This window comes from Micromonospora sp. NPDC049139, from assembly GCF_055586845.1.
The window spans coordinates 112338-335129 of the sequence record NZ_JBVJHK010000005.1 but is presented as its reverse complement, the minus strand read 5'-3'; the positions used below and the strand labels follow the sequence as shown (position 1 = coordinate 335129).

Genomic DNA, 222792 nt, shown 5'->3' with positions numbered 1-222792 from the left:
CGGTCGATGATCGTCGAGAAGATCTCGGGATCCTCCTCGGACCAAGCGATTATTTCGGCATCTGTCAATGCACCGCCGCCGACATTCTTCGTCCGCCGTCGCAGGAATCGCATGGTAGGCCTCTCACAGAAGAGCGTCATCCGTTATCCGGATCCAGTGGCTGGACAGTTCATGCATGGGAGGCGGCTGGCCGCTGGGACGGATGTCAGGTCCTCTGGCCGACTCGGTCAACGATGGCGAGGGCCAACACCGCCGATCCGCCTGCCGGCCCGCCCACGCCGAGGAAGGTGTAGGTCTCGGGGTGGAAGACGAGCACGATTTCGCCCGAGCCGTGCGTCGATGGCCAGGTGATCCCGATGCCCGGCCGGCCCGCGGCGTCCTTGACGGGCTTCACGGCTTGCAGGTCCGGCATCGTCGCCGCAGCCTCATAGAGCGCCGCCAGGGTCCGGGGGCGTAGGTAGCTGTCGGTGAGGTAGTAGAGGATCTCCTTGCCGGCGGCATTGGCGTCGCCCGGTTCCCCCTTGGCATTCTCGGCCAGGAAGGCCCGCATCGCGGCGGCGTCGGTGGGCAGGTCGGCGCGGTAGGCGGGTGCTGGGGTGCACCGCTCGGTCTCGCCCGGAACCACCCGGCCCCCCTTCAGCACCACCGCCCGCCCATTCCGGCAGCCGGGAACGACTATCTCCGTGCGGCTGGCGGCAGAGGTCTCGATAACCAGACCGTCCCGCGTTCCGTCCACCGACGTCCAGCTCTCCCGCAGATCACGCCCCTGCTGCAGGCGTGTGTAGACGAACTGGTTCGGCCGGGGATCGACATCGCGCACCCGCAGCGCGGCGGCCGCCGCGTTCTGCAGAATCTGGGTGGCATCGGCCCGTGCGGGTGGCGTGCTGCCACCGAGCTGGTCCGGTACGAGCACCAGTACGGAAGCGATCGCCCCCGCTAGACCCGCCGCCGCCACCCCGCTGAGCACCAGCCGCCAGGCCGGTCGCCTCCAGCGGGAAGGCGTCGGGCGCACGGTGGACACCGCGGGCAAAGGCTCAGCAGCCGTCGCCGCCATGGCGGCCTCCAGCCGGCTGCGGGCCGGCTCCAACCGCTCGGCTGCCGGCAGCCCGGTCTCACCGCCGAGCTGCTGGAGCAGTCGCATCTCATCCATTGCTCAGTACCTCCTCGATCGTGCTGGCCGGTGCGCCGCCCAACCGTTCACGGAGCAGCTTGCGGGCTCGGTTGAGTCGTGATCGCACGGTGCCGACCGGAATCGACAGTGCGGCGGCGACCTCGTCGTATCTGAGTCCCTCCCAGGCGATCAGCAACAACACGTCGCGATCTCCGTCGGAGAGCCTGGCCAGCGCCTCGAGGAGGGGCCGGCGTAGTGATTGCGCCGTCACCACGGTGGCGACCCGGTTGGCATGCGATGCCTCGCTCGTCGCGGGGACGTACGCCTGCCGCAGCCGGTACTCGCGCTCCTCATTTCGCCGGTGCTGGCCAACGATTTTGGTGGCGATCCCGTACAGCCACGGCCGCGCGTTCGGATAGGTGGTGTCGAAGCGGTCCCGGCGGCGGAACGCCGCGAGGAACGTCTCCGCAACCAGATCGTCCGCAGCCGGCACACCAAGGCGACGTGCCAGGTAACGGTGGATGTGCGGCGCGTGTCGGTCGAAGATCGTCGAGAAGGTCTCCGGGTCCCGCACGGAGCGCTCGATGATCACTGCGTCCGTCACCGCACCGACATCGGCGTCCGACGTTGGTCTGAGTTCTTTCACGCAAGGCCTCTCGCGGAGCAGGGAAGCATCACCTGTTATCCGCAGCTCGCGGCAAAACGGTTCATGGGTGGCCACCAACGATCACCCTGACCGTCCTGGTACGGCACACGGCACGCGAACCTCCACATCCTCGCCCGGCGGACCGGGCGGAGCGAGCCCGATGTAGTGGCTGCATGCCCAGGGGTAGTTCGCCATCCTCACTACCTGCCGTTGACCCGCCGCCCGGGGAGCGGGCCGCCCGCCTGGCCCGCCATCGCGCTCTGCTGCGCGCGGTCCAGATCACCGCGGAGACCCACGGCGGCATCCTGTTCCATCCGTACCCGAAGAGTCGCGCTGGCGTGCGGACCGTGCCGCTTCCGGGTTTCCTGTTGGCCGCGCTGCGCCAGCTGCGCACCGAGGCCGGGGACCTAGACCCGCGCACGCTCGTCGTCCGTGACCGGATCGGGTGCCCCCTGCGCCGGTCGATCTTCCGCCGCCGGGTCTGGCTGCCCTCGCTGGTCCCCGCCGCGAGCACGGCGGGCCACCCCTGCCAGATCCCGGTGTGCATCGGCCTGCTCGGCCAGGTCGTCAACACCGGCCCGATCAACCTGGTGCAGCGGGTCATCGGCCACAAGCAGGCGTCCACGACGCTGAATCGTTATACGCACACCCGGACGGACTACGCCGCCCGGATCTTGGCGGCCTTCGACAGCTCTGCTGCCTCTCTGCTGCCTCCGGCCGAGGATTCGCCCTCCGAGCGCGGCCTCGGCGAGGACAGAGACGGCCTGTGAGCTGCGGTGGAGCGCCCACTCCGGAAAGGGACGACCCCCGTCGGGGGGAAAGTGACCTGACGTAGCGGCGAGCGTGATCAAGTGCCGTACCGCGTGGTCAGACGCATCGGTCGTGCCGTCGAGCATGATCGAGTCGGACCACGCGGTACGGCGTTCGCTGACGATCCGCTGACTCTCGGATGACGCGCTGCGGGCGCCCGAGGACGGCCGTAAGCCGCCCGAAGGCGGTCCGCGAGCGCGTGCCCAGCTTCCGCCCCCTGCCCTACAAAGATCAAGACTGGTGTCGGTCGTGGTCGGTGCCTGCGTTGACCTGCTCGTCCCGTCGTCTCGCGTCGGCCCGTCAACGGTTCAGTCGGCCGGCTTGGCTGTACGGTTTCGGGATGGAGCGCGCGCAATTGATCTCCCTGCTCACCGATCGGGGTGGGGCATTCGAGGCATGCCGTGGGGCAGTAGAGCGTGGTGCGTCCATCGACGTATTCGATGGTTCGCTGCCGGCGAGCCACTTCGCGGAGATCTATCGGGGCCGGCAGATACACACCCGAGAGAGGGGCATTCCGACTCTTGGCTTCGCTGAAGCCGTCGAAGTACTGTATGCCCTTCGTGAACAGCCGTTACGGGTCGGACGCGTCAGACTGAGCGATCCGCCGTACTACTTCCAACTGTTCTTGTCAGCCGATGAGTCTGACGTTGTTGCCTGCATCGGGGTCGTTCAACAGCACCAACACGCTCAGCGCGCTCGGCAGGCCACATCGTAGAATCTCTACGAAGGAGAGCCAGACGCTGGGCACTTCGTCCCGGCGGAGCCTGCGCCGCTGCCGACGTCATGTGAAACCGCCAGTTTGGAAGATCGTTCTCGGCTGACCTGATCTGTCCGGAACGCCTGCTCAGCGGCGGTACCGTGGTGCCCGATCATGACCGCTGCTGACCGTCTGGGACACCGGCTACTGGCACGTTGCTGGCACGGCTGCGCATGGGCGCGCGGTTGTCCGGCGGCGTACGGCTCACCGCCCCCGGCCTTTGGGCCGGGGGCGGCTTGCCGTGTCGCCGGCTTTCCGCGCGCCTGGACCCCGGCACCGATGGCAAGCCGCGTAGCGGCGCGGCAGCGATCGCCCCGCCCTCGACGGCGGGTCGCCACCCTCGCGATCGTCACGAGCTACCGAGTTCGCTCGTCGGCGGGGTAGAGCCTGTGCAACCAGTGCTGGAAGTAGGCCGCGACTGCTTTCTGGTCCTGGGGATCGAGTGCCAACCAGCCCTGTGCGGCACTCTTCATCTCGGCCGCCGCGAGACCTGCCTCCGCGGGCTTCCGCTCGGCCCAGTCCGTCAGAGCGCCCCAGACTGCGCACAGCCCATCAGCCAAAGCGCCAGCCCAAGTCGAACGACCAGAATCGCCCCAGAGCTGGACCGCAGTGTCGTACGGATCGTCGGCGGCGAGGAGCTGCGCCGCCAGTGCGCCGACATGCCGCCTGAACGCGGTGATGGTGTCGAGATCCGGGCTGCTCACTCGGCCACGATCACACGGAGCGCTTGAAAGCTCGACGCCACCCCATGCTTCCCAGGGGTAGGCACGCCGTGCCGGCCGATGCCGGCCGGAGGCCGCCAGCAGGCCGAGCGCGGCGTGCCTGCGCCGCGCTTGCGCGGCGCCTTGATCCAAAAGAGACTGTCTCGGCAACATCGGGCGTAGACCCTGCCATGATCTGCGCATTTCGAGTCGGCTCCGGGGCGCTGGTCAACCGCCTGGTCCTCTTGCTCGACGTGGTGTCCGCGTCTGTGCTCGTCCCCTCCTGCTCGCCGGTTTGGCGGCTCGGTTCGGTTGGCTGCTTGGCGAGCCCCGCGATACCTCGACCACAAGCTCTGTGCGGATCGTCCGGCATCGTCTGTCCGCGTTCGCGACCTCGGGCGGCTGTCCGCACGCTTCCGCCGACGGGCACCCTCGTCCACGCCGGTTGCTGTCGACAGCTCCACCCGATCCAAGCTGTCGTTCCAAGTCGATGACCCCTTGAGGTGTCGGTTCGTGCAGTTCCGCTGGAAGTAAGAGCCCCGGCTTCCCGACCTCACACGCCACCCTCGGTGTGGCTCCTGAACTGCGGAAACGCCTTCCATCGGTTTAAGCATCTTCCGCCGTTACTCGCGCTCAGTTGTGCCGGATCTGTGCCCGGCCCTGAACCTGTGGATTGCGGCAAGGCGGTTGCTGACGGTCTGGCACGCAGGTCCCAACCCCCGGCCGGTCGGCTGAAGGCCGTCGCGGGCGTCGTGGTTCGTTGTACCTCTGGGCATTGCCGGGCTGCCTGCTGATGTACGCACGCTGGGGAATTGGTCCAAAAGATTCGGACCTTCGGGGCTGTTGCCCACCGTAACTGGTCGATAACCTGGCCGCATGCTAGGTGGTGAGGTTCAACATGAAAAAGGACGTAAGGGTGTATACTTCACCAAAAAGTGGCTAGAGTACACAACTAGGTGCAACGTGCCATGGGTGGTCTACGAAGCGCCCAACCGAGTGGGGCTATTGGACCTTTCCGGCAAGCACGACAGTTACGACCTTGCGGGCCACTTCATCGCACCACCGTGCAAGCCATTTTTCGTAGAGGTTAAGACCGACAGCACTGTTGGCAAGCAGCCTGCGAAATACCTTGAGTATCTCGCACATTCGTATTCGGCGACGAAAAGAAGCATCGACGAGAATCTGGATAGAGAAAACGAATTCATGTGGGTTACCTGGCACCCATTCTCGCAAACCGATTGGAGGGACCTTTGTTCGCCCTCTGTGGTCGTCAGGGCACTGGCCGAGTATCCAGATAAGCTTGCCGGGCAACAAATCGATCACGATGTCGTCAAGTTGGTCAGCTCAAGGCTGTGGCTTCTAGTACTGTCTGATCGCCACGAAGAGTTACTCATGAGTCCACAGCATTACGCGAGCGTTCACGCCATCATTGCAGGGGGTCGGTGACATGTATAGCGCTATGCAGGTGGCCATCGACAACGCAATGGACCAGTCGTCGGGTGATGCAGCCATTCGGGATGTTAAGACCATAATCGCTCGCGAAATGACCGAGATCGACTCGTCGCTTGATGTTCTGGCAACAGATCACTTCAATCACTCGTTCTTCCCTGATTTCGTAGTTTCGTGGCGCGATAACGGCGTGGAAGAGCGACGTGATGTCTTTCTTCGGCACGACGCAACGAGTGTTCTCTACCAAGACGTTGATCGCATGGAGAAGGGCGACGAGGTTTTCTTGGGAATCCGTGCTACCCAGGCGGACCCCGAAGCCCGGGATGAATTAGCCACAGCTCTCCAGGGCGACAGTGAGTGCCTTGTTTCGGACGCGGCATCACTTGATAGCTTCGCCATGAGAACGACGCCGGTCCACAGTTCTTCCGTTCTGCCGAGTGTGGCAGCGAAGGTGTGGCTTCGTGGAGCACGCGGGCTGCTGGACCAACCCGCCGCAGCGAAGCTTCAAGACCAGGTGGCTGTCGGCGAGTCAGCCATAATTCGAGGGGCCGTTGATGACGGCGAAGTGGTCGTGTCGGCAGTTCGGCGAAACTTCAGAGCCGAGTATGCCAAACGTATAGAGCGCGTGATGCAGATTATGTGGCTTAGTGGGGGGAACCCACTAAGCGCCTTCCCCGGCCGCCACGCTATGTCGACCCGACTTTCGGAGTCGGAAATCCGATGGCTATTGCCATTCCTCTTGAGGTCTGCCCACGTAGACGACGACTTCTGGCGGCTCGTGGGCGAAGTAATCGACCTGCGGCTTTTGCAGTCGTTGGGCGACGTTGGGGAGTCGACCAATCTCGACCGCCTTATAACCGTCAACCTGGATCGGCTTCTGGTAACCCAGGTAATGCTGCATCGGCGCAATGTTTCTCTGCATCCTCAGCTCAATAACCCCCATTGGAGCATTAGAGGGGGGCTGCTCACCTTGGGAGCAGAGGGCTTCGATTGTCAGGTTGTAAACGACAAGAGGAAGTTGACTAATGCGCGACACGCGCCGTGGCCAACTTACCTGGATGACCTACAACCCCGACTTGAGCGCTACAGGCTGCAAGAGATCGCATTCTCCTCTCCGGCTGCGACTGTTGATGTAAAGTCCGCAACCTCTCACGGCCTCGCCGGTCGGCAGGCGAGCGATATTACCGGGTCGCTGGGCGCAATGGGCGGAATTGCAAAGGTCGCCGTTCGTCCGGCAGGTGCCAGTTGCGATATCCTGATCAATTTCCTGAGAGGTACTGCCGAAACCGATGAAGGTAGCCAAATCCAGGCACTCGTCATGGCTGCTATCGACCTGATCTACCAGGGCGACGCTGCACTCATTGAACAGCTCAAGCAGTTTTTTGAGATCGCCGATTTCATCGATGAGTGAGGCTCGCCATCCCGTATGCCATCGACCCGCCGGGTTGCTGTACTTGAGTGCTGTACGGGACCAGAGCGAGAGGGAGTTCCGACCCCGTCCGCGGAACTGGCTGACGACGTAGCGGTCCACTGGAGGCCGATGCCTTCCACGCTGGAGCCCGGCACACCGACCGGTACGTCCGCTGGCTCACCGATCTGGACCCTCAGCTGGCCGATTGCTTGCCTGGTTCATACCCGATGAGGCCGCGCTGACCGGACTCATCGCAGCCCCGGATGGCGAGGCCCGCGCCGCCACCCGGGCCAGCGCCAAACCTGACCCTCGCCCACTGTCCAGCCGGCTCTGAGCCGATCGACGCCCGCCGTTCGAAATTCGGGATCTGCACCCATCTAGAAAAAGGAATCAATGCGAGCTCTTGAAGACTTAAGGGTTCAAGTACTGTCAACACAATCCCGTCGTTACATTGATGAAGCGATCGCCGCTTACGGCGCCGGCGCGTACCGTTCAGCGATCATCGCCATCTGGATCGCGGTCACGGCAGACGTCATCTACAAGATTCGACTCCTGGCAGATCAGGGGGAGGGGGCAGCGCAAGCAGCCCAGAGCGCCCTTGACAAGGCCATCAGCTCAGGCGACAAGATCAGTCTACAGAAATTCGAGAATGGTCTCCTGATCCAGGCGCGCGACACTTTTCAATTCATTGGAGACCGCGAACATGCCGAACTGTCGCGGATCTACGAGGATCGGAATCTTTGCGCTCATCCGGCATACTCTCGCGGGAACGATGAACTGTTCTCTCCGACGCCCGAGCTGGTGCGCGCGCACCTCTCCACAGCCATCGACGCGCTCCTGTCACACGGGCCTGTTACGGGACGAAAAGCGATCGAACGCTTTGAACGCGAAGTCCGTGAGTCTTCCTTCCCTCAGGACGACGCGAAACTAAAAGAATACCTGAGTGAAAGCTACATGAGGCATGGAACGCCGGCCCTGCGCGCCAACCTGCTAAAGGTGATCTGCAAGTCAACCCTCGATGCCGCCCACGATGACTATCTCCGCTGGAAATATACGCGAAGCGCTCGCGCGCTACAGAGCCTGCGCCCTATGGAGTTCGAGGATAGCCTCAAGGTCGTTTTGGACGCGCGACAGGACAACCTAGACGACGAAGGGCTCTTCCTACTTGTGAACGGCCTGTGCCAACTCAGAGGCACTTGGGAGCATCTGCATGCCGGCGTCCAACACCGAATCGAAGAGTTGCTTGCGCAGCTACCGATCCACGATCTAGTTGTTAGAAGCCAGCTCTATTCTCCGCTCCCTCCAGAACCTATTCGATCATTCCTTCTCGCCCGCCTCGGCGACGCGGTGAGCTCCACATACAACTCTCGTTTCTTGCATGACATAGGGTCTCCAGACCTTGCGCTGATTCCTTACCTGGCCGATCTTCTTGTGAAGGCTGAATCCTATCCAGAGGCAGCAGCTCCCCTTGCATGGATCAACGCCATGTCGGAGGATATTTCACTAGACGACTTGAGGCGCGTATTGGCTGCGTATAGCCGCAATGGTCAGGCGCGAACTTCGATCCTCGCCTCGCGACAGCTGAACACCCTGCGTGCAGGGACAGAGCAACGCCCTGGATTCGCCGATATCTGGGAAGAATTTGAGGAAAGAATGGCCGCTGGGGAGGACTTCGCTGGACTTGCCGTTGCACCCTTAGTTTCAGCCAATTCGCCTGATTAGGGACTAGCCATCCCGATGCTCCTATGGAGGTCAAGGGGGTGAGGGCTGCGAAGTCGGCGCGTAGGGGTTCGGGGGCGGCGGCGGCCAGGCCGAGCATTTGGTTGATCGCTGCCGTGCGGGCCTTGACCGCGCCCTGGCGGGCTACTCGCAGGGCGCGGATAGCTTCCACGGGTCCCGGTGCGGGTCTTCGGTGTGCCGACGGCGGTGCTAGCGAGGGTGGCCCGCGCGGCGGCGATGGCGTCGATCGGGGTCGGACTTGCCCTTGGTCCGGCGGGTCCTGCGGTCAGGGCGGTCGACCTCGACGACGGTGACCCTGTGACTGGCCAGGTGGCGGGCGAGGCCAGCGCCGTAGCTGCCGATGCCCTCGACCCCGACGGCGAGAAGGCGGCCGAAGGACCGCATCCAGGCCAGCAGGTCCGCATAGCCGTCGCTGGTCGCGGGGAGCTCGGCATCCGCCAGGAGACCCCCGGTGCTGTCGATGATCGCTGCGTGGTGGGTGTCGCGGTGGGTGTCGACACCGCCAATGACCGATCGCTTCTTCGCTGCCATGCTGGTGAGGTCCGCCCTTCTCGGTCGCGTCGAGAACACGTGGACACGTCACCGGTCAGGCGATACGGACAACACAGTGGTGGGCGCCTCTCGCACAGGCTTCTATCAAGTCACGACGCCTGACCCGGTGACATGCAACTACTGGGGCCACCGAGCCGGCCGACGAATCGGGATAAGGACAGCAACGTCGGTCTGCCGGTGAGTCAGATCAACCCGGCGACCCAACCCGCCATCCTCACTGTCTGCCGTCGACCCGCCCCATGGGGAGCGGGCCGCCGCCCGGCCCGCCATGTCAAGCGGACCTTGACGCACGTTCTGACGCTGGCGGGTCGGGCGGTGGTCTGCTCGGCTTGCCCGTGTCGATGCAGGCGGGATGGCCTAAACCACCCACGGACCGTGACCGCCGACGGAGCCCCGGCCATCCTGAGCCGGAGCGCCCCGGCGGAGGCGCCGTAACCGCAACCCCGCAACCGCCGCCAACTCGCCGACGCGGCCGGCGTGCCCTCCCTACCCGCGCGGGCTTCCGGCCGCGCGGCCCGGCCGGCTGCCGGCCCACCACACCACCGGTCAACGTCTGTCGGTCGGCGGCGGCCCTCCGGGCCGCGGCGGCCCTCCGGGCTTCCCGCTTTCCGCGCCAGCCGCCGGGCATCAGGCGTGACGGCCGCAGAGCGAAAGCGGCAGCGGCCCGGCGCGCGCCCAGCCGGCGGCGCGTGCGGCCCGTCAAGGGCCGCCTTGAACCCGTGTCGAACTCTGAACTAGAGGGCGTTGCCGTGTCCTGTCACGGGACATGCTTGACGCTCACGTCCCACCTGATGCCCGACATGATCCTCAAAGGGCGCCGCGGAAGCCTTCACGGTCCGCGACACGGGCGCGTATCGCGGCCTGGCCGAACCGCCGGCGATGGGCTGCCACGCCGCGTAGCGATTGGATCGCGGCAGATCCGGACGTCTGCGCGTCCCCTTTTGGCTCTGGCGAGCTTGTCCTATCCCTGTGCTCTACTCCCGTCATGCAAGTTGTCGTCACGGGCGCACTCGTTGAAAACGGCGCGGTCCTGCTGGTACACCGCAGGCCGACCAAACGGGTATACCCAGATGTCTGGGATCTGCCCGGGGGGCAGGTCGAAGCGGGTGAGTCGGAACTACAAGCCCTCGCGCGTGAGATGGACGAGGAGCTGGGTGTTCACATCGTGGCGAAGTCCGCTTCACGGTTGGGCGTCTTGCATGCCGGCAGTGGTGGGGACGCCGTTCACGTGGGCGTCTGGCAAATTAGAGCCTGGGTTGGCTCTCCGACCAACCGTGCACCTGACGAGCATGACGACATCGCATGGGTCGGGATCAGCGAGCTGGGCGGCCTTCCCCTCGTGCATGGCGTCTTGGCGGCAATGGTTCGTTCTCTGCCTGAGTTTGAGTGCGCCCGCACGCACTCAGATGTCACCGACTGTAACCAGGACGACCGAGGAACCAAGGTTGACTGTCGTGCATGTGCTGGGACGGATCCGTCAAGCATCAGGTGGGACTAGACAGGCGTTGCCGTGTTCCGCATACGTGGCGTTGCTGCTGTTGCGAGCTGCGATCGCTGTGCGGAGTCTGCGAGTCAGTCGAGGCGGTCCGTGACGATCCAGATCATCTGCTGTGACGTAGCGCCATTCGGTGAGTTCCCCGTCCGCAAAGCGGATGGCCTGCTCTTGCTCGCTAGTGAGAGAACCAGCATCGAAGATAAAGAGGAGCTTGTCTCCTTCGTGCTCGGCCGGTGCCCAGTCGACAACGAGCATGGGGCCGACGGCGGTCGTGAGGCCGAGTTCTTCCTCGATCTCCCGTATACACGCGGCACGTGGTGACTCTCCGGGTTCCACGTAGCCACCCGGGATATCCCAGTGCTTCTTGTAGCTGGGGCGTACGAGGAGCACCCGGCCCTCGTCATCGAAGAAGAGGGCGCCTGCGGCGACGCGTGGGGTTGCCATGGGTGGCATCTCGTTGGCCGTCACCAGGGCAGCCTAGATGGGCTGGGATCAGTCGAGCACCTTGAGCCGCCGGGCCAGTCCGACCAACTCGGCCGCGGGCTTGCCGCGCTGTCGGCGTATCCAGGTCAGGGCGAGTTGGCGGCTGAGGAAATGGTGTCGAACTTGCTCGGGTGCCATCTGTTCAGCGTCGAGGAGAACGGCCTGGGCGTCGTCGACGCGGTTCCATGAGCTGTAGGCGCGGGCGACTTCGAGGGCATGCCGTACGCGGCGTTCCATCGGTAGGCCGGCGGTGTCGACGCGCGGGCCGAGATCGATGGCGACTTGCAGGTTCCCCAGCTCGGCGGCGGTGGCGACGCGGTGGATGGCGACGTTGGTCGGGCCGAAGGCGGTCCAGAGGTGGTTGGCGTCGGCTCCGAGCTGGCTGGCGGCGCGGTCGGCGGCGGCGAGGAAGGCGCGGGTGGTGGCGGCGTCGTTGGATCGGGCGGCGGCCATCGAGCCGGACAGGAACAGGGTTCCGTAGACGGAGAGCAGCGGTGGTGTGGCGTGCTTGAGGTGGGGCTCAAGGTAGCCGGCGGCGTCCTGGGTGAGGCGTACGGCTTCGGCGTAGCGGCCGGTGGCGTGCAGGGCATGGCCGACCGAGCGGAACAGGGAGCCGGTGACGAGAGGGTCGCCAGTGGGTCGGACGGCGGCCAAGCCGCGGTCGGCGGCGATCCAGGCGAGGTCGCTCTCCCCGAGTTTGGTGAGCTGGGTGGCGGCGAGCTGGTACGTCAGACCGAGTAGCCGGCGGGCCTGGTCCTGGTCGTCGCCGTCGTGGTGGTCGGCGGCGGCCTGGGCGCGGTGGAGCAGGTCGGGCAGGCGGCCGGTGACGTATCCGAATCGTGAGTCCTGGTAGGCGTCCCAGAGGGCGCCTACCTCCTTCCGGAGGACAGCGACGCTCAGCGGCTCCGCGTCCGTGCCGCTACCGAATGGGCCGAGGGCGCGGTAGTTCATCAAGGCGGCGCGCATGGCGGGCACGGTTTCGGTGCCGCTGTCGCCGGTCCAGTCGAGCAGTGAGGGTTCGCCGAGCAGGTCGCCGAGGGAGATGTCCAGGACTTCGGCGAGGGACTTGATGACGGAGAGCCGGTCCAGCTCGATCCGGTTGTTCTCGATCTTGCCCAGCCAGTCGGCGGTACGGCCGATGAGCCCGGCCAGGACTTCCTGGGACAGGCCGCGTCGCCGGCGGTACCAGGCGACGCGCTCGCCGATGGTGAGGGTGTTGGTCGTCCCGCGCACCGGTTCACTGTCTCCCCTCGGTTGGCGGCGACCCCGGAAGGATTTTCCGGGTCGCTGGGCGGTTTGTGCCACAACCTGTCTGCATGACGGGGCTGAACGTATCGAGGAACTGCCAATCCTGCTCGGGTGCGGGCTGGAAGTACACCCTTGCCCGCACCGCCATCCGGGGGATGGGGCGTGGGTCGGAGCGGACTCGTTCGCTTGCCCGGCGGTCCTGCCTGGACTGCGCGGGTTCCGGTCGCTCGGCGACCTGCTGAGGCTGGCCCGGGTGGGTGCTGGTGTGGGGCCGCGACCCGAACGACGGCCCGTGAATGGCCCGCCCGCCTCGGCGTCTCGCACACCGGCGCCGCGCCGGCCGGGCGTCCCGGCACCGGGCGACCTGGTGCTCATCGACGGCCGGGCGTCGGTGCAGTTCGGCGGCGACCGGGCGATGTGGCTGCGGGTTACCTCGGTCTGCGACAAACCGACGTACCACGGCTGGGTGTGGCTCACCGGCTACTCCATCAACCCGGCGAGCGGCAAGGCGCTGGCGCGGCGCGAGGTCTTCGTACAGATCGCCGGCTTACAGATCCGGCCAGGCACGACCGACAGCGCGCCGCCCCGCAACGTGGCGCCGGTGATGAGGAGGAGGCGTGGTGTTTGACGTTCGGGTACGACTCGGCTCGGTGCTGCGCATCGCCGCCGCCGACCGCTACCGACCCTCCGATGGGCCGGTGACGCTGTGGGTGACCGGCGTCCGGCTGGTGGTCAACCGTCCGGCACATGAGCCGTGGATCTGGGTCGAGGGGATGAGGCTGAGCCCGTCCGGCCGCCGGGGGCCGCAGGCGCAGATCCTGGTACGCGCCAGCCTGCTTCCGCCGGATGGGCTGGCCCGGTGACCACGTACCTGTCCGGTGCCGTGCGCGACCAACTCCGTGCGGCACAGGCGCAGCTCGACTGGCACACGCCGTCGAGCGCAGACGGGCGTTGCGTCGGCTGCGGGGAGGAAAGTCCGTGCCCGCAACGGCGGGCGGCGCTGCGGGTGTTCGGCCGGTACGGCTGCCTGCCGCGTCGCTGGCCGGGCGCGTCCCGGCCTGAGCTGGTGGACACGCCGTCGTCCTGGTCGGGATGGCTGGCCGCAGCGGTGCAGCGTGCGACGCCGGACGGCTGAGCCGGCTTGTTCTGTCATGCAAACAACTCATAAGCTGCTGAGATTCATGCAGCGTTCATAGGTGGGGTGCCCGCGATGGCGTACGAGATACCGACGCCGAAATACCTGCGCGTGTTGAACACGCTGCGGAAGCGCATCGAGGACGGCGACTATGCGCCCGGTGCGGCACTGCCGTCGGAGAACCAGCTCTGCACGGAGTTCGGGGTGTCCCGCCCGACGGTGCTCAAGGCACTGGGCATCCTCAAGCAGGACGGCTGGATCGAGTCGCAGCAGGGCAAGGGCAGCTTCGTGCGTGGCCGGCCCGCTGCCGGTCGCACGTCGCCTGAGTACGCCCGCGACGCCGTCGAGCTGGATGAGACCGGGGAGGCGGAGATCCTGCATGTCGGTCCGGTGCTCGCCTCTCCGCGGATCGCGGCGGAGTTGCAGATCCCGGAGGGTACGCCGGTCTACGAGCGGCGCCGCCGGACCGTGTCGGAGGCGGGCCCGGTGGACCTGGTGGCCACCTTCGTGCCGGTGGACATCGCGGCCGGTACCGACATCACCAAGCGGGACCCGATCCCGGGCGGCCTGCTCGACCTCGTCGCCAGGCAGAAGGGCCTACGGGCCGACTACGCGACCGAGCGCATGACGGCGCGCCGCGTGAGCGAGGTCGAGGCTGAGGCGTTGGATGTGCCGGCCGACGAGTCGGTGATGAGCGTTGTCATCACTGTGCATCAGGCATCCGGCGATCCGATCATGACGTCCGTGCTGGTGATGCCTGGCAGCCGCCACGAGATCGAGGACACCTACGCCCTGTCCTGATCCGCTGCGTCAGCCCGCCGGCCGCTCAGCGGCACATCTCGCCGGGAGTCCGCGTGACTCGCCCGTCTCCCCGATCGACGCACAACTCGCTTGTCTTGCGGTCGATCCAGTAGGTCTGCCCGCGTTCGATGAGCACTGGCTGGTCCAGGTGGAACCATCGGTCAACGGTGGTCACCAGCGTTAGGCGCTCGGCTGTCACTCGCTCTCCCACTCGCGCCTCCTCGGCCTTTCCTCGTGTGGGTACGGCGGCTCTCCACATTGTGCAACGGGCTCACCTTTGGCCTTGCTTGTGTTTACAAGCTGACGTAGCTTGTTAGCTCAACCGGTTGTCAGGTGGACGACTGGTGAGGTTAGGAGGCTGTCCACGTGGTTCCGATGACGTTGAAGGTGCCTGTCCCGTCCGAGTACGTGTTCCCCGCCGGGGCTTTGTGCCTGGGTGTGTCGCCGCAGATCGATTTTGAGCGGCGTGGTGAGGCGGACAACCAGGCGCGGGACAAGGAGACCGGGGAGCGGGTCTGGGTGGTGCGGGTGATGGACCTGGACCCGGAGGCCGGGAAGTTCGGTCGGTCGACCGAGGTGAAGGTCAAGGTGGTTGCGGCGCAGCAGCCGGTGCCACCGCCGTCGACGGTGCCGGGTTACCCGCCGGCGGTGGAGTTCGAGGGCCTGACCCTGACCCCGTATGTGGACTCGCAGCGGTGCAAGCCGGGCCGCTCCTCGGCCGACTGCCGTTCCCGGATGGCGTACTCGCTGCGCGCCACCGCGATCCGGCCGGCGTCGGCCATGCCCGGCTCGGTGGCGGCCTGACCGGTCGCTGTTTGGCGCGCGGGACGGGTCGTTTCCCCGCCAAGAGTCCCGGCCCGTCCCGCGCTCTCCCATCCCTCACGTGTGAAGGAGGGCGTGATGCCCACCGTAGTTTCCCCTGCCCTGAACTGCCCTGTGGGCCGCTGCTCGTCGGGGTGGTGGTCCTGATGTCCCGTACCCGCATGGTCGCTCTACGGCACGCCTACCGGGAGGTGGAGGCGGCCCTCCGGTCCATGCTGCGCCTGCCGCCGGCTTCGGCGCGGGTATGCGCGATCCGCTGCCCCCGCTGCGAGGAGTGGGTGAAGCCGCGCCGGTTCGACCTGCGTCGCATGTCCTGCCGCTCGTGCATCGCCACCCTGGCCCGTCCTGGCAGGGGTGGTGACCTGTGCCTCTGATCAACATCATTCCGGGGGAGAAGATCCCGGTGGCGCCGATGAACGTGCGCCTTCCGGCGTGGCGGGTCCCGGGTTGGCTGCTGGTGTTCTGGTGGCTGGCCCGGGGCCTGTTCCGCCTCACGGTCCTGGCGGTGCGGTATTGGTGGCTCACCGCCCCGACCGTGGCCGCTCTGTGGGTGCGGGCCGAGTACGGCGGCCGGGTCCTGACCGGCGTCGTCCTGGCGGTCGCCGTCGGGTGTGTCGCCTGGTGGCGGTGGCACCCGTCGTCGTGGCTGCGCTTTGCCTGGTACCCGCTCGTCAGCCGCGTCCGGGCTCTGACGGTGTATCGGCGACGGTGGGCGTCGGTCATGGCGACATGTGGGCTGGCGACGGCGTTCGCTGGTGACCGGTACGTGCCCCAGCTTCTCAAGGTGCGCTGTGACCGGCACGGCGACGAGGTGACCGTCCGGATGCTGCCCGGTCAGATCCCGGACGATTGGGGGCAGGCCGCGGAACGCCTCGCCTACGCCTTCCGCCTCCGCCAGGGCCAGGCACGGTCCACGGACCGGCCGGATCAGGTCGTGCTGCGGTTCCTCCGCCGTGACCCCCTCGCCGGCACGGTGGCGCCGCTGCCGGTGCCGGTGGTGCCGGACCTGGCCGGGCTGCCGCTCGGTGTGCGGGAAGACGGGCAGCCCTATGAGCTGCGCTTGGCCGGTTCGCATGTGCTGATCGCGGGGGCGACGGGGTCGGGCAAGGGGTCGGTGCTGTGGTCGCTGATCCGCTCCCTGGCCGACGGTGTCCGCTCAGGGCTGGTCGAGCTATGGGCGTTCGACCCCAAGGGCGGCATGGAGTTGGCGGCGGGGGTGCCGCTGTTCGCCCGGTTCTCCTACGACGACCCCGACAGCATGGCCGGCGTCCTGGAAGAGGCCGTCAAGCGGATGCGCCTGCGGGCGGCCCGGCTGCGTGGGGTCGCCCGCCAGCACACGCCAACGTCGGATGAACCGCTGATCATCCTGGTGGTCGACGAGCTGGCAGCGTTGACGGCGTACATCACCGATCGGAAGGTCCGCGACCGGATCAAGGAAGCCCTCGGCCTGCTCCTGTCCCAGGGACGTGCGGTCGGGGTGCACGTGGTGGCGGCGTTGCAGGACCCGCGTAAGGACGTGCTGCCGTTTCGGGACCTGTTCCCCACCCGCATCGGCCTGCGACTGACCGAGCCGGAACAGGTGGACATGGTCCTCGGCGACGGCGCCCGCGACCGAGGAGCCCTCTGCGACCGCATCCCTGAGTCCGCCCCCGGGATCGGGTTCGTCGTCCTCGACGGCGTTCGCGAACCGGTCCGGGTCCGGTTCTCCTACCTCACCGACGACGACATCCGCCAACTCGGCCGCACCTACCGTCGACTGGACGAAACCGACGAGCAGGAGGTGACCAAGTGAAGGCCAACGCGAACGCAGACCGGGTGGAGGGCGTGGTCCTGGTCCTCATCGTCCTGACCGTCGGCGGGCTGGCCGGGGCGGCATCGTTCACCCACGTACACGACTGGACCATGGCCAACTCTCCAGCCGGTACGGGGGACTGGTTCGGCTGGGCCAACGCCGCCATCTCCGAACTGCTGCCCCTCGCCGCGCTGCTCACCATCCGGCGACGTCGCCGCACCGGCGGCCCGATCGGGTATCCGATGTTCCTGCTCGTCTGCGCGGTCGCGCTGTCCCTGTCCGCGCAGCTCGCCGTGGCCAAGCCGGGCGTGTCCGGATGGCTGCTGTCAGCCGTGCCCGCGCTGGCGTTCCTCGGCCTGTCCAAGCTCGTCTTCTCCACTGCCCCAACGGCGGCGGCATTGCCCGTCGACAAGCCGGTAGACACCGACGGCTGGGACGACGTTCCGTCCGGCTACGACCCGCCCGAGGAGCAGCCGTCCGCCGACCTCGCCAACGAGGACCAGGCGGTGACCGCCGCCCTGGAGGCCACCGACGAGCAGCCTCGGCCGGCGGCCCTCCGCCCGGTCCCCGTGACTCCGGTGGAGCGGCGGCCGGGACTGGTGCCCGTGCCGGCGGCGGCGTTCGCGTCCCGCAACGGCAGCGTCTTCGGCGGGGAGCGTGAGCGGTGAACCAACTCGAACTCATCCCCACGACTCCCGCCGAAAAGGCCCGGCCCGGATCGCGGGCAGACCGCATGCGCAGGCCCCTGGCCAAAGACGCGCTCAAGCAACTCGCCGAACAGAACGGCGTCTGCGTCCGCCCTCTCGCCCTGCGCCGCACCGACACCGCCACCGGCCTAACCGAAGTTGTCGAGGTCCCCTGCGGGGCGACCCTGGCGGCGAAGTGCAAGCCGTGCGCGGAGCGGGGCCGGCGGCTGCGTATCCAGCAGATCCGCGAGGGCTGGCACCTCGCCGACGAACCCGCCGTCCGCCCCGACAAGCCCGGGGAAGACGCCCTCGCTCTCGTCCGGGTCCGGGCACACCTGGAATTCGAGCGCGAAGCGCTGCACTACCAGCCGATGACGCCCGACGAGCGGGCCTCGCAGATCGCCGACGTGGACGCCGCGATCGCCGAGCTGGATGAAGCCCTCGCCGAAACCAGCCTGCGCGGCCACCTCACCCCCAAGGAACGCGACGAGCGGCCCCGACGCAAGCGGTCGACGCGGCGGCGGCAGGACTCCCCGGATCTGCCCCGCCTGCCGGTCGACCCGCGTACGGTCGGCCGCGCCTACTCGGGTAAGGCAGGCAAGACGCACCGGCCGTCGATGCTGGTCACGCTGACGCTGGGCTCGCACGGGCCGGTGCACTCCCACCTCCGGCGCGGCGCCTACGTCGCCCCGTGTGAGTGCGGCCAGCGGCACGGCCCGTATAACGATGTGCTCGGCACGCCGGTCGACCCGGCAAGCTACGACTACCGCCGGGCTGCCCTGGATGCGATCCACTTCGCGCGGGTCCTCGACCGGTGGTGGCAGAACGTCCGCCGCGCCGCCGGCTGGAACGTCCAATACGCCGGAGCCGTCGAGCTGCAACGACGACTCGCCCCACACGCACACTTCGCCATCCGCGGCACCCTGCCCCGGCGGCTGCTCAAGCAGATCGCGGCAGCCACCTACCACCAGGTGTGGTGGCCACCCTTCGACGAGCTTGCCTACCCGGTCGACAAGCCACCGGTCTGGGACGTCGACCAGCAGGCGTACGTCGACCCCAAGACCCGTGAGCCGCTGCCCACCTGGGGCGAAGCCCTCGACGCCCTGGAAGACCCCGACAGCCGCCCCGCCTACGTCGCCCGCCTCGGCCGCATCGACGCACGCGGCATCGAGCAGGGCACCAAGGACGCCGAACGGTCCATCCGCTACGTGACCAAGTACGTCACCAAAGATCTGACCGACCAGGCCAAGCCGCGCTCCGACGCGCAGAAGGCGCACTTCGATCGGCTCCACGCGGAGCTGTCGGCGCTGCCGTGCTCGCCGACGTGCGCGAACTGGCTGCTGTACGGCGTCCAGCCGGACGGCGTCAAGGCGGGTTTGACGCCCGGCCGCTGCACGGGAAAGGTCCACCAGCGCTCCACCCTCGGCTTCACCGGCCGGCGTGTCCTCGTCTCCCGCCAGTGGTCCGGCAAGACCCTCGCCGACCACCGCGCCGACAACCGGTCCTGGGTGCGGGCAATTCTCGCGGGCGGCATGGCCGACACCGACGAGCAGGACCAGGCCGTCGACGAGGCAGACGGGCCGAAGCGGTACCGGTTCGAACTCGCCCGACCCGAAGACCCCGATGTGCCACCGCTGGAACACCGGCTCTTGCGCGCGATATCCGCCCGCATCCGCTGGCGCTCTGACCTCGACACCGCCCGGCTACGAACAGCCGCCGCCGTTTCGGCAACCGATCAACCCGCCGCGCTCGCGGCCTGAACCTCTGGGGAGGAAATCTTGTCCATCGTCGTGCCGTTCGCGCCTCGGCAGGCCGGGCCTCGTGCTGGCGACCTCGCCCCCGGCGACCACCCGCCTCAGCCGGTCCGGGCCGTCTACACGGTCAAGGAAGTGGCCGCGCTGCTGTCTCTGTCCGTCAGCTCGGCCTACGCCCTGGTCCGGGCCGGGCAGATCCCCGCCGAACGGCTGGGGCGGCGCTGGGTGGTGCCGCGTAGCCGTTTCCACGCCTGGCTGGACGGCGCCTCCGGTCAGCTTTCGGCAACGGGCACCGACGCGCCGCGCGGGGGCTGGTGACCGTGGGCTTCGTGAGCAAGACGCCGGCCGGGACGTACCGGGCGAACTGGCGGGACTCGGCCGACCGGCAGAAGGCGAAGACGTTCCGCACCAAGAAGGAGGCGAACGCGTTCCTGGCCGAGGTGGAGGGCGCGCTCAACCGGGGCACGTACGTCGATCCGCACGCGGGGCGGATGCGGTTCGGGGAGTTCGTGACGCGGTGGCTCGCCGGGCGGTCGGTGGAGGCGCGGACGGCCGAACGGACGCAGTCGATGCTGCGGGCTCACCTGCTGCCGCAGTGGGCGGACTGGCCGTTGGCAAAGATCGACTACCTGGCGGTACAGGAGTGGGTGACCAACCTTGGCCGGACTCTGGCGCCGTCGACGACGGCGAAGCACCTCGGGCTGCTGTCGATGATCATGCAGGCGGCGATCCGGGCGCGGCTGATCGCGGTGAACCCGTGCGAGGGGGTGCGGCTGCCGCGGAATCGGGCGCGCGAGGCTCGCGCCGGCACGATCAGCCGGGAGGCGTTTTTCGGGCGACTGCTGCCGGCCGTGCCGGCGGAGCATCGGGCGATCGTGTGCGCCGCCGCCGGGGCGGGACTGCGCTGGGGTGAGTGCGCGGGCCTGCCGTGGGAAGCGGTCGACCTCGATCGGGGGTTGCTGCACGTCGCCCAGGTGGCGGTGGAGACCCACGGCGGGGTGCTGCTGCGGGCGTACCCGAAGACGCGGGCCGGCGTGCGGACGGTGCCGATGCCGCCGTTCCTCGTCGACGAGCTGTGTCGGCAGCGCGGGGCCGCGGTGCCGGACGGGCGGGCGTTGGTCTTCGCCGACCGGGACGGCGGGCCGCAGCGGCGGTCGAACTTCCGGCGGCGGGTGTGGCTGCCGTCGCTGGTGCGGGCCGGGCTGCTCGGGCGGGTGGCCGAGGTGGCGCCGGGCCGGTGGGTGGCGTCGTGGCCGGATCGGGACGGCCGGGAGGAGCGGGCGGAGTTCGCCGACAAGGCGGCGGCGGTGGCGCACGCGGCGGCCTCGGCGTTCGGCGGGCTGCGGTTCCACGACCTGCGGCACTCGTACATCACGTGGCTGGTGACGGACGGGGTGCCGGTCAACATCGTGCGGCGGGTCGTGGGGCACGAGAAGGCGTCTACGACGCTGAATCGTTACACGCACACGCCCGAGGATTACGCCGACCGGGTCCGGCTGACGTTCGCTGACGATTCGCTGACTTTCCGCCCGTCGCCCGGCCCGGCCAACCCGAGAAACACGGCTTCACCTGCGCCGGAAGCCCACTCCGGAAAGGGACGACCCCCGTCGGGGGGAGACGGGGGTCGTCGGGAGGTTCGGCTCCGGGGGGGTCGAGCCGAACCCACTCAGCGGTCACGGGGGGTGCAACCGCCGAGGGCCTGTGTGTTGTGCGAGATATGAACGCTCGTCGTGCCGACCAGTCTGCCTGAGCGGACCTGTATACGTCGAGTGGTGTCACCTCCACTCCCTGCAAATTAAAACTTCGCAGAGTGTGACGGACGTCACGATGAGCGAGGGTGATGGGGTCTGCCCGCAAGTCCGAGGGGTCATCGGACCCCGGGCACCCGCCGACCATAGACCATCCGGCTAGACTTGCGCGCCGTGGGCCGAAGTGCCGCTTTCTTCGATCTGGACAAGACCGTCATCGCCAAGTCGAGCGCCCTGGCGTTCGGTCGGCCGTTCTACCGGGACGGCCTGATCACCCGGCGTGACGTGGTCAAGTCGGCGTACGCGCAGCTGATGTTCCGGCTGGGCGGCACCGACGAGCAGACCATGGCCAAGACCCGGGACTATCTCGCCACGCTCTGCAAGGGCTGGCAGGTGGAGCAGGTCCGCCAGATCGTCGCGGAGACGCTGCACGAGCTGATCAATCCCTACGTGTACGCCGAGGCCGCCGCCCTGATCGAGGAGCACCAGGCGGCCGGCCGGGACGTCGTGCTGGTCTCCGCCTCCGGCGAGGAGATGGTCCGGCCGATCGGCGCGCTGCTGGGGGTCACCGACGTGATCGCCACCCGGATGGGCGTGGTGGACGGCCGCTACAGCGGCGAGGTGGAGTTCTACGCGGCCGGCCCGAGCAAGGTCGAGGCGGTCAGCGAGTTGGCCGCCCGGCGCGGGTACGACCTGGCCGACTCGTACGCCTACTCCGACTCGTACAGCGACCGCCCACTGCTGGAGTGCGTCGGTCACCCCTCGGTGGTCAACCCGGACCGGCAGCTGCGCAGGCTCGCGGTCGAGAACTCCTGGCCGGTGCTGGAGTTCCGGCACCCGATCCCGCTGGGCCGGCGGCTGCGGGAGCGCCCGGCCGTCCCGGTCGCCGCGGCGGCGCTGGGCGTGGGCGTCGGCGTGGCCATCGGCATCGCCTGGTACGGCCGTCACCGCCGCACCCGCGCCACCCCCGCTCCCGCCTGACCGGATCCGGGCCGAAGCGACCGGACCGAAGCGACCCGAACCGAAGCGACCCTAACTGAAACGACCCAGGCCGAAGCGACCCGGACCGAAGCGACCCGAACCGAAACGACCCAGGCCGAAGCGACCCGGACCGAAGCGATCCAGGCCGAAGCGATCCGGACAGGGCGGGTCAGGCGGCGGCGAGGATCTCGTCGCCGATCGTGGTGAGCTGGTCGGCGCCGACCTCCACGGCCGACATGTAGTGCCGCAGCCAGGAGCGCAGACCGTCCGGGGTGCCGGTGGCGAACGCGCCGGCCGCGCCGACGTACTCGGGCTCGCGCTCGCGGTGGCCGACGTCGACGGCGAGCAGGCCGCGCGGGTCGAGCCCGCTGGACAGCAGCACCAGCCGGGCGGCGCCGCGGGCCACCACCCCGGACGGCCCAGCGAATGGGCGCAGGTTCAGCAGCTCGCCGTGCACGACGGCGGCCAGCACCAGCGGGGAGACCTTCGTGCCGCCGGCGACGAGCCCGGCCAGCCCGTCCAGCCGCGCGGCGACCACCGGGTCGGCCACGGGCCGGCCCAGCTCGGCCTCGGTTACCACGTCCCGGGCGGCGAGCACGTGCAGCTTGGCCAGCGCCTGCCGGGGCGCCTTCGGCCAGAGTTCGCTCAACCCGGGCAGCGCCCCGGCGACCCGCAGCGCGCCCTGGACCACCGGCTCGGTCACGGTTCCGGCGCGGACGGCCTCGCGCTCGTGGGCGTACCCCTCTAGGGCGGCGCTGGCGACCGCGGACCGGAGGCTGACCTCGGCCGCGACCTGGCCGCCGTGGCGGCGCAGCGCGCGGTGCCCGAGCGCCTGGTCGAACCGCTCGCGGGCCCGCTCGACGGCGGGAGCGATGTCGGCGAGCGCGAGCAGCGGGGCGAGCGGGTCAGCGGTCACCCCGTCACGCTATCGACTGCGCGACGCGACCCGCCGACGAGCCGCCGGGGAGCGACCGCCGCCACCCCGCGATTGTGGTGGCAAGGGGCCCTTCCTCGACGGAAGGCGCCGGCAAGGTGCCCCTTTTGGCATCCGGGTGGCCGTCCGGCGCGCGGCGGGGGCCGCTCGGCGCGAGTTGGCCGGACCGGCAGTCGGACGACGGGGTGTCCCGACTAACCTCGTGCGGGAGACGCAGGTCACCCCGAACGACGAGGGAGCACGGCATGAGCGAGGCATTGGCCAATCTGCTGAACGAGACACGCCAGTTCCCCCCGCCGGCCGAACTCGCCGCGAACGCCAACGTCACCGCAGACGCGTACGCGGAGGCCGACGCCGACCGGCTGGCGTTCTGGGAGCGGCAGGCCGGGCGGCTGACGTGGGCGCGGCAGTGGGACCAGGTGCTCGACTGGTCGAAGCCGCCATTCGCGAAGTGGTTCGTCGGCGGGCAGCTCAACGTGGCGTACAACTGCCTGGACCGGCACGTCGAGGCCGGCCTGGGCGACAGGGTCGCCATCCACTGGGAGGGCGAGCCGGGCGACACCCGCACCATCACCTACGCGGAACTGCACAGGCTGACCTGCCAGGCGGCGAACGCGCTGACCGATCTGGGCGTCACCGCGGGCGACCGGGTGGCGATCTACCTGCCGATGATCCCGGAGGCGGCGGTCGCGATGCTGGCCTGCGCCCGCATCGGCGCGACGCACAGCGTGGTCTTCGGCGGCTTCTCCGCCGACGCGCTGACCAACCGGATCCAGGACGCCAGCGCCAAGGTGGTGATCACCGCCGACGGCGGCTTCCGCCGGGGCAAGCCGTCCGCGCTGAAGCCGACCGTGGACGAGGCGGTGGCCAACTGCCCGTCGATCGAGCACGTGCTGGTCGTGCGGCGCACCGGCGAGGAGGTCGCCTGGTCGGCCAAGGACCACTGGTGGCACGAGACGGTGGAGACCGCCCCGGCCGAGCACGCCGCGCAGCCGTTCGACGCCGAGCACCCGCTGTTCATCCTCTACACCAGCGGCACCACGGCCCGCCCGAAGGGCATCCTGCACACCACCGGCGGCTACCTCACCCAGACGGCGTACACGACGCACGCGGTCTTCGACCTCAAGCCGGAGACCGACGTCTACTGGTGCACCGCCGACATCGGCTGGGTCACCGGGCACTCCTACATCGTCTACGGCCCGCTCTCCAACGGCGCCACGCAGGTGATGTACGAGGGCACCCCGGACACCCCGCACAAGGGCCGGTTCTGGGAGATCGTCGACAAGTACAAGGTCAGCATCCTCTACACCGCCCCGACGCTGATCCGCACGATGATGAAGTGGGGCGAGGACATCCCCGCCGGCTACGATCTCTCCTCGCTGCGGCTGCTCGGCAGCGTGGGCGAGCCGATCAACCCCGAGGCGTGGATGTGGTACAGGCAGCACGTCGGCCGCGGTGAGCTGCCCATCGTGGACACCTGGTGGCAGACCGAGACCGGGTCCGTCATGATCTCGCCGCTGCCGGGCGTGACGGAGACCAAGCCCGGCTCCGCGATGACGCCGCTGCCGGGGATCAGCGCCGACGTGGTGGACGACCAGGGCCAGTCGGTGCCGAACGGCGGCGGCGGCTACCTGGTGCTGCGCGAGCCGTGGCCGTCGATGCTGCGCACGATCTGGGGCGACGACAACCGGTTCATCGAGACGTACTGGTCGCGGTTCGAGGGCATGTACTTCGCCGGGGACGGCGCGAAGCGGGACGACGACGGCCACATCTGGCTGCTCGGCCGGGTCGACGACGTGATGCTGGTGTCCGGGCACAACATCTCCACCACCGAGGTCGAGTCGGCGCTGGTCTCGCACCCGTCGGTGGCCGAGGCGGCGGTGGTCGGCGCGACTGACCCGACCACCGGGCAGGCCATCGTCGCGTTCGCCATCCCGCGCGGTGCCACGGAGACCTCCGGCGAGGCGGGCGAGAAGCTCATCGCCGACCTGCGCAACCACGTGGCGAAGACCCTCGGCCCGATCGCCAAGCCGCGGCAGATCATGCTGGTGCCCGAACTGCCGAAGACCCGCTCCGGCAAGATCATGCGCCGCCTGCTGCGGGACGTGGCCGAGAACCGGTCGCTCGGCGACGTCACCACGCTCCAGGACTCGTCCGTGATGGACCTGATCTCGTCCGGCATCGGCGGTGGCAAGTCCGACGAGGACTGACGGCAGGCGTACGACCCGATGGGTGGCGGTCCCGCGCGGACCGTCACCCATCGTCATTTCTTACGGGTACACGACGGACCGGAGGTGCCCTGTCACATCAGTCGGTCGGGGGAACCGGGAGAAGCTGAACGGACACAGGCGGGTGTGGACCCCTGTCCTTCGCCTGATTTCTGATTTAGGTTCACGCAGGCCGAGTCGGTTCGATGGACGTCACATCGATCAGAAACCGTCCGGCTCCCTCCCTCCCCATGCCCGAGAAATGGAGCGGCATGAACAGAAATCCGCAACCTGGGTCGCGTCGACGCCTACTCGTCGCGCTGCCCGCCATCGCCCTGGCGGCCACGTCACTGACCGTGACTGGCAGCTCGGCGGCGGCAGAGTCCGGCCCCGCCCGAGCCGTCATCGGGGCGGACGAGTACTACATCAACTACTCCGAGCCGGCCGTCCAGCCGGACAGCACCGGCCGCGAGGTCAAGGGCAAGGGTGGTGTCTACGCCCCGGCTGTCGAACAGGCGCGGGCCTACGACCGCAAGTTCGCCCGCGGCAACCCGGTCACGGCGCGGGAACTCGCCAGGACCGAGGCCGAGGCGATCAAGACGGGCAAGAGCCCGCGGCAGATCAAGCAGGCCGAGGGCACCCAGACGGCGAAGCTGCTCACCCTGCTGGTGGAGTTCAACGACCAGGCCAACGACGACTTCACCGACGTCATGGTCCCCAAGACGGTTTTCGAGGACCGGAGCTGTGTCCCCGGCACCGTCCAGAACGGACCCCTGCACAACAACATCCCCAACCCGGCGTCCCTGCCGCGCGAGGACAACAACTCGATGTGGGTGCCGGACTTCTCGCCCACGCACTACGACAAGATGCTCTACACCAAGGAGGGCATCACCGAGCGGGTCCGCCCGGACCTGACCGGGCCGGACGGCAAGCCGGGCATCAACCTGGCCGGCCGGACCATGCACAACATGTACCTGGAGATGTCCAAGGGCGCGTACACGGTTGACGGGCAGGCCAGCCCGTGGATCAAGGTGCCGCACTCCGAGGGCTGGTACGCGGCCTCCCGCTGCTTCCAGGACGAGAACGGCAACTGGGTCGCCGGCCGCGAGCAGGCGATGAACGGGCACCCGGACAACCCGCAGGGCGCGGGCCGGCTGGCCACCGACGCGATCGCCACCCTCGCGCAGATGGACCCGAACTTCCCGTGGGCCGACTACGACATCGAGGACCAGGGCGACCGCGACGGTGACGGCAACGTCTTCGAGCCGGACGGCGTGATCGACCACCTGGTGCTGGTGCACGCCGGCCAGGGCAAGTCCCGCGGCGGCGGCGCCGAGGGCATCTACGCCGTCTGGGCGCACTCGTCGTCGATCGCCGGCGGCTACACCATCCCCGGCACCAACCTGCAGGTGTCGAACTACATCGTGCAGCCGGAGGACGCCGGCGTCGGTGTGTTCGCCCACGAGTTCGGTCACGACCTGGGCCTGCCGGACCTCTACGACACCTCGGGCAACGCCGACTCGGACGTCGACTTCTGGGACCTGATGGCCTCGGGCTCGCACTCGGGTGAGATCTTCCAGGCGCTGCCGACGCACATGGGCCTGTGGGACAAGTGGGTGCTCGGCTGGGCCGACCCGCTGACCCTCGCGCCCGGCGCCGACCCGCGCTCCGTGCAGCTGGGTCAGACCTCGCGGACCCCGGTCGGCACCAAGGACGGCATCAAGATCAACCTGCCGAACAAGGTGATCACCCTGGCCACGCCGCACAGCGGCGAGAAGATGTGGTACACCGGCGCCGACCAGGACTGGGCGGATGTCAAGATCGCCCGCCAGGTGGCCGTGCCCGCGGCGGCCGACGCGAAGTTCTGGATGTGGAACAACTTCGTCATCGAGGCCGACTGGGACTACGGCTTCCTCGAGGTCTCGACCGACGGCGGCGCCACCTGGGCCGAGCAGAAGGTCTACGACTCGACCGGCAAGCTCGTCACCACCAACGACGGCTACGCCGACCCGAACGGCCGGATGGTGGACTTCGGCAACAAGAAGTACGGCCTCACCGGCAGCACCAACGGCTGGCGGCACGACTACGTCGACCTGTCGGCGTTCGCCGGGCAGACCGTGCAGGTCCGGCTCCGCTACGCCACCGACGAGGCGTTCGCGGAGCGCGGCTGGTTCGCCGACGACTTCTCGGTGACCGGCGGCGGCGCCACCACCTGGAGCGACGACGTCGAGAGCGGCACCAACGGCTGGACCGCGACCGGCGGCACCTTCGTCGACACCACCGGCCCGGGCTGGCGCATCGACAGCGGCACCTCGACCCAGGCGCACTACTACCTGGCGGAGTGGCGCAACTTCGACGGCTTCGACAACGGCCTGAAGTACACCTACGACACGGTGTACTCGCACGAGGCGTGGAAGGTCGACAAGGTCTCCTACAACGCCCCGGGCATGCTGGTCTGGTACCGGGACACCGCGCTCGGCGACGTCAACCACGTCACCGGACAGCTGACCTCGCTGCCGAGCTACGGCGCCAAGGGTGGTCTGCTGATCGTCGACTCGCACTTCGACCCGTTCCGCCGCAAGGGTGAGGCGGCCGTCAAGGACCCGTCGGTGCTGGACAACCTGCCCAGCCGGCCGCAGTCCGCCAACGCGGCCTTCTCGCTCAACCCCACGTACCCCTTCCGGGAGTGCCTGGAGGCGGAGGACGAGCCGTACAGCGAGTACTGCACGAACTTCCCCGCGCAGCCGGCGGTGCCGGCCTTCACGGACGCCAAGGGCTGGTACCCGGGCATCGAGATCCGTGACGGCTCGGCGTACGCCCGGGACAGCGACGCCTCGGTCGTCATCCCGTCGAGGGGCAACGCGCCGTACACGACCCGGGTCACCAACCCGGACGGCACGCCGGCGCCGGCGTACTACGGGGCCGTCCTGGGCGGCGGCGCCATCGTGCTGGGCACCGGCAACCCCGGTGACCAGGGCGTGTCCTACGGCGTCACCATCACCATCAAGCACACCGCGAAGGACAACTCGTACGCCACGGTGTACGTCACCCCGGCGACGAACTGACCTCAGGGTCGGCCGACGGGACACACGGCGGGGCCCGTCCGGAGCACACTGCTCCGGGCGGGCCCCGCTCGTCGTGTGGTCCACGATTTACGCCGACCGGCCTCTGTGACGATTTCCGGCCCTCGGGCGCTCCCCGAAGGGGACTTCATAACTCCGGTCACTCAAGGTGATCGTGGCCAAAACGTAACGTGAAACGATGTCGGTTCAACGCGCCATTTGGTCGGCATTTATGCGTATATGCAGGTCGGCGGCCGCGTTCCCACCAGGTATTTGACCCGTGACAAGCGCACGCCCCCTCTGCCAGGGTGAGTGGCGCATCACATGACAGCCGTGGCTTCGGCCGCGCTCGTCATGTAACAGATCCACAAAGGAGGAGGACCTTTGAGGAGACGAGTCACAGCCGGCCTGGCCTCGGCCGCGGCCGCGCTGCTGGCGGCGGGAGTCGTGTCGGCGCCGGCCTCCGGCGCACCGGCCGCGGACCCGGCCCCCGGTTCCGACAAGGCGAAGCACGGCAGGGACAACCTCCCCGATCCGAAGTCGGATCAGCAGCGGGAGCTCCGGAAGAAGGCCATCGCCGACCTGCTCTCCGGCAAGGCCAAGCTTCAGACGCGCAACGGCTCGAAGGTCATCCAGGTCAAGGACGACCTGTTCGTCGAGTACCAGCAGGCGCCGAAGACCGACCCCATCTTCACGATGCTGGTCGAGTTCGGTGACCAGACCGACCCCCGGACCGGTGGGACCGCTGGTCCGCTGCGCAACCAGATCGCCGAGCCCGACCGCAACTGGGACGGCGGCTCGAGCGACGACAACAGCACGCTGTGGCGGCCGGACTTCAACCGGACGCACTACCAGGACATGATGTTCGGTCCGGGTGAGTCGATGCGGGACTTCTACCTGAAGCAGTCCGGCGGGCGCTACACCGTCAACGGCGACGTCACCGACTGGGTGCAGGTTCCGTACAACGAGGCCCGGTACGGCAGCAACGCCATCTCCGAGGCCGACGGGTACTGGAACTTCGTCAAGGACACCGCGACGGCCTGGTACGAGTCCCAGGTCGCGGCCGGCAAGACGCCGGAGCAGATCAAGCAGTACCTGGCCCAGTTCGACATCTGGGACCGGTACGACTTCGACGGCGACGGCGACTTCAACGAGCCCGACGGCTACATCGACCACTTCCAGGCGGTGCACGCGGGCGAGGGCGAGGAGGCCGGCGGCGGCGCCCAGGGCGAGGACGCCATCTGGTCGCACCGCTGGGCGGCGTTCCCGAACCTGGCCGGCAGCGCCGGCCCGGGCGAGAACAAGGCCGGTGGTGTCCAGATCGGCGACACCGGCATGTGGATCCGGGACTACACCACGGAGCCGGAGAACGGCGGTCTGGGCGTGTTCGCCCACGAGTACGGCCACGACCTCGGTCTGCCGGACCTCTACGACACCGCCGGCGGCGACAACGGCGTGGGCTTCTGGAGCCTGATGTCCTCCGGTTCGTGGCTGAGCCACGGCACGGACGACATCGGGTCGACCCCGGGCTACATGGACCCGTGGTCGAAGCTGTTCCTGGGCTGGCTGAACTACTCGGTGGTCGAGGAGAACAGCGGCACCACCCGGGTCACGCTCGGCCCGGCCGGCGACAGCGACGGGCCGAAGGCCCAGGCCGTCGTCGTCAACCTGCCGGCGCAGACCCAGACCACCAGCTACAACACGCCGTTCGGCGGGTCGTACGAGTGGTGGGGCGGCAGCGCGGACGACCTGAACACCACGCTGACCCGCCAGCTCGACCTGACCGGTGCGACGTCCGCGTCGATCACCGCGAAGGCCTGGTACGACATCGAAGAGGACTACGACTACCTCTACGCCGAGGTGTCGACCAACGGTGGCGCCACCTGGACCCCGCTGGGCAACTCGTCGATCGACGCCGGTGAGACCGGGGTCGACGGCTCGACCAGCGGCGCCTGGGTGGACCTGGCCTACGACCTGTCCGCGTACGCCGGGCAGACCGTGCAGTTCCGCTACCGCTACCAGACCGACGGCGGCGTGCACCTCGCCGGCGCGTTCCTGGACAACGTGTCGCTGGTCAAGGGCGGCGCCGTCGCCTGGACCGACGACGCCGAGACGCTGGCCGCCGAGTGGACCGCCAAGGGCTTCACCCGGATGGGCGGCTCGGTGACCGACACGTACCCCCGCTTCTACATCGCGGAGAACCGGTCCTACTTCGGTTACGACGACACCCTGCGGACCGGCGGGTACAACTACGGGTTCAACAACACCCGCCCGAACTGGGTGGAGCGGTTCTCGGTCCAGCCCGGCATGCTGGTCTGGTACGTGAACTACGCGTACGGCGACAACAACACCTCGGAGCACCCGGGCTACGGCCTGAACCTCCCGGTGGACGTCCGGCCGAACAAGATCAACGTCGGTGGTCAGGGCACCATCACCAACCGCCGCAACGGCTTCGACGCCACGTTCAGCCTGTACGCCAAGCCGGCGCAGACCTTCCACCTCAACGGTGTCCCGGTCACGCTCCCGGCGCTCGACCCGAACCCGGTGTTCTTCGACAGCGGGGCGAACAAGTACTGGACGTCCGGCAACCCGTGGAACTCGGTGAAGCTGGCCGGTTCCGGCACCCGGATCGAGATCCTGCAGCAGGGCACCAACCCGACCGACGACATGGTCGTGAAGGTCAGCAACTGACGATCGGGTTACCCGTGGGGCCGGTGGCGGTGACGCCACCGGCCCCACTTTTCGCGTACGTGACCCGGTCCGATCGAGAACGATCTCTTCCGCCCCATCGGGGACCCTATGCCCTGCTCATGACGGTTGATGAACGGCTGGGATGTGACGGTGAAAAGCATTCCCAACAAACTTTGCAACAAATAGACGTGCGCATCTTCCCAGGGGTCACACGAGTGTCTATGTTCACCATTGGTCCCACTAGTGGGATCGATCTCCACCGGCCCGTACCCCCGTTGGGCCGGTTCCCTCACACCGGAGGTACCACGTGCGCAAAGTCGCAGTGGGTCTGCTCGGGCTTTCGCTGACGGCGACGGGACTGGCGGTCGGCACATCCGCCAGCGCCGCGCCGCAGCCGAAGTTGCCGACGGCCGCTCCGTCGGTCACCGAGCCAGCCCATGTCGACCACGACCTGCCGAACCCGCTCGAGGACAAGCGTCGCGCCCTGCGCCAGGAGGGCCTGAGCGACGTCCTCTCCGGCCGGGCCAAGGCGCAGAAGATCAACGGCAGCACGGTCGTCAAGGTCGGCAAGACCCAGGCCGAGGGGGCCACCGCCCGCTCGACCCGGGCCGGCGCCGCCAGCCAGATGGAGGACCAGTACGTCGAGCTCGCCCGCGAGCAGACCGACCGGATCTTCGTCATCCTCGCCGAGTTCGGCAACGAGCGGCACCCGAGCTACCCGGACCAGGACACCGACCCGACCACGGCGGGTCCGACCCGGTTCGACGGGCCGCTGCACAACGAGATCCCCGCCCCCAACCGGGCGGTGGACAACTCCACCGTGTGGCAGGCGGACTACAACGCCGACCACTACCGCAAGCTCTACTTCGGCACCAACCCCGGTGACGAGTCGCTGAAGCAGTACTACGAGGCGCAGTCCTCGGGCCGCTACAGCGTCGACGGCACGGTCACCGACTGGGTGAAGGTTCGGTACAACGAGGCCCGCTACGGCCGCTCCGGCGGCTTCCCGTGCGAGGACAACACCTGCACCAACACGTGGGAACTGGTCCGGGACGCCGCCAACCAGTGGGTCGCCGACCAGAAGGCCGCCGGCCGCACCGACGCCCAGATCGCCGCGGACGTCAAGGCGATGGACCAGTGGGACCGGTACGACCACGACTCGGACGGCAACTTCAACGAGTCGGACGGCTACATCGACCACTTCCAGATCGTCCACTCCGGCGGCGACGAGGCCGACGGCGACCCGTACCAGGGCGAGGACGCCATCTGGAGCCACCGCTGGTACGCCTTCGCGTCCGACCAGGGTTCGACCGGCCCGGTCAACTTCCCGGCCGGCGGCACCCAGATCGGCAACACCGGCATCTGGATCGGTGACTACACCATCCAGCCGGAGAACGGCGGCCGGAGCGTCTTCTACCACGAGTACGGCCACGACCTCGGTCTGCCGGACGACTACAACGTCGTCAACGGTGGGGACAACAACAACGAGCACTGGACCCTGATGGCCCAGAGCCGGCTCGGCGCCAAGGACGACGCCGGCATCGGCGACCGCGGCGGCGACCTGGGCGCGTGGAACAAGCTCCAGCTCGGCTGGCTCGACTACGAGGTGGTCGTCGCGGGGCAGCAGCGCACCCTGAAGCTCGGCCCGCAGGAATACAACACCGACGAGGCCCAGGGCGTCGTGGTGGTGCTCCCGAAGCGGGAGTACAGCTTCGACAACGGCAAGCCGTTCGAGGGCACCAAGCAGTTCTTCTCGGGCAACGAGGACGACCTCAACAGCACGATGACCCGGACCCTGGACTTCACCGGGAAGTCGTCGGCGTCGCTGTCGATGAAGGGCCGCTACGACATCGAGGCCGGGTACGACTACCTGTTCTTCGAGGCGTCGCTCGACGGCGGCCAGACCTGGACGGCGCTGCCGGGCACGGTCAACGGCCAGCCCCTCCCGGAGATCTCGCCCGGACGTCCGGCCCTGGACGGCAGCAGCAACGGCGAGTGGGCCGACATCAATATCCCCATGGACGCGGCGGCGGGCAAGGTCGCGCAGTTCCGGCTGCGCTACCAGACCGACGGCGGTGTCTCCGAGGGCGGCTTCTACGGTGACGCCGTCACCGTGACCGCCGACGGCCAGACCGTCCTCTCCGACGGTGCCGAGTCCGGCGCCGCCGGTTGGACGCTCGCCGGTGGCTTCGAGGTCGCCGAGGAGACCTACACCCGGGAGTTCGACAACTACTACATCGCGGGCACCCGGCAGTACACCTCGTACGACAAGTACCTGAAGACCGGCCCGTACTTCTTCGGCTACGCGAACACCCGCCCGGACTACGTGGACCACTACGCGTACCAGGAGGGTCTGCTGATCTCCTACTGGAACACCCGGTGGGCGGACAACGACACGTTCGAGCACCCGGGTGAGGGGCGCAACCTGATCATCGACGCGCACCCGCGGCCGATCTACAACCTGACCGGGCAGCCCTGGCGGGCCCGCGTCCAGGTCTACGACGCGCCGTTCAGCCTGAAGAAGGCCGACTCGTTCACGCTGCACCTCAACAGCCAGCCGCAGTACATCCGTGGCCAGGCCGCGCAGCCGCTGTTCGACGACACCAAGCAGTACTGGTACCCGGAGCTGCCGAACCACGGCGTCAAGCTCCCGGCCACCGGCACCAAGATCAAGGTCCTGGAGAAGGACGGCCTCTACACCAAGATCCGCATCTCCTGATCGCCTGATCACGCACCACCCGCACCACGCGATGCCCGGGCAGGCCACCTGCCCGGGCATCGCCCGTTCCGCAGGCAGCGAGGTGCGATCGGCGGGGGAACCCGCGTGGCGCGTCCGACCGGTCGTGCGGTCCGCCACCCGCGCGATCGCCAGCGACCCCGGCCACCCGGCCGGGGTCGGCGGCGGAGCCGGCCGGCACCGGGGTCCTAGGCTGTGTGCCATGACCGAGCAGCGTGGCGGGCCCGTCGACGAGTCCTGCGTCCTCAGCGAGGGGCCGTGGACGCACCGGTTCGTCGGCGCGAACGGCAGCCGGTTCCACGTCGTCGAGTCGGGCACCGGCCCGATGGTGCTCTTCCTGCACGGCTTCCCCGAGCACTGGTGGGCCTGGCACGAGATGCTGCCGGCGGTCGCCGACGCCGGGTTCCGCGCCGTCGCGGTCGACCTGCGCGGCTACGGCGCCAGCGACAAGCCGCCCCGGGGGTACGACGGCTACACGCTGGCCGCCGACATCGCCGGGCTGATCCGGGCCCTCGGCGAGCGCTCCGCGACCGTGGTGGGCACCGGCATCGGCGGCATGATCGGGTGGACCGTGGCGTCGTTCCACCCGGCGCTGGTCCGCCGGCTGGTGGTGCTCGGCGCCCCGCACCCGCTGCGGCTCCGGGCGGCCATCTTCGCCGACCCGCGCGGGCAGTTCGCCGCCTCCACGCCCACCCTGAAGTTCCAGCTGCCCCGCTACGAACACGTGCTCACCCGGGACGGCGCGGCGGCGGTGGAGGAGATGCTGCGCCGCTGGGGCGGGCCGCGCTGGGTCCACGGGCCGGACTTCGAGGCGTACGCCCGGCGGTGCCGGGAGGCGATGCGGATCCCGCAGGCGGCGTTCTGCGCCCTGGAGGGCTACCGCTGGGCTTTCCGCTCGGTGCTCCGCCTGCACGGCTACCGCTTCGTCCGGCTGATGCAGAAGCCGCTGGTCACCCCGACGCTCCAACTCCACGGCGCGCTCGACCAGGCGTCCCTGCCGCGCACCGCCCAGGGCTCCGGCCGGTACGTGGTGGCGCCCTACGAGTGGCGGCTCCTGGACGGCGTGGGGCACTTCCCGCACATGGAGGCCCGCGAGGTGGTGCTCGGCGAGATCCTGCGCTGGGCGAAGTCCTGACTCCGACCCGCTGCCCGCGCGGGCCTCAGACCCGCTGCTCGCGCAGGTCGGCGACCTCGGCGGCGGGCGCCCAGCCCTGGTAGACGCCGAAGTCGAAGACCTCCAGCCCCATCGCCCGGGCGACGGGCCAGCGCCCGCCGGTGTACTCCACCCGCAGCCAGCCGTCGTGCTCGCCGAGGACGATGAACGGCTGCCCCTGCCAGGTGCAGGTCGTCCGCACGTACGCCAGGTCGTCGACCTCGGTGGCCGGGACCACCCGCACGTACCGGCCGGGGCGTACCTCCTCGAAGCCCTCGCCCGACTCGGGCTGGTAGAGCCGGACGTCGTCGCCGTCCGGGCTCGCCTGGTACTCCCGGCCGCGCCAGCGGGCCACGTAGCCGTCCCGGGTCACTGCGCACCGACCTGTCGCCACAGCAGCGCGTCGGTGTCGAGGATGGCGACCACCCGCTCCGTGCCGTCCGCGCCGATCCGCCAGAGCTGCGCGCCGTGCGGCAGCCGGGCGCTGTCCACCTTGAACTCCGCCACCACGTCGCTGCTCTCGCCCGGGGCGAAGCCGTTACCCCGGAACGGCGGGCGCTCGATGACCCAGCCCTCCATGGCCCGCATGGCGGCCTCGCTCTGCCCGCCGTACGGGATCCGGTAGAGGCTGGGTCGGTGCGCCGGCCAGCGCAGCACGTAGATCTCCTCGGCGTCCCGCGCGAACGGCGAGTCGGGGTGACCGAGGCCGAGCGCGTCGTGCAGCTGCGCCGGGGTGTTCAGGTGGGCCAGTTCGTTGGCCCGGTGCACGAAACCGGAGACCCGGTCGTAGCCCCGCTCCAGGTAGTACGCGAGCTGGCTGGGGGCGACCGCCTTCTGCATCACGATCGGCCGGGCCGGGTCAGGTGCCGCATAGCGGGGGCGGCTGGCCGGCTCCTCGACGGGGGCCGCCGCCTCGCCCTCGGTCCCGGCGTCGTCGCCGAGCCCCACCTCCGCCGCCCAGTTGGCCAGCGCGAGGATCTGCTCACCGGGCAGCTTCGCCCCGACCGGGCTACCCGGGTTGACCGCGAACGACCAGGAGGCGTCCGGCCACCGCCGGATCAGCTGGACGAACTTGACCTCGATGGTCTCGGCCGCCGCGTCGGCGTACTCCGCGAGCCGCTCCGGTGAGGTGTGCACCACCACGAACGTGTCGCCGTCCAGCTCCTCCGTACGCCAGACGAAGCCGGGCTCACCGGGCCGGCTGCCCGGCGCGGAGTCGGCGGCCACCGGCAGCAGCACACGGGCCAGCAGCAGCGTGGACAGGAACGTGTCGGTGCTGCCGCTCCCGGCGGCGTCGAGCAGGTTCTCCTCGACCTCGTTGGCCGGCTGGAAGTCGACCGGCACGGGCTCGAAGCGGGCCGGCGCGTGGTCCTCCGCCCCGGCCACCACCGATCCGCCCGCCGGGGCATCGCCCCACCCGGACCCCGCCGGCACGGCGCCCTCCCCGACCGCCTCGCCGGGCGTCGGCGCGGCCGTACCCGCGACGCCGCCGGTAGCGGGCGGGGCGGGACGCCGCGACGCGGCAGCCGGCTCGGGCGCGGTGTCGGGCGGCTCGGGCGCGGTGTCGAACAGGCCGGGCGCGGCGGCGACCGGCCGGGACGGGGTGTCGAACAGGCCGGGCGCGGTCTCCACCGGTGCGGCTGCGGTCTCCACCGAACCGGGTGCGTCGACCCCGCCGGGTCCGGTGGCAACGCCGGGTCCGGTGGCAACGCCGGGTCCGGTGGCAACTCCGGGTCCGGTGGCAACGGGGTCGGCGGGGCCGACCGCACCGGCTGCCGTGACGGTCGGGCCGGTCGGTGCCGTGACGGTCGGGCCGGCGGATGCCGGGCCGGCGGGGGCGGTCGGGGCGGGCCGGTCGGACCGCCGCACCGGCTCGAACAGCGAGACGGGCTCCGCAGGGGCAGCGTCGGGCGACCCGGTGAGGTCCCGCGACTCGATGATCGTGCCCTCGATGACGATCGGCGTGAACCCGCGCCGGGGCGCGGGCGGCCCGGAGACCAGCTCCGCGGCCGAGGCCGGCTCCTGCTCCGCGCCGGGCTCCGGCGTGGGCCGGGGGCGCGGCAGGGCCTGCGTCACGTCACCGTCGGGGTCCGGCCGGCGGGCGGCGAACGCCAGTGTGGGGTCGGGGGCGGAAACGCGAAGGTCGCGGGTGACGTCCTCGGCGGACGGGTCCGCCCGGCGCGGCGGCAGCACCTGGGTGCTCTCCCCGTCCGGCACCGCGAAGGCCCGGGTCGGCTCGCCGTCGGCCGGGGCGATCGGGATTGGGCGGGTCGGGCCCTCCGGCACCGGCTCGGCGAGCGGTCGACGCCGGGGGAACGGCTGGCCGCCGCGTGCGAGGCGGGACGGCGGTACGGCCCGTTCGCCGGAGCGCAGCGCCTCCTGCCGCTGAGCGGACGCGCGGCCGGACGCCGGCTCGAAGAAGGACCGGTGGTTGGGCCGCTCCGGAGCCTCGCCGGCGGGACGACCGTTCGTCGGCGAGGACGGCGCGGGGGGCGGGACCGGCCGGCCCTCCGCGCGATCGCCGAGCGGCACGAACCGGGACGGCGCCGGCCGGTCGACAGCCGCCACGGCGTCGCCGGCCGTCGGGTCACCCTGCTGCGGGCCCGGCCGGTTCGACGGGTACCCGGGCGGGACGGCGGCGCGGGGCGGCTCCGGCGGCCCGGGTCGGGCGGGCGCCGGCACCCGGCCGGCCGTCGACGCCGCCGGGTGCTCGGGCCGGGCCGCCGGGGCGCCGTTGGCCGGGGCGGCACCGGCCAGGGCGGTCCGCCCCGGGTCACCGGTGGTCGGCCGGGTCTCCGGCCCGTCGGCCGTGTCGCGACCGGTGGTTTGGGCCCGCACCCGGGCGACGGTCTCCGCCCGTTCCAGGCGGGCCCGCGCACCGAGGGTGCGGCCGGGCAGCCGGACGTCGCCGCGGGAGAGCTGGGAGACGAACCAGGCCGGCAGGTAGCCCTCGACGGGCAGGCCGGGGTTCACCGCCAGCCACCACTCGTGGTTGGGCCAGCCGGCAGCCAGGTCGGCGTACGAGGTGCGGCGGCCGGAGCCCGCGTTCTCCCCGAGGCAGGCCCGCATGGCCGCGGCGGAGGTGAACGCCAGCACGTGGGTGCGACCGCCGGTCGTCCAGGTGCCCCAGCCCAGCGGCGCCTTCCCGGCGAGCGCCTCGGCCGAGACCGGCAGCAGCAGCTCGGTCTGGGCCAGGACGCGGAAGTAGAGCTGCTGGTCGTTGGCGCGCAACGCGTCCCGCATCGCCGCTTCGGCGTCGGTGGCCGGCTCCCAGTCGGTCACGGCCACCCCTCCTCCCGCGAACAGGCCATAGGCATCGCGTACAACCTACAAGGTAGAAACAAGATCACAATGGCTGGCCGGCGGCGGTCCGCGCCGTCGCGCCGGAGGCGCTAACATCCCGTCCCGGAGTCGACACGATACGGAGGCGGTCGATGTCCCGGTCCCCCGCGCGCCCGCTCCTGGCAGCCCTGACGACGGCGCTGCTGGCCGCCGTCCCGGCCGCCCCGGCGGCCGCCGCCCGGCCGGCCCGGGCCGCCACGGAACCGGTCACCGTCGGCCGTTCCGGGCCCGCCGCGCTCACCGCGCGGGCGGCCCCCGGCTGCCCGTCCCCGCTCGCCCCGGTCCGGCCGGTGTCCGCGCCGCCCTGGCCCCACCAGCGGTACGCCCCGGAGCGGCTCGCGCCGTTGGCCACCGGGGCCGGGGTGACGGTGGCGGTCGTCGACTCCGGGGTGGACCGCCGCCACCCGCAGCTGGCCGGGCGGGTCCTCGACGGCACCGACCTGCTCGACCCGGGCGGCGACGGCGGCCGGGACTGCGCCGGTCACGGCACCGGCGTGGCGAGCATCATCGCCGCCAGCCCCCGCGACGGGGTGGCGTTCCACGGGCTGGCCCCGGGCGCCCGGATCCTGCCGGTACGGGTCAGCGAGCAGCAGGTCGTCGAGGGGCGGGAGTCGGGGCGCACGGTCAGCGCCGAGGACTTCGCCCGGGCCATCCGCTGGGCGGTCGACCACGACGCCGACGTGCTCAACCTCTCCGTCGTGCTGTACGCGGACAACCCGGCGGTGCGGGCCGCGGTCGGCTACGCGGTCGAGCGGGACGTGGTCGTGGTGGCCGCCGCCGGAAACCTGCACGACAGCGGCGACCCCCGGCCCTACCCGGCCGCGTACGACGGGGTGCTCGGGGTGGGCGCGATCGGGGCGGACGGGGCCCGCTCCCCGTTCTCCCAGACCGGCCCGTACGTCGACCTGGTCGCCCCGGGCAGCGACGTGCTGATGGCCGCCCCCGGCCAGGGGCACCACCGGGCCGAGGGGACCAGCTACGCGGCGCCCTTCGTGGCGGCCACGGCCGCGCTGCTGCGGCAGTACCGGCCGGAGCTGAGCGCGGCGCAGGTGGCGCAGCGGATCGTGGCGAGCGCCGATCCGGCGCCGGGTGGCGGCGGGGGCGGCGGGTACGGCGCGGGGGTGCTGAATCCGTACCGGGCGGTCACCGAGACCGGCGGCGGGGCGCCGGAACGGCCGCGCCCGGCCACCGCGCTCGCCGACGACCGCGACGATCCGGCGCTGGTGGCGCAGCAGGCCCGCCGGGCGACGGCCCGGGACCGGGCGCTGCTGGTGGCCGGGATCAGCGGAGCGGCGGTCGCGGTGGCGGCGCTGCTGGCGCTGGTCGTGCCGCGCGGCGCCCGCCGCCGCTGGCAGCCCGCCGGCCCGGCCTGACGGCGGGCTGCCGCGGAGCCAGCCCTCCGCCCGGTCGCCCAGCCACGAGCTGGAACGACGGTGGTGGCGTCGACCGGGTCAGGGTCGGCGCCACCACCGGGCGCGGCTCACTGGAACAGGCCGACGTTCTTCTTCTCCGTGTCGAGGTAGTCGGCCGCGGAGTCGTCGACCGCGAGCTTGATGTCGCGCAGCATGGCCTGCAGGTCCTGCGAGGCGGAGCGCCAACGGCCCTGCCGCTGCTCGTACGCCTGCCGGGCCTCGCCGGACCAGCTCGCCACGAGCGGGGCGGCGTCGCGTTCGAGCTGCCCGAGTTGCGAGTCGAGCGTGTTCAGCGCTCGTTGGATGTCCGCGCTGGCCTGCTGCAACGCGGCGAAGTTGACGACCAGCACACCGTGGTCCATCGGATGTCTCCTCCCCCGAAGTCCGGGTCAGAGCGGCAGCTGGATGCCGCCGCGGTTGGTGGTGGACACGCGGCTGGCGGCCTCGCTGTCCGAGACGTCGTACTGCTGACCGGCCGTGCGGATGGCGCCCGCGGTCTCCCGCAGCGCCCGCTGCAGCGTCGCCTGGTCCTGCGCCCACTGCTGTTTGACCTGCTCGAACGAGCGCCCGCCGGCGCCGCGCCAGGCCTGCTGCAACACCTCCAGCTGGGCCATCAGGCTGCTCAGCATGGAGTGCAGGGACTGGTCCACCTGCTCGAACTTCGCGGCAGTCTGCTGCATCACCGCTGCTTCTGCCTGGGTCTGGGACACCCCGGACGTCACCTCGTCTCATCGGTCGTGGCTGGCCGTCGGCGCGCCCGCTCACTCGGGCGCCCCGCTCGCGCCGCCCGGGCGTCGAGCGCGGCGGGCGCGGGGTCAGCGGAACTCGTCGCTGACGGTAGCCGCCCCCTCGCGGTTCTGCTACCCCATCGCCATCCCCTGTGGACAACCGCGCTCCCCGCTCCCTCGGGCCGGCCCTTACGATGGGCGGCATCGATGTCGCGGCGAGTGACCGGTCGAGGAGGCACGGTGACGGTGACCACCAGCACGGGCCCGGCCCGGCCGGCCGCGCAGCCGGCCACCGCCGTCCCCGAGCCGGTCCCACCCACGCCGGCCGGTCCCGCGCCGGGCGCGTCGGGGCCCCGCGCCGTCCTGCCGCCACAGTGGATTCCGGCCGCCCGTCGGCGGACCATCGGCGTCCGGGCCGGTCAGGTCGTCGCCGCGCAGGTCGCGGTGGCCGCCCTGGTCGCGGCCGCCGGCCGGGGCGTGCTCGCGGCGCTGGCCGCCGTGGCGCTGGCCGCGACGCTGCTGCCCCTGGCGTGGGTGCGGCTGCGGGGGCGCTGGCTCTTCGAGTGGCTCGCCACCGGCCTGGGCTATGCGACCCGCCGCCGCGCCCTGCCGCCGGCCGCGGGCCCGGCGGCCCTGCTGGACCTGGTCGACCCGGGTGCGGTGGTCCGCCCCGTGGAGCTGGCCGGCACGCCGGCCGCCGTGCTCGACGACGCCGCCGGCATGGTGGCCCTGGTGGAGGTCGGCGACCCGGCCGACCTGCTCGGCGACGGTCCCCGCGCGCTGCCGCTCCCGGCGTCCCTGCTGTCGGCGGCCGCGCCGGACGGGCCGCCGGTCCGGCTCCAGCTCCTGCTGACAGGCGCGCCCGCGCCGACGGTCGGGGCGGGCCGCGGCACGGTCGCCACGTCCTACCGGCAGCTCACCGACGGGCGGCTCGCCGGCCTGGAACAGGCCGTCCTCGCCGTGCGGGTGCTCCGCGCCGAGGGCTGGACCGGCGAGGAGCTGCGGCAGGCGCTCTCCGGCACCGTACGCCGGATCGTGCGCCGGCTCGGGGCGGTCACCGCCCGCCCGCTGGGCGAGCACGCGACGCTGCGCGTGCTGGCGGAGTCGGCCCACCACGACGACCATCCGGCCCGGGAGTCCTGGCAGGCGGTGCGGGCGGGCGACCTGCTCCAGACCACGTTCCGGCTGCGCCGCTGGCCCGACGCGCGCACCGATGCCGGCCGGCGGCTGGTGCCCCGGCTGCTCGCGCTGCCCGCGACGGCGACCACGGTGTCGCTCTGCGCCGGGCCGCAGGCCGGCGCCGACCCCGCGTCGGCGCCGACCGAGGTGGCCGTACGGCTGGCCGCCGCCACCCCGGCGGAGCTCTCGGTCGCGGCCCAGGCGCTGCGCCGGCTGGTGACCGAGGCGGGCGGCGAGGCGCACCGGCTCGACGGCGCGCAGCTCGACGGGCTGGCCACCACGCTGCCGCTCGCGGCGGCGGGGGCGCCGGGGCCGGGGCCGGCCCCCGACGCGTTGGAGCTGACCGTCGGCGAGGCGGGGCTGATGGTCGGCACGAACCGGCACGGCGGCGCGGTGACCGTCCGGCTGTTCCGGCCCGAGAGCACCCGGGTGATGCTCGTCGGCGGGATAGGCGCGGCACAGCTCGTCGCGCTGCGGGCCATGGCGCTCGGCGCCCGGGTGGTGGTGCAGACGGCGCGCCCCCGCAGCTGGGAGCCGTTCGTGCGGGGCGTCGGCACGCCGGGCGCGATGATCCCGCTGGTTCCGCCGGGCCGCCCGGTGGGCGGCGGACCGGGCTCACCGCTGTGCCCGCTGCTGGTGGTCGTCGACGCCGGCCCAACTCCGGCAGACCCGGAACCGGGCCCCGCGTGGCGGGCCACGCTCCTGGTCCGCGACGAGCTGACCCCGGCCGACGCCGACGCGCTGGGCCGGGCCGACCTGGCCGTGCTGCAACCCCTCGACCCGGCCGAGGCAGCCCTGGCCGGCGCCGCGTTGGGCCTCGGCGGGTCGGCGGAGTGGCTGACCCGGATCCGGGACGACATGGTCGCGGTGGTCAACCGGCGCGCGCTGCGCTGGGCGCTGCTCTCGCCCACCCCGATCGAGTCACAGCTCATCGGCCGCCCCTCCCGCCGCTGACCGGCGCGCCACTCGCCACTGGCCGGCATCCCTTCCGCCGCTGACCGGCGCACCGCTCGCCTGGCGGCCGGCCGCGGATCCGGCTTCCCGAGGCGGTCCGGCGATCTCGCGGGTTCCGCACGTGGCGCGTCCGTGGCACGATCCCCGCCATGGGATTCCTCAAGGGGCTGCTGATCCGGCTGGCCAGCACGGCACTGGCCTTCTGGCTGGCCACGCTGCTCATCCCGGGCATCACGCTGGAAACGGAGTCCGCCACCGACGCGGTCACCACGCTCGTCCTCGTCGCGGCGATCTTCGGCGTGGTCAACGCGGTGCTCCAGCCGGTCATCAAGACCGTCGGCTGCGGCTTCTACCTGCTGACCCTCGGGCTGATCGCGCTGGTGGTCAACGGGCTGCTGTTCCTGCTGACGAGCTGGATCGCCGACCAGGCCGGGTTGCCCTTCCACGTCGACAGCTTCTGGCCGGAGGCCGTGCTCGGCGCGCTCTTCGTCGGGATCGTCACCTGGATCCTCGGCGCCGTCCTCGATCGGGACTGAGCCGCACCGCCGACCAGATGCCGGGAACTGGCTGCTCAGCGGCCCGGGTCGCCGGGTTAGTGTCACCAGGGTGACCACCTTGACCCGCCACGACGGCTACCTGCTCAGCACCGACCCGGACCGGATCGACCTGGACCGCGTGCACCACTGGCTCTCCACCGACGCGTACTGGGCGATCGGTCGGGACCGGGAGACGGTGGCGCGGGCGTTCGCCGGGTCGGTGGTGTTCGGCGTCTACCGCCCCGGCGACGGGCGGCAGGTGGCGGTCGCCCGGGCGGTCACCGACGGGGCCACCTTCGCCTGGCTCTGCGACGTCTACGTCGACCCGGGTGAGCGCGGCCGGGGGCTGGGCACCTGGCTGGCCGGCGCGGTCCGCGACCACCTCGCCGGCCTGGGCGTACGCCGGATCCTGCTGGCCACCTTCGACGCCCACGAGGTGTACGCGAAGGTGGGCTTCGCAACGATCACCGATCCGCACCGCTGGATGCAGCTCGACCAGCGGGATCAGCCGGTGAGCCCGGTCACCGGCAAGGATCCCGGGGGCCGTCCGCCCCTTACTGTGGAGGCGTGACGCCACTCCGCCTCGGCTACCTCTACGGCTTCGGCGCGTACCTCCTCTGGGGATTCTTCCCGCTCTACTTCAAGCTGCTGCGTCCGGCCGGGCCGCTGGAGATCCTGGCCCACCGCGTCGTCTGGTCGGTGGCGTTCGTCGCCCTGCTGCTTGGCGCGATGCGCAACGTCGGGTTCCTGCGGGCGCTGGTGCGCCGGCCCCGCGCGCTGGCCGGCATCGGCGCGGCCGCCGCGCTGATCGCGGTGAACTGGGGCGCCTACATCTACGGCGTCAGCTCCGAGCGGGTGGTGGAGACCGCCCTCGGCTACTTCATCAACCCGCTGGTGGTGGTGCTGCTGGGCGTCACCGTGCTGCGCGAACGGCTGCGCCCCGCGCAGTGGGCGGCGCTCGGCATCGGCGGGCTGGCCGTGGCGGTGCTGACCGTCGACTACGGCCGGCTGCCCTACCTGGCGCTGGTCCTGGCGCTCAGCTTCGCCGGCTACGGCCTGGTCAAGAAGCGGCTCGGGCTGCCCGCCGCGGAGGGGCTCTTCGTCGAGTCGGCGGTGCTGGCGCTGCCCGCGCTGGCGTACCTGGGCTGGCTCACCGCCAGCGGCGACGCCACCTTCGGGCACGTCTCGGTCGGGCACACCGCGCTGCTGGTGTCGGCCGGCGCGGCGACCGCGATCCCGCTGCTGCTCTTCGCCGGGGCGGCGAACCGGCTCCCGTTCACCGGTCTCGGCATGCTCCAGTACCTCGCCCCGATCCTCCAGCTCGGCTGCGGGGTGCTGATCTTCCACGAGCCGATGCCGCCGGCCCGGCTGGCCGGCTTCGCCCTGGTGTGGGCTGCGCTGGTCGTCTTCACCGTCGACGCCCTGCGCCAATCCCGCCGCACCCGCGCCGCGACCCGCGCCGCGACCCGCACCGCCCCCGCCCCGGCCACGATCCCCTGACCCTCGCGGGTCAGCGGACGTCGTAGGCGAGGACGGGGGTGCCGTCGGCGCGGAGCAGCTCCAGACGGACCAGTTCGGCGTCGGTGAAGCGGGTTGCGCCGGTGATCCGCAGGTCGTCGCCGGGGCCGGCGAGCCAGGATCCGACCTGCTCCGTCGCGCCGTCCGGGCCGTGCGCCACCAGCCGGAAGGTGTACGCCTTGACGTAGCCCGTCCTGGCGACGTACCCGCAGCGCATCCGCACCTCGGTGCCCCAGCCGGTGCTGGTCAGGGCGACCTCGGCGTACACCGGCACGGTGCCGGCCACCGGCTCCATGGTGACCATCCGCACGTCGGCGGGCGGCGGGGTGGCCGCCTCGCGGGGCAGCACCACGGCGGTGCCGACGCCGACGACCAGGGTCAGTGCGGCGGCGGCGAGAGCGGTGAGGGCGTACCGGCGGCGGGCGGCCGACCGCTCGCGGCGCCGGCGCTCGCGCGCGGCGGTGAGCAGCTCGGGCACCCGCGGGTTCTCCGGCGACGGCGGGAGCTGCTCCAGCCCGGCCGGATCGAGCCGGCCCAGCAGGCCGGGCAGGACGGCGATCTCGGCGACCGCCTGGCGGCACGCGGCACACCCGGCGAGGTGCCGCTCGTAGGCCGCCCGTTCGGCGGGGGCCAACGCACCCAGCACGTACGCGCCGTCGTCGTGCGCGAAGTCGCACCGGGTCATGCGGTCACCCCCATCTCGGCCAGGACCAACCGTAGTGAGCGCAGGGCGTAGTGGGTCCGGGACTTCACGGTGCCCGGCGGCACGCCCAGCCGGGAGGCCGCCTCGGCCACCGACCGCCCCTGGTAGAAGCACTCCACCAGCACCTCCCGGTGGGTGGGGCTGAGCCGGTTCAGCGCCTCGGCGACGGTCCACGCCTCCACCGCGCGTTCCGCCTCGTCCACCGTCTCCGGGGGCTCGGGCAGCTCGTCGGTGAAGACCTCGCCGACCCGGGTGGAGCGGCGCCGCCAGGCGTCGATGGCCAGGTTGCGGGCGGTGGTGAAGAGCCAGGCCCGGACCGAGCCGCGCTCCGGGTCGAGGGACTCCGGGTGCCGCCAGGCCCGCAGCAGCGTCTCCTGCACCAGGTCCTCGGCCCGCTGCCGGTCGCCGTTGACGAGGCGCAGGGCGTGCGCGTAGAGCGCCTCCGCGTGCTCGTCGTGCAGCGCGCGGAGCAGTTGGGCGTCGTGGTCGCTGATGGCGGTCTCCTCGCTCTCGGCGCGAGTCCGACAGTGGCGTTCGCACGGGAACACGCGCCGTCACCCGGATCGGTTCAGCCGCAGGTCATCGTGGCAGTCCCGGCGGAGGTGTTCACGCCCGGTTCACGCCGCCGCCGACGCCCGCTCACCGGGTCCTCCTACCGTCCGGCGGGTACGCACGCCAGCGGCTGTCCGGCGTGCACCGACCCCCCTCCAGGAGGCTCCTTCCATGAGCGACCGTCCCCGGCTGCTCCCGTTGCTGGGCGCCACCCGCCACGGCAGCCGCGACGCCATGACCTGTCTGTACCGGTGCGGCAACGCCTGCGACCATCCGGTGCCGAACACCTCCGACAACGCGTACTTCGGCGACGTGGTGGGCGCGGAGGTCTCCCGGCGCGGCGTGGTCCGGGCCGGCGCGGTCGGCGCGCTGGTCCTCGGCTTCGGCGGCGCGGCGGCCGGCGCGCTGGCCGGCGCCGCCCCCGCCGCGGCGGCCCCCGCCACCCCCGTGGTGCCCGAGGCCGCCGGCTTCGGCCGCCCCTCTGGCGGCGTCGGCAGCGGCGCGCTGACCTTCAAGCCGGTCCCGCCGAACACCCTGGACACCTTCGTCGTCCCCAACGGGTACGACCACGCGGTCGTCATCCGCTGGGGCGACCCGGTCGTCCCGGGCGCGCCCGAGTTCGACCTGCACGGCCAGACCGCCGCCGCGCAGGCCAAGCAGTTCGGCTACAACAACGACTTCGTCGGGGTGCTGCCGCTGGACGGGCGCGGGCAGCGGGCGCTGCTCGTGGTCAACCACGAATACACCAACGAGGACCTGATGTTCCCCGGCTTCACCGGGCAGGACGCGCTGACCGTAGAGCAGCTCCGGGTCGCGATGGCCGCGCACGGCATGTCCGTGGTGGAGCTGGAGCGGGTCGGGGGCACCGGGCAGTGGCGGCCGGTCACCAAGGGCCGCCGGCCGTACAACCGGCGGATCACGGCGCTGGCCACGAAGTTCGAGCTGACCGGGCCGGCCGCCGGTTCGGCCCCCCTGAGGACCGCCGCCGACCCGAAGGGCCGCACGGTCGTCGGCACCCTCAACAACTGCGCCGGCGGGGTGACCCCGTGGGGCACGGTGCTCTCCGGCGAGGAGAACTTCAACCAGTACTTCGTCGGCGGCGACGGCGCGCCGGAGGCGGACAAGCCGAAGCTGGCCCGCTACGGCATCACCACCACCGCCCGTTACCCGAGCGGCAGCCGCAAGTGGGAGCGCGCCGACGAGCGGTTCGACCTGGCCAAGCACCCGAACGAGGCCAACCGGCACGGCTGGATCGTGGAGATCGACCCGTTCGACCCGGAGAGCCGCCCGCGTAAGCACACCGCGCTGGGCCGGTTCAAGCACGAGGGCGCGAACGTCATCGTCGCCGCCAGCGGGCACGTGGTCGCGTACATGGGTGACGACGAGCGGTTCGACTACCTCTACAAGTTCGTCTCCGACAAGAAGTTCATGAAGGGCAACTCCTGGGTCGCCCGCAGGCACAACCTGACCCTGCTGGAGTCCGGCACCCTCTACGTCGCCCAGCTGGAGCAGACCAGCGCTGGCGAGATCGACGGTTCCGGCAAGCTCCCCGCCGACGGCGCGTTCAACGGCCGGGGTCGCTGGATCAAGCTGGTCAGCGGCAACCGCTCGTACGTCGACGGGATGACCGCCGCCGACGTGCTGACCTTCACCCGGCTCGCCGGCGACAAGGTCGGGGCGACCAAGATGGACCGCCCGGAGGACGTCGAGCCGAGCCTGCTCACCGGCAAGGTGTACGTGGCGCTGACCAACAACACCGACCGGGGCAAGGCCGGCAAGCCGGCCGCCGACGAGGCCAACCCGCGCAACCTGAACAAGCACGGTCAGGTGCTGGAGCTGGTCGAGGACCGTGGCGACAACTCCGCCGAGACGTTCGCCTGGTCGCTGCCGATCGTCTGCGGTGACCCGGCCGACCCGTCGACGTACTTCGGCGGGTACGACAAGGCGGCGGTCTCCCCGATCTCCTGCCCGGACAACGTGGCGTTCGACGCCACCGGGAACCTCTGGATCTCCACCGACGGCAACGCGCTGGGCAGCAACGACGGCCTCTTCGCGACCGCCGTCGAGGGACCGGAGCGGGGGCACCTGAAGCAGTTCCTGACCGTGCCGGTGGGCGCGGAGGCCTGCGGCCCGTTCATCACTGGGGACAACCGCTCGGTCTTCGTGGCCGTGCAGCACCCGGGCGAGATCAGCGGCGCGTCGGTGGAGAAGCCGGCCTCGAACTGGCCGGACGGCGACTACGCCAAGCCCGGCGTGGTGGTGACCTGGCGTCTCGACGGCGGGCCGGTCGGCAGCTGACTCCTCCTCGGGCGGTCCGCGCTGGACCGCCACCGTGGGCCCTCTCCCAGCCGGGGTGAGGGCCCACGGCCGTTTCCGGGAACGGCCGCTGCGGCGGTGCCCGCCGGCCGGTCAGCTCTCCGACGCCAGGCCGTCGGCGATGGCCCGGGCGGCGGTGAGCAGCTTCGCCCGGACCACCCGGGCGGAGGTCATCATCTCGCTGGCCGGCAGGGCGCAGGCGAGCACCACCCGGCGTTCCATGTCCTTGTCGGGGCTGACCAGCACCGCGGCGCACGCCACCCCCTGCCGGAACTGCCCCAGCTCCAACTGCATGCCGCGCCGGTCGCCGGCGGCCAGGTCGGCCTCGAACGCCTCCGTGCTGGTCAGGGTGGCGGAGGTGAACGGACGCATGCCGTACTCGCGCAGGTAACGGAAGCGCTGCTCGGCGGTCAGCGTGGCGAGCAGGGCCTTGCCCAGGGCGGTCGCGTGCGCCCCCTCGTCGAACCCGGGCACCAGGTCCTCCAGGTAGGGCGAGCGGGGGCCCTCGGCGACCGCCGTAACGGCCACCTGACCGCCCACGAACCGGCCCAGGTAGTGGCTGTAGCCCGTGTCCACGGCGGCCCGGCGCAGGCTCTCCCCGACCGCCGGCGGCCCCCGGAACGCCGTCACCAGCTCGCGGTAACGGTCGGCCACCTCCAGGCCCACGATGTACGTGCCGTCCTCGCGCCGGATCACGTAGCCCTCGTAGGCCAGGGTGCGGACCAGGTGGTAGGTCGTCGCCACGGTCAGCTCACACCGCCGGGCGATCTGCTTGACGGTCAGCCCCTTCGGGGCGCGACCGACCGACTCGAGCACTCGTAGCGCGCGGGACACGCTCCGGATGAGATCCGAAGGTTCCGCCAAGGGGTCGCGCACAACCACCTCCGCCGCCGGGGACTTACACCATATGAAATACAGGCCCGGTGCGAAATGCCTGTTCGGGTGGAGGATGCCAGATCGTCGCGAACAGCACGTACCCGCACCGGCACAGTGCGTGACCCGAGGCGGCCTCGCGTAGGTTTGCCGCACCATGACCCGCCCCGCGCTCCACCCCGCCCCGGACGTCGCACCGCCCCGCCCCGCCAGGGCCGCCGCCGGTGCCGTCGCCGTCACCATCGCCTCCGTCCTGCCGGTCTTCCTGGTCGGCGGGCTCGCCGTGCAGTTGGGCGACGACCTCGGCTTCTCCCCCGCCGGGCTGGGCCTGGCCGTCTCCGTCTACTTCGGGGTCGGCGCGCTGGCGTCGGTGCCCTCCGGGAGGCTCGTCGACCGGTACGGGCCGGCCGTGGTGGCCCGCTGCGCCATCCTGCTCTCCGCCGGGGCGATGCTCGCCGTCGCCGCCCTCGCCCGGTCGTACGCCGTGCTGGTGGGGCTGCTGGCGCTCAGCGCCGCCGCCAACGCCCTCGGCCAGCTCGCCAGCAACGCCGCGCTGGCCCGGCACGTGCCGGCGCGGCGGCAGGGGCTGTCGTTCGGGGTAAAGCAGGCCGCCATCCCCGTCTCCACCCTGCTGGCCGGCGCGGCGGTGCCGACGGTCGCGCTGACCGCCGGCTGGCGGTGGGCGTTCGTGGTGGCCGCCGGGGCGGCCCTGGCGGCGCTGCCCGCCGTGCCCGCGCGGGAGCCGCGTGCGGGCCGGACGGCCGCGCCCGCCCGCGCCGGCCGCGCCACGGCGGCCCTGCTGGTGGTCGGGGCCGCCGCGATGCTCGCCGCGGCGGCCGCGAACGCGCTGGGCACCTTTGTGGTGGACTCCGCCGTCGACCGGGGGCTCACCCCCGGCCTGGCCGGGCTGACGCTGACCCTCGGCAGCGCGGTCTGCGTCACCGCGCGGGTCTGCGCGGGCTGGCTGGCGGACCGCCGCCCCGCCGGGCACGTGGCCGTCATCGCCGGCATGCTCGTGGTCGGCGCGGCCGGGCTGGGCCTGCTCGCCGTCGCCGGCCCGGCGCCGCTGGTCCTCGGCGTGGTGCTCGGCTTCGGCCTGGGCTGGGCGTGGCCGGGGCTGATGACGTTCGCGGTGGTCCGGCTGCACCCGCAGGCCCCGGCCGCCGCCACCTCGATCACCCAGACCGGGGTGTACGCGGGCGGCTGCCTCGGCCCGCTGGGCCTCGGCGGGCTGGCCGCCCACGCCGGCTACCCCGCGATGTGGCTCACCGCCGGGGCGGCCATGCTGGCCGCCGCCGCCCTGATGCTCACCGGCAGCCGGCTGCTCACCCGCCACTGAGCGGGCCGGGCCGATCCTGTCGGTGCCGACGGCTAGTTTGTCGATCATGAATTCGTGGCACCACGCGCAGTCGGCGGCGCGCAAGTGGGGCGGCACCCCGGAGGACTACCTGCCGATCGAGGAGTTCATCGACTCCTCCAAACAGATCATCGGGGACGTCCGGCACCGCGCGATGTACCACCACACCGCCGGCATCTACCTCTGCCAGCGGATCTTCGGCGACACCCTGCGGGTCGGCCGCAAGCGCGTCCCGGTCCGCCTGATCGCCGAACGGCACGTGCTGGAGGACCTGGGCTGGCTGCCCAGCCCCGCCGACTACCTCGACGGGATGCCGATCCGTCCCTGGATGTCCGGCGCCCAACGCAAGGACCTGCCCCTCTCCACCCTGCTCGGAGGCGACCAGTGAGTCACGTCAGTTTCCTCGGCATCCCGGTCGAGGGTGAGATCACCCAGGGCCACCGGGTCCCGCAGCGGCCCCTGGAGGAGCTGCGACCGCTCCTGCGCGCCCTGCTCGACGACGAGGCCGTCACGGAGTTCGGCTGGCGGCAGTACACGCCCTACTTCAACGACGGCGAGCCGTGCGTCTTCGGCGTACAGGACGTGTGGGTACGCACCACCGCCGACGGGCCGCAGGCCAACCCGGACGACCTCTGCGTGGGCGAGTACGCCGACCGGCACCCGACCCTGGGCGGTTGGGCCTCCTCGAGACGGGAAACGTACCGAGGGCACGACGAGGCCCGCTACCTGCGGGCGGACGCCTTCGCCGAGGCCCTCGAGGCGGGCGGCTTCGACGACGTGCTCCTGGAGACGTTCGGCGACCACGCCGACGTGATCGTCCGCCGGGAGGGGATCCAGGTCCAGTACTACGAGCACGACTGACCGGCCGCACCGGGCCGCCCCTGCTGCGGGGCGGCCGGGACGGGCGTCAGCTCGTGCGGTCGGCGATGTAGTCGCAGAGGGACTCCAGGGCGCGGCGGGCCGGGCCCTCCGGGAGCGGCGCGAGCTGCTCCCGGGCCTCCTCGGCGTAGCTGCGCACCGTCTCCCGGGCCCGCTTGAGCGCCGGGCTCTCGCGGAGCAGGCCGAGCGCCTCGGCGTGCAGGTCGTCGTCGGTCAGCGGGCCGGTGGCCAGGATCTCCCGCAGCCGCACCGAGGCGGCGTCGGCGTCGTCCGAGGCGAGCGCGTAGAGCACCGGCAGGGTCGGCACGCCCTCACGCAGGTCGGTGCCGGGCGTCTTGCCCGACTCCACCGACTCCGAGGCGATGTCGAGCAGGTCGTCGGAGAGCTGGAAGGCCACCCCGATGGTCTCGCCGTAGCCGGCCAGCGCCTCGGTGTGCTCCGGGGCGGCGCCGCCGAACATGCCGCCGAAGCGGGCCGAGGTGGCGATCAGCGAGCCGGTCTTCCCCGCGATCACGTCCAGGTAGTGGGCCACCGGGTCGTCGCCGGGGCGGGGGCCGACGGTCTCGGCGATCTGGCCGTGCACCAGCCGGGCGAAGGTGCGCGCCTGGAGGCGTACGGCCTCGATGCCCAGGTCGGCCGCGATGTCGGCGGCGCGGGCGAAGAGGTAGTCGCCGACGAGGATGGCGACCGAGTTGGTCCACCGGGAGTTGGCGCTGGGCGCGCCCCGGCGCACGGCGGCCTCGTCCATCACGTCGTCGTGGTAGAGCGTCGCCAGGTGGGTGAGCTCCATCACCACCGCGGCCGGCACGACCTGGGCGCTGGTCGGGTCGCCGAACTGCGCGCCCAACGCCACCAGCAGCGGGCGGAACCGCTTGCCGCCCGCCTCCACGAGGTGCCGGGCGGCCTCGGTGACGAACGGGTCGGCACTGGCCACACTGGCGCGCAACTCGACCTCGACGCCCTCCAGCAGGCCCAGCACGGACGCCTCGACGCGGGGATCGGCGAGATAGAGGCCGAGCGCGCCGAACTGACTCGTGCTCACCCTGGTCCGACGGCCGCCGGACCCGATGGCACTTGAACGCTCGCCAGCCGGATTCACCACGCCTTCAACCATGCCACACCCCTCCGACCTGCCCTGGACGGGGGATACGGCGCGGGGGCCGGCACGCCGTGGCGTACCGGCCCCCGCGGGCCCGAGCGTCGGTCATCTGACAAATTCGGCGGCGCCGGTGGCCAGGTCGAGCAGCGGCGCCGGGGCCACGCCGAGGACCAGGGTGGCGATCACGCCGATCATCAGCGCGGCCGAGGTCAGCCCGCCCGGCACGGCGACGGTCGGCGTCGACTCGCCCGGCTCGGAGAGCCACATCATCACCACGACCCGCAGGTACGGGAACGCCAGCACCATGCTGGTCAGCACGCCGGCGATCACCAGCCACGCCTGCCCGCCGTCGAGCGCCGGCCCGAAGACCGCGAACTTGCTCGTGAAGCCGCTGGTCAGCGGGATGCCGGCGAAGGCGAGCAGGATGAAGGTGAAGACGCCGGCGTAGAACGGCGAACGCCGCCCCAGCCCGGCCCAGCGGGACAGGTGGGTGGCCTCTCCGTCGGCGTCGCGCACCAGGGTCACCACGGCGAACGCGGCGAGCACCGAGAAGCCATACGCGACCAGGTAGAACATCGTCCCGGAGACCCCGTCGGCGCTGGGCGCCAACACGCCCACCAGCAGGTAGCCGGCGTTGGCGATCGAGGAGTATGCCAGCAGCCGCTTGATGTCGGTCTGGGTGACCGCCAGCACCGCGCCGATCAGCATCGTCAGCACCGCCACCGCGCCGAGGACCGGGGTGAAGTTCCACCGGGCGCCGTCGAAGGCGACGTGGAACACCCGCAGCAGGGCGCCGAACGCGGCGACCTTGGTGCAGGCGGCCATGAAGCCGGTGATCGGGGTCGGCGCGCCCTGGTAGACGTCCGGCGTCCAGACGTGGAACGGGGCGGCCGCGGCCTTGAAGAGCAGACCGATGGCGAGCAGCGCCATGCCGGCGAAGAGCAGCACCGGGCTGGCCGGGGAGTTCGCCACGGCCGCGTGGACGGTGGCGAAGTCGACGCCCGCCTGCCGGCCCGGGACGCCCGCGGTGAAGCCGTACACCAGGGCCACGCCGAACAGGAAGAAGGCCGAGGCGTACGCGCCGAGCATGAAGTACTTCAGCGCGGCCTCCTGGCTCAGCAGCCGCCGGCGGCGGGCCAGCGCGCAGAGCAGGTACAGCGGCAGCGAGAAGACCTCGAGCGCGATGAACATGGTCAGCAGGTCGTTCGCCGCCACGAAGATCAGCATGCCGCCGATCGCGAACGTGGTCAGCGGGTAGACCTCGGTGAGGCCGTTCTTGCCCTCGGCCTGCCGCCGGTCGTCGGCGGACTCGGCGGTGACCGCGGCCTGGGCGACGAACGCCCCGCCCCGCTCCACCGAGCGCTCGCCGATGAGCAGCAGCGCCATCGCGGCGAGGACGAGGATCGCGCCCTGGAGGAAGAGCGTCGGCCCGTCGACCGCGATCGCCCCGCCGATGGTGATCGACCGCTCGTCCGCCGCCAGCACCACCATGGTCAGCGCGGCGAGCACCGCCAGCAGGGCCAACGAGAGCTGCACCACGTGCCGGAGCCGGCGGGGTACGAACGCCTCGACCAGCACGCCGAGCAGCGCGGCACCCAGCATGATCAGGGTCGGCGCGAGCGCCGCGTAGTCGATCGACGGCAGTTTCAGCTCATTCACTTTGCCGCCTCCTGGACGGTGCCGCCCGAGGTCGGGGCGGGGTCGGTCCTGCCGATGTCCTGCATGGTCGCCTGCACGGCCGGGTTGATCACGTCGGTCACCGGCTTCGGGTAGAAGCCGAGCAGCACGATCAGCACGATCAGCGGGGCGACCACGAACTTCTCGCGCAGGTTGAGGTCCCGCCGCATGCCGTCGACCTCGGTCAGCGCCGGATTGAGCGTGCCCTGCGTGGTGCGCTGCACCATCCACAGCACGTACGCGGCGGCCAGGATGATGCCGAGCGTGGCGATCACCGCGACCGGCTTGTTCACCGTGAACGTGCCGATCAGCACCAGGAACTCGGAGACGAACGGCGCGGTGCCGGGCAGCGCGAGCGAGGCCAGACCGGCGAAGAAGAGCACCCCGGCCAGGATCGGCACCAGCTTGCCGGCGCCGCCGAAGTCGCTGATCAGCGCCGAGCCGCGCCGGGCGATGAGCATGCCCACCACCAGGAAGAGCAGGCCGGTGGCCAGCCCGTGGTTGACCATGTAGAGCACCGCGCCGGTGCCCGCCTGGGTGGTGAAGGCGAAGATGCCCACCCCGATGAAACCGAAGTGCGCGATCGACGTGTACGACACCAGCCGCTTGAGGTCGTTCTGGCCCACCGCCAGCAGCGCGGCGTAGATGATGCCGATCAGGCCCAGCGCCAGCGCCCACGGGGCGAACCACTTGGCCGCGTCCGGGAACAGCGGCAGGCAGTAGCGCAGGATGCCGAACGTGCCGACCTTGTCGAGCACGCCGACGAGCAGCGCCGCCGCGCCGGCCGGGGCCGCGCCACCGGCGTCCGGCAGCCAGGTGTGGAACGGGAAGAACGGCGCCTTGATCGCGAACGCGAGGAAGAAGCCGAGGAACAGCCAGCGCTCCGTGCCGGTGGAGATGTCCACCTGGGACAGCGCCTGCCAGTCGAAGGTCTTCCCGCCGACCACCCAGAGGCCGATCACCGCGGCGAGCATGAACAGACCGCCGACGAGCGAGTAGAGGAAGAACTTCACCGCCGCGTACTGCCGCTGGTGGCCGCCGTAGCTGCCGATGAGGAAATACATCGGCACCAGCATGACCTCGAAGAACACGTAGAACAGGAAGACGTCGGCGGCGGCGAAGACGCCGATCATCGTGCACTCGAGGACGAGCAGCAGCGCGAAGTAGACCGGCACCGACCGCTTCGACGACTCGGCGTCGTGCCAGGACGCCAGGATCACCAGCGGCACCAGCACCGCGATCAGCATCAGCATCACCAGCGCGATGCCGTCGGCGGCGAAGGTGAAGCTGACGCCCCAGTTCGGGATCCACGGGTACGACTCGCGGAACTGGAAACGGTCACCACCGACCTGGAAGGTCACCCACATGACCACCGACAGCGCCAGCACCAGCAGCGACCAGCCGAGCGCCACCTGCTTGGCCAGTTCCGGCCGACTGCGCGGCAGGAAGGCCACCACCAGGGCACCGACCAGCGGTGCCACGGTGAGCACCGAGAGGAACGGGAAGTCGGACATTATGCGGCCTTACCTCCGTCGTCACTGCGCGGTCCGCCGACGACGGCCGCCTGGAAGAGGTCGATCACGCCAGCCACCCCGCCTCGACGGCCAGGAACGCCGCCACCACCAGCAGCGCGCCGGCCAGGATCGAGGTGGCGTACGACCGGACGAAGCCCGTCTGGAGCCGCCGGAGCCGGCCCGAGCCGCCACCGATCCCCGCCGCGAGGCCGTTGACCAGCCCGTCGACGCCCCGGTTGTCCAGGTAGACCAGCGCCCGGGTGAGGAAGATGCCCGGCTTCTCGAAGACCGCCTCGTTGAACGCGTCGGTGTATAGGTTGCGCCGGGCGGCGGTGACCAGCACCCCGGCCGGCTGCGGCGCGGTGGCCGTGCCGCCCCGGAACAGGAACCAGGCGAGCCCGGCACCGAGCACGGTGACCAGGATCGACAGGATCGTGACCACGGCGTGCGAGAGCACCGGGTGGTGCTCGGCCTCCTGGCCGCCCAGCCCGGCGGTGGCGGTCAGCCAGTCCGGTACCGAGGTGGAGAGCAGGTAGCCGGCCCCGACGGAGCCGATCGCCAGCAGGACCAGCGGGACGGTCATCAGCTTCGGCGACTCGTGCGGGTGCTCGATGTCCTCCGTCCAGCGCTTCGGGCCGTGGAAGGTGAGCACGAAGAGCCGGGTCATGTAGAACGCGGTCAGCCCGGCGCCGAGCAGGGCCGCGCCGCCGAAGAGCCAGGCGGTCCAGTCCTCCCGCTCGAACGCGGCCACGATGATCGGCTCCTTCGAGAAGTAGCCGGACAGCGGCGGGATGCCGATGATGGCGAGCCAGCCCATCATGAACGTCAGCCAGGTGACCTTCATGTGCTTCGACAGCGCCCCGAACCGCCGGATGTCCACCTGGTCGTTCATGCCGTGCATGACCGAACCGGCGCCGAGGAACATGTTGGCCTTGAAGAAGCCGTGCGCCAGCAGGTGGATGATGGCCAGCGCGTAGGCGCCCCCACCGAGGCCGACACCGACGAACATGTAGCCGATCTGGCTCACCGTCGACCAGGCCAGCACCCGCTTGATGTCGTCCTTGGCCGCGCCGATGACGCAGCCGATCAGCAGGGTCAGCGCGCCGACGCTCACCACCACGAGCTGGAGGGTGGAGTTGGCCGAGAAGATCGGGTTGGAGCGGGCGATCAGGTAGACGCCGGCCGTGACCATGGTGGCGGCGTGGATGAGCGCCGACACCGGGGTCGGACCCTCCATCGCGTCCGGCAGCCATGCCTGGAGCGGGAACTGACCGGACTTGCCGGTCGCGCCGAGCAGCAGCAGCAGGCCGAGCACCAGCACCGTGGTCGCGGTCAGCGAGCCGACGCCGTTGAAGACCTCGTCGTACTGGGTGGTGCCGAGGGTGGCGAACATGATGAAGATGCCGATCGCCAGGCCGGCGTCGCCGACCCGGTTCATCAGGAACGCCTTCTTGCCGGCCGTGGCGGCGCTCGGCCGCTCGTACCAGAAGGAGATCAGCAGGTACGACGCCAGACCGACGCCCTCCCAGCCGAAGTAGAGCATCACGTAGTTGTTGCCGAGCACCAGCAGGAGCATGGCGGCGACGAACAGGTTGAAGTACCCGAAGAACCGCCGGCGCCCCGCGTCGTGCGCCATGTACTCGACCGCGTAGAGGTGGATCAGGAAACCCACCCCGGTGATCAGCAGCACGAAGACGGCGGCCAGCGGGTCGAAGAGCAGGCCGAAGTCCACCCGCAGGTCGCCGACGGTGATGAAGTCCCACAGGCTCAGCTCGACCGACTTGTTCTCCAGGCCACGCAGCTGGAAGAAGTAGGTCAGGCCCAGCACGAACGCGGCGCCGATGGCGGCCACCCCGAGCCAGTGCCCCCAGCGGTCCGCCCGCCGGCCGAGCAGCAGCAGGATCGCCGCGCTGACCAGCGGGATCGCCACCAGCAGCCAGACGCTGCCCAGCAGCCCGTCCGCCGTCGCGTACGCGACGGTGCCCGCCGGCTCAGCCGGGGCGTTCGTCAGAATCGTTCCCACCGCAGGACCCCTCAGTACTTCAGCAGGTTGGCGTCGTCGACGCTCGCGGAGCGCCGGGTCCGGAAGATCGCCATGATGATGGCGAGCCCGATCACGACCTCGGCCGCCGCCACCACCATCACGAAGAACGCCATGATCTGGCCGTTGAGGTCACCGTTGATCCGGCTGAAGGTGACCAGCGTCAGGTTGGCCGCGTTGAGCATCAGCTCGACGCACATGAACAGCACGATCGCGTTGCGCCGGATGAGCACACCGACCGCGCCGATGGTGAACAGCACCGCGGCCAGCACCAGGTAGTAGTCGGGTGTCATCGCTGCGTCAGCCTTTCGTTCGCGACTGCGGGGCTCGCAAGCTCACTCCTCGCGCTCACCGGTCGGTCCCCTTCAGCGAGGTCTCCCGGTCGGTGAGCTCGCGCACCGGCAGGATGTCGGGGGTGCTCACCTCGGTCAGCCGGCCGTCCGGCAGGCGGGCCGGGGTGGCCACCGAGGACGAGGTCGCGTAGACGCCCGGGCCGGGCTTCGGACCCGGGTAGTTGCCCGGCGCGAAGCGTGCCCGCATGGTCGTCGGCTGGTCGACCTTGTCCTGCTTGCGCCGCTCGATGTGCGCCAGCACCATCGCGCCGACCGCGGCGGTGATGAGCAGCGCCGAGGTGAGCTCGAAGGCGAAGACGTACTTGGTGAACAGCAGCCGGGCGATGCCCTGCACGTTGCCCTCGGCGTTGGCCTGCTCCAGTCCGACGGCCGTGGTGCCCTCCAGGGCGCGCCAGAGCCCGCCGCCGACGAGGCCGGCGAAGCCGAGCCCGAGCACCACCGCCGCGACCCGCTGGCCGCGGAGCGTCTCGATCAGCGAGTCCGAGGCGTCCCGGCCCACCAGCATCAGCACGAACAGGAAGAGCATCATGATCGCGCCGGTGTAGACGATGATCTGCACCATGCCGATGAACGGCCCGGCCTGGAGCACGTAGAACACGCCCAGGCAGAGCATGGTCAGCACCAGCCAGAGCGCCGAGTGCACGGCGTTGCGCGCCGCGACCATGCCGATCGCGCCGATCAGCGCCAGCGGGGCCAGGATCCAGAACGTGACCTGTTCCCCGCCGGAGACCCCGCCCGCCGCGGCGAGCACCGTCTGCGTGGTCATGCTCCGTCCCCCTTGCCGGCCGCGGCCCGCTGGGCGTGCTGCTCGGCGCCGGGGAAGGTCACACCGGGGTGCTCCTCCACCTGGTACCGGCCCGGGTTGTTGGCCGAGTGCTCCGCGCCGGCCGAGGTGCCCGGGTTGGTCAGCGCGCCGACGTAGTAGTCCTTCTCGCTGTCGCCCAGCCGCATCGGGTGCGGCGGCTGCTCCATGCCCGGCAGCAGCGGCGCGAGCAGCTGCTCCTTCGTGAAGATCAGGTCCTGCCGGCTGTCCCGGGCCAGCTCGTACTCGTTGCTCATCGTCAGCGAACGGGTCGGGCAGGCCTCGATGCAGAGCCCGCAGAAGATGCACCGGGCGTAGTTGATCTGGTAGACGCTGGCGTACCGCTCACCCGGCGAGAAGCGCTGCTCGTCGGTGTTGTCGCCACCCTCGACGTAGATCGCGTCCGCCGGGCAGGCCCAGGCGCACAGCTCGCACCCGATGCACTTCTCCAGCCCGTCCGGGTGCCGGTTCAGGATGTGCCGCCCGTGGTAGCGCGGCGCCGAGACCGGCGGCTTGAACGGGTAGTCGGTCGTGACGACCTTCTTGAACATGTGCGAGAAGGTGACACCGAAGCCCTTGAACGTTCCGGTGATCGCGCCCACGTCACACCTCCCTGGAGTCCGAGCCGGCGGCGATGTTGGCCGGCTCCCGCTCGGCGACCACGCGCCTGGTGCGCGGGCTCGGTGGTACCTGCAGGTCCATCGGGGGCAGCGGGAAGCTCCCGTGCGGCCGGTTGTCGACCTGTTCCTGGACGGTCGGCTTCGGCTGCGGCTTCCGGCTCGGCCACAGCAGCGTGGCGAGCAGCAGGATGCCGGCGGGGATGCCGACCGCGATCAGCTTGCTGCGCGAGTCCCAGTCCTCGATCGAGCGCAGGCCGGCCAGGACCAGGATCCAGACCAGGTTGATCGGGAGCAGCACCTTCCAGCCGAAGCGCATGAACTGGTCGTAGCGCAGCCGGGGCAGCGTGCCCCGCAGCCAGACGAAGACGAAGACCAGCAGGACGACCTTGGCGAAGAACCAGAGCATCGGCCACCAGCCGGAGTTGGCGCCGGCCCAGATGGTGGTGATCGGCGCCGGGGCCCGCCAGCCGCCCAGGAAGAGCGTCGTGGTGACCGCGGACATGGTGACCATCGAGACGTACTCGCTGAGCATGAAGAGCGCGAACTTCAGCGAGCTGTATTCCGTCATGAAGCCCGCGACCAGCTCGGACTCCGCCTCGGGCAGGTCGAACGGCGCGCGGTTGGTCTCGCCGACCGTGGCGATGAAGAAGATGATGAAGCTGGGCAGCAGCAGGATCGCGTACCAGCCGGGGGCCGGGACCTCGACGCCCGCGATGCTCAGCCGGGTGCCGTCCGCCTGGGCGGCGACGATCCCGCTGGTGGACATCGTGCCGGCGGTCATGAACACCGCCACGATGCTCAGGCCCATCGCGACCTCGTACGAGATCATCTGGGCGGTGGAGCGCAGGCCGCCCAGCAGCGGGTAGGTCGAGCCGGAGGCCCAGCCGCCGAGCACGATGCCGTAGATGCCCATCGACGAGCAGGCCAGCAGCACCAGCACCGCCACCGGCACGTCGGTGACCTGCAGCGGCGTCCAGTGGCCGAAGATGCTCACCATCGGGCCGAACGGCACCACCGACAGCGCGGTGACCGCGCAGATCACCGAGATGGTCGGGGCGAAGAAGTAGACGACCTTGTCGGCCGCCTTCGGCAGGATGTCCTCCTTGAAGGCCATCTTCAGGCCGTCGGCGAGGGTCTGCAGCAGGCCGAACGGGCCGACCTGGTTGGGGCCGGGCCGCACTGCCATGCGGCCCACGACCCGCCGCTCGAACCAGACGCCGAGCAGGGTGGCGAGCAGACCGAAGACGAAGGCGAAGACGACCTTGCCGAGGACCAGCCACCAGGGGTCCCGGCCGAAGTCGGCCAGCGTCGGATCCTGGGCCAGGTAGACCGCGTTCACTGGATTGCACCCCCTGCGTTGAGGAGCGGGCCCGGACGGCCGGCCGCGTCCGCGGCGACCTCTCCGGCCTCCGGCGCCGACCCGGTCGGGGCGGGAGCGGAGATCCGGACGACCGCGCCGGACGTCGCGCCGAGGCTGCGCCGCACGGTCGAGCCGGGCGAGTTGGTCGGCAGCCAGACGACGCCGTCCGGCATCTCGGTGATCGCCGCCGGCAGGGTCAGCGCCCCCCGGTCGGTGCCCACCGTCACCGGGTCACCGTCGGCGACGCCGAGCGCCTCCGCGGTGCCCTTGCCCAGCCGGACCACCGGCGGGCGGGCGGTGCCCGCGAGGTGCTCGTCGCCGTCGGTGAGGCTGCCCAGGTCGACCAGCTGGTGCCAGGTGGCGAGCACGGCCTCGCCGGCGCCCGGCTGCGGCACCGCGGCCGGCTCCACCGCCGGGGCGGCGGGCCGGCCGGTGCGGGTGCGCGGCAGCGCGCCCAGCTCGCGGCGGACGCTGAGCACGTCGCCGGTGCCGAGCTGCACGTCGAGCTGCGCGGCGAGCGCGTCCAGCACCCGGCCGTCGGTCATCGCGGCGGTCCGCAGCACCGCCTCGAAGGTGCGCAGTCGGCCCTCCCAGTCCAGGAAGCTGCCGGCCTTCTCGGCCACCGGGGCCACCGGGAGGACCACGTCGGCCCGGCGGGCCACCGCGCTCATCCGCTGCTCCAGGCTGACCAGGAACGGCACCGCGTCGAGGGCCGCCTCGGCCAGCCGCGGGTCGGCCAGGTCGGCCGGGTCGACCCCGGCCACCACCAGCGCGCCGAGCTGGCCGCCGGCGGCGGCGGCGAGGATGCCGTCGGTGTCCCGGCCGGCCTGGCTCGGGATCACCCCGGCCGCGATGTCCCACGCCTCGCCCAGCTCGGCCCGGGCGGCGGGCTCGGTGACCAGGCGGCCGCCGGGGAGCAGGTTGGGCAGGCAGCCCGTGTCGACCGCGCCGCGGTCACCCGCGCGCCGCGGCACCCAGGCCAGCTTCGCGCCGGTACGCCGGGCGACGTCGGCCGCCGCGGAGAGGCCCCCCGGCACGCTCGCCAGCCGCTCGCCGACGATCAGGATCGCGCCCTCGGCGCTCAGCGCCTCGGCGACCGTGGCGTGCTCGGCGAGCACGGTCGCCTCCTCGCCCGGCACCACCCGGGCCAGCTTGGCGCCGAGCTTCTCCAGGCCGCGGGTGGCGAACGGCGCGATCGCGTACACCGTCAGCTTCTTCTTGAGGTACGCCTTGCGCAGCCGCAGGAAGAGGATCGGGCACTCCTCCTCCGGCTCCAGCCCGACCAGCACCACGGCCGGTGCGTTCTCCACGTCGGCGTACGTGACGTCCGTGACCCCGGCGACCGAGCTGGCCAGGAAGTCGGTCTCCTCGCGGGAGACCGGCCGGGCCCGGAAGTCGATGTCGTTGGTGTTCAGGGCGACCCGGGCGAACTTCGCGTACGCGTAGGCGTCCTCGACGGTCAGCCGGCCGCCGGTCAGCACCGCCGTGCCCTGGCCGTCCCGCGCCGCGCGCAGCCCCTCGGCGGCGACGGCCAGCGCCTCGCTCCACGACGCCTCGCGCAGCTCGCCGGTGCGCTCGTCGCGGACCAGCGGGGTGGTGAGCCGGTCGAAGGCGCGGGTGTACTGGAAGCCCCACCGCCCCTTGTCGCAGTTCCACTCCTCGTTGACCTGCGGGTCGTCGCCGGCCAGCCGGCGCAGCACCTTGCCCCGCCGCCAGTCGGTGCGCTGGGCGCAGCCGGCCGAGCAGTGCTCGCAGACGCTCGGGGTGGAGACCAGGTCGAACGGGCGGGCCCGGAACCGGTACTGCGTGCCGGTCAGCGCGCCGACCGGGCAGATCTGCACCGTGTTACCGGAGAAGTACGAGTTGAAGGGCACGTCACCGGCGTCGCCCTCCTCGCCGTACTCCTCGTCCCGGTAGATGTTGATCTCCTCGGCGGACGACCGGCCCATCAGGTCGATGAACTTGTCGCCGGCGATCTCCTCCGAGAACCGGGTGCAGCGCTGGCAGAGCACGCAGCGCTCGCGGTCGAGCAGCACCTGGGTGCTGATCGGCAGCGGCTTCGGGTACTCCCGCTTGTGCTCGTGGAACCGCGAGTCGGCGCGGCCGGTCGACATCGCCTGGTTCTGCAGCGGGCACTCACCGCCCTTGTCGCACATGGGGCAGTCGAGCGGGTGGTTGAGCAGCAGCAGCTCCATGACCCCCTCCTGCGCCTTCTTGGCGACCGGGGAGGTGAGCTGCGTGCGTACGACCATGCCGTCGGCGACGGTCTGGGTGCAGGAGGCGACCGGCTTGCGCTGCCCCTCCACCTCGACCAGGCACTGCCGGCACGCGCCGGCCGGGGCCAGCAGCGGGTGGTCGCAGAACCGGGGGATCTCGGTGCCCAACTGCTCGGCGACCCGGATCAGCAGCGCCCCCTTCGGGGCGGTGACCTCGACGCCGTCGATGGTGAGGGTGACGGTCTCGGTCTGCTTGACGACGTCAGTCATTAGTGCGCTCCCACCAGCTGCTTGTCCGACAGCTTCGGCGCGGTACGTCCCTCGATGTAGTCGAGGTAGTCCTGCTTGAAGTACTTCAGCGACGAGGTCACCGAGCTGGTCGCACCGTCACCCAGGCCGCAGAACGAGCGGCCGAGGATGTTGTCGCAGGTGTCGAGCAGGGTGTCCAGGTCCTCGTGGGTGCCCTGGCCGGCGAGGATCCGCCGGTAGACCCGGACCATCCAGTAGTTGCCCTCGCGGCACGGGGTGCACTTGCCGCACGACTCGTGGTGGTAGAACTCCAGCCACCGGTAGGTCGCGTAGACCGGGCAGTCCTGGTCGGAGAAGATCTGGGTGGCCGTGGTGCCGAGGATCGAACCGGCCGCCGCCACCCCCTCGAAGTCCAGCGGCACGTCCAGGTGCTCGGCGGTGAGCAGCGGCGTCGACGAGCCGCCCGGCGTCCAGAACCTCAGGTTGTGGCCGGGCTGCATGCCGCCGGCCAGCTCGATCAGTTCCCGGAGGGTGACGCCCATGGTGCACTCGAACTGGCCGGGGTTGGCGATCCGGCCGGAGAGCGAGTAGATCATCGGGCCGGAGGACTTCTCCGTGCCCATGGTCTTCCACCAGTCCGCGCCGCCCAGCACGATGTACGGCACGCTCGCGATGGTGCCGACGTTGTTGACGACGGTCGGGCTCGCGTACAGGCCGTGGGTCGCCGGGAACGGCGGGCGCAGCCGGGGCTGGCCCCGGAAGCCCTCCAGCGAGTCCAGCAGCGCGGTCTCCTCGCCGCAGATGTACGCCCCGGCGCCCGAGTGCACCACCAGGTCCAGGTCGAAGCCGCTGCCCTGGATGTTCCGGCCGAGGTAGCCCCGGGCGTACGCCTCCTGCACGGCGTTGCGCAGCCGGCGCGCGGCGTGCACCGCCTCGCCGCGGATGTAGATGTAGGCGCGGTTGGCCCGGATCGCGTACGACGCGATGATCACGCCCTCGACGAGCGAGTGCGGGTCGTGCGTCATCAGCGGCAGGTCCTTGCAGGTGCCCGGCTCGCCCTCGTCGGCGTTGACCACGAGGTAGTGCGGCTTGCCGTCGCCCTGCGGGATGAACCCCCACTTGAGACCGGTCGGGAAGCCGGCGCCGCCGCGACCGCGCAGCCCGGAGTCCTTGACCAGCTGGATGAGGTCGTCCGGGTGGGCCTTGAGCGCCTTGCGCAGGGCCGCGTAGCCGTCGAGCTTCTCGTAGGTGCCGATCCGCCACGCGTCCGGCGACAGCCAGCGCTTGCTGAGCACCGGCGTCAGCTTGGCCAGGGTCTCCGGCCGGGGAGTGGTCACTTCTGGACCCCCGTCTCGCTCGCGCGGGCGGAGCCCGCGCCACCGGCGCCGGCCCCCGCCTCGGCTTCCTTGAGGTTGCGCTCCTGCGCCCCGGCCTCGTCGCCGGCGGGCTTGCGGTCGCCGGCCGGCGCGTTGGCAGCGGCTCCGGCGGCCTCCGCCGCCTGGGCGTCGCGGGGCGCCGGCGGCACGCTGTCGGCGGGGGCCTTGGTGCCGGGGGCCGGCTCGCCGGCGGGCCCGGCGCCGTTGCCACTCGCGGCCTGGGCGGGAGCCGGCTTCGCGGTGGCCTCACTCCTGGCCTTCGCCTCGGCGGCGGCCTTGTCGGCCTCGGCCTTGCTGCGGATCGGGGTGTTCGGGTCGAAGCCCGGCACCGAGATGCCGTGCTGCTGCGCCAGCCGCAGCCCGCGCAGGGTGGGCTCTCCCGGCCCGCCGTCGGCCACCGCGCCCTCGCGCTCGTCGGCGAAGCCGGCGAGCTGCACCGCCATCTCCTTGAGCGTGCAGAGCCGGGCGCCCCGGGTCGGCATCGGCCGGCCCCCGGCGCGCAGCTCGTCGACCACGCCGAGCGCGGTCTGCGGGTCAACTCCGTCGAAGAAGTCGTAGTTGACGGTCATCACCGGCCCGTAGTCGCAGGCCGCCAGGCACTCGGCGTGCTCCAGGGTGATCTTCCCGTCGGTGGTGGTCTCGTCGTGCCCCACGCCGAGGTGCTCGGCGAGGGTGTCGTAGACCTCCTGGCCGCCGAGCACGTTGCACATGGTGTTGGTGCAGACGCTCACCAGGTAGTCGCCGGTCGGCCGGCGCTTGTACATGGTGTAGAAGGTGGCCACCGCGCCGACCTGGGCCTTGTTCAGGCCCAGCACCTCGGCGCAGAACTCCACGCCGGCCGGCGAGACGTAACCCTCCTCGGCCTGCACCAGGTGCAGCAGCGGCAGCAGCGCCGACCGGGACCGGTCGGCCGGGTACCGGGCGATGATCTCCCGGGCCCGTTCGCGGGTCTCGTCACTGAAAGTCGTCATCAGAGTCGCCTTCCGTTCGCGACTGCGGGGCTCGCAAGCTCACTCCTCGCGCTCACCTGTCACACCCACCCATCACGGGGTCCAGCGAGGCGCCGCCGGCGATCACGTCGGCGATCAGGCCGCCCTCGGCCATCGCCGGGAGGGCCTGGAGGTTGACGAAGCTCGGTTCGCGGTAGTGCACCCGGTACGGCCGGGTGCCGCCGTCGGAGACGGCGTGTACGCCCAACTCGCCGCGCGGCGACTCGATGCCGACGTAGACCTGGCCCGGCGGCACCCGGAAACCCTCGGTGACGAGCTTGAAGTGGTGGATCAGCGACTCCATCGACTGACCCATGATCTTCGCGACGTGCTCCAGCGAGTTACCCATGCCGTCGACGCCGATGGCGAGCTGTGCCGGCCAGGCGATCTTCTTGTCGGCCACCATCACCGGGCCCGGCCTGAGGCGGTCCAGTGCCTGCTCGACGAGCTTGAGCGACTCCCGGATCTCGGCGAGCCGGACCAGGTAGCGGCCCCACACGTCGCCGTCGGTGTGCGTCGGCACGTCGAACTCGTACGTCTCGTAGCCGCAGTACGGCATCGTCTTCCGCAGGTCCCAGGCGAGGCCGGCGGAGCGCAGCACCGGGCCGGTCACGCCGAGCGCGAGGCAGCCGGTCACGTCGAGCACCGCGACGTTCTTCGTCCGCTCGAGCCAGATCGGCTGCCCGGAGAGGAGGTCCTCGTACTCCTTGAGCCGCTTCGGCAGCAGCTTCAGGAACTCGCGGATCTTCACGATCGCCTCGTCCGGCACGTCCTGGGCCACGCCGCCCGGCCGGACGTACGCGTGGTTCATCCGCAGGCCGGTGATGATCTCGAAGATCTCCAGGATGTACTCACGCTCGCGGAAGCCGTAGAGCATCATGTTGATCGCGCCCAGTTCCATGGCGGTGGTGGCCACCCAGACCAGGTGCGAGGAGATCCGGTTCAGCTCCATCATGAGGACCCGGATGGTGGTCGCCCGCTCGGTGACCTGCTCCTCGATCCCGAGCAGCTTCTCCACCGCCAGCGCGTACGCCGTCTCGTTGAACAGCGGGGAGAGGTAGTCCATCCGGGTCACGAAGGTGCTGCCCTGGACCCAGTTGCGGTATTCGAGGTTCTTCTCGATGCCGGTGTGCAGGTAGCCGACGACCGAGCGGGCCTCGCGGACCGTCTCGCCCTCCAGCTCCAGGATCAGCCGGAGCACGCCGTGCGTCGACGGGTGCTGCGGGCCCATGTTGACGACGATCCGCTCGTCGTTGATGGGGTCGGTGCCCGACACGACGCTGTCCCAGTCGCCACCGGTGACGGTGAAGACCTTGCCCTCGGTGGTGTCGCGCTCGGTGGCGTAGTTCGACGTGGTCACTGGTACGACCTCCGCTGGTCCGGCGGTGGAATTTCAGCGCCCTTGTACTCGACGGGCACGCCGCCGAGCGGGTAGTCCTTGCGCTGCGGGAAGCCCTCCCAGTCGTCCGGCATGAGGATCCGGGTCAGGCTGGGGTGGCCGTCGAAGACGACGCCGAACATGTCGTACGTCTCGCGCTCCTGCCAGTCCGCCGTCGGGTAGACCGAGGTGACGCTCGGCAGGTGCGGGTCCTCGGCGGAGACCGCGGCCTCCAGCCGCACGCGGCGGCGGTAGGTCATCGAGGTGAGCTGGTAGACGACGTGCAGCCGGCGCGAGTCGGCGCCCAGGTAGTCCACACCGGACACCGAGGAGCACAGCTCGAAGCGGAGCGCCAGGTCGTCCCGCATCACCTGGCAGACCTCGGCGATCCGCTCGGGGCGTACGTGCAGGGTCAACTCGCCCCGGTCGACCACGACCTTCTCGATGGCGTCGCCGAAGGCCGGGTACGCCTCCTCCAGCGCGTCGCGGACCTCGTCGAAGTAGCTCCCGTACGGCCGGGGGGCGTCCTCGATGGTCCGGCGCTGCCGGACCAGGCCGCCGAAGCCGGAGACGTCGCCGGAGCCCTGGTTGCCGAACATGCCCCGGCCCGCCGGGCTGGCCGGCGGGTGCTCGGCCGGGGCCCCGCTGGTGGCGCCGGCCGGCGTCACCGGCACCGGCACGCCGCCGTCGTTCGCCTTGTGGTTAGGTGCGGTCACTTGACGCCCCCGTGCTGCAGGTGGTTCTGGGCCTTCATCCAGTTCTCGATCCGCAGCTGCTCCTCGCGGCCCTCGCGGACCGCCTTGGTCCACTCGGCCCGCCGGGCCTTGTCGCTGCGGTACGACGACGGCATCGAGCCGTACGGGACGACCGGGACGTCACCGCGCTCCTTGCGCGCCTCGAGCATCTTGCGGCCGTTCGGGCCGAGCGGCTCGTACATGATCTTCTCGCGCAGCTTGAGGACCGCGTCGATGAGCATCTCGGGCCGGGGCGGGCAGCCGGGGAGGTACATGTCCACCGGGACGACGTGGTCGACGCCCTGCACGATGGCGTAGTTGTTGAACATGCCGCCGCTGCTGGCGCAGACGCCCATCGAGATGACCCAGCGGGGCTCCGCCATCTGGTCGTAGATCTGGCGCAGCACCGGGGCCATCTTCTGGCTCACCCGGCCGGCCACGATCATCAGGTCGGCCTGGCGGGGCGAGGCCCGGAAGACCTCCATGCCCCAGCGACCCATGTCGTAGTGCGGGCCACCGGCGGCCATCATCTCGATCGCGCAGCAGGCCAGGCCGAAGGTGGCGCCCCAGACCGACGACTTCCGCGACCAGTTGACGAGCTTCTCCACCGAGGTGAGCAGGACACCTGCGGGGAGCTTCTCCTCGATACCCATCTGAGGTTCCTCCCTCAGTCCCAGTCCAGGCCGCCACGCCGCCAGACATAGGCGTACGCGACGAAGACCGCGACGATGAACAGGACCATCTCCACGAAGCCGAAGATCGGCAGGACGTCGAACGAGACCGCCCAGGGGTAGAGGAAGATGATCTCGATGTCGAAGACGATGAAGAGCATCGCCGTCAGGTAGAACTTGATCGGGAACCGGCCGCCACCGACCGGCTGCGGGCTGGGCTCGATGCCGCACTCGTACGCCTCGAGCTTGGCTTTGTTGTAACGCCGGGGACCGGCGAAGCGGGCGGCGCCCACGGAGAACAGCGCGAACCCCGCGGCGAGGGCGAACAGCCCGATGATCGGTGCGTAAGGCGAGAGCGACATCGTTTTCTCCTGCTCGTCCTTCCCTGCCCCTGGTCCTTGACGAAAATCACACTATTCACGTCCCCCGCGACGGCTGTCGCCGGGGGGTCGATCTCTGTCCGCGCCGCGGTCGTCGCCGGCCGCGGGCCCGGCCGTCACACGAGCCCGCCGTCGTTCGGCGGCTGCGGGGCTCGCAAGCTCACTCGTCGCGCTACACGGCTGGTGCCACCTTCGTCATCGCGTTGATGACCCGGTCCATCGCGTCCCCGCCACGGGGGTCGGTCAGGTTGGCCAGCAGCTTGAGCACGAAGCGCATCAACATCGGGTGCGGCATGCCGTGCTTCGTGGCCATCCGCATGATCTCGGGACGGCCGATGAGCTTCACGAAGACGCCGCCGAGCCGGTAGTAGCCGCCGAAACGGGCCTTCAGCTCCGCCGGGTAGGCCGTCAGGGCGCGCTCGCGCTCGGCGCCGGCCGGGCGCGCGAGGGCCTGCACGGCGATCTCCGCGGCCATCTCACCGGACTCCATCGCGTACGCGATGCCCTCGCCGTTGAACGGGTTGACCATGCCGCCGGAGTCGCCGACCAGCATCACACCGCGGGTGTAGTGCGGCACCCGGTTGAAGCCCATGGGCAGCGCGGCGCCGAGGATCGGCCCCTCCGCGTTCGCCTCGTCGGTCATGCCCCAGTCCGCCGGGGTGTTGGCCAGCCAGTCGGTGAGCAGCCGGCGGTAGTTCGTCTTGCCGAACGCGGACGAGGAGTTGAGCACGCCGAGGCCGACGTTGACCCGGCCGTCGCCGAGCCCGAAGATCCAGCCGTACCCGGGCAGCAGGTTGTCGCCGCTGTCCTTGCTGCGCAGTTCCAGCCAGGACTCCAGGTAGTTGTCGTCGTGCTTGGCGGGCGAGCGGTAGTAGCGCCGGACGGCGACCCCGATCGGCCGGTCCTCCCGCTTGGCCAGCCCGAGGGCGAGCGGGAAACGGCCGGACACTCCGTCGGCCGCGACCACCAGTGGGGCGTGGAAGGTGGCCGGCTCCTTGTCCGGGCCGACCTCCGCCTCGACGCCGACGACCCGGCCGTCCGGGTCGAGCACCGGGCCGGTGACGTTCACGCTGGTGCGCAGCTTGGCGCCGGCGGCGACGGCCCGCTGGGCGAGCAGGTCGTCGAAGTCCAGCCGGGTGCGCACCAGGCCGTAGTTGGGGAAGCTCGCCAGGTCGGGCCAGTCCAGCTCCAGCCGGACGCCGCCGCCGATCACCCGCAGGCCCTTGTTCTGCAGCCAGCCCGCCTCGGGCGAGGTGTCCACGCCCATCCGGATCAGCTGTCGCACGGCACGCGGGGTCAACCCGTCGCCGCAGACCTTCTCGCGGGGGAACTCCGTCTTCTCCAGCAGCAGCACCCGTACGCCGTGCCGAGCCAGGTGGTACGCGGTAGCCGACCCACCGGGACCGGCGCCCACGACGATCACGTCGGCGTCATGCTCCACCGCGGTCATCTCGCGCCTCCTCCCGCATGCTCGTGAAATCCTTCACAAGCCAGACGGAGGGAGTCTATGACCGGTGTCATAACCACGCCTGATCAGGGGTACCTAACTTGCCGGAAACCCACCCGTCGGGGTCGGGACCGGGCGGCGGGCGGGTCAGGACCGGATGCCGGCGGCGGTCGGCGCCGGGCGTCAGTGCCGGGCGGGAGCGGCCGCGCCCAGGCCGGCGTCGAGCCGGATCGTCTCGGGCAGGTGCTCGCGCAGCGCGCCGCCGGCGGCGCGGTCCAGCGCGGCCAGCACCTCGGCCACCACCTGCCGGACGTCGGCGGGATCCGCGCCGGCCAGCTCCCTGAGCTGCGCGATGAGTTCCGCGGCGTCGTCGTCGGTGGCCTCCACACCGGCCGGCTGCTCTGGTCCCGTCATGGGGGCGAGCTTAACGGCGCAAAGTGGACTAAAAACGGATATTCACAAAACAGCCGCTTTCCCAGCGGGTACGAAACGCGCCGATCGGCCTCCCGTCGACACCGGCCGCCGCCCCGGAAGCGGGCCGTCCGGCGCCGCGCCGCCGCTCATGGCGCGCGACCTGCCGGCGCCGTGCCCCGCCTAGTCGCGGACCGCCCGGTGCAGTGCCGCCAGGCCGCCGGTCAGGTTCCGCCAGGCCACCGAGCCCCAGCCCGCCGCCTGGATCCGCTGCGCCAGCGCGGCCTGGTCCGGCCACGCCCGGATCGACTCGATCAGGTAGACGTACGCGTCGGGGTTGCTGGAGACCACCCGCGCCGCCGTCGGCAGCCACCGCATGAGGTACGACAGGTAGGCGGTGCGGAAGACGGCGTTGGTGGGGTGGCTAAGCTCACAGATCACCAGCCGGCCGCCGGGCCGGGTGACTCGCGCGAACTCCCGCAGCGCGGCCTCGGTGTCGACGACGTTGCGCAGCGCGAACGAGATGGTCACCGCGTCGAAGACGCCGTCGGCGAAGGGCAGCCGCAGCGCGTCGCCGGCCAGCAGCGGCACCGCCGGACGGGTGCGCTTGCCGGCGTGCAGCATGCCCAGCGACAGGTCGGCGCCGACCGCGTACGCCCCGGAACGGGCCAGTTCCTCGGTGGAGACACCGGTGCCCGCGCCCACGTCGAGCACCCGCTCGCCCGGGCGCAACCCGAGCGCCTCCCGGGTGGCCCGGCGCCACGCCCGGTCCCGGCCGGCCGTCATCACCGTGTTGGTCAGGTCGTAACGAGCCGCCACGCCGTCGAACATCGCGGCGACCTCGTGCGGCTGCTTGTCCAGGCCGGCGCGCTGGCCCGGCGGGGTACGGCTCACCCCTCCACTCTGCCAGCCCGGCTCCGGCCGACGCCCGGCGGGTACGCGACAGGGGCGGGGAGGCCGCCCACCCCGCCCCTGCGCGGCGTACGTCAGTCGGTGGACTTCTCGTCGCCGGGGTTGACCAGGACGATGTCGCGCCGCCGGGAGATCAGCAGCAGCGCGCCGCCGGCCAGCAGCACGGCGGCGCCGATGCCGCCGATCAGGCCGGCCTGCACGCCGGTCACCGGCAGCCCGCCGCCGTCACCGTCACCGTCACCGCCGCCGCCGCCCGTGCCGCCGCCCGGGGTCGTGGTCGTGGTCGGGGTCGGCTCGCCGCTCGGGGTCGGCGTCGGGGTCGGGTTCGGCGTCGGCTGCGCCGACAGATCCACGAACGCCTCGAAGGTCGCGTGGTTGTCCATCGGCTCGGCCTCGGTGAAGCTCTTCCGCTGCGCCGGGCTGGCGACCTGCGCCTCCGCCTCCGGCTCGCCCTCGGCGGCGTCCAGCCCGTACGCGAAGAGGTCGCCCTCCCGGAGCACCGGCTCGGTGACGTCGTCGCCGACCTTCACCGTCACGTCGGCGGTGTAGTACTGCCCCCGGCGGATGATCGCGCCGGCGTCCTCGCACAGCGCCCGCGCCCTGCCGAGGAACTCGTCCTCGACGCAGCTCTCCGGCAGCGTCACGAAGCTCACACCCGACGGGAGCATGAGGCCGTAGAAGAGACCGGTCGCGGGGCGGCTGCCGTCGTTGTAGACCGCCCAGTCCAGCGGGACCGTCTCGCCCCGGCGTACGGGCCTCAGGTCGGGCTCGTCGGTCACCGCCCCGTCGACCACGACGTTGGCCTGGACGTCCTGCACCCAGGCGGTGAGGTCGTAGCCCGGCTTCGTCACGGTCACCGGCACTTCGATGTCCTTGTTGTTCTCCAGGTCCGGGTCGCCGGTGGCCGAGCGGACCGTCACCCTCAGCACGCCGCCGTCGCCCCTGCCGCCGGTGCTGAACAACGGGATGCCGAAGTCCTCGCTGGTGCCACCCCGCAGGTCGCCGAGGAGGCAGGTGAAGGTCCTGCCGGTCACCTCGCAGCCGTCCGGCACGACGTAGCCGACCCGCTTGGCCTTGAGGCCGCTGGGGTCGATCTCCACCGTGACGTCCTTGGCGTCGACGCCGTCGGTGAGGTTCTGGACGGTGAACTTGAACGGCTTGGCCTTCGCCGCCTTGACGCCCTTGGCCAACTGGTAGCTGGTCGGCTTCAGGGCGAGGTCCGCCTGGTCGGCGGCGTACGCCGGAACGGCGACGGTGGCCAGGCCGCCCGCCGCGAGGAGCGCCACGGCGCCGGCGCGGGCCAGGGCCGAGCGGTGGAACAGGGTCATCGGTCCCCCGGGGGTTAGGGAAGAAACGGATGGTTGCGGAACCGAGCGGACCGTATCGAAGCATGACGTGGTGCGCCAGCAGGGCGGATCATCTTTCATCCGTCCGGTTCGGTCGAACGGACGGACGGGGCGGGACGGTCGCCCGTCCCGCCCCGTCTCCAGGGTCGTGCGCCCGGCCGGTGCGGGCCGACGGGGCCGGCCGTCAGGCCGTCGGCTTCTCGTCGCCCGGGGTCACCAGGACGACCCGACGCCGCCGCGCCACCAGGAACATCGCCGCGCCGGCGACCAGCACCGCGCCGCCGACGCCGACGATGAGGCCGGTCTGCGCGCCGGTCACCGGCAGCGGACCCTCGTCGTCGTCGCCGCCACCCTCGCCGCCACCGGTTCCGGCGGCGGTCACCACGACGGCGAAGTCGTCGCGGTTGTCGGTCGGGTCGACGTCGCCGGCCTGCGCGGCGCGGGAGCCGGCCGGCCGGTGCAGGAACGACGGCAGGGCCGAGCGCTTGCGGGCCAGATTCGCCTCGGTCGCCGGAAGCTCACCGCGCGCGCTGACCGTGACCTCGCCGCCGGCCAGGCTGACCGGCGCCTCGACGCCGGCGGCGACCTTCACCGGGAAGGCACCGAGGACGCCCTCGCGCGGGGCCAGCTGGAGCAGCCCGGCCCGGCAGTCGGCGGACCGCAGGTCGGCGGCGTACTCGCACTCCTTGACCTGGATGCTGTCGTCGAAGGTCACGCCCTTGGGCAGGGCGATCTTGAGGTCGAGGCCGTCGGCGATCCGGTCGCCCTGGTTCTCGACGAACGCGAGGACCGTGGTCGCGTCGCCGGGGTTCAGCGGCCCGGTCGGCGGGTCCTCCTTCAGCACGTCGTCGAAGGCGAGTTGCTCCTTGACGTCGGGCACCACGACGCCGAGGTCGACGCCGCTCTCCTTGCTGATCTCGATCTGGACGGTCGCGGAGTTGTTGTCGGGGTTGGTGTCGTCCGGCGACTCGACGGTCAGCGTGACCGGGGCGGAGTACGGCTCGTCCACGTCGGGGACCCGCTTGATCATGACGATCGGCAGCTCGACGGTCTCCCCGGGCCCGGGGATCTGCTCCTCGGGCACGACGCAGGTCCACAGCACCGGCTTCTCCGCGCCCTCGCCCGAACAGCCCTTGGCGGCCGGGAAGAAGGCCACCTCGCCGTAGTGGTCCACCTTGGAGGTGTCGGCCTTGACGACGAGCGAGGACGGCGTGCCGGGGCCGTTGTTCGTGACCTTGGCGTACGCCGTCTTGATCCGGGTCCCCTCGGCCACCTTGGTGCCGACGACGGCGGTGACGGAGAGGTCGGCGGCGCTCCCGGCGGCGTGGGCCGGCGTGCCGACGGCGGTGAACGCGCCGGAGGCGAGCAGCGCGGCGGCGCCGAGCCGCGCCAGCGGTCGGTTGGGCAGTTTCATCTCGAGTCCCCCGTGAGGTGTGGCTGCTGGGCCGAACCGCACACTAACGGCCGGTGATGCCGTGCGCCGCCCCGGACGCGCCCGAAAGCCGAGCGTCCCTCCAGGAATGTCCGGTCGGTGGCGGCCGGCGCACGGAACGGACAGTGGGGGCGGGATGGTCACCCATCCCGCCCCCACTGCCGTGCGTTATGTGAACGACCCTCGCGGGTCGATGGAGGACGACCGTCAGGCCGTCGGCTTCTCGTCGCCCGGGGTCACCAGGACGACCCGACGCCGCCGCGCGATCACGAACATCGCCGCGCCCGCGACCAGCACCGCGCCGCCGATCCCGCCGATCAGCCCGGTCTGCGGACCGGTCAGCGGCAGGCCCGGCTCCTCGCCGCCGCCACCCGCGCCGCCCTTGGCGGTCACGACGACAGCGTACGCGTCGGTGTTGTCGGTGGCGTCCACCTCGGTGGCCGCCACGGCCTCGGCGTTGGCCGGGAGGGCGCTCTTGCCCGCGGCGCGGACGGTGGTCGCCTGGCTGCCGAGCGCCTCGACGGTGACCTGGCCACCGGTCAGGCTGCCGGCCTTGACGTCCTTGCCGACCGAGAGCAGGTGGTAGAACCGGCCACCCGAGATCAGGTCGTCGCCGTCCTTGTCCTGCGACGCCGGGATCAGGTCGGCGTCGCGGTAGGTGCAGACGAGCGAGGTCTTGCCGGAGTTGTACTCGCAGCCGTCCTCGACCTCGGCGAAGGTCACGCCCTTGGGCAGCTTGACGCTGATCTTCAGCCCGGCGGCGGTGGCGTCGCCCTGGTTGAAGGCGGAGTAGATGAGCTGGGCGGTGTCGCCGGCACGCAGGTCGCCCGCGACCTTGATCTTGTCGCCCTCCACCGTGACGGCCTTGGTCACGTCGCCCGCGACCACGGTCAGGTCCGGGCCGGTGCCCTCGACCTTGACCTTGACGGTCACCTCGTTGTTGGACTCGTCGGGGTCGGTGCCCTCGTGCAGGATGATGGCGCTGATCTGACCGGCGTCACCCGTCGCCTCGCCCTTGCGGGTCAGCGGGAAGCCCCAGTCGATGTCGCGGCCGGCGGGCAGGACGCCGCCCTCGATCCCGCACAGGATCAGGCCGTCCTCGCGCGGGCTGCAGCCGCTCTCGTCGATGTCGACCTTGGTGGTGTCCAGCTTGCTGATGTCGAGGCCGACCAGGACGGCGGTCGCGTCCACCTTGCTCTTGTTGAGCAGGGAGACGGTCGAAATCTTGCCGGGCGCACCGACCGCGATGGTGGTGCCGGTGGCCTCGATGGCCAGGTCGGCCGAGGTGTCGGCCAGGGCCGGGGCGGCGAAGAGGCCCGCGGCCAGGATCCCGGCGGCGCCGGCGCCGGCAACAGCCAGCGCACGGTTACGGAAGATCATGGAGAGTTCCCCCCGTTGGGGTGCAGGAAAGGTACGGCCGGGGACGTTAGCGGTCCGCGGTCACCCTCGCCACCCCTCGCAGTCGGCCGGGTTGACCAGTGCCGCTAAGAATCGCTTAAGGATTGCCCGAATTGATATGTCTTACTGTTCGCTGACCCCCGGCCGCTCGGCTGGAACGGCAACGAGATTGACATCAACGGCTGGCAACCACTCATCCGATCGGGCGGGCGGCGGAAGCACCGCCGGCCACGCTCGGTCAACTCCGTGTTCACCGACCGGTCGACGAACCGCAGACACCCCACCGTCCGTCGACGGTGGGGTGTCGGGTGGTGCGGCGGTAGCTCAGCGGGCGTCGACCAGCGGAAGGGCCTTCCCGGCGCCGCCGCCCGGCAGCGCGATCGAGGAGAAGTGCGACACGACCCGCTCGTCGGTCGGGTCGTCGGCCGGCGTCCGGTGCACGGCCAAGCGGTTGTAGAGGGTGTCCCGCTGGGCGGGGATCCGGTCCGCCGAGCGGATCATGCCGATCAGCTCGTGCAGGTTGGAGCGGTGCCGTGCGCCGGCGGAGGAGATGACGTTCTCCTCCAGCATGATCGAGCCGAGGTCGTCCACGCCCATGTGCAGGGCGAGCTGCCCGACGTCCTTGCCGGTGGTCAGCCAGGACGCCTGCAGGTGCGGCACCGTCTCGAAGAAGAGCCGGGCCACCGCGACCAGCCGCAGGTATTCCAGCGTGGTGGCCTGGGTCCGGCCCTTGAGGTGGTTGTTCTCCGGCTGGTACGTCCACGGGATGAACGCCCGGAAGCCCCGGGTGCGGTCCTGCACGTCGCGGATCATCCGCAGGTGCTCGATCCGCTCGGCAGCGGTCTCGCCGGTGCCCATCATCATCGTGGCGGTCGACTCGACGCCCTGCCGGTGCGCCAGCTCCATGACCTCCAGCCAGCGCTCGCCCGACTCCTTCAGCGGCGCGATCGCCGTGCGGGGACGCGCGGGCAGCATCTCCGCACCGGCACCGGCGATGGAGTCCAGCCCGGCCGCCTTGATCCGCGCGATGGCCTCGTCCAGGCTGACGCCGGAGACCTTGGCCATGTGCAGGATCTCGCTCGGGCCGATGGAGTGGATGGCGAGCTGCGGGTACGCCTTCTTGACCGAGGAGAACAGCTCCTCGTAGTACTCCACGCCGTAGTCCGGGTGGTGCCCGCCCTGGATCATGACCTGGGTCGCGCCCAGCTCGACCGCCTCGCCGCAACGGCGCAGGATCTCCTCGGTCGGGTGGGTCCAGCCCTCCTTGTGCTTGGGGGCCCGGAAGAACGCGCAGAACTTGCACGCCGTCACGCAGACGTTGGTGTAGTTGATGTTGCGGTCGATCAGGTACGTGACGATGTTGTCCGGATAGCGCCGCCGGCGTACGGCGTCGGCCGCCTCGCCAAGGGCGTGGAAGGGCGCCTCGGTGTAGAGCAGCAGGGCCTCCTCGGGCGTGATCCGCCCGCCGTCCGCGCCGCGCTGCAGGATGTCGTCGATCTCCCGGCTCACCGTCACGCCTGTGAGCCTACGTCGCCCCGGCCGGCCCGACCGCCTCGGCCCGACAGGCTGCGGCTCACCCCACACCTTGCTGGTGTGCTGGTTCAGCTCTCGAATGGCGATCTGCTCCGCCGAACGGATGTAGAGCGAATTGCCATACGGATCACGCGTCGTAGTCGACCGTGAGCCTGTCGGTGGTCGGGCTGGACTGGCACGTGAGGACGTAGCCGGCGGCCACCTCGTCCGGCTCCAGGGCGTAGTTGCGGGCCATCGTGACCGCGCCGTCGACGACCTTGGCCTTGCAGGTCGAGCAGACCCCGCCCTTGCAGGCGTACGGCAGCTCGCCGCGGACCTTCAGCGCCGCGTCCAGCACCCGCTCGTCGCGGCCCATCGTGAAACTCGACGAGCGGCCGTCCAGCACGATGGTCACCTCGGCGCCGGCCCCCGGCTCGTCGGCCGGGCGTCGCGGCGGGGCCGGGGCCTCGTCGACGTGGAACAGCTCCGTGTGGACCGCCGACTCCGGCACCCCGCGCCCGGCGAGCACCTCCCGGGCGTCCACCACCATGCCGTACGGGCCGCAGAGGAACCACTCCTCGATGGCGTCGCCGGGGACGATGGTGGCCAGCAGCCGGCCCAGCCGGTCGGCGTCGATCCGGCCGGAGAGCAGCGGAGACTCGCCCTGTTCGCGGGAGAGCACGTGCACCAGGTGCAGGCGGGTCGGATAGCGGTTCTTCAGGTCGGCGAGCTCCTCGGCGAACATCACCGTGTTGGCCGTGCGGTTGCCGTACACCAGGGTGAAGGTGCTGGCCGGCTCGACGGCGAGCGCCGTCGCGACCAGCGCGAGCACCGGGGTGATCCCCGAACCGGCGACCACCGCGCCGTAGTGGCGGGCCCGGTCCGGCGCGAAGGCCGTGGTGAAGTTCCCGAGCGGCGGCAGCACCTCGACCGTGTCGCCGCCCCGCAGGGCGCCACAGGCGAACGCCGAGAACGCGCCGCCCGGGATCTCCCGCACGCCGATCCGCAGCCGGCCGTGCCGCGCCAGGTCCTCCGGAGTGGAGCAGATGGAGTACGACCGCCGCACGTCCTCCCCCGCGTCGGTGCCGCGCCGGACGGTGAGGTGCTGACCGGCGGAGAACGCGAAGGCCTCCCGCAGCTCCGGCGGCACCGCGAAGGTGATCGCCACGGCGTCGTCGGTGAGCCGGTCGACGGCGGCGACGGAGAGCGGGTGGAAGACCGGCCGGCGGCGGACCGGGCGGGTGATGGTGACAGTCACAGCGCCTTCAGGTGGTCGAAGGGTTCACGGCAGGAACGGCAGCGCCAGAGCGCCTTGCACGCGGTGGAGCCGAAGCGGCTGACCTGCTCGGTCTCCGGCGAGCCGCAGCGCGGGCAGCGGACGGCGAGGGTCAGCGGCACCACGCCGCCGGCGCGGACGGGGGCCGGCGGGGCGATGCCGGCGGCGGCGAGCTTGGCCCGGCCGGCGGCGGAGATCCAGTCGGTGCTCCACGCCGGGCTGTAGACGGTGCGCACCTCGGCGTCGGGATGGCCGGCGGCGGCCAGGGCCCGGCGGATGTCCGCGCGGATCACGTCCATCGCCGGGCAGCCCGTGTAGGTGGGGGTGATGGTCACGACGACCCGGCCGGTCGCCGGGTCCTCGTCGACCGCCCGCAGGATGCCGAGGTCGGCGATGGTGACGACCCGGATCTCCGGGTCCACCACCGCCGCCACGGCCTCCCTCGGGTCGGTCACCGGTGCTCCCTCACCAGCGCGCCCCGGGGTGGGCGCGGTGCAGCACCTGCATCTCGGCGAGCAGGTAGGACAGGTGCTCGGTGTGCACCCCGTCCCGCCCGCCGGCCGGCGCCCAACCGCCCTCCGGCCGGGTCAGCGTGGCCTCGTCGAGCACGGCGGAGACGGTGGCGTCGAAGTCGGCCCGCAGGGTGGCCGGGTCGACCGGTGCCGCCGGGTCCGCCGCGAACAGCTCGTGCGCGTACGGCCAGACCTGCTCGACGGCCGCCTGCATGCGCCGGTGCGACTCCTCGGTGCCATCACCCAGCCGCCTCACCCACAGCGAGGCGTGGTCGAGGTGGTAGGCCGACTCCTTGCGGGCCTTGGCCCCGATCGCGGCCAGCCGCTCGTCGGCGCAGCCGGCCAGCGCGGTGTAGAGCGGGAGCTGGTACGCCGAGAGGAAGAGCAGCTTCGCCATGGTGACCGCGAAGTCGCCGTTCGGCAGCTCCACGAGGAGGCAGTTGCGGAACTCCCGGTCGTCGCGGAGGAACGCCAGCGCGTCCTCGTCCCGGCCGGCGCCCTCCAGCTCGCCCGCGTACGACAGCAGGAGCCGGGCCGCGCCGAGCTGGTCGAGGGCGATGTTCGCCAGCGCGATGTCCTCCTCCATCTCCGGCGCGCGGGTGGTCCACTCGGCCAGCCGCTGCGCCGCGATCAGCGCGTCGTCGCCGAGGGCGAGGGTGAAGTCGAAGGGGCCGGTCACGCCGCCACCTCGCTCCGCTCGGCGGCGGCGCGACGCGCCCCGGTGCTGAGCCGAATGGTTCGCTCGCTGCGCTCGCTCACAGGTGGGCCACCCCGTCCGGCACCTCGTAGAAGGTGGGGTGGCGGTAGACCTTGTCGGCCGCCGGGTCGAAGAAGGCGTCCTTCTCGTCGGGGCTGGACGCGGTGATCGCGCCCGCCGGCACCACCCAGATGGAGACGCCCTCCTGGCGGCGGGTGTAGAGGTCCCGCGCGTTACGCAGGGCCAGCTCGGCGTCGGGGGCGTGCAGGCTGCCGACGTGGGTGTGCGACAACCCGCGCCGCGCCCGCACGAAGACCTCCCACAACGGCGAAGGATCGCTCACGCCGCGCTGATCCGTTCGCTCGCTACGCTCGCTCACGCCGCCACCTTCTCCTTCTTCTCCGCCCGCTTGGCGGCGTACGCCGCGGCGGCCTCACGCACCCAGGCTCCGTCGGTGTGGGCACGGCGACGGTGCTCCGCCCGCTGCCGGTTGCACGGCCCGTCCCCCTTGATCACCCGCATCAGCTCGTCGTAGTCCGGCTGGGTGAAGTCGTACGACTGCCGGGACTCGTTCCAGCGCAGACCCGGGTCGGGGATGGTCAGGCCGAGGATCTCGGCCTGCTGCACGCACATGTCCACGAAGCGCTGGCGCAGCTCGTCGTTGGAGAACCGCTTGATCTTCCAGGCCATGGACTGCGCCGAGTGGGTGGAGTCGGTGTCCGGCGGGCCGAACATCGCCAGCGACGGGTACCACCAGCGGTCGACGGCGTCCTGCGCCATCGCCTTCTGGGCGGGCGTGCCGTGCGCCAGGGTGTGCAGGATCTCGTAGCCCTGCCGCTGGTGGAACGACTCCTCCTTGCAGACCCGGATCATCGCGCGGGCGTACGGCCCGTAGGAGCAGCGGCAGAGCGGCACCTGGTTGACGATCGCGGCGCCGTCCACCAGCCAGCCGATCGCGCCGACGTCCGCCCAGGTCAGCGTGGGGTAGTTGAAGATCGAGCTGTACTTCTGCCGGCCGCTGAGCAGCAGCTCGACCAGCTCGTCCCGGCTGATCCCGAGGGTCTCGGCGGCGGCGTAGAGGTAGAGGCCGTGGCCGGCCTCGTCCTGGACCTTGGCCAGCAGGATGGCCTTGCGCTTGAGCGAGGGGGCTCGGCTGATCCAGTTCCCCTCCGGCTGCATGCCGATGATCTCGGAGTGCGCGTGCTGGGCGATCTGCCGGATCAGCGTCCTGCGGTACGCCTCGGGCATCCAGTCGCGCGGCTCGATCTTCTGGTCGGCGTCGATGACCTCGGCAAAGTAAGCCGCGAGGTCCTCGTCGGGGCCGGGGGCACCGGCGCGCCGCCCCCGCTCGGCGGCCTCCCGCAGCGCCGCCTCCGCCGCCTCGACCTCGCCGAGCAGGCCACCGCCGGGTGCGTCCTCGGCGGAGAAGTCGTTGCCATACATGGGGCCAAGTGTTACAGCTCGCAACTCGCCGCACCAGAGGTGTGTAACAGGTTTCCGAGGACAGTTCGGGACGGATGACGAGCCTCGGCCGGGCGACCAAACTATGACTTGGGTCACGCGGCGAAGACGAATTCCCCCAATAGCCGCATAGCGGTCCGATATCCCGCCTTCATGGCAAGTTGCCAGGTGTCATGTTCTGGCGTGCCGCCGATCCGCACGTAGACTTCCCCCGGTCACACCGATCGGCTGCCGACGATCGCCCCCAGGAACACGGAGGCCGCCCCCGGCCTCGGCGAGCCGCCGATCCGTCCGGACAACAAGCCGGTCCCCCCGGCCCTGACATCTGGAGCTCATCCACTCATGCGATCCCGCGTGACCCTGGTGCTCGCCGTCGTGGCGGTCCTCCTCGGTGGCGGCCTGCTCGTGCCCGCCGCGTACGCCCGACTCGCCGGCGACGACGCCGCGAGCGGCGGAAGCGGCGGCGGCAGCGTCGCGGCACCGGCGCCCACCCCACCCGCGCCGCCGACCCTGGCCGCCGGCCCGGTGTCGGTGAGCTTCAAGGGCGAGTTCTTCTCGTGGGCCCTGATGGACCGGGAGACCGGCGAGATCTCCGGCGCCAAGAACATGGCCTCGACCAGCTCCACCGAGTCGATGATCAAGGCCTGGTTCGCGGCCGACTACCTCCGCCAGCTCGGCGACAAGCCCGTGCCGGCCGAGCGGAAGAAGCAGATCTCCGCCGCCATCCGCAACAGCGACGACGACGCCGCGAACGCCCTCTACAACGCGGTGGGCCGCGCCGCGACGATCAAGCGGATGACCAGTACCTGCGAGCTGACCGACACGAAGCCGGGCAACGTGCCGGGCTACGTGGGCTGGTGGAGCTTCACCCGGATGTCCCCCCGCGACGCCGTCCGGCTCGGCGACTGCATCGGCGACGGCACGGCCGCCGGCCCGAAGTGGACCGACTACCTGCTGGACGAGATGAGCAAGGTCAAGGGCACCACCGCCGCCAAGGACCAGAAGGCCCGTTCGGGCGGCGGCCGTTGGGGCATCATCGACGGGCTCCCCCAGTCGATCCTCAGCCAGGGCCCGGTCAGCATCAAGAACGGCTGGACCCCGCTGAACTACGACGGCAACTGGCACGTCAACTGCCTCGCGGTCACCGACAAGTGGAGCCTCGCGGTGATGCTGCGCTACCCGCAGAAGAGCGGGCTGGACTACGGCGCGCAGACCTGCGCCTCGGTCGCCAGCCAGCTGGTGACCCCGCAGCCGGGCGCCGCCCTCAAGGTGCCGCAGCAGCCGGTCGGGAAGCTCTGATGGCCGGGCAGCGCCGGGACGACCGGCGCGGCGACGCCTCCCCCGTCAAGCTGATCGCCGTCGCGGTGGTCCTGGTCTGCCTGGTGCTCGTGTCCCTGCGGCTGCTGCCGGGCTCGCCGTTCGAGTCCACCGCCGCCGCCCGCTGGGGTGACCCCGCCGTGCCGACCGACCGCGGCGCGAGCACGCCGGGCGACCGCAGCTCGCGGCAGTCGCCGTCGCCGTCACCGTCGCCCAGCGCGACGCCGGAGCCGCTGCCGTTCGAGGCGAGGGACCTCGACCTGGACATCGAGGGCTGGTACTCCTGGAGCGTCCTCGACCGCCGGACCGGCGAGATCATCGGTTCGGACAACATGGACGAGACCAGCACCACCGCCTCGCTGATCAAGGCCTGGATCGTGGCCGACTACCTGCGCCGCGCCGCCGATGCCGGCCAGACCCCGAGCGACGCCAAGCTCGCCGACGCCACGAAGATCATCCGGGACAGCGACAACACCCGGGCCGAGCAGTTCTACAACACCGTCGGCCGGTCCGCCTCGATCAAGCGGCTGATCTCGCTCTGCGAGCTGACCGACAGCAAGGTCGCCCCCGACGGCGGATGGAGCCGCACGGCGCTCTCCCCCCGCGACACCGCCCGGATGGGGGCCTGCATCGCCGACAGCCGGGCCGCCGGGCCGAAGTGGACGACGTGGCTGATCAAGGAAATGCGGCTGGTCCGGGGGGCGGGCGACTTCGGCATCCGTAAGGCGTTCCCGGCCGCGGAGCGCAAGACCATCGCCATCAAGAACGGTTGGATCGACCGGACCAGGGAGCAGGAGATGCACATCAACTGCCTGGCCATCGGCGACACCTGGACGATGGGCGTGATGGTCCGCTACCCGATCGGCAAGGGCTACGAGTACGGCATGAAGAACTGCCAGAAGATCACGGAAGCCCTCCTCCGCGACCCCGTCTGACCCCTCGCCGCCGATCGAGGCGGTCGCGGGCGGGCGGGGTCAGCCCGTGAAGAAGTCGGGGCCCGTGTCGGGAAGGGACGGGGCGGCGCCGAGGGCGGCGGCGCGGCGCGCGAACTCGCGCAGGCCGGCCACCTGGCGGTCGCCGAGCGAGAAGTCCAGCGCCCGGAAGTACGTCGCCAGGGTCTCCGCGTCGAACGGCTCCCAGCGCGCGCCGGCCTCGGCGACCTGGTCCAGCTCCGAGAGGCAGAGGTCCCGGGAACGCAGGAACGCGTCGTGCACCTCCTTGACCAGACCCGGGTGGGCGGCGGCGAAGTCCCGGCGTACGGCCCACACGGCGAAAACCATCGGCAGGCCGGTCCACTCCCGCCACGCCTGCCCGAGGTCGGTGACCTCCAGCCCGCGCTTCGGCGCCTCGTAGAGCGCGCGCAGCGCCACGTCGCCGATCAGCACCCCGGCGTCGGCCTCCAGCAGCATCTGGGTCAGGTCCGGCGGGCAGCGGAAGTACTCGGGGTTCACCCCGTACCGCTCGCCGAGCAGGAGCTGGGCCAGGAGAACCCCGGTCCGCGAGGTCGAGCCCAGCGCCACCTTTCCGTGGTCGAGCTCGGCCAGCGGGCGGGTGGAGACGATGTTGACCGACAGCACCGGGCCGTCGCTGCCGACCGCCAGGTCGGGCAGGAGCAGCAGTTCGTCGGCGTGGCGCAGGTACTCCACGTGCGAGATCGGGCCGATGTCCAGGTCACCGGCGACCAGCGCGGCGCTCAGGCGGTCCGGCGAGTCCTTGTGCAGGTCGACGTCGATCAGGGCGCCGGAGCGCATCAGCCCCCAGTAGATCGGCAGGCAGTTCAGGAACTGGATGTGCCCGACCCGGGGGCGTGCGACGTGCTCAGCCATGCCCCGACCGTATCCCCGCCACTCGCCCGGGGCTCACCGGGTCGGCGTCGGAGTGGCCAACCCCGCATCCACCGCGGCGTCGGAGGCCGGGGCCGTGCCGGCCGGGACGGCGTCCGCGACCGGCGGACCGGCGGGCGTCGGCGCGGGGGCAGCGGGGGCCGCTTGGGCCGCGGGGGCCGCTTGGGCCGCGCGGCGGAGGGGGACCGAGACGGCGGCGACCGCCAGCAGGCCGGCCAGCCCGCACCCGGCGACCAGCGGCCGGGGATCGGCCGCCTCCAGCAGGAGGCCGCCGGCCAGGAAGCCGACCATCGCGGCGCCCTGGACCGCCGCGCCGAAGGAGGCGAAGGCGCGGCCCCGCGCCGCCTCCGGCACCCGGCGGGCCAGCAGCACGTTGTTGAAGACGTTGCTGCCGCCGTTGAAGATGCCGCCGGTCAACCAGATCGGCACCAGCAGCAGGGCCGTCGGCACGGCCGCCGAGGCCAGCACCATCGCGCAGCACCCGCCGAGCAGCGCCAGGCTGGCCCGGACCAGCCCGGCATCGCGGTCGAGCCGCCGGACCACCCGCGCGAAGAGCCACGCGCCGGCCAGGGCGCCGAGCGTCCAGGCGCCGGTCACCAGCCCGTACATCGTGGTCGAGCTGCCCAACGTCTCCCGGATGAAGAACACCTCGATCACGTTGATCGCCCCGACGGCGCCGAACACCCCGGCGACGCTGGCGACCATCGCCACCAGCAGCGGGTCGTGTCGCAGCCGCCAGGCCGGGGGCACCGCCGCGTCGCCGGCCGCCGCCGGCCCACGGCTTCCCCTGCGGGTACGGATCAGCAGCCCGGCCGCCACCAGCGCCAGATAGCTGCCGGCGCCCACGAGCAGCGGCAGGCGCGTGCCGAACTCGCCCACCAGCAGCCCGGCCAGCGCCGGGCCGGCGAGCGAGCCCAGGGTGCCGGCCGACTGGTTGAGCGCGCTGGCCCGGGGCAGGTCCTCGGCCCGCACCATCGCCGGCACCAGCGCCGAGAGCACCGGCTGGGTGACGGCGAGGCCGGTGGCGAGCAGTGCCACCAGCGCGATGACCAGAACCGGGTGCCCGGCGTACGCGAGCGTGAGGCAGATGCCGGCCTGGGCCAGCCCCGCGGTCACCAGCAGGATTCGGCTGTCCACCCGGTCCGCGAGGCGGCCGGTCAGCGGCGCGAACGCCACCAGCGGCAGGGTCGCGGCGAGCAGCAGGCCGGACACGGCGAGCCCGCCCGCGCCGGCCGACTGCAACGCCAACGTGAGCGTGCTGGCGGCGAGGAAGTCACCGCAGGTGGCCACGCCCCGGGCGGTGGTGGCGAGCCAGACGTCCGGCCAGCGCGACGGACCAGATGTGAAGGACATACTTCGAAAATAATCCTTCACATCTGTTGGGTGCAATCCCCTTTCAGTCGACCGGCAACGCCTTGTAGTGCACCGAGACGGTGCGCGCCCCGGCCGGCGGGTCCACCCGCGACCGTTTGCGGTACGGCTCGAACAGGCGGTCCACCGCCTCGTTCAGCTCGCTCAGCTCCGCTGCGGTGAGCAGCAGTTGCGAGTCGGCGAGCCGGCTCGCCTCGTACCACTCGGCCGGCTCGTCGGGCGCGCGCCGCAACCAGTCGCGGCTGCGCTCCAGGTCGCGGGCCAGCCACGCCTCCACCAGCGCACGCTCGGCTGCCTGGGCCTCCGGCGCCGTCCCGCGCCCGGCGTCGACGGTCCAGCTCGGGCTGACCACCCGCCAGACGCGCTCCCGCGCGTCGCCGCGGTTCGGCGCCTGCTCCACCAGGCCCGCCTTCGCCAACTCCCGCAGGTGGTAGCTGGTGGCGCTCGGCGACAGGCCGACGATCTCCGCGCACTCCGTGGCGGTCGCGCCGGCCTCGATCGAGCTGAGGTGTTCCGTGATCGCGAGTCGGGCCGGGTGGGCCAGCGCCCGCATCACCTGCGGATCGCTGATGGTCACCCGGGGTCGCTCGGCAGGCGGCTCGGTCATCCCCCCATGATCCCGGCCGCCGGTCGTCGACCACCACCGGCAACGGCAGGACGGTGCGTCAGAGCCGGCGGCGCCGACCGGTCAGCACACCGGCGCATGGGCGCCGGGCCCGGAGGGCGGTGAATTCGGTGGAGCGGGAGCCGGTGTACGCGTAGGCTGGCAGGTCGCTTGACGGCCGGGGTGAGGTGAGCACCGCATCGGACGTCCCGCGCCGGGGGCCGGCCATCCGCCCGCCGGACACGCGAGCGATCAGCAGATGACCTCGATGGGATTCAGCGTGACCGCAGTCGACCTCCACCTCGACACCGACCTCGCCGCCGAGCGCGAGCACCTCGCCACCTCCCGGGCCGCCCTGGCCCGGATGCGGGAACGCGCCCAGGCCCTCTTCGCCACCGGCGACCAGGTGGCCGGCGACGCCTACGCCGCCGAGACGCTCGGGCGCACCCTGGCCCGCCGGGTCGCCGAACTCGCCGACGACCCGACCACGCCCCTCTTCTTCGGCCGCCTCGACTTCGGCCCGGCCACCGACGCGGCACCCGCCGCCGGCTCGGCCGCCGACGGCTGGACCGCCAACCCGTCCACCGCCGGCACACCCGCCGATGGCACGCCCGGTGGCAGCGACGACGGGGTGGATCCCGGGCACCCCGACCACGCCGGTCGGCGCTACCACGTGGGGCGACGGCACGTCACCGACGAGCGGGGCGAGCCGCTGGTGCTGGACTGGCGGGCACCCGTCTCCCGGTCGTTCTACCGGGCCAGCGCCCGCGACCCGCAGGGCGTGGCGGTACGACGCCGCTTCGGGTTCAGCAGCGGAACGCTCACCAGCTTCGAGGACGAGCACCTCGACCGGGGCGAGGAACTTGGCACGGCCAGCCGGATCCTGACCGCGGAGATCGAGCGGCCCCGCGTCGGGCCGATGCGCGACATCGTCGCCACCATCCAGCCGGAGCAGGACGAGTTGGTCCGGGCCGACCTGGCCGACTCGATCTGCGTGCAGGGCGCGCCGGGCACCGGAAAGACGGCGGTCGGCCTGCACCGGGCCGCTTACCTGCTCTACCTGCACCGGGAGCGGCTGCGCCGCGCGGGTGTGCTGATCGTCGGGCCGAACCGGGCCTTCCTGTCGTACATCGCGGCGGTGCTGCCGGCGCTCGGCGAGGTCGAGGTCGAGCAGGCCACGGTGGAGGACCTGGTCGCCCGGGTGCCGGTGCGGGCGGTCGACGACCCGGCGGCGGCGGCCGTCAAGCACGACGTGCGGATGGCCGAGGTGCTGCGCCGGGCGATCGACGCGCACATCGGCGAGCCGACCGAGCCGATCATGGTCTCGGACGGCTCCTACCGCTGGCGGATCGGGCTGGACCCGCTGCACCGGCTGGTCGAGGAGACCCGCCGGGAGCGGTTGCCGTACGCCACCGGGCGGGAACGCGTCCGGGCCCGGGTGGTGGCTCTGCTCCAGCGGCAGGCCGAGGCGCGGCGGGCCGAGTCGCCGAGCGACGCCTGGCTGCGCCGGATGGGCAGGTGCGCGCCGGTCGCCGCCTTCCTCGACGCGGTCTGGCCGGCGCTCACCCCGGAAGGGCTGGTCCACCGGCTGCTCACCGACGCCGAACTGCTGGCCGCCAGCGCCGACGGGTTGCTGACCGCCGACGAGCAGGCGCTGCTGCGCGGGACGCCCGACCTGGTGGCGGCAGGCGGCGCGGATGCCCCGCGTCCGGCGCGTCGCGCCGCGGCAGCGGGGACGAAGCTCGGGCGCACCCCGAAGGCCACGAAGTGGACGGCGGCGGACGCGGTGCTGATCGACGAGGCGGCCGGGCTGGTCGAGCGGCCGGCCGGCTTCGGCCACGTGGTGGTCGACGAGGCGCAGGACCTGTCGCCCATGCAGTGCCGGGTGATCGCCCGACGCAGCGAGCACGGGTCGATCACGCTCCTCGGCGACCTGGCCCAGGGCACCGCACCGTGGGCCGCCGCCGACTGGCGGGAGTCCCTGCGCCACCTGGGCAAGCCGGACGCGGTGGTGGTCCCGCTGACGGTCGGCTTCCGGGTGCCCGCCGCCGTGGTCGCGTTCGCCAACCGGCTGCTGCCGGCGCTCGCCGTCGACGTGCCGCCGGCGGAGTCGCTGCGCCGCGACGGCGCGCTCGACGTGCGTACCGTCGCCGACCTGACCGCCGCGACGGTGGCCGAGGTGCGCGCGGCGCTGGCGTTCGACGGCTCGGTCGCGGTGATCGCCGCCGACGACGCGGTCGACGGGCTGCGGGCCGCCCTCGCCGCCGCCGGGCTCGAGACCGCGACCGTCGACGACCCGGCCGCCGCGGCGCGCGTCACGGTGGTGCCCGCGACCCTGGTCAAGGGCCTGGAGTACGACCACGTCATCGTCGTCGAGCCGGCGGCGATCGTGGCGGCCGAGCCGCGCGGCCTGCACCGGCTCTACGTGGTGCTCACCCGGGCCGTCTCCCGCCTCGCCGTGCTGCACGCCGCGCCACTGCCCGCACCGCTCGGCTGACCGGCCCTCTGTCGACGTGGTCGACGGTGAGCGCGGCGGTCGCCCGGGCGGTGTGCGGGCGCGAGGGCACACCGCCCCGGATCTCGGTGAGTCGCCGCTCCGTGCTCGTCACGACAGGCCACGATGGTCGCGTCAGTGCACCGGCACCCGCATCAGCACCGCGTCGTCGGCGCCGAGCACGGTGATCTCCGTGAACTCGACCTCGCTGGTGGTCCAGCTGTCGGCCCGGACGATGTACGTCCCGTTGACCACCGGCGCCTCCACGCTGTACCCGCGGTCGGTCCGCACCCGGACGCGCGTCGCGCCCTCGGGCGCGAGCCCCTCCATCACGCTCGCGTAACCCAGGGGGAGATCGCTCAGGGTGAGCACGGTTACGCCGCCGGCAACAGCGCAGGTACGCGGCGGGCAGTACAGCGGGTCCTGCCCCGGGTCCATCCGGCTGCTGCTCGAAATCCTGAGGTCGCCCCCGGGACGGGCCAGGCAGTAGGCGCTTCCGGTGCCGTTGACGACGATGGCGGCTCGGCGTCCGTCGGGCCACTCGACGGCGTTGACCAGTCGGTCGCCCGGACCGTCCACCCGGCACTGGGTCAGCACATCGGCGCGTTCCGGCTCCGCCATCGCGGTCAGCGGCCGGCCCGGCCCGGCGTCGCCGAGCAGTCGCGGCCCGACCTGCCACAACCCGACCCCGACGACCAGCACGAACGCGGTGGCCAGCGCGGTGGCCAGGATGCCCGGCCAGCCGCGTCGCGCGGGGTCCTCGGCCCGCTGGACGATCTCGCCCAGCGGGGTGACCGGCAGCCGCTCGTCGGCGAGCAACCGGTCGAAAGCGTCACGGACCTGCTGCGTCGGGTCAGTCATCGAGGTGCTCCCTGAGGGCGACGAGTCCACGGTGCAGGAGGGTCTTGACGGTGCCGGCGGGGCAGCCGAGCGTCTCGGCGATCTCCCGCTCCGGCAGGTCGAGGTAGTAGCGGAGGAACAACGCGGCGCGCTGCCGGGGCCGGACCCGGCGCAGCGCCGCCCGTACCGACGCGGACTCGTGCGGCGCCGTGACCGGGTGCGTCGGGTCGGCGAAGGCGTGCCGCCGTTCGAGGATGCGCCGTCGTACCCAGGAGGTGCAGCGGCTGGCCACCGCCCGCCGCAGCCAGCGCTCCGGTTCCCGCACCTGGGCCCGGCGGCGGTACAGGTCGATGAACGCCTCCTGCACGATGTCCTCCGCCGCGGCAGCGCTACCCGTGGTCAGGTACGCGAACGCCACCATCCCGCGGAAGTGCCGCTCGTACGTCGTCCCGAAGACGTCGTCCGCGACGTCCGCGAGCGTTGTCCGGCCTGTCATGCCCACTCCGCTCCCGCCCGCCGTCGAAGCGGGCGACACCGTACAGGCGCACGACGGCCGGCGACGGTTTCAGCCATCGGCGGCCCCACGGGGGTGGATTGGTTCACAGGTAGCCGGGCCAGCGGCCGGCGACGCCCCGCTGTCCGCCGAACCGCTGTCGATGGGCATGCTCGTGGTCCGGGTGGCGCTGCTGACGGCGCTGGCGCGTGGGCGTGCCGGCGCGACGAGGGTCGACGGTTCAGCTGACGTTTCGTCCGATCCGCCCCGTGGCGCGGCGGGTCGGTGCCACGATGCCGGCAGGGGCGCGTCGTGGTCGCCCCCCGCCGAGAGGGGTCGACGTGAGCACCGTCCCGCCGGGCACGCCCTGCTGGGCCGACCTCGCCACCCCCGGTCTCGCCGACGCGCGACGGTTCTACCCGGAGCTGTTCGGGTGGACGGGCCGGATAGACCCGGAGCCCGAGGCGGGCGGCTACACGGTCTTCCTGCTCGGCGGACGGGCGGTGGCGGGCGCGGGACCGCCGGCCATCCCCGACCAGGTGCCAATCTGGTCGACGTACCTGGCGACGGACGACGCGGACCTCGTGGCCGGCCGGGTCGAGCGGGCCGGCGGGCAGGTGGTGGTGCCGCCGTTCGAGGTCTTCGACCGGGGGCGGATGGCGGTCTTCACCGACCCGGCCGGGGCCGCCTTCAGCGTCTGGCAGCCGATGGCGATGCCGGGGGCCGAGGTGTTCGACACCCCGGGCGCGCTGACCTGGACCGAACTGGTCACCCCCGACCCGGACGGCGCCAAGGTCTTCTACGAGCTGGTCTTCGGCTGGCACCCGGACGACCAGCCGGCAGGCCCGATCACCTACACCGGCTGGCGGCTCGGCACCCGGATCGTGGCCGGCATGGTGCCGCCGCTGGGCGACGGGTTCCCGGCGGACACGCCCGCGTACTGGTCGGTGTACTTCGCGGTGGCCGACGCCGACGCGGCCGCCGCCCGCGCCGCCGAGTTGGGCGGCACGATCCTGGTCCCGCCCCAGGACGCCCCGGCGGGCCGCTTCGCCGCCCTCCGAGACCCCCACGGCGCCCTCTTCAACATCCTCACCCGCCCCTAACCCACCCACCCCCACCCATCCCCCCACCCCCACCCATCCCCGTTGATCATGAAGTTGTTGCGGCGACACGCCGGTCGGGGCGACAACAACTTCATGATCAACGGCAGGAGCGCGAGGGGGCGGGTCGGGCAGGGGTGGGGGTCAGGGGCGGGGGTGGGGGGAGGGAGGGGAGGGGGTCAGGGGTAGGGGTGGGGGTAGGGGTGGGGGCGGACGGGGACTACCAGGGGGCCGTGGTCGCCGTCGATGACGCGGACGGTGGCGCGGTACCAGGTGGCGAGGAGCTGCTCGGTCAGCACCTCGCGCGGGGTGCCGGCGGCCACCACCCTGCCGTCGGCGAGGAGCACCATGCGGTCGGCGTACTCGCCGGCTATCGAGAGGTCGTGCATGGTGGCGAGCACGGTCAGGCCGTGCTCGCGGCGGAGCCGGTCGACCAGCTCCAGCACCTCCTGCTGATGGCCGATGTCCAGGGCGCTGGTCGGCTCGTCCAGCAGCAGCAGGGTCGCGCCCTGGGCCAGCGCCCGGGCCAGGAAGACCCGCTGCCGCTCGCCCCCGGAGAGGGTGGCCAGCTCCCGGTCCTGGAACCCGGTCAGGTCCAGCCCGTCGAGCACGTCGTACGCGGCGGCCAGGTCGGCGGCCGACTCCCGGCCCAGCGGCGGGATGTACGGGGTGCGGCCCAGCAGCACGTAGTCGAGCACCGACATGCCGGCCGGCACGACCGGGGACTGCGCCACGGTCGCCACCACCCGGGCCCGGTCGCGGCGGCGCAGCGCCTCGCTCGGCGTACCGAAGAGGGAAATGGCGCCCGGCGCGGGCAGCAGGCCGCCGACGGCGCGCAGCAGGGTCGACTTCCCGGCGCCGTTCGGGCCGATCACGGTGACCCACTCGCCCGGGGCGACGGCCAGGTCGACGCCGGCGAGGATCGGCGTGCCGTCGAGGCGGACGTGCAGGTCGCGGACCTCGACGGCGGGGACGGCGGGCCCGGTCGTCCGATCACCGCCGGCCGCCGGCTGCGGGGCGGGCCCGCGCGCCCCGCCGTCCGCGGGCCGCGGCACCGGCGCACGTCGCGCGCTCATCCGAGCACCCGCCGGGAGGTACGCAGGACCAGGACGAAGAACGGGCCGCCGAGCAGCGCGGTGACCACGCCGATCGGCACCTCCGCCGGGGCGGCGACGGTGCGCGCGACCACGTCCGTCAGCGCCAGGAAGGCGCCGCCGAAGAGCAGCGAGAGCGGCAGGATCACCCGGTAGCTCGACCCGGCCAGCAGCCGTACGGTGTGCGGCACGATGATCCCGACGAAGCCGATCAGCCCGGAGGCGGAGACCGCGGCGGCGGTGCCGAGCGAGGCGGCGGCGATCAGCAGGTAGCGGGACCGCTGCGGGTGCAGCCCGAGGCCGGTGGCCTCGTCGTCGCCGACGGAGAGCACGTCCAGCTCCCGCCGGTGCAGCAGCACCACCAGGGCGGTGAGGAGGAAGTACGGCAGCACCAGCCGGACGTCGTGCCAGCCGGCGGTGGCGAGCCGCCCGAGCAGCCAGGAGTAGACCTGCTGGATGCTGTCGGAGTTGCGTTGCAGCAGGTAGGTCTGCCCGGCGGAGAGGAACGCGGAGACGGCCACCCCGGCCAGGATCAGCGTCGCCGTGGAGCGGGCGCGCCCGCCGGACGCCCCGAGCAGGTAGGTCATCGCCACCGCGCCGAGCGCGCCGACGAAGGCGGCCAGCGGGATGGTGAGCGGCAGCCCGGTGAGTGCGCCGCCCGCCCCCACCCCGAGGGTGATCACGGCGGTGACCGCCAGCCCGGCGCCGGCCGCCACCCCGAGCAGGTACGGGTCGGCCAGCGGGTTGCGGAACACGCCCTGGTAGCAGCCGCCGGCCAGGGCGAGCAGCCCGCCGACCAGCAGGCCGAGCACCACCCGGGGCAGCCGCAGCTCGGTGACGATGGCGATCTCCCGCTCGGTCAGCCCGCTGTCGATGCGTACCCCGGGGACGAGGTTGAGCAGCTCGGCCGCGACGCTGCCCGGCGGCAGGCTGACCGGGCCGAGCGACACCCCGGCGACCAGGGCGACCAGCACGGCGGCGACGCCGGCCACGAGCCAGCGCGGCCGCAGCCCGGCGGGCCGGGACGCGGGGAGCGTCCCGGCCCGCCGGGTGGGTCGTGCCGTGTCGAGGGCCTTGGTCATCGACGGGCGCGGCTCACGCGGGCACCTTGGCGACCGCGTCGATGATGGCCCGGAGCAGGTCCACGACGCGGGGGCCCCAGCGCGAGGCGACGTCGTCGTCGAGCGCGACGACCTGGTTGCCCTTGACCGCGGTGATGCCCGCCCAGCCGGCGCGCGCCTTGACCGTCTCCGCGCTCTGCTGGCAGCACTTGGTGTCGGCGAGGAAGACGAAGTCCGGGTCCGCCTTGACGATGACCTCCTGCGACAGCTGCGGGTAGCCGCCGTTCTTGCCGTCGGCGTCGGCCGGGTCGGCGATGTTCTCCAGGCCGGCCATGGCGTAGAGCGAGCCGATGAAGGTCTTGCTGGTGGCGGTGTACAGCTCCGGGCCGAGCTCGTGGTAGTAGGTCAGCTTCTCGGCGCGCTGCGGCAGGCCGGCGACCAGCTTGGTGATGTCGTCCTTCATCCGCTTGGTGACGTCGGCCGCCTCGCCCGCGTGGCCGGTGAGCGCGCCCAGCTCGGTGATCTGCCGGTACGAGTCGTCCAGCGTGGTCGCGGCCGGGGTGAGGTAGACCGGGATCTTCAGCGTCGTGAGCTGCTCGACGATCTTGTTGCGGTCGTCCGAGAGCACCACCAGGTCGGGGCTCTTGCCGGCGATCGCCTCGGCGTTCGGCGAGAAGCCGGAGAGGTCGGTCTTCGGCGCGTCCGGCGGGTAGTTCGAGTTGTCGTCGACGGCGGTGACCTGCTTGCCGGCCCCGATGGCGAAGAGCATCTCGGTGGCCGAGGGCGACAGCGACACGATCTTCTCGGGCCGCTTGTCGAGGGTGAGCTTGCCGACGGTGACCGGGTAGGCGGCCGCCGCGGAGCTGCCGCCGGCGGCGGGCGTGTCGGTGGTCTTCTCGGCGCAGGCCCCGAGGGCCAGTGCGGCCACCGCGAGGGTCGCGGCGAAGAACCGGGGGGTACGTCTGAGCATCTGTCCTCCTGTCGGTCGAGGAGCGTGGTGCTTCGCCGACAGGGACCCGTGCGCCCGTCCGCGAGGCGCCCTTCCTCGAGAGCGCGAGTCGCGACCACTGACGCAGGCGACCTGGCTCGTCCCCGCCGCGCCCGGCCTCGGCCGGGAGTGGTGGGGCATCACAGTTGCGGGACAGCGCCGGTTTCGCACCGGCTTCGCTGCTAGTGGTCGGTAGAACCGTAGCGCACGCCCCGGACGTGCCTCGTCGATCCAGGTCGCATCGGCGCTTGTTGATCTACAACAGCAGCGATATGCCCTGGATCGACGCGTGCTGGGGGGTGGTGGGGCCCCGCCGGGGGCGGGGCGGGGCCCCACCGGGCTCAGGAACTCGTGATGGTGACGTTGTCCACAGCCGCCTCGACCAGGCTCGCGCCCGAGGCGTCCGCCGCCTCGACCAGGATCCGCACCGACTGGCCGGCGTACGGGGTGAGGTTGGCGTTCGCCACCGCCCAGGCGCCGTCGCGGTTGGTGGCCGCCCCGGACTGCGTGAACAGGGCCGTGGTGCCGCCGTTGTGCACCACGCTGACCCGGAAGTAGTCGGCCGACGAGGCGTTCGACCCGTGCGCCAGGTACCAGGCCAGCGAGAGCGTCAGCGTGCCAGCGGACGGCAGGGTCACCGCCGGCGACCGGGCGCTGGTCACGCCGCCGTCGACGTCGTAGTCGCCCGCCCCGGTGCCCGCCAGCCGGCCGGTGACCAGGTCGTTGCTCCCGCCGTACGGGGTGAGCTGCTTGGCGCCGCTGGAGGTGGTCGCCTGGGCGGCGCCCCGCTCCCACGCCCCGAGGGTCGCGGTGTCGGTGCCGTTCGGGTTGGTGGTCCACCCGGTGGCCGTCTCGAAGGTGTCCGACCAGACCGTGGTGCCGCCGCCACCGCCGCAGTACTGCGCCTCCTTGCCGATGACCCGGTACGGGCAGTCGGCGTACTCGCTGAGCAGCAGCACCGCCTCCCGGTTGCGCGAGGTCTGGGCGGGGATCACCTCGTCGGGCGGGTAGAAGCCGCCGCCGAGGGACGAGCCCGGGTACATCTCGAAGGTGTACGCCCAGATGCCGTGCTGCCCCCACATCCAGTCGATGCTGTCGCCGTCGGTGATGTAGAGGTCGCTGGACTGCTGCGGGGTGTAGCCGTTGGTGTTCGCCATCTGCTGACCGAGGGTGGCGAAGGTGCTGTACTGGTCGGCGCTCATGCCGGGAGCGGTGTTGTTGTACGTGTAGCCGAACGGCCAGAGCACCAGCTCCGAGTACGTGTGGAAGTCGATGTTGGCCTTGATCTGCTGCGTGCCGCCGACCACCCGGCTGTTGACGAAGTTGCGCAGCGCCTGGGTCTCCGGGGCGGAGAACGCCGACGGGCCCCGGTAGGTCTCCGACGAGGTCGAGCCGGACGAGCCGCCGCAGCAGCCCCACTGGTAGGACCAGTTGCGGTTCAGGTCGGTGCCCACGTACGACGAGCCGCTGTTCGGCTGCCGGTTCTTGCGCCAGGAGCGGTAGGAGCCGGTGGCGATGTCGTACTCGCTGCCGTCCGGGTTGACCGTCGGCACGATCCAGATCTCCCGGCCGTTGACGATGTCGGTGATCCGGGAGTCGGTGCCGTAGCTGTCGGTGAAGAGGTTGAGCAGGTAGATCGCCATCTCGACGGTCAGGTGCTCGCGGGCGTGCTGCTGCGAGTTGAACAGGATCTCCGGCTCGGCCTCGTCGGTGCCGACGTTGTCGGAGATCTTCACCGCCATCAGGTCGCGCCCCTCGTATGAGGAGCCGATGCTGATCTTCCGGGCGATCGAGGGATGGTCCGCGACCACCTGGTTGACCACGGCGGTCAGCTCCGCATAGTCGTGGTAGTTGGAGTCGGCGGGCGGGAAGGCGGTCGTGCCGACGTCCCCCTCGGCGTGGCTGTGGCCGTCGGTCGACGGGGCCGGAACCGCCTCCAGCCGGAAGCCGAGCCGGGTGATCGCCGCCGCCTCGGCGGGGGTGGCCGAGACGTTCAGCACGCCGTGCTCGACGTAGTCGATGGCGGCGCCGGTGCCGGCGACCGCGGTGCGGTCGGCCACCGTACGCGGACCGAGCACCCGGTAGGACGCCGCCGGGGAGTCGGCGGCGGGCTCGGGTGCGGGCCGGGCGGTGGCCGGCGCGGCGGCGACGGTGAGCAGGCCGAACCCGGCGGCGACAGCGAGCGCCAGGCGGCGGAGGGCGGGCTTGCGGAAGGCCATGGACAACCTCCTCGGGGGGCGGGAGAAGATCCCGCTCGGTGGAGGACACTCCACCACCGCCCACATGGTCATATCAACATTCATCGCTGCCTTGTTGCATGCCATCCTGATCCTCACACCGGCAAGGATTTTCCAACCGTCGACCTCTGGCGAAAGTTCCTTCCAAGCGGGACACTGACCGGCAACGATCCGCCTGTCTCTGCGGAGGACCCATGTCCAGACCACGCCTGCGCGCGGCCACCCTCGCGGCCGCCACCGCGCTCACCCTTCTCGGCACCGCGGCACCCGCCGTCGCCGCGCCCGTCGCCGCCTCGGCGACCACCCGACCGGTGGTCCACGACGAGCAGATCACCTTCCAGGACTGGACCCGCTACCCCGACTGGCGTCAGGGCAGCCACGCCGGCACGCGGGCCGTCCCCGGCCTCCGGCCGGGCGTCACCCTGGCCACGCCGCTCGGCACCACCGACTACACCGACCCGCACACCGGCGTCACCAAGAGCTGGGAGTACGCGACCTGGACCTCCCCGGTCACCCAGGTCGGGTTCGACGCCACCGAGCTGATCGCCTCGTGGAACGCGGACACCCCGGCCGGCACCTGGATCCAGGTGGAGATGCAGGGCACCTACAACACCGGCGTCCAGACCAAGTGGTACGTGATGGGGCGGTGGGCCTCCGGCGACGCCGACATCAAGCGCACCAGCGTCAACCGGCAGGGCGACCCCTGGTCGACCATCTGGACCGACACCTTCAGCATCGACGACGCCTCCGTCGGGGTGCTGCTGCGGGCGTACCAGCTGCGGCTGACCCTCTACCGGGCGCCGGGACAGCACGCCGCCCCGGTGGTGCACACGCTGGGCGCGATGAGCTCGAACGTGCCCGACCGGTTCACCGTCGAGCCGAGCGCCGGCGGCATCGCCTGGGGCCGGGAACTCGCCGTCCCCCGCTACTCGCAGAACATCCACACCGGCCACTACCCCGAGTACGACGGCGGCGGCCAGGCCTGGTGCTCCCCCACCTCCACCACGATGGTGATCGAGTACTGGGGCCGGAAGGCGTCCGAGGAGGACACCGCCTGGGTCGACCCGACCTACCCGGACCCGACGGTCAACCACGCCGCCCGGATGGTCTACGACTACCAGTACGACGGCGCCGGCAACTGGCCGTTCAACACCGCGTACGCGGCCAGCTTCCCCGGCCTGGAGGCGCGGGTCACCCGGCTGCACTCGCTGGACGAGGTGGAGCGCTTCATCGCCGCCGGCATCCCGGTGGTGACCAGCCAGTCCTTCCTGGCCAGCGAGCTGGACGGCGCGGGCTACGGCACCTCGGGGCACCTGTTCGTGATCGTCGGCTTCACCGCCGAGGGCGACGTGATCGTGAACGACCCCGCCTCGTCCAGCAACGAGGCGGTGCGCAACGTCTACCCGCGCGAGCAGTTCGAGCAGATCTGGCTGCGGACCAAGCGGATCAACGCCAGCGGCGGGGTCTCCGGCGGCTCCGGCGGCGTCGTCTACCTGATCAAGCCCGAGCGGATGCCGTGGCCGACGGTCGAAGGCTCCACCAACTGGTGATCTGACGGCCCGACGGCACGGTCGAGGGGTTCGCGTCACCCGGGTCCACCCCGGGGCGCGAGCCCCTCGTCACTTCTCGGCGGCGGGGCCGTCCGGGCCCTGGTCGTCGCCGGCGAGGGCGGAGCGGAGGCGCTCCTTCTCGGTGCGGCGCCGCTCGGCGGCCTCGGCCATCTCCACCGCCATCTCGTCCCGCCAGCCCTTGAGCAGGAAGAACGAGGCGGCGGCCGAGAAGGCCAGCGCCAGCATCAGCTTGACGAAGAGGTTCATGTCGACCAGCCAGAGGGCCGCCAGCACGGCGACGAACAGCCCGATCCGGCCCAGCGTGTACTTGACCGCCGCGCTCACGTTGCGCACTCCGTTCTCCGCCGCCGGGGTGGCCCCGGCGGAAGGTTCAGCCCGTCCGGCGGGCCAGCCAGTGGACGCCGTGGAACCAGACGACCGCGTACCCGAGGGTGAACGCCGCCGCACCCAGCCCGCCGGAGACCAGCGGGGCGAGCCCGGCGGCCAGGCCGGCCACCACCAGCCCGGCGACCAGCCCCACCGCGCCCGCCACGAGCGCCGCCACCACCCGGGCCGCCCCGAACTCCCAGGCCCGGAAGTCGTCCCAGAACAGCCAGGCCGGCAGGATAACCGCCAGCCAGCCGTTGGCCCGGCCGAAGTCACCGCTGCCGATCAGCGCGAACGCCCAGTCGAACAGCACCACCGCCAGCACGCCGATGACCAGCCCGGCCAGGCTCACCCCGAGCAGGTCGCCCAGGGTGAGGATGCGCCCCTCGGCGTCGCGCCGGGGGAACCCGCTCCGCTGCTCGGTCATGGCCTACGAGATTACGTGCCGGCTCAGGCCCAGACCTGCTGCGGCTCGGCGCGGCGCTCGGCCAGGGACGGGGCGGCATCGTACTCGCGGACCACCTCGTAGCGGGTGTTCCGCTCGACGGGGCGGAAGCCGGCGTCCCAGATCAGGTGCAGCAGGTCGTCCCGGTGCATGGTGTTCGGCGTGCCGTACGAGTCGGCATCGTGGGTGATCTTGTATTCAACGACCGAGCCGTCCAGGTCGTCCACGCCGAAGTTGAGCGAGAGCTGGGCCACCGAGAGGCCGTGCATCACCCAGAAGCACTTCACGTGCGGGACGTTGTCGAAGAGCAGCCGGGAGACCGCGAAGGTCTTCAGCGACTCGGCCGGCGAGGCCATCGTCGTCCGCGCCTGGATCCGGTTACGGATCTTGCCGTCCGCCGAGTCGACGAAGTCGTGCTGGTAGCGCAGCGGGATGAAGACCATGAAGCCGCCGGTCTCGTCCTGCAACTCGCGCAGCCGCAGCACGTGGTCCACCCGGTGCCGGGGCTCCTCGATGTGGCCGTAGAGCATGGTCGACGGCGTCTTCATGCCCTTGCCGTGCGCCAGGCGGTGGATCCGCGACCAGTCCTCCCAGTGGCAGGCGTGGTCGACGATGTGCTGGCGGACCTCCCAGTCGAAGATCTCCGCGCCGCCGCCGGTCAGCGACTCCAGGCCGGCGTCCATCAGCTCGTCGAGGATCTCGTCGGCGCTCAGGCCGCTGATCTTCTCGAACCACTGCACCTCGGTCGCGGTGAACGCCTTGAGCTTGACGTTCGGCAGCGCCGCCTTCAGCTCGCGCAGGACCTTCGGGTAGTAGCGCCAGGGCAGGGTCGGGTGCAGGCCGTTGACGATGTGCAGCTCGGTGAGCTGCTCGTCCTCCATCTCCTTGGCCTTGCGGACCGCCTCGTCGATGCGCATCGTGTAGGCGTCCTTCTCGCCCGGCTTGCGCTGGAACGAGCAGTACGCGCACGAGGCGGAGCAGACGTTGGTGAGGTTGAGGTGCCGGTTGACGTTGAACATCACCCGGTCGCCGTTGAGCTCCGTACGCCTGTGGTGGGCCAGCCGCCCCAGCCACGTCAGGTCGTCGCTGTCGTAGAGGGCGATGCCGTCCTCGCGGGTCAGCCGCTCGCCGGCGTACACCTTCGCTTCGAGCTCACGCTTGAGTCCGGCGTCCATCGAAAGCCACGTCCCTTCCACCTGCGGTAGGAATCGAGCCTACGTCCACCTGCCGACGCCGCCGCAGCACGGTCGGCCCCCGTGGGCCGGTTCACCGAACTCTCAGCCTCCCGTTACCTCTCGACGCATCGACATGGCTGCGTGGGTGAGGTAAGACAGGATGGGACGTTCGCCACACACTGGTAGCGTCCTCACGGCCGCGTCCACCCTGGCGCGGCGACACCACGCCGGACGGGGAGCGGAATGGTCGACAGCGGGCGCGGGCGACGGCAGCGACGACGGAGCCCGGTGGTCTCGCCGGTACTGCGTCCGGCGCTCTGGTCCGCCCTGCTCGGAGCCGTCGCCGCCACGGTCCTCGCCAACCCGGTCCACGCCGACCCGGCGCTGCCCACCAGCGTCCCCGACACCGGCCTCCGGCCGGCCGTCACCGGTCAGCTCCAACTCCCCGGCGGCACACCCGTCACCGGGGCGCCGGGCCTCGGCGGGGTGCCGGGCGTGCCGGCCGGCAACCTGATCGACGGCCCGCTCGCCACCCAGATCTACGCCGCCGAGGCCCAGGTCGGGCAGCTCCGCGACCAACTGCTCGTGCTGCTGCAGAAGCGCACCGAGGCCGAGGGCCAGCGGGCCACCGCCGAACGCGACCTCGCCCTCGCCCGGGACGCGCTGGCCCGCGCCCAGGAGGGCGCCGACGCCGCCGCCGCGGGCGCGTTCAAGGCCGCCGCCGCCCTCCCGCCCGGCGAGTTCGCCAACGACCTGCACGAGCTGAGCCGGCTCTCCCGGATCATCCGCGGCGAGAAGGCCGAGGGCGGCACCACCGCCGCCGAGGGCGAGCTGTCCCGGGCCCGCACCGGCGAGCAGGTGGCCGGCCAGGCACTGGTCTCGGCCGAGTCCCGGCTCAAGGGCGCCCAGACGGAATACGCCGCCGGCGAGAAGGCCCTGCGCGACGCCGAGGCGAAGCTGGCCAAGCTGCGCCGGGACAACGCCGCGCAGCTCATCGAGCTGGAGCGCCAGCAGGAGGCCCTCGACCAGCAGCTCGGCGCCGGCTACGTCGGCAACGAGACCGCCAACGGCCTGGCCGCCCACCCCACGGCTCTGAAGGCCCTGGCGTACGCCAAGGCGCAGCTCGGCGACCCCTACCTGTGGGCCGCCGAGGGGCCGGACCGGTTCGACTGCTCCGGCCTGATCTACGCCGCCTACCGGTCGGCGGGCTACTACGGGCTGCCCCGGGTCTCCCGGGACCAGTACTACGCCACCCGGTCCCGCACCGTGTCCCGCAGCGCGCTGCTCCCCGGTGACCTGCTCTTCTTCGCCTCCGGCACGAGCTGGACGACGATCCACCACATGGGCATGTACGTCGGCGGCGGCAAGATGATCCACGCGCCGACCACCGGCGACGTCGTCAAGATCTCCACGGTGCGCTGGTCCCGGCTCTACGCCGCCACCCGGGTGATCGGGGCGGTGCCCGCGCCGACGAGCACCCCGTCGCCGTCGCCGTCGCAGACCAAGCCGCCCTCGCCGAAGCCGACGGAAAGCCCCAAGCCGACCCCGAAGCCCACCTCCCCGTCGCCGTCCCCGTCGACCTCGCCCTCGGCGACCCCCACCGGTTCGCCGTCGCCCACGACGTCGCCCAGCGCGTCGACCTCGCCGTCGCCGTCGCCGACCGGGTCGTCGCCGGCGGCGAGCCGCTCGGCCTCGTCGGAGCCGAGCGCCACGTCCGGCAGCGTGGCGCCGACCACGGCGGCGAGCAGCACCGACCCGGAGGGCAGCACGTCAGCCACCGCCTCGGCCAGCACGGGTAGCTGACCGGGACGCGCCGGCTCCGCCCGGCGCGCCGACGCCGGTCGCCACGGGCCAGGGGCCCGGAACGCACTCCGGCTGTGCCGCCGGGCCGGAATATGGCACGGTGACAGTCAGGCACGCCCGGTCCGACGTCGCGGATCCGGGCGCGAGCGCGGCGCGGAGGGCGAGCATGGCCGAGCAAGAGGTTCCGGCGGAGCCGGTCGACCACGGATCCACGCCCGACCGGAGCCGCGCCGACGCCCCGGCGCCCACCGGCGGGTCCATCGCGACCTCGGCCGACGGCAGCCCGGCGTCGGGCACCGGCTCCGCGGGCACGTCTGGGCCGTCGACGGAGCCGTCCACCGACGACGTACGCCGACAGCCCGCCCGGGGCCGGGTGAGCGTGGCCACCGCGGCCGCGCCCGGCAGGGGCGACGCGGCACCGCCGGCCCGCCCGACCGCCGGCACCACCTACCGGGCCACCGGTGCGGCCGCTCCGGCCGGCACGCCGGTCCCCGAGCAGCGGGCCGCGGCGGCCCGGGCCAGCGCCGCCGTGCCCGGGATGCGACGGGTCTCCGCCGACGAGGCCTCGGCCATCCGGTCGACCACGGGCGAGGCGAGGGTCTACCGGGCGGCGCCGGTCAACCCGGAGCCGCCGGAGCCCGCCCAGCCGCCGGAACCGGCACAGCCGCCCAAGCCGCCGGTGCCGGAGCCCGAGCCGGCGCCGGCCCCCGTGCCGCCGGTGCCCGGCCCGACCCCGCCGTCCCCGGCCCCGCCGGTCCCGACCCCGGCCCCGCCGGTCCCGACCCCGCCGATCCCCGTCCCGACGCCGCCCCGGCCGGGGCCCACCCCACCGGGCCCGGTGCCGCCCGTGCCGGGTCCGCCGACGCCGCCGCCCGGGCCGCCGGTGCCCGCCCCGCCGCCACCGCCCGGCCCGATGCCGGCGCCGCCGTTCCCGCCGCCGCCCGCCACGGCCACCGCGCCCGTCCCGGCCCCGCCGGCAGCGCCCGCGAGCCCGCCGGCGTCCCCGGTCCCGTCTGTCTCCGCCCCGCCGGCGTCCGCGCCACCGGCCCCCGCGCCGTCGTTCACCACGCCGTCGGCCTCCCCGCCGCTGCTCTCCGCCCCGCCAGCGTCCGCGCCGCCGGTCTCCGCGGGGCCCGTACCCGCTCCCGCGCTGCCGACCTGGCCGGCGCCGACCAGCCCCGGTGACCGCCGGCCGGGCGGCACCGAGCCGGCCACGGCCCCCGGGGAGGCACGCCGGCTGACCGATCGCCCCGCCGACGCGGGTCGTGGCGGAGGCCCGGCGGCGCCGGGCGGGCGGCCCGACGCCGCCCCCGCCGGGCGCTTCGACGGCGGGACCGACCTGGGCACGATCTACGGTGCCGGCTCGGAAGGCCCGGGCTTCGCCACCGTCTCCTTCCCGACCAACCCGCAGGAGAACTCCGGCTCGTTGACCGGGCACATCCTGGCCCAGGGCTGGACGGAGACCCCCACCGAGGAACGGTCCAGCACGGCCAGGGTCATGATCGTCCTGGCCGCCTCGCTGGGTCTGCTCGTGGCGATCAGCGTGCTGGTCGTCCTGCTGGCCACCGACACCGTGGGCGGTCTGGTGGGCGGCGTCCTGACCAAGTGAGCCGCCCGGCGACGACCATGGTGAGCCCGCCCACTACCGATCCGTGGTGCGGTGGCGGGTTCGCCGCTCCGCCGTACACTGGTGGAGATCACTGACCCGGCGCGCGTCGTGCGCGCCCATGGGCGATCTTGCGGGCGATTCGGCGGCGTTCAGCTGCGGCAGGCCGACGCGAAGATGCGCCCCGCTCGAAAGGCATTTCTTGACCGCGTTTGCTGAACCCAGCACGTTTCCGCCCGCCCTCGACACCGCCGACGCGCAGGCCCTCGTCGAGCGGGACGCCACCCCGCAGGACTCCGCCGCACCGGTGACGGCCGAGGCCACCGACTTCGCCGCGCTGGGGCTGCCCCAGCCGCTGGTCCGCGCGCTCGCCCGGCAGGGCATCACCGCCCCGTTCGAGATCCAGCGCGCCACCATGCCGGACGCGCTCGCCGGCCGGGACGTCCTCGGTCGGGGCCAGACCGGCTCCGGCAAGACCCTGGCCTTCGGCCTGCCGCTGCTGGCCCGGGTGGCCGACGGCGAGCGGGCCCGGCCGCTGCACCCGCGGGCCCTGGTCCTGGTGCCGACCCGCGAGCTCGCCATGCAGGTCAACGACGCGCTGCTGCCGCTCGGCAAGGCCGTCGGCGTGTTCCTGAAGACCGCCGTCGGCGGCGTGCCGTACGACCGGCAGATCGACGCCCTGCGGCGCGGCGTGGAGATCGTCGTGGCCACCCCGGGCCGGCTGGGCGACCTGATCGCCCGGGGCGTGTGCCACCTGGACGACGTGGAGATCACGGTCCTCGACGAGGCCGACCAGATGGCCGACATGGGCTTCCTGCCCGAGGTCACCGAGCTGCTGGCGAAGACGCCAGCGGGCACCCAGCGGCTGCTCTTCTCGGCCACTCTGGACGGTGACGTCGACGCGCTGGTCAAGCGGTTCATGACCGATCCGGTGACCCACTCGACCGCCCCGTCCACCGCATCGGTGTCCACCATGGACCACCACATGCTGCTGATCCCGCCGCACGACAAGTTCCCGGTGGCGGCGTCCATCGCGGCCCGGGACGGGCGGACCATGGTCTTCGCCCGCACCCAGCTCGGCGTCGACCGGCTGGTCGAGCAGCTCGCCGCCGTGGGCGTACGCGCGGGTGGCCTGCACGGCGGCAAGACGCAGCGGATGCGTACCCGCACGCTGGCCGAGTTCCGTGAGGGTCGGATGAACGTCCTGGTCGCCACGGACGTGGCGGCCCGGGGCATCCACGTGGACGGCGTCTCGCTGGTGCTGCACGTCGACCCGCCGAAGGACCCGAAGGACTACCTGCACCGCGCGGGGCGTACCGCTCGGGCCGGGGAGTCGGGCGCGGTCGCCACGCTGGTGCTGCCGAAGCAGCGCCGGACGACCCTCGCCATGCTGGAGAAGGCCGGCGTGGCGCCGGCCGAGACCCGGGTGCGCGCCGGCGACCCGGCGCTCGCCGAGCTGACCGGCGCCCGCGAGCCGAGCGGCGTCCCGGTCCGCAACGAGCCCGAGGAGCCGCGCCGGCACGGCGACCGGCCGGGCGGCCCGCGCCGCTTCGGTGACCGCGACGCCCGGGGCGAGCGCCGCTACGGCGACCGGCCCCAGGGCGAGCGGCGCTACGGCGACCGGCCCCAGGGCGAGCGCCGCTACGGCGATCGGCCCACCGAGGGACGCGGCTACGGCGAGCGGGGCTTCGCGGACCGGGGCGAGCGCCGCTACGGCGACCGGCCGCACGGCGAGCGCGGCTACGGCGACCGCCCCCAGGGCGAGCGCCGCTACGGCGACCGGCCCACCGAGGGACGCGGCTACAGCGACCGGGACGGGCGCGGCGAGCGCCGCTACGGCGACCGGCCGCAGGGCGACCGCCGCGGCTACGGCGACCGCCCCCAGGGCGAGCGCCGCTACGGCGACCGGCCCACGGAGGGGCGCGGCTACGGCGACCGGCCCACCGACAGCCGGGGCTACGGCGATCGACCGCAGGGCGAGCGCCGCTACGGCGACCGGCCCACCGAGGGACGCGGCTACGGCGAGCGCGGCGAGCGGCGCTTCGGCGACCGGGGCGGCTTCCGGCCCGAGGGCCGGGGTCGCGACGACCGGCCGCGCGACGAGCGGCGGGGCTTCGGCGGGCGACCGCCGTCGCGTACCCACTGATCACGAGCACCGACCGGAACGCCGTCGCGGAGCCCACGCTCCACGGCGGCGTTTCCGCATCCGCTGCCGGTGTCGGTCGCGTCGCGTAACGTCCGGCTCATGCCGACCATGCCGAAGTCGCTCTTCTGGACCCGGGCGGACACCGCCGGCACGGAGCACGCGCTGTTCGACGACGGCCGGGGGCTGACCGCTCGGGGCACGCTCACGGCTGTCGACCCGGTCCCCTACACCTGTCGCTACCAGCTCACCACCGACCCGCAGTGGGTGACCGCCCGGGCCGAGGTCGAGGTGGAGGGCTCCGGGTGGCTGCGGAGCGTACGCCTGGAACGGGCCGGCGACCGTTGGCGGGTGACCACCGGCGAGCAGGGCGACCTGGACGCGGCGCTGCGGGCCGCCGGCCATCCACCCGCCGGGCTGCCCGGCACGGACGACCCGGACCGGCTGGCCGAGGCGCTGGACGTCGACCTCGGCGGTTCGCCGCTGTTCAACGCCCTGCCGGTGCACCGTCTCGGGTTGCCCCGCGCGCCGGCCGACACGCCGCACCGGGTCGCCGTCGCCTGGGTGCTGGTGCCCAGCCTGATGGTGGTGCCCGCCGAGCAGGTCTACACGCCGCTCGGCCCCGGCCGGGTCCGCTTCACCAGCGACACGTTCACCGCCGACATCGACCTCGACGCCGACGGCTACGTGGTGCGCTACCCGGGGTTGGCCGAGCGCGTCGACCCGCGCTGACTACCTGGCCCCGTGCCGGAGTCGGCCAGCCGGGCGTGCCGCCGCGGGTCAGGCCGGCCAGGCGCCGTCGGCGAGGAAGCGCTCGATCGTCGCCAGGTGCGGGCCCAGGTCGAGCCCCTGGGCGGCCACCCAGTCGTCGGCGTAGTAGGTGTCGGCGTAGCGGTCGCCGGCGTCGCAGATCAGGGTGACCACCGAGCCGGTGCGGCCCTCGGCGAGCATCTCCGCGATCAGCCCGAAGGCGCCCCACAGGTTCGTGCCGGTCGAGCCACCCACCCGGCGGCCGAGCACGGCCGAGCCGGCCCGCATGGCGGCCAGCGAGGCGGCGTCGGGCACCTGGACCATCCGGTCCACCACCGAGGGCAGGAACGACGCCTCGACGGTCGGCCGGCCGATCCCCTCGATCCGCGAGCCGCGCCCGGTGCGGACCGACCAGTCGGCCGCCTGCCAGGCGGGATAGAACGCGGAGTTCTCCGGGTCGACCACGCAGAGCTTGGTGGGCAGCCGCCGGTAGCGGGCGTACCGGCCGATGGTGGCGCTGGTGCCGCCGGTGCCGGCGCCCACCACGATCCACGCCGGCACGGGGTGCCGCTCCAGGGCGAGCTGCGCGTAGATCGACTCGGCGATGTTGTTGTTGCCCCGCCAGTCGGTGGCCCGCTCGGCGAAGGTGAACTGGTCCATGAAGCGCCCGCCGGAGTCCTCCGCCAGCCAGCGGGCCTCGACGACCACCTTGGCCGGGTCGTCGACGAGGTGGCAGCGGCCGCCCTGGAACTCGATCTGGGCGATCTTCTCCGGCGAGGTGGAGGCCGGCATCACGGCGATGAACGGCAGCCCCAGCATCCGCGCGAAGTACGCCTCCGAGACCGCCGTCGAGCCGGAGGACGCCTCGACGATCGTGGTGCCCGGACCGATCCAGCCGTTGCACAGCCCGTAGAGGAAGAGCGAGCGGGCCAGCCGGTGCTTGAGGGAGCCGGTGGGGTGCACCGACTCGTCCTTCAGGTAGAGGTCGATCCCCCACGCCCGGGGCAGCGGGAACGGCAGCAGGTGGGTGTCGGCGGACCGGTTGGCGTCCGCCTCGACGGTGGCGATCGCATCGGTCACCCAGCGCCGGCTGGCCTCGTCGCACCGGTCGAGATGAGTCACGTTCGAAACCTAGCAAGCCCGCTCAGCGCGGCTCGGCTCCGGCCCGGCGGCGCTGGCGGCGCTGACCCGCCCGGCCGGCCGCGAGGATCAGCGGGGCGAGCCGCACGGCCGGGCCGGGCAGCGCGTCGAGCAGCCGGACCTGCGCGCCGCGCCAGCGCGGCACGCTGACCACCGGGCGGGGCCGGCGGGCCAGGCGCGCGGCCCGGCGGGCCACCCGCTCGGGGTGCAGCAGCGTCCCGGTGAAGGAGGCCGCGGCGCCCGGGTCGTCGAGCCGGTCGTGCAGCATCGGCGTCCAGATCCCGTCCGGGCAGAGGCACGACACGTGTACGCCCCGGTGCCCGGCCAGCCGCAGGTCGGCGAGGGTGCCGATGCTGAAGGCCACCAGGGCGTGCTTGCTGGCCGCGTAGACGGTCTCGCCGGGGGCGGCCACCAGCCCGGCCAGCGAGACGACGTTGACCACGTGCCCGTGCCCCTGCGCCCGCATGACGGCCAGCGCGGCGAGGGTGCCGTTCATCGCGCCGAGGGTGTTCACCTCGACCACCCGGCGGCGGGTCGCCGCGTCGTGCTCCCAGGAGGGACCGGTGACGAGGATGCCGGCGTTGTTCACCCAGAGGCCGAGCCCGCCCCGGCCGGCCGCCTCGGCGGCGACGGCGGCGCAGGCGGCCTCGTCGCGGACGTCCAGCGGGCGGGACCAGCCGCCGAGCGGCGCGGCGGCGTCGGCCACCGCCCCGGCGTCGAGGTCGGTGAGGAGCACCGGCCAGCCGTCGGCGTGCAGGGCGGCGGCGATGGCCCGGCCGAGGCCGCCGGCGGCGCCGGTGACCACGGCCGCCCCGGGGACGGGCTTCGTCATCGGCGCACGCTATCGCCGCCGACTGCGGGACGCCAGGGCCGGCGGGACGACCCGGCGGGTCAGGCGGGCCCCGTGCCGCAGCGGTTAGGTGGTGGGCGCCACCGGGGGCTGCGGGCGGTTCTCCCACTTGGTGGAGAGGGCGATGCCGGTCCGGGTGGAGGCGACGCCGGGGGTCCGGTTCAGCCGCACGATCAGCCGCTCCAGCTCCGCGATGGTGCCGACCCTGGCCTTGAGCAGGAACGACTCGACGCCGGCCATGAAGTAGCAGGACTCGATCTCGGGCATCTGCCGGAACGCCTCGAGCACGTCGTCGGTGTCGGCGCCCGAGTCCTGGATGATCCCGATGAGCGCGGTGACGGCGAGGCCGATCGACTCGGGCTCCACCTCCGCCCGGTACGCCCGGATCACGCCGCCGGACTCCAGCTTGCCGACCCGTTCGTGCACGGCCGGCGCGGAGAGGCCCACCTGCCGGGCCAGCTCGGCGTAGGACAGGCGGGCGTTGCCGCGCAGCAGTTCCACGAGGCTCAGGTCGATGGCGTCCACGGACTGTAGACCCTAGCGGTCCGGGCGTAACGTCGGGCATTCGGAGCGCGTTGAACATGACAGGGTGTAGTCGTTCGCAAACTCACAGTCAAGGGAGTCGTCCGCAGGTAATATTTCCTAACTTCTCACTCAGTGCGTTTTTCGCGTTTGGCGGACAGGCCAGGTCGCTGGTGCTGTAATTGCCATACGTCCCTCATGACGGCTCTGGGCTCGCACCGGCCGGGGGCAGTGTGTTCAGCCGGGGGCTTCGTCGACGCGAGGAGGGGGCTGTGGACACTGGAGATCGCCTGCTGACACCGGGTGAAGTTGCCGCACTGTTTCGGGTTGACCCGAAGACTGTGACGCGATGGGCGGCGGCGGGCCGGATAGGCAGCATCCGGACTCCAGGCGGGCACCGCCGGTTTCGGGAATCCGAGGTGCGGGCCCTGCTTGAGGGTGAGGGCATGTTGGACGAGGCGGAGGACGTCGGCAAGCCGCGCAACGCGGGGCCGGCCGCCTCGACCGGCCCGGGCCCGGCCAACGCGGGAATGTACTGACCGGTGCGGATCGGCGCGCGGACCGGACACCGACTCCGGTCCGCGGCCCTGTGAACCCGGCCGGGCTCAGTCCCGCGCCGCGCCCAACTCACCAGACCAGCGGCGGAACAGGTCGTGCGGTACGCCGAGGGCGTCCAGCACCTTGCCGGCGACGAAGTCGACGAGCTGCTGGGCGGAGGCCGCCGCCCCCGCGCCGTAGAAGCCTGGGCTGGCCGGCAGCACCACCGCCCCGGCGTCGTGCAGGGCGATCAGGTGCTCCAGGTGGCTGCGGGTCACCGGCGTCTCCCGGGGCACCACCACCACCGGCCGGCGCTCCTTGAGGTTCACCTCGGCGGCGCGCTGGAGCAGGTCCTTGGAGAGCCCGATGGCGATGCCGGCGCAGGCCGCCGTACTCGCCGGGACCACCGCCATCCCGCGTACCCGGTAGGAGCCGCTGCTCGGGCCGGCCGCCAGGTCGCCGGCGGGCCAGTGTCGCACGTCGGCGCCCGCGAGATCCCGGCCCAGCCAGGTGGCCAGGTCCTCCGCCCAGTGCGCGTCCCGGAACGGGCGGCCGGTCTCGTCCAGAACCGTCAGCCGGGCGGCCCGGGAGACGATCAGGTCCACCGGCTCCCCGGCGTCGATCAGCGCCCGCACGACGGCCGCCGCGTACGGCGTCCCGGACGCCCCGGAGACCCCGACCACCCATGGTTCCCGCATGCCACCAGCCTGCCTGGTCGCTCGCCGGCGCCGTCGGGCACCCCCCGGACCGGCGCCCGCCCGGGATACCCGCCTCCGGGGTGGTTTGTCCCCGACGAGCGCGATGTCGGCCGGGATCGCGGGCATCCCGGCGACCTGACATGCTGCCGGGACGATTCGCACCGGACGCAGATCGCACGCGGGAGGAATCGGTGATGACCGACGAGATCCTCTGGTCGCTACGGTCGGAGTGCCCCATCCCGCCCCGGCTCTCGCCGCACGCCGACCGGGTGCAGGGCTGGCTGACCGACGACCTGCTGCCGGGCCTCGGCCTGCCGGCCGACGACGGGACGCCGCAACGGCTGGCCCGCGCCGGCGTCGCCCGGTACGCCGGCCGCCTCTACCCGGGCGCCACGGAGTCCGACCTGCGTGTGCTGGCCGCGCTGTTCACCTGGTTCTTCCTGGTCGACGACGCGTGCGACGGGCCGGGCCGGCTCGGCACGGACGAGATCCGGGCGCTGCGCGCCGGCGCGCTGACCCTGCTGCGTGAGGGCCCCCGGATCCGGCACGCCGGACTCACCGGGCCGCTGCGGCGGCTGCTGGTGCGCGCGTGGCGGGAGCCGCGCCGCCGGATGCCGGCCCGCTGGCGGCTGCGCTTCGCCGAGGCGGTCGCCGACCACCTCGACGGCACGTGGCGGGAGGCGGTCAACAAGTCGGCCGGACGCCACCCCGACGTCGCCGAGTACGTCGAGCTGCGGCGCGCCACCTCCGCCACGTACGTGTCGTACCCGCTGGTGGAGTTCGTCACCGGGCGTCCGCTGCCCGACGCGGTGCACCACCACCCGCTGCTGCGCCGGGTCGCCACCACCGGGAACGACCTGGTCTCCTGGTACAACGACCTGGCCTCGCTGGAGCGCGACCGGGCCACCTCGGGTGGGCACAACCTGGTGCTGGCGACCGCCGCCGAGCACGGGGTGCCGGTGGAGACCGCGGTCGCGCTGACCGCCGAGCGCTGGCGGGCGTCGATGCGGCGCTTCGTCGAGCTGCGGGCGGCGGTGCCGTCGTTCGGGCCGGCGCTGGACGAGGCGGTCACCGACCACCTCGACGGGGTGGCGAACGCCGTCCGGGCGACCGTCGACTGGACGCTGGAGAGCGACCGCTACCCGGGCTCCCGCCCCGAGCCCGCCGCCCTCCGCTGACCCTCGCCCGCCCACACCCCGGCCCTCCGGCAAGCCCGCCCACCGAGGGGGCGCTGCGGCCGGCGCGGTCAGGGGCGCAGGTCGAGGCGGATCACCAGGTCGATCAGGGCGAAGACGAACAGCGCGATGCCGACGAAGCCGTTGGCGGTGAAGAAGGCCCGGTTGACCTTGCTCAGGTCGGTCGGGGTGACGACCACGTGCTGGTAGCCGAACGCGAGCGCGGTCAGCGCCAGCCCGATCCACCAGGGCCAGCCGAAGCCGACCAGCGCGCCGAACCAGATGAAGAGCGCGAAGGTCACCACGTGCGCCACGGTCGAGGCGTGCAGGGCGAAGCGTCGGCCGTACCGGGCGGGCACGCTGTGCACCCCGATCTCCCGGTCGATCTCCGAGTCCTGGCAGGCGTAGATGAGGTCGAAGCCGCCGATCCAGAGCCCGACGGCCGCGCCGAGCAGCCAGGCGGGCCACGAGCCGTCGAGGGTGCCGGTGACTCCCAGCCACGCGCCGACCGGGCCCACCGCCTGGGCGACCCCCAGGATGGCGTGCGGCCAGTTGGTGAACCGCTTGCCGTACGGGTAGACGACCAGCGGCACCACGGCGAGCGGCGCGAGCACCAGGCAGAGCGGGTTGAGCAGGGCGGCGGCGGCGAGGAAGACCACGAGCGCGACCGCCGCGCCGGTCCAGGCCGTCCGCACGCTGACCGCCCCGGTGACCAGCTCCCGGCCGGCGGTACGCGGGTTCCGCGCGTCGATCCGCCGGTCCAGGATCCGGTTGGCCGCCATGGCGAACGTCCGCGCGCCCACCATCGCCACGGTGATCAACAGCAGGTCCCCCCACCGCACCCGCCCCCCGTGAACCTGCATGGCGGTCAACGCCGACAGGTACGCGAACGGCAACGCGAACACGGAGTGCTCGATCGCCACGAGCTTGAGGAAGGACTTGACCCGGCCGGGACGCTCCACCGGCTCGGCGACGGCGGTGGCCATCAGATGCCGTACTCCTTCCAGCGCTTGTCCACCAGGGAGACGACCTCGGGGGCCATCCGCATCTCCTCCGGCCAGCCCCGGGTGTAGCCCTCCTCGGGCAGCTTGCGGGTCGCGTCGACGCCCGCCTTGCCGCCCCAGAACTGCTGGTAGGACGCGTGGTCCAGGTGGTCCACCGGGCCCTCGGTGAGCAGCAGGTCGCGGGCGTAGTCGACGTTGCCGAAGGCGCGGAAGGCGACCTCGTTGTAGTCGTGCACGTCGCAGTCCTCGTCGACGATCACGATCAGCTTGGTCAGCGACATCATGTGCGCGCCCCAGATCGCGTTCATGACCTTCTGGGCGTGCTTCGGGTAGCGCTTGCGGATCGACACGATCGCGCAGTTGTGGAAGACGCCGGCGGCTGGCAGGTCGTAGTCGACGATGTCCGGGATCAGGAAGCGCAGCAGCGGCGCGAAGATCCGCTCGGTGGCCTTGCCGAGGCCGTGGTCCTCCTGCGGCGGCTGCGACGTGACGATCGAGTGGTAGACCGGGTCGCGCTGCATGGTCATGCACTCGATGTGCATCACCGGGAACGGCTCGACCGGCGTGTAGAAGCCGGTGTGGTCGCCGAACGGGCCCTCCGGCAGCCGCTCGCCCGGCTCGAGGTAGCCCTCCAGGACGACCTGCGCGTGCGCCGGCACCTGGAGCGGGACCGTCAGGCAGTCCACCATTTCGACCCGCTCGCCGCGCAGGTACCCGGCGAACAGGTATTCGTCGATGTCGGCGGGGAGCGGCGCGCTGGCCGCGTAGGCGACGGCGGGATCGGCGCCGATGGCGATCGCCACCGGCAGGCGCTGCCCCAGCCGCTCGGCGACCGCGTGGTGCGCCGTGGAGTTCTTGTGGATCTGCCAGTGCATGCCGATGGTGTTCCGGGAGTGCTGCTGCAACCGGTACAGCCCCAGGTTGCGCTTGCCGGTCTCGGGGTGCTTGGTGTGGGTCAGCCCGAAGTTGTGGAAGATCCCGCCGTCACCCGGCCAGACCTGCAACCCCGGCAGCCGGTTCAGGTCGACGTCGTCGCCCCGGTAGACCACCTGCTGGCAGGGAGCGGTCTTGACCTTCTTCGGCGGCATCGACTTGAGCTGCATGACCTTGCCGAGGCCGTCCATCATCCCGGAGAGGCCCATCGGCAGCTCCGGCTTGAGCATGTTGCCGATCCGCTCGCCGACCTCGTCCAGCGACTCGACGCCGAGCGCCATCGCCATCCGCTTCTCGGTGCCGAAGAGGTTGATCGCCACCGGCATCTCGCCCCGGGTCGGCCGCTCGAAGAGCAACGCGGGGCCGCCCGCGCGGACCGTCCGGGTGACGACCTCGCTGATCTCCAGGGTGGGATCGACGGGGACGCTCACCCGCCGCAGCTCGCCCGCGCGCTCCAGCGCAGCGAGGAAGTCCTTCAGATCGTTGTACGGGAAGCCACGAGCCGCCATGCCTGCCAGTCTCCCGCACCGGCACCCCGGCCACCCCAGCCGGGTCGGGTGATGTCGACTGCCCCGTGTGCGTTCCGCCACACCGACCACCGGCGGCGAACGTGTCGGTGCCCGGCGACAGCATGCGTGGGCTGACCGGTGGTCGGTCCTGCCGTCACCCGGCGGGCTGCCAGGCGTACGCGGCCACGGGTGGGTCGAGCGGCGCGCCGGTGAGCCGGTTGGCGAAGGTGGAGATGGTGTACGTCCCCACGCCGAGCACCACGTCCAGGGCGTGCCGGGGCTGGTAGCCGGCCGCCAGGAAGGCGCGGGTCCCCTCCTCGGGCACCGCGCCCCGGTGGTCGAGCACCGCGAGGGTGAAGCGCCGCAGCGCCTCCAGCCGGTCGTCGGGCAGCGGCGTGCCGGCGCGCAGCGCCTCGATCAGCCCGGGCGCGGCGCCGTGCCGGGTCAGCGTGGCGGTGTGCATGGCCACGCAGAGGTGGCACTCGTTGCGGGTGGCGACGGTCAGCACGACCACCTCCCGCTCGACCGGGTCGAGCGCGCAGCCCTCGAAGATGCCGTTGACGGTGAGGAAGCCCTTGAGCAGCTCCGGGGACTCGGCCATGAGGCCGACCGCGGCGGGCAGGTGGCCGAGCTTGTGGCGTACCGCCTCGATGGTCGGGCGCGCGGCGGCGGGGGCGGTCTCGGGGGTGTGGGGCGTGAAGACGGGCACGGGGTGACCTTTCGTCGGGAGCAACAGGCGGCGCCGGGCGCGGCAGGGCGGACGGCACCGGCGGTGACGTACGATCGTCAATGTGGTTGTCCAAATGGTAAACGTGGTTGTCGAACATGGCAACTGACCCCGATCGACCCGGCTTCCTGCTGCCCCTGCTGCTGCTCGCCGGCTTCCGTACGCTCATCGACGACCTGCACGCGGAGCTGGCCCGGCAGGGGCACCCGGAGCTGCGGCCGCTGCACGGCTTCGTGCTCCAGGCGGTCGGCGCCGACGGCACCACCGCGACCGAGCTGGGCCAACGGTTGGGAATCTCCAAGCAGGCGGCCGGCAAGACGGTGGACCGCCTGGTCGCCCTCGGCTACCTCGAACGGGCCGACGACCCCCGCGACGCCCGGCGCAAACTGGTCCGGATGACCCCGCACGGTCTCGACGGACTGCGCCGCTCGGCGGTGGTCTTCGAACAGCTCCGGCAGCGGTGGGCCGACACCCTCGGCCCGGAACGGGTCGCCGCGATGGAAGACGACCTGCGGGCGGTCGCCCCGGCCAACCTGTTCCGCCTCGACGTGCCCGGCTGGTTCGGCGGCTGACCCGACCGGTCACCGGCGAGAAGGGCCACCGGCGTTGGCCCGGCGTAGACCCGCCGGCCCCCTCGTCGAGCGACCGTCAGTCGCCGGAGTGGAGCCGGGCCGGATCGAGCGGTGGAGGACTCAGTCGAGGCCGCCGTACGAGTGCAGGCCCTCGAAGAAGATGTTCACCCCGAACAGGTTCATCAGCATGGTGAGGAAGCCGACCACGGCCAGCCAGGTGGCCACGTTCCGCTTCACGCTCGGGGTGGCCCGGGCATGCAGGTAGCCGGCGTAGATCACCCAGGAGATGAACGACCAGGTCTCCTTCGGGTCCCAGCCCCACGGCCGGCCCCAGGCCGCCTCGGCCCAGATCGCCCCGGCGATCACCGCGAAGGTGAAGATCGGAAAGGCGAAGGCGTGCAGCACGAAGGTCAGCCGCTCCAGGGCGGCTGCCGCCGGCACCCGCTTCGCCAGGGTGTACGGGAAGCTCCGCCTGCCCTGCTCGTAGCCGGAGCGCATCAGGAACGCCACCGCGGGAACCGCGCCGAGCAGGAGGATGCCGGAGGCGAAGATGACCGTCGAGACGTGGATGAGGAACCAGTACGAGTTGAGCGCCGGCACGAGCGGCACGATCGGCACGTAGAGCACCAGCTCGGCGGTCGCCAACAGCAGCACCATCACCAGCGACAGGAACAGCCCCAGGCGACGCAGCACCGGCAGCTTCCAGAGCACCACCAGCCAGGCGGCGGCGCCGATCCACGTGACCGTGAGCACGAACTCGTACATGTTGCCCCAGGGCATCCGGTCGGCGGCGACACCGCGGGCGACCAGTGCCCCGAGGTGCAGCAGCACGCCTAGCGCGGTGAGGCCCACCGCGATCCGGCCGGCCAGCCGGGCCCGGTGCGCGGTGCGCTCGGCGGCGGTCGGGCCGCTCGCCACCGGCTCGGGCGGGACGCTGCCGCCGGCCGCGCCGACGGCGGCCCCGACCAGCTCGCGGGTGGGCGCCGCGACGCGGGCGCGGGCGTTGCCGAGCGCGTACTCGACGGCGTGGCTGATCATCGCGACCAGGTACGCCAGGATCGCGAACGACACCAGCTGGTCGGAGAGTGCGGACATCACTCGGCTCCTTCTCGCGATCCGGCCCGCCCGTCGCCGGCGCGACCACCCGGCCCCCCGTCGCCGCTGACCGCGGCGACGAGCTGCGCGAACTCGTCGGCGAACCCTGGATGGTCGGTGCGCGGCAGGCCACCGGCCTCGACCAACCTACTACCGCCCGTCGGAGATCCACCCGCGGGGTCTGTCGGCAACACCCGGAAGAAGACCCGGCGGCGCCGGCCGAATAGCGAGCCCATCAGCCCGACCAGCAGCACCCCGGAGCTGACCAGCAGCAGCGTGGAGCCCGGGTCGTACCGGACCGACAGGGTGATGTACGGCAGGCTGTCCAGGAACTCGACCTTGGTGCCGTCGTCCAGCGTCCAGGTCTCGCCCTTGCGGAGCAGCTTCGTGCCGACCTCCTTCACCTTGCCGGCCCGCACCTGCCGCTGGTCCAGCTCGTAGATCGAGCCGGGGATGCCCGCGTCCAGCCCCAGGTTGCCCCGGTAGGCGACGAGGTTCAGCGCCGGGTTGCGCTCGGTCGGGTACTCGGAGCGCGCGAACGGCGCCGAAGCCGGCGCGGTCGGCAGGTAGAGACCGGAGAAGGCCATCTGGAGGTCCGGGTCCCGGCTGCCGGTGGCCGGGTCGACGTTGGCGTCCGGGAAGGCCGCCAACCCCTCGCTGGTCAGCCCGATGTCGCCGGTGGTCAGGAACGGCACGGCGCTGGTCTGGCTGCGGCCGAACCGGTCGGTGTAGCGAATCACCGGGGCGTAGCCGTGGCCGAGCAGGTAGACGTTCGCGCCGTCGAGGCGCAGCGGGGAGTTGACCGAGAACTCCGCCTGCCGCTGCTCGCCGCCGTCCTCGTCGACGGTCACCTTGGCGTTGAAGAACTCCGGCTGGCCGGTCTCCAGGAACCGGGCCTCGAAGTCGTCGAGCTGGATGCAGAAGTCGGCCAGGTCCTCGCTGCCGACGCGGGGGCCGAGCTTGCTCTCGGCGTACTGCTGGCGGGTGTTGCAGAACGCGTTGTCCTTGCCGGCGACCAGCAGCTTGTTGCCGCTCCAGCCGTACCAGGAGCCGAGCGCGACCCCGACCAGCACGACCACCATCGAGGTGTGGAAGAGCAGGTTGCCGGTCTCCTTGAGGTAGCCCTTCTCGGCGGAGACCTCGTCGCCGCGGACCACCACGCGCCAGCGCCGTCGGCGCAGCGCCTCGGCGATCGCCGCCGTGCCGCCCTCGGGGGCGGGCAGCACCGCGTGCTGCGGCAGCCGGTCCAGCCGCTTCGGGGCGGCCGGCGGCTTCGACCGCAGCGCCCGGACGTGGTCACGCAGGCGGGGGGTGATGCAGCCGATCAGCGAGGTGAACAGCAGGAGGTAGATCGCGGAGAACCAGACCGAGCCGAACGCCTCGAAGGCGCCGATCCGGTCCAGCACCCGGGCCATGTCGGGGTGCTCGGTGAAGTAGTCCCGCACGTCTTCCGGGTTGACCCCGCGCTGCGGCAGCACCGAGCCGGGGATGGCGGCGATCGCGAGCAGGAACAGCAGCACCAGCGCCGTACGCATGCTGGTGAGCTGCCGCCACGAGTTGCGCAGCAGGGCCAGCAGCCGGTTGGGGCGACGCCGGGGCGCCTCGGCCGGCGTCGCCGGCCGCTCGTCCACGACAGTCATCAGATGCTCACCTCGCCCACCCCGACGGTGGTCTGCAACCAGATCACGAAATTCGTCCACCCGCCGGTGACCAGCGCGAGGCCGATCAGGATCAGCAGGGCGCCGCCGACCCGGGTGATCCAACGGCTGTGGCGCCGAACGGCGCGGAAGACCCCGAGCAGGCGCTGGAAGCCCAACCCGAAGACGACGAAGGGTATCCCCAGCCCCAGGCAGTACGCCACGGCCAACACCACGGCGCGGTCGGTCTGCCCCTCGACGGCGGCCATGCCGAGCACCGCCCCCAGCGTCGGGCCGACGCAGGGCACCCAACTGAGCGCGAAGACCGCGCCGAACACCGGGGCGCCGAGCAGCCCGGCGGCGGGCAGCCGGTGGATCCGGAACTCCCGCTGCAGCCCGGGGACCACCCCGACGTAGCCCAGGCCGAGCACGACGATCAGCGCGCCGATGACGATCTCCAGCGTGCGCTCGTACTCGAAGAAGACCCGGCCGACGCCGGCGAAGAGGATCGCGGTGGCGGTGAAGACGACGGTGAAGCCGGCGATGAACAGCAGCGTGCCGGCCAGCACCCGGCCCTTCACGGCGGCGGCGGCCGGCGCGGTGCGCTCCCGCACCGCCACCCCGCCCCCGGTGTTAGGAAGGGCCCCTTCCTCTACCGAATCCGTTAACGGGGTGCCCTTCCTTACCCGAGGGCGCCGGCCCTCCAGGTCCGCCCCGGCGAGGCCGGTGACGTACGACAGGTAGCCCGGCACCAGCGGGAGCACGCACGGGGAGAGGAAGCTGACCAGGCCGGCGAGCGCGGCCGCGCCGATGGCGAGCAGCAGCGGACCGGACTGGGCGAGTTCCCGGAACGTCTCGCCCATCAGCGGGAACCGTTGGGGGCGGACTGCTCGGCCGCGATCCGCTCGACGATGGGCTGGAGGCCCTCCTGCCTCACCGCCGCGCGGATGACGGCGGCGATCCGGCCGTCCCGGTCGAGCACGATGGTGGCCGGGATGGTGTTCGGCGGGATGTCCAGGGCGAGCGCGACCCGGCTGGGCGGATCGAACAGGCTCGGGTAGGTCACCCCGAACCGCTCCTCGAAGGCGATGGCCTTGTCCCGGCTGTCCTGGATGTTGACGCCCAGGAAGGTGACCCCGGAGCCCTTGGTGGCCTGGTAGGTGTTCTCCAGGTCGTCCGCCTCGGCCCGGCACGGGTTGCACCACGAGCCCCAGAAGTTGACCACGACGACCTGGCCGCGGTCCTTCGCCACGTCGTGGCTGCCGCCGGTGAGCAGCTCGCCGGAGATCTTCGGGGCCGCGGAACGCTCGTCGGGCGCGCACTCGATGACGCCCTCGGAGTTGGTGCCGCAGGCGTCCTCCCGACTCTGCGAGGAGCAGCCGGCCAACGCCACCGTCGTGACGGCGGCGAGCAGACCCGCGGTCCACCTCCGGGCGTTCATCAGGCCCCCTTGGCCGTCCGGGCGGTCGCCGACATCGCGATCAGGTGCGCGGCCGGCTCGGAGTAACCGATGCCGACCACCTTGGCGCCGTCAAAGTGGAAGGAGGTGAGGCTGGCCAGCCCGCACTGACGCCGACGCGGGTCGTGCCAGAGCCGCTTGCGCTCGACGTGGCGGCGCAGCGTCCAGATGGGGAGCTGGTGCGAGACGAGCACGGCCTCGCGCCCCTCGGCGGCCACCCGGGCGGCGTGCAGGGCGGCGAACATCCGCTCCGCGATCGCGCGGTAGGCCTCGCCCCAGGACGGGGTGACCGGGTCCCGCAGCACCCACCAGTTGCGCGGGTCGCGGAACGAGCCGTCGCCGGGCGAGACCTTCTTGCCCTCGAACCAGTTGGCGCTCTCGATGAGCCGCTCGTCCACGCCGACCGGCAGCCCGAACTGCCCGGCGATCGGCTCGGCCGTCTGCTGGGCGCGTTCCAGCGGGCTGGCCACCACGTGCACGACCTCCCGCTCGGCGAGCCCCTGCGCGGCGGCCTTGGCCATCTGCACGCCGAGCTCGGAGAGCCGGAAGCCGGGCAGCCGGCCGTAGAGGATGCCCTCCGGGTTGTGCACCTCGCCGTGCCGCAGCACGTGGACCACCGTCTTGCTCACCGCTGCGCCCCCTTCGTTCGCGACTGCGGGGCTCGCAGACCCGGCTCACTCCTCGCGCTCACCGCAACGCCCTTCGTTCGCGACTGCGGGGCTCGCAGACCCGGCTCACTCCTCGCGCTCACCGCTACCCCCCGTGACCCGCCGCTGCCGCCGCATTGGCCGCCGCCGGCAGGGCGGCGGCGATCTGCTCCAGAGCGGCGTCGTCCAGCGCCGCCGACACGAACCACGCCTCGAACGCGCTCGGCGGCAGGTAGACGCCGCCGGCGAGCATCGCGTGGAAGAACGCCTTGAAGGCCGGCACCTGCTGGGTGCGGGCGCTGTCGTAGTCGACCACGTCGGCATCGGTGAAGAAGATCGAGAACATGCTGCCCGCGTACGACAGCCGGTGCGGGACCCCGGCGGCGGCGAGCGCGTCGGCGGCGAGCTTGCTCACGACGGCGGCCGTCTCGTCGAGCCGGCGGTAGAGCGCGTCGTCGGCCAGCCGCAGGGTGGCCAGGCCGGCGGCGCAGGCGAGGGGGTTACCGGAGAGCGTGCCGGCCTGGTAGACGGGCCCGGCGGGGGCCAGTCGCTCCATGATCTCCGCGCGCCCGCCGAACGCCGCGGCCGGCAGCCCACCCCCCATGACCTTGCCGTACGTCCACAGGTCGGCGTCGGAGGCGTCGAGGCCGTGCCACCCGGCGCGGGAGACCCGGAACCCGGTCATCACCTCGTCGACGATGAGCAGCGCGCCGTGCGCGTGCGCGATCCGGGCGAGCTGCTGGTTGAACCCGTCGCGCGGGGCGACCACGCCCATGTTGCCGGCGGCGGCCTCGGTGATGATCGCGGCGATGTGCTGGCCCTCGGCGGCGAACGCCTGCTCCACGGCGGCGACGTCGTTGTACGGCAGCACGATCGTGTCGCCCGCCGCCGCTCCGGTCACGCCGGGCGAGTCGGGCAGGCCGAGGGTGGCCACGCCCGAACCGGCGGCGGCCAGCAGCGCGTCGGAGTGCCCGTGGTAGCAGCCGGCGAACTTGACGATCCGGGGGCGGCCGGTGAAGCCCCGGGCCAGCCGGATCGCCGACATGGTGGCCTCGGTGCCGGAGTTGACCAGCCGGACCTGCTCGACCGGGGTGCGGTCGACGATCTCGGCGGCCAGCTCGACCTCGCCCGGGGTGGGCGTGCCGAAGCTGGTGCCCCGGGCGGCGGCGGCCCGGATCGCGTCCACCACCTCGGGGTGCGCGTGGCCGAGGATCAGCGGGCCCCAGGAGGAGACCAGGTCGACGTAGCGCCGGTCGTCGGCGTCGTAGAGCCAGGGCCCCTCCCCCCGGACCATGAAGCGCGGGGTGCCGCCGACGGCACGGAAGGCGCGCACGGGGGAGTTCACCCCGCCGGGCACGATGGCCTTGGCGCGGTCGAACAGGGCCTCGGAGGCCGGCGCGTCGGCCGGGTAACGGCCGGATCCGGCGGGAAACATATCGGTCACGATGCCGCCATTGTGTCAGCGCCGGGCGGCGAATCGGCAGGCACCCCGCACCGGGGTTACCAGGCTCACCCGCCCCGACCGCCCGAGCGGTCTCGCCGGGCCCTTCCAGGGCTGCGGGTCGGCGGTGCTCCCGCTCGATGGGTGCGGCACCCCGGCTCGACAGGCCGGGTCGCCGGGATCGCGCTAGGCTGACCCGGTGGATCGTGCCGAACTGTCCATCACGCTACACCGGACGGGCGACGAAGCTGTGCTGCGCCTGGCCGGTGAGATCGACATGCTCACGGCCACCCAGCTGTCGACCGTCGTCAACGAGGTGCTCGCCGATCCGCCGCCGCGGATCGTGCTCGATCTCGGCGGCGTCACCTTCTGCGACTCGCAGGGCCTGGGCACCCTCGTCGTGCTCAGCCGGAAGGCCAGCCACGCGCAGAGCCTCCTGATGCTGACGAACGTCGGCGACTTCCTGCTCCGCGTCCTGGACATCACCGGCCTCCGCAGCGCCCTGATGATCCGCAACGACCAGACCACCGCCTGACCCACTCCCCCACCCCGCCCGCCCCGCCCCCGCCCCGGTGTCGGCCCCGGCGATCTTGCACTTTTGGCCCTTGAATTGTCCGCTTTTACGCTCTTTACCCGGGCAGGAAGTGCAAGATCGGCGCGGGGCCGGGGGGTGTGGGGGTGGCGAGATCGACGCGGAGGGGCCCCGGGGGGAAGGGGCGGAGTGGGTCAGGGGGTGTTGCCCCAGCGGGCCTGTTCGAGAAGGTCGACGGCGCGGTCGCGGGCGTCCGGGTCGTCCGTCCGCAGCATCGCGGTGGCCTCGTCGACCGCGTCGGTGAGCACCCGCCACTGCGCGTCGCGCTCCCGCACCAGATCCGACTGGGCCGCGAGCTGCCGGGTCTTCACCCACAGCTCCACGAATACCGACACCTTGGCCCGCAACACCCACGGGTCGAACGGCTTCGTGAGGTAGTCGACCGCGCCGACCGCGTAGCCGCGCAGCGCGAGCTGGGCGTCCCGGTCCGCGGCGGTGAGGAAGATGATCGGCACGTGCCGCGTACGCTCGCGCCGCTTGATGTGGCTCGCCGTCTCGAAGCCGTCCATGTCCGGCATCTGGGCGTCGAGCAGGATCACCGCGAAGTCGTCGACCAGCAGCTGCTTCAGTGCCGCCTCGCCGCTCTCCACGGCGACGGACTGGACCGGCAGCCCCTGGAGGATCGCCTCCAGCGCCATCAGGTTCTCCCGGCGGTCGTCCACCAGGAGCGCTTTGGCCATCTGGGTCACGAACTCTCCTCGGTTCGGCTGCCGCTGATCCAGGACGCCATGAGTTCGATCAACTCGTCCAGGTCGACGGGCTTGGTGATGTAGTCGGTTCCCCCGGCCGCCAGCGCCGACTCGCGGTCGCCGGGCATGGCCTTGGCGGTCAGGAAGACGATCGGCAGGTCGGCGAACCGGTGGTTGCGCCGGATCTGCCGGGTCGTCTCGTAACCGTCCTGGTCGGGCATCATCGCGTCCATCAGGACGATGTCGACCTCCGGATGCTCGGCCAGGAGGCGGACGCCGTCCGCCCCGTTGTCCGAGTACAACACGGTGAGCCCGTGCAGTTCCAACGCGCTGGTCAGCGCGAAGACGTTCCGGACGTCGTCGTCGACGATCAGCACGGTGGCCCCCTCCAGCCGCCGGGTGGCCGGCGTGGAGGCCGGCTCGGGCAGCTCCGGCGGCGGCATCAGCAGCGACGACGGCAGCCCGGCCCGGGCCGGCGACGGCGGCAGCGGCGCCACCACCGCGTCCGGCGCGAGCACGTCCGGCACGAAGAGGGTGAACGTCGAGCCCTGCCCGGGCGCCGACGACACGGCGATGCTGCCGCCCAGCAGCCGGGCCAGGTCCCGGCTGATGGACAGCCCCAGCCCCGTGCCGCCGTAGCGGCGGCTGGTGGTGCCGTCGGCCTGCTGGAACGCCTCGAAGATCAGCGACAGCTTGTCGTCGGAGATGCCGATCCCGGTGTCGACCACCGTGAACGCGATGACCTGTTGCGCATTGGTCAACGCCGGCACGTCGAAGGCCGTGTTCTCGGGCGCCGGCGCGATCCGCAGCGTCACCGCGCCGTTGTCGGTGAACTTGACCGCGTTGGAGAGCAGGTTGCGCAGGATCTGCTGCAGCCGCTGGGCGTCGGTGACCAGGGCCGGCGGCAGGTCCTTGCTGATCCGCACCTGGAAGTCCAGGCCCTTCTCTTCGGCCTGTGGCGCGAACGCCTGCTCCACGTAGCCGCGGATCTCGTCGAACCGCACCTCGGTGGGCTCGACGTCCATCCGCCCCGCCTCGATCTTGGACAGGTCCAGGATGTCGTCGATCAGCGACAGCAGGTCGGAGCCGGCGCCGTGGATGGTCCGGGCGAACTCGATCTGCTTCGGGGTGAGGTTCTGTTCCGAGTTCTCGACCAGCAGCCGGGCCAGCAGCAGCAGGGAGTTCAGCGGCGTACGCAGCTCGTGGCTCATGTTGGCCAGGAACTCCGACTTGTACGCCGACGCCCGGGTGAGCTGCTGGGCCTTCTCCTCCAGGCCGAGCCGGGCCAGCTCGATCTCGCGGTTCTTGGTCTCGATGTTGCCCTTCTGCTCGGAGAGCAGCTGCGCCTTGTCCTCCAGCTCGGCGTTGGTGCGCTGGAGCTCGGCCGACTGCTCCTGCAACTCGTGGGCGAGCCGCTGGGACTGCGCGAGCAGTTCCTCCGTACGCCGGTTGGCCTGGATGGTGTTGACGGCGATGCCGGTGGTGAGCACCAGCCGCTCCAGGAAGGACAGGTGCAGCTCGGAGAAGGGCGTCACGCTGGCGAACTCGATCACCCCGAGCAGCTCGCCCTCGAAGAGCACGGGCAGCACGACCAGGTCGGCCGGCGGGGTCTCGGCGAGCCCGGAGCGGAGCATCAGCCTGCCGTCCGGCGTCCCGCCCATCCGGATCGTCCGGCGGGAGAGGGCGGTCTGGCCGACCAGCCCCTCGCCGGGCCCGAAGGTGACGTCGTGCCCCCGGGCGACGTAGCCGTACGAGGCGGTCAGCCGCAGCCGCATCACGCCCTCGGAGGTGTCCGCCAGGAAGAACGCGCCGAGCTGCGCGTCGACCAGCGGGGTCACCTCCATCATGATCATGCGGCAGACCTCGCCGAGGTCGCGCTGGCCCTGGAGCAGTCCGCCGATGCGGGCCAGGTTCGAGTCGAGCCAGCCCTGCTCGGCGTTCTTCTTGGTCGTCTCCCGGAGGGTGACGATCATCTGGTTGATGTTGTCCTTCAGCTCGGCGACCTCGCCCTGCGCCTTGACCGCGATCCGCTGGGTCAGGTCGCCCCGGGTCACCGAGGTGGAGACCTGCGCGATGGCGCGCAGCTGGGTGGTGAGGGTCGAGGCGAGCTGGTTGACGTTCTCGGTGAGGTCCCGCCAGGTGCCGGAGACGCCCTTCACCTGCGCCTGGCCGCCCAGCTTGCCCTCGATGCCCACCTCGCGGGCGACGCGGGTCACCTCGTCGGCGAACGACGAGAGCTGGTCCACCATCGTGTTGACGGTGTTCTTCAGCTCCAGGATCTCGCCCTGCGCGTCGACCGTGATCTTCTGCGACAGGTCGCCGTTGGCGACGGCCGTGGTCACCGAGGCGATGTTGCGCACCTGCGACGTCAGGTTCGACGCCATCGAGTTCACGTTGTCCGTCAGGTCCCGCCACGTGCCGGAGACGCCCTTCACCTGGGCCTGACCGCCCAGCTTGCCCTCCGTACCCACCTCGCGGGCCACCCGGGTCACCTCGTCGGCGAACGACGAGAGCTGGTCCACCATCGTGTTCACGGTCGACTTCAGCTCCAGGATCTCGCCCTGCGCGTCGACCGTGATCTTCTGCGACAGGTCGCCCTTCGCGACGGCGGTGGAGACCTGGGCGATGTTGCGCACCTGGGCGGTCAGGTTGGACGCCATCGAGTTCACGTTGTCCGTCAGGTCGCGCCAGGTGCCGGCGACGCCACGCACCTGGGCCTGGCCGCCCAGCTTGCCCTCCGTACCCACCTCGCGGGCCACCCGGGTCACCTCGTCGGCGAACGACGAGAGCTGGTCCACCATCGTGTTGACCGTCGACTTCAGCGCCAGGATCTCGCCGCGGGCGTCCACGGTGATCTTCTGGGACAGGTCGCCCTTCGCCACCGCCGTGGTCACCGAGGCGATGTTGCGCACCTGCGACGTCAGGTTCGACGCCATCGAGTTCACGTTGTCCGTCAGGTCCCGCCACGTGCCGGAGACGCCCTTCACCTGGGCCTGACCGCCCAGCTTGCCCTCCGTACCCACCTCGCGGGCCACCCGGGTCACCTCGTCGGCGAACGACGAGAGCTGGTCCACCATCGTGTTGACGGTGTTCTTCAGCTCCAGGATCTCGCCCTGCGCGTCGACCGTGATCTTCTGCGACAGGTCGCCCTTGGCGACGGCGGTGGAGACCTGGGAGATGTTGCGGACCTGGCTGGTCAGGTTGCCCGCGAGCTGGTTGACGTTCTCCGTCAGGTCGCGCCAGGTGCCGGAGACGCCGCGCACCTGGGCCTGGCCGCCCAGCTTGCCCTCGATGCCCACCTCGCGGGCGACGCGGGTCACCTCGTCGGCGAACGACGAGAGCTGGTCCACCATCGTGTTGACGGTGTCCTTGAGCTCCAGGATCTCGCCCTGCGCCGCGACGGTGATCTTCTGCGACAGGTCGCCCCGCGCCACCGCCGTGGAGACCTGGGCGATGTTGCGCACCTGCGACGTCAGGTTCGACGCCATCGAGTTGACGCTGTCGGTGAGGTCCTTCCAGGTGCCCGCCACGTTCGGCACGTCGGCCTGGCCGCCCAGCTTGCCCTCGGTGCCCACCTCGCGAGCCACCCGCGTCACCTGCTCGGCGAAGAGCCGCAGGGTGTCGGTCAGGTAGTTCATCGTGTCGGCCAGCTCGGCGACCTCGCCGCGCGCCCCGACCGTGATCTTCTGCGACAGGTCGCCCTTGGCCACCGCCGTCGCCACCTGGGAGATCGACCGCACCTGGCCGGTCAGGTTCGACGCCATGGTGTTCACCGAGTCGGTGAGGTCCTTCCAGGTGCCGGCGACGCCGCGCACGTCGGCCTGGCCGCCCAGCTTGCCCTCAGTGCCCACCTCGCGGGCCACCCGGGTCACCTCGTCCGCGAACGACGAGAGCTGATCGACCATCGTGTTCACGGTGCGCCCGATGCGCAGGTACTCCCCGCGCAGCGGCCGGCCGTCGATCTCCAGCGCCATGTGCTGGGACAGGTCGCCCTCGGCGACCGCCACGATGACCCGGGCGATCTCGGTGGTGGGCCGGCCGAGGTCGTCGATCAACGAGTTGACGGCCCGCTGGCCCTCCGCCCAGGAGCCGTCCAGCCCCTCGTCGTCCAGGCGCTCGGTGAGCCGGCCGTCCCGGCCGACGATCCGGCTGATCCGCCGCAGGTCGAGGTACTGCCGCTCCTGGAGCGAGACGACCTCGTTGAAGGCGTCCGCGACCTCGCCGGCCCGGCCCGCCCGTCGGGGCAGCCGGACCTTGAGGTCGCCGCGGCCGACCCGCCGCAGCGCCTCGGTCAGTTCGACGAGGAGCGCCTCGTGGTCGGGCGCGGACGGATCCGCGGTCGCCGACTGTTTCGCCGTGGTCATCATTCCTCGCTCAGCTCGGGGCCACCGACTCCTGCGACGCAGGCCATCCCATCATTGTGCCCGCGACGTCGCCCGCGCCACGTCTGCGCGACCGCTCGCCACGCGCGGCAACCGTCCCGCCCGTCCCGTTCCGCCCCGTCCGCGCGGCCGATCGCCGCGCGCGACGACCATCCCCGCCCATCCGTTCCCGCCCCGTCCGCGCGGCCGGTCGCCACCCGCGGCAACCGTCCCGTTCCGCCGCCGGCCCGGCGCCCTCCGCTCCGCTCGTCCGGCACCGGCTTGGCAGCCGAGCGGACGGCGGTGGAGGATACGGGGGTGTCAGCGGAGACGGGGCCCGCGGAGACCAGGGGCCGAGACGAGCACGTCCGGCGCGTCCGGCTCCCCGCCGACCGGCGTACGCCCGCGGCGGCGCGGGCGCTGGTGCGGTCGGTGCTCACCGAGGCACACCTGGACGAGCTGGTCAACGAGGCGCTGCTGCTGACCACGGAACTCTCCACCAACGCGGTGGAGCACGCCCGCACCGAACTGGACATCGAGGTCGTCGCCGACCCGGACGGGCTCACCGTCACCGTCTCCGACTTCGCGGCCGGCCCGGTGGACGAGCTGACCGTCGGGGTCCGCAACGACACCACGGACATCGACGAGGTCTCCGAGCGCGGCCGGGGCCTGCTGCTGGTCGACCACTTCGCCAGCCGCTGGGGCACCACCTATCTGCCGACCGGCAAGGGCGTCTGGTTCCGGCTGGACCGGCCCGACCCGGGCGGCGACTGGGAGACCCACGCCGGGCGGGGGACGGCGCCGAGCGCCGCGGCCGCCGGGGGTGGCGCCGCCGCGACGGCGGAGAGCTCCGCGCCGAGCGCGGGGGCGATGAGCGAGTTGATGCAGACCACCCCCGACCCGTACGCCGAGGACCCGCTGCCCGACTTCGCGACCGGCCTGCTCACCCGGGTCGCCGAGATGGTCGGCGCGGCCGGCGGGGTGGTGCGGCTGGACCGGGGGGACGGACAGGGCGCACAGGTACTGGCCCGGTACGGCCGCCAGCCCCGGCCCGGCAACGAGCTGCTCCGGGTGCCGCTGGCGGTGCACCGGCCGTACAGCGGGGAGCTGGAGCTGGACGCGGCGCCGTCGGCGTACGCCCGGCCGCTGGCGGTGCTGATGGCCGAGCGGCTCTCGCTGCACCTAGAGAACGACCGGCTGCGCCGGGCGGACGTCCGCCGCCAGGCCTGGCTGACCTTCCTCGCGGAGGCCAGCGAGCTGCTCGCGCAGTCCCTGGACGTCGAGCTGACGATGGCGCTCATCCCGCAGCTCGTGGTGCCCCGGCTCGGGCAGTGGTGCGCGGTGCACACCACCGACGAGTGGGGCCGGCTGCGCCTCGCGGCGGCCAGCCATGCCGACGAGTCGGTGCTGCCCCACCTGCACAAGGTGCTCCAGGAGACCGGCCCGGAGTCGGTCCAGGCCCGGCTGCGGGAGGCGTCCCGCAACGGCACGCAGATGCCGCTCGGCGCGCCGATGGAGGGTTTCGCGGTGCCGTTGATCGCCCGGGGGCAGCGCCTCGGCACCCTGGCCGTCGGCCGGCACCAGCGGCACCGGCACGACCCGGACGAGGTCGCCGTGCTGGAGGACGTGGCGCGGCGGGCGGCGCTGGCGATCGAGAACGCCCGGATCCACGCCGAGCGCCGCCGGGTCGCGCAGACCCTCCAGCAGTCGCTGCTGCCGCCGGTGCTGCCCGTGGTCGAGGGCATCGGCTTCGCCGCCGAGTACGTCCCCACCGGCGACGACGCCGACGTCGGCGGCGACTTCTACGACGTGGTGCCGCTGCCGGACGGGCGCTGGCTGGTGGTGGTCGGCGACGTCTCGGGCAAGGGGGTGCAGGCGGCCACGGTGACCGGTCTGGTCCGCGACGTCATCCGGGTGCTGGTCGGCGACGGCAAGCCGCTGCCGGAGGCCCTGGCCCGGGTCAACGAGACGCTGGTCGAGCGGGGTGGCGGGCGGTACTGCACGCTGGCCCTCGCGGCGGTCGGGCCGGGCGACGGCACGCAGCTCGACGTGTCGTTGCACCTCGCCGGCCACGACCGGCCGGTGCTGCTGCGCTCCGGTGGCGGGGCCGCCTTCGTCGGCGCCGGCGGCACGGCGCTCGGGCTGCTCGACTCGATCACCTCGCCGACGGCGGAGATCCCGCTCGAACCGGGCGACTCGCTGGTCTTCTACACCGACGGGGTCACGGAGCGGCGGCGCGGCCGGGAGCTGTTCGGCAGCGACCGGCTGCGCGACGCCGCCGCCCCGCTCGCCGGCTACTCGGCCGACGTGGTGGCCGCCCGGCTGCGTTCGACCGCGCTCGGCTTCTCGGCCGAGGCGCCCCGCGACGACATCGCCATCCTGGTGCTCCGCAACGACGCCGCCTGACGGCGCGCCGGGCAGGATCGACACCGGTCGCGGCCGGGTCGCGGCACCCGGGGCGGATGTCCGACACCGCATGTTCGACGACTCCGCCACGGGAAGGGCCGACACGACGCAACCGGGTCGGTCCCACCGTCCCGGGCGGATCGGGGCGGCCCCGGTCGGCGGACTTCGCTAGTTTGACGGCATGTCGAGCGTCGTCCATGAAGCCGCCGAGCGCCCGCCGCTGCTGCGTACCGTCGTCGCCGCCCAGTCGGCGCTCACCGCCGCCTTCGTCGTCGTCCTCACGCTCTGGGTGGGCCGGATGGTCGCTGCCGGGGTCGGCCCCGACGAGATGCACACTGGGGCGTACGACCCGAAGGATCTGGTGCCGTTCGGACTGAGCGGGGCGAACCCGTTCACCTGGCTCTACGGCGCCGTGTCGCTGCTCTACCTCTGCGGCCTGGCGGCCGGACCGCTGCTGGCGGTCTACTCCGTGGCGCTGCTGACCGGCTCTCGGCCGTCCATCTCCCGGCGCACGTGGCGGGTGCTGCTCGCCCTGACCGTGACTGCGGTGATCGTGGCCGCGATCCGTTTCGCGCCGATCGGTACCGACATGCAGCGCTGGTGGTTGGACTGAGGCCGGCTGGACGGTCACAGGCCGCCGGGGAGGCGGCCCGGGGCGAGGCGGTGGTGGGGGTCGAGGTGCTCCTTGGCCGCGCGCAGCCGGGGCAGCCCGGCCAGCTCGCCCCACAGGTCGACGGCCCTCCGGACGGCCGGCGGCGCGGAGAGCACCACGCACCGCCCCTGCCGGGCGAGGAGCACCCCGCGGACGGCGGCCAGGATCGAGGCCACCCGGTCGGGAGCCATGGCGCCGGGCAGGGCCGCGTGCACCACGCCCAGGCCGGCGGAGCCGCGCACCGGGACGGGAGCGCCGGCGGCGTCGCGCAGCGCGTAGACGGCGGCGTGCAGGTCGGCGATCGGCACCTCGATCCGCAGCGCCGTGTCGCCCGGGCCGAACGGGTAGCGACGCCACCACTCCGGCGCCGAGTGGCTGACCCCGGACCTGCCGCCGAGGAGCGTGACCAGGCGGTCGGCCCGCTCGGCGACGTCGGCCGGGCCGCCCTCCAGCAGCACCGCGAGCCGACCGGCACCGGCCGGGCCGAGCGCGGCGCGCCCCGCCATGGACGGGTGTCGTGCCATCGACTCGGCCCGGCCGTCCTGGCGCGGCCGGGGTCCCGCGCCGGCCGGCAGGTCCAGCTCGACCGCGGCCGGGTCGAGGCGCGCGGCGAGCACCCTGCGGACGAGGTCGTGCACCTCGAGCGGGGTCCAGACCGGCCGGGTGACCCAGATCCGGCCGGCCGGCACGGCCTGCACCCGCAGGGTCGCGGAGACCAGCACGCCGAGTGCCCCCTGCGAGCCGCAGAGCAGCCGGGCCAGCTCCAGCCCGTCGACGCCGCCGCCGGCGTTGACCAGCTCGCCGTCGGCGTCCAGGTAGCGCACGCCGAGGAGCTGGTCGCACGGGCTGCCGTGGCGGTGCCGCAGCGGGCCCGCCTCGCCGGCGGCGAGCACGCCGCCGAGGGTCGCGCCGGGCGAGGGGGCGTCGACCGCGAGCCGCTGCCCGGTGCGTTCGAGCGCGGCCTGCACCGCGCGCAGCGGGGTGCCCGCGCCGACCTCGGCGGTGGGCGCGCCGGTCGGCTGGTGCCCGATCCCGGCGAGCCGGCCGGTGTCGAGCATGATGTCGACCCGGTCGGGGGCGGCACCCCAGTCGATCTTCGTGCCGGCGCCGCGCGGCACGACGGTCAGGTCGTGCCGGGCCGCCAGCCGCAGCACCTCGGCGGCGGCGTGCGGACCGCCGGGCACGGCCACCCAGCGGGCCGGGCGCCCGGCCACCTCGTCGGCCGGGCCGGCGAGGCGGGCGAACGGCGGGCCGCAGATCTCCGTCAACCGCCGGGTGATGTCGAGGGCTCCGGGTCGGTCGGTGGAACTCGCTGCTGCCGCCATGCCGGTCATCGTACACATGTTCGAAAGATGTGGCGGCGGGTCGACCGACGAGACCACCCGGAGGGTGACCCGCGCCGGTAACGTGACGCCGTGACCACCGAGACCCCCGTGCCCACGGCGAAGCGGGTGCCCAGCGAGCGCACCCACCACGGCGACACCGTCATCGACGAGTACGCGTGGCTGGCCACCAAGGACGATCCGGCGACGATCGCCTACCTGACCACCGAGAACGCGTACACGGAGGCCCGGACGGCGCATCTCGACGGGTTGCGCGCCGACCTGTTCGAGGAGACCCGCCGGCGCACCCAGGAGACCGACCTGTCGGTGCCCAGCCGCAAGGGCGGCTACTGGTACTACACCCGCACGGTCGAGGGGCAGCAGTACGGCGTGCAGTGCCGCCGGGCCGTCCGGGACGGCGAGACCGACCCGCCGGTCAGCGCGGACGGCGCGCCGCTGGAGGGCGAGGAGGTGCTGCTCGACGGCAACCTGCTCGCCGAGGGGCACGACTTCTTCGCGCTCGGCGCGTTCGACGTCAGCCCCGACGGGCGGTGGCTCGCATACTCGACGGACTTCTCCGGCGACGAGCGGTTCACGCTGCGGGTCAAGGACCTCTCCACCGGCGAGTTGCTGCCCGACGAGGTGCCCGACACCTTCTACGGCACCGCCTGGTCCGCCGACGCCTCCGTGCTGTTCTACGTGACCGTCGACGAGGCGTGGCGGCCCAACCGGGTCTGGCGGCACACCCTGGGCACCCCGTCGAGCGAGGACGTGGTGGTCCACCAGGAGGACGACGAGCGCTTCTGGGTCGGCGTCGAGCTGACCCGCTCCGAGAAGTTCGTCCTCGTCGACATCCACAGCAAGATCACCAGTGAGGTGCTGGTGATCCCGGCCGGCAACCCGACCGGCGCGCCCGCGTCCGTGGCGCCCCGGCGGCAGGGCGTGGAATACACCGTCGAGCACCACGGCCACCGCTTCCTGATCCTGCACAACGACGGCGCCGAGGACTTCGCGCTGGCGTACACCTCGGCGGACGCGCCCGGCGACTGGGTGCCGCTGATCGAGCACTCGCCCGGCACCCGACTGGAGGCGGTGGACGCCTTCGCCGACCACCTGGTCGTCTCGCTGCGCAGCAACGGGCTGACCGGGCTGCGGGTGCTGCCGATCGGCGGCGGCGACGCCTTCGACATCGACTTCCCGGAGCCGCTCTACAGCGTCGGCCTGGACAGCAACCCGGAATACCAGACCAGGCAGATCCGGCTGCGCTACACCTCGCTGGTCACCCCCGACTCGGTCTACGACTACGACCTGGTCACCCGGCAGATGGTGCTGCGCCGGCAGAAGCCGGTGAAGCCCGGGCCGGACGGTCGGGCGTACGACCCGGCCGACTACGAGCAGCACCGCGACTGGGCACTCGCCGACGACGGGACGCGGGTGCCGATCTCGCTGGTCTGCCGGGCCGGCACGCCGAAGGACGGCTCCGCCCCCTGCGTCATCTACGGCTACGGCTCGTACGAGGCGAGCATGGACCCGTGGTTCTCCATCGCCCGGCTGTCCCTGCTGGACCGGGGCGTCATCTTCGCCGTGGCGCACATCCGCGGCGGCGGCGAACTGGGCCGCCGCTGGTACGACCAGGGCAAACTGCTGGCCAAGAAGAACACGTTCACCGACTTCGTCGCCTGCGCCCGGCACCTGGTCAAGGCCGGCTGGACGGCGGGCGACCGGCTCGTCGCCCGGGGCGCCTCGGCCGGCGGGCTGCTGATGGGCGCGGTGGCCAACCTCGCCCCGGACGCGTTCGCCGGGATCGTCGCGCAGGTGCCCTTCGTGGACGCGCTCACCTCGATCCTGGACCCGTCGCTGCCGCTGACCGTCACCGAGTGGGAGGAGTGGGGCAACCCCCTCGACGACCCGGAGGTCTACGCGTACATGAAGTCCTACACCCCGTACGAGAACGTGCGGGCGGTGGACTACCCGGCGATCCTGGCGGTGACCAGCCTCAACGACACCCGCGTGCTCTACCACGAGCCGGCGAAGTGGATCGCCCGGCTGCGGGCGGTCGCCCCGCAGGGCGACTACCTGCTCAAGACCGAGATGGGCGCCGGCCACGGCGGGCCGAGCGGCCGCTACGACGCGTGGCGCGAGGAGGCGTTCATCAACGCCTGGATCCTCGACCGCCTCGGCCGCGCCTGAGCCACGGCGGAGTGACCGGAACGCACGGGAGCCGGGCGGCGGACGATCCGCCCGGCTCCCCGGACGGAGACGGCGACCGGGGCGATGCGGCGGCGGAGCCGGGCGTGGCCCGGCGCGGGCCGACCTGGGTGATCCTCGCGGTGGTCGCCGCCGCGCTGCTGGTCTGCTGCTGCTCGGCGGTGCTCGGGCTGGCCCTCTCCTGGTCCGCCGGCCTGTTCGGTCCGCGCTGACGGTCCGGGCGGCCGGCACGCCGCCGGATCACCGTCTCCGCCCGCCGGTCTCGGTCGGGCGGGTCAGCGGGGTGTGGGGAGCAGGGCGGCGGCCTCGCCGGTGCGTGCCATCCGCTGCCAGCGCAGCCGGTTTCCGATCAGCGCGGTGACCACCGACTGCACCACCACCAGGTACATCAGCTGCCGGTAGATCAACTGCTGGAACGGCAGGCTCCACAGCGGGCCAAAGCGTTCCCGGTCCAGCCGCAGCGCGTACGCGGCGGTGGCCCCTTGGAGCAGCAACAGCCCCGCCCAGGCCAGCACCAGCGTCGACCAGGGCAGGAACAGCAGGCCGTAGACGGCGTAGACGTCCACCGCCGGGGCGGCCAGCGGCAGCACGATCTGGAACACGGTCAGGTACGGCAGGCCGCGCCGGCCGAGCTTGCCGCCGGCGCCCCGCTCGCGCAGCGCGTGCCGGTGCTTCCACATCGCCTGCATGGTGCCGTAGCACCAGCGGTAGCGCTGCCGCCAGAGCTGCCGCAGCGAGGAGGGCGCCTCGGTCCAGGCGATGGCGGCCTCCTCGTAGACCACCCGCCAGCCGGCCCGCAGCACCTTCATGGTGAGGTCGGTGTCCTCCGCCAGCGTGTCCGCGGGCACCCCGCCGACGGCGAACAGCACCTCGCGGCGGAACGCCCCGATCGCGCCGGGGATGGTCGGCATGCACTCCAGCACGTCGTACATCCGGCGGTCGAGGTTGAAGCCGATCACGTACTCCAGGTGCTGCCAGCGGCCGAGCAGCCGGCGCCGGTTGGCGACCTTGGTGTTGCCGGAGATCGCGCCGACCGTCGGGTCGGCGAAGCCCTGCACCAGCCGGTGGACGGTGTCGGGCTGGAAGACGGTGTCGCCGTCGACCAGCACCAGCAGGTCGGCGCGGGCGGCCCGGATGCCGGTGTTCAGCGCCGCCGGCTTACCGGCGTTGGCCTGCCGGATGACCCGCACCCCGCGCAGCCCGAGCCGCTCGACGATGCCGGCGGTGTCGTCGCCGGATCCGTCGTCCACGACGATCACCTCCAGCGCCGGGTAGTCGCTGGCCACCAGCGACCGGACGGTCGCGGCGATGTTCGCGGCCTCGTTGTACGCGGGCACGATCACCGACACCGGCGCGGTGATCGCCGGCCGTGCCCGCCCCGGTCGGCGGACCCGCCGCACGTGCACCTGGGCGCAGACCACCTGCACGACCAGCCGGGCCACGCCCAGCACCAGCGCGAGCCCGAGCAGCACGTCCATCGCCCCGGCCAGCCAGCCGGCGCCGGCCTGGGTCCACCGGAGGGCGTGGCCGCCGAGCCGGCTGCCCCCGCCCGCCGGCACCATGGAGGCCGGTGCGTCGATCCCCTCCGAGACCGTGGTGAACCGGTAGCCCTGCCGGGTCAGCGCGGGCAACAGCCGGTCGAGGGCGGCCACCGTCTGGGCCCGGTCGCCGCCCCCGTCGTGCATCAGCACCACCGCGCCGCGCCCCCGCTCCGGGGTGGCGGCCTCGACGATGGCCGGCACGCCGGGCCGCTGCCAGTCCCTGGTGTCCCGGTCGGCGAGCACGGCGACGTGGCCGGTGCCGGCGGCAGCACGCAGCGCGGCGTACTCGGGGCCGGTCAGCGCCGACGGGTGCGACGAGAACGGCGGCCGGAGCAGGGTGACCTCGCGGCCGGCCGCCCCGGCGACGGCCTTGCGGGTGAGCGAGAGTTCCAGGTCCCGCCGCCAGTCGGCGGCGGCGCCGAGGTCGGCGTGGGTGAAGCTGTGCGAGCCCAGCTCGTGTCCCTCGGCGAGGATCCGGCGAACCAACTCGGGGTGCTCGTTGACCCGGGCGCCGACCACGAAGAAGGTGGCGCGCGCGCCGTGCCGGCGCAGCACGTCGAGCACCTGCGGCGTCCACCGCGGGTCCGGCCCGTCGTCGAAGGTCAGCGCGATCGTCCGGTCGGGCATGACCCGGCTGACCGGCCGATCCTGGTCGAGCCGCAGCACCGGCCCGCCGGTGGCGACCTCCTTCGGCACCGCCGGCCCGGCGGACGTGTCGGCCCGCGCCCCGCCGGAGCCGCCGGCGAGCCCGGTCACCAGGCCGTTGACGGTGAGCGCCGCGAGCAGCAGCGCCAACCCGAGCAGGAGCAGGATCCAGTGCGCCCGCGGGTCACGGCGGGCGACGTGCCGCGCCACCGCTAGCTCGGCTTGCCCGGGGAGCGGCTCGGCTTGGCGGTCCGCCGCTCGTCGCCCTGGCCGGGCTGCTCGGACCGGCTCGGCCGGGCGGCGGGAGCGCCGGTGGCCGGGGTGGTGCCGATGCCGGCCGTGCGGGTGGGCGCCGGGGCCAAGGTGCTGGTCGCGGGCGACGGGCGGGGGCCGGTCGGCGACGCGCCGCCCAGCTCGCCGCGACCGTCCACCTCGGCTTCGAGCGGTGCCGCCGGGCGGCTGTCCGACCAGCCGGGCAGCGACACCGACGAGTCCATGAAGAGGCCGGCGGCGATCAGGCCGAGGCTGGTGAGCAGGCCCAGACCCATCGCCGTGCCGGCGATCACCGTGAGCCGGCGGCGACGCCCGGTCCGGTCGACGAACACCGGCGGCGAGCCGCCCGGCTGGTTGTGCATCTGTTGAACTCCCGCTGCCACGCGCGACGGGCCTTCCGGCCCGGGCCAGGGCCCGATCCGGCCGGGCCTCCAGGGCGAACAGCGCCCACGTCGCCACCGGCGTTACACAGCTCAGGTTCCCCAAAGTTTCTCCACCGCCGGGCACCGAGGAACAGCAGGCCGGAGGCCCGTGCGGCGGCGAGCCGCGCAGCCGGTGATGCTCAGGCGGCCGGGGGCCAGCCGGGGTCGCGGCCGGTGTGGCAGAGCAGCCGGTCGAACTCCGGCAGGTCGGCGGCGCTCGACACCGGTTCCGCGAAGACGCCCATCTTCCGGGCCTGCGGCCCGAGCCGCCCCACCAGCTCGTGCAGCGCGGCCGTCGCCTCCGGGGCGGGCCGGTACGGCTGGCCGGTGGCGACGGCGAGGTCCCAGCCGTGCACCGTCAGGTCCAGCAGCACCATGCCGCCGACCGTGCTCTGCGGCATGCCCATCCCCGGCGAGACGCCTTCCAGCGCGGACGGGTCGGACCAGGCGTCGACCAGCCGCCGCGTCTCGGCCTCGAACCGGTCGCGCCAACCGTCCGTGAGATGGCCAGGCCTGTCCGCCCACTCGACGGGGCGCTTCGCCGCGAGGGCCTGGAAGTTCACCACCACCTGGAACAGGTGGTCGAGCAGGTCGCGCACCGCGTACTCGCGGCAGGGCGTCGGCAGGTCGAGCTGGTCGTCGGCGATGCCACGCACCACCGCCACGGTCGGCGGCGCGGCCGCCGCCAGCAGGTCACTAGTCTGGGTTGCCATACGGCCAGCGTATGAGGATGGTCTTGAAGAAATGCGACAGCAGCCGCGCGGGGACAGCCGGGGCATCCTGGACCCGGCCCGGCTGCTGCGCCAGGTCCGCTTCCGCCGGCACCTGCCCGCCGTGGCGCTCCGGCCGTACGTCGAGCACTACTGGCTCGTCGACTGGGAGCTGACCGAGCCGCTCACGCAGCAGGTCGTGCCGCACCCGGCGGTGAACGTGGTGTTCCGGCGCGACGGCGACGGCCCGGAGACCGCCGAGGTGGCCGGCGTGGGGCGGAAACTGTTCTCGATCACGCTGTCCGGCGTCGGCCGGGTCAGCGGGGTCCAGTTCCGGCCGGGCGGCTTCCGGCCGTTCTGGCGCGGGCGGTCGGTCGCCGAGCTGACCGGGCGGCGGTGGCCGGTCCCGTCGCTCGCCGACCGCTGGCCGCCGGCCGCCGCCCTGGTCGCCGCCGCGTCGGCCGCCGAGGGGCCGCCGCCCGCCGGCCGCTGCGACGGTACGGACGCCGAGCGCTGCCGAGCGCTGGACGACCTGCTGCTCGGCTGGGCGCCGGCGGCCGACCCGGTCACCGACGAGGTGATCGGCCTGGTCGAGGCGATCCGCGCCGACCGGACGGTGCTGCGGGTGGACGACTTCGCCCGGCGGCACGGGCTCTCCGTCCGCCGGCTGCAACGCCTGTTCCTCGCGCACGTCGGCGTCGGCCCGAAGTGGGTGATCCGTCGGTACCGGCTCCAGGAGGCCGTCGAGCAGGCCGCGGGCGGCCCGCCGGACTGGGCGGCGCTCGCGGCGGACCTCGGCTACAGCGACCAGGCCCACCTGGTCCGCGAGTTCACCGCCGTCATCGGCGTGTCGCCTGCCGCGTACGCCCGCTCGGTCGGCTGACCCGGGGGCGGCTGCCGGAGTTAGGAAGGGCCCCTTCCACAGCGCCAGGCGTTAACAAGGTGCCCTTCCTTACACGTCAGCGGCGGCGGAGGGCGACCACGGCGACGTCGTCCTGGATCTCCGGCGGGGCCAGCTCGACCAGGAGCCGCTCGCAGAACCGGTCCAGGTCGTCGTCGATCCGCCCGGCGGCCACGGCCAGGGCGGCCAGCCCGTCGTCGATCGTGGTGTCCCGCCGCTCGATCAGGCCGTCGGTGTAGAACACCAGCGTCGCCCCGGCCGGCAGCACGAACTCCAGGTCGGGCGGTCGCTGGGCGCGCACCCCGAGCAGCGGCGCCGAGTGCTGCACGAACTCCACCTTGCCGTCCAGGCTGAGCACCGGCGGCAGGTGCCCGGCGCTGGCCAGCCGGACCCGGCCGGTGGGCGGGTGCAGCAGCAGCAGGCAGATCGTGGCCAGCTCCGTGGGGAGCAGGGTGCGCATCAGCTCGTTGACCCGCTCCAGGATCTCGCCCGGCTGGTGTCCCTCCACCGCGTACGCCCGCACCGCGTGCCGCAGCTCGGCCATCACGGTCGCGGCGTGCAGCGAGTGGCCGGCCACGTCGCCGATCGCCAGCAGCAGGTGGCCGTCGAGCATCACCAGCTCGTAGAAGTCGCCACCCACCTCGGTCTGCGCGCTCGCCGGCTCGTAGCGCACGGCCAGGTCGAGCCCGTTGATCTCGGGAATCCGGCGCGGCAGCAGGCTGCGCTGGAGGGTGACCGCGATGCGGTGCTCCTCGTCGAAGGAGCGCTGCGCCTCCACCGCCGACGCGACGGCCTGGGCGAGCTGCACCAGCACGGGGGTGCGGGCGGTCTGCGTCGCGGTGGGCACGACGACGTAGAGCGGCGGGCGGTCCTCGCGGAGCCGGGCGGCGGCCACCGTGACCGTGTCCCCCGCCGGCCAGTCGACCAGGCCCCAGCCGGCCGGGTCGTCCACCCGGACCATCGTCCCGATCGGCACGCCGCTGTCGTCCACGAGCCACGGGACGATCGTGGCCGTGCCGCCGGGGCCGCCCGCGACCCCGGCGACGCAGTCGCCGTCGAACGTCTCGGCGACCACCGCGGCGGGGCTCTTGAAGATCTGGGCCGCCCCGGCCGCCGCCGTCTCCAGCAGCCGCGCGAAGTTGGGCGCGGAGTGCATCGCCACCGTGGTGTCGGCCAGCCCGAGCAGCCGTTCGGCGAGCAGCTCCGCCCGCTGCCGCGCCCGGTAGTAGCGCAGCACCGCGTGCGCGGTGGCGACCAACTCCTCCGGCTCGATGGGCTCGGCCAGGTACGCGTCCGCGCCCCGGGTCAGCCCCTGCGCCCGGTCCACGACGTCGACCGCGTGCGCGGACACGTGGATCACCGGCATCGCCGGGTGCGCGGCCTTGATCCGTTCGCAGACCTCGAACCCGCTCAGGTCGGGCAGCCGCACGTCGAGCACCACGAGGTCGATCGGGTCCACGCCGACGCGGGCCAGGGCCTCGCCGCCGGTCTCCGCCTCCAGCACGGTGAAACCCGCGCGGGAGAGCCAGCTGACCAGCAGGTACCGCTTGGTGCGACTGTCGTCGACCACCAGCACGGTCGCCGGGCCGCCCTCCACCGTCACGCTCCGCCCACGGGCAGGCTGACGGTGAACGTGCTGCCCCGCCCGGGCTCGCTGGCCAGCTCCAGGGTGCCGCCGAGCAGGGTCACCAGCCGCCGCGCGTACGGCAGGCCGAGGCCCGTGCCGCCCACCCGGGTCGCGCCGGGCACCTGGTAGAACTCCTCGAAGATCCGGTCGTGCTGCTCGGGCGCGATGCCCGGGCCGGTGTCCGAGGCGGACAGCAGCCAACGGTCGCCCCGCCGCTCCGCCCGCAGCCGGACCTCCCCGCGCTCGGTGAACTTGAGCCCGTTGTGCAGGAGGTTGCGCAGCACCTGGGCGAGCAGCACCTCGTCGGTGCGCAGCGTGGCCGGGGCCGGCGGCTCCTCCACCACCAGTTCGACCTCCGGCCGGGTGGCCAGGGCCCGCAGCGTGCCGCGCAGCTGGCCGAAGATCGGCCGCAGGTCCACCTCGGCCCAGTCGGGCTCGATCCGGCCGGACTCGGCCTTGGCCAGGTCGAGCAGCTCGTTGACCAGCGTGAGCAGGTCGCTCGCCGAGGAGCGGATCAGCCCGACCTGGCGGGCCTGCTCGGCGGTGAGCGGGTCGGAGGCGGAGTCGCCCAGCAGCCGGCCGAGTCCCATGATCGCGGTGACGGGGGCGCGCAGCTCGTGGCTGACGTTCGCCAGGAAGCGGCTCTTCGACTCGCTGGCCGCCCGCAACTGGGCGGACTTCTCGTCCAGCTCGGCGTAGAGCGCGACCACGCCGCGGTTGGTCTCCTCCAGCTCCTCGGTGAGCTGGTTGTAGAGCGCCATCACGCCGCGGTTGGTCTCGGCCAGTTCCTCGTTGAGCACGGCCAGCTCGTCGCGCTGGCTGCGTACCTCGTCGAGGGCGGCGATCAGTTGCGCGTTCTGCGCGGCCAACTCGTCGAGGGCGCTGCCCGGGGCGTTCCGGCCGAGTTCGGCGCGCAGCTCGGCGAGACGCTCCGGGGTCAGCACCTCGGCGGTGACCGGGACACGTCGGGACATCCTCACGACCGTATCCCCCTCCCCGGTCACGACGCCCAACATGTCCACCAACCGCGCCACCGCACCCGACTGCGGCTCGTACCGCCCGTCGGGCAGCGGGCGCACCGGGAGGAGGTCCACCCGCAGGTATCGCCCACCACCAACGGCGTCGTGGACCAGGGTGAATGTCACGTCCGCCCCGCCGACCGCGCGCAGCAGGTCCCGGGCCACCTCGCTGAGCGCCGTGGCGATGCGTACCTGGTCCTGGTGCTCCAGCCCGACCGCGGCGGCGACCTCGCGGCCCCGCTGCCGGACCACGAAGATGTCGTGTTCGACCCGCAGCACCATCTGGAGCAGCGGCACCGCCCCGGTCGGCCCGGTCACGACCACGCCCGGGCGACCAGGACGCACGCGTCGTCGCGGCGGGTGCCGGCGTCCCGCAGCAGCGACGCGGCCACCACGACGGGCGACCGGTCGGCGAGACCGGGACAGTCGGCGAGCTGCCAGCGGTCGACCACGCCGTCGCTGTGCATCACCAGCAGGGCGCCGGCCTCGAAGGGGTAGTCGTACTCCCGGACCGGGGGACGCTGGTGCCCGGCGATGCCGGGCAGCGAGACCAGGCCCCGGCGCTGGCCGGCCGCGCCGACGACCGCGGCGGAGATGTTGCCCAGCCCGGCGTAGCGCAGCACCCCGGCCGACGGGTCCGGCTCCGCGACGGCCAGCGCCGCGCCCCGGGTGTGGGTCATCGACCGGTGCAGGTGCTGGACCACTGCGGCCGGCGGCCCCGCCGGCGCCCGGCGGAACGCGTCGAGCGCGGCGTCGGTGGCGGCGGCGGCGAGCGGCCCGTGCCCCAGGCCGTCGCAGACCAGCACCTGCCGCCGGCCCTCCACGATCCGCCAGGCGTACCCATCGCCGCTGACCGGTTCCCCGGTCAGCGGCCGGGTGAGCGCGCCGGCCCAGGGCCGCTCCCGCCCACCGGCGCGGTCCGGCCAGACCTGGACGGCGAGGACCGTGCCCCGACCCGGCCGGGAGTAGCCGTCGAACCAGCTGGCCTGCCGGACGATCGCGCCGAGACCGATGCCGAGCGTGCCCGTGGTGGAGTGCCCGTCCTGCGAGGAGACGGTCAGGTCGGCCATCCCCGGCCCGGCGTCGATCGCGATCAGCTCCACGCCGGCCTCCCGCTCGTGCCGGGCGGGCCGCAGCAGCAGCATGCCGTCCTCGGCGTGCTTGACCAGGTTGCTGGTCAGCTCGGCGGCGACGATCGCGAGGTCGGCGGTGCGGGCCTCCCCCAGGTCGAGCTGGTCGCCGAGCCGCTCGGCGGCCCGGCGCACCGCGCTGGCGGCGCTGCCGGTCTCCACCCGGAACCAGATGCCACGGTCGGGGACCACGTACTCGGTCATCTGGACCACTTGGTGACCGTGATGCGGGTGCCCTCACCCACCGCCGTCTGGATGTCGAACTCGTCGACCAGCCGGCGCGCGCCGCTGAGCCCGAGGCCGAGCCCGCCCCCGGTCGTGTAGCCGTCGGTCAGTGCCAGGTCGAGGTCGGCGATGCCCGGGCCGCGGTCGGCGAAGACGATGCGTACGCCCCGCCGCGTCCCGTTGTCCACCGTGCCCACCTCGACGGTGCCGCCGCCGCCGTACACCAGGGTGTTGCGGGCCAGCTCGCTCGCCGCGGTGACCACCTTGGTCTGGTCGACCAGCGAGAGCTTGACCGCCACCGCCACCGTACGCACCAGCTGCCGGACGCGCACCACGTCCTCGTCGCCGCGGATCGCCTGCGCCTGCGGCTGGCCCAGGTCGACGCCCGCGGTCATGAGGAGGCCGTCGTATCGGCGTCCGGTTCGTCGTCGAACGCGAACTCGTGCTCGTCCGCGCGCGCCGCCGCGATCAGCTCCATGCCCCGTTCGACGTTGAGCGCCGTCCGGATGCCGTTGAGGGACAGGCCCAGCTCGACGAGGGTGATGGCGACGGCGGGCCGCATTCCGACCACCACCGTCTCGGCGTCGAGCACCCTGGAGATCGAGGCGATGGTCGACAGCATCCGCCCGACGAAGGAGTCCACGATGTCCAGGGCGGTGATGTCGATGATCACGCCGTGGCAGCCGGTCGCGACGATCCGCTCCGCGAGGTCCTCCTGGAGCTGGACCGCCGTCTGGTCGGACATGTCGACCTGGATGGAGACCAGCAGGATCTCGCCGATCTTGAGGATCGGCACCCGCTCCATCACGCCTCCCGGCGCGGCAGCCGGCGGGCGGTCTCGACCCCGGTGAGCCGGAGCACGTGCCGCAGCGCGTCGGCGAGGCTGGCCTTGGTGGCGATGTCGCCGAACTCGATGCCCAGGGCCACGATGGTCTGCGCGATCTGTGGCCGGATGCCGGAGATGATGCAGTCCGCGCCCATCAGCCGGGCGGCCACCACGGTCTTCAGGATGTGCTGGGCGACCTGGGTGTCCACCGCCGGTACGCCGGTGATGTCGATGATCGCGTACGGCGAGCCGGTGTCGACCAGGGTCTGGAGCAGCCGCTCCATCACCACCTGGGCGCGGGCCGAGTCGAGGGTGCCGACCAGCGGCACGGCGACGACGCCCTCCCAGAGCTTCACCACCGGGGTGGAGAGTTCGAGCAGCTGTTCCGCCTGGTCGGCGATGAGGCTCTCGCGGGTGCGGACGAAGCTCTCGAAGGTGAACAGGCCCATCTGGTCGATCAGCCCGGAGAAGGCGACGTAGTCGCGGAGCGTCCCGGAGCCGCCCTCGGCCTCCATCAGCTCCAGCAGCGCCTCCTTGACCGCGAACACGCTGATCGCGGTCTCGGAGGCGGAGAAGCCCTGTCGGGCCCGGCCCCGCGACAGCTCGGCGAGCACGGCGCGCAGCTCGGTGGCCTGCTCGGCGTCGAGGTCGACGGCCCCGTGCTCGGCGGCGGTCACCATGCTGCCGTGCAGCTCCTGCACCTGCCGGCGCAGTTCCCCCTGGCTGAGTCGCCCGCGCAGCGACCCGGCGACGATCTCTGTCCAACGCTGCGTGATCCGCTCGGCATGACCTGTCAGCAGACTCGCGAGCCGGCCGCTCTCCTCGGCGCTCAGCGCCATGGCAACCCCCTTCGACCTGGACCGGCGGACTCTATCACCGGAGGCCGGGTCGCTAGTTGCTGCACGGCAAGCGAATGACGGTGACCACCGGATACCGGTTCCCGTTCTGCGTACCACCCCGATCGTGGGATACCGTTTCCCCGATAACGGGAGGTCTGGCGAATGTCCTTGACGGTGCACACGGAACAGCGCGGCGACGTGGTCGTCGTGTCGGTCGCGGGCGAGTTGGACATGGCGACCGCACCGCAGTTGCAGGACCAGATCACCGACCTGCTCGACAAGGGCCGCAGCCGGCTCGTCTTCGACCTGGCGAACGTCTCGTTCTGCGACTCCACCGGGTTGTCGGTGTTCGTCCGCGCCAAGAACAGCTGCGACGAGGCCGGGGGCGTGGTGCGGCTGGCCGCCCCGCAGCGGGGGGTGCTCCGCATCCTCGAGGTGAGCGGCCTCGTCGAGGTGCTGCACACCTACCCGACGGTCGACCAGGCCGTGGCGGGCGACCCCACGCCGGCCTCCTCCTGACCGTTCCTCCTCACGCCTCGTCCTCGATGTGCCGGGGGCGGGCGATCACCAGGCCCGCGGCGGTCTGCACGGCCAGCGCCGCCAGCAGGAACCCGATCGGGGCGGTCCATCCGCCGGTCGCCTCGTAGAGGATGCCCACCAGCAGCGGCCCCAGCGCGGCGATGACGTAGCCCGTGCTCTGCGCGAAGGCCGACAGCGCGACGGTTCCCTCGGCGGTCCGGGCCCGCAGGCCGATCACCGTCAGGATCAACGGGAACGCGCCCTGCCCGATCGCCAGCAGGGCCACCCAGAGCAGCGCCGCGCCGTGCGGGGCCAGGGCGAGCCCCAGGTAGGCCAGGGTCGACGCAGCGGTCAGCGAGAGCACCAGCGGGCGCAGCGTCCGCAGCCGGCCGGCCAGCGTCGGCATCAGCAGGGCGATGGGCACGCCGAGGGCGGTCACCCCGGCGAGCAGCAGCCCGGCCGTCTCCGGGTGGTAGCCGGCGTCCCGGAACAGCTGGGCCAGCCAGCCCATGATCGCGTATCCGCTGAGCGACTGCGCTCCGAAGTAGACCGCCATCGCCCAGCCGAGCCGGGTGCGGCCGGGCCGGATCCGGGTGCGGGGGGCGACGGCCTCCGTCGGGGTGGCCCGCCGCGCGGCGGCACGCGCCCGCAGCGCCAGCGGCACCCACGGGAGCACGGCCACTGCGGCCAGCCCGGCCCAGACCCCGAGCCCGACCCGCCAGGAGCCGAAGGCGTGCGCCACCGGCACCGCAGACGCGGCGGCCACCGACGTGCCCAGGGTCAGCGCCATCGTGTACGCCCCGGTGACGAGCCCGGTGCGGTGCGGGAAGTGCTGCTTGACCAGCATCGGCAGCAGGATGTTCGCCACCGCGATGCCGGCCAGCGCCAGCGCGCTGGTGAGCACGAAGACCAGGGCGGAGTCGGTGACCACCCGCAGCACCTGACCGGCGGCGAGCGCGAGCATCGCGACCACCAGCACCCGGGCCGGGGCGAACCGGCGGACCAGCCACGGGGTGAGCGCGCCGAGCCCCGCGAAGGCGATGGTGGGCAGGGTGGTGACGAGACCGGCCATCGCCCCGGAGAGCGCCAGGCCGTCCCGCACCTCGTCGAGCAGCGCCCCGAGGCTGGTCACGGCGGCCCGCAGGTTCACCGCGACCAGCAGCATCCCGACCAGCACCAGCACGCCCCCGGTGGCCGGGTGCGCGGGCCGGACCGGCTTCGCCCGCTCCACGGCGGGGGCGACCGGCACGCCGTCCGGGGCCGGGATCGGGTCGACGGCGGTGGCGGTGGCGGTGGGCGGTGGCGGGGTCATACCGTTGAACCTACAATCATGGGATGAATTCCGGGCAGGAGTTGTAACCAGTGCCACCGTCGGTTGATTCCGCCACCGCGCCGCCCCGTGGGCACCGCGTTCGGCAGACCATCGCGCAGCTCAGGGAGCGGATCCTCGGCGGCGAGTGGCCGGTGGGCGGTCGGATCCCCACCGAGCCGCAGCTGGTCGCGGCGCTCGGCGTGGGGCGGAACACGGTCCGCGAGGCCGTGCGGGCGCTGGTGCACGCCGGGGTGCTGGAGTGCCGGCAGGGCTCCGGGACGTACGTGGTGTCGACCGACGAGCTGGCCCCGGTGGTGGCCCGCCGGCTCACCGTCGACCGGGCGGCCGAGGTCGTCGAGGTGCGGCGCGCCTTCGAGGTGGAGGCGGCCCGGCTCGCCGCGCTGCGGCGTACGCCCGAGGACCTGGCCGCGCTCGACGACGCGCTCGCCGTTCGCGAGGCGGCCTGGCTCGGCGGCCGGGTCGACGAGTTCGTGGAGGCCGACGCCGCGCTGCACACCGCCGTGGTGGCGGCCGCGCACAACGGCATGCTCGCCGAGCTGTACGCCTCGGTCGGCGCCGCGCTGCGCAGCACGATCACCCAGTCGATGGGCGGCGCGCTGGAGCCGGAGCGCTACGTCGACCACTCCCGGCTGGTCGAGGCGATCCGCGCCGGCGACCCGGGCCGGGCGGCGATCGAGGCCGGTGCTTTTCTGGAGCCGCCACCCGGGGCATAGGTTGTGCCGGACGGAAGACCGGACACCTCGGGAGTACGGATGCTCAAGGGCTTCAAAGACTTCATCATGCGCGGGAACGTCGTCGACCTGGCGGTCGGCGTCGTCATCGGCGCCGCGTTCACGGCGGTGGTCACGCAGCTCACCAACTCGTTCCTCAAGCCGCTGATCGCGTTGATCACACTCGTGGCCACGGGCCGTGAGGGCGGCCTTCAGGGCGCGGCGTGGAAGGTCCGGGGTGTCGAGTTCGACTGGATCAGCTTCATCAACGCGATCATCACCTTCGCGCTCACCGCGGCGGCGCTCTACTTCCTGGTCGTCTTCCCGATGAACAAGCTGGCCGAGCGGCGCAAGCGGGGCGAGGAGCCGCCGCCGAAGGCGCCGAGCGAGGAGGTCAAGCTGCTCACCGAGATCCGGGACGCCCTGGTCACCGCCGGCCACACCACCCCCGGGCAGCAGCGCGGCGCGCTCGACGACGTGCTCGGCCGCCGGCCGGAACCGCCCACTCCGCGCTGAATCCGGCACAGGCACACCGGCCCCTGCGGGAATCCCGCGGGGGCCGCACTTTTTCGTACGCATGTTCGATAGAGTCCCCGCCATGGAGCAGCGGAAGCACTGGTGGAACGGGAAATGGGGCCGGCTGGCGCGGCGGGACGTCTTCCTTCGGGTGGACGCCGACCGGTGGCACGTCGAGCAGCGCGCCGGCGGCTCCGAGGGCGTCTCCCAGTTCTACGAGTACGACAGCGCCGAGGAGGCCGAGGAGACGGTCCGGGCGCTGCTCCAGGGCACCGACAGCTGGCGCGAACTCTCCCCCCGGCCACCGAGCGCCTGGTCCCCCGAGCTGTGAGGAAGGCCGGACGGGCGGGTACGGGGCACGGCGCGGGCGGTTTAGCCGGAGCGGGGGCCGGGAACCGCGCCAGAATGAATCAGGGCACCGAGCGGCAGGCGATGGTTTCCCGGGTCACCACGGGCATGCGGGTGGTCGACGTCGACGGCACCGAGGTCGGCACGGTCGACCTCGTGCAGCGGGGCGACCCGAACGCGGTGACCGTGCAGGCGCCGACCGCCGATCCGGGCAGCAGCCTGGACGAGCTGATCGAGTCGACGGCGGTCGAGGAGCCGGACGTGCCGGCCGACCTGGCGGCCCGGCTGCTGCACAGCGGCTACCTGAAGGTCTCCACCGACCTGGCACGCACCGGCGCGGTCTACGTGCTCGCCGAGCAGATCGCCACCGTCGCCGACGGCCGGGTACGCCTCGACGTCCCCGCCGGCGCCCTGCCCCCGGAGGAGTGACGCCGGCGCCCGGTCAGCCCCGGGCCGGTACGCCCGCACGCCGTCGAGCTGATGTCGTGGACGATCCGGCCCGACAGGGCGCGGAGGGTCAGTCGCCGTCGACCCGGGCGCGGAGGGTCAGCCGCCGCCGACCCGGGCGCGGAGGGTCAGTCGCCGCCGGCCCGGGCGCCGCGCGGCGACGCGGCGCCGGCGGGGAAGTCCGACCCGACCGGAGCCGGCCGGAGCGACGCGGCCACCGGCTCGGGCGCGGTAGCCGGCTCGGGCGCGGTAGCCGGCCCGGGCGGGGCGGGCTGCGACGCGGCCGGGTCGTCGGAGCGGCGGCGGAAGAGCAGGAGCATCAGCCCGCCGGCGACCAGGCCCCAGAACGCGCCGCCCACGCCGAGCAGGGTCACCCCGGAGGCGGTGACCACGAACGTGACCACCGCGGCCTCCCGGGCGGCCGGCTCGGCCAGCGCCGAGGTGAGCGCGGTGGCCAGCGCGCCGAGCAGCGCCAGCCCGGCGACCGCCTCGATCAGCACCGGCGGGGCGAGCGCGATCAACGCGGTGGCCGCCCCGGCGCCCAGGCCGAGCAGGGCCAGCCCCGTGCCGGCGGTGACCGAGGCGATCCAGCGCCGGTCCGGGTCGGGGTGGGCGTCCGGGCCGGCGGCCAGCGCGGCGGTGATGGCCGCGAGGTTGACCGCGTGCCCGCCGGCGGGCGCGGCGGCCAGGCTGGTCAGCCCGGTCGCCCGCAGCGCGGCCCCGAACGGCGGCCGGTAGCCGTAGCCGACCAGCACCGCCATCCCGGGCACGTTCTGCGCGGCCATGGTGACCAGGAAGAGCGGCAGCGCCAGGCCGACCAGAGCGGAGACGCTCCAGGCCGGCGCGGTCAGCTCGACGGCGGGCAGCAGCCGCGCGCCGCCGAGGCCGGCGACCGGGGCGGTCAGCGCGATCGCCGCCACCGCCACGACCAGCGCGCCCGGCACCGCCCAGCGGCGCGCGAACCGGTGCAGCAGCAGCCAGGCCAGCACCACGGGCGCGGCCAGCCGGGGCACCTCGACCAGCGCGCGGACCGGGGCGGTGCACAGCGGCAGCAGGACGCCGGCCAGCATGGCGCCCGCGATCGGCCGGGGGATCGCCGCGACGGCCCGACCGAGCGCCGGGAACAGCCCGGCGGCCACGATCAGCACGCCCGAGACGAGGAACGCCCCGACGGCGACGGGCCACCCGCCGGGCATCGGGCCGGTGGCGACCAGCAGCGCCGCGCCCGGGGTGGACCAGGCGATGCTCATCGGGATCCGGTGCCGCAGGCCCAGCCAGACGGCGGAGATCCCGGACGCGACGCAGACCGCGAGCAGCCCGGAGGCGGCCTGCGCGTCGGTGGCGCCGACGGCCCGCAGGCCGGCCAGCACCACGGTGAACGAGCTGGCGAACCCCACCAGCGCGGTCACCACGCCCGCCAGCAACGGTTGTGTCCGTCCCGCCATCCCACCCCCGATCGTTCCGTTTACGGAACAAGAGCCTGTAGCACGATAGCGGGGTGCCGCACCCGTCACCAGCCCGCCCACCGCACCCCGATCCGGGAGCCGACGCCGTCGGCCGCCGGGTACGCACGCTGCGCGAGGAACGGGGGATGTCCCTGTCGACCCTCGCCCGGCTGGCCGGGGTGGGGAAGGCGACGCTCTCCGGGCTGGAGAACGGCACCCGCAACCCGACCCTGGAGACGCTCTACGCGATCACGGCACAGCTCGGCGTGCCGCTGACGGCCGTGCTCTCGGGACCGGCCGCCGGACCGACCGTCCGCGGCGCGGCGGTCACCGCCGTCCTGCTGGAGGTCTTCGAGGACACCGACGCCACCTACGAGCTGTACCGGATGCTGGTCGCGCCCGGCCCGGAGCAGCTCTCCCCCGCGCACCAGCCGGGCGTCACCGAGCACATCACCGTCTTCGCGGGCGTGCTGCGCGCCGGCCCGGTGGACGCGCCGCTGACGGCCGCCGCCGGCGAGCACCTGCGCTGGACGTCGGACGTGCCGCACGTGTACGCCGCCGTCGGCGACGAGGAGGTCGCCGCCAGCCTCCTGCTCCGCTATCCCCGCCGCTGACCCCGCAGCACCGACGGCACCGGGGCGGCCGGCCGGCGGCGGGGTCGGGCGCGGCGGCTCAACGGCCCGGCCACGCACGATGGGGCCGGCCGGCCCGGCGGTCCGGTCGCGCGGGGCGGCTCAGCCGTCGACCGGCGTCCGCGCCGGCAACCGCCGCCGCACCGCCCAGATCGCCGCCTCCGTACGCGACGCCGACCCGGTCTTGCGCAGCAGGTTGGACACGTGCACGGTGACCGTCCGCACCGAGATGCCGAGCGCCCGCGCGGCCTGCTTGTTGGACATCCCGGCGACCAGGCAGCCCAGCACCTCGATCTCCCGCCCGGTCAGCTCGGCGTCGACCGGGTCGGCCGGCCGGGGCGCCACCGCCGCCGACCACGCCGGTGCCGACCGGGCCGCCGTGGGCCGGGCCGCCGCCGTCGACCGGGCCGGTGGTGCCGGCGGCGGCGGGCGGAGCAACGCCTCGGGCCCCTGGCCGGCGTGCGCGGCGAGCAGTTCGGTCAGCGCGTACGGGTTGCCGCCGGTGCGCCGCCAGACCGCGCGCGCCAGGCGACCAGACGGGCGCGGGTCGGCGTACACCTGGGTCAGCACCTCGGCGACCTCGGCCGGGAGCAGCGGTCCGAGGTGTTGGCGGACGGCGCCCCGGACGCCGCAGAGCCGGGCCAGCGCGCGGACCGCGAGGTCCGGCGCGACCGCGTCGGCGGCGGGCCGGGTGGCCACGACCAGCAGCGCCGGCAGGTCGGCGGCGGTGGCCAGCTCGCCGACCAGGTTCAGGCTGGCCGGGTCGAGGGCGTGCAGGTCCTCCACCACCAGCACGGCCGGGCCGGTGCCGACCAGCAGCCGGACGACCCGCACCGCGAGCCGGAGCAGGGTGCCCGGCGCGTAGCGCTCGCGCGGCGCGGTGGGCTGCTGGGCCAGCCAGGCCAGCGCGTCCGGCGGCAGGTCGAGCCCGCTCGTGTCCCGACCCGTGAGAACGGCGGCCAGCCAGTCGTACGGGGCGGGGCTGTGCACCCGGGCCGCGCCGGAGAGCACCACCGCCGGGCGCGGGGCGAAGGCGTCCAGGGCGGCCGCGACCAGCAGTGACTTGCCCACCCCGGCCTCACCGGTGATCACCGCGACGGCCGGCGCGGAGCGCCGGGAATCGGCCACGGTGGACCACGCCCGGTCGAGCTCGGCCAGCTCACCGGCGCGCCCGACCATGGACACCGGCATCATTCCCACACCCTACGCAGTAGTGCGTAGAGACGGCGGCAGGGTGTTCTTGGCAAGCTTGACCCCATGACGCTGATCCTCCGCTCGGCCATCCTCAACGACATCGGCCTGGTCCGCACCAACAACGAGGACTCCGCCCTCGCCGGTGACCGCCTCGTCGCGGTCGCGGACGGCATGGGCGGCCTGCCCGCGGGCGAGGTGGCGAGCGAGATCGTCATCCGCATCCTCGACGAGCTGAGCCCGCCGACCACCCCCGACGAGGCCGCCGACGCGCTGCGGGCCGTGGTGAGCACCGCCAACCAGCGCATCCACGCCGCCATCACCGTCGACCCGGCCCGTGACGGCATGGGTACGACGCTCACCGCCGCCCTGCTCGCCGGGGACGCGCTGGTGCTGGCCCAGGTCGGCGACTCCCGCTGCTACCTGCTGCGCGACGCCCGGCTCACCCAGCTCACCCGGGACGACACCTTCGTCCAGGCGCTGGTGGACCAGGGGGCGCTCTCGCCGGAGCAGGCACGCCACCACCCGCAGCGGTCGCTGGTGACCCGGGCGGTGCAGGGCGCGGACACGCCGCCCGCGATCGGGATGCTGACCGTGGCCGCCGGCGACCGGCTGCTGCTGTGCAGCGACGGCCTGTCCGACTACGTCGAGGACGCCACGATCGCCGCGGCGCTGACCACGTACGCCGACCGCCAGCAGTGCGGCGAGCAGCTCGTCAAGCTCGCCCACCAGGCCGGCGCGCCGGACAACGTCACCGTCGTAATCTCCGACGTCACCGCCGTCTGACGCGGCCCGGTTTCCCGTACGCGAGAATCCGGGCCGGCCGGGTGGTGTCAGGTGCCGATCGGCGGCCCCGCGGCGAGGCGCGGTCCCGGCCGTTCCCCGGATTACGGTTGCGTCGACCGGGAAGCCGGGATGGGATTGGCGGATGACCATCCGCCGGGTGCACTCCGAAGAGCGCCTGACCACCAGCTTCCCGCTCCAGGCGTACGCGTTCGAGACGTCGCCGGCCCGCGCCGGCCGGACGGAGGAGTACCGCGACTACCTGCCGTACAACGAGGGCAACCGGACGCTGGTCGCGGAGGCCGACGGCACGACGGTGGCCGCCGCCTCGGCGGTGCCCATGCGGCAGAACCTGCGCGGCACGGTGCTGCCGATGGCCGGCGTCGCCGGGGTGGCCACCCACCCGCTGGCCCGCCGGCAGGGACACGTCCGGGCCCTGCTGCACCAGTTGCTCGACGAGATGCGCGACGAGGGGCACGCGCTGACCGCGCTCTGGCCGTTCCGGTCGTCGTTCTACGCCCGGTTCGGCTACGTCGGGCTGCCGAAGGCCCGCACGGCCACCTTCTCGCCGGCCGACCTCGGCGAACTGCTCCGCGCCGACCTGCCGGGCGAGGTGGGCTGGGAGCGGATCGGCGCGGGCTACCCGACCTGGCGCGAGTTCACCGAGCGCTGTCTGCGCGAGCGGCACGGCTTCGCGATCTTCCCCGACTACCGGGCCGTCGGGCTGCGCGACCGCGACGAGCGGTGGCTGCTCACCGCCCGGGTCGGCGGGACGGTCACGGGCGCGGTGACCTACCGGATCGACGACCACGGCGGCACGCTGGTCGCCGACGACCTGCTCGTCACCGACCCGGTGGCCCGCGCGCTGCTGTTGCGGTTCTTCGCCCAGCACGTCGACCAGGTGGAGCGGGTGAGCGTCCTGCTCCCCGTCGACGAGGCGCCGGAGCTGTGGCTGACCGACCTGGCCGTGCACGTCGAGGCGCGGGTGGCCCGGCCGGGCTCGTCGGCGCCGATGGCCCGGCTGCTGTCGGTGGACGCGCTGGCCGGGCTGCCCACGGGGCCGGGCCGGGTGCGCGTCGAGCTGACCGGTGACCGCTGGCTGGCCGGGTCGTACCTGCTGGACGGCACGACCGGCGCGCTGGAACTGGTCACCGGCGCCGCCGCCACCGCCGGGGAGCCGCCCACCGCCACGCTGACCGCCGCCGGGATCTCGGCCCTGGCGTACGGGGTGCTCGACCCGGTGGAGGTGGGCCTGCGGGGGCTGGGCGAGGTGCCGGCGGACGCGGCGGCGGAGCTGCGCCGCCTCTTCCCGCGTCACCTGCCGTACCTGTTCGCCGACTTCTGACCCCGGTTGGCGGGCGCACCGACGGGGTACGGTCCCGGGAATGCCGGAGTGGTTGCAGGCGGGTGGGTGGGGGCTGCTGGCCGGGTCCGCCCTGTTGCTCGGGGCGGCCGTGGGCTGGTTCGCCCGGGTGCCGCAGCGGGTCATCGCGTCGGTCATGGCGTTCGGGGCGGGGGTGCTGCTCTCCGCCGTCTCGTTCGAGCTGATCGCGGAGGCGCACGAGAAGGGCGGCCTGCTGCCCACGACACTCGGCGCGGCCGGTGGCGCGCTGGCCTACACCCTGGCGAACGTGCTGCTCGCCCGGTGGGGCGCGCGGCACCGCAAGCGCTCCGGCGACCGGCAGCCCTCCGAGGGCGAGCGGCCCGGCTCGGGTTCCGCGATCGCGGTCGGCGCGCTGCTGGACGGCGTACCCGAATCGGTGGTGATCGGGGCCAGCCTGCTGGCGGGCGGGCCGGTCAGCCTGGTCACCGTGGTCGCGGTCTTCCTCAGCAACGTGCCGGAGGGCCTGTCCAGCGCGGCCGGCATGCGCCGGGCCGGCCGCTCCCGGCGGTACGTCTTCGCGCTCTGGTCGGCGATCGCCCTGGTCAGCGGCGTGGCGGCGGTGGCGGGCTTCACGCTGCTCGGCGACGCCCCGCCGGCGGCGCTCGCGGCGATCACCGCGCTGGCGGCCGGCGCCATCCTCGCGATGATCACCGACACCATGGTCCCGGAGGCGTTCGAGGACGCCCACCTGCTGGTCGGCCTCGTCACCGTGGCCGGATTCCTGACCGCCTTCGCCCTCTCCCGCCCGTGACCCGTCCCCGGCGGGGCGTCCGCCCCTGCTTCCCGGGGCCGGTCGGGGCGGCGTGCGTCAGTAGGGGTTGCCGTGGCCGGCGGGGCGGCCCCGCAGCAGCGCGGCGGGGCGGCCACCTGCGGCGGACATCGCCGGGCTGGCGGTGCGCGCGCCGTCGGCTATCCCGGCGAAGAGTTCCTTCAGCGCGCTGACCGCGTCGTGCCGAGGCTGCCAGCCCAGCTCCGCCTCGGCACGCTCGCTCGACATCAGCGGCGCGTTCAGTGCCAGCTCCACCCAGCCGGCGTCGATCGGTTGCAGCCGCGCCCGCCAGGTGAGCGCGGCGGCGGCGCGCAGCACCGGGGCGGCCACGGGCACCGTCCAGCCGTGGAAGTGTCGGGCCACCAGCTCCGGGGTCAGCACCGGGTCCGCCGCGACGTTGAACGGACCGCGCGCGTCGCCCAGGACCGCCCGGGCGTACGCGTCGGCGACGTCGTCGGTGTGCACCGCCTGCATCCGCAGCCGCCGGTGCGTCGGCACCAGCGGGATGCGGCCGAAGCGGAGCAGCCGGACCGGCGCGAACGGGCCGAGGAAGTAGCGGGTGATCTCGGTGGCCGCCGCCCGCTGGAAGTTCAGGCCGGGCCGCACCCGCACGACGCGCAGCCCCGGGTGCTCCCGCTCGGCCCGGTCCAGCAACGCCTCCACCTCGGCCTTGTCCCGGCTGTACGACGAGCCGGGCACCCCGGTCGCCGGCCAGCGCTCGGAGACCGGGTGGTCCTTCGGGCCGGGCGCGTACGCGCCGACCGACGAGGCGACCACCAGGGCCGGCACGTTCGCGCGGACCACCGCGTTGACCACCGCCGCACTGCCGCCGACGTTGGTCCGGCGCAGCACCCGCTGGTCGTGGCTGGGCTGGATCTGCCAGGCCAGGTGCACCACCGCGTCGGCCCCGGCGAGGACCTCCGCGAGCTGGTCGGCCGCGCCCGGCAGCCCGACGTCGCAGGAGTGCCACTCCACCTGGTCGTACGGCTCACCGGCGTCCGGCCCCGGCAGCCGGCGCGCCACCCCGACGAGATCCACTCCGCGTTCCCGGCGCAGCCGGCGCAACAGGGCGGTGCCGGCGTTGCCGGTCGCGCCCACCACCACGATCCGCATGCCCGACCCCGTACCCGGTCAGCCGCCCGCCAATCGCCGCGCCCGGCAGCCATCAGGGGCGGCGTCAGGGGCGGGACGGCCGTCAGGGGCGGGGCGACCGTCAGGGGCGGGGCGACCGTCAGGGGCGGGGCGAGTGGCGCACCCAGCTCTTCTTCTCGTCCCGGCGCCGGCCGTCCGAGGCGGCCAGGCAGCGCGGGCAGATCCAGCCGACCGGGTCCGCCTCGGTGAGCACGTCCGTCGACCGGTACTCGAACCGCACGTGGGGGAAGCGGCGCAGCCGGGTCCGGCTGAGCGGGAGCCCGCAGACGGTCTGGTTCTGGCCCGGCAGCCAGGCGTGCACCTCGCCGGCCGGCTCCCGTACGCCGTCGGGGCCGGTCTCCTCGCCGGAGGCCGCGACGGCCGGGGTGCTGCTGATCCTCATGCGGGCACGGTTCCCCCGCGCCGGCCCGCCCATGCCTGCCGGCCTCCCGGCCTGCCGGCCTCCTGGCGGTGGCGGGTGGCGGGTGACGGGCGGTGCCGGCGTGCCGGGCCGGGCGGTCAACCGCGCCGGGTCAGCAGGGCGCCGATCAGGCAGGCGAACGCGGCCACCGATGAGAGCGTGCGGATCAGATTCCAGCGCACCCAGGCCACCTCGAACCAGGCCCGCACCTCGGCCAGGTCGCCGATCCGGTCCACCGGGCCGGCGGCCTCCAGCCGGTCGTTCAGCGGCACGTTGAGGCGTACGGTGACGACGAAGGTGACCAGGTAGCAGGCCAGCGCGGCGACGGTCCAGAGCAGGGCCGGGCCGCCCCGGGTCAGGTGCAGGGCGGCGGCCAGGGCGAGCAGCAGCAGCGCGCCGAGGAACGCGCCCAGGAACCAGCCGTTGAGGATCTTCCGGTTGATCGACTGCATGGTGCCGATCAGCGTCCGGTCGTCGGTCGCGCCGAGACCCGGCATGACCGCGCAGGTGAACGCGAAGAACAGCCCCGCCATCAGCCCGGTGGTCAGGGTCGCCCCGGCCAGGGCGGCCGTGCGGATCGTCTCGAACACAGGTGTTCCTCCCCCGTCGTCGTCCCCGCCAGTCAACCGGGGCGTGATCCTCCCGGCCATGGCCGGACCGCTCGACCCGATAAGCGAGCGTCCACCGCACGACGAGGGGACCGCCCGGACCGGCCCACGGGAAGACCGGCCCGGGCGGGATCAGGGGGCGGCCTACCCGCGCGGGCGGGCCCAGCCGGTGAAACGCTCGGCCAGGTCGGTGCACGACCGCTCGCCGTCCAGCTCCGCGAGCTGCCCGGCCGCCTCGGCCTGAAGGGTGCCGAGATAGATCAGCAGCGCGGTCCGGTCGGTGCGGTACTCGCCGAGCAGCCGCAGCTTCGCCGCCGAGCAGGGCCAGGCGATCCCGCAGGCCGCGCAGCGCCAGGTGGGCCGGGACGGCAGGTGGTCGCGGCGGCGGGTCACCGCGCCGGCACCGTGACGACGGTCGCCCGGTCCACCCGGACGAAGGCGTACCGCTCGCGTGGCCGGAGCGTGCCGTCCGGGGTCAGCTCCCGACCGCGCAGCTCGACCCACTCCGCGCCCTCGAACGGCCCCCGGCTGAGGATCTCGGTGACGTACAGCGTGAGGATCCCGGTGCCGAACCGGTAGGAGTCCTCCGGCACGCGGATGACCTCGCCCGTCACGATCGCGCCCTCCCGGCGCGGCCTGTTGCCCGTCACGCCCGCCTCCCATCCGTCGCCTGTCCGTGGCCTGTCCGGTGCTCGACGGGGGCCGCCGACGGATGCTCAACTCCGGGGGGCGGCCCCCCGCGAGGACCGCCCCCGGCCAGTGCTCCACGAGCGGCCCTCGCTGGTGACACTCTGCTGTGGAGGCGACTACGCTCGGAAGGCTCTGCGGGCGTCCGGGTGGGGCTGGCCGAAGCCGCGCCCGGCGGGTGGCGCCCTGGGTAGTCGATCTTCAAACTGGGAGGCCCTGAATGGCCGACGTGCCGAGTCCGCTCGCCGCCTTCGTCGTGGCCGAGATCCGCCGCGCCCGAGGTGGTGCCGGCATGACGCAGGAGACGTTCGGCCGGGGTGCCGGGTTCAGCGCGTCGCACGTCAGCGCCGTCGAGGGCGGCACCCGCGCCCTGACGATGGACTTCATCAAGGGCGCCGACCGGGCGCTCAAGACCGGCGGGCTCTTCGAACGGCTCGTCGCCAGCGTCGGCGCGCCCTCCTGGTTCCTCCCCTGGCTCGACGCCGAACGCGCGGCGACCCAACTCCGCTACTTCGAGCCGAACCTGATCCCCGGTCTGCTTCAAACGGAGGACTACGCCCGCACCGTGCTTCGGTCAGTCGACATCCTCACCACTGACGAGGTGGAGCAGCGCGTGTCGGCTCGGGTGGAGCGACAGAAAATCCTGACGAGCGATCGACCACCCCAGTTCGTCGCGGTACTCGACGAGTCAGCGCTGCGCCGCTACGGCGACGGCATCGGTGCCGTCATGGCGCAGCAGATCGCCCACCTGATCGCTCTCGCCGAGCTGCCACACATCCATGTCCACGTCATCCCTGCGTCGAGCGGGCTGCATGTGGGCCTGTCGGGACCGTTCGCCCTGGCACGCTCCAGGGAGGGCGTGTGGGTCGGGCACCTGGAGAACCAGCTTGCCGGTGTCGTCATCGACAAAGACGATGACGTAGCTACGCTTCAAGCTCGGTGGGAAAGTGTGCGTAACGAGGCTCTGCCCCGCCGGCAGTCCATCGACCTGCTCAAGGAAGTAGAGAGCCAACATGGACCTCAGTAACGCCCGCTGGCGCAAGGCAACCCGTAGCGGAGCGAGCGGCGGGAACTGCGTCGAGGTGGCCGACAACCTGCCCGGCGTGGTCGCCGTCCGCGACTCGAAGGACCCGACCGGCCCGGCCCTGACCTTCGCCCCCACGGCCTGGCGCGCCTTCGTCGCCCGGACCGCCGGGCGAGCCTGACCGCCTCCTGTACGCCCGGATGCGCCCGTCCCCGACCGGGGCGGGTGCCTCCGTGGCCGCACCTCGGCGCACCCTCGGTGAGCTGCATGTATCGACGGCGGCGCGGAAGCCGAGAGCCGCCGCCGTCCGACGTCCGGTAACCTGATCGCGCGGGCCGCTAGCTCAATGGCAGAGCTGTGGACTTTTAATCCATAGGTTCAGGGTTCGAGTCCCTGGCGGCCCACTACAAACCGCCCCTGAGCTGTGAGAACGTCGGACGAAGATCATCGGGCACAACCAGGGCACAACTCAACTCCGATCTTGGTGTCGCCACACCAAGCCGGAGCCTTGACCGTCCAGACCCGCCAACCGCCCCGATCTTCTCGGACCCCGAAGCGCCACGGATGCCGGCTGCGACTGCGATAGCTGGTCGTGCCACCAAACCGCGTAGACCTCGGTGACCACCAGGGCGACACCGTCGCGGAGGTGGTCGACCTGCAACGGACCCGATTCCAGCTTGCTGGGCGGCATGGCGGACCCTGACATTTGCGCCCGGTAAGCGCGCCACTGACGCACCAGCTCGTCACGGCGATCGTCGGTAAGCACTCGACGCAGCCCGCCATCATTCCCGCTACTCAGCCGCAGCAAATAGACAGCCACTGCCGCATCGGGGGCGCGCTCTCCCTGTTCCGCCTCAACCTAAACTTTCACCGCCCACGCTGCAGGAACGGCCAGCGCACCTGTGCACGCCATGGCGATGAAGGACAAGAGAACCCAGGGCCACCGCCTTGAAAGGGCTTCCCGCGTCACGTCAGGCACTCTAATAATCTTGCTCGGACTTGATCGACTTCGATGCTCAGCCAAAATCATCGGACACAGATCCGGCACGACTGAGCTTGGAAATCCCTGTAAAACGTCGAGAAGCGATGAGGGCCGCCCTGGTCAGGGAGGTGCGGGAGAATAGGAAACCGGAGAAGCAGCCGGAGCTGAGCCGCCAGCGTTGACGAGCACCAGGAGCACCCGCCGCCCCGGGACAAGCCTCAGGGGGGTCAAGAGTGCTGGTCACGGCAGGAACCCTGGGTAGCACACTCGCCGGATCGGCGCCCCCGCTACAGGCACGAGGTTGATTGCCTTGTACGGGCATGATTCCACAGTGTGACGAGACGTCTGAGTGTTCTTCTGATCGCTGTCGGTGTGGCGGGGTTGCTCGGTGTGATGCTGCTCCACGTTCCCGCATCGTGGTGGCGTGTCCTGGCCTCTGGGTGGTCGGTGCTACTGCCGGCAACAGTGAGCCTGGCGCTGTTGCTCTTAGGCGCACGGCTGTGGTGGCGGACCAACCAGGAAGGTCACCAGGCGTCGGCGGCACCGACACCACCGGACCGGCAGGTGCGGCCGTTGCGGGCGTGGGTGATCTTGGTCGGAGCGGTTGTCGTGGCAGTAGTCACTGGGGCGGCGGTGCTCTGGTTGCAGAACACCCTGCCCGCAGTCGGTGACCAGGTGCAGCGGGCTCGGTTGCGGGTGGACAGTATCCGGACCGGTCTGACCATCGGAGCCGCCGTCACCGGTGCATTTGCTCTACTGCTGGCAGTTCGCCGGCAGCAGCTGGCAGAGCGCACCCAGCAGGCCACCGAGTACGACGCCGGCGAGAAGAGAGTCACCGAGCTGTATGTCAAGGCGGCCGACCAACTCGGCGCCGACAAGGCCCCGGTGCGCCTCGCCGGCCTGTACGCCCTCGAACGCCTCGCTCAAGACAACCCGGTCCACCGGCAGAGCATCGTCGAGGTCATATGCGCCTACCTACGCATGCCGTACACCCCACCCGACGACCAGCCTTCACCCGGCACCAATAACGCACCGGCTGCAGGGGAAACATCGACCCCACACAAGCCACCGGTGCAAGCCACCGGCACCAAGGACCCCGACAAGCCAGCCACCGAACCCCGCGAAGAACGTCAGGTCCGCCTTGCAGCCCAACGCATTCTCGCCCGACACCTACGACCCGAAATCGAAAACGAAGACGTCAATCCCGCCTACTGGGGCCCAAAGATCGTTCTGGACCTTACGGAGGCAACCCTCATAGACGCCGACTTCACCAAATGCCACCTCTACAATGCAGACTTCAGCAGAGCAACGTTCAGCGGCGGCATCTGGTTCGGCCAGGCGACGTTCAGCGGCGATGCCTGGTTCAACAAGGCGACGTTCAGCGACGACTTCTGGTTCGGCCAGGCGACGTTCAGCGGCCGCGCATGGTTCGACCGAGCAACGTTCAACGGCCACGCCTGGTTCGGCCAGGCGACGTTCAGCAGCGACGTCTGGTTCGGCGATACGACGTTCAGCTGCGGTGCCGGGTTCGACAGGGCGACGTTCAGCGGCGACGCCGGGTTCGACAGGGCGACGTTCAGCGGCGACGCCAGGTTCGACAGGGCGACGTTCAGCGGCGACGCCAGGTTCGAGGGGGCGACGCTCCGTGGGAGCAGATATGAAGGCCCCACGAATCGCGAGCGACCTCGACATCGGTGAGCGAACGGACGACGAAGCTCCTCCGGCGGGGGCCTCATGCTCGGGGATGGCCGGGGACTGAGCGGCGGTTACGGTACGGGGCGGCTGAGGGGGATGCCATCCCGTCACCGTCGTCCCATGCAAAGCCGAGCAGACCAGGGCCCGCTCCACCGTGGTGTGGGACGACGGTGACGGGATGGCAGCGGTGCGGCGGCGGCCGCCGTCGAGGCCATGATCATCGGGCACAGATCCGGCACAACTGAGGCCGGAAAACCCTGTAAGACGTCGAGAAGCGATGAGGATTGACGTCCTGCTCAACGGCCAGATGTGTCCGAATCGGGATGATCTATCGGCGGCCCTTCGGAAAGCCCGTGTCATCGACCACCCACGCCACCGGCTTGACCACGTCGAGAGCCCGGCGGGCCAGCCGCATCCGCACCCCCGTGGTGTCCCACGTCGAGGTCGTCACGAACTGCTGCAACCCCTGATGATCCACCCCCAGCCGCTGCGCCATCGGCTGCATCGACTTCCGCCGCCCATCCAGCAACAGCCCCCGCAGATACGTCTCACCCTTCGCCCGCTGATCCGACCGAGCCAACGGGGTGAACACGTCCGCCGCGAACGCCTCAAGCCGCTGCCGCACAACCGAAAGCTCGTCAGGAGTCACCGCAACATCGAACTACCCGGACCCCTCCGACGCCCCAACGACACGCCGACCTAACAAAGCACTACTAGGGATCCGGCCAATGGCTTCGGGTCAGGTCCGCTTGCGGCTCGCGATCTCGTCAGAGAGCAGCTGCACATGGGCGGGGTCCGCGTCCCGGGCAAGGGCGACGTAGTGGTCCATGACGGCCGGCCGGTAGCGCACGGGCAACGTCTGTCCTGGGGCGAGTCGGGAGAGCTCGGTGATCGTGAGGTCTTCGTCTGCGATACCGCGGAACGAGATGCCGTCGGCGGTCTCCACGTCGAACATCAGGACCACCCGTGGACTGCCGTCGCTGCTGACCTCCCGCCAGTCGACGAGAACGCCGAGCGCAAGCGCCCCCATACGCAGTTCCGCATTGCGCTTCCGTGCATCACTGCTCAGGAGCGGGTTCGGGGCGACGCCCGGGAAGTCGGGCCCGACGCCGAGCGATTCCCGACTCAGGTCGGGCCTGAGCTGCGCCATCAGGTCGTTGAGCTTCTCTTTCCAACCGAACATCCTGCCCCCTCCCTCACACCGGTGCCGGAATCTCGGCCTGGCGCTTCGCCCTCACCGCGATTCTACGTCTCGAGGAGACTTCCCGCTTCACGTCGGGCACTCTAGAGATCTTGATCCGTCTTGATCAAGTTCGATTTCAAGCATGAGCATCGGGCACAGATCCGGCACAACTGAGCTCGGAAAGGCCTGTAAAACGTCGAGAGGCAATGAGGGTCGCCGCCCTGGCCAGGGGCCGGATTTGCCCTATTCAGGATGATCTATCGGCAACGTCCGGCATTCAGGGTTCGAGTCCCTGGCGGCCCACTCCTCCGCAGGTCAGCGACCCTGACCGGGTTTCGCCGTTGCTACGATCGGGCCGGTACAGCAGCGAAGTACAGCAGTAGACCGGTCACCAAGCGGGTCACTTCCTGAGTCCTGGACTCGGCCGAAGCGGCAGCGGTGATGGAACAGCGAAAGGCCGGACGATGACGGACGGACCACTCGTGCGTAACTCGCGGCTACTCGCCTTGTTCGCCGAGATCGTCCAAGGCCCTGAGGGGACCCTGCGCGCCGTGGAGGCCGCCGGGCGCGGCATCGCCGCTGAGGCGCGCTGCACACTCGCCGTACTCGCAGACAAGATGACCACCAGTTCCGGAAGCCCGGCCGAGTTACGCCGAAGGGCGCTTGCATCTGCCGATCGGCTCATCGAGCTAGGTGCCATTGAAGACGACCTGAATGAGTTGTGGTCCCGTCGCCGAGAGAACGATCTTGACGACGCTGCTTTTGAGGCAAGCCTCCAACGAATAGTTACGCGCATGGAAGCCTGGCCCCGATCCTGGTCGCGCGAGCCCGACTGAGCAATGTGATCGCCTGTTATTGGCCCAACGCCTGGCCGAGCCGCTTGAGCGCGTCGCGGATGACCGCCGACACCAACGTGTAGATCTCCATGGTGATGGCGAACTGCGCATGCCGGGGAGTCCGCATCGTTCGATGCAACCCGCCAAAACTTCCAACCGTTGGTGCTGCTTGCACGGCATGCAGGACATTAAAATAGACTACGCGGACTATCGCATCGCGGGTCAGAATAATGTGCCCACCTGGCTTCATTGGAATGAGTACCTAGGCGCTTATCTCAGGGTCAACGATCACGTGGGCGACTTCATAACAATTGAGGTATCCGAGGACGACCCGCACAGACTGATCATTGGTGCCGAGCCGTCGGGCCCCTTCGTGAATGCTCAGGATGAAGAGCACGGGCTCTCTGCTCAGTAGGCGGTAGAAGGCATTACGAATGTTCGTTGTGGGCGCGGCTTCGCTGGCAGGAACTGACTGCGGCGGACCGGTCGGTGGCCACGGAGGAGGCAGAATGTATGGGGTTCCACGGCGGCCTCCCGGATCGGCAGGGCGCATTGTGGTGGCCTCTGCCGGCAGCAACGCTGACAGTCAGCCGCGCTGAACAGGGACGGGCTGAGGAGGGGCCAGCGGTGCGCTGTTCTTTGACCTGACGACCGCTCCAGACGAGGACGGCTGCGCGACGCAGCTCTGTAAGCGAGACGTCGGGCAGCAAGAAGGCAGTAGAACCCTCGATCATCCTCGTTCCCGCTTGCCAGCGGACGAGCCGGGCAACTGCGTATCCGCGCAGCGCGGCATGCTCCGGCACCCGTCGATAGATTGCGTCCGCATCCTCCCGGCGGGGGTCATGAACGACGGGGTCGGAGGCGCCCGAGCCGACGAGATGCCCTTGCGGCGTGTCACCACTGCTCATCGAGGGCTGCGATCTGCTTGCGGAGGGTCCGGGCATCCTTCGGCGGCAGGACCGCAATGGCGACGTCCAGGATCCAGCGCAGCTCGGGCGGATCCGGACAGCACTCCATCACCCCACAGCCGGCGGTCGGGTCCCACAAGCGATGCCAGGGGTGGCGCACGAACCATGACCAGGTCCGCACTGCATCAGACACGGCGTGGTTCCAGAGGCGGGTGCGTTCGAGGTAGGCGATGGCTTTGAAGCCCTGGGCCGAAAGCCCGGGGATGACAGAGGTTGACCCGTCAAGCGGTCGCCGGTAGATGGAGTCGGCACGCAGTTGTGCGGGGCGCCTACGCGGCATTGCCCTTTCGTGGAGTCGACATGCCGATGATCGTTGCACACCCGCGTTCGGCTCACCTGTGCGACGACCTGCGTGCGTGGGGACCGGACCACGACGACTCCCACAGCGGCGGCCGGCCTGGGTCGCCGGTGGAACGGCTGTCGACAGCAACGCTGACAGCAACGCCGCGGGACGGCGGCACGTTGACAGGTGCCAGCACGGCCGAAGCTCCGAGCGTGTAGCCGTTGCCGGACGGGTGCGGACGCGACGCACAGAGCTTGTAAGCGAGGCGTCCAGCCCACGGTCAGCCGAACGGGCAGGCAGGTCAAGAGACCGCCCACTCAAGGGTTGACAACCCTGGTTGTCGCGCTGATTCTGGGTAAGAGGCCATTGACGAAGGAGCCCATGATGCGGGAACTGACGTCGAACGAGCGGCAGGAGCTACGGCGGGAACTGAGCGCTGTCGCCACCAATTGGGCGCAGCGGCTGAACACGTCTGACATGGATGCCCAGCGCGGAGCAGACGACGAGCGGAGCCACCTGGACGGGATGCGGGCCCACCTGGCGCGCATGGCGGCAGGGGAGCAGATGCGCCGGCTTCTCGCCGACCTCGTATCCGCCAGCGCAGAGGAAGCGGCGATGTGTGGGGCCGGCTATCCCGAGCTTGGGGCAGCGGTAGGCGCCAGCCGGCAAGCGGCGCGCAAGCGTTGGCCCAACCTGTCGATCTCGAAGGGGCGCGCCAACGAGTGGAAGCCACCGCCCGGGAGCATCGGCTGGGCCGGCAGCCATCTGGGGTACCCGGGACCACCCGGGACCTGAGCGGTAGGCGACTGACCCGTGCCGCAACTCGAGACGGGAAGTGATCCTCGGAAGGACTTTGCTCCTGCCCGCTCCGTGCCCGATGCACGCGCCCAGGGGTGGCTCCGACAGCAATGGTGGCAGACAGCAACGGGCCCGTATCGGGAGAGCCGGCGGGCCTATAGACGGACGACAGCCCGAGGTAAGCGACACAGCCGGGCGCTGCCACACGCCGTGCACAGAGCTTGTGAGCGAGGCGTCGCGCCTCTGGGGGTGGCCCTGGTTTACCGGGGAAGCGGGTTGGCGACGTAGACGCCCTTGCCCTGCCGGCCGCCGATCAGCCCTTCGGCCTTGAGCAGCGGCCCTGACCGGGCTTTCCCACGCCGCGATCAGGGCCGCTACAGCAGTAGGCCGTTCATCGGTCGGGCGCCTTGCCGAGCCGCTTGAGCGCGTCACGGGTGGCCACCCACGGGGCCACGTGTAGATCGCCATGGTGATGGCGAACTGCGCGTGCCGGAGGATCTGCACTGCCACCCGGGGATGCACGTCGAGGTCGGCGGAGGCGGTGTCGGTCAATGTTCGGGCGGCGCGGTCGGGCGTCAAGCTGACATCAACGAAGCCGGCCCTCGGCGATCTCGTCTTCGTTGACCTGTGCGAATGGATGCCGTGTCGCGCTGGTGCCGGCCCGCCCGGCGGAGATCCGTACGGCGGCGCCGCCACAACAGCCAAGCGCACTCCGGAAGCCCGCCCGCACTGCGTCGGGCCCTACCCCAGCGCCTCGACGGCCGGGCCCGCCGCGGCCCGCTCCCGCGGGACGCGGCGCCGGGTCGGCAGCCCGAGCACCGGGTTGGCGACCCCCCAGGCGGCGCCCTTGCAGACCAGTTCCTTGTAGAGGGCGGCGAGTCGTCCGGTCAGGACCGCCTGCACGGCGCGGTCGTCGGCGGTGACGTACTGGATCAAGCCGTCCTTCCGGCCCAGCGAGATGCACTGGTTGAAGTAGCGCAGCGGCGTGTCCGGGAGCTTCCCGCCGACCAGGCGTGCCGCGATCGCGTCGGCGGCCTGCCACGCCATGGGGACGCCCGAGGCGCACGACATCCGCAACGGCTTGTCGCCCGAGCCCATCGCGTAGGCCGCGTCGCCGACGGCGTACACGTCGGGGTGCGAGACCGAGCGCATGGTTCCGTCGACCACGATCTGGCCGGTGCCGGTGACTTCCAGGGCGGTCGCCTTCGCGATCGGATGCACCACGAAGCCGGTGGTCCAGACGGTGACTGCGGCCGGGATGGTCTTGCCGTCGGCCGTGGCGACGTGGTCGGCTTCGACACCGGTGACGGCGGCGTGCTCGTACACGGTGATCCCGAGCTTGCCGAAGACCTTTCGCAGGTGCGCGCGGCCCTTTGGCGAGAGCCAGTCGCCGAGACCGCCGCGGACGGCGAGGGCGACGTCGAGGTCGGGGCGGGCCTCGGCGATCTCGGTCGCGGCCTCCAGGCCGGTGAGGCCGCCGCCGACGACGACCACGGTCTGCCCGGCGGCGAGGCGGGCCAGGCGCTCGCGCAGTCGGAGTGCTCCGGGCCGGCTGGCGATCTCGTAGGTGTGCTCGGCAGCCCCGGGGACACCCTGGGCGTTCCAGCCGCTTCCGAGGGCGTAGACGAGCGTGTCGTAGGAGAGTTCTTCGGAGCCGTTCGCGTCGGTGACGGCGACGGTCTTGCGGTCGACGTCGACGCCGGTGACCCTCGCGAGCCTCAGTTCGACGCCGGTGCCCGCGAACATCTCGCTGAATGGCCGGGGCTTGAGGTCCTGGCCCACCGCCAACTGGTGCATCCGGACGCGTTCGACGAAGTCGGGCTCGGCATTGACAAGGGTGACGGCGACGTCCTCGTGGCGAAGCCGCTTGGCGAGCCGGCCGGCGGCGATGGCTCCGGTGTACCCGGCTCCGAGAACGGTGATGCGATGCTGCATTTCCCTGCTCCTGTCTTTCGCGGGTTCGCCACTTGAACCGGACGGCCCGGCGTTTCCTGACAGGAGCGCGATGTGAAGCACCTCACACGGCGGTCAGAAGGCGTGGAACAGGGGCTCCCCGTGGTTGGCGGCCGCCCAGTGCGCGGTCGCGCGTTCGAGCTTGTCGGGGTTGACCTGGGTGCGGAACGCGGCGATGCCCTCGGCCGTGACCTCCAGGCAGATGACGCCGATGACCCGGCCGGCCACGACCGCCACGACGGCGGGGTCACCGTTGGCGGTCCAGGCGTAGACCTCGGGTGCGCCGCCGACCAGGGCACGCTTGACCTCGCCGGGTCTGAACAGGCCCCGCAGGAACTTCGCGACCGCGACGGCGCCCTCGAACGCCCTGGCGCGGGCCGGGACCTTCCCGCCGCCGTCGCCGATCGCGATGGCGTCCGCGGTGAGCAGGCGCACGAGCGGCTCGGTCTGGCCGCTGGTGGCGGCCGCCAGGAACTGCTCGACGATCCGCCGGGCGGCGGCCTCGTCGATCTCGGTGCGGGCCTTGCCGTCCGCGACGTGCTTCTTGGCGCGGTGGAAGATCTGCTGGCTGGTGGCCTCGGTGATGTCGAGGATCTCCGCGATCTCTCGGTGCGGGTAGTCGAAGGCTTCCCGCAGCACGTACACCGCCCGCTCCTTCGGCAAGAGGCGCTCCAGAAGGGTGAGGACCGCGTACGAGACCGATTCGCGCTGCTCGGCGGTGTCGGCCGGGCCGAGCATGGGGTCCCCGGCGAGCAGGGGCTCGGGGAGCCACTGGCCCACATAGGTCTCGCGGCGCGCCCGTGCGGAGGTGAGCTGGTTGAGGCACAGGTTGGTGAGGACCTTCGTCAGCCACGCCTCGGGCACCTCGATGCGGTCGACGTCGGCGGCCTGCCAGCGCAGGAACGTCTCCTGCACGGCGTCCTCGGCCTCCCCCGCAGATCCGAGGAGGCGGTAGGCGATGGCCTCCAGGCGCGGCCTGAAAGCCACGAACCGGTCGACGTCGTCCGCGGTAAGGGGCATGGTCCGAGCCTAACCAGCTACCTCGACTCCGCACCGCCGGCAAGCCACCGGGTCGTGGCCCTACCGGCCCCTGCCGTCCTCGCCACACGGCACGTCAACGGCACGCCGGTCACACGACCTCGACCGACTCCGGAGGTCGGTGAACAGGCGTCGCTCACGGGTCGTCAGCTCCGGTGGGTGAGGACGTTGATGACCCTGCCGTTGGGGTCGCGCATGAAGAAGCGTCGGACTCCCCATGGTTCGTCGGTGAGTGGGTGCACGATCTCAGCGCCGGCGTTTCGGGCGGCCTGATATGCGGCATCGACATCATCGACCTCCACGGACACGTCGGGGACGACCGGTGCGGTGGCGTCGTGGGTCATGAGACTCAGCTGGGCTTTCGGGTTGGCACGATCGCTCAGGGTAACGATCCAGCCCATGTCCATCACGACCTCGAAGCCAAGTACCTCGACGTAGAAGGCGGTGGCCGTCGCGATGTCTTTGGTTGCGAGGTCGGGCATTACGCGCTTTATGGCCATGATGGTCATGATGCCTCGCGGCAGCCTCGCCGACCAGGCCTGCCCCGTCTTGTACGGCTGGCACGCCCAGGCGCCCACCCTCGCCGAGGCGATGGAACGCATCGGTCGGCTGGCGTACGCAATCCTCGATGGCGCGCTGATCCGCACCGGCCGACTCTCCGGCGACCAGGACCGACGCCGCGATGTTCCTACGGCCTGTGCCGCGTCTCAGGTGATCCTGAGGCGTGTCTCGGCTGATGGTCTACCGCTGCCAGAAGCCGTGGTCGTTGCCGCCTTGGACGTAGATGGCGAAGGTGCCGTGCCCGGGGATCTCCAGCGGCTCCACGGCTATCTCGCCGCCGGCCTCCACTACCGCTGCGACGGCCGCTTCGATGTCTTCTACCAGCCAGTAGGGCCGCACCACCGGCTCTTCGGTCTCGCGCAACGGCGCCCGCACCCCCACCAGCCCGCCTCCCGGCATTTCGGCCGTCCGTGCGTTGCCAAGCCCGGAGTCCGGCTCGCCAAACTGCACCCCGTTCGCTGCCGCGTAGGTGGCACACACCACGTCGACCTCCTTGGTCACGATTTCGAGGTAGTAGATCTGCATGGCTGTCTGACCTCCGGTAAGTCACCGACGTACTAGATGGGGTCTGGTCTTCTGCATCACCGCCACTGTGTGGCCATCTCCCTTATCTCACGCAGGGGCGACATTCCGAGATTCTCCAAGGGCACGATCGCAGGGCCTCAAGTCAGTCGTGCCCGTAGCGTGCCTGACGCAGCGGTCAGTGCAGAGGTGCTGCCGACATACGCCTCGTACTCCAGCCGGAGATTGCGACCATGGCTCGGTGAGGGCTTGCCGGGCGTGGTGGCTGTTCATGGCTTGGGCTTGGTGACGGCGCCGGCCGTGTATTCAGAGAAGATCTCGGCGAGGACACGCAGTGCGCTCGCGGCCGACTCGTCGGCATCGCCCAAGGTATTGGCGCAAGTGACGAGCGTCTTCCAGAGGGCCCAGCCGCGCCCGCGCGCCCATGTCGCCTCACCGACGAACAGTCGCTCCCGGAACGCCTGCCGGCCGTCGGCGGTCAGCAATGTCCATGCGATTGCCAGGTCGCAGGCCGGATCGCCGACGCCGCATGTCCCGAAGTCGATGACGGCTGCCAACCTCCCGTCGTTGAGCAGGAGATTTCCCGAAGCGATGTCACCGTGGAACCAGCTGTCGACACCGTCCCAGCGTGCGTTCAGTGCGCTCTTCCAGATCTCGCGAGCCAGGTCGGTGTCGACGTGGCCGTCCAGTGCCGTGAGCGCGCGCTGGGCTTCCCCGTCGTAGGTGCGCAGCGTGCCGCCCCTGAACCAGTTGTGCTGTCCCGGGCGGGGGCCGTCTGTGGTATCGATGCTCTGTAAGACCGCCAGGAACTCGGCCAGGTCGACCGCGAATCGGACGGGGTCGGCGATGCGGTCCGCGCTCACCGGTTCGCCGTCGAGCCATTGGTATATCGACCACGAGTAGGGATAGCCCGCGCCGGGTTTGCCTTTCGCCAGCGGGGCGGGGATGGGCAGCGGGAGTCGGGGAGCGAGCGCCGGAAGCCACCTGTGTTCCTTGTCGACGGCCAATGCGTACTCGGATGCGCTGGGCAGACGCACCAACCTCCGGGAACCGAGGTGGAAGGTCCAGTTGTCCCAGCCACCGTCGGCTACGGGCTGGACCGGGAGGTCGGCCCACTGAGGGAACTGGTCGGCGATGAGCCGATGCACCTGTTCCGCGTCGACGGCAATGCGCTGGGGCACTGGACCGAGATGTGGTGTGTTACTCACTGAGACATCCTTGTCCGACAGGGGAAATTGAAGCGCGGGACCTGACGTGGTGCGGTAACGAAGGCAGCCACCGTCAATCATGGACGCCTGTGTGGACCGACGAGGGACCGGGCGGGCACCGCACCGGGCCGGGTTCTCGTCGAGTGCGGGCGCCGTTTGCAACTGGTCGGTCAGGACTCGAATCCTCTGGCGGGCTCGCCGCCTCTTACCTGTGCCGGCGAGACGCGCCGGCGGAGAACTGGAGGATGACATGGAGCTCGTATGGTGGGTTGCCATCGCCGTCGGAGCCCTCGTGGTCTGCATGTGCACCGTATTCCTGCTGCGGCGGAAGGGACGTTCCCGTGGCTGAGACGGCATGGCCGAGCGAGCAGTTGGTGCTCGCCGCCCAGCGCGGGGACATCGCATCGCTCACCGCGCTGGTCTCCGGCTCGTACCCGGGCGTACGGCGGTTCGCGCACACGCTGTGCGCCACACCCGAAGATGCCGAGGATGCGGCGCAGGAGGCGTTGATCGTCCTCTACCGCAAGATCGGCACGCTGCGTGCCTCCGCCGCGCTGGCCTCGTGGATGTTTCGGATCGTACGCAACGAATGCCTGCGTCAGCTGCGGCTCGTCGGCCATCGCCCTGCGCCAGTGGCCGACATCGCCACGGCGTCGGCCGAGGACGAGGTGCTGCAACGTCTCGAAGCCGGCCGCGTCGCCGAGGCGATCGCCGCGTTGCCCGCCGACCAGCGTCATGTGCTGATCATGCGGGACATCCAAGGCTTTCCGGGCCGGGCCGTCGCCGACGCGCTCGGCCTCAGCACGGCCGCGATGAAGTCCCGGCTGCACCGCGCCCGCGCCTCGGTGCACCGCACCCTGCAGGAAGGGTTGGTCGATGGTTGACGGTCCCTCGTTTGCCAGCCAATCGCTGGCGCGGCACCTCGCCCGTGGCGTGGTCGGGTTCGGCGGGCTGATCGGCTCGATCGCACTTCTGCCGGTCGTCGGCCCGGTGAGCCTGCTGCTGTTCCCCGTTGGCCTGCTCGCACTCCGCGGATGTCCGATGTGCTGGGCGGTCGGCCTCGTGCAGACGCTGTCGTTGGGGCGCCTGAAGCGCTCCTGCACCGACGGTCGCTGCGAGCTGCGGAGGAGGACGACGTAGGGGCGCCGGCGAACCGACTCGCTCACCCGCCGGAATGCGCCGCGGACCGGACGGCGCCGCTCCCCCGTGGGCCGCCGCTCCGGCGGCGCCACTCAGAGCATCGCCACCGGCACCAGTCGAATCGCCTCGACACCATCCAGGCGTTCGATCTCGGGCAGCCCGGTTCCACCCTTCCCGTTCAAGGGAAGCTGGAGCCGCAGCGAAGCGCGCGCCACCTGCGAGTCGAGTTGCGTGGCAAGGTCGCCCTTGCCTTGGCACTGCTTGCGTAGCCGCTCGTAGGCGGCGTCGCGCTCCTCGAACTCGACCGACTCCGCGTGGGGCAGCGCCCGGACGGCCTCCGCTACGGCGGCTCGCTGCTTTTCCGTAGCCGTCGGTTCCAGCCGGACGATCGCCCCGATCCGCGACGGCACGGGATCAACATCGGCGATCTTGAGCCCAACCCACTCGACGCCGTCGACCGTACCCATCACCAGATCGACTGCCTCGGCGACCGAGGCGTCCGTGACAGTCGCGTGAAGGGACTCCGGCAGGTTCTCCGGATCCAGGTCCGCCACCAGATCGGGCGAGTCCTTCCGCAGTTTCTCGTAGGCCTGCTCGCGGGTCTCGAAGGCGACGCCCGTTACGCTCGGCATCGCGCGTAGCCGCTGCTCCACCACACTTTTCTGCGCTGCCGTCACATCGCGGTCCAGCAGGACGGTCAATGTCGTGTGCCCGGCTTCCTTCGGCTCGGAGGTGCAAGCGGACAAAGCGGCCAGGAGCAAGAGGGCCAATACCGGCGCGACGCGACGCATGGGTCAGATCGTAGGTGGGCGCGAGGCGTCGAATGATCCCGAGGTCCTGGCCGGAAGCGGCTGGCCGAGCGCGTTCCCGCCGGTCACCCGCACTACCGGTTCCTCGGTTTCTCCACTGCGGAGCACCCGCGCCGTGGCCGCCCCGACGAAGACCGGTGGCGGCGGCTTCGCGGGGTCCTCACCTTCTTTCGGCACGCCCGTCAGCGTGGCCGCTCCGGTGCCAGGATGCGGGCCACGGCGTGACAGGCGCCGGCGACGAGCGGCAGCAGCAGGGCCGCGCTCGCCGCGGCGCCGCCACCGAGCTGGGGTACGCCGGCCGCCCGCAGGCGCCGCCAGGCCCACAGCGAGAACGGGGCGACGACCAGCGGCGCGGTCACCACGCCGGGGGTGTATCCGCGGGTGACCACGGCCTGGGCGACGTGCCCGCCCGCGTGCAGGCCGAAGCCGACCAGGGCGGACTGGTAGAAGCCGCTGCGCCCGCCGGTGCGAGCGCCCCGGGCCGCCGCGGTGGCCATCACGACGCCCATCGCGCCGATGGCGACGCGTGCCTGCGCCGGGCTGACCCGGAGCTGGTCCCACACCCGCTCGGGCACCTGCGGGAAGCGGGCCCGCAGCCGTGGCCAGGCGCGGTCGAGCCAGCCGCCCATCGTGGCGAGTTCCTCGGCGTCGTGGACCGCCCAGGCCGCCAGCAGCCCCCAGGTGGCCGCCGCGGGGAGGGCTCCGTCCCTCTGCGAAGTCATGAGCCCTATAATTTACGATACGGCTCGTAAATTATAGAGGATGTGACGTGGCCAACGAGCGAGGCCGGCCCCGGCGGCCGGAGACCGACACGGCGATCCTGCACGCGACCCTGGACCTGCTCCGCGACGGCGGCTACCGCGCCCTCTCCATCGAGAAGGTGGCCACCCGGGCGGGCGTGACCAGGCCGACCGTCTACCGCCGCTGGCCCGACAAGGCCAGTCTGGTCGTCGACGCCCTGGCCGAGGCGGTGCCCGTCGCGCCCGCCCCGGACACCGGCGACACCCGCACCGACCTGCACCACCTGGCACGCGGCCTCGTGGACCGGCTCGCCGGCCTGGCGCCGGTCGTCCTCGGCGTACTCGCCGACAGCATCGGGCGCGACGACCTCGCCGCACCGCTGCGGGATCGGTACCTGCGCCCCCGCCTCGACACCATCACCGACGTCGTCGAGCGCGGCATCGCCCGTGGCGACCTCCCGTCCGACACCTCGCCGGCCACCGCGCGCGATCTCCTCGCCGGCCCGCTCGTCTACCGATGGCTGGTCGACGGCACCCTGACGGACACCGACGTCCGCGAACTCGTCGACACCGCCTGGAAGGCTCTGACCGGCCGGGCCGGCACCGCCTCTGACACCTGAGCCGACGTGAGCCCCAACGAGCGGCCGGCGGCGGCCCGGTCAGGGGTGAGCGGCGACCGTCTACTGTCCTCGCCATGAGGACGGGGACGCTGACACGAGCCGCCACCATCGTCACGGCGATCGGGCTGGTCGCCGGCTGCGGTGGCACGGCGGCACGTGAGGCGCAGGGGTGCGAGGAGTCGATACGCGAGGCGGAGGCCAAGGTCCGGGTGGACCGCTGGGACCCGCCGGAGGAACTGCCGGGCCTCGGCGACTATCCCGAGATCCACTGGCAGGCTCGCGCGTTGGGCGGCCCGTGTTCCCGGGCCCCGGGCCCGACGGACTGGGCGTACCAGGCTGTCGTCAGGCTCCATCCGCAGGACGCGCGAAAACTGGCGGAGCAGTACGACTTCGCGCCGATCGCGGCCGACGACCCGGCCCAGCACGACCAGGGCAAGACGCCCGCCGACGTGTGGCCCGACCTGCGATCGCACGTCCCGGCCGCTCCCCGCTGGCTGCACAGCCGGTCGTACGACGAGGCGCCGCCCACCACGCGTTGGCGGGTGGCGTACCTCGACGTCGAGCAGGAGACGGTGCTGCTCATGCTGAACGACCACTAGCGGCGGGGCCGCCCGGGGACGCGGACCGTGGGCCCCGCCCCGCCCCCGCCTCGGCCATCCTCCACCCGCTCCCCGGTCGACGCGCCGGTCGTCGCCGCGTCACCGTGGCAACGACGCCGACCACCCGCGCGGCACGACCGACACGGCCGGCGGCCGGGCGTCCCCCGTGGGGAGGAGGGGGCTCACGCCGTCGCGGGAGGTGTGGCGGGCGGCCGGCCGGAAGCCTGGAACGCGAGGGCGACGAGGGTCGCCACCGTTTTCAGGAGGACCGATGAGGACGACACTCCGTGGGCTGGGCGCAGCGGCCATCGTGGTCGGCGTGGCCCTGGCCGGCGCTTCGGGCGCCACCGCCTCGGCGACGGCAGACCGGGAGCCCGCCGGGACCGCGCGCGTGACCGGCAGCGGCGAGGTCCGGCTGACGTTCGCGCCGGACCAGGACGTGCGCAGCTTCAGCTTCGACGCGCGCGCCACGCCGTACGCCCGACCCCTGCCGGGAGCACCCCAGGGCCTGCCCACCGACGCGACCGGGACCGTCCACGTCGCCCACCGGGTCGCGGCGGACGGCTCCACCGTCCGCTTCGCGGCCCGGGTCGACTGCCTGGTCGCGGCCGCGCGGACCGCGACCCTCACCGCCGTGGTCACCGAGGCCGACGCGCCGGTGGCGGACCTCGTCGGGCGGCGGCTGGGCTTCAGTGTGTACGACGGGCCGGGCCGCGACCGCGTCGGCTTCTCCTGGGCTGTGGTCAACGCCGACCAGGGCCCGGACGGGCAGTGGCGGGAGGGCAGCGTGGGCACCTGCATGGCGCCCGCTCCCTTCGCCCCGGTGACCGAAGGCGGCTACCAGGTGCGGCACGCCGAACTGCCGCCGCCGCCGGAGAGCTGAGCCGGCCGGCGGATGTCGTCGGGCTGCGACGGCGATCCGGCGGCCCGCCGTGTCGTTGATCCGGTTGAGCCTGCCCCCACCTGCGACGACGGTGGGGGCACCAACCGTGAGGAGGCACGCCGATGACCCGTCAGCGCGAGACCGTGGAGGTCGACCCGGTCCTGTTCCGTGCCGTCTACGACTCGCCCGCGTCGCTGCCCGGCGCGCACCGGTGGACGACCCCGGAGTCGGACGTGCGGCGCATCGAGAAGCTGCTCGGCATGCCGCTGCGCAGCATCGGCGCCCCGCTGTGGGTCAGCGGCGACGAACCGGACTGCCCCAAGTGCCAGCGGCGGGTCACCTGGTACGACATCGTCTCCTCCGCCCTCTCCGGCGTGCACGACCGGATGATGATCGCGACGGTCATCCTCGGCGACCGCAAGTACGTCAACACCGAGGTCCCGGACGCGATCGCCGGGGTGCGCTGCGCCGACTGCCGCACCCCGATCGAGGGGCTGCGCAGCTTCAAGTGCCACAACTGGGCGTACGCCTTCGAGGCGCTGGAGGCCGTCCGGGAGCGGATGACCGGCGCGTCAGTCGTCGGCCGTCAGCTGGCGGACGAACCGCAGGCCGGGGCGCCCGTCGAGTGACACCTCGCCGACCGGCGTGAAGCTGGTGCGCCGCAGCACCGCGAGCGAACCGGCGTTGTCCAGGGTCGTCCTGGCGGTCAGCCGGCACAGCCCGTACGCCGCACGGGCCAGCGCGGCCACACGGCGGACGCCGTCGGTCGCCACCCCGCGCCCGGCGGCCCGCTCGGCCACCCGGTAGCCCAGCTCGGCCTCGCCGTCGACGACGTCGACCAGGTTGAACCGGCCCAGCACCGCCCCGTCGGCGTCGACCAGGACGTGGAAGTGGCACGCGCCGGCCTCCTGCTCGGCGAGCAGCCCCGCGTGCCGCGCGTCGAAGTCGGCGAAGTACGCGTCGCCCCGGTCCGGCACCGACCGGGCGAACCACTCCCGGTTGTCGCGTTCGAAGCGCAGCAGCGCGGCGGCGTGGTGAGTGGCGAGCCGCTGAAGTTCTGGCACCGCACCACCCTACCCAGATGTAAGGAAGGGACCCTTCCTCTACAAAAAACGATAGGAAGGTGCCCTTCCTTACACATCAGCGGTCGCCGGCGGAGCGGCGGGTGGGCCGGCGGCCGGGCGGGGAGGGCGGCTCGGGGCCGGGGTCGGGGACGACAGGCATCGGCCGGACCACCGGCCCGGCGCCGGTGACCCGGAGCGGCTCACCGTGGTGCCACACCTCGATGCCGGTCGCCGGGTCGGCGTCGGGCAGCTCGTAGCGGGCCTCGTCCCCGGTCAGGGTGACCCGCAGCCGGTGGCCGTGCCAGCGCAGACAGAAGCCGAGCCGGTCGATCCGCGCCGGCAGCCGGGGGTCGAAGGAGAGCACCCCCCGGTCGTCGCGCAGCCCGCCGAAGCCCTGCACCAGCGCCAGCCACGCCCCGGCCAGCGACGCCAGGTGCAGCCCGTCGCCGGTCTTGTCGCCCAGGTCCGCCAGGTCCTGGAGCACCGACTCGGCGAACAGGTCGTACGCCAGGTCGAGGTGCCCGACCTCGGCGGCGAGCACCGCCTGCGGGGACGCCGACAGCGACGAGTCCCGGACGGTCCGCGCCTCGTAGTAGGCGACGTTGCGCGCCTTCTCGTCGGCCGTGAACTCCCCCGGGCACCGCTGCATGGCGAGCACGAGGTCGGCCTGCTTGACCACCTGCCTGCGGTACAGCTCCAGGTACGGGAAGTGCAGCAGCAGCGGGTAGTCGTCGTCGGAGGCGTTCGCGAAGTCCCACTCGGGCTGCGCGGTGAAGCCGGCCGCCTGCTGGTGCACCCCGCGCTCGCCGTCGTACGCGACGAAGACCGCGTCGGCGGCGGCCCGCCAGCCGGCCACCTCGGCCGGGTCGACGCCGAGCCGGGCCGCCGCCTCGGGGTGCCGCTCGGCGGCGTCGGCGGCGCCGCGCAGGTTGCGGCGGGCCATCAGGTTGGTGAAGAGGTTGTCGTCGACCAGGGCGGAGTACTCGTCCGGGCCGGTCACCCCCCGCAGGTGGAAGGTGCCCACGTCGGACCAGTGGCCGAAGCCGTGCCACAGCCGGGCCGTCTCGACCAGCAACTCCAGCCCGGCCCCGGCGAGGAATTCGTCGTCGCCCGTGGCGGCGACGTAGCGCAGCACCGCGTCGGCGATGTCGGCGTTGACGTGCAGCCCGGCGGTGCCGGCCGGCCAGTAGCCGGAGCACTCCCGGCCGCCGATGGTGCGCCACGGAAAGGTCGCCCCGGCCAGCCGCAACTCTGCCGCGCGTTCGCGGGCCTCGGGCAGGTGGGCGTGCCGCCAGCGCAGCGCCGACCGGGCCACCTCCGGGGCGAGGTACGTCAACACCGGCAGCACGTAGCCCTCGGTGTCCCAGAGCACGTGCCCGTCGTAGCCGTTGCCGGTCAGGCCCTTGGCCGGGATGGTCCGGTCGCCGTCCGGCCGGCCCGCCTGAATGAGGTGGAACACGGCGAACCGGATGGCCTGCTGGAGTTCGGCGTCGCCGTCGAGCAGCACGTCGGCCGTCTGCCAGGCGGCGTCCAGGGCCGCGCGCTGGGCGGCGAGCAGCGCGTCGAAGCCCGCCGCGCGGGCCGCCCCGGCCTCCTCGACGACCAGGCGGGCCAGCCCCTGCGGCGGCGTCGCGTCCACCGTGGCGCACTCGTACGCGGCGAACTTCGTCAGCTCCAGCCGCTCGCCGGCGCGCAGCGTCCCGCTCAGGGTGAGGCGCAGCCGGTCCGGCGCGCAGTCGACGCCAGGGGCGAAGCCGTCCGGGGCCCGCACCTCGTGCGCGACGGCGACGGCGACCCGCTGCCCGCTGCGCTCGGTGCGGTGCACGAGGACGCCGTCGTGCCCGTTCGAGTGGCGGTACTCGGCGGTCAGCGGGTCATGGATCACCGAGGCGGCGCGGGGGTCGTCGGAGCGCTCCGGCACCCGCTCGTTGGCGAGCAGGTCGGCGCAGACCCGCACGTCGACCGTCCCGCCCAGCGGCTCGACGCTCCACCGGACGGCGGCCACCGGGCGGCGGGGCAGCGAGACCAGCCGGGTGCTGCGGACGCGTACGCCGTGCCCGGCCGGGGAGACCCACTCGGTGTGCCGCTCGACCACCCCGGCGCGCAGGTCGAGCACCCGCTCGTGGGTGCGCAGGGTGCCGGTGCGCACGTCCAGCGGCTCGCCGTCGACCCAGAGGCGGATCAGGGCGGCGTTCGGCGCGCTGATCACCGTGTCGCTGAGCTGCGGAAAGGCGTACCCGTCCTCGGGGTAGGTCAGCTCGCGCCGCTCGTGGAAACCGTTCAGGTAGCTGCCGGGCATGCCGTACGGGGCGCCCTCGTCCAGGTTGCCGCGCCAGCCGACCCAGCCGTTGCCCAGCGCGAAGATCGACTCCGTCTCGGCGAGCCGGCCGAGGTCCGCCTCCGTACGCCGGATCCGCCAGGCCTCGTCGTCCCCGGTCCCGGGCGCGGTCGGCGGCCGATCGGCGGTCGGGGTGTCGTGCACAGCGCCTCCAGGGAGTCCGACGTACCGGGTCGACCGTGGCAGACCGGGCTGAGAGATCACTGAGACGAAAGTCAGGGCCTCGGCCCGACCAACGCACACTGTGTCCGACTTCCAGATGTTCCAGGGTTGTCCGTGAGGTAAACACGGTATGAACTATTGGTGAGGTGAGTCATGACTGATGCGGGCACGACGGATGTGCCGGAGATCAGCGCCGAGTGGTACCGGGACATCGTCGACTTCGCCGCCGACACCCCGCAACCGGTGCAGTGGTTCGCCGGGCACTTCACCGAGGCCGCGATCCTGCTGCTCGGGGCACTGTGGCTGGTGGCGGCCGTGTCACGCCTCGGGGGTGGCCCGCGCGGCCGCGCGTACGCCCTGGTGACGCCGGTGGCGGTGGTGCTCGCGTACGGGTGCAGCGAGGTGTTGAAGGTGGTGGTGGACCAGGAGCGCCCCTGCCGGGCGGTGGCAACCGACCTGGCCATCATCGCGGGGCACTGCCCGCCGACGGGCGACTGGTCCTTCCCCAGCAACCACTCCACGATCGCGGGCGGGCTGGCGGTGGCGACGCTGCTGCTGTCCCGCCGGGTCGGGCTGATCGCGCTGCCGGTGGCGGCACTGGCCGCGTTCTCCCGCACCTTCGTCGGCGTGCACTACCCGCACGACGTGGTCGTCGGCGTCCTGCTCGGCGCCCTCGTCACCGCGCTGCTCACGCCGCTGCTCGCCCGCCCCACCGCCGGCCTGCTCCAACGCCGCGCCCGCCACGCCGAGCGTCCCATCCCGAACCGGGCCACGTCCGCCCGCCGCTAACCCCTACCCTCACCCCTCCCCGCGATCTTGCACTTCCCGCCCGGGCAGAGCGCACAAATCCGCCTACATGGCGGGCCACAAGTGCAAGATCGCGGGGCGAGAGCGGGAGCGCGGGGGCGGGGTTAGGGGAGGAGGAGGGCGGCAACCGCGCCGCAGGCCAGGAAGGGGCCGAAGGGGAGGTGGCTGCGCCAGCCGACGCGGCGGGTGGCCAGGAGCGCGACACCGACCAGCCCGGAGAGCAGCAGGGCGAGCACGAGCCCGGCCACCGGGAGGGCCCAGCCGTACCAGCCCAGCAGGGCGCCGACGCCGAGCGCCAGTTTGGCGTCGCCGAGGCCGAACCCGCGCCGGCCGAGCAGCAGCGTGGTGGTGGCGAAGAACAGCGCCAGCCCCGCCCCGGCCACGGTGGCCCGCAGCCAGGGCTCCGGACCCGCCCCGGCGAGCGCGGCCACGCCGAGCAGCAGCCAGGTGCCGGCCGCGGCGGGCCAGGTGAGCCGGTCCGGCAGCCGGTGCACGGCCGCGTCGACGAAGACGAGGGGAATCGCCCAGCCCAGCCACCAGGCGGTGGCGGCCAGCACCGCGGCGGGCGGACCGACCAGCAGCAGCACCCCGAGCGCCCCCGCCACGGCGAGCTCGACCGCGCCGGGCGGCGGGCCGACGCGCGCCCGGCACCGCCCGCACCGGGCCGCCGGACCCAGCGCCGGCCACGGCCGGGCCAGCCCGATCGGAGCGCCGCAGGCGTCGCACCCGGTCCTGGTGGCCACCCCCGGCGGTACGGCGTACCGGATCGCGGCGAGGCGGAGCACCGGGCCGAGGGCGAGGACGGCCAGCGCCCGCGCGACACGGGAGGCGACCGGCGGCGGCCCGGCGGGCTCCGCCAGCACCGGCGGTTCGGTCAGCGCCATGAGGGGTCCTCCCGCCGGACGCCGGGGCACGACACGGAGGGTAGTGACGGCCCGGCCGGCCGGTAACGGGCGCGACGGGCTGCGCCCCTCCCGCCGGAATCGCGGAAATGCACGCGGAAATGGCGCGACCACATGAGCGGGAATCCCATGCGAATGGAATGTCGATACGTCGGGACGGGGGACGGATCGGACCAGTCACCGCGTCCGGGACAGCCCCCGACGACCACGACGCCCACTCGCCCACTGGACGGACTCCCACCGCGTCGACTTTCCCAACCGCACCGCGGAAGACCGCGACCCGACTCGATCACACCGCCCGCAGCCACCCGGCTCCACCACCTGTCATCACTCACGGTATCCATCTGAATTGCCTCTGTTGCATCGGCGGACGTCAGCCTATGCTCGCCCCTTGGGTGCGGTGCAACCCCGCGACGAAACGACAAGGACGAACCAGAACCTGCATTTGTAGATATCCGTAATGGCGAATGCGGCGACGCTTTCCGACAGGTCCGGATGGCCCCATTCGGCCGCGCCACCGCATGCCCGGAGCCGGTGCGCCGGCCTCCGGACGGCCACCGAGGAGGCACGACGTGCGCGGACGGCAGCTCGGCCGGTCGACGGCCCGCCTGCTCGCCATCGCGGCGGTCGCGGCGGTCACGGCCTGCGGCGCCGACCCGGCGACGACCACCCGGGCGGCTCCCGCCAGTGGCGCCCCGACCCCGACCCATCGGGACGTCGACGAGCAGGCGGCCAGGAAGGCGGCCCTGGCCGCGTACGCCGGGTACCTCGCCGCGTCCCGCACGGCGAGCGGGCGCAGCGACCCCCACCACCCGGACCTGTCGCGGTTCCTCGCCGACCCGCTGCTGACCCGGGTCCGGCTGTCCATCCGCGAGACGAAGGAGCACGGCGCGATGCGTACCGGCACGTTGGTCTCCGACCCCACCGTGACGTCGGTGAGCCTGGATTCGAGCCCGCCCACCGTGGAGATCCAGGACTGCCTGGACGCGACCGGCTACCGCCTGGTCTACGCCAGGGACAAGCGGGTCGTCCCCGGCACCGGGGGGACCCGGCACCTGGCCACCGCGACCGCCACCCGGTACCCGGACGGCCGCTGGCTGATCAGCGCCGGCGCCGCCCACGAGGACCTGCCGTGCTGACCTGGGGAGGAGGGGGCGCCCCGGCCGTCGCGCCGAGCGGGGCCGGGGCGACCCGCACGCGCACCGCCGGGACCGGGGCCGGAGCGACCCGCCGGGCGCTGGCCGGCGCCGGCCTGGCGCTGCTGCTGGCGCTCGGGGCGGCCGTGTCCGCACCCGCCGCGGGGCGCGCGGACCCCGGCGCGGAGTGCCCGCCCGGGCAGAGCGACTGCAGCGTCTGGGACGACGACCCCGGCACCCCGGGCGGCCCGGGCGGCGGCGGGGACACCGGTGGGGGCGGCGACTCGGGCGGCGGTGGCGGCGGCGGGAAGTGCCAGTGGAACGGCCGCACGGTGAAGTGCTACGACGACGTGCTCGGCTGGTTCAACAACGGCGACGGCTGCTACTACAAGCTCGCCCAGCCCCAGCTCGAGGCCCCCGAGGGCAAACAGTGGTACGTGCGCACCTGCAACGGCGGCGACCTCGGCGCCCAGACCACGGTCCTGCGCGACGCCCCGCCGCCCGGCTTCGGCGCGCCGCCCGACCCGGAGGAACTCGCCCGGCGGGCGCTGGCCAAGATCACCATCGCGGCGCCCCGGATCGCGGTCGCCCCCCGCCGCAGCAAGGGCCCCGGCCTGGTCGGGCTGCCGGTCTGGATGTGGGGCAGCAGCCACGACCGGAAGTACTTCGGGCCAACCCAGCAGGCGTCGGAGACCGAGCGGGGCCTGACCGTCAGCATCACGGCGACGTTCGACCGGATCGTCTGGGACATGGGCAACGGCCGCACGGTCACCTGCACCGGCGCCGGCACCCCGTACCGGGCCGACGGCCCGCACGCCGGCCGCCGGTCCCCCGACTGCGGCTACGACAGCGGCTACCCGAAGGCCGGCGACTACCGGGTGCGGGCCACCACGTACTGGACGGTGACCTGGGAAGGCGGCGGTCAGAGCGGCGTCATCCCGGTCAACCGGACCACGGGGACGGTCCCGGTCCGGATCAACGAACTACAGGTGGTGTCGGAATGAGTGTGGCGACCCGGAACGGAACCGGACCGGTGGACGCGCCGATCGCCCCGCCGAAGGTGGTGCGGCAGCGCCGGATGCGACCCGGGCTGCTCGGCCTGGCCGTGCTGCTGATCGCCCTCGGCGGCCTGGGGGCGGCGTTCGCGGTCACCTCCGTACGCGCCACCGGCAGCTACCTCGCCGTGGCCCGACCGGTCGAGGTCGGCCGGCAGATCGGCGCCGACGACCTGATGCCGGTGCAGGTGGCCGGCGGCCAGGGCCTGTCCCCGGTCCCGGCCGGCCGGCTCGACGAGGTGCTCGGCAAGCGGGCCGCCGTGTCGCTGACCCCCGGGACGCTGCTGACCATGGCCCAGCTCACCGACGACCCGCTGCTCGGCCCCGGGCAGCAGCAGCTCGCGCTGGGTCTCGGGCCCGCCGAGGTGCCCGCCCGCGAGCTGCACCCCGGCGACAAGGTCCTGCTGGTCAGCACGCCGGACGGCAACGACGACCGCCCGGTGGGCGCCGCCACCCGGTTCGAGGCGACGGTCATCGACACCGCGACATCCGACGATGACGACGAGGTGGTGGTCTACCTGGCGCTCGCCGTGCGGGACGTGCCGGCCGTGGTGGCGCTCTCCGCGCAGGAACGGATCGCCGTCGTGCTGACCGAGGCGGCCTGAGCATGGCGATCATCGCGCTGGTCTCGGCGAAGGGCTCCCCGGGCGTCACCACCTCCGCCCTGGCCTGCGCCCTGACCTGGCACCGGCGGCTGGTGCTCGCCGAGTGCGACCCGGCCGGCGGGTCCATCCTCGCCGGCTACCTCGGCGGTGCGCTCGACGGCCCCCGGGGCATCGGCGAGCTGGCGGTCGGCGAGCTGCGCGACGGCAACCTGGAGACCGCGTTCTGGTCGCAACTGGTCGACCTGGACGCGCCGAAGCGGGAACGTCTGCTGCTGCCCGGCGTCGTCGACCCCGCACAGGCCGGCAGCGTCACCCCGCTCTGGCAGCGGTTCGCCGACTTCTTCGCCAGCCTGGAACGCGGCGACCCGCCGTACGACCTGCTCGTCGACTGCGGGCGGCTGCCCGTCGTCGGTCCGCCCTGGCCGATCCTGCGCGCGGCCTCGGTGGTGCTGCTGGTCAGCCGCGCCCGGCTGCCCGACCTGTCCGGCACCCGCGCGATGGTCAGGGCGATCGAGCGGGACTTCGCCGAGCACCGGGTGCCGCCGGGCAGCCTGCGGCTGCTGCTGGTCGGCGACGGCCACGGCAGCGGCGAGGTGAGCAAGGCGCTGCGGCTGCCGGTGGTCGCCCGGCTGCCGGACGACCCGCGTACGGCCGAGGTGCTCAGCCTGGGCGGCACCGTGCGGGCCGGTCGGCCGCTGATGCGCGCGGCCGGGGCCCTGGAGGTGCCGGTCGGGGCGCTGTTGGAGCGGCGGCGCGCCCGGCTGGCCTGGCCCGTGTCGCAGGGGGTGCCGGATGCGGTTTGAACCGGTCTCCGCCGATCCGCGCCGACAGCCGCCCGGCACCGCCACCCCGCCCGGTGCCACTGCCACCGCACCGCCCGGCGTCACCTCCACCACGCCGCCGCTGCCCCCGCCCAACGGGCGGCACCACCAGCCGGCGCCACTTCCGGTGCCGCTGGCCGGGCCGCCGCCGGAGCCGCCGCCCCGGGCCCGGATCGACTTCCACGTGGTCCGCGAGCTGCGCCGGGAACTCAGCGAACGGCTCACCCGGTGGCAGCGCGGCCGGGAGTTCACCGTCGACGAGGAGGACACCGAGCGCGCCCGGCTCGCGGTCGCGGTGGTGGCCGAGTACGCCGACGCGGTGCGCCGCGCGGGCACCCCGATGGCGGCCGGCGAGGAGCGGCTCCTGCTCGACCAGGTGACCGCCGAGCTGGCCGGGCTCGGCCGCCTCCAGACGCTGCTGGTCGACGACACCATCGAGGAGGTGCACATCCTCGGCTGCGACCAGGTGCGCGTCACCCGGCACGGCGGCGGGGTGGACTGGGCCGAGCCGATCGCCGACAGCGACGACGAACTGGTGGAGATCCTCCAGGCGGCGGCCCGCCGCGCCGGGGCCACCGAGCGGTCGCTGTCGACCTCCAAGCCCACCCTCGACCTGCAACTGCCCGACGGCAGCCGGCTGGCCGCGGTGTTCCTGGTCAGCCACCGCCCGTACGCGGTGATCCGCAAGCACAACACGCTGGACGTGAGCCTCGACGACCTCGCCGGTGGCCGGGGCGACCTGGACGAGATGATCGACCCGCTGGTGCGCGACTTCCTGCGCGCCTGCATGCGGGCCGGGCTGAACATCATGGTGGCCGGCCTGGCCGGGGCCGGGAAGACCACGGTCATCCGGGCGCTGATGGACGAGATCCCGGCCGACGAGCCGTACGTGCTGCTGGAGGAGAGCCGGGAGCTGCTGCCGGCCCGCCGCCGGCTCAAGCACCGGGCGGTGATGAGCTTCGAGGCCCGGGAGGGGCACGGCGAGCGCGGGCCGGACGGCCGCCCCGCCGGCGAGGTGAGCATCGCCGACCTGATCCCCGTCTCGCTGCGGATGGGCGTGCTGCGGATCATCGTCGGCGAGGTCCGGTCCCGGGAGATCGTCCCGATGCTCCAGGCCATGACGACCAGCCGCGGCTCGATGTGCACCATCCACGCGCGTACGCCCGCCGGGGTGAGCGAGCGGATCATCGAGCTGGCGCTGGCGCACGGCCGGGAGATGACCGTCGACCAGGCCCGCCGGATGGCCGGCAACGCGCTCGACCTGATCGTCTACGTCACCGTCGAGGACGAGACCGCGATCGGCGGACGCAAGCACCGCTTCGTCTCGCACGTCGAGGAGGTCATCGGCGTGGGCGACGGCAACCGGATCACCACCACACAGGTGTTCGGTCCCGGGCCGGACGGGCGGGCGGTGCCCCGGCACCTGCCCGAGCGGATCCGCGCCCAGCTCCTCCGGGTCGGCTACGACGCCCGGCTGCTCGGCCGGTGGATCGAGGCCGGCACGGGCGCCTGGCGGCGACCCCGGCAGACCCGGCTCGGGCGGCGGTGACCCGCGGTGCTGGACAACGTCGAACTCGTCGCGGTGGTCTCCGGGGCCGCCTGCGTCGCCGGGCTGCTGCTGGCGGTCGTCGCGCTCGTCGGCACCCGCCGGCCGCCCGGCGGGCCCGGCGCGGGCCGGGGGCTGGAGCGCCTGTGGAAGGGCTCCGGCGCCAGCCCGCGCGAGCAGCGGGCGCACCAGGCCCTACTGGTCGGCGCGCTGGTCGCCGGCGCGCTGGCCTTCCTGGTCACCGGCCTGCCGGTGGTCGGCCTGCTGGTCGTGGTGGCGGTCCCCGGCATCCCGTGGCTGTTCTCGGTCGGCAAGGCCGAGCAGCGGGCCATCGCCCGGATCGAGGCGGTCGGTGAGTGGACCCGCCGGCTCAAGGACGTCTCGGCCACCGGCCAGGGACTCCAGCAGACGATCATCGGCACGGTCGCCACCGCGCCCGAGGAGATCCAGGAGGAGGTACGGCTGCTCGCCGCCCGCCTCCAGGCCGGCTGGCTGGCCCGCTCCGCGCTGCTCGCCTTCGCCGACGAGATCGGCGACCCGGTCTGCGACCAGGTGGTGGCGGCGCTGATCCTGCACGTGACCGACCGGGGCGAACGCCTCGGCGACGTGCTCGGCTCGATCGCGCACGCGGCGGCGGCCGAGGTGGCCACCCGCCGGGAGATCGAGGCGAAGCGCACCCAGCCCCGGTTCGCGGTCCGCTTCCTCACCGGGATGACCCTCGCCACCGTCGCGTACGGGCTGCTCAACACCGAGTACGTCAGCCCGTACGGCACGCCCTTCGGGCAGCTCGTGATGGCGGCCCTCGGCGCGGCCTTCGTCGGCCTGCTGGCCTGGGTGCGATCGATGAGCCAGCCGCGCCGGCCGGCGCGCTTCCTGCCCGCCCCCGACCCGCAGGAGGTGCTCGCTTGAGCCTGGTGGTCCTCAACTGGCAGCTCGCGCTCGCCGTGTGCGGCGGGGCAGCCGTCGGGCTGGGCGCCTTCCTGGTGGTCCGCGAACTGGTGCCGGCCACCCCGGCGCTCGGGCCCGCGCTGCGCCGGCTGCACCAGCCGCCCGGCGGCGGGCAGCTCACCGCCCCCGCCGACCGGCGGCTGGAGTGGCTGACCGGGCTGAGCCGCTGGCTACGGCCACCGCACCGGCAGCTCGCCCTGATCGACCGGACCCCCGAGCAGTACGCCCTGTCGATGCTGCTCTCCGCGCTGATCGGGCTCGCCGCCCCGACGCTGCTCGGGGGCACCCTCCTCGCCGTCGGCGTACGGCTGCCGGTGGTCGTGCCCGTGCTCGGCAGCCTCGGGCTGGCGCTGCTCTGCGCCTTGGTCGCGCACCGGGCGGTGCTGGACCGGGCGGACAGGGCCCGCGACGAGTTCCGCCAGGCTGTCTGCACCTACCTGGACCTGGTCGCGTTGCAGCTCGCCGCCGCCCACGGGCCGGTGCAGTCGCTGGAACGGGCGGCGGCGGTCTGCGACGGCTGGGTCTTCGACCGCATCTCCGAGGCGCTGCGGATCGCCCAGATGCAGATGCACTCGCCCTGGGACGAACTGCGCGACCTCGCCGAGCGCATCGGCATCCCGGAGCTGGGCGACGTCGGGGCGATCATGCGCTCCTCCGGCAGCGAGGGCGCGCAGGTGCACGAGACCCTGCGCAGCCGCGCGGACTCACTACGCGACCAGATCCGCACCGACAACCTGGCCCGGGCCGAGGGGGTGACCAGCCGCCTCGACATCCCCGGGGCGCTGCTCGTCTTCGTCCTGCTCGGCTTCGCCGTCTACCCGTTCATCGCCCGCCTCTGATCCGACCCCGAGAGAAGGAGCCCGTCATGTCCGTCATCACCTACCTGCACGTCGCGCTGGCGGCGCGGCTGGCCGAGCTGCGCCGCGACGGCGAACGGGGGGACAGCCCCGTACCCACCGCCGTGATCATCTTCGGCCTGGTCGCCGTCGCGATGGCGGTCACCGCCGCCGCCCTCGGCGCGGCCAACGACTGGATGGACAACATCCCGAAGCACCAGGACCCGAAGTAGCCCTGATCCGTGAGCCGCGCAGACTCCTCGCCGGGGCGCCGGGCGGTCACCGCCGCCCGGTGCCCTGCCCTGGCCGCCGCCCGGCCGCCCGCACCAGCCGCCGCCCGCCCCGGCCCAGCCGCCGCTCGGCGCCCCGGCCTAGCCGCCGCCCGCCGCCCCGGTCCAGGCGTCGCCCGGCGCCCCGGCCTGGCCGTCGCCCGGCGTTTGGCAGCCGGCGGGACCGACCGGGGGGCCAACCCGGTCGAGCTGGCGGTGGCGATGCCGGCGATCCTGCTGCTGCTCTTCGCCTCGATCCAGACCGCCGCCTGGTTCGTCGCCCGGTCCACCGCGCTGAACGCCGCGCAGAGCGCCGTCAACGCGCAACGGCTGCACCAGGCGCCGCCCGGGGCCGGCGAGGCCCGGGCCACCCGGTTCCTGCGGGCCGCCGGCGGCTGGCTCGTCGACTGGGACAAGCCCGCCCCGAGCTGCGAGAGCACCAGGACCGAGGTGACCTGCACGGTGCGCGGTCGCTCCCTGTCGGTCGTCCCCGGGGTCAGCTTCCCGGTGCGGCAGACCGCCCACGGGACGGTGGAACGGTGGACCACGCCGTGAGCCGTACCGCCGAGCGTGGCTCGGTCTCGATCGAGGTGGCGGTGCTCGCCCCGGCCTTCATCGCGCTGATCGTGCTGGCCGGGGTCACGGGGCGTACCGCCGTGGCGGCCGAGGCGATCGAGGCCGCCGCCCACGACGCCGCCCGCGCCGCGTCGATCTCCCGGGACGCCCGCACCGCCCGCGCGGAGGCGCGGGACGCGGCCCGCCGGCAGCTCGACTGGCGGGGCCTGGACTGCGCGGGCAGCCCGGAGGTGACCTTCAGCGGCGCGGTACGCGGCAGGCCCACCACCCTCGACGCGGCGTTCCGCAGTCCCGCCGGGCAGGACGCCTCGGTCACCGTGCGGATCGCCTGCACCGTCTCCTACCGGGACCTGCACCTGTCCGTCCTGCCGGGGATGCCCGCCGGCACGCGGGTGTCGGCGAGCTTCACCTCGCCGCTGGACCGCTACCGGAGCCGGCGATGACCGCCGGTCGGGTCCGGCCGGCTCCCGCCACCCCCGGCGACGAGGGGCGGGTGAGCGTCTTCCTCGCGGTGGCGATGGTCGGGATCCTCGCCGTCATCGGCATGGCCTTCGACGGCGCCGGCCAACTGCGCACGTTGCAGCGGGCCGACAACCTCGCCGCCGAGGCCGCCCGGGCCGGCGGTCAGGCCATCGACCGGGCCACCGCCATCGAGGGCGGGCCCACCCGGATCAACCGGCCGCAGGCCCGCCGGGCCGTCGCCGACTACCTCGCCGCCGCCGGCGCCGCCGGCCACACCGTCAGCTTCCCGGTCGTCGACGGGGAGACCCGGGTCCGCGTACGCGTCACCGTCACCCACCACAGAGCCATGCTCGGCCTGTTCGGCTTCGACGAGACCGTCACCGTCTCCGGCGAGGCGAGCGCGCGGCCGCTCACCGGAGCACCGTAGGAAGGAAGGCAGCCATGGCCGCTTCGGGTCGTTCCGTCGTACGGCGGACCGGACGGATCCTGACCGGGTTCGGCGCGCTCGTCGTGCTCTGCGCGGTGCTGGTCGGCGCGCCGGTGGCGCTGCTCGCTCTCGCCGGCAACCCGCTGCCCGACCACCTGCCCACCGTCGCGGAGATCGGCGCGACGCTGACCAGCCGCGACGACGGGCGCCTCTTCCTGCGCGCGCTGGCGCTGGCCGGGTGGTTCGGGTGGGCGACGTTCGCCTTCTCCGTGCTGGTGGAACTCTGCGCGCAGGCGCTGCGCCGGCCGGCACCCCGGCTGCCGGGCATGAGCCGCCAGCAGCGGGCCGCCGCCGCCCTGGTCGGGTCGGTCGCGCTGATCATCGCGGCCAGCCCGGCGGCGAGCGCGGCGACGGCGATCGCCGGCCCGTACGCCCTGCCGGCAGCGCCGATCGCAAACGCGCCGATGGCTGTCCCGCCACAGGCCACCTGGCCGGCCTCGGCGGCGCAGCCTGCTCCGGCGGCCTCGGCCGACGGTGCGGTGGTCTACCGGGTGGCCCGGGGCGACCACCTGGGCAGGGTCGCCGAGCGCTACCTCGACGACTTCGACGACTACCGTGAACTGGCCGCGCTGAACCGTGTCGACGACCCGGACCGGATCCACCCGGGCCAGTTGCTGAAGCTCCCGCAGGAGGCCGAGGACCGGGGTGCCCGCCGGCACGCCACCGGCCGCCTCGTCGCCCGGCCCACCGCACCCCTGCCGGCCCGGCCGGCCCCGCAGCCCACCCCTGAACAGGTCACCCCGGAGCGGGCGACACCCCCGCCCCCGGCGCAGGCCCCGGCGCCGCCGCCAGCCGACGCGACCGGCGACGAGGCCCCGACACTGACGGTCGGAGCGGCCCGGGCCGGCGAGACCGACCGCGTGAACCGACCACTCGCGGTCTCCGCCGTCCTCGCGGTGGCGAGCATCGTCGGCGCGCAGATCGGCGCGGTCCTTGGCCTGCGCGGCCGCCCCGCCCGCGTACCGGCAGGCGCGGCCCGCACCGCCACCACACGCCGTCGAGGCACCGGGGGTGCCGGACGGGACGGAGGCAGCCGCAGCGGAAGCGGACGCGCGACCGGACACAAGGCAACCGGACGGGGCCGGACGGCACACGACGGAACCGGACGGGACGTGGCGCCCCGGGGCGCCGGCGCAGCCACCCACACCGGGACGACCGCGATCCCCCGCGACAGCACCCCCCGCGGCCACAGCGACGCGCCCACCACCCCCCGCCCGCTGGCCGGCGCCCACGCGGACACCACCCGCGACCCCCAAATCGGCCGCCACCGCCGCCCCTGACCCACCCCCGGACGCCCTCGTTGATCATGAAGTTGTTGCAGCGACACGCCGATCAGGACGGCAACAGCTTCATGATCAACCGGCGTGAGAGATCAACCGGCGTGAGGGGTGGGGCGGTGTGAGGGAGGGGGTGGGGTGGGGTGGGGTGGGTCAGGGGAGGCGGGTCTCCAGCATGCCGTTGACGATGCGGGTGGGCAGGACCTGCTGGTCGTTGCCGGACGGCCCGTGCACGACCTCGCCGCCGTTGAGCCGGAACGTGCTGCCGTGCCACGGGCAGACCACGCACGCGTGCCCGTCGATCTCCTGCACCTCGCCCTTGCCGAGCGGGCCGCTCTGGTGCGGGCAGCGCTCCAGCATCACGGTGACCTCGTCGCCGTGCCGGTAGAGGATCACCGAAACGTCGTCGATCTCCCGGGTGATCAGCTTTCGCTGCGGCAGGGCGGACATGTCCGCGATCGAGTGCCAGCCGTCGCTCATCCGGTGCAGCTCGGAGATGCTCTGGTTGACCTGCGCGCCCTGCTTGTACGCCAGGTGCCCGCCGATGTACGCCCCCGTGCTCGCGGCACTGAGCCCGAGGAAGCCGAGCGTACGGCCGAGGTTGTGCCGGCCGGTCATCCGGGCGGCCACGGAGCCGGCGTAGAACGCCAGGCCGATGCTGTTGGAGGCGGCGTGCACCAGGCCGATCCGGCGCTGGTCTCGGGCGAGGGCTGCCCAGTCGTTGAGCCCGGCGACCGCAGCCGGCAGGGCGCTGATGGTGCCCACCGCGCACAGCGTGGTGGCGGCGCGGCGCTGCCCCTGCATCAGGTCCAGCACGGCCGTGCTGAGCCACGCGCCGACCGGCACCTGCACCATCGCCGGGTGCAGCGGGTGCCCCAGCCAGACACCGTGCAGCAGGTCGCGAACGCGCCTCGGGCGGAGGGTGGCCTGGACGGCCCGCTGCAACCGGTCGCCGATCCGGTCCAGCGCGGAGGCCTGCTCGATCTTCGTCATGAGTGCTCGCACCCGTACCGACTTCCCGGCAGGAGCGACCGCAAACCGGTATCCGGTGACGGATCCGCAGCGGTGCGTGACTAGGTTTCTGCCGGCCCGGAACCAGGCGCGTCCGGCCGGATGGGCCCTGCCCTTCCGCGGTGGTGAGGTCAGCGGTCCGGCGACGTCCAGCGGTCGTGGTGGATCGCCTCGGCCAGCGGGCGCTTCTGCCGCCAGCCGTGCCGGGCCAGGTCGGGCACGGCCTCGAAGTGGGTGACCGGCCCGAGGCAGAGCCACGCCACCGGCCGTACGCCGTCGGGGATGCCGAGCAGCTCAGCCAGCCAGGGCTCCCGGTAGAACGACACCCACCCGACGCCGAGCCCCTCGGCGGTGGCGGCCAGCCAGAGGTTCTGGATGGCGAGGCAGGCCGAGTAGAGCCCGGTGTCGGCGATGGCGTGCCGCCCGAGCACGGCGGCGCCGCCGCGGGCCGGGTCGTAGGTGACCACCACGGACAGGGTGGACTCCAGCACCCCGTCGATCTTGATGCGGGCGAACCGCTCGGCCGCCTCCCCGTCCAGGGTGGCGGCGAAGGTGTCCCGCTCGGCCTGGACGTGCTCGTGGAACCGGCGCCGCAGCTCGGGGTCGCGGACGAGTACGAAGTCCCAGGGCTGGGAGTAGCCGACGCTCGGCGCGGCGTGCGCCGCGGTCAGGACGCGGTGCAGCGTCTCGTCGGGCACCGGCGCCCCGGTGAACTGGCCGCGGACGTCCCGGCGGCGATGAATGACGTCGTAGAGATCCAAGGCAGGCTCCCGCTGCGCTCGGCCCACGCTCGGGGCGTGGGCACCTGACCGCGAGGCCGGTCTTCGGACTCCCGGATCGACGCCTGGCCGTCCGCCTTCCCGGCCCGGGCGGGCCAGTGGCTGCGCTCTCGCGCGTGGACGGTGGCTCCCCGGTCACCGCGGCGGGCCCGTGCCGGATTCGCACCGGCTTCCCGATTCTCCCCGCTCGCGCGGGGCACCTCACATGATCGTGCCGCCCGGCATGCTAGCGCCGCGCCAACCGGACCGGCGCTGCTGGGCCAGTCGGACGCCTGCGTCCGCCGCCCCGCCGCCGCCCGACCGGACCCGCCAGGGCCGAACCCGCCAGGGACCGGACCGCCACCCGGATCCGCCACCCGGCCGGACCCGCCAGGGCCGAACCCGCCAGGGGCCGGACCCGCCGGGGATCGGACCGCCGCCCGGATCCGCCGGCCGGGCGGGGAAATCCGGTCGCGGGCCGCGCCGTCCGCGACCAGTGTGGTCCGGGTGTACGCACTCGCCTCCCGCCCGCTGCCGGCCGGCCACCCGGCGGCCCGACTGACCGTCGCCCTCGGCCGACCCCGGGCCGTGCCGCCACCGCTGCTGATGCTGCTGGGCATGCTCTCCACCCAGGTCGGCGCGGCCGTCGCCAAGCAGCTCTTCGGCAGCACCAGCGCCGGCGGTACGACCACGCTGCGGCTCGGCTTCGCCGCGCTGATCCTGCTGCTCGTGGCCCGGCCCGGGCTGCGGCTGGGCTGGCGCGCCGCCGGCCTGGTCGGGGCGTTCGGGCTCACCCTGGCGCTGATGAACCTCGCCTTCTACGCGGCGCTGCACCGGGTGCCGCTCGGCGTGGCGGTCACCATCGGGTTCGCGGGGCCGCTGCTGGTGTCGCTCGCCGGCAGCCGCCGGCCCGCCGACGTGGCGTGGGCGGTCCTGGCGGGCGGCGGGGTGCTGCTGATCAGCGGGCTCGGCGGGACCGGGGTGGACCGGGTGGGGCTGCTGTTGTGCGTCGCCATCGCGGTCGGCTGGGCCGGGTACGTGCTGCTCGGCAAGGCGGTCAGCGCCCGCATGCCGGGCAGCCGGGGCCTCGCGCTGGGAATGGCCGTCGCCGCGCTCGCCGTACTGCCGTTCGGGGTCGCCGGCAGCGGCACGGCGCTGCTCGACCCGTGGACCCTAGCGCTGGGCGTCGTGGTGGCACTGCTGTCGTCGGTGCTGCCGTACTCGGCCGAACTGGCCGCGCTGCGCCGGATGCCGGCCCGGGTCTTCGCGATCCTGCTCAGCCTGGAGCCGGCGATCGGCGCGCTGGTCGGGCTGGTCCTGCTGGGCGAGCTGCTGGCCTGGCCGCAGGCGGCCGGGGTGGCGTGCGTGGTCGGCGCCGCGCTGGGCGCGACCCTGGTCCGGCCCGGCGCCGCGAAGGCGCGCTGACGCCCCCTGGCGCCGTCGGCACCACCGGGGCATGCTGTGCCGATGGGCGTACGCGTCGAGCACGACGGGCCGGTGACCACGGTGATCCTGGACCGCCCGGCGGCCCGCAACGCGGTCGACGGGCCGACGGCCCGGGCCCTGGCCGACGCGTTCCGCGCCTTCGAGGCCGACCCCGACGCGGCGGTGGCCGTGCTCTGGGGCGCCGGCGGCACGTTCTGCGCGGGGGCCGACCTGAAGGCGATCGGCACCCCGAGCGGCAACCGGGTCGAGCCGGAGGGGGACGGCCCGATGGGCCCGACCCGGATGACGCTCGGCAAGCCGGTGATCGCCGCGATCTCCGGTCACGCCGTGGCCGGCGGGTTGGAGCTGGCGCTCTGGTGCGACCTACGGGTCGCCGAGTCCGACGCGGTCCTCGGGGTGTTCTGCCGGCGCTGGGGGGTGCCGCTGATCGACGGGGGGACGGTCCGGCTGCCCCGGCTGATCGGCGAGAGCCGGGCGATGGACCTGATCCTCACCGGCCGGCCGGTGCCGGCCGAGGAGGCGTACGCGATGGGGCTGGTGAACCGGCTGGTCGCCCCGGGTGAGGCGCGGGCGGCGGCCGAGCGGCTGGCGGCCGAGATCGCCCGGCACCCGCAGACCTGCCTGCGCAACGACCGGGCCGCCGTGCTGGCCGGCGCCGGCCAGCCGGAGCCGGCGGCGCTGGCGACCGAGCTGGCGTACGGGATGGGCTCGCTCGCCGCCGACGCGGCGGCCGGGGCGGCCCGGTTCGCCGCCGGCGCCGGGCGGCACGGCGCGGCCGTCTAGCGCGGGCGCGGCGGCGCGACCGTCTAGCGCAGGTGCCGCAGCGCGTCCTCGATGGCCCGGTGGAACGTCGGGTAGGCGTAGATCATGTGCCGGAGCCGGGCCAGCGGTACGGCCGCGTGCACCGCCACCACCAGCCCGGAGAGCACCTCGCCGCCGGCCGGCCCGACCGACGTCGCGCCGATCAGCACGCCCTGGTCGGCGTCGGCGACCAGCTTGACGAAGCCCTCGTTGCCGCTCCGGTGGATCCAGCCGCGCGCCGACGACGGCAGTTCGGCGAGGCCGACCTGCACGTTGATCCCGCGCTCGCGGGCCTGCCGTTCGGTGAGGCCGACCGCGCCGATCTCGGGGTCGGTGAAGGTGACCCGGGGCAGCGCGCGGTAGTCGGCGCGCGGCACCGCGCCGGCGGAGGCGCCCGACCCGGTGGTGCCGGACGCGCTGACCGCGCCGGCCGCGCCGCCCGTCATGCGGGCGGTGCCGCTGGCGTCCGGCCCACCGTCGGCGTGCCGGGCGTGGTCGAGCACGTCGGCGACGACGATTCCCGCCTGGTACATGGCGACGTGGGTGAACGCGCCCTCCCCGGTGACGTCGCCGACCGCCCACATCCCGTCGGTGACGCGCAGCCGGTCGTCGACGGCCAGGTACCGCTGGCCGGCGTCCACCCCGACGGTGTCCAGGCCCAACTCGTCGAGGTGGGCCCGGCGGCCGGTCACCACCAGCAGCCGCTGCCCGGTGAACTCCGCCCCGTCGGCCCCGTGCAGCGTGAAGCCGCGCCCGTCGTGGCGGACCCGCTCCGCCCGTATGCCAGTGTGGATCTCCACCCCGTCGGCGCGCAGCGCGGCGGCGGCCACCTCGGACGCCTCCGGCTCCTCGACCGCGAGCACCCGGTCCGCCGCCTCGACGACGGTGACCTGGACGCCGAACCTGGCGAACACCTGGGCCAGCTCCAGGCCGATCGCGCCGCCGCCCAGCACCAGCAGCGACTCCGGCAACTCCTCGACCTCGATCGCCTGGCGGTTGGTCCAGTACGGCGTGTCGGCCAGCCCGTCGACCGGCGGCACGGACGGCTTGGTGCCGGTGCCGAGCACGATCCCGTGCCGGGCCTGGAAGACCCGCCCGCCGACCCGGACCCGGCCCGGGCCGTCGAGGCGGGCGCTGCCCCGGACGAACCGGCCGCCCTTGCCGGTGAAGCGTTCCACGGCGACCGTGTCGTCCCAGGTGTCGGTGGCCTCCTCGCGGATCCGCTTCGCCACGGGCGCCCAGTCGGGCCGGACCTGGGCGGTGCCGGCGAGCCCGTCGACCCGGCGCGCCTCGGCGATCGCGTTGGCCGCCCTGATCATCATCTTGCTCGGGATGCACCCCCAGTACGGGCACTCCCCGCCGACCAGGTCACGCTCGACGCCGACGACGGTCAGCCCGGCCTCGGCGAGCCGCCCGGCCACCTCCTCGCCGCCGACCCCGAGCCCGACCACGACCACGTCCACCAGTTCCGGCTCCGCCATCCCGCCAGCATTCCGCACCGCCCGGTCTCCGACCACCCGGCCGGCGCGATATTCGCTGCCCGGGTGTCGTCGGCCGCCTACGGTGGCCGGATGCGCGCCCGCTTCTCCGCCGTCCACGACTGCTTCGCCGACCTGCTCGCCACCGGCCGGGAGACCGGGGCCGGCCTGGCGGTCTGGTACGCCGGGGAGCCGGTCGTCGACATCGTCGGCGGGGAACGGTCGCCGGGGCGGCCGTGGCTGCCGCAGACGCTGGTGAACGTCTACTCGGTCGGCAAGCCGGTCGCCGCGCTCTGCCTGCTGATGCTGGTCGACCGGGGCCGGCTCGACCTGGACGACCCGGTCTCCGCGCACTGGCCCGGCTTCCGCACCCCGGCCACCGTCCGGCAGGTGCTCACGCACACCGCCGGGCTGCTGGCCTTCCCGGTGCCCCGGCCCGCCGCCGCGATCGCCGACTGGGATCTGCTCTGCGCCGACCTCGCCGCCGCCGGGCCGGAGTGGCCGCCGGGTTCCGTCGCGGGCGAGCACGCCTGGACGTACGGGCATCTGGTGGGCGAGCTGGTGCGGCGGGTCGACGGGCGGTCGGTGGGCCGCTTCCTGGCCGAGGAGATCGCCGGGCCGTGGCGGCTGGACCTCGGCTTCGGCCTCGGCGAGGCGGACCGGCGGCGCTGCGCCGAGCTGCGGTACGGCGACCCGGGGTGGCCGGACCGGGTGGCCGGTGCGCCGGGCTCCCTCCGGGCGCGGGCGCTGGACAACCCGCCCGGCGGACGGGACCTGGCGGTGGTGAACGGCCCGCTCTGGCGGGGCGCGGAGGTGCCGGCGGTCAACCTGCACTCGACGGCGGGTGCCCTGGCCCGGCTCTACGCGGGCCTGCTCGCCGGCGGCGTCCTCGACGGCGTACGCCTGTTCGGTCCGGAGTTGGTGGCCGAGGCGACGCGGGTCCAGTACGACGGCGACGACCTGCTGCTGGGCCGGCGCACCCGGTGGACGCTGGGCATGCAGTGGGAGGAGGACGGGAGCTGGGGCATGGGCGGGATCGGCGGCAGTTCCGCCTGGGCCGACCCCGCGCGCGGCTACACCTTCGCCTACGCCACGTCCCACCTGGCCGACCACGACCGGGTCGACGCTCTGGTGGACGCCCTGCACTCCTGCCTCTGACCCGCTCCGACCGCCTCGGGCGGGTGCGGCCAGCGGGCGGCCGGCGCCACGGGCACCCGCCCCGGGTCGGGCGCGCCGCCGGCCCGGGGTGCGACCGCCGGAGCCGGACGGCAAACGGTCACGGGCTCGGCACGGGGACCGGGGCGGGCGCCCGGGCGGGCCCGGGGATCACCACGGGCGTGCCGGTCGGGGTGAGCAGGGCGCGGGCGGCCACCGCCAGCCGGCGGCGTCGCGACACCAGTGCCCGGCCGGCGAAGACGTCGTAGCCCTGCGCGGCCACCTCGTCGAGGATGCCGCCGTAGAGCGCGTACGCGGTGCGCATGCACGCCTGCGAGGCGGGCGCGAGCAGCGTGATACCGGGTGCCGCGGCGGCGTAGTGCGCCTGGGCGCGGCCCACCTCGTACGCGATCAGCTCCCGGATCCGGGGCGTGGCGCGCCCCCGGGCGCGGGCCTCGGTCAGCTCCTCTCGGGTGACGCCGAACAGGGCGAGGTCGTCGTCGGGCAGGTACGTCCGCCCGCGCTCGAGATCCTCGCCGATGTCCCGGATGAAGTTGGTGAGCTGGAAGGCGAAGCCGAGCTGGCGCGCCGGCTCGCGGGCCGCGGCCGGGTCGGAGCTGCCCAGGATCGGCAGCATCATCGTGCCGATGACGGCCGCCGAGCCCTCCATGTAGTCGAGCAGGTGGTCGTAGGTGCGGTACGAGGTGACCGTCAGGTCCATCGCCATGCTCTTGAGGAACGACACGAAGTCGTCCCGGTCCAGATCGAAGACGGCGATGGTGTGCAGCACGGCCGGGAGCAGCGGGTCGTCGACCGGCTGGCCGTGCAGCCCGGCGACGAAGCGGCCGGCCCAGTCGTCGAGCCGCGCCGCACGCTCGGTCGGGGACAACTCCTCGGTCCGGTCGACGATCTCGTCCGTGTAGCGGGTGAACCCGTAGAGGGCGTGCACGTGCCGCCGTTTCCAGGCGGGCAGCAGCCGGGTCGCGAGATAGTAGGTGCGGCCGTGGCGTCTGTGCACCTCACGACAACGGTCATAGGCAGCGGTGAGATCCGTGTCCACCGGCCCTCCTCAAGTATCGACGCACCAATCGACGCAAGACGTAACCCTAGGGTACGCTCGGCCGCATGGCCAACGACGCAGTTGCCGGCAACACCCTCCGTGTCACGCCGGCAGGCCCGGGAGACGGGGACGACCCCGTCGGCGCGGTCCTGGCCGCGTACACGAGGGATCTGGTCGCGGCGGTGGACCGCACCCTGGCCGCCTTCCTGGCCGCCGAGGTCGCCTCGCTGGCCGAGATCGACGCGGCGATGGGCCGCTTCGCCGCGACGGCGCGCGACAGCGTGCTGGCCGGCGGCAAGCGGGTCCGGCCGACGTTCGCCTACTGGGGCTGGCGCGGCGCGGGGAGCGCGGAGCCCCTGCCGGCCGTGCTGCCGGCGTTCGCCGCCCTGGAGTTGCTGCACACCTTCGCCCTCGTGCACGACGACGTGATGGACGCCTCCGCCACTCGACGCGGCCGGCCGACCGTGCAGGTGGCGCAGGCCGCCCGGCACGCCGCCGCCGGGCACCGGGGCGACCCGCGCCGGTTCGGCGAGGCGGTCGCGGTGCTGGTCGGCGACCTCCGCGTGGTGTGGGCCGACCGGCTCCTCGCGCACGCCGCCCTGCCGCCGGCCCGGCTGCTCCACGTCCGCCGCTGCTACGACCAGATGCGGGTGGAGACGATCGCCGGGCAGTACCTCGACGTGCTCGGCGAGAGCGACGCGGCGAACTGGTCCGTCGACCGCGCGCTGCGGGTCGCCCGCTACAAGACCGCGAGCTACACGGTGCGGCGGCCGCTGCTCTTCGGCGCCTGCCTGGCCGGCGTCGACACCGACGCCCCGCTGATCGCCGCGTACACCCGCTACGGGCTCGCGGTCGGCGAGGCGTTCCAGCTCTGCGACGACCTGCTCGGCGTCTACGGCGACCCGTCGGCCACCGGCAAGCCGGCCGGCGACGACCTGCGCACCGGCAAGCCGACCGCGCTGCTCATGCTCGCCCGGCAGCTCGCCACGCCGGCCCAGCGGCGCGCGCTGGACCGGGTCGGCGACGGGGTGACGGACGCGGAGATCGCCCGGCTCGCCGGCGTCGTCGCCGACACCGGCGCGGTGGACCGGGTAGAGCGCATGATCTCCGACCGGGTCGCCGAGGCGCTCGCCGCGCTCGACGCCGCGTCGATCGACGAGACGGCCCGCACCGCGCTGACCGGTCTCGCGACCGCCGCCACCAACCGGCGGGCTTGATGGGCAACTTCGCACAGGGGGGTGGTCGCGTGCGCACCGTGCACGGGCGTACGGACCGGGTGGTGGTGGTCGGCGCCGGCCTGGGTGGGCTGGCCTGCGCGCTGCACCTGGCGGGCAGTGGCCGACAGGTGACCGTGCTGGAGCGCGAGCCGGTGCCGGGCGGCCGGGCCGGCCGGCTCGGCGTCGACGGCTACGAGTTCGACACCGGCCCCACCGTGCTCACCATGCCGGACCTGATCGCCGAGGCGCTCGGCGCGGTGGGCGAGGAACTGGACGACTGGCTCGACCTGACCCCGCTCGACCCGGCCTACCGGGCCCACTACCCCGACGGGTCGACGCTGGGCGTCATCACCGACACCACCCGGATGGCCGCCGAGATCGCCCGGGTCTGCGGCCCCCGCGAGGCCGACGGCTACCTGCGCTTCGTCGACTACGCCCGGAAGCTCTGGCAGTGGGAGCGCGCCGACTTCATCGAGCGCAACCTGGACGCGCCCACCGACCTGCTCACCGGCAACCTACTGCGGCTGCTGGCGGGCGGCGCCTTCCGCCGGCTCCAGACGAAGATCAACCAGTTCTTCCGCGACCCGCGCACCCAGCGGATCTTCTCCTTCCAGGCGATGTACGCCGGCCTCGCCCCGCACGACGCCCTGGCCATCTACGCGGTCATCGCGTATCTCGACTCGGTGGCCGGGGTCTACTTCCCGCGCGGCGGGATCCACGCGGTCTCCCGGGGCATGGCCGGCGCCGCCGAGAAACACGGCGTGCAGATCCGGTACGACACCACGGTGACCCGGGTGGAGACCGCGAACGGCCGGGCCACGGGCGTGCTGACCGCCGACGGGGAGCTGATCCCGGCCGACGTGGTGGTGCTCAACCCCGACCTGCCGGTCGCCTACCGCGACCTGCTGCCGCCGACCCGCCCCCGCAGGCTCACCTACTCGCCGTCCTGCGTGGTCCTGCACGTGGGATCCCGGCAGGGATATGGGAGGATCGCCCACCACAACATCCACTTCGGACGGTCCTGGAAGGGCACCTTCGATGAGGTCATCCGGCGCGGCGAGCTGATGAGCGACCCGTCCCTGCTGGTGACCAACCCGAGCCGGACGGACCCGTCGGTCGCGCCCGCAGGACGGCACACCTACTACGTGCTCGCGCCGGTGCCCAACCTCCACCGGGCGCCATTCGACTGGCGGGGCGACCTCACCGACCGCTACGCCGACCAGCTCGTCGGGACCCTGGAGGAGCGCGGCTACGTCGGCTTCGGCGCGGGCGTCGAGGTGCTGCGGGCCGTCACCCCGGCCGAGTGGGCCGAGCAGGGGATGGCCGCCGGCACCCCGTTCGCCGCCGCGCACACCTTCTTCCAGACCGGCCCGTTCCGCCCGTCGAACCTGCACCGGACGCTGCCGAACGTGGTCTTCGCCGGCTCGGGCACCCAGCCCGGCGTCGGCGTGCCGATGGTGCTCATCTCCGGCAAGCTCGCCGCCGGCCGCATCACCGGGGAATCCTGATGACCCTCGCCCGCACACCCGAAAGGCACCTGCCGTGACCACCCGCGAGAAGCACCTCGTCGAGCTCGTCGACGACGCCGGGCGCGCACAGGGCGAGACCACCGTGTCCGCCGCGCACCAGCCCCCGGGCCAGCTGCACCGCGCCTTCTCGGTGCTGCTCGTCGATCCCGACGGCCGGGTGCTGCTCCAGCGCCGGGCCGGGGTGAAGACCCGCTTCCCGCTGCGCTGGGCCAACTCGTGCTGCGGCCACCCCGTGCCCGGCGAGTCGCTGGTCGAGGCCGCCAACCGCCGGCTGCGCGAGGAGCTCGGCGCCGACCCGGTCGAGCTGACCGAGGTCGGGGTGTACGTCTACTACGCCGAGGACCCGGCCACCGGCCGGGTCGAGTTCGAGTACGACCACGTCCTGCGAGGCGGGTTCCGGCCGGGCACGCCGCTGCTGCCCAACCCCGACGAGGTGGCCGAACTGCGCTGGGTCGACCCCGTCGAGCTGGCCGCCGACCTCGACGCCGATCCCCGCGCGTACGCGCCCTGGCTGGGCGGGGTGGTGAACCGGCTGCTGCGGCCGACCGTCGGCCCGCCGAACGCGGCCACGAACCCCTCCGCGCTGCCGGCGGACGACGCGTCGGAGCGGTCGGGTGGCCGATGAGGCGCTGAGCGCGGGGGCGGTGGCCAGGCAGCTGGGGGTCGCCGTCACCACCCTGCGCACCTGGCACCAGCGCTACGGGCTCGGCCCGAGCGAGCACGTACCGGGACACCACCGGCGCTACACGCCGGCCGACCTCGCGCGCCTGGAGATCATGCGGCGGCTCACCGCCCAGGGGGTCACCCCCGCCGAGGCGGCCCGCTGGGCCCGTCGGACGCCGGAGACCGCACCCGCCGCTGGCGCCGGTGCCCGCCCGCCCGCACGTACCGCCGGTACGCGGGACGGCGGCGGCCCGACGATTCCGGTCGGCCGGGCCGGGCCGGCCGCCCGGGGGCTGGCCCGTGCCGCCATGCGGCTGGACTCGGTGGCCATCAGCGAGGCGATCGCGCACGCCGTCGAGGCGGACGGGGTGGTCGCCACCTGGGACGGGCTGCTGCGCCCGGTGCTCGTCGGCATCGGGGAGCGGCACGCGGCCACCGCCGGCCTGATCGAGGTCGAACACCTGGTGTCCCGGTGCGTGTCGGAGGCGTTCGCGGCGGTCGCCCGGGCCGGCGCGCCCACCGGACCGCCGCGCGTCCTGCTCTCCTGCGCCGACGAGGAGCAGCACACCCTGCCGCTGGAGGCGCTCGCCGCCGCGCTCGCCGAGGCCGGGGTGGGCTACCGGATGCTCGGTGCCCGGGTGCCGGCGGCGGCGCTGGTCGAGGCGGTCAACCGGACCGGGCCGGCCGCCGTGGTCGTCTGGTCGCACGCCCCGGCCACCGCCGACCCCGCCCAGCTCACCGCCCTGCTCGCCGCGCCCCGCCGGCCGCTGCTGGTGCTCGCCGCCGGGCCCGGCTGGCCGGCGGACTCGCTGCCCGCCGGGGTGGTGCGGCCGCTCGACCTCACCGAGGCGGTCTCGCTCGCGCTGGCCGTACGCGACTCGCTGGGCCAGTCCACCACCGGCTGACCGGGGTGCCGGGACGGAAAGCCGTCCACTAGCGTCGGGGGGTCCGCCGACCCCGACCCCCTTCGGGAGCGAACGATGCGCCCACGCGCCGTACTGGCATCCGGTCTGGCCCTTGCCCTCCTCCTCGGCGGCTGCGGTGACACCTCCGCGTCCCCGCCGGAGGCGGCCGGCCCCAGCCCCGTCGCCTCCGCGCCGCTGCCGCCGGGGCCGACCCCGACGGCCAGCCCGCGCCCGACCCGCAGCACCCCGCCGCCCAAACGCCCGGTCCGGCCGCTGCCCAGCAAACTGCCGCCGGGCCTGCAGCGCAGCACCGGCGTACGGGCCGTGGCGCTGACCTTCGACGACGGACCCAACCCGGTCTGGACACCGAAGATCCTCGACCACCTCCGCGCGGCGCGGGTCACCGCCACGTTCTGCGTGGTGGGCACCCAGGCCCGCCGCCACCCCGACCTGGTGCGGCGGATCGTGCGGGAGGGGCACCAGCTCTGCAACCACAGCTGGCGCCACGACCTGGACCTCGCCCGGCGACCGGTCGCCGAGATCCGCAGCGACCTGGCCCGCACCAACGCGGCGATCCGGGCCGCGGTGCCCGGCGCCAAGGTGCCGTTCTACCGGCAGCCGGGCGGCCGGTGGACGCCCGAGGTGGTGTCGGTCGCCAAGCAGCTGGGCATGCGGTCGCTGCACTGGAACGTCGACCCGCAGGACTGGGGCAAGCCCACCGCCGCGACGATCACCAAGCGGGTACGCGCGGCGGCCCGGCCCGGATCGGTCGTGCTGCTGCACGACGGGGGCGGCGATCGGGCCGCGACACTGGCCGCCTGCCCGCACCTGATCACCGACCTGAAGCGGCGCTTCGGCATCGCCCGGCTCCGCTAGACCGGCCCTGACCTGCGGTTTTGTGGCTCGTTGTGGCCAGGGCCATACCGGTTTGGTCGAGCGGCCGACCATCACGTAAGCTATCCAAGCCTCCGGCGGGGCCGGATGGGAGCAAGTCCGCTTGAAGTTGCGAGTGTGCAATGATGGCGGGGCCGCCCTCATCGTCTAGCGGCCCAGGACGCCGCCCTTTCAAGGCGGTAGCACGGGTTCGAATCCCGTTGGGGGCACGGTCCGGCTTCGGTCGGAGGCAACAAAGCTAGGTCCTGTGGAGCAGTTGGAGTGCTCGCCGCCCTGTCAAGGCGGAGGTCGCGGGTTCAAGTCCCGTCAGGACCGCCAGCGCTGACGCCGCGCCCACCACGCGCGGCGTTCTGCGTATCGGAGCGTGTGACCCTCCCGGCGGACAGCCCGCCGTGCGGGTAGCATGAACCGAGCAACACGGCCAGGTAGCTCAGTTGGTACGAGCGTCCGACTGAAAATCGGAAGGTCGGCGGTTCGACCCCGCCCCTGGCCACATAGCCTTTCGCCGGGCTACTGAAGCGCCGACCAGCGGAAACGCCGGTCGGCGCTTCTGCGTACGGGCTCCTGCCGCGTCGATCGGCGTTGCCCGTGGTTGACCCCTCTTGGCCGGTGATCGCCGCCACAAGTTGCACGTTCGCTGCATGCCGTTCCCTGCCAATTCGGTGCCACCTGGGGCTCCTAGGCGCTGGATCACGAATGTCGCTCCTGGGCATTACCCTGGCCGGATGGTTGAACCGCAGGCTGTTATCGAGGTTGACGGGGATTTCCTGCTAGAGGACTGGGTGGCAGCGGCTCAGGAAGCCTCGCTGTCCCTGGTGAGTTCGGCAGCTTGAGTGGGCACCACTCGGGCAACTTCTTCCAGCACCATCTGCCGGCTCGGCAGATCGATTCCGGCTGATCATTAGGTTCTTTGGGAACCACTTCGAGCCTGCAAGATCGGCACCTTTCTTCGGGCCCCTCGGCCGAAGGCACGACCTCAACGGTCAGCAGCCGGTCGTTCCGTAGATCTTGTGCAGGATCTTGCGGACGTAGCGGGCGACATCAGCGGGGTGCGTAGCGGCTACGTGCTCGCGGTTGAGCGACTCGTGCACGTCGTTCCAGAACCGATTCTCGCCGTAGCCTGCGGGCAGGCGCAGGAACCAGCGGTATCCGGACGGCCGGGCCGGGATTCCGGCGTCTCGCAGGTAGGCGTCGATATCGGCGTCGAGGTCCGCCTGTTCGGCCGCGCTCCGAGGCCGGACCTGGTAATGGGTCCCGGTCGGGCTGCTCGTCGTGATGGTGGTGACGTGTTGGTCCGGCCGGTCGGGACAGCGGACGAGCCTGGTCAACCCGGCAACCCAGCCGACCAGGGCGCCCCAACCGCTCTGGGGCAGTTCGAGCCAATTGCTTGCTGGCACGATCGGCACCTCGGGCGACAGTTCGACGTCGTCCCAGCTCTCTGCGCTCGCCTCCGCGTGGCCGCTCATGGTCACCTCCCGCCGCTACGGCTGGCGCTGGTCGAGCTCGGCCAGCCCTGCCCATTGTCGCCGGCTGCGAGGATGGCAAGGGCGAACAGGCTGGCACCCAAACCAAGTGCCGATCATGTCGGTCGGCAATTCGCAGTTCCTCGCCTTCGCGACCTCACTGGCGCCCAAAGAACCTGCCCAAGTGGTGCCGGTTCGAGGTGCCGGAATCACCCTGGGCATCACCCTCACGGTGAGAGGTGTGGTCGTCACCGGCACCCTCATCGGGAGAGACGAGTGGGCGGAAGGTATGGCGGAGCTGCTGAAGTCCGCCGGCGAGAACGGCGAACTCCTGGGGAGCAGGATCCTCGACGTGTTCCGCAAGTTGGATCTCAACCGGACCAGGGATGAGAACTCTGAGCCGTACAGCTACATCCACTTGAAGGACGCTCGATACGTTGCTGGCCACGGCCTGCTGCCGTCACCGGGTTCGCGGGTACCCGTGTACTGGCGTGGCCGGCTCTCCGAGGTCAGCGGGTGGAGCTTGGGCACGCTCGGCGAATAGCCCGGCTTACCTGCCATCCCGTCTGCCGCCGACCCACACACCGTGGAGCAGATCAGGGCCAGGGTGACAAGGTGGAGCGCCCTACCGGACGAACGACCTTGTCACCCTGGCCCTGATCTGCTCGGCTTGCCTGGGTCGGTGGTAGACGGGATGGCTCCCCAACCACCCACCCACCGCAACCGTTCGGCAACTCCATCCTGGAGTCGTCTGGCCCCCGCCGGAGGCACAAGCTCTAACCCTGCCCCCTTCCTCACCTCCCACCCCCTCCACCACCTCCACCCCTTCCTTCCCTGGGGCCTCAGCGGATTCGTACGAGCCGTTCGGCAACTCGTCCTGCCCGGTGGTGGCTTCGGCCCTCTGGGGGCCTCTGGAACGTCAGGAACGGGTGAAGGCGTGTCCGCATGGCCCGGTCACACCGGGACTCGTCACCGGGTCACCTACTGACCCAGGGATGACGCGCGGGGCGGGGCGTGGTTTTCGGGCCGGCTGACTTTCCGCCCCGGCGCGATCAGCGCCGGGGCGGCGGCTCCGGTAGGAGCCGCTTGCCGCGCCCCGGCCCGCGCCGCGCGTCAGCGCCTTGATCTAGTACAGGCCAATTCGGCAACAGATCACAGAAAGCGTCCGAGTCGACCAAGCCGGCACGAACACAACACCACCCGGCCCTCGCCGTCCGGTGTCGCGTCGGAGCGTCGCTGTAGCTCACGTCGCGCATAACGCCGGCTGCCCCGTCGCTCACTACATGCCGCCTGCCAACCTTCACCATCCATCGGCCCCGCGGTTTCCTGCCGGCCCCTCCTGGCTCGGGCCTCTACCTCTCGCCGTTCACGTCCTGGTCCTCATTCACCGGCACAGGTCCGCCCGGACGTGCACCCCACACCACGCCGGCAAGTCGACGGACCAGACCCGACCTGATGAAGCGGCTAGGGCACTCGTCCATGGCGGCGGCCCGCCGGTATCTGCACGCCGTCGACGGCCGCGACCGTGAGATCGCCAAGGCGCTCTCGGAGCTGGCCGCGCATGGTGATGCGGCACGGCTGCCCCGACACATCACCATGCGTGGCTAGTGCCGAAGCAGCGCAGACAATCCCACCGCAGTCAGCAACAGGGCCAGGGAGACCGCGAACAGGGCGACTCCAACCGGAAAGGGCATGGAGATGACAAACGGTGCCTGTTGGATCAGCAAGCCCGCACCGAGCATGGCCTGGGCGCTGCCCAGACGGACGGGCTGGGCTTGCTGGCTCGGCGTCAGGTGTGCAAGCCGAATCCAGGCTGCGGGAAACCGCCGTGACATGGCCACACGCAGTCCGAGTACAACCGAGGCCGAGCTGAGGACCACTATCACCATGCGCAAGGCGATCATTAGGGGGTCCGGGTCATCCATGCTCATGGGGCCATCATCGGAGAGACGTCAAGGCCGGGAGCCTAACCCGACCCGCTGTCACGTGATGTTGCATGGTTGCGCCGGCACATCACGATGCGGAGTTAGTTGCACGATGGTTGCACGGCGGGCTGCGGCGGCGCTCTGACCTGCGGAAATGTGGGTGCCTGAAAATCGGAAGGTCGGCGGTTCGACCCCGCCCCTGGCCACATAGCCTTTCGCCGGGCTACTGAAGCGCCGACCAGCGGAAACGCCGGTCGGCGCTTCTGCGTCACGCCCCGAAATCCCGGCTGCCCGGTCTGACCCTCGTTGACCCCGGAATCCCGCCGATGGCCGCCCCGTGTCGCACGATCGCGCGGACTCACTGTGGGCCGGACGGACCGGATCACCCAGAACGCCGACCTGGCGGGCCGGTTCGGAAAAGAATCAGGGCAACAGGGAGGGACCGTGAATCTGCTGAGTGTCCTGCCGCTCGCCTTCGTGATGATCGCCGGTCCGCAGATCATCAGCGCCATCTTCCTCGCCTCCAGCCGGAACGCGAAGCGCAGCTCGCTCGCCTACCTGGTCGGCGCCGGGCTCGGCATCCTCGTCGCGCTGACCGTGTGGTACGTCGTCTTCCGCACGGTGCATGGCGCTGGGAACGGGCAGAACAAGCATGACGGCACGCGTCGCGTGATCGACTGGGTGGTGCTGCTGGTGCTGCTGGCGTTGATGGTGATGATCTTCGCCCGCCGCAAGCGAAGCCAGCCGCCGAAGTGGATGAGCAGGTTGCAGGAGGCCGAGCCGCGCTTCGCCTTCGGGCTGGGCTTCCTTCTCTTCATCGCCATGCCCAGTGACGAGGCGACAATGCTGGCAGTCGCCGGGAGCCTGGCAGGCCACGACAAGCCGTGGTGGAACCTGCTGCCGTTCCTGTGTCTGACACTGCTGCTACTGGCATTGCCACTGCTCGCCCTGCTCGCGTTCGGTCAGCGGGCGACGGCAGCGCTGCCGAAGATCCGCAACTGGGCCAATGACCACTCGTGGTTGGTCAGCGAGGCGGTGGTCCTGATCTTCGTGGCTATCGTCGTGTCCGACCTGCTCTGATCACCGCCGCTTGCGGAGGATCTCCTCGTCGGACAGTCGCCAGACCGGCCAGCCCTGAAAGCGACGCGGAGAAAGCTGCGCCTCTGCCGGGCCGGTCGACGCTGCCGTGGCTGACCGCGCAGGGCCGAACCCTGACGAAGGTGGGTACGCCCGCCTGTCGTTCGGGCACGGTGCAAGCCCCTGGCGGATCCCTACCGTCGATGCATCACGACGGATCCCCAGGGAGGGCGGCATGATCAATTCAACTGGGCTGACGACACGCTTCGGCGCGGCGGCGGCGTCGGGCGCAGCGGCCGGTGGTCGCCTTGCGTAGCGGCGGCCGGGCACTGCTCGTACTCCTGACGCTGTTGGCCACCCTGCTGGCCGGCAGCCCGGTCGCGGCCCAGGCTTCGGCGCCGGCGTTGAAGCTGCCGGCACCGACCGGCCGCTACCCGGTCGGCACCACCTGGCTGCACCTGACCGACGACGCCCGGCCCGACCCGTGGCGGCCCGAGCTACGCCGGGAGCTGATGGTGTCGCTCTGGTACCCGGCGGTGGCCGCGCCGGGCGCGCGGGCGCCCTACACCACCGCGGCGGTCTCCGCGCGGATCATCGCCGCCGAGGGGTTGCCCCTCCCGCCGGATCTGTTGACCACCGTACGCACCAACGCCCGCCGCGACGTGCCGGTCCGGCCGGCCGCCCGGGGCTGGCCGCTCGTGGTGCTCTCTCCCGGTTTCAGTCTCAGCCGGGAGTCGCTGACCGGGCTGGCCGAGGATCTGGCCAGCCGGGGGTACGTGGTGGCCGGCGTGGACCACCCCCACGAGGCGCGGGGAGTCGAGTTCCCGGACGGCCGGGTCGCCGACTGTCTCGCCTGTGAGGCGACAGGGCAGGACAGGCTCCCCCGGGTGGTCGAGGGACGGGCGGCCGACGTGTCGTTCCTGCTGGACCGGCTGACCGGGCCGCGTCCGGTGTGGCGCGGCGCCCGGTTCATCGACCCGAGCCGGATCGGCATGGCCGGGCACTCCATCGGCGGCGCGAGCGCCGCGCAGGTGCTCCGCACCGACAGGCGGGTCGACGCCGGTGTCAACCTGGACGGCACCCACTTCGTCCCGGTCCCGGCGGGCACCGTGGCCAAGCCGTTCCTGCTGGTCGGCTCCGAGCGGCCGACGGACGCGAGCTGGCTGCGCGACTGGCCCGGCCTGGCCGGCTGGAAGCGGTGGCTCACCGTCACCGGCAGTGGTCACCTCTCCTTCACGGACCGGCCGGTCCTCGGCGCCCAACTAGGCATGGACCCGGGCGCCATTCCGGGGGACCGGCAACTGCTGATCACCCGCGCGTACGTCGCGGCGTTCCTCGACGCGCACCTGCGTGATCGACCGCAGCCCCTGCTCGACGCACCGGCCCCGGCCTATCCCGAGGTGCGTTTCCGGGACGGGGCGGTATGACGAGGCGCCCTACGCCCTGACCCGTACCGGTCGGGGGCTGGCAGCCGGAAGGTCGGCGGGCCAGCACCACCCCTGGCCACAGTCGCCGGGGATGGATGGTCCCCGCCCGCCCAGGACGCGGGTGGGGACCGGCGTCGTCTGCGGCTGATCCGTCGTCACCGGCGGCCCAGGGTCGGGGGCCGACCCGTCAGCGCCCCTGTTGCCGGCGCTGGGCCATCCCGCTCTGGATCGCCTCCCACACGCTTCGCCCGGCCTGCCGCAGCGTCTCGCCCGCCTGCTCCGCGAGCTGCGTCGCGCTCGGCGTCCCACCACCGCCGGCTTCGTCGGGCTGCTCGCGCGGCCCGCCCTGCTCCCCGCGGGCCTGTTCGGGCCCGCCCCGCTCAGGGCGCGCCTGGGGGGACGGGCCCGCCTCGCGCCCCGCCTGCTCCCGAGCGCGCTCGCCCTGCTCCCCGCCGCCACCCGCGCCCGGTCCCCCGCCCTGACCCGGGGCGCTTGGCTCCCGCAGGGACCGGTCGGCGACCGCGCCGATGGCGCCGACCTGCTGCCCGAGATCGTCGGTCGCGCCGCCGGGCCGCTCCCCGGAGGCGCTGACCTGCCCGCCCCGCCGCTCCGCCGAGCCCGCTGCCTGCACGCCGAGTTGCCCCGCCGAGCCGGCGACCTGCCCGCCGGGTTGCGTTGCCGAGCCGGCGAGCAGCCCGCCGGGTTGCGTTGCCGAGCGGGCGACCTGCCCACCCGGGCTCGCGATCTGCTGCGTCGCCCGGTTCACGTCGTCGATCGGGGCGATCGCCGTACGCGACAGGGCGTCGATGATCTGCGGGTTGCGGTCGATGGTGCTCAGCGCCCGGTCGAGGATGTCGACCAGCTTCTCCAGGCGCACCTTGAGCTGCGCCTCGGCGTGTACCCCGGTCATGTCCAGCTCGACGCCCTGCAGGTGCACCCGGACGCCGGCGTCGAGCTGGAGGAGGTTGGCCAAGCGCGCCCGCAGGGACAGGTCGGCGTCCAGCCCGTCCACGGCGAGCCGGATCGAGTCGACCGACACCTTCGGTACGTCGAGCAGGACGTCCGGCTCCGTCGCCCCCTCCTGCCGTGGCGATGGCCCGGCGCCCCGGTTCGGCTCCCGCTGCTGCGCGTTCTCGCTCATGCTCCCGCTCCGCATCCTCCGGCCCGGTCCGGCCGGGACCGTCCGGCGCGCTTACCCGCTATCCGGTCGACCATCCCGTCCCGCCTCCGTCCCGCCCCGCGAAGGCGCGGCCGGCCGGCCGCCGGCCGCCGTACGGGCGTACGAAAAGGGTGTCCGGAACCGGGCAGCGCGCGAAGCTGCACACCCGGGCATCAGCCGGTATGGTCCGGGCCTATGGGACAGGAGATGGCTGACCCGGCCGGCATCCGGCAGGAGTACGACCAGTTCTCGTTGCGCAGTGTTCTCCTGGTCCCCGCCCCACCGGATCAGGCGTTCGCGGTGTTCAGCGACGCCCTGGCGGCGTGGTGGGTGATGGAGTACACGTGGTCCGGCCCGGAGCACCTGGCCGAGCTGGGCATGGAGCCGCGCGCCGGCGGGATGCTCTACGAGATCGGCCCGTACGGCTTCCGCTGCGACTGGGGGCGCGTGCTGACCTGGGATCCGCCCCGACGGCTGGTCTTCACCTGGCAGATCGGCGCCGACCGGGCGCCGGTGCCGGATCCCGCGCAGGCTAGCGAGGTGGAGGTCCTCTTCCACGCGGACGGGCCGGAGCGGACCCGGGTGGAGGTCGAGCACCGGCACTTCGACCGGCACGGCGAGGCCGCGGAGGGCTACCGGCAGGCGCTGACCGCCGGCTGGCACGAGCTGCTCTCCCGCTACGCGGCCACGGTGGCCCACGGCGCCGGCTGACCGGCCCGCGCCACCCGCCGCCTCACCCAACCGGCCACGGGCACCCTCGCCGTGGCCCGAGCCGTCAGTGGCCGATGCCCGGGCGGGTGCCGGGAGCGGTGGCGACTCCCCGGCCCCCGAGGTCGGCGCGGCGTCCCGCCTCGGCGCCGGAGCCGAACCCGCTGCCGGCCAGCCTGCGCGGCGCGGCGGTGCGCAGGCGCGGGTACACCTCGGCGACGCGGTGCCGCACCCGATCCGACCGGTCGGCCAGCACCAGCGCGACCGACGACCCGCCCGAGTCGGCGACCGCGTGGGCCTCGGCCGCCCTCAGCCGCACGCCGATCACCTGGGCGAAGCCGGCCAGCCAGGAGCGCCGGAAGGCGGCGTGATGCTCACCGGGCGGCACCTCGGCCGCGGCCAGCCCGTGCGCGGCCTGCACGAGCAGCGACGTGAAGAGCAGGTCGACGCGCTCCAGGTCGCTGGCGAAGCCGAACAGGTGCATGGCGAAGCCGCTGCCCTGCCGGCGGCGGACGCAGCGGCAGCGCAGCGGGTCGGCGACCGCGGCGAGCAGGCCGGCCTTGTCCCGGGCGTACGGGGCGACGACCTCGACCACCCGGTCGCCCACCGGGTCGGTGGCCGGGTCCCGGGCGGCCAGCAGCGCCCGGTCCACGCCGTAGCGGGCGATCAGCTCGGTGGCCTTGGCGGTGAAGGCGGCCGACTCGGCGGGGGTGCAGGCCGGGTCCTCGGCCTGGGCCAGCAGCTTGCGCACCTTGCTGAGCATGGCCTCGGACATGTCCCCAGCCTGTCACGCGGGCAGGTCGACTCGGGACGGCGGCGGTCGCCGATCAGCCGGCCCGGCTGCGCAGGGTGGCCACCGTCGAGCCGGCCAGGGTGAGCAGGCAGTCCGGCAGCAGCCCGTCGGCCGCCGCCGCACCGAACAGCGCCTCGCCGGTGTCGGCGTCGGCGTTGGCGTACGCGCTGACGAAGCGGGCCACCCAGCGGGTGTCGTAGTCGGCCTCGTCGATCCCGGGAAAGTCCAGCGCGCACGTGCCCTGCGGCACCGGCCCGCCGACCATGGTCGCGGCGAGGCACCAGGCCACCCCGTACGCGCCGGCCAGGCCGGACCGGTCGACGACCGCGTCGAACGCCCCCACCACCGCGTCGCCGTCCCCGGCCAGCGCCGAGCGGAGCACGGCGGTCGCGTCGTCGAGCGTCTGCTGTGGTGATTCCGTCACGCACCGCACGGTAGGGCAGCGGGTCAAGCGATCGGCGGTCGTGACTCTCCGTGTGCATGGCGGACGACCTGCGGATTGAGTCGCCTCCGTGGTCACGCCATACATGTCGGCACGCTAATGTGCGCAGCGGACCTTCGCCGGAGGAAGGACGACCATGCTCAAGTCACGCGCCTCGCGGGCGGCCACCCTGGCCGCCTGCGCGACGTTCCTGCTCGCCACCAGCGCCTGCGGGACCGAGGGGCCCGACGAGACGACCACCCACCAGGTGCGCCTCTACGGCTCCGACGGCAACATGCTCAACTCGTACCCCGCTGAGCTGAAGGACCGCGCCAGCCTCGTCGACGGCATGAAGGGCACCAAGCCGATGACGCCGCTGCCGGAGAGCTTCAAGAACCGGCTACGGTCCGTCGACCCGAAACTGAACGACTTCCTCTACACGGCCGAGACGTACGACGCGGTGGTGATCAGCGCGATCGCCGCCCAGCTCGCCGGCAGCACGGACCCGGCCGCCGTCGCCAAGCAGATCGTCGGGGTCACCAACGGCGGGCAGCGTTGCGAGGACGTGGCGTCCTGCCTGGCGCTGGCCCGCGCCGGCAAGGACGTGGAGTACCGAGGCGTCTCGATAACCCGGGCCGGGTTCACCGAGGCCGGCGAGCCGGCCACCGCCAGCTACGCGACCGTGCACTTCGACGGCCAGCAGCTCAACGACGGCAAGACGGAGTTCGTCGGCGCTGGCGACGAGTCGGCGGCGAGCACCGAGGCCCCGCCGAAGGGTAAGAAGCAACGCGGTGGCCGCACCGACCGCAGCGACGGCTCCCCGCTGGTCGTGGGCGGCCTGCTGCCGATGACCGGTGACCTCTCCCTGGCGTACCCGCCGATGGCCGCCGCGGCCGCCCTGGCGATCAAGGAGATCAACGCGGGCGGCGGCGTGCTCGGCGAGCCGGTGGTCTGGATCGACGGCGACGACGGCACCAACCCGAAGGTGGCCAAGGCCACCGTGGCGAAGCACGTGGAGCAGAACGTGCACGTCATCATCGGCGCCGGCGCCTCCGGGATCTCCCGCGAGGTCCTGCCCGACGTGGTGCGGGCCGGAAAGGTCCTGTTCTCCTCCTCGAACACCGATGCCGGTCTGACCAAGCTGGACGACAACGGCCTCTACTTCCGCACCGCCCCGCCGGACAGCCTCCAGGGACGGGCGCTGGCCGACGTGATCCTCCGGGACGGGCCGCAGAAGGTCGCGATCGTGGCCCGCAAGGACTCCTACGGCGAGGGCCTCCAGGCCACCGTCAAGGCCGAGCTGGAGCGTACCGGCGTCGACGGCGACCGGATCAAGCTGCTGGCCTACGAGCCGCCGGCCGACGCCAAGGCCAACCCCGTGGACTTCACGGCCGGGGCGAAGGAGATCAAGGACTTCGGCGCGGACGCTGTGCTGATCATCGGGTTCGCGGAGTCGGCGCAGGTGATCCGCGCGCTCGCGGACGCCGGCGTGGAAATCCGGCACTGAGCCGCTGACCCGTCGCACGTGGACGGCCGCACCGGATCACCGGTGCGGCCGTCCTCGTCATGCCGCCGACGCCGCGACGCGGGTGCCGCCGTCGTCGTCGCGGGTGCCGACGCCGCGTCGCGGGCACCACCGCCACAAACGCGGGCGTCGCCGCTCAGCGGGGCGTCGCGGGTCAGCGGGGCCGTCGCCGCTCCAGGAAGTCGGTCATCCGCCGGCGCTTCTCCTCGTCCTCGAAGAGCACCGCCTGGCTGACCAGGTCGAGGTGCGGGTGCGCGGCGGCCGGCGCGTCGACCGCCAGCTTGGTCAGCCGCAGCGCCAGCGCGGACCCCTTGGCCATTTCGTCCAGCAGCCCGTGCGCGGTGGGCAGCAGCTCGTCGGGCTCGGCCACCACCCGGTTGACCAGGCCGATCCGCAGCGCCTCCTCGGCGTCCACCCGGCGGCCGGTGAAGAGCAGTTCCTTGGCCCGGGCCTCTCCGACCAGTGCCGGCAGCCGGTGGGTCGCGCCCGCGCCGGCCAGGATGCCCAACCGCACCTCCGGCTGCCCGAACACCGCCCGCTCGGTGCAGACCCGCAGGTCGCAGGCGTACGCCAGCTCGGCACCGCCGCCCAGCGCCGGCCCGTCCACCGCCGCCACGGTCGGCATCGGCAGCGCCCTGATCCGGGCGAAGGCGGCGGAGTTGATCGCCGCGAGCGCGTCCAGCCGGCCCCGTTCGCGCAGTTGCCCGATGTCCGCCCCGCCGGCGAAGATGCCCTCGGCCCCGCCCGTGAGCAGCAGCAGGCGGGGGCGCGCCTCCAGCTCCGCGCAGACCTGGTGCAGCTCGGCGATCAGGCCGGCGTCGATGGCGTTGCGCTTCTCCGGCCGGTCGAGCGTGACCACCAGCCGGTCCGGCCGCTCCTCGACCCGCAGCCCGCTCACGACTTCACCCCGCCTTCCCAGCGGTAGAAGCCCTGACCGGACTTCTTGCCCAGCCTGCCGGCGGCCACCATCTCCGCCAGCAGCGGCGGCGGCGCGAACCGGTCCCCGTACGCGGCCTGGAGGGTGCGCGCGATGTCCAGCCGCACGTCCAGCCCGACCAGGTCGGTCAGCTCCAGCGGGCCGATCGGGTGCCGATAGCCGAGCACCATCGCCTTGTCGATGTCGGCCGGGCTGGCCACCCCGTCGGCGACCATCCGGATCGCCTCCAGGCCGAGGGTGACCCCGAGCCGGGAGGTGGCGAAGCCGGGCATATCGCGTACGACGACGGGGTCCTTGCCCAGCCGGTCGGCGAGCGCGACGGCCGCGGCGGTGGTCTCGTCGGCGGTGGCCGGGCCGACCACGACCTCCAGCAGCGTCATCGCCCAGACCGGGTTGAAGAAGTGCAGCCCGAGGAAGCGCTCGGGTCGCGCCAGCCCGTCGGCCAGTTCGGCGATGGAGATGCTGGACGTGTTGCTGCCCAGCAGCGCCGGGCGCAGCGCCTCGGCCTCGCGCAGCACCGCCCGCTTGAGGTCCGGCCGCTCCGGTACGGCCTCCACCACCACGGCCGGCTCCTGCGCGACGTCGGCGAGCGCGGCCCGCAGTGTCACCCGCCCCCGGTTCGTCGCGGCCTGGTCGGCGGTCAGCCTGCCGCGCCCCACCGCCCTGTCCCACAGCTCACCGAGCCGCTCCACGGCCGCGGCGCCCCGGGCCCGGTCCACCTCGACCAGCTCGACGGTGTGCCCGGCCCCGGCCGCCACGTACGCGATGCCGAGCCCCATCGTGCCGGCCCCGACGACGACAAAGCGGTCGCTCATGACGCCTCCCTGCCTCCGGCGGCGACCCGGGGTTGACCCGCGCTCCGCCACCCGCTCCACTCGCTCATGGGCCGACCCTATGCAGCGGCGCTCGCTCCGACATGCGTGGGGGCGGCGCGGATCGGGTACGACGGCCGTCAACCGAGGGAAGGACGAATTGAAATGAGCCAGGCACCGGAGACCGTGGACAGTGCGGGCACGGCGGAGACGGTGGAGACCCGCGGGGACGAGCGGGTCGACCTGCTGCGCGCGGACACCAACAACGACGGCCGCACCGACGTCTGGGTTGCCGACACCGACGGGGACGGCAGGCCCGACCTGTTCCAGTTCGACACCGACCACGACGGCAAGGTGGACGTCACGATGGTCGACCTCGACGAGGACGGCACCCCGGACGAGGTGGTCGACGGCGACGGCGGCCTCCCGCCCGAGCAGCTCCCCCCGACCGTCCAGGTCTGAGGCGTACGCCGGTCGTCCGGGGTGCCGCCGCGCGGCGGGCCCCGGGCGTCAGCCGGCCAGGCGCAGGGTGGCCAGGTAGTACGGGGCGTCGTGGTCGTCCACGTCGGTCAGTCGCCAGGCGGTGCCCCGGACCAGCTCGGCGAGTTCGTCGGGCGAGCAGACCAGGTAGTCGAACCACTCGGTGCCCAGCTCCCGGTAGCGCAGGCGGAGCCGGAGCTGCCCGCCGAGCCGGCCCCGGCGCCGGTTGCGCTCGTGGTAGCCCGTGTGCAGCGGGTCCCGGGTGCCGTACGGGTCGGTGCCCTGCGCGATGACCCGCGCGCCCGGCCGGGCCAGCGCGGCTAGCGCCGCCAGCAGGGCCGGGGCCCGCTCCTGCCCCTCCAGCAGCCCGACGTTGTTGCCGAGCAGCAGGAACGTGTCGTAGCGCCGGCCGTCGGCGACGTGCGAGTCGACCGTCCCGTGCACCAGCTCGCGTACGCCCCGGCGGCGGCAGACGGCCAGCGCGCCGGCCGAGGTGTCCAGCCCGGTGACCGGCACGCCCCGTTCCTGGAGCAGCAGCGCGATCCGGCCCGCCCCGACCCCGACGTCCAGGGTGGCGCCCTCGACCCGGTCCACCGCCCGGTGGTCGTACGGCTGCCAGTCGGCCGGGCCGTCCAGGTAGTGCGCGGCGGGCGCGCCGTTGATCAGCCCGTCGTCCCGCTCGATGATCTCGATGACCGGCCGTGGCAGCCGCCCGCCGGCCAGCGGCCGGGGGCCGATGCCGGTGGCGACGGCGAACGCGTCGCGCAGCATCTCGCCGAAGACGTCACCGATCCGTGGTTCCACCGTCACGGCTTCACGCTATCCGGCCGGTCAGTCAGCCGTGGCGGCCGTATCCTGGCGGGATGGCCACACTGGACCGCCTCGCCGCGGAGAAATACATCCTGCTGACGACGTTCCGCAAGGACGGGCGGGCGGTGCCGACGCCGGTCTGGGCGGTCCGCGACGGCGACGCGCTGGCGGTGTGGTCGGCGGCGGATTCCGGCAAGGTGAAGCGGATCCGGCGCAGCGGGGACGTCACGGTCGCACCGTGCGACGTCCGGGGCCGTCCGCACGGCGAGGCGGTGCCCGCCCACGCGACGCTCTGCGGCCCGGCCGACACCCGACGGGTCCGCGACCTGATCAAGCGGAAGTACCGGATGATCGGGCGGCTCAGCCTGCTCGGCAGTCGGTTGCGCCGGGGCGAGGGCGGCACGGTCGGCATCCGGGTCTCGCTCGCCGGGCGGCCGTCGGGCGGCGACTGACCCGCGCGCCGCCCCGCCGTCGCCGCGCGGCGGCCGGGGCGCCTGTGCGGCCGGCCTGCGCAACCGGTCCGGCCGCGCGGGCGCCGACCGGCCGGACCCCGACACGACGAAGGGCGACGGACCGTGTCCGCCGCCCTTCGTGCACACCTGTCTGACTTCCGGCCGTCAGTCCCCCTGGCGCTGCTGGGGGATCTGCCCCTGCAGCAGGGCCCTGACCTCCGACTCGCGGTACCGACGGTGGCCCCCCAGGGTGCGGATGGCGCTGAGCTTGCCAGCCTTGGCCCACCGGGTCACCGTCTTCGGGTCGACACGGAACATCGACGCCACCTCGGCCGGCGTGAGTAGCGGCTCTGGTTCGTGCGTTCGCGATGCCATCGGTCACTCCTCCACATGTATAGACATCGGCCGGGGTCCCGCCGGCCGACGCGTCTCCCATGGTCCGGCTAGTCCCCGATGTCCGACATGGGCCGAACGGCCGAACGTCCCTAGACGGACGGATGAACCATGCCCGATTTATGCGACTTTTACACGGCAGAAAGTACCTTATTCGGACTCATGATCACGGTTCGTGATGCGCCAACTACGAGGACGCCTCGCCTTCGCGGCCCCGCCTGGGCGAATTGTCGTCAGTTGCACCGTTCCAGCAGTTGCACCGCGCGCCACCTCGCGACCAGCTTGTCGTACGCGGCCGAGGCCTCCTCGGCCTCGCCCCGGGACAGCCCGGCGAGCCCACTCGCCACCAGCTCGGGCGAGTCGTCGGCGGCCAGCGTCTCGTCGGAGAGCAGGTCGACCAGGCCACCGTAGTCCAGCTCCACCATCGAGCGGGGGTGGAACTCCTCCAGCCAGCGGGCGGCCTCCTCGACCGCCTCCGTGATCGGCGCCTCGCCGACCGACTTGCGCAGCACCGACAGTGCCCGCGACGACCGGCGCCGCGCCTTCGAGATCTCCGTCCGGAAGCGCAGCGCCCGCCGGCCCGGGCGGGTCACGTGGTGCCGCTCCTCGGGGTCGAAGAGCACGAACCAGCGCAGCGGCACACCCCACGTCGCGATCTGCTCGTGCAGCCGGGGCACGCCGTGCTCCAGCACGCGGGCCCCGCTGCGCCAGTCCTCCACCACCGCCTTGGCCTGCCCGGCGAGCACCGGCGGCACGAACGCGTCGGCCAGCACCGGCGGCACGCCGTCGCGCGCGCTCAGCGCCGCCTCGGCCACCCGGATGCGCAGGTTCCACGGGCAGACCAGCAGCGTGTCGTCGGCCTCCAGCACGTACGCCTCGTCCGGCAGGTCGGGCAGCCGCGTCCAGCCCGCGCCGAGCGCCTCGATCACGGACGTCCGTTGCCGGCCGGGCCCCTCCACGGGGGCCACCGCCCGACCCTGCTCGACGTAGCGGCGCCAGTACGTCTGGCGGTCCCGGTCGAAAGCGGTCAGGGGCTCGTACACGCGCAGGTAAGAAGCGAAGAGCGACGGCACGGCGCGATCCTCCCACGAATCGGAACCCGACCGTCGTCGACGCTGCGATCACGCGCGCCGTGGGCGGTCGGACGGCGTCGGCCGATACTAGGCTCAGCGGCACCGGCAGCATCCCGCCGGCGTCCACAGGTCCTCGTCCCACAAGGGCGCACCCCACACCAGGAGCTACTCATGGGCGTATTCGCCAGCAACGACGACCCGGGATCCACCGGTCACGAACAGGTCGTGTTCTGCCAGGACAAGCAGTCCGGCCTGAAGGCGATCATCGGGATCTACTCCACCGCGCTCGGCCCCGCGCTCGGCGGCACCCGGTTCTACCCGTACGCGAGCGAGGAGGCCGCCCTCGCCGACGTGCTCGACCTGTCCCGGGGCATGGCGTACAAGAACGCCCTGGCCGGGTTGGACCTCGGCGGCGGCAAGGCGGTCATCTGGGGTGACCCCGAGCGGGTCAAGAGCGAGGCGCTGCTGCGCGCGTACGGCCGCTTCGTGGAGTCCCTCGCCGGGCGCTACTACACCGCCTGCGACGTCGGCACCTACGTGGCCGACATGGACGTGATCGCCCGGGAGACGTCGTACGTCACCGGCCGCAGCGTCGAGCACGGCGGCGCCGGCGACTCCTCGATCCTCACCGCCTGGGGCGTGTTCCAGGGCATGCGGGCCGCCGCCGAGCACGTCTGGGGCGCCCCGACCCTGGCCGGCAGGCGGGTCGGCGTGGCCGGCCTGGGCAAGGTCGGCAAGTACCTGGTCGGCCACCTGCTCGACGACGGCGCCGAGGTGGTGGCGACCGATGTCAACCCGAAGGCCCTGGAGTGGGCGCGCACCACCCACCCGCAGGTCGCGCTCGTCGACGACGCCGCCGCGCTGGTCGCCGCCGACATCGACGTGTACGCCCCGTGCGCGCTCGGCGGCGCGCTCAACGACGACACGGTGCCGGCGCTGCGCGCCAAGGTGGTCACCGGCGCGGCGAACAACCAGCTCGCCCACCCGGGCATCGAGAAGCTGCTGGCCGACCGCGGCATCCTCTACGCCCCGGACTACGTGGTGAACGCCGGCGGCGTGATCCAGGTGGCCGACGAGATCGAGGGCTTCAACTTCGAGCGGGCCAAGCTGCGCGCGACCCGGATCTACGACACCACCCGGGAGATCCTCCAGCTGGCCGACGCCGAGGGCGTGCCCCCGGCGGTGGCGGCGGACCGGCTCGCGGAGCGGCGGATGGCCGACGTCGGCCGGCTGCGCACGATCCACCTGCGATGAGCGTCACGGAGGCGGGGCCGGCCCGGTTCCGCCTCCGGCGCCGCCGCACCGAAGCGCCCGTTAAGCTGGTTTCGTCGGGCTTTGTCCGGTGTCACGGGCGCTCCCGGCACCGCTCCTTACCCGGTACAATCGGTGACGACTGGACGACCGCGACGCGCGGTACCGGTCGACGGTAACCCGAGGTGCCGAACGATGGCATCCCCATGTACCGTAAGAGCTACGAGAGATGCCTGACGTCATCGGGGCCCGCCTTCGGGCTGCCCCGCATTCTGTGCGAGGGGGTCGAGCCATGGGGCGCGGCCGTGCTAAGGCCAAGCAGACGAAGGTGGCGCGGGAGTTGAAGTACCACTCCCCGAACACCGACCTCACCGCCTTGCAGCGCGAGTTGGCGGGTGCTGGTAAGTCTGAGCACAACTTCGACGACGACTACAAAGAGTATGTCGACGACGATGATGAGGATCACGCGGACGAAGACCCGGATCCCTGGGTACGTCCGACCCGCTGACCTCCGGTCGCAGCTGAGCACGCGGTAATCCCCCGCGTGCTCACGCATGTGCCCATCCGAAGCGGCGCCAACACCGACGATCAGGGACCATGCCGTCCCGGAGGCGACTCCGGCTGCTCGGCAGGTCCCTGATCCCGGTGTGGCCGCCTCAGCGGGGCCGGTTGTTCCAGTTGTAGAACGTCGGGATGTTCTCGAAGTGGTTCCAGGCGCAGACGGCGCTCGCGCCGTCGCCGCCCGCCACCTCCGCCCGCAGTCGCCGCGCGGCCTCGGCCTCGTGGAGCAGAGCGGTGAGTCCCGGCGCGGCTTCCCGCACCCGATCGGCGACCTGGCCCGGGGCGGCGTCCACCCCACGCTCAGGCTGCCGGTGACTGGTGGTCTCGGGCATGCTCCAACACTCCCTCCAGTAGGTGGATCTTGCTGTTGCGGCAGTGCGCGGTCTCCGTACCGTCGAAACGCCCCAGCTCGAAGTAGCGGTTGGCGGCGTGGCCGCCGCCGCAGAAACCGAAGTAGGGGCAGGATGCACGGCACGCCTCGACACCGGCGAGGAACTCACCGACCCAGGGCGTCCGGCCCGCGTGGGCGAGGATGTCGGCCAGCGGCGTGGCCAGCACGTTCCCGCTGCTGAAGTCGCCGTACCGGACGTCGGTGAAGCCGGCCAGCTCGGGCGAGAGCACCGTCACCGAGCCGTCGTGGCCGACGGTCGGGATCGGGTCCAGCCGCCGGGGCAGCACGTCGTCGGCGGTGCCGTCCAGCACGGCGGCGGCGTACCGCAACGACCACTCGACCTCGCGCAGGTGGATCCGGGGCTCCCGCCGCCAGGCCGCCACCAGTTCCGCCCAGAACGCGGTCACCGCCCGGGCGTCGTGGGAGTTGTCGCGGAGGTTGACCCCCTCGGTCTCCTCGATGTTGACGCCGAGCACGTCACACCCCAGGCCGAGGAAGTAGTCGTACAGCTCGGTGGCGAGGCCCGGCTCCGGGCGGCCCACCACCGCCAGCGCCGAGAACGGCAGCCCGTGCCGGCGCAGCGCCGCCACCCCGCGCACGATCCGGTCGTACGCCGGCCCGCCGGCCCGGGTGACCCGGTCGCCGTTGCGCTCCCGCGGGCCGTCCACGCTCACGCTCACCCGCACCCGGTGCTCGGTGAAGAACGCGCACCACGCGTCGTCGATCAGCGTGGCGTTGGTCTGCACGTGGTGCTCGACCTCGGGCCCGAAGGGCGCGATCAGCGCGGCGAGATGCTCCCGGCCGGCGGCGAGCGGCTCCCCGCCGTGCCACACCACCGAGAAGCGGCCCGCCGCCGCCCACGGGTTGACCGACGCGGCCACCGCCTCGGCCACCGGCACCGGCATCCGCCGGTCGACCGCCCGGAACGGCAGGTAGCAGTAGGCGCAGTCCAGGTTGCACAGGGTGGTCGGCTGCATCACCACGTACGAGGGGACGGCGGCCAGGCCGCGCATCCCGCTGAACGACTGTCCCCGAGCAGCCATTGCCCTCCTCCGCGCCTGAAGGGCTGTCGGGGCCCCGATGAGGGGGTTGCCCCGACAGCGTTGAGGGTGCCCCTCAGGCTAGGCGGCGACGGCCACTCGGGTGAAGCCCTGATCAGATGCTCGTACGGTCACCGGAGCGTGATCATCATCCCCGGGTGTGCTGCCCGATCATCTGCACGTTGCCGGAGCCCTCGATGATCTCGCCGGCCTGCCACGCGTCGACGCCGCGGCCGGTCAGCGTGGCCAGCGCGCGGTCCGCGTCCTCGGCGGAGACGATCGCGAACATGCCGACGCCCATGTTGAACGTCGCCTCCATCTCCGGGTCCTCGATCCGCCCCTTGGTCTGGATCAGGTCGAAGATCGGCTGCGGCTTCCAGGTGGACCGGTTGACCACCGCGTCGACGTGCTCGGGAAGCACCCGCACCAGGTTGCCGGGGATGCCGCCGCCCGTGACGTGGGCGATGGACCGCACCTCGGCCTCGGCGATCAGCTTGAGGCAGTCCTGCGCGTAGATCTTCGTCGGGGTGAGCAGCTCCTCGCCGAGGGTGCGCTGCCGGCCGAAGTCGTCGATCACCACGTCGAGCCGCATCCGGCCGGCGCCCAGCAGCACGTGCCGGACGAGGGAGTAGCCGTTGGAGTGCAGGCCGGAGGAGCGCATCGCGATCACCACGTCGCCCACCTCGACCCGCTCCGGGCTGAGGATGTCGGCCTCCTCCACCACGCCGACGCCGGTGGCGGAGATGTCGTACTCGTCCGGGCGGAGCACGCCGGGGTGCTCGGCGGTCTCGCCGCCCAGCAGGGCGCAGCCCGCGTACCGGCAGCCGTCGGCGATGCCGGCGCCGATCTCGGCGACCTTGTCCGGCACGACCTCGCCGGTGGCGATGTAGTCGAGCAGGAAGAGCGGCTCGGCGCCGCAGGCGACCAGGTCGTCGACGACCATCGCGACGAGGTCGATGCCGACCGTGTCGTGGATGTCCATCTGCTGCGCGATCACCAGCTTGGTGCCGACGCCGTCGGTGGACGAGGCCAGGATGGGGTTCTTGTACTTCTTCGTGTCCAGCCGGAACAGCCCGGCGAAGCCACCCAGGTCGCCCATCACCTCCGGGCGCCGGGTCTGCTTCACCTTCGACTTCAGCAGCTCGACCGCCCGGTCGCCCGCCTCGATCGAGACCCCGGCGTCCGCGTACGAGACCGACCGTTTGCGCGCCGGCCGGCCGGTGCCGGCCGTCCAGGGCTGACGGTCGCCGCCGGCGCCGGTCGGGCTGCTTCCTGCGCCGCTGCGCTCGGACACGTGCGTCACGGTTCTCCCCTTTGTGGTTCTGGCGCCGCGCCGGCGATGACCGGCCGCGCCGGGTGGTGCTAC

General features: G+C 72.6%; 215 protein-coding genes, 4 tRNA genes, 4 pseudogenes and 2 riboswitches (2 of these 225 running past the window's edge). Of the genes and pseudogenes, 104 read left to right on the top strand and 119 right to left on the bottom strand.

The window, feature by feature from the left end; translation table 11 throughout:
- The 3 genes from ACZ6Q9_RS12770 to ACZ6Q9_RS12760 form a co-directional block, all read right to left on the bottom strand.
- Positions 1–113, bottom strand: the 5' end (the start) of a protein-coding gene (locus tag ACZ6Q9_RS12770) for an RNA polymerase sigma factor (protein ID WP_393453392.1). Its footprint begins 196 nt before the window's first position; the window shows 113 of its 309 coding nt (coding positions 1–113); the start codon lies at positions 111–113; its stop codon lies beyond the left edge, outside the window.
- Positions 114–205: 92 nt separating this feature from the next.
- On the bottom strand, positions 206–1150 hold the full coding sequence (locus tag ACZ6Q9_RS12765; RefSeq protein WP_393453395.1) for a CU044_5270 family protein: 945 nt from the start codon (positions 1148–1150) through the stop codon (positions 206–208).
- On the bottom strand, positions 1143–1757 hold the full coding sequence (locus ACZ6Q9_RS12760; RefSeq protein WP_393453697.1) for an RNA polymerase sigma factor: 615 nt from the start codon (positions 1755–1757) through the stop codon (positions 1143–1145). The genes ACZ6Q9_RS12765 and ACZ6Q9_RS12760 overlap by 8 nt, the downstream gene beginning before the upstream one ends.
- Positions 1758–1930: 173 nt before the next feature.
- Here ACZ6Q9_RS12760 and ACZ6Q9_RS12755 point away from each other — a divergent pair, with 173 nt between their 5' ends.
- Positions 1931–2527, top strand: coding sequence for a hypothetical protein (locus tag ACZ6Q9_RS12755; protein ID WP_396828512.1), 597 nt, complete (start codon positions 1931–1933; stop codon positions 2525–2527).
- A 1153-nt stretch (positions 2528–3680) separates the two neighbouring features.
- On the opposite strand, the gene ACZ6Q9_RS12750 is transcribed toward ACZ6Q9_RS12755, so the two are convergent.
- Entirely contained in the window at positions 3681–4028 is a 348-nt protein-coding gene (locus ACZ6Q9_RS12750; protein WP_396828514.1) for a hypothetical protein, read from the bottom strand.
- A gap of 969 nt (positions 4029–4997) precedes the next feature.
- On the opposite strand from ACZ6Q9_RS12750, the gene ACZ6Q9_RS12745 reads away from it, so the two are divergent.
- The 3 genes from ACZ6Q9_RS12745 (at position 4998) to ACZ6Q9_RS12735 (ending at position 8607) form a co-directional block, all read left to right on the top strand.
- Positions 4998–5471, top strand: coding sequence for a hypothetical protein (locus ACZ6Q9_RS12745; protein ID WP_396828516.1), 474 nt, complete (start codon positions 4998–5000; stop codon positions 5469–5471).
- Positions 5472–5490: 19 nt separating this feature from the next.
- On the top strand, positions 5491–6885 hold the full coding sequence (locus ACZ6Q9_RS12740) for a hypothetical protein (protein ID WP_396828518.1): 1395 nt from the start codon (positions 5491–5493) through the stop codon (positions 6883–6885).
- Positions 6886–7278: 393 nt separating this feature from the next.
- Positions 7279–8607: a hypothetical protein gene (locus tag ACZ6Q9_RS12735; RefSeq protein ID WP_396828520.1), complete on the top strand. Its 1329-nt coding sequence runs from the start codon at positions 7279–7281 to the stop codon at positions 8605–8607.
- Positions 8608–8644: 37 nt separating this feature from the next.
- Here the strand turns inward: ACZ6Q9_RS12735 and ACZ6Q9_RS12730 are convergent.
- Positions 8645–9156, bottom strand: a pseudogene (locus ACZ6Q9_RS12730) (IS110 family transposase); the annotation flags it as partial.
- A 787-nt stretch (positions 9157–9943) separates the two neighbouring features.
- Between ACZ6Q9_RS12730 and ACZ6Q9_RS12725 the strand changes: the two are divergent.
- On the top strand, positions 9944–10675 hold the full coding sequence (locus tag ACZ6Q9_RS12725; RefSeq protein WP_466021402.1) for an NUDIX domain-containing protein: 732 nt from the start codon (positions 9944–9946) through the stop codon (positions 10673–10675).
- Here the strand turns inward: ACZ6Q9_RS12725 and ACZ6Q9_RS12720 are convergent.
- Positions 10655–11140 (bottom strand): NUDIX domain-containing protein, encoded by a 486-nt coding sequence (locus ACZ6Q9_RS12720; protein ID WP_396828525.1) that lies wholly within the window; start codon positions 11138–11140, stop codon positions 10655–10657. The two genes, ACZ6Q9_RS12725 and ACZ6Q9_RS12720, sit on opposite strands and share 21 nt — an antisense overlap.
- 24 nt (positions 11141–11164) lie before the next feature.
- On the bottom strand, positions 11165–12388 hold the full coding sequence (locus ACZ6Q9_RS12715) for a helix-turn-helix domain-containing protein (protein ID WP_396828527.1): 1224 nt from the start codon (positions 12386–12388) through the stop codon (positions 11165–11167).
- A gap of 382 nt (positions 12389–12770) precedes the next feature.
- Between ACZ6Q9_RS12715 and ACZ6Q9_RS12710 the strand changes: the two genes are divergently transcribed.
- From ACZ6Q9_RS12710 to ACZ6Q9_RS12655, 12 genes are all read left to right on the top strand, one after another.
- Entirely contained in the window at positions 12771–13031 is a 261-nt protein-coding gene (locus ACZ6Q9_RS12710; protein ID WP_396828529.1) for a hypothetical protein, read from the top strand.
- Positions 13021–13266: a hypothetical protein gene (locus ACZ6Q9_RS12705; protein WP_396828531.1), complete on the top strand. Its 246-nt coding sequence runs from the start codon at positions 13021–13023 to the stop codon at positions 13264–13266. Before ACZ6Q9_RS12710 ends, ACZ6Q9_RS12705 begins: the two co-directional genes overlap by 11 nt.
- Entirely contained in the window at positions 13263–13538 is a 276-nt protein-coding gene (locus ACZ6Q9_RS12700; RefSeq protein WP_396828533.1) for a hypothetical protein, read from the top strand. Before ACZ6Q9_RS12705 ends, ACZ6Q9_RS12700 begins: the two co-directional genes overlap by 4 nt.
- 75 nt (positions 13539–13613) lie before the next feature.
- On the top strand, positions 13614–14339 hold the full coding sequence (locus ACZ6Q9_RS12695) for a GntR family transcriptional regulator (RefSeq protein ID WP_396828535.1): 726 nt from the start codon (positions 13614–13616) through the stop codon (positions 14337–14339).
- A 375-nt stretch (positions 14340–14714) separates the two neighbouring features.
- Positions 14715–15143 (top strand): hypothetical protein, encoded by a 429-nt coding sequence (locus ACZ6Q9_RS12690; protein ID WP_396828537.1) that lies wholly within the window; start codon positions 14715–14717, stop codon positions 15141–15143.
- Between the two features lie 164 nt (positions 15144–15307).
- Positions 15308–15535, top strand: coding sequence for a hypothetical protein (locus tag ACZ6Q9_RS12685; RefSeq protein WP_396828539.1), 228 nt, complete (start codon positions 15308–15310; stop codon positions 15533–15535).
- On the top strand, positions 15526–16953 hold the full coding sequence (locus ACZ6Q9_RS12680; protein ID WP_396828541.1) for an FtsK/SpoIIIE domain-containing protein: 1428 nt from the start codon (positions 15526–15528) through the stop codon (positions 16951–16953). The genes ACZ6Q9_RS12685 and ACZ6Q9_RS12680 overlap by 10 nt, the downstream gene beginning before the upstream one ends.
- Positions 16950–17621 carry a DUF2637 domain-containing protein gene (locus ACZ6Q9_RS12675; RefSeq protein WP_396828543.1) on the top strand — a complete coding sequence of 224 codons (672 nt, stop codon included), beginning with the start codon at positions 16950–16952 and terminating at the stop codon, positions 17619–17621. The genes ACZ6Q9_RS12680 and ACZ6Q9_RS12675 overlap by 4 nt, the downstream gene beginning before the upstream one ends.
- Before the next feature lie 65 nt (positions 17622–17686).
- Complete coding sequence (locus ACZ6Q9_RS12670) at positions 17687–19399, top strand: replication initiator (protein ID WP_396828545.1); 1713 nt, start codon at positions 17687–17689, stop codon at positions 19397–19399.
- Positions 19400–19417: 18 nt separating this feature from the next.
- Positions 19418–19711, top strand: a complete 294-nt coding sequence (locus ACZ6Q9_RS12665) for a helix-turn-helix domain-containing protein (RefSeq protein ID WP_396828547.1) — start codon at positions 19418–19420, stop codon at positions 19709–19711.
- Positions 19712–19722: 11 nt separating this feature from the next.
- Positions 19723–21114, top strand: coding sequence for a tyrosine-type recombinase/integrase (locus tag ACZ6Q9_RS12660; protein WP_396828549.1), 1392 nt, complete (start codon positions 19723–19725; stop codon positions 21112–21114).
- A 192-nt stretch (positions 21115–21306) separates the two neighbouring features.
- Positions 21307–22122 (top strand): HAD family hydrolase, encoded by an 816-nt coding sequence (locus tag ACZ6Q9_RS12655; protein ID WP_357452503.1) that lies wholly within the window; start codon positions 21307–21309, stop codon positions 22120–22122.
- 169 nt (positions 22123–22291) lie between these two features.
- Here ACZ6Q9_RS12655 and ACZ6Q9_RS12650 read toward each other — a convergent pair whose 3' ends face one another.
- Positions 22292–23038: a Fic family protein gene (locus ACZ6Q9_RS12650; RefSeq protein WP_393257537.1), complete on the bottom strand. Its 747-nt coding sequence runs from the start codon at positions 23036–23038 to the stop codon at positions 22292–22294.
- Between the two features lie 263 nt (positions 23039–23301).
- Between ACZ6Q9_RS12650 and acs the strand changes: the two genes are divergently transcribed.
- The 5 genes from acs (at position 23302) to ACZ6Q9_RS12625 (ending at position 34888) form a co-directional block, all read left to right on the top strand.
- A complete protein-coding gene (gene acs, locus ACZ6Q9_RS12645; protein ID WP_393453453.1) occupies positions 23302–25266 on the top strand; it encodes an acetate--CoA ligase in 1965 nt (654 codons plus the stop codon).
- Positions 25267–25535: 269 nt separating this feature from the next.
- Positions 25536–28328: an immune inhibitor A domain-containing protein gene (locus ACZ6Q9_RS12640; protein ID WP_393453456.1), complete on the top strand. Its 2793-nt coding sequence runs from the start codon at positions 25536–25538 to the stop codon at positions 28326–28328.
- 381 nt (positions 28329–28709) lie between these two features.
- The gene (locus ACZ6Q9_RS12635; protein ID WP_396828553.1) at positions 28710–31016 is read left to right on the top strand and encodes an immune inhibitor A domain-containing protein; all 2307 of its coding nucleotides are present in this window, start codon (positions 28710–28712) and stop codon (positions 31014–31016) included.
- 322 nt (positions 31017–31338) lie between these two features.
- A complete protein-coding gene (locus ACZ6Q9_RS12630; RefSeq protein ID WP_393453700.1) occupies positions 31339–33735 on the top strand; it encodes an immune inhibitor A domain-containing protein in 2397 nt (798 codons plus the stop codon).
- 220 nt (positions 33736–33955) lie between these two features.
- The gene (locus tag ACZ6Q9_RS12625; protein WP_357699030.1) at positions 33956–34888 is read left to right on the top strand and encodes an alpha/beta fold hydrolase; all 933 of its coding nucleotides are present in this window, start codon (positions 33956–33958) and stop codon (positions 34886–34888) included.
- Between the two features lie 25 nt (positions 34889–34913).
- Here ACZ6Q9_RS12625 and ACZ6Q9_RS12620 read toward each other — a convergent pair whose 3' ends face one another.
- Together ACZ6Q9_RS12620 and ACZ6Q9_RS12615 are read right to left on the bottom strand one after the other, a co-directional pair.
- Positions 34914–35279 carry a hypothetical protein gene (locus ACZ6Q9_RS12620; RefSeq protein WP_393257528.1) on the bottom strand — a complete coding sequence of 122 codons (366 nt, stop codon included), beginning with the start codon at positions 35277–35279 and terminating at the stop codon, positions 34914–34916.
- A complete protein-coding gene (locus ACZ6Q9_RS12615; protein WP_393453462.1) occupies positions 35276–38188 on the bottom strand; it encodes an SseB family protein in 2913 nt (970 codons plus the stop codon). Before ACZ6Q9_RS12615 ends, ACZ6Q9_RS12620 begins: the two co-directional genes overlap by 4 nt.
- A 152-nt stretch (positions 38189–38340) precedes the next feature.
- Here ACZ6Q9_RS12615 and mycP point away from each other — a divergent pair, with 152 nt between their 5' ends.
- The gene (gene mycP, locus ACZ6Q9_RS12610) at positions 38341–39621 is read left to right on the top strand and encodes a type VII secretion-associated serine protease mycosin (RefSeq protein ID WP_393453465.1); all 1281 of its coding nucleotides are present in this window, start codon (positions 38341–38343) and stop codon (positions 39619–39621) included.
- A 107-nt stretch (positions 39622–39728) separates the two neighbouring features.
- Here the strand turns inward: mycP and ACZ6Q9_RS12605 are convergent, their stop codons facing one another.
- A complete protein-coding gene (locus tag ACZ6Q9_RS12605) occupies positions 39729–40022 on the bottom strand; it encodes a WXG100 family type VII secretion target (protein ID WP_350701842.1) in 294 nt (97 codons plus the stop codon).
- Between the two features lie 27 nt (positions 40023–40049).
- Positions 40050–40370 carry a WXG100 family type VII secretion target gene (locus ACZ6Q9_RS12600; RefSeq protein WP_393257522.1) on the bottom strand — a complete coding sequence of 107 codons (321 nt, stop codon included), beginning with the start codon at positions 40368–40370 and terminating at the stop codon, positions 40050–40052.
- 225 nt (positions 40371–40595) lie between these two features.
- Between ACZ6Q9_RS12600 and eccE the strand changes: the two genes are divergently transcribed.
- The 4 genes from eccE (at position 40596) to rarD (ending at position 44557) form a co-directional block, all read left to right on the top strand.
- Positions 40596–42521 (top strand): type VII secretion protein EccE, encoded by a 1926-nt coding sequence (gene eccE / locus ACZ6Q9_RS12595; protein ID WP_393257520.1) that lies wholly within the window; start codon positions 40596–40598, stop codon positions 42519–42521.
- Between the two features lie 149 nt (positions 42522–42670).
- Positions 42671–43057, top strand: a complete 387-nt coding sequence (locus ACZ6Q9_RS12590) for a phage holin family protein (protein ID WP_393257518.1) — start codon at positions 42671–42673, stop codon at positions 43055–43057.
- Positions 43058–43127: 70 nt separating this feature from the next.
- The gene (locus tag ACZ6Q9_RS12585) at positions 43128–43628 is read left to right on the top strand and encodes a GNAT family N-acetyltransferase (RefSeq protein ID WP_393257516.1); all 501 of its coding nucleotides are present in this window, start codon (positions 43128–43130) and stop codon (positions 43626–43628) included.
- Entirely contained in the window at positions 43625–44557 is a 933-nt protein-coding gene (rarD, locus tag ACZ6Q9_RS12580) for an EamA family transporter RarD (protein ID WP_393453471.1), read from the top strand. Before ACZ6Q9_RS12585 ends, rarD begins: the two co-directional genes overlap by 4 nt.
- A 10-nt stretch (positions 44558–44567) precedes the next feature.
- Here the strand turns inward: rarD and ACZ6Q9_RS12575 are convergent, their stop codons facing one another.
- Both ACZ6Q9_RS12575 and ACZ6Q9_RS12570 read right to left on the bottom strand, forming a co-directional pair.
- Entirely contained in the window at positions 44568–45260 is a 693-nt protein-coding gene (locus ACZ6Q9_RS12575) for an anti-sigma factor family protein (protein WP_396828558.1), read from the bottom strand.
- Positions 45257–45751, bottom strand: a complete 495-nt coding sequence (locus ACZ6Q9_RS12570) for a sigma-70 family RNA polymerase sigma factor (RefSeq protein WP_350702681.1) — start codon at positions 45749–45751, stop codon at positions 45257–45259. The genes ACZ6Q9_RS12575 and ACZ6Q9_RS12570 overlap by 4 nt, the downstream gene beginning before the upstream one ends.
- A gap of 250 nt (positions 45752–46001) precedes the next feature.
- Between ACZ6Q9_RS12570 and ACZ6Q9_RS12565 the strand changes: the two genes are divergently transcribed.
- A complete protein-coding gene (locus ACZ6Q9_RS12565) occupies positions 46002–48128 on the top strand; it encodes a PhoX family protein (protein WP_393453477.1) in 2127 nt (708 codons plus the stop codon).
- A gap of 111 nt (positions 48129–48239) precedes the next feature.
- Here ACZ6Q9_RS12565 and ACZ6Q9_RS12560 read toward each other — a convergent pair whose 3' ends face one another.
- Complete coding sequence (locus ACZ6Q9_RS12560) at positions 48240–49022, bottom strand: IclR family transcriptional regulator (protein WP_350701854.1); 783 nt, start codon at positions 49020–49022, stop codon at positions 48240–48242.
- Between the two features lie 154 nt (positions 49023–49176).
- Between ACZ6Q9_RS12560 and ACZ6Q9_RS12555 the strand changes: the two genes are divergently transcribed.
- Genes ACZ6Q9_RS12555 through ACZ6Q9_RS12545 form a run of 3 tightly spaced genes read left to right on the top strand, consistent with a single transcriptional unit; the run spans position 49177 to position 51237 of the window.
- Positions 49177–50358 (top strand): MFS transporter, encoded by a 1182-nt coding sequence (locus ACZ6Q9_RS12555; RefSeq protein WP_393257507.1) that lies wholly within the window; start codon positions 49177–49179, stop codon positions 50356–50358.
- 46 nt (positions 50359–50404) lie between these two features.
- On the top strand, positions 50405–50764 hold the full coding sequence (locus tag ACZ6Q9_RS12550) for a DUF6915 family protein (RefSeq protein WP_363700587.1): 360 nt from the start codon (positions 50405–50407) through the stop codon (positions 50762–50764).
- On the top strand, positions 50761–51237 hold the full coding sequence (locus ACZ6Q9_RS12545) for a hypothetical protein (protein WP_396828561.1): 477 nt from the start codon (positions 50761–50763) through the stop codon (positions 51235–51237). Before ACZ6Q9_RS12550 ends, ACZ6Q9_RS12545 begins: the two co-directional genes overlap by 4 nt.
- Before the next feature lie 46 nt (positions 51238–51283).
- On the opposite strand, the gene ACZ6Q9_RS12540 is transcribed toward ACZ6Q9_RS12545, so the two are convergent.
- The 27 genes from ACZ6Q9_RS12540 to paaA all read right to left on the bottom strand — a co-directional run bounded on the left by ACZ6Q9_RS12540 (position 51284) and on the right by paaA (position 81100).
- Positions 51284–52369: a polyprenyl synthetase family protein gene (locus ACZ6Q9_RS12540; RefSeq protein ID WP_393257502.1), complete on the bottom strand. Its 1086-nt coding sequence runs from the start codon at positions 52367–52369 to the stop codon at positions 51284–51286.
- Positions 52370–52459: 90 nt separating this feature from the next.
- Positions 52460–54013: an NADH-quinone oxidoreductase subunit NuoN gene (gene nuoN, locus ACZ6Q9_RS12535; protein WP_393257500.1), complete on the bottom strand. Its 1554-nt coding sequence runs from the start codon at positions 54011–54013 to the stop codon at positions 52460–52462.
- Positions 54010–55545, bottom strand: coding sequence for an NADH-quinone oxidoreductase subunit M (locus tag ACZ6Q9_RS12530; RefSeq protein ID WP_357702044.1), 1536 nt, complete (start codon positions 55543–55545; stop codon positions 54010–54012). Before ACZ6Q9_RS12530 ends, nuoN begins: the two co-directional genes overlap by 4 nt.
- Positions 55546–55609: 64 nt before the next feature.
- A complete protein-coding gene (nuoL, locus tag ACZ6Q9_RS12525; protein ID WP_393257497.1) occupies positions 55610–57568 on the bottom strand; it encodes an NADH-quinone oxidoreductase subunit L in 1959 nt (652 codons plus the stop codon).
- Positions 57569–57579: 11 nt separating this feature from the next.
- On the bottom strand, positions 57580–57879 hold the full coding sequence (gene nuoK, locus ACZ6Q9_RS12520; protein ID WP_393257495.1) for an NADH-quinone oxidoreductase subunit NuoK: 300 nt from the start codon (positions 57877–57879) through the stop codon (positions 57580–57582).
- Positions 57880–57934: 55 nt separating this feature from the next.
- Positions 57935–58705, bottom strand: coding sequence for an NADH-quinone oxidoreductase subunit J (locus ACZ6Q9_RS12515; RefSeq protein ID WP_393257493.1), 771 nt, complete (start codon positions 58703–58705; stop codon positions 57935–57937).
- On the bottom strand, positions 58702–59343 hold the full coding sequence (gene nuoI, locus ACZ6Q9_RS12510; RefSeq protein WP_393257491.1) for an NADH-quinone oxidoreductase subunit NuoI: 642 nt from the start codon (positions 59341–59343) through the stop codon (positions 58702–58704). Before nuoI ends, ACZ6Q9_RS12515 begins: the two co-directional genes overlap by 4 nt.
- 1 nt (position 59344) lies before the next feature.
- Positions 59345–60700, bottom strand: coding sequence for an NADH-quinone oxidoreductase subunit NuoH (gene nuoH / locus ACZ6Q9_RS12505; protein WP_393257489.1), 1356 nt, complete (start codon positions 60698–60700; stop codon positions 59345–59347).
- Positions 60697–63207 (bottom strand): NADH-quinone oxidoreductase subunit G, encoded by a 2511-nt coding sequence (locus ACZ6Q9_RS12500; RefSeq protein WP_396828566.1) that lies wholly within the window; start codon positions 63205–63207, stop codon positions 60697–60699. The genes nuoH and ACZ6Q9_RS12500 overlap by 4 nt, the downstream gene beginning before the upstream one ends.
- Complete coding sequence (nuoF, locus tag ACZ6Q9_RS12495) at positions 63207–64523, bottom strand: NADH-quinone oxidoreductase subunit NuoF (RefSeq protein ID WP_396828568.1); 1317 nt, start codon at positions 64521–64523, stop codon at positions 63207–63209. The genes ACZ6Q9_RS12500 and nuoF overlap by 1 nt, the downstream gene beginning before the upstream one ends.
- On the bottom strand, positions 64520–65533 hold the full coding sequence (nuoE, locus tag ACZ6Q9_RS12490; RefSeq protein WP_396828569.1) for an NADH-quinone oxidoreductase subunit NuoE: 1014 nt from the start codon (positions 65531–65533) through the stop codon (positions 64520–64522). The genes nuoF and nuoE overlap by 4 nt, the downstream gene beginning before the upstream one ends.
- A 52-nt stretch (positions 65534–65585) precedes the next feature.
- Positions 65586–66911 carry an NADH-quinone oxidoreductase subunit D gene (locus ACZ6Q9_RS12485; RefSeq protein WP_393257480.1) on the bottom strand — a complete coding sequence of 442 codons (1326 nt, stop codon included), beginning with the start codon at positions 66909–66911 and terminating at the stop codon, positions 65586–65588.
- Positions 66908–67645: an NADH-quinone oxidoreductase subunit C gene (locus ACZ6Q9_RS12480; protein ID WP_350701878.1), complete on the bottom strand. Its 738-nt coding sequence runs from the start codon at positions 67643–67645 to the stop codon at positions 66908–66910. The genes ACZ6Q9_RS12485 and ACZ6Q9_RS12480 overlap by 4 nt, the downstream gene beginning before the upstream one ends.
- On the bottom strand, positions 67642–68316 hold the full coding sequence (locus tag ACZ6Q9_RS12475; RefSeq protein ID WP_393257476.1) for a NuoB/complex I 20 kDa subunit family protein: 675 nt from the start codon (positions 68314–68316) through the stop codon (positions 67642–67644). Before ACZ6Q9_RS12475 ends, ACZ6Q9_RS12480 begins: the two co-directional genes overlap by 4 nt.
- 14 nt (positions 68317–68330) lie before the next feature.
- Positions 68331–68696, bottom strand: a complete 366-nt coding sequence (locus ACZ6Q9_RS12470; RefSeq protein WP_393257474.1) for an NADH-quinone oxidoreductase subunit A — start codon at positions 68694–68696, stop codon at positions 68331–68333.
- Between the two features lie 190 nt (positions 68697–68886).
- Positions 68887–70164, bottom strand: coding sequence for a geranylgeranyl reductase family protein (locus tag ACZ6Q9_RS12465; RefSeq protein ID WP_357452418.1), 1278 nt, complete (start codon positions 70162–70164; stop codon positions 68887–68889).
- Between the two features lie 180 nt (positions 70165–70344).
- Entirely contained in the window at positions 70345–70575 is a 231-nt protein-coding gene (locus ACZ6Q9_RS12460; protein WP_350701884.1) for a hypothetical protein, read from the bottom strand.
- Positions 70576–70755: 180 nt separating this feature from the next.
- Positions 70756–71466, bottom strand: coding sequence for a demethylmenaquinone methyltransferase (locus ACZ6Q9_RS12455; RefSeq protein WP_357702014.1), 711 nt, complete (start codon positions 71464–71466; stop codon positions 70756–70758).
- 92 nt (positions 71467–71558) lie between these two features.
- Entirely contained in the window at positions 71559–72812 is a 1254-nt protein-coding gene (locus ACZ6Q9_RS12450) for a cell wall anchor protein (protein ID WP_396828574.1), read from the bottom strand.
- A 202-nt stretch (positions 72813–73014) separates the two neighbouring features.
- Positions 73015–74244, bottom strand: a complete 1230-nt coding sequence (locus tag ACZ6Q9_RS12445; RefSeq protein ID WP_396828576.1) for an LPXTG cell wall anchor domain-containing protein — start codon at positions 74242–74244, stop codon at positions 73015–73017.
- 225 nt (positions 74245–74469) lie between these two features.
- Positions 74470–75642 carry an LPXTG cell wall anchor domain-containing protein gene (locus tag ACZ6Q9_RS12440; RefSeq protein WP_393257465.1) on the bottom strand — a complete coding sequence of 391 codons (1173 nt, stop codon included), beginning with the start codon at positions 75640–75642 and terminating at the stop codon, positions 74470–74472.
- Between the two features lie 342 nt (positions 75643–75984).
- The gene (gene mqnC / locus ACZ6Q9_RS12435; RefSeq protein WP_396828578.1) at positions 75985–77175 is read right to left on the bottom strand and encodes a cyclic dehypoxanthinyl futalosine synthase; all 1191 of its coding nucleotides are present in this window, start codon (positions 77173–77175) and stop codon (positions 75985–75987) included.
- 145 nt (positions 77176–77320) lie between these two features.
- A complete protein-coding gene (gene paaE / locus ACZ6Q9_RS12430; protein WP_396828580.1) occupies positions 77321–78430 on the bottom strand; it encodes a 1,2-phenylacetyl-CoA epoxidase subunit PaaE in 1110 nt (369 codons plus the stop codon).
- On the bottom strand, positions 78427–78903 hold the full coding sequence (gene paaD / locus ACZ6Q9_RS12425) for a 1,2-phenylacetyl-CoA epoxidase subunit PaaD (RefSeq protein ID WP_393257456.1): 477 nt from the start codon (positions 78901–78903) through the stop codon (positions 78427–78429). Before paaD ends, paaE begins: the two co-directional genes overlap by 4 nt.
- Before the next feature lie 10 nt (positions 78904–78913).
- Positions 78914–79639: a 1,2-phenylacetyl-CoA epoxidase subunit PaaC gene (paaC, locus tag ACZ6Q9_RS12420; protein ID WP_393257454.1), complete on the bottom strand. Its 726-nt coding sequence runs from the start codon at positions 79637–79639 to the stop codon at positions 78914–78916.
- A 76-nt stretch (positions 79640–79715) separates the two neighbouring features.
- Complete coding sequence (gene paaB / locus ACZ6Q9_RS12415) at positions 79716–80036, bottom strand: 1,2-phenylacetyl-CoA epoxidase subunit PaaB (RefSeq protein WP_350701900.1); 321 nt, start codon at positions 80034–80036, stop codon at positions 79716–79718.
- Positions 80033–81100, bottom strand: a complete 1068-nt coding sequence (paaA, locus tag ACZ6Q9_RS12410) for a 1,2-phenylacetyl-CoA epoxidase subunit PaaA (RefSeq protein ID WP_393453512.1) — start codon at positions 81098–81100, stop codon at positions 80033–80035. The genes paaB and paaA overlap by 4 nt, the downstream gene beginning before the upstream one ends.
- Before the next feature lie 360 nt (positions 81101–81460).
- Between paaA and ACZ6Q9_RS12405 the strand changes: the two genes are divergently transcribed.
- Entirely contained in the window at positions 81461–82417 is a 957-nt protein-coding gene (locus tag ACZ6Q9_RS12405) for a serine hydrolase (RefSeq protein WP_393257449.1), read from the top strand.
- A complete protein-coding gene (locus ACZ6Q9_RS12400) occupies positions 82417–83370 on the top strand; it encodes a hypothetical protein (protein ID WP_396828584.1) in 954 nt (317 codons plus the stop codon). Before ACZ6Q9_RS12405 ends, ACZ6Q9_RS12400 begins: the two co-directional genes overlap by 1 nt.
- 39 nt (positions 83371–83409) lie before the next feature.
- On the opposite strand, the gene ACZ6Q9_RS12395 is transcribed toward ACZ6Q9_RS12400, so the two are convergent.
- From ACZ6Q9_RS12395 to ACZ6Q9_RS12385, 3 genes are read right to left on the bottom strand one after another with little or no spacing between them, the layout of a single operon-like run.
- Positions 83410–84261 carry a menaquinone biosynthetic enzyme MqnA/MqnD family protein gene (locus ACZ6Q9_RS12395; protein WP_350701906.1) on the bottom strand — a complete coding sequence of 284 codons (852 nt, stop codon included), beginning with the start codon at positions 84259–84261 and terminating at the stop codon, positions 83410–83412.
- A 33-nt stretch (positions 84262–84294) separates the two neighbouring features.
- Entirely contained in the window at positions 84295–85632 is a 1338-nt protein-coding gene (locus ACZ6Q9_RS12390) for an MFS transporter (protein ID WP_396828586.1), read from the bottom strand.
- A 43-nt stretch (positions 85633–85675) separates the two neighbouring features.
- The gene (locus tag ACZ6Q9_RS12385; RefSeq protein WP_393257441.1) at positions 85676–86257 is read right to left on the bottom strand and encodes an ArsR/SmtB family transcription factor; all 582 of its coding nucleotides are present in this window, start codon (positions 86255–86257) and stop codon (positions 85676–85678) included.
- A 265-nt stretch (positions 86258–86522) separates the two neighbouring features.
- Here ACZ6Q9_RS12385 and ACZ6Q9_RS12380 point away from each other — a divergent pair, with 265 nt between their 5' ends.
- The gene (locus tag ACZ6Q9_RS12380; RefSeq protein ID WP_393259161.1) at positions 86523–88751 is read left to right on the top strand and encodes a HelD family protein; all 2229 of its coding nucleotides are present in this window, start codon (positions 86523–86525) and stop codon (positions 88749–88751) included.
- 132 nt (positions 88752–88883) lie between these two features.
- Here ACZ6Q9_RS12380 and ACZ6Q9_RS12375 read toward each other — a convergent pair whose 3' ends face one another.
- Positions 88884–89609 carry a hypothetical protein gene (locus ACZ6Q9_RS12375; protein WP_393453521.1) on the bottom strand — a complete coding sequence of 242 codons (726 nt, stop codon included), beginning with the start codon at positions 89607–89609 and terminating at the stop codon, positions 88884–88886.
- Positions 89602–90084, bottom strand: coding sequence for a sigma-70 family RNA polymerase sigma factor (locus tag ACZ6Q9_RS12370; protein ID WP_393453523.1), 483 nt, complete (start codon positions 90082–90084; stop codon positions 89602–89604). Before ACZ6Q9_RS12370 ends, ACZ6Q9_RS12375 begins: the two co-directional genes overlap by 8 nt.
- A gap of 338 nt (positions 90085–90422) precedes the next feature.
- Between ACZ6Q9_RS12370 and ACZ6Q9_RS12365 the strand changes: the two genes are divergently transcribed.
- A complete protein-coding gene (locus ACZ6Q9_RS12365; protein WP_357699207.1) occupies positions 90423–91184 on the top strand; it encodes a VOC family protein in 762 nt (253 codons plus the stop codon).
- A gap of 176 nt (positions 91185–91360) precedes the next feature.
- On the opposite strand, the gene ACZ6Q9_RS12360 is transcribed toward ACZ6Q9_RS12365, so the two are convergent.
- From ACZ6Q9_RS12360 to ACZ6Q9_RS12345, 4 genes are all read right to left on the bottom strand, one after another.
- Entirely contained in the window at positions 91361–92257 is an 897-nt protein-coding gene (locus ACZ6Q9_RS12360) for an ABC transporter ATP-binding protein (RefSeq protein ID WP_396828591.1), read from the bottom strand.
- Positions 92254–93357 carry a FecCD family ABC transporter permease gene (locus tag ACZ6Q9_RS12355; protein ID WP_393257432.1) on the bottom strand — a complete coding sequence of 368 codons (1104 nt, stop codon included), beginning with the start codon at positions 93355–93357 and terminating at the stop codon, positions 92254–92256. Before ACZ6Q9_RS12355 ends, ACZ6Q9_RS12360 begins: the two co-directional genes overlap by 4 nt.
- Before the next feature lie 13 nt (positions 93358–93370).
- Positions 93371–94306 (bottom strand): ABC transporter substrate-binding protein, encoded by a 936-nt coding sequence (locus ACZ6Q9_RS12350; RefSeq protein WP_396828593.1) that lies wholly within the window; start codon positions 94304–94306, stop codon positions 93371–93373.
- Between the two features lie 110 nt (positions 94307–94416).
- Positions 94417–94499: riboswitch (cobalamin riboswitch) on the bottom strand.
- A 166-nt stretch (positions 94500–94665) separates the two neighbouring features.
- Positions 94666–96543 (bottom strand): M14 family metallopeptidase, encoded by a 1878-nt coding sequence (locus ACZ6Q9_RS12345; RefSeq protein WP_396828595.1) that lies wholly within the window; start codon positions 96541–96543, stop codon positions 94666–94668.
- Positions 96544–96755: 212 nt separating this feature from the next.
- Here ACZ6Q9_RS12345 and ACZ6Q9_RS12340 point away from each other — a divergent pair, with 212 nt between their 5' ends.
- A complete protein-coding gene (locus ACZ6Q9_RS12340; RefSeq protein ID WP_393453535.1) occupies positions 96756–98111 on the top strand; it encodes a C39 family peptidase in 1356 nt (451 codons plus the stop codon).
- 69 nt (positions 98112–98180) lie between these two features.
- Here ACZ6Q9_RS12340 and ACZ6Q9_RS12335 read toward each other — a convergent pair whose 3' ends face one another.
- From ACZ6Q9_RS12335 to mqnE, 3 genes are read right to left on the bottom strand one after another with little or no spacing between them, the layout of a single operon-like run.
- Entirely contained in the window at positions 98181–98456 is a 276-nt protein-coding gene (locus tag ACZ6Q9_RS12335) for a DUF4229 domain-containing protein (RefSeq protein ID WP_393259160.1), read from the bottom strand.
- A gap of 46 nt (positions 98457–98502) precedes the next feature.
- Positions 98503–98925, bottom strand: a complete 423-nt coding sequence (locus ACZ6Q9_RS12330; protein WP_393257424.1) for a hypothetical protein — start codon at positions 98923–98925, stop codon at positions 98503–98505.
- A 23-nt stretch (positions 98926–98948) separates the two neighbouring features.
- Entirely contained in the window at positions 98949–100118 is a 1170-nt protein-coding gene (gene mqnE, locus ACZ6Q9_RS12325) for an aminofutalosine synthase MqnE (protein WP_393257422.1), read from the bottom strand.
- Positions 100119–100361: 243 nt separating this feature from the next.
- Between mqnE and ACZ6Q9_RS12320 the strand changes: the two genes are divergently transcribed.
- The 4 genes from ACZ6Q9_RS12320 to ACZ6Q9_RS12305 all read left to right on the top strand — a co-directional run bounded on the left by ACZ6Q9_RS12320 (position 100362) and on the right by ACZ6Q9_RS12305 (position 106402).
- Positions 100362–101921 carry a C40 family peptidase gene (locus ACZ6Q9_RS12320; protein ID WP_396828598.1) on the top strand — a complete coding sequence of 520 codons (1560 nt, stop codon included), beginning with the start codon at positions 100362–100364 and terminating at the stop codon, positions 101919–101921.
- Positions 101922–102087: 166 nt separating this feature from the next.
- Positions 102088–103530: a hypothetical protein gene (locus ACZ6Q9_RS12315; RefSeq protein WP_396828599.1), complete on the top strand. Its 1443-nt coding sequence runs from the start codon at positions 102088–102090 to the stop codon at positions 103528–103530.
- 199 nt (positions 103531–103729) lie between these two features.
- Positions 103730–105673: a DEAD/DEAH box helicase gene (locus ACZ6Q9_RS12310; RefSeq protein WP_393453544.1), complete on the top strand. Its 1944-nt coding sequence runs from the start codon at positions 103730–103732 to the stop codon at positions 105671–105673.
- A gap of 108 nt (positions 105674–105781) precedes the next feature.
- Complete coding sequence (locus ACZ6Q9_RS12305) at positions 105782–106402, top strand: putative glycolipid-binding domain-containing protein (RefSeq protein ID WP_393453704.1); 621 nt, start codon at positions 105782–105784, stop codon at positions 106400–106402.
- A 48-nt stretch (positions 106403–106450) separates the two neighbouring features.
- On the opposite strand, the gene cds1 is transcribed toward ACZ6Q9_RS12305, so the two are convergent.
- The 3 genes from cds1 to ACZ6Q9_RS12290 form a co-directional block, all read right to left on the bottom strand.
- The gene (gene cds1 / locus ACZ6Q9_RS12300; RefSeq protein ID WP_393257414.1) at positions 106451–107542 is read right to left on the bottom strand and encodes an L-cysteine desulfhydrase Cds1; all 1092 of its coding nucleotides are present in this window, start codon (positions 107540–107542) and stop codon (positions 106451–106453) included.
- Between the two features lie 22 nt (positions 107543–107564).
- Complete coding sequence (locus ACZ6Q9_RS12295) at positions 107565–108392, bottom strand: SDR family oxidoreductase (protein ID WP_393257412.1); 828 nt, start codon at positions 108390–108392, stop codon at positions 107565–107567.
- A gap of 84 nt (positions 108393–108476) precedes the next feature.
- Complete coding sequence (locus ACZ6Q9_RS12290; protein WP_393257410.1) at positions 108477–108935, bottom strand: Lrp/AsnC family transcriptional regulator; 459 nt, start codon at positions 108933–108935, stop codon at positions 108477–108479.
- Between the two features lie 269 nt (positions 108936–109204).
- Here ACZ6Q9_RS12290 and ACZ6Q9_RS12285 point away from each other — a divergent pair, with 269 nt between their 5' ends.
- Positions 109205–109471, top strand: coding sequence for a BldC family transcriptional regulator (locus ACZ6Q9_RS12285; protein ID WP_089002465.1), 267 nt, complete (start codon positions 109205–109207; stop codon positions 109469–109471).
- Between the two features lie 66 nt (positions 109472–109537).
- Here the strand turns inward: ACZ6Q9_RS12285 and ACZ6Q9_RS12280 are convergent, their stop codons facing one another.
- Entirely contained in the window at positions 109538–110167 is a 630-nt protein-coding gene (locus ACZ6Q9_RS12280; RefSeq protein ID WP_393257408.1) for a UbiX family flavin prenyltransferase, read from the bottom strand.
- A 194-nt stretch (positions 110168–110361) separates the two neighbouring features.
- Here ACZ6Q9_RS12280 and ACZ6Q9_RS12275 point away from each other — a divergent pair, with 194 nt between their 5' ends.
- Complete coding sequence (locus tag ACZ6Q9_RS12275) at positions 110362–111345, top strand: terpene synthase family protein (protein ID WP_393257406.1); 984 nt, start codon at positions 110362–110364, stop codon at positions 111343–111345.
- A gap of 68 nt (positions 111346–111413) precedes the next feature.
- Here the strand turns inward: ACZ6Q9_RS12275 and mqnP are convergent, their stop codons facing one another.
- The 3 genes from mqnP to ACZ6Q9_RS12260 all read right to left on the bottom strand — a co-directional run bounded on the left by mqnP (position 111414) and on the right by ACZ6Q9_RS12260 (position 114497).
- Positions 111414–112328, bottom strand: coding sequence for a menaquinone biosynthesis prenyltransferase MqnP (gene mqnP, locus ACZ6Q9_RS12270; RefSeq protein ID WP_396828603.1), 915 nt, complete (start codon positions 112326–112328; stop codon positions 111414–111416).
- On the bottom strand, positions 112328–113788 hold the full coding sequence (locus ACZ6Q9_RS12265) for a menaquinone biosynthesis decarboxylase (RefSeq protein WP_393257402.1): 1461 nt from the start codon (positions 113786–113788) through the stop codon (positions 112328–112330). Before ACZ6Q9_RS12265 ends, mqnP begins: the two co-directional genes overlap by 1 nt.
- Positions 113789–113942: 154 nt before the next feature.
- Entirely contained in the window at positions 113943–114497 is a 555-nt protein-coding gene (locus ACZ6Q9_RS12260; RefSeq protein WP_357699170.1) for a carboxymuconolactone decarboxylase family protein, read from the bottom strand.
- Positions 114498–114613: 116 nt separating this feature from the next.
- On the opposite strand from ACZ6Q9_RS12260, the gene ACZ6Q9_RS12255 reads away from it, so the two are divergent.
- Positions 114614–115087 (top strand): MarR family winged helix-turn-helix transcriptional regulator, encoded by a 474-nt coding sequence (locus ACZ6Q9_RS12255; protein WP_393453559.1) that lies wholly within the window; start codon positions 114614–114616, stop codon positions 115085–115087.
- A gap of 120 nt (positions 115088–115207) precedes the next feature.
- Here ACZ6Q9_RS12255 and ccsB read toward each other — a convergent pair whose 3' ends face one another.
- From ccsB to hemL, 6 genes are all read right to left on the bottom strand, one after another.
- Positions 115208–116182: a c-type cytochrome biogenesis protein CcsB gene (gene ccsB / locus ACZ6Q9_RS12250; RefSeq protein ID WP_396828605.1), complete on the bottom strand. Its 975-nt coding sequence runs from the start codon at positions 116180–116182 to the stop codon at positions 115208–115210.
- Positions 116182–117822: a cytochrome c biogenesis protein ResB gene (resB, locus tag ACZ6Q9_RS12245; protein ID WP_393257394.1), complete on the bottom strand. Its 1641-nt coding sequence runs from the start codon at positions 117820–117822 to the stop codon at positions 116182–116184. Before resB ends, ccsB begins: the two co-directional genes overlap by 1 nt.
- On the bottom strand, positions 117822–118682 hold the full coding sequence (locus ACZ6Q9_RS12240) for a cytochrome c biogenesis CcdA family protein (protein ID WP_396828608.1): 861 nt from the start codon (positions 118680–118682) through the stop codon (positions 117822–117824). The genes resB and ACZ6Q9_RS12240 overlap by 1 nt, the downstream gene beginning before the upstream one ends.
- Positions 118682–119260 carry a TlpA family protein disulfide reductase gene (locus tag ACZ6Q9_RS12235; RefSeq protein WP_396828610.1) on the bottom strand — a complete coding sequence of 193 codons (579 nt, stop codon included), beginning with the start codon at positions 119258–119260 and terminating at the stop codon, positions 118682–118684. The genes ACZ6Q9_RS12240 and ACZ6Q9_RS12235 overlap by 1 nt, the downstream gene beginning before the upstream one ends.
- Positions 119260–119907, bottom strand: coding sequence for a histidine phosphatase family protein (locus tag ACZ6Q9_RS12230; RefSeq protein WP_393257388.1), 648 nt, complete (start codon positions 119905–119907; stop codon positions 119260–119262). Before ACZ6Q9_RS12230 ends, ACZ6Q9_RS12235 begins: the two co-directional genes overlap by 1 nt.
- A gap of 124 nt (positions 119908–120031) precedes the next feature.
- Entirely contained in the window at positions 120032–121369 is a 1338-nt protein-coding gene (hemL, locus tag ACZ6Q9_RS12225; protein WP_393257386.1) for a glutamate-1-semialdehyde 2,1-aminomutase, read from the bottom strand.
- A 196-nt stretch (positions 121370–121565) separates the two neighbouring features.
- Between hemL and ACZ6Q9_RS12220 the strand changes: the two genes are divergently transcribed.
- The gene (locus ACZ6Q9_RS12220; protein WP_393257384.1) at positions 121566–121901 is read left to right on the top strand and encodes an STAS domain-containing protein; all 336 of its coding nucleotides are present in this window, start codon (positions 121566–121568) and stop codon (positions 121899–121901) included.
- Between the two features lie 191 nt (positions 121902–122092).
- On the opposite strand, the gene ACZ6Q9_RS12215 is transcribed toward ACZ6Q9_RS12220, so the two are convergent.
- Complete coding sequence (locus tag ACZ6Q9_RS12215) at positions 122093–122647, bottom strand: response regulator (RefSeq protein ID WP_357449459.1); 555 nt, start codon at positions 122645–122647, stop codon at positions 122093–122095.
- Entirely contained in the window at positions 122644–127011 is a 4368-nt protein-coding gene (locus ACZ6Q9_RS12210; RefSeq protein WP_393257381.1) for a HAMP domain-containing protein, read from the bottom strand. The genes ACZ6Q9_RS12215 and ACZ6Q9_RS12210 overlap by 4 nt, the downstream gene beginning before the upstream one ends.
- Before the next feature lie 315 nt (positions 127012–127326).
- On the opposite strand from ACZ6Q9_RS12210, the gene ACZ6Q9_RS12205 reads away from it, so the two are divergent.
- Complete coding sequence (locus tag ACZ6Q9_RS12205; RefSeq protein WP_393257379.1) at positions 127327–129414, top strand: SpoIIE family protein phosphatase; 2088 nt, start codon at positions 127327–127329, stop codon at positions 129412–129414.
- A 181-nt stretch (positions 129415–129595) separates the two neighbouring features.
- Positions 129596–130027 carry a hypothetical protein gene (locus ACZ6Q9_RS12200; RefSeq protein WP_393257377.1) on the top strand — a complete coding sequence of 144 codons (432 nt, stop codon included), beginning with the start codon at positions 129596–129598 and terminating at the stop codon, positions 130025–130027.
- 14 nt (positions 130028–130041) lie between these two features.
- Here ACZ6Q9_RS12200 and ACZ6Q9_RS12195 read toward each other — a convergent pair whose 3' ends face one another.
- On the bottom strand, positions 130042–131391 hold the full coding sequence (locus ACZ6Q9_RS12195) for an FAD-binding oxidoreductase (RefSeq protein ID WP_393453576.1): 1350 nt from the start codon (positions 131389–131391) through the stop codon (positions 130042–130044).
- 90 nt (positions 131392–131481) lie between these two features.
- Between ACZ6Q9_RS12195 and ACZ6Q9_RS12190 the strand changes: the two genes are divergently transcribed.
- Both ACZ6Q9_RS12190 and ACZ6Q9_RS12185 read left to right on the top strand, forming a co-directional pair.
- Positions 131482–133578 (top strand): S9 family peptidase, encoded by a 2097-nt coding sequence (locus tag ACZ6Q9_RS12190; protein ID WP_396828614.1) that lies wholly within the window; start codon positions 131482–131484, stop codon positions 133576–133578.
- Positions 133579–133589: 11 nt separating this feature from the next.
- A complete protein-coding gene (locus ACZ6Q9_RS12185) occupies positions 133590–133808 on the top strand; it encodes a hypothetical protein (RefSeq protein ID WP_393453582.1) in 219 nt (72 codons plus the stop codon).
- 63 nt (positions 133809–133871) lie between these two features.
- On the opposite strand, the gene ACZ6Q9_RS12180 is transcribed toward ACZ6Q9_RS12185, so the two are convergent.
- The 3 genes from ACZ6Q9_RS12180 to ACZ6Q9_RS12170 form a co-directional block, all read right to left on the bottom strand.
- Entirely contained in the window at positions 133872–135992 is a 2121-nt protein-coding gene (locus ACZ6Q9_RS12180; protein ID WP_393453585.1) for a bifunctional polysaccharide deacetylase/glycosyltransferase family 2 protein, read from the bottom strand.
- A 2-nt stretch (positions 135993–135994) separates the two neighbouring features.
- Positions 135995–136417, bottom strand: coding sequence for a hypothetical protein (locus ACZ6Q9_RS12175; RefSeq protein ID WP_396828617.1), 423 nt, complete (start codon positions 136415–136417; stop codon positions 135995–135997).
- A 200-nt stretch (positions 136418–136617) separates the two neighbouring features.
- Positions 136618–137190 (bottom strand): TIGR03086 family metal-binding protein, encoded by a 573-nt coding sequence (locus tag ACZ6Q9_RS12170; protein ID WP_396828619.1) that lies wholly within the window; start codon positions 137188–137190, stop codon positions 136618–136620.
- A gap of 31 nt (positions 137191–137221) precedes the next feature.
- On the opposite strand from ACZ6Q9_RS12170, the gene ACZ6Q9_RS12165 reads away from it, so the two are divergent.
- Positions 137222–138070 (top strand): DUF6597 domain-containing transcriptional factor, encoded by an 849-nt coding sequence (locus tag ACZ6Q9_RS12165; protein WP_393453593.1) that lies wholly within the window; start codon positions 137222–137224, stop codon positions 138068–138070.
- A gap of 76 nt (positions 138071–138146) precedes the next feature.
- Here ACZ6Q9_RS12165 and ACZ6Q9_RS12160 read toward each other — a convergent pair whose 3' ends face one another.
- Genes ACZ6Q9_RS12160 through ACZ6Q9_RS12135 form a run of 6 tightly spaced genes read right to left on the bottom strand, consistent with a single transcriptional unit; the run spans position 138147 to position 143754 of the window.
- On the bottom strand, positions 138147–139685 hold the full coding sequence (locus tag ACZ6Q9_RS12160) for a SpoIIE family protein phosphatase (RefSeq protein WP_396828621.1): 1539 nt from the start codon (positions 139683–139685) through the stop codon (positions 138147–138149).
- Positions 139686–139687: 2 nt separating this feature from the next.
- A complete protein-coding gene (locus ACZ6Q9_RS12155) occupies positions 139688–141016 on the bottom strand; it encodes a sensor histidine kinase (RefSeq protein ID WP_396828819.1) in 1329 nt (442 codons plus the stop codon).
- Between the two features lie 32 nt (positions 141017–141048).
- Positions 141049–142068, bottom strand: a complete 1020-nt coding sequence (locus ACZ6Q9_RS12150) for a SpoIIE family protein phosphatase (protein WP_396828821.1) — start codon at positions 142066–142068, stop codon at positions 141049–141051.
- On the bottom strand, positions 142065–142484 hold the full coding sequence (locus ACZ6Q9_RS12145; RefSeq protein ID WP_393257357.1) for an ATP-binding protein: 420 nt from the start codon (positions 142482–142484) through the stop codon (positions 142065–142067). Before ACZ6Q9_RS12145 ends, ACZ6Q9_RS12150 begins: the two co-directional genes overlap by 4 nt.
- Complete coding sequence (locus ACZ6Q9_RS12140) at positions 142481–142894, bottom strand: STAS domain-containing protein (protein WP_393453599.1); 414 nt, start codon at positions 142892–142894, stop codon at positions 142481–142483. The genes ACZ6Q9_RS12145 and ACZ6Q9_RS12140 overlap by 4 nt, the downstream gene beginning before the upstream one ends.
- The gene (locus ACZ6Q9_RS12135) at positions 142894–143754 is read right to left on the bottom strand and encodes an STAS domain-containing protein (RefSeq protein WP_393453602.1); all 861 of its coding nucleotides are present in this window, start codon (positions 143752–143754) and stop codon (positions 142894–142896) included. The genes ACZ6Q9_RS12140 and ACZ6Q9_RS12135 overlap by 1 nt, the downstream gene beginning before the upstream one ends.
- Before the next feature lie 162 nt (positions 143755–143916).
- Between ACZ6Q9_RS12135 and ACZ6Q9_RS12130 the strand changes: the two genes are divergently transcribed.
- Positions 143917–144273 carry an STAS domain-containing protein gene (locus tag ACZ6Q9_RS12130; protein ID WP_092381119.1) on the top strand — a complete coding sequence of 119 codons (357 nt, stop codon included), beginning with the start codon at positions 143917–143919 and terminating at the stop codon, positions 144271–144273.
- A gap of 10 nt (positions 144274–144283) precedes the next feature.
- On the opposite strand, the gene ACZ6Q9_RS12125 is transcribed toward ACZ6Q9_RS12130, so the two are convergent.
- Entirely contained in the window at positions 144284–145585 is a 1302-nt protein-coding gene (locus ACZ6Q9_RS12125; RefSeq protein ID WP_396828624.1) for an MFS transporter, read from the bottom strand.
- A 50-nt stretch (positions 145586–145635) separates the two neighbouring features.
- Between ACZ6Q9_RS12125 and ACZ6Q9_RS12120 the strand changes: the two genes are divergently transcribed.
- The 4 genes from ACZ6Q9_RS12120 (at position 145636) to ACZ6Q9_RS12105 (ending at position 147609) form a co-directional block, all read left to right on the top strand.
- Positions 145636–146319, top strand: coding sequence for a FadR/GntR family transcriptional regulator (locus ACZ6Q9_RS12120; RefSeq protein ID WP_350701991.1), 684 nt, complete (start codon positions 145636–145638; stop codon positions 146317–146319).
- 39 nt (positions 146320–146358) lie between these two features.
- Entirely contained in the window at positions 146359–146832 is a 474-nt protein-coding gene (gene mscL / locus ACZ6Q9_RS12115; protein WP_396828627.1) for a large conductance mechanosensitive channel protein MscL, read from the top strand.
- Positions 146833–146914: 82 nt separating this feature from the next.
- The gene (locus tag ACZ6Q9_RS12110; protein WP_393257347.1) at positions 146915–147163 is read left to right on the top strand and encodes a hypothetical protein; all 249 of its coding nucleotides are present in this window, start codon (positions 146915–146917) and stop codon (positions 147161–147163) included.
- 74 nt (positions 147164–147237) lie between these two features.
- Positions 147238–147609 (top strand): hypothetical protein, encoded by a 372-nt coding sequence (locus ACZ6Q9_RS12105; protein ID WP_393257345.1) that lies wholly within the window; start codon positions 147238–147240, stop codon positions 147607–147609.
- A gap of 146 nt (positions 147610–147755) precedes the next feature.
- Here ACZ6Q9_RS12105 and ACZ6Q9_RS12100 read toward each other — a convergent pair whose 3' ends face one another.
- Positions 147756–149072 (bottom strand): benzoate/H(+) symporter BenE family transporter, encoded by a 1317-nt coding sequence (locus ACZ6Q9_RS12100; protein WP_396828630.1) that lies wholly within the window; start codon positions 149070–149072, stop codon positions 147756–147758.
- Positions 149073–149218: 146 nt separating this feature from the next.
- Between ACZ6Q9_RS12100 and ACZ6Q9_RS12095 the strand changes: the two genes are divergently transcribed.
- Positions 149219–149686, top strand: coding sequence for a helix-turn-helix domain-containing protein (locus ACZ6Q9_RS12095; RefSeq protein WP_393257341.1), 468 nt, complete (start codon positions 149219–149221; stop codon positions 149684–149686).
- 120 nt (positions 149687–149806) lie between these two features.
- On the opposite strand, the gene ACZ6Q9_RS12090 is transcribed toward ACZ6Q9_RS12095, so the two are convergent.
- Positions 149807–150898, bottom strand: coding sequence for a helix-turn-helix domain-containing protein (locus ACZ6Q9_RS12090; protein ID WP_396828632.1), 1092 nt, complete (start codon positions 150896–150898; stop codon positions 149807–149809).
- Positions 150899–150961: 63 nt separating this feature from the next.
- Here ACZ6Q9_RS12090 and ACZ6Q9_RS12085 point away from each other — a divergent pair, with 63 nt between their 5' ends.
- The 3 genes from ACZ6Q9_RS12085 to ACZ6Q9_RS12075 all read left to right on the top strand — a co-directional run bounded on the left by ACZ6Q9_RS12085 (position 150962) and on the right by ACZ6Q9_RS12075 (position 153813).
- Positions 150962–151681 carry a PP2C family protein-serine/threonine phosphatase gene (locus ACZ6Q9_RS12085; protein ID WP_393453614.1) on the top strand — a complete coding sequence of 240 codons (720 nt, stop codon included), beginning with the start codon at positions 150962–150964 and terminating at the stop codon, positions 151679–151681.
- Positions 151682–151823: 142 nt separating this feature from the next.
- Positions 151824–153023 carry a GNAT family N-acetyltransferase gene (locus ACZ6Q9_RS12080; RefSeq protein WP_393453617.1) on the top strand — a complete coding sequence of 400 codons (1200 nt, stop codon included), beginning with the start codon at positions 151824–151826 and terminating at the stop codon, positions 153021–153023.
- Between the two features lie 40 nt (positions 153024–153063).
- Positions 153064–153813 carry a ZIP family metal transporter gene (locus tag ACZ6Q9_RS12075; protein WP_357699100.1) on the top strand — a complete coding sequence of 250 codons (750 nt, stop codon included), beginning with the start codon at positions 153064–153066 and terminating at the stop codon, positions 153811–153813.
- A 57-nt stretch (positions 153814–153870) separates the two neighbouring features.
- Here ACZ6Q9_RS12075 and ACZ6Q9_RS12070 read toward each other — a convergent pair whose 3' ends face one another.
- From ACZ6Q9_RS12070 to ACZ6Q9_RS12050, 5 genes are all read right to left on the bottom strand, one after another.
- Positions 153871–154944 (bottom strand): NAD-dependent epimerase/dehydratase family protein, encoded by a 1074-nt coding sequence (locus ACZ6Q9_RS12070; RefSeq protein WP_393453621.1) that lies wholly within the window; start codon positions 154942–154944, stop codon positions 153871–153873.
- A gap of 118 nt (positions 154945–155062) precedes the next feature.
- Positions 155063–155365 carry a hypothetical protein gene (locus tag ACZ6Q9_RS12065; RefSeq protein WP_393453624.1) on the bottom strand — a complete coding sequence of 101 codons (303 nt, stop codon included), beginning with the start codon at positions 155363–155365 and terminating at the stop codon, positions 155063–155065.
- Positions 155366–155481: 116 nt separating this feature from the next.
- A complete protein-coding gene (locus tag ACZ6Q9_RS12060; RefSeq protein WP_393453627.1) occupies positions 155482–155973 on the bottom strand; it encodes an anthrone oxygenase family protein in 492 nt (163 codons plus the stop codon).
- A 162-nt stretch (positions 155974–156135) separates the two neighbouring features.
- Positions 156136–156384 carry a flavin reductase gene (locus ACZ6Q9_RS12055; RefSeq protein ID WP_393453630.1) on the bottom strand — a complete coding sequence of 83 codons (249 nt, stop codon included), beginning with the start codon at positions 156382–156384 and terminating at the stop codon, positions 156136–156138.
- Positions 156381–156641, bottom strand: coding sequence for a hypothetical protein (locus ACZ6Q9_RS12050; RefSeq protein ID WP_393257324.1), 261 nt, complete (start codon positions 156639–156641; stop codon positions 156381–156383). The genes ACZ6Q9_RS12055 and ACZ6Q9_RS12050 overlap by 4 nt, the downstream gene beginning before the upstream one ends.
- 257 nt (positions 156642–156898) lie before the next feature.
- Here ACZ6Q9_RS12050 and ACZ6Q9_RS12045 point away from each other — a divergent pair, with 257 nt between their 5' ends.
- The 4 genes from ACZ6Q9_RS12045 to ACZ6Q9_RS12030 all read left to right on the top strand — a co-directional run bounded on the left by ACZ6Q9_RS12045 (position 156899) and on the right by ACZ6Q9_RS12030 (position 160382).
- The gene (locus ACZ6Q9_RS12045; RefSeq protein WP_393257322.1) at positions 156899–157705 is read left to right on the top strand and encodes a helix-turn-helix domain-containing protein; all 807 of its coding nucleotides are present in this window, start codon (positions 156899–156901) and stop codon (positions 157703–157705) included.
- Positions 157692–157883: a DUF397 domain-containing protein gene (locus ACZ6Q9_RS12040; protein WP_363702472.1), complete on the top strand. Its 192-nt coding sequence runs from the start codon at positions 157692–157694 to the stop codon at positions 157881–157883. Before ACZ6Q9_RS12045 ends, ACZ6Q9_RS12040 begins: the two co-directional genes overlap by 14 nt.
- Before the next feature lie 151 nt (positions 157884–158034).
- A tRNA-Lys gene (locus ACZ6Q9_RS12035) sits at positions 158035–158106 on the top strand.
- 911 nt (positions 158107–159017) lie between these two features.
- On the top strand, positions 159018–160382 hold the full coding sequence (locus tag ACZ6Q9_RS12030; protein WP_396828636.1) for a pentapeptide repeat-containing protein: 1365 nt from the start codon (positions 159018–159020) through the stop codon (positions 160380–160382).
- 337 nt (positions 160383–160719) lie between these two features.
- Here the strand turns inward: ACZ6Q9_RS12030 and ACZ6Q9_RS12025 are convergent.
- A pseudogene (locus tag ACZ6Q9_RS12025) lies at positions 160720–161028 on the bottom strand (transposase); the annotation flags it as partial.
- 90 nt (positions 161029–161118) lie between these two features.
- A complete protein-coding gene (locus ACZ6Q9_RS12020; RefSeq protein ID WP_393461032.1) occupies positions 161119–161562 on the bottom strand; it encodes a hypothetical protein in 444 nt (147 codons plus the stop codon).
- A gap of 482 nt (positions 161563–162044) precedes the next feature.
- Between ACZ6Q9_RS12020 and ACZ6Q9_RS12015 the strand changes: the two genes are divergently transcribed.
- Positions 162045–162398, top strand: coding sequence for a hypothetical protein (locus tag ACZ6Q9_RS12015; RefSeq protein WP_396828638.1), 354 nt, complete (start codon positions 162045–162047; stop codon positions 162396–162398).
- Positions 162399–163292: 894 nt separating this feature from the next.
- On the opposite strand, the gene ACZ6Q9_RS12010 is transcribed toward ACZ6Q9_RS12015, so the two are convergent.
- Entirely contained in the window at positions 163293–163646 is a 354-nt protein-coding gene (locus ACZ6Q9_RS12010; RefSeq protein WP_393460659.1) for a hypothetical protein, read from the bottom strand.
- 387 nt (positions 163647–164033) lie between these two features.
- Here ACZ6Q9_RS12010 and ACZ6Q9_RS12005 point away from each other — a divergent pair, with 387 nt between their 5' ends.
- On the top strand, positions 164034–164444 hold the full coding sequence (locus ACZ6Q9_RS12005; RefSeq protein ID WP_393460662.1) for a hypothetical protein: 411 nt from the start codon (positions 164034–164036) through the stop codon (positions 164442–164444).
- Between the two features lie 263 nt (positions 164445–164707).
- On the opposite strand, the pseudogene ACZ6Q9_RS12000 reads toward ACZ6Q9_RS12005, so the two are convergent.
- From ACZ6Q9_RS12000 to ACZ6Q9_RS11975, 6 genes and pseudogenes are all read right to left on the bottom strand, one after another.
- A pseudogene (locus ACZ6Q9_RS12000) lies at positions 164708–164782 on the bottom strand (GntR family transcriptional regulator); the annotation flags it as partial.
- A gap of 406 nt (positions 164783–165188) precedes the next feature.
- Entirely contained in the window at positions 165189–166382 is a 1194-nt protein-coding gene (locus tag ACZ6Q9_RS11995) for an NAD(P)/FAD-dependent oxidoreductase (RefSeq protein ID WP_396828641.1), read from the bottom strand.
- A gap of 93 nt (positions 166383–166475) precedes the next feature.
- Positions 166476–167420 (bottom strand): RNA polymerase sigma factor SigJ, encoded by a 945-nt coding sequence (sigJ, locus tag ACZ6Q9_RS11990; protein WP_396828643.1) that lies wholly within the window; start codon positions 167418–167420, stop codon positions 166476–166478.
- A gap of 164 nt (positions 167421–167584) precedes the next feature.
- Positions 167585–168040: a VOC family protein gene (locus ACZ6Q9_RS11985; protein WP_393260580.1), complete on the bottom strand. Its 456-nt coding sequence runs from the start codon at positions 168038–168040 to the stop codon at positions 167585–167587.
- A gap of 139 nt (positions 168041–168179) precedes the next feature.
- Positions 168180–168524, bottom strand: a complete 345-nt coding sequence (locus ACZ6Q9_RS11980) for a VOC family protein (protein ID WP_393460674.1) — start codon at positions 168522–168524, stop codon at positions 168180–168182.
- 266 nt (positions 168525–168790) lie between these two features.
- Positions 168791–169729 carry an aminoglycoside phosphotransferase family protein gene (locus ACZ6Q9_RS11975; RefSeq protein ID WP_396828646.1) on the bottom strand — a complete coding sequence of 313 codons (939 nt, stop codon included), beginning with the start codon at positions 169727–169729 and terminating at the stop codon, positions 168791–168793.
- 341 nt (positions 169730–170070) lie between these two features.
- Here ACZ6Q9_RS11975 and ACZ6Q9_RS11970 point away from each other — a divergent pair, with 341 nt between their 5' ends.
- Positions 170071–170613, top strand: a complete 543-nt coding sequence (locus tag ACZ6Q9_RS11970; RefSeq protein ID WP_393260573.1) for an RNA polymerase sigma factor — start codon at positions 170071–170073, stop codon at positions 170611–170613.
- Positions 170606–170869: a hypothetical protein gene (locus ACZ6Q9_RS11965; protein ID WP_396828648.1), complete on the top strand. Its 264-nt coding sequence runs from the start codon at positions 170606–170608 to the stop codon at positions 170867–170869. Before ACZ6Q9_RS11970 ends, ACZ6Q9_RS11965 begins: the two co-directional genes overlap by 8 nt.
- A gap of 92 nt (positions 170870–170961) precedes the next feature.
- Here the strand turns inward: ACZ6Q9_RS11965 and ACZ6Q9_RS11960 are convergent, their stop codons facing one another.
- Both ACZ6Q9_RS11960 and ACZ6Q9_RS11955 read right to left on the bottom strand, forming a co-directional pair.
- Entirely contained in the window at positions 170962–171660 is a 699-nt protein-coding gene (locus tag ACZ6Q9_RS11960; protein ID WP_393260568.1) for a permease-like cell division protein FtsX, read from the bottom strand.
- Between the two features lie 200 nt (positions 171661–171860).
- Entirely contained in the window at positions 171861–172400 is a 540-nt protein-coding gene (locus ACZ6Q9_RS11955) for an HXXEE domain-containing protein (RefSeq protein ID WP_396828650.1), read from the bottom strand.
- A 47-nt stretch (positions 172401–172447) separates the two neighbouring features.
- Here ACZ6Q9_RS11955 and ACZ6Q9_RS11950 point away from each other — a divergent pair, with 47 nt between their 5' ends.
- The 4 genes from ACZ6Q9_RS11950 to ACZ6Q9_RS11935 all read left to right on the top strand — a co-directional run bounded on the left by ACZ6Q9_RS11950 (position 172448) and on the right by ACZ6Q9_RS11935 (position 175149).
- Positions 172448–173038 carry a TetR/AcrR family transcriptional regulator gene (locus ACZ6Q9_RS11950; protein WP_393460689.1) on the top strand — a complete coding sequence of 197 codons (591 nt, stop codon included), beginning with the start codon at positions 172448–172450 and terminating at the stop codon, positions 173036–173038.
- Between the two features lie 74 nt (positions 173039–173112).
- The gene (locus tag ACZ6Q9_RS11945; protein ID WP_396828651.1) at positions 173113–173637 is read left to right on the top strand and encodes a hypothetical protein; all 525 of its coding nucleotides are present in this window, start codon (positions 173113–173115) and stop codon (positions 173635–173637) included.
- Positions 173638–173908: 271 nt separating this feature from the next.
- Complete coding sequence (locus ACZ6Q9_RS11940) at positions 173909–174520, top strand: hypothetical protein (RefSeq protein WP_393460695.1); 612 nt, start codon at positions 173909–173911, stop codon at positions 174518–174520.
- 122 nt (positions 174521–174642) lie between these two features.
- Positions 174643–175149 carry a hypothetical protein gene (locus ACZ6Q9_RS11935; RefSeq protein WP_393260556.1) on the top strand — a complete coding sequence of 169 codons (507 nt, stop codon included), beginning with the start codon at positions 174643–174645 and terminating at the stop codon, positions 175147–175149.
- On the opposite strand, the gene ACZ6Q9_RS11930 is transcribed toward ACZ6Q9_RS11935, so the two are convergent.
- Both ACZ6Q9_RS11930 and ACZ6Q9_RS11925 read right to left on the bottom strand, forming a co-directional pair.
- Positions 175093–175584 (bottom strand): GNAT family N-acetyltransferase, encoded by a 492-nt coding sequence (locus ACZ6Q9_RS11930; protein ID WP_396828654.1) that lies wholly within the window; start codon positions 175582–175584, stop codon positions 175093–175095. The two genes, ACZ6Q9_RS11935 and ACZ6Q9_RS11930, sit on opposite strands and share 57 nt — an antisense overlap.
- A gap of 76 nt (positions 175585–175660) precedes the next feature.
- Positions 175661–178066, bottom strand: coding sequence for a glycoside hydrolase family 65 protein (locus ACZ6Q9_RS11925; protein WP_393460704.1), 2406 nt, complete (start codon positions 178064–178066; stop codon positions 175661–175663).
- 171 nt (positions 178067–178237) lie between these two features.
- Between ACZ6Q9_RS11925 and ACZ6Q9_RS11920 the strand changes: the two genes are divergently transcribed.
- Complete coding sequence (locus ACZ6Q9_RS11920; protein ID WP_396828657.1) at positions 178238–178873, top strand: phosphatase PAP2 family protein; 636 nt, start codon at positions 178238–178240, stop codon at positions 178871–178873.
- A gap of 122 nt (positions 178874–178995) precedes the next feature.
- On the opposite strand, the gene ACZ6Q9_RS11915 is transcribed toward ACZ6Q9_RS11920, so the two are convergent.
- Positions 178996–179775: a prepilin peptidase gene (locus ACZ6Q9_RS11915; RefSeq protein ID WP_396828659.1), complete on the bottom strand. Its 780-nt coding sequence runs from the start codon at positions 179773–179775 to the stop codon at positions 178996–178998.
- A gap of 590 nt (positions 179776–180365) precedes the next feature.
- Between ACZ6Q9_RS11915 and ACZ6Q9_RS11910 the strand changes: the two genes are divergently transcribed.
- The 12 genes and pseudogenes from ACZ6Q9_RS11910 to ACZ6Q9_RS11855 all read left to right on the top strand — a co-directional run.
- The gene (locus ACZ6Q9_RS11910; protein WP_396828661.1) at positions 180366–180932 is read left to right on the top strand and encodes a hypothetical protein; all 567 of its coding nucleotides are present in this window, start codon (positions 180366–180368) and stop codon (positions 180930–180932) included.
- Positions 180933–181030: 98 nt separating this feature from the next.
- The gene (locus tag ACZ6Q9_RS11905; RefSeq protein WP_396828823.1) at positions 181031–181933 is read left to right on the top strand and encodes a hypothetical protein; all 903 of its coding nucleotides are present in this window, start codon (positions 181031–181033) and stop codon (positions 181931–181933) included.
- On the top strand, positions 181930–182589 hold the full coding sequence (locus ACZ6Q9_RS11900; RefSeq protein ID WP_393260543.1) for an SAF domain-containing protein: 660 nt from the start codon (positions 181930–181932) through the stop codon (positions 182587–182589). Before ACZ6Q9_RS11905 ends, ACZ6Q9_RS11900 begins: the two co-directional genes overlap by 4 nt.
- A 2-nt stretch (positions 182590–182591) precedes the next feature.
- On the top strand, positions 182592–183392 hold the full coding sequence (locus ACZ6Q9_RS11895; protein ID WP_396828663.1) for a ParA family protein: 801 nt from the start codon (positions 182592–182594) through the stop codon (positions 183390–183392).
- The gene (locus ACZ6Q9_RS11890; RefSeq protein ID WP_396828665.1) at positions 183382–184959 is read left to right on the top strand and encodes a CpaF family protein; all 1578 of its coding nucleotides are present in this window, start codon (positions 183382–183384) and stop codon (positions 184957–184959) included. Before ACZ6Q9_RS11895 ends, ACZ6Q9_RS11890 begins: the two co-directional genes overlap by 11 nt.
- 6 nt (positions 184960–184965) lie before the next feature.
- Positions 184966–185865, top strand: a complete 900-nt coding sequence (locus ACZ6Q9_RS11885; RefSeq protein WP_393260536.1) for a type II secretion system F family protein — start codon at positions 184966–184968, stop codon at positions 185863–185865.
- 5 nt (positions 185866–185870) lie between these two features.
- Positions 185871–186743, top strand: coding sequence for a type II secretion system F family protein (locus ACZ6Q9_RS11880; protein ID WP_393260669.1), 873 nt, complete (start codon positions 185871–185873; stop codon positions 186741–186743).
- Positions 186744–186769: 26 nt separating this feature from the next.
- Positions 186770–186973, top strand: coding sequence for a hypothetical protein (locus ACZ6Q9_RS11875; protein WP_350702076.1), 204 nt, complete (start codon positions 186770–186772; stop codon positions 186971–186973).
- Positions 186974–187159: 186 nt separating this feature from the next.
- Positions 187160–187564, top strand: coding sequence for a TadE family protein (locus ACZ6Q9_RS11870; RefSeq protein ID WP_396828825.1), 405 nt, complete (start codon positions 187160–187162; stop codon positions 187562–187564).
- A complete protein-coding gene (locus ACZ6Q9_RS11865; RefSeq protein WP_393260534.1) occupies positions 187549–188028 on the top strand; it encodes a TadE/TadG family type IV pilus assembly protein in 480 nt (159 codons plus the stop codon). The genes ACZ6Q9_RS11870 and ACZ6Q9_RS11865 overlap by 16 nt, the downstream gene beginning before the upstream one ends.
- Positions 188025–188474: a pilus assembly protein TadG-related protein gene (locus tag ACZ6Q9_RS11860; RefSeq protein WP_393260533.1), complete on the top strand. Its 450-nt coding sequence runs from the start codon at positions 188025–188027 to the stop codon at positions 188472–188474. Before ACZ6Q9_RS11865 ends, ACZ6Q9_RS11860 begins: the two co-directional genes overlap by 4 nt.
- 14 nt (positions 188475–188488) lie before the next feature.
- Positions 188489–189556, top strand: a pseudogene (locus ACZ6Q9_RS11855) (LysM peptidoglycan-binding domain-containing protein); the annotation flags it as partial.
- A 408-nt stretch (positions 189557–189964) separates the two neighbouring features.
- Here the strand turns inward: ACZ6Q9_RS11855 and ACZ6Q9_RS11850 are convergent.
- Positions 189965–190804 carry a Rieske (2Fe-2S) protein gene (locus tag ACZ6Q9_RS11850; RefSeq protein ID WP_393260531.1) on the bottom strand — a complete coding sequence of 280 codons (840 nt, stop codon included), beginning with the start codon at positions 190802–190804 and terminating at the stop codon, positions 189965–189967.
- A 149-nt stretch (positions 190805–190953) separates the two neighbouring features.
- Entirely contained in the window at positions 190954–191583 is a 630-nt protein-coding gene (bluB, locus tag ACZ6Q9_RS11845; protein ID WP_393260528.1) for a 5,6-dimethylbenzimidazole synthase, read from the bottom strand.
- A 37-nt stretch (positions 191584–191620) separates the two neighbouring features.
- Positions 191621–191815, bottom strand: a riboswitch (cobalamin riboswitch).
- A gap of 272 nt (positions 191816–192087) precedes the next feature.
- On the opposite strand from bluB, the gene ACZ6Q9_RS11840 reads away from it, so the two are divergent.
- Both ACZ6Q9_RS11840 and ACZ6Q9_RS11835 read left to right on the top strand, forming a co-directional pair.
- Positions 192088–193005 (top strand): EamA family transporter, encoded by a 918-nt coding sequence (locus ACZ6Q9_RS11840; RefSeq protein ID WP_396828669.1) that lies wholly within the window; start codon positions 192088–192090, stop codon positions 193003–193005.
- Between the two features lie 42 nt (positions 193006–193047).
- Positions 193048–193809, top strand: coding sequence for a crotonase/enoyl-CoA hydratase family protein (locus ACZ6Q9_RS11835; protein ID WP_396828671.1), 762 nt, complete (start codon positions 193048–193050; stop codon positions 193807–193809).
- 23 nt (positions 193810–193832) lie between these two features.
- Here ACZ6Q9_RS11835 and ACZ6Q9_RS11830 read toward each other — a convergent pair whose 3' ends face one another.
- Entirely contained in the window at positions 193833–195308 is a 1476-nt protein-coding gene (locus ACZ6Q9_RS11830; RefSeq protein ID WP_396828673.1) for a dihydrolipoyl dehydrogenase family protein, read from the bottom strand.
- A 90-nt stretch (positions 195309–195398) separates the two neighbouring features.
- On the opposite strand from ACZ6Q9_RS11830, the gene ACZ6Q9_RS11825 reads away from it, so the two are divergent.
- Entirely contained in the window at positions 195399–196463 is a 1065-nt protein-coding gene (locus ACZ6Q9_RS11825; protein ID WP_393260522.1) for a serine hydrolase domain-containing protein, read from the top strand.
- 118 nt (positions 196464–196581) lie between these two features.
- Here ACZ6Q9_RS11825 and ACZ6Q9_RS11820 read toward each other — a convergent pair whose 3' ends face one another.
- The gene (locus ACZ6Q9_RS11820; RefSeq protein WP_393260520.1) at positions 196582–197520 is read right to left on the bottom strand and encodes a phytoene/squalene synthase family protein; all 939 of its coding nucleotides are present in this window, start codon (positions 197518–197520) and stop codon (positions 196582–196584) included.
- Positions 197521–197585: 65 nt separating this feature from the next.
- Between ACZ6Q9_RS11820 and ACZ6Q9_RS11815 the strand changes: the two genes are divergently transcribed.
- From ACZ6Q9_RS11815 to ACZ6Q9_RS11780, 8 genes are all read left to right on the top strand, one after another.
- On the top strand, positions 197586–198737 hold the full coding sequence (locus tag ACZ6Q9_RS11815) for a polyprenyl synthetase family protein (protein WP_396828676.1): 1152 nt from the start codon (positions 197586–197588) through the stop codon (positions 198735–198737).
- Positions 198737–200245 (top strand): phytoene desaturase family protein, encoded by a 1509-nt coding sequence (crtI, locus tag ACZ6Q9_RS11810; protein ID WP_396828678.1) that lies wholly within the window; start codon positions 198737–198739, stop codon positions 200243–200245. The genes ACZ6Q9_RS11815 and crtI overlap by 1 nt, the downstream gene beginning before the upstream one ends.
- A 34-nt stretch (positions 200246–200279) precedes the next feature.
- Positions 200280–200891, top strand: coding sequence for an isopentenyl-diphosphate Delta-isomerase (gene idi / locus ACZ6Q9_RS11805; protein WP_396828680.1), 612 nt, complete (start codon positions 200280–200282; stop codon positions 200889–200891).
- On the top strand, positions 200881–201834 hold the full coding sequence (locus ACZ6Q9_RS11800; RefSeq protein ID WP_396828682.1) for a MerR family transcriptional regulator: 954 nt from the start codon (positions 200881–200883) through the stop codon (positions 201832–201834). The genes idi and ACZ6Q9_RS11800 overlap by 11 nt, the downstream gene beginning before the upstream one ends.
- Positions 201835–201909: 75 nt before the next feature.
- The gene (locus tag ACZ6Q9_RS11795; protein ID WP_393460742.1) at positions 201910–202710 is read left to right on the top strand and encodes a polysaccharide deacetylase family protein; all 801 of its coding nucleotides are present in this window, start codon (positions 201910–201912) and stop codon (positions 202708–202710) included.
- Positions 202711–202864: 154 nt separating this feature from the next.
- A tRNA-Glu gene (locus ACZ6Q9_RS11790) sits at positions 202865–202937 on the top strand.
- A gap of 32 nt (positions 202938–202969) precedes the next feature.
- A tRNA-Asp gene (locus ACZ6Q9_RS11785) sits at positions 202970–203046 on the top strand.
- 101 nt (positions 203047–203147) lie between these two features.
- Positions 203148–203221 (top strand) — tRNA-Phe (locus tag ACZ6Q9_RS11780).
- Positions 203222–203711: 490 nt separating this feature from the next.
- On the opposite strand, the gene ACZ6Q9_RS11775 is transcribed toward ACZ6Q9_RS11780, so the two are convergent.
- Entirely contained in the window at positions 203712–204194 is a 483-nt protein-coding gene (locus ACZ6Q9_RS11775) for a DUF5956 family protein (protein ID WP_357462641.1), read from the bottom strand.
- 106 nt (positions 204195–204300) lie between these two features.
- Between ACZ6Q9_RS11775 and ACZ6Q9_RS11770 the strand changes: the two genes are divergently transcribed.
- Both ACZ6Q9_RS11770 and ACZ6Q9_RS11765 read left to right on the top strand, forming a co-directional pair.
- Entirely contained in the window at positions 204301–204735 is a 435-nt protein-coding gene (locus ACZ6Q9_RS11770) for a hypothetical protein (protein WP_396828685.1), read from the top strand.
- 911 nt (positions 204736–205646) lie between these two features.
- Positions 205647–205799, top strand: a complete 153-nt coding sequence (locus tag ACZ6Q9_RS11765) for a hypothetical protein (RefSeq protein ID WP_393459068.1) — start codon at positions 205647–205649, stop codon at positions 205797–205799.
- On the opposite strand, the gene ACZ6Q9_RS11760 is transcribed toward ACZ6Q9_RS11765, so the two are convergent.
- The gene (locus tag ACZ6Q9_RS11760; RefSeq protein WP_396828687.1) at positions 205796–206122 is read right to left on the bottom strand and encodes a hypothetical protein; all 327 of its coding nucleotides are present in this window, start codon (positions 206120–206122) and stop codon (positions 205796–205798) included. The genes ACZ6Q9_RS11765 and ACZ6Q9_RS11760 overlap by 4 nt on opposite strands.
- 438 nt (positions 206123–206560) lie before the next feature.
- Between ACZ6Q9_RS11760 and ACZ6Q9_RS11755 the strand changes: the two genes are divergently transcribed.
- Both ACZ6Q9_RS11755 and ACZ6Q9_RS11750 read left to right on the top strand, forming a co-directional pair.
- Positions 206561–207196: a GAP family protein gene (locus tag ACZ6Q9_RS11755; protein ID WP_393259910.1), complete on the top strand. Its 636-nt coding sequence runs from the start codon at positions 206561–206563 to the stop codon at positions 207194–207196.
- 296 nt (positions 207197–207492) lie between these two features.
- Positions 207493–208620 carry an alpha/beta hydrolase family protein gene (locus ACZ6Q9_RS11750; RefSeq protein ID WP_396828689.1) on the top strand — a complete coding sequence of 376 codons (1128 nt, stop codon included), beginning with the start codon at positions 207493–207495 and terminating at the stop codon, positions 208618–208620.
- A 187-nt stretch (positions 208621–208807) separates the two neighbouring features.
- Here ACZ6Q9_RS11750 and ACZ6Q9_RS11745 read toward each other — a convergent pair whose 3' ends face one another.
- Complete coding sequence (locus ACZ6Q9_RS11745; protein WP_396828691.1) at positions 208808–209761, bottom strand: hypothetical protein; 954 nt, start codon at positions 209759–209761, stop codon at positions 208808–208810.
- A 213-nt stretch (positions 209762–209974) separates the two neighbouring features.
- Between ACZ6Q9_RS11745 and ACZ6Q9_RS11740 the strand changes: the two genes are divergently transcribed.
- The gene (locus tag ACZ6Q9_RS11740) at positions 209975–210490 is read left to right on the top strand and encodes an SRPBCC family protein (RefSeq protein ID WP_396828693.1); all 516 of its coding nucleotides are present in this window, start codon (positions 209975–209977) and stop codon (positions 210488–210490) included.
- Positions 210491–210554: 64 nt separating this feature from the next.
- Here the strand turns inward: ACZ6Q9_RS11740 and ACZ6Q9_RS11735 are convergent, their stop codons facing one another.
- Both ACZ6Q9_RS11735 and ACZ6Q9_RS11730 read right to left on the bottom strand, forming a co-directional pair.
- Positions 210555–211262, bottom strand: a complete 708-nt coding sequence (locus ACZ6Q9_RS11735; protein WP_396828695.1) for a DUF2786 domain-containing protein — start codon at positions 211260–211262, stop codon at positions 210555–210557.
- A gap of 52 nt (positions 211263–211314) precedes the next feature.
- Positions 211315–211704 (bottom strand): hypothetical protein, encoded by a 390-nt coding sequence (locus tag ACZ6Q9_RS11730; RefSeq protein WP_393259898.1) that lies wholly within the window; start codon positions 211702–211704, stop codon positions 211315–211317.
- Between the two features lie 154 nt (positions 211705–211858).
- On the opposite strand from ACZ6Q9_RS11730, the gene ACZ6Q9_RS11725 reads away from it, so the two are divergent.
- A complete protein-coding gene (locus ACZ6Q9_RS11725; protein WP_396828696.1) occupies positions 211859–213208 on the top strand; it encodes an ABC transporter substrate-binding protein in 1350 nt (449 codons plus the stop codon).
- Between the two features lie 172 nt (positions 213209–213380).
- Here ACZ6Q9_RS11725 and ACZ6Q9_RS11720 read toward each other — a convergent pair whose 3' ends face one another.
- Together ACZ6Q9_RS11720 and ACZ6Q9_RS11715 are read right to left on the bottom strand one after the other, a co-directional pair.
- Positions 213381–214124, bottom strand: coding sequence for an enoyl-CoA hydratase/isomerase family protein (locus ACZ6Q9_RS11720; RefSeq protein WP_393459052.1), 744 nt, complete (start codon positions 214122–214124; stop codon positions 213381–213383).
- Positions 214121–214978, bottom strand: coding sequence for a 3-hydroxyacyl-CoA dehydrogenase family protein (locus ACZ6Q9_RS11715; RefSeq protein ID WP_396828699.1), 858 nt, complete (start codon positions 214976–214978; stop codon positions 214121–214123). The genes ACZ6Q9_RS11720 and ACZ6Q9_RS11715 overlap by 4 nt, the downstream gene beginning before the upstream one ends.
- A gap of 162 nt (positions 214979–215140) precedes the next feature.
- Here ACZ6Q9_RS11715 and ACZ6Q9_RS11710 point away from each other — a divergent pair, with 162 nt between their 5' ends.
- Complete coding sequence (locus ACZ6Q9_RS11710; protein ID WP_396828701.1) at positions 215141–215437, top strand: hypothetical protein; 297 nt, start codon at positions 215141–215143, stop codon at positions 215435–215437.
- 48 nt (positions 215438–215485) lie between these two features.
- On the opposite strand, the gene ACZ6Q9_RS11705 is transcribed toward ACZ6Q9_RS11710, so the two are convergent.
- Positions 215486–216265 carry a class I SAM-dependent methyltransferase gene (locus ACZ6Q9_RS11705; protein WP_393459046.1) on the bottom strand — a complete coding sequence of 260 codons (780 nt, stop codon included), beginning with the start codon at positions 216263–216265 and terminating at the stop codon, positions 215486–215488.
- Positions 216266–216318: 53 nt separating this feature from the next.
- On the opposite strand from ACZ6Q9_RS11705, the gene ACZ6Q9_RS11700 reads away from it, so the two are divergent.
- On the top strand, positions 216319–216717 hold the full coding sequence (locus tag ACZ6Q9_RS11700) for a PPOX class F420-dependent oxidoreductase (RefSeq protein ID WP_350702123.1): 399 nt from the start codon (positions 216319–216321) through the stop codon (positions 216715–216717).
- A 165-nt stretch (positions 216718–216882) separates the two neighbouring features.
- Here ACZ6Q9_RS11700 and ACZ6Q9_RS11695 read toward each other — a convergent pair whose 3' ends face one another.
- Together ACZ6Q9_RS11695 and ACZ6Q9_RS11690 are read right to left on the bottom strand one after the other, a co-directional pair.
- Complete coding sequence (locus ACZ6Q9_RS11695; RefSeq protein WP_007073996.1) at positions 216883–217092, bottom strand: BldC family transcriptional regulator; 210 nt, start codon at positions 217090–217092, stop codon at positions 216883–216885.
- 251 nt (positions 217093–217343) lie between these two features.
- Complete coding sequence (locus tag ACZ6Q9_RS11690; protein WP_393259884.1) at positions 217344–218183, bottom strand: DUF8083 family protein; 840 nt, start codon at positions 218181–218183, stop codon at positions 217344–217346.
- A gap of 171 nt (positions 218184–218354) precedes the next feature.
- Between ACZ6Q9_RS11690 and ACZ6Q9_RS11685 the strand changes: the two genes are divergently transcribed.
- Together ACZ6Q9_RS11685 and ACZ6Q9_RS11680 are read left to right on the top strand one after the other, a co-directional pair.
- A complete protein-coding gene (locus tag ACZ6Q9_RS11685) occupies positions 218355–219437 on the top strand; it encodes a Glu/Leu/Phe/Val family dehydrogenase (RefSeq protein ID WP_393259881.1) in 1083 nt (360 codons plus the stop codon).
- A gap of 289 nt (positions 219438–219726) precedes the next feature.
- Positions 219727–219942: a DUF3073 domain-containing protein gene (locus tag ACZ6Q9_RS11680; RefSeq protein WP_091099829.1), complete on the top strand. Its 216-nt coding sequence runs from the start codon at positions 219727–219729 to the stop codon at positions 219940–219942.
- 148 nt (positions 219943–220090) lie between these two features.
- Here the strand turns inward: ACZ6Q9_RS11680 and amcA are convergent, their stop codons facing one another.
- The 4 genes from amcA to purF form a co-directional block, all read right to left on the bottom strand.
- A complete protein-coding gene (gene amcA, locus ACZ6Q9_RS11675; RefSeq protein WP_357449724.1) occupies positions 220091–220327 on the bottom strand; it encodes a multiple cyclophane-containing RiPP AmcA in 237 nt (78 codons plus the stop codon).
- Complete coding sequence (amcB, locus tag ACZ6Q9_RS11670; protein ID WP_393459074.1) at positions 220296–221399, bottom strand: cyclophane-forming radical SAM peptide maturase AmcB; 1104 nt, start codon at positions 221397–221399, stop codon at positions 220296–220298. The genes amcA and amcB overlap by 32 nt, the downstream gene beginning before the upstream one ends.
- A gap of 175 nt (positions 221400–221574) precedes the next feature.
- Positions 221575–222729: a phosphoribosylformylglycinamidine cyclo-ligase gene (gene purM, locus ACZ6Q9_RS11665; protein WP_350702130.1), complete on the bottom strand. Its 1155-nt coding sequence runs from the start codon at positions 222727–222729 to the stop codon at positions 221575–221577.
- A 59-nt stretch (positions 222730–222788) separates the two neighbouring features.
- On the bottom strand, positions 222789–222792 hold the 3' end of the coding sequence (gene purF, locus ACZ6Q9_RS11660) for an amidophosphoribosyltransferase (protein ID WP_396828705.1). Its footprint extends 1535 nt past the window's final position; only the last 4 of its 1539 coding nucleotides appear in the window; its start codon lies off the right edge, out of view; its stop codon occupies positions 222789–222791.

Bases quoted from the DNA above. Each gene is read 5' to 3' on its own strand.
- ACZ6Q9_RS12765 (WP_393453395.1), bottom strand. From the start codon at position 1,150: ATGGATGAGATGCGACTGCTCCAGCAGCTCGGCGGTGAGACCGGGCTG.
- ACZ6Q9_RS12755 (WP_396828512.1), top strand. From the start codon at position 1,931: ATGCCCAGGGGTAGTTCGCCATCCTCACTACCTGCCGTTGACCCGCCG.
- ACZ6Q9_RS12735 (WP_396828520.1), top strand. From the start codon at position 7,279: ATGCGAGCTCTTGAAGACTTAAGGGTTCAAGTACTGTCAACACAATCC.
- ACZ6Q9_RS12725 (WP_466021402.1), top strand. From the start codon at position 9,944: ATGCTTGACGCTCACGTCCCACCTGATGCCCGACATGATCCTCAAAGG.
- ACZ6Q9_RS12695 (WP_396828535.1), top strand. From the start codon at position 13,614: ATGGCGTACGAGATACCGACGCCGAAATACCTGCGCGTGTTGAACACG.
- ACZ6Q9_RS12690 (WP_396828537.1), top strand. From the start codon at position 14,715: ATGACGTTGAAGGTGCCTGTCCCGTCCGAGTACGTGTTCCCCGCCGGG.
- ACZ6Q9_RS12685 (WP_396828539.1), top strand. From the start codon at position 15,308: ATGTCCCGTACCCGCATGGTCGCTCTACGGCACGCCTACCGGGAGGTG.
- ACZ6Q9_RS12670 (WP_396828545.1), top strand. From the start codon at position 17,687: ATGCGCAGGCCCCTGGCCAAAGACGCGCTCAAGCAACTCGCCGAACAG.
- acs (WP_393453453.1), top strand. From the start codon at position 23,302: ATGAGCGAGGCATTGGCCAATCTGCTGAACGAGACACGCCAGTTCCCC.
- ACZ6Q9_RS12640 (WP_393453456.1), top strand. From the start codon at position 25,536: ATGAACAGAAATCCGCAACCTGGGTCGCGTCGACGCCTACTCGTCGCG.
- ACZ6Q9_RS12625 (WP_357699030.1), top strand. From the start codon at position 33,956: ATGACCGAGCAGCGTGGCGGGCCCGTCGACGAGTCCTGCGTCCTCAGC.
- mycP (WP_393453465.1), top strand. From the start codon at position 38,341: ATGTCCCGGTCCCCCGCGCGCCCGCTCCTGGCAGCCCTGACGACGGCG.
- ACZ6Q9_RS12605 (WP_350701842.1), bottom strand. From the start codon at position 40,022: ATGGACCACGGTGTGCTGGTCGTCAACTTCGCCGCGTTGCAGCAGGCC.
- eccE (WP_393257520.1), top strand. From the start codon at position 40,596: ATGTCGCGGCGAGTGACCGGTCGAGGAGGCACGGTGACGGTGACCACC.
- ACZ6Q9_RS12590 (WP_393257518.1), top strand. From the start codon at position 42,671: ATGGGATTCCTCAAGGGGCTGCTGATCCGGCTGGCCAGCACGGCACTG.
- ACZ6Q9_RS12575 (WP_396828558.1), bottom strand. From the start codon at position 45,260: ATGACCCGGTGCGACTTCGCGCACGACGACGGCGCGTACGTGCTGGGT.
- ACZ6Q9_RS12565 (WP_393453477.1), top strand. From the start codon at position 46,002: ATGAGCGACCGTCCCCGGCTGCTCCCGTTGCTGGGCGCCACCCGCCAC.
- ACZ6Q9_RS12555 (WP_393257507.1), top strand. From the start codon at position 49,177: ATGACCCGCCCCGCGCTCCACCCCGCCCCGGACGTCGCACCGCCCCGC.
- ACZ6Q9_RS12550 (WP_363700587.1), top strand. From the start codon at position 50,405: ATGAATTCGTGGCACCACGCGCAGTCGGCGGCGCGCAAGTGGGGCGGC.
- ACZ6Q9_RS12540 (WP_393257502.1), bottom strand. From the start codon at position 52,369: ATGGTTGAAGGCGTGGTGAATCCGGCTGGCGAGCGTTCAAGTGCCATC.
- ACZ6Q9_RS12530 (WP_357702044.1), bottom strand. From the start codon at position 55,545: ATGTCCGACTTCCCGTTCCTCTCGGTGCTCACCGTGGCACCGCTGGTC.
- nuoK (WP_393257495.1), bottom strand. From the start codon at position 57,879: ATGACACCCGACTACTACCTGGTGCTGGCCGCGGTGCTGTTCACCATC.
- ACZ6Q9_RS12515 (WP_393257493.1), bottom strand. From the start codon at position 58,705: ATGACCACGCAGACGGTGCTCGCCGCGGCGGGCGGGGTCTCCGGCGGG.
- ACZ6Q9_RS12500 (WP_396828566.1), bottom strand. From the start codon at position 63,207: ATGACTGACGTCGTCAAGCAGACCGAGACCGTCACCCTCACCATCGAC.
- nuoE (WP_396828569.1), bottom strand. From the start codon at position 65,533: ATGACGACTTTCAGTGACGAGACCCGCGAACGGGCCCGGGAGATCATC.
- ACZ6Q9_RS12475 (WP_393257476.1), bottom strand. From the start codon at position 68,316: ATGGGTATCGAGGAGAAGCTCCCCGCAGGTGTCCTGCTCACCTCGGTG.
- ACZ6Q9_RS12470 (WP_393257474.1), bottom strand. From the start codon at position 68,696: ATGTCGCTCTCGCCTTACGCACCGATCATCGGGCTGTTCGCCCTCGCC.
- ACZ6Q9_RS12465 (WP_357452418.1), bottom strand. From the start codon at position 70,164: ATGACCGCGGTGGAGCATGACGCCGACGTGATCGTCGTGGGCGCCGGT.
- ACZ6Q9_RS12460 (WP_350701884.1), bottom strand. From the start codon at position 70,575: ATGACGGGACCAGAGCAGCCGGCCGGTGTGGAGGCCACCGACGACGAC.
- ACZ6Q9_RS12450 (WP_396828574.1), bottom strand. From the start codon at position 72,812: ATGACCCTGTTCCACCGCTCGGCCCTGGCCCGCGCCGGCGCCGTGGCG.
- ACZ6Q9_RS12445 (WP_396828576.1), bottom strand. From the start codon at position 74,244: ATGAAACTGCCCAACCGACCGCTGGCGCGGCTCGGCGCCGCCGCGCTG.
- ACZ6Q9_RS12440 (WP_393257465.1), bottom strand. From the start codon at position 75,642: ATGATCTTCCGTAACCGTGCGCTGGCTGTTGCCGGCGCCGGCGCCGCC.
- paaA (WP_393453512.1), bottom strand. From the start codon at position 81,100: ATGTATGGCAACGACTTCTCCGCCGAGGACGCACCCGGCGGTGGCCTG.
- ACZ6Q9_RS12405 (WP_393257449.1), top strand. From the start codon at position 81,461: ATGCGATCCCGCGTGACCCTGGTGCTCGCCGTCGTGGCGGTCCTCCTC.
- ACZ6Q9_RS12400 (WP_396828584.1), top strand. From the start codon at position 82,417: ATGGCCGGGCAGCGCCGGGACGACCGGCGCGGCGACGCCTCCCCCGTC.
- ACZ6Q9_RS12395 (WP_350701906.1), bottom strand. From the start codon at position 84,261: ATGGCTGAGCACGTCGCACGCCCCCGGGTCGGGCACATCCAGTTCCTG.
- ACZ6Q9_RS12390 (WP_396828586.1), bottom strand. From the start codon at position 85,632: ATGTCCTTCACATCTGGTCCGTCGCGCTGGCCGGACGTCTGGCTCGCC.
- ACZ6Q9_RS12385 (WP_393257441.1), bottom strand. From the start codon at position 86,257: ATGACCGAGCCGCCTGCCGAGCGACCCCGGGTGACCATCAGCGATCCG.
- ACZ6Q9_RS12380 (WP_393259161.1), top strand. From the start codon at position 86,523: ATGGGATTCAGCGTGACCGCAGTCGACCTCCACCTCGACACCGACCTC.
- ACZ6Q9_RS12375 (WP_393453521.1), bottom strand. From the start codon at position 89,609: ATGACTGACCCGACGCAGCAGGTCCGTGACGCTTTCGACCGGTTGCTC.
- ACZ6Q9_RS12370 (WP_393453523.1), bottom strand. From the start codon at position 90,084: ATGACAGGCCGGACAACGCTCGCGGACGTCGCGGACGACGTCTTCGGG.
- ACZ6Q9_RS12360 (WP_396828591.1), bottom strand. From the start codon at position 92,257: ATGAGCGCGCGACGTGCGCCGGTGCCGCGGCCCGCGGACGGCGGGGCG.
- ACZ6Q9_RS12355 (WP_393257432.1), bottom strand. From the start codon at position 93,357: ATGACCAAGGCCCTCGACACGGCACGACCCACCCGGCGGGCCGGGACG.
- ACZ6Q9_RS12350 (WP_396828593.1), bottom strand. From the start codon at position 94,306: ATGCTCAGACGTACCCCCCGGTTCTTCGCCGCGACCCTCGCGGTGGCC.
- ACZ6Q9_RS12345 (WP_396828595.1), bottom strand. From the start codon at position 96,543: ATGGCCTTCCGCAAGCCCGCCCTCCGCCGCCTGGCGCTCGCTGTCGCC.
- ACZ6Q9_RS12340 (WP_393453535.1), top strand. From the start codon at position 96,756: ATGTCCAGACCACGCCTGCGCGCGGCCACCCTCGCGGCCGCCACCGCG.
- ACZ6Q9_RS12330 (WP_393257424.1), bottom strand. From the start codon at position 98,925: ATGACCGAGCAGCGGAGCGGGTTCCCCCGGCGCGACGCCGAGGGGCGC.
- mqnE (WP_393257422.1), bottom strand. From the start codon at position 100,118: ATGGACGCCGGACTCAAGCGTGAGCTCGAAGCGAAGGTGTACGCCGGC.
- ACZ6Q9_RS12320 (WP_396828598.1), top strand. From the start codon at position 100,362: ATGGTCGACAGCGGGCGCGGGCGACGGCAGCGACGACGGAGCCCGGTG.
- ACZ6Q9_RS12315 (WP_396828599.1), top strand. From the start codon at position 102,088: ATGGCCGAGCAAGAGGTTCCGGCGGAGCCGGTCGACCACGGATCCACG.
- ACZ6Q9_RS12305 (WP_393453704.1), top strand. From the start codon at position 105,782: ATGCCGAAGTCGCTCTTCTGGACCCGGGCGGACACCGCCGGCACGGAG.
- ACZ6Q9_RS12295 (WP_393257412.1), bottom strand. From the start codon at position 108,392: ATGACGAAGCCCGTCCCCGGGGCGGCCGTGGTCACCGGCGCCGCCGGC.
- ACZ6Q9_RS12280 (WP_393257408.1), bottom strand. From the start codon at position 110,167: ATGCGGGAACCATGGGTGGTCGGGGTCTCCGGGGCGTCCGGGACGCCG.
- ACZ6Q9_RS12275 (WP_393257406.1), top strand. From the start codon at position 110,362: ATGACCGACGAGATCCTCTGGTCGCTACGGTCGGAGTGCCCCATCCCG.
- mqnP (WP_396828603.1), bottom strand. From the start codon at position 112,328: ATGGCCACCGCCGTCGCCGAGCCGGTGGAGCGTCCCGGCCGGGTCAAG.
- ACZ6Q9_RS12265 (WP_393257402.1), bottom strand. From the start codon at position 113,788: ATGGCGGCTCGTGGCTTCCCGTACAACGATCTGAAGGACTTCCTCGCT.
- ACZ6Q9_RS12255 (WP_393453559.1), top strand. From the start codon at position 114,614: ATGGCAACTGACCCCGATCGACCCGGCTTCCTGCTGCCCCTGCTGCTG.
- ccsB (WP_396828605.1), bottom strand. From the start codon at position 116,182: ATGTCCGCACTCTCCGACCAGCTGGTGTCGTTCGCGATCCTGGCGTAC.
- resB (WP_393257394.1), bottom strand. From the start codon at position 117,822: ATGACTGTCGTGGACGAGCGGCCGGCGACGCCGGCCGAGGCGCCCCGG.
- ACZ6Q9_RS12240 (WP_396828608.1), bottom strand. From the start codon at position 118,682: ATGGGCGAGACGTTCCGGGAACTCGCCCAGTCCGGTCCGCTGCTGCTC.
- ACZ6Q9_RS12235 (WP_396828610.1), bottom strand. From the start codon at position 119,260: ATGAACGCCCGGAGGTGGACCGCGGGTCTGCTCGCCGCCGTCACGACG.
- ACZ6Q9_RS12210 (WP_393257381.1), bottom strand. From the start codon at position 127,011: ATGACCACGGCGAAACAGTCGGCGACCGCGGATCCGTCCGCGCCCGAC.
- ACZ6Q9_RS12200 (WP_393257377.1), top strand. From the start codon at position 129,596: ATGTCGAGCGTCGTCCATGAAGCCGCCGAGCGCCCGCCGCTGCTGCGT.
- ACZ6Q9_RS12195 (WP_393453576.1), bottom strand. From the start codon at position 131,391: ATGGCGGCAGCAGCGAGTTCCACCGACCGACCCGGAGCCCTCGACATC.
- ACZ6Q9_RS12175 (WP_396828617.1), bottom strand. From the start codon at position 136,417: ATGCACAACCAGCCGGGCGGCTCGCCGCCGGTGTTCGTCGACCGGACC.
- ACZ6Q9_RS12170 (WP_396828619.1), bottom strand. From the start codon at position 137,190: ATGGCAACCCAGACTAGTGACCTGCTGGCGGCGGCCGCGCCGCCGACC.
- ACZ6Q9_RS12165 (WP_393453593.1), top strand. From the start codon at position 137,222: ATGCGACAGCAGCCGCGCGGGGACAGCCGGGGCATCCTGGACCCGGCC.
- ACZ6Q9_RS12155 (WP_396828819.1), bottom strand. From the start codon at position 141,016: ATGGTGCTGCGGGTCGAACACGACATCTTCGTGGTCCGGCAGCGGGGC.
- ACZ6Q9_RS12150 (WP_396828821.1), bottom strand. From the start codon at position 142,068: ATGACCGAGTACGTGGTCCCCGACCGTGGCATCTGGTTCCGGGTGGAG.
- ACZ6Q9_RS12145 (WP_393257357.1), bottom strand. From the start codon at position 142,484: ATGACCGCGGGCGTCGACCTGGGCCAGCCGCAGGCGCAGGCGATCCGC.
- ACZ6Q9_RS12140 (WP_393453599.1), bottom strand. From the start codon at position 142,894: ATGGAGCGGGTGCCGATCCTCAAGATCGGCGAGATCCTGCTGGTCTCC.
- ACZ6Q9_RS12135 (WP_393453602.1), bottom strand. From the start codon at position 143,754: ATGGCGCTGAGCGCCGAGGAGAGCGGCCGGCTCGCGAGTCTGCTGACA.
- ACZ6Q9_RS12130 (WP_092381119.1), top strand. From the start codon at position 143,917: ATGTCCTTGACGGTGCACACGGAACAGCGCGGCGACGTGGTCGTCGTG.
- ACZ6Q9_RS12125 (WP_396828624.1), bottom strand. From the start codon at position 145,585: ATGACCCCGCCACCGCCCACCGCCACCGCCACCGCCGTCGACCCGATC.
- mscL (WP_396828627.1), top strand. From the start codon at position 146,359: ATGCTCAAGGGCTTCAAAGACTTCATCATGCGCGGGAACGTCGTCGAC.
- ACZ6Q9_RS12110 (WP_393257347.1), top strand. From the start codon at position 146,915: ATGGAGCAGCGGAAGCACTGGTGGAACGGGAAATGGGGCCGGCTGGCG.
- ACZ6Q9_RS12105 (WP_393257345.1), top strand. From the start codon at position 147,238: ATGAATCAGGGCACCGAGCGGCAGGCGATGGTTTCCCGGGTCACCACG.
- ACZ6Q9_RS12100 (WP_396828630.1), bottom strand. From the start codon at position 149,072: ATGGCGGGACGGACACAACCGTTGCTGGCGGGCGTGGTGACCGCGCTG.
- ACZ6Q9_RS12095 (WP_393257341.1), top strand. From the start codon at position 149,219: ATGTCCCTGTCGACCCTCGCCCGGCTGGCCGGGGTGGGGAAGGCGACG.
- ACZ6Q9_RS12090 (WP_396828632.1), bottom strand. From the start codon at position 150,898: ATGATGCCGGTGTCCATGGTCGGGCGCGCCGGTGAGCTGGCCGAGCTC.
- ACZ6Q9_RS12085 (WP_393453614.1), top strand. From the start codon at position 150,962: ATGACGCTGATCCTCCGCTCGGCCATCCTCAACGACATCGGCCTGGTC.
- ACZ6Q9_RS12080 (WP_393453617.1), top strand. From the start codon at position 151,824: ATGACCATCCGCCGGGTGCACTCCGAAGAGCGCCTGACCACCAGCTTC.
- ACZ6Q9_RS12075 (WP_357699100.1), top strand. From the start codon at position 153,064: ATGCCGGAGTGGTTGCAGGCGGGTGGGTGGGGGCTGCTGGCCGGGTCC.
- ACZ6Q9_RS12070 (WP_393453621.1), bottom strand. From the start codon at position 154,944: ATGCGGATCGTGGTGGTGGGCGCGACCGGCAACGCCGGCACCGCCCTG.
- ACZ6Q9_RS12065 (WP_393453624.1), bottom strand. From the start codon at position 155,365: ATGAGGATCAGCAGCACCCCGGCCGTCGCGGCCTCCGGCGAGGAGACC.
- ACZ6Q9_RS12045 (WP_393257322.1), top strand. From the start codon at position 156,899: ATGGCCGACGTGCCGAGTCCGCTCGCCGCCTTCGTCGTGGCCGAGATC.
- ACZ6Q9_RS12040 (WP_363702472.1), top strand. From the start codon at position 157,692: ATGGACCTCAGTAACGCCCGCTGGCGCAAGGCAACCCGTAGCGGAGCG.
- ACZ6Q9_RS12020 (WP_393461032.1), bottom strand. From the start codon at position 161,562: ATGTTCGGTTGGAAAGAGAAGCTCAACGACCTGATGGCGCAGCTCAGG.
- ACZ6Q9_RS12010 (WP_393460659.1), bottom strand. From the start codon at position 163,646: ATGCCGCGTAGGCGCCCCGCACAACTGCGTGCCGACTCCATCTACCGG.
- ACZ6Q9_RS12005 (WP_393460662.1), top strand. From the start codon at position 164,034: ATGCGGGAACTGACGTCGAACGAGCGGCAGGAGCTACGGCGGGAACTG.
- ACZ6Q9_RS11995 (WP_396828641.1), bottom strand. From the start codon at position 166,382: ATGCAGCATCGCATCACCGTTCTCGGAGCCGGGTACACCGGAGCCATC.
- sigJ (WP_396828643.1), bottom strand. From the start codon at position 167,420: ATGCCCCTTACCGCGGACGACGTCGACCGGTTCGTGGCTTTCAGGCCG.
- ACZ6Q9_RS11985 (WP_393260580.1), bottom strand. From the start codon at position 168,040: ATGCGTTCCATCGCCTCGGCGAGGGTGGGCGCCTGGGCGTGCCAGCCG.
- ACZ6Q9_RS11980 (WP_393460674.1), bottom strand. From the start codon at position 168,524: ATGCAGATCTACTACCTCGAAATCGTGACCAAGGAGGTCGACGTGGTG.
- ACZ6Q9_RS11965 (WP_396828648.1), top strand. From the start codon at position 170,606: ATGGTTGACGGTCCCTCGTTTGCCAGCCAATCGCTGGCGCGGCACCTC.
- ACZ6Q9_RS11960 (WP_393260568.1), bottom strand. From the start codon at position 171,660: ATGCGTCGCGTCGCGCCGGTATTGGCCCTCTTGCTCCTGGCCGCTTTG.
- ACZ6Q9_RS11955 (WP_396828650.1), bottom strand. From the start codon at position 172,400: ATGACTTCGCAGAGGGACGGAGCCCTCCCCGCGGCGGCCACCTGGGGG.
- ACZ6Q9_RS11945 (WP_396828651.1), top strand. From the start codon at position 173,113: ATGAGGACGGGGACGCTGACACGAGCCGCCACCATCGTCACGGCGATC.
- ACZ6Q9_RS11940 (WP_393460695.1), top strand. From the start codon at position 173,909: ATGAGGACGACACTCCGTGGGCTGGGCGCAGCGGCCATCGTGGTCGGC.
- ACZ6Q9_RS11935 (WP_393260556.1), top strand. From the start codon at position 174,643: ATGACCCGTCAGCGCGAGACCGTGGAGGTCGACCCGGTCCTGTTCCGT.
- ACZ6Q9_RS11920 (WP_396828657.1), top strand. From the start codon at position 178,238: ATGACTGATGCGGGCACGACGGATGTGCCGGAGATCAGCGCCGAGTGG.
- ACZ6Q9_RS11915 (WP_396828659.1), bottom strand. From the start codon at position 179,775: ATGGCGCTGACCGAACCGCCGGTGCTGGCGGAGCCCGCCGGGCCGCCG.
- ACZ6Q9_RS11900 (WP_393260543.1), top strand. From the start codon at position 181,930: ATGAGTGTGGCGACCCGGAACGGAACCGGACCGGTGGACGCGCCGATC.
- ACZ6Q9_RS11895 (WP_396828663.1), top strand. From the start codon at position 182,592: ATGGCGATCATCGCGCTGGTCTCGGCGAAGGGCTCCCCGGGCGTCACC.
- ACZ6Q9_RS11890 (WP_396828665.1), top strand. From the start codon at position 183,382: ATGCGGTTTGAACCGGTCTCCGCCGATCCGCGCCGACAGCCGCCCGGC.
- ACZ6Q9_RS11875 (WP_350702076.1), top strand. From the start codon at position 186,770: ATGTCCGTCATCACCTACCTGCACGTCGCGCTGGCGGCGCGGCTGGCC.
- ACZ6Q9_RS11860 (WP_393260533.1), top strand. From the start codon at position 188,025: ATGACCGCCGGTCGGGTCCGGCCGGCTCCCGCCACCCCCGGCGACGAG.
- ACZ6Q9_RS11850 (WP_393260531.1), bottom strand. From the start codon at position 190,804: ATGACGAAGATCGAGCAGGCCTCCGCGCTGGACCGGATCGGCGACCGG.
- ACZ6Q9_RS11835 (WP_396828671.1), top strand. From the start codon at position 193,048: ATGGGCGTACGCGTCGAGCACGACGGGCCGGTGACCACGGTGATCCTG.
- ACZ6Q9_RS11830 (WP_396828673.1), bottom strand. From the start codon at position 195,308: ATGGCGGAGCCGGAACTGGTGGACGTGGTCGTGGTCGGGCTCGGGGTC.
- ACZ6Q9_RS11825 (WP_393260522.1), top strand. From the start codon at position 195,399: ATGCGCGCCCGCTTCTCCGCCGTCCACGACTGCTTCGCCGACCTGCTC.
- ACZ6Q9_RS11815 (WP_396828676.1), top strand. From the start codon at position 197,586: ATGGCCAACGACGCAGTTGCCGGCAACACCCTCCGTGTCACGCCGGCA.
- crtI (WP_396828678.1), top strand. From the start codon at position 198,737: ATGGGCAACTTCGCACAGGGGGGTGGTCGCGTGCGCACCGTGCACGGG.
- ACZ6Q9_RS11795 (WP_393460742.1), top strand. From the start codon at position 201,910: ATGCGCCCACGCGCCGTACTGGCATCCGGTCTGGCCCTTGCCCTCCTC.
- ACZ6Q9_RS11775 (WP_357462641.1), bottom strand. From the start codon at position 204,194: ATGAGCGGCCACGCGGAGGCGAGCGCAGAGAGCTGGGACGACGTCGAA.
- ACZ6Q9_RS11765 (WP_393459068.1), top strand. From the start codon at position 205,647: ATGAAGCGGCTAGGGCACTCGTCCATGGCGGCGGCCCGCCGGTATCTG.
- ACZ6Q9_RS11760 (WP_396828687.1), bottom strand. From the start codon at position 206,122: ATGAGCATGGATGACCCGGACCCCCTAATGATCGCCTTGCGCATGGTG.
- ACZ6Q9_RS11745 (WP_396828691.1), bottom strand. From the start codon at position 209,761: ATGAGCGAGAACGCGCAGCAGCGGGAGCCGAACCGGGGCGCCGGGCCA.
- ACZ6Q9_RS11740 (WP_396828693.1), top strand. From the start codon at position 209,975: ATGGGACAGGAGATGGCTGACCCGGCCGGCATCCGGCAGGAGTACGAC.
- ACZ6Q9_RS11735 (WP_396828695.1), bottom strand. From the start codon at position 211,262: ATGTCCGAGGCCATGCTCAGCAAGGTGCGCAAGCTGCTGGCCCAGGCC.
- ACZ6Q9_RS11725 (WP_396828696.1), top strand. From the start codon at position 211,859: ATGCTCAAGTCACGCGCCTCGCGGGCGGCCACCCTGGCCGCCTGCGCG.
- ACZ6Q9_RS11715 (WP_396828699.1), bottom strand. From the start codon at position 214,978: ATGAGCGACCGCTTTGTCGTCGTCGGGGCCGGCACGATGGGGCTCGGC.
- ACZ6Q9_RS11710 (WP_396828701.1), top strand. From the start codon at position 215,141: ATGAGCCAGGCACCGGAGACCGTGGACAGTGCGGGCACGGCGGAGACG.
- ACZ6Q9_RS11700 (WP_350702123.1), top strand. From the start codon at position 216,319: ATGGCCACACTGGACCGCCTCGCCGCGGAGAAATACATCCTGCTGACG.
- ACZ6Q9_RS11695 (WP_007073996.1), bottom strand. From the start codon at position 217,092: ATGGCATCGCGAACGCACGAACCAGAGCCGCTACTCACGCCGGCCGAG.
- ACZ6Q9_RS11685 (WP_393259881.1), top strand. From the start codon at position 218,355: ATGGGCGTATTCGCCAGCAACGACGACCCGGGATCCACCGGTCACGAA.
- ACZ6Q9_RS11680 (WP_091099829.1), top strand. From the start codon at position 219,727: ATGGGGCGCGGCCGTGCTAAGGCCAAGCAGACGAAGGTGGCGCGGGAG.
- amcA (WP_357449724.1), bottom strand. From the start codon at position 220,327: ATGCCCGAGACCACCAGTCACCGGCAGCCTGAGCGTGGGGTGGACGCC.
- amcB (WP_393459074.1), bottom strand. From the start codon at position 221,399: ATGCGCGGCCTGGCCGCCGTCCCCTCGTACGTGGTGATGCAGCCGACC.